200 protein-coding genes and 7 pseudogenes (2 of these 207 cut by a window edge) are annotated in these 230,686 nt (G+C 63.4%); 108 read left to right on the top strand and 99 right to left on the bottom strand.

Annotation, left to right across the window (positions count from 1 at the left end):
- The 5 genes in view from X751_RS07600 to X751_RS142440 are tightly spaced (at most 19 nt apart) and all read left to right on the top strand, a layout consistent with a single transcriptional unit that may run on beyond the window.
- A protein-coding gene (locus X751_RS07600; RefSeq protein ID WP_023745564.1) for a DUF5691 domain-containing protein crosses the window boundary here: on the top strand, positions 1–372 show its 3' end. It extends 966 nt beyond the left edge of the window; 372 of the gene's 1,338 nt are visible here — the last part of the coding sequence; the start codon falls outside the window, past its left edge; its stop codon occupies positions 370–372.
- 7 nt (positions 373–379) lie between these two features.
- Positions 380–544: a hypothetical protein gene (locus tag X751_RS1000000168035; protein ID WP_023756333.1), complete on the top strand. Its 165-nt coding sequence runs from the start codon at positions 380–382 to the stop codon at positions 542–544.
- A 19-nt stretch (positions 545–563) separates the two neighbouring features.
- Positions 564–1,643: an AAA family ATPase gene (locus X751_RS142450; RefSeq protein WP_023673899.1), complete on the top strand. Its 1,080-nt coding sequence runs from the start codon at positions 564–566 to the stop codon at positions 1,641–1,643.
- 4 nt (positions 1,644–1,647) lie between these two features.
- Entirely contained in the window at positions 1,648–3,900 is a 2,253-nt protein-coding gene (locus tag X751_RS142445) for a DUF5682 family protein (RefSeq protein ID WP_023745566.1), read from the top strand.
- A 2-nt stretch (positions 3,901–3,902) separates the two neighbouring features.
- The gene (locus tag X751_RS142440; protein WP_023745567.1) at positions 3,903–5,138 is read left to right on the top strand and encodes a VWA domain-containing protein; all 1,236 of its coding nucleotides are present in this window, start codon (positions 3,903–3,905) and stop codon (positions 5,136–5,138) included.
- Here X751_RS142440 and tssH read toward each other — a convergent pair whose 3' ends face one another.
- Positions 5,139–7,913: a type VI secretion system ATPase TssH gene (gene tssH / locus X751_RS142435; RefSeq protein WP_031247180.1), complete on the bottom strand. Its 2,775-nt coding sequence runs from the start codon at positions 7,911–7,913 to the stop codon at positions 5,139–5,141.
- A 323-nt stretch (positions 7,914–8,236) separates the two neighbouring features.
- Here tssH and tssA point away from each other — a divergent pair, with 323 nt between their 5' ends.
- From tssA to X751_RS142365, 17 genes and pseudogenes are all read left to right on the top strand, one after another.
- A complete protein-coding gene (gene tssA / locus X751_RS142430) occupies positions 8,237–9,415 on the top strand; it encodes a type VI secretion system protein TssA (RefSeq protein ID WP_023745569.1) in 1,179 nt (392 codons plus the stop codon).
- A 6-nt stretch (positions 9,416–9,421) separates the two neighbouring features.
- Positions 9,422–9,958 (top strand): type VI secretion system contractile sheath small subunit, encoded by a 537-nt coding sequence (gene tssB, locus X751_RS142425; RefSeq protein ID WP_023673718.1) that lies wholly within the window; start codon positions 9,422–9,424, stop codon positions 9,956–9,958.
- A gap of 3 nt (positions 9,959–9,961) precedes the next feature.
- Positions 9,962–11,467: a type VI secretion system contractile sheath large subunit gene (gene tssC, locus X751_RS142420; protein WP_023682611.1), complete on the top strand. Its 1,506-nt coding sequence runs from the start codon at positions 9,962–9,964 to the stop codon at positions 11,465–11,467.
- A 52-nt stretch (positions 11,468–11,519) separates the two neighbouring features.
- A complete protein-coding gene (locus X751_RS142415) occupies positions 11,520–11,969 on the top strand; it encodes an Hcp family type VI secretion system effector (RefSeq protein ID WP_023673716.1) in 450 nt (149 codons plus the stop codon).
- Complete coding sequence (tssE, locus tag X751_RS142410) at positions 11,956–12,711, top strand: type VI secretion system baseplate subunit TssE (protein WP_023745570.1); 756 nt, start codon at positions 11,956–11,958, stop codon at positions 12,709–12,711. The genes X751_RS142415 and tssE overlap by 14 nt, the downstream gene beginning before the upstream one ends.
- Before the next feature lie 3 nt (positions 12,712–12,714).
- On the top strand, positions 12,715–14,589 hold the full coding sequence (gene tssF, locus X751_RS142405; RefSeq protein ID WP_023745571.1) for a type VI secretion system baseplate subunit TssF: 1,875 nt from the start codon (positions 12,715–12,717) through the stop codon (positions 14,587–14,589).
- Positions 14,553–15,596 (top strand): type VI secretion system baseplate subunit TssG, encoded by a 1,044-nt coding sequence (gene tssG / locus X751_RS142400; protein WP_023745572.1) that lies wholly within the window; start codon positions 14,553–14,555, stop codon positions 15,594–15,596. Before tssF ends, tssG begins: the two co-directional genes overlap by 37 nt.
- On the top strand, positions 15,593–17,074 hold the full coding sequence (gene tagH, locus X751_RS142395) for a type VI secretion system-associated FHA domain protein TagH (protein ID WP_023729248.1): 1,482 nt from the start codon (positions 15,593–15,595) through the stop codon (positions 17,072–17,074). The genes tssG and tagH (X751_RS142395) overlap by 4 nt, the downstream gene beginning before the upstream one ends.
- Positions 17,075–17,077: 3 nt before the next feature.
- The gene (tssJ, locus tag X751_RS142390) at positions 17,078–17,530 is read left to right on the top strand and encodes a type VI secretion system lipoprotein TssJ (RefSeq protein ID WP_023687030.1); all 453 of its coding nucleotides are present in this window, start codon (positions 17,078–17,080) and stop codon (positions 17,528–17,530) included.
- A 160-nt stretch (positions 17,531–17,690) separates the two neighbouring features.
- A pseudogene (gene tssK, locus X751_RS07530) lies at positions 17,691–19,033 on the top strand (type VI secretion system baseplate subunit TssK).
- Positions 19,034–19,037: 4 nt separating this feature from the next.
- Positions 19,038–20,363 carry a type IVB secretion system protein IcmH/DotU gene (gene icmH, locus X751_RS142385; protein ID WP_023815185.1) on the top strand — a complete coding sequence of 442 codons (1,326 nt, stop codon included), beginning with the start codon at positions 19,038–19,040 and terminating at the stop codon, positions 20,361–20,363.
- Between the two features lies 1 nt (position 20,364).
- Positions 20,365–23,904, top strand: a complete 3,540-nt coding sequence (gene tssM, locus X751_RS142380) for a type VI secretion system membrane subunit TssM (protein ID WP_023745576.1) — start codon at positions 20,365–20,367, stop codon at positions 23,902–23,904.
- Positions 23,886–24,428: a type VI secretion system-associated protein TagF gene (gene tagF, locus X751_RS142375; RefSeq protein WP_023745577.1), complete on the top strand. Its 543-nt coding sequence runs from the start codon at positions 23,886–23,888 to the stop codon at positions 24,426–24,428. The genes tssM (X751_RS142380) and tagF overlap by 19 nt, the downstream gene beginning before the upstream one ends.
- A 16-nt stretch (positions 24,429–24,444) precedes the next feature.
- A complete protein-coding gene (locus X751_RS142370) occupies positions 24,445–25,530 on the top strand; it encodes a DUF2169 domain-containing protein (protein WP_023745578.1) in 1,086 nt (361 codons plus the stop codon).
- A complete protein-coding gene (locus tag X751_RS1000000164825) occupies positions 25,527–26,549 on the top strand; it encodes a hypothetical protein (protein ID WP_023745579.1) in 1,023 nt (340 codons plus the stop codon). The genes X751_RS142370 and X751_RS1000000164825 overlap by 4 nt, the downstream gene beginning before the upstream one ends.
- The gene (locus tag X751_RS1000000164835) at positions 26,546–27,700 is read left to right on the top strand and encodes a PAAR-like domain-containing protein (RefSeq protein ID WP_084558304.1); all 1,155 of its coding nucleotides are present in this window, start codon (positions 26,546–26,548) and stop codon (positions 27,698–27,700) included. The genes X751_RS1000000164825 and X751_RS1000000164835 overlap by 4 nt, the downstream gene beginning before the upstream one ends.
- Complete coding sequence (locus X751_RS142365; protein WP_023745582.1) at positions 27,697–28,605, top strand: hypothetical protein; 909 nt, start codon at positions 27,697–27,699, stop codon at positions 28,603–28,605. The genes X751_RS1000000164835 and X751_RS142365 overlap by 4 nt, the downstream gene beginning before the upstream one ends.
- A gap of 27 nt (positions 28,606–28,632) precedes the next feature.
- Here X751_RS142365 and X751_RS142360 read toward each other — a convergent pair whose 3' ends face one another.
- From X751_RS142360 to tssI, 3 genes are read right to left on the bottom strand one after another with little or no spacing between them, the layout of a single operon-like run.
- Positions 28,633–29,706, bottom strand: a complete 1,074-nt coding sequence (locus X751_RS142360; RefSeq protein ID WP_084558310.1) for a HEAT repeat domain-containing protein — start codon at positions 29,704–29,706, stop codon at positions 28,633–28,635.
- Between the two features lie 10 nt (positions 29,707–29,716).
- A complete protein-coding gene (locus X751_RS142355; protein ID WP_023745584.1) occupies positions 29,717–30,145 on the bottom strand; it encodes a DUF6484 domain-containing protein in 429 nt (142 codons plus the stop codon).
- Positions 30,146–30,153: 8 nt separating this feature from the next.
- Positions 30,154–32,487: a type VI secretion system tip protein TssI/VgrG gene (gene tssI / locus X751_RS142350; RefSeq protein WP_023745585.1), complete on the bottom strand. Its 2,334-nt coding sequence runs from the start codon at positions 32,485–32,487 to the stop codon at positions 30,154–30,156.
- Positions 32,488–32,757: 270 nt separating this feature from the next.
- On the opposite strand from tssI, the gene tagH (X751_RS142345) reads away from it, so the two are divergent.
- The 8 genes from tagH (X751_RS142345) (at position 32,758) to X751_RS142310 (ending at position 47,102) form a co-directional block, all read left to right on the top strand.
- Entirely contained in the window at positions 32,758–33,780 is a 1,023-nt protein-coding gene (tagH, locus tag X751_RS142345) for a type VI secretion system-associated FHA domain protein TagH (RefSeq protein ID WP_023745586.1), read from the top strand.
- 250 nt (positions 33,781–34,030) lie between these two features.
- Positions 34,031–35,557 (top strand): type VI secretion system protein TssL, long form, encoded by a 1,527-nt coding sequence (tssL, locus tag X751_RS142340; RefSeq protein WP_023745587.1) that lies wholly within the window; start codon positions 34,031–34,033, stop codon positions 35,555–35,557.
- Complete coding sequence (gene tssM, locus X751_RS142335) at positions 35,554–39,075, top strand: type VI secretion system membrane subunit TssM (RefSeq protein ID WP_023745588.1); 3,522 nt, start codon at positions 35,554–35,556, stop codon at positions 39,073–39,075. Before tssL ends, tssM (X751_RS142335) begins: the two co-directional genes overlap by 4 nt.
- 157 nt (positions 39,076–39,232) lie before the next feature.
- Positions 39,233–39,991 (top strand): protein phosphatase 2C domain-containing protein, encoded by a 759-nt coding sequence (locus X751_RS142330; RefSeq protein ID WP_023699767.1) that lies wholly within the window; start codon positions 39,233–39,235, stop codon positions 39,989–39,991.
- Positions 39,988–42,357, top strand: a complete 2,370-nt coding sequence (locus tag X751_RS142325; protein WP_023745589.1) for a serine/threonine-protein kinase — start codon at positions 39,988–39,990, stop codon at positions 42,355–42,357. Before X751_RS142330 ends, X751_RS142325 begins: the two co-directional genes overlap by 4 nt.
- An 11-nt stretch (positions 42,358–42,368) precedes the next feature.
- A complete protein-coding gene (locus X751_RS142320; protein WP_050592389.1) occupies positions 42,369–42,830 on the top strand; it encodes a DUF1036 domain-containing protein in 462 nt (153 codons plus the stop codon).
- Positions 42,827–45,223 (top strand): M23 family metallopeptidase, encoded by a 2,397-nt coding sequence (locus X751_RS142315; RefSeq protein WP_023745591.1) that lies wholly within the window; start codon positions 42,827–42,829, stop codon positions 45,221–45,223. The genes X751_RS142320 and X751_RS142315 overlap by 4 nt, the downstream gene beginning before the upstream one ends.
- Positions 45,224–45,488: 265 nt before the next feature.
- Positions 45,489–47,102, top strand: a complete 1,614-nt coding sequence (locus tag X751_RS142310) for a caspase family protein (protein ID WP_245265812.1) — start codon at positions 45,489–45,491, stop codon at positions 47,100–47,102.
- An 88-nt stretch (positions 47,103–47,190) separates the two neighbouring features.
- On the opposite strand, the gene X751_RS142305 is transcribed toward X751_RS142310, so the two are convergent.
- Entirely contained in the window at positions 47,191–47,727 is a 537-nt protein-coding gene (locus tag X751_RS142305) for an OmpA family protein (protein WP_023745593.1), read from the bottom strand.
- Positions 47,728–47,956: 229 nt separating this feature from the next.
- Between X751_RS142305 and X751_RS142300 the strand changes: the two genes are divergently transcribed.
- On the top strand, positions 47,957–48,517 hold the full coding sequence (locus tag X751_RS142300) for a hypothetical protein (protein ID WP_023745594.1): 561 nt from the start codon (positions 47,957–47,959) through the stop codon (positions 48,515–48,517).
- Positions 48,518–48,575: 58 nt separating this feature from the next.
- Here X751_RS142300 and X751_RS142295 read toward each other — a convergent pair whose 3' ends face one another.
- Complete coding sequence (locus tag X751_RS142295) at positions 48,576–49,820, bottom strand: caspase domain-containing protein (protein ID WP_023745595.1); 1,245 nt, start codon at positions 49,818–49,820, stop codon at positions 48,576–48,578.
- A 56-nt stretch (positions 49,821–49,876) separates the two neighbouring features.
- Positions 49,877–50,962 carry an OmpA family protein gene (locus tag X751_RS142290; RefSeq protein WP_245265813.1) on the bottom strand — a complete coding sequence of 362 codons (1,086 nt, stop codon included), beginning with the start codon at positions 50,960–50,962 and terminating at the stop codon, positions 49,877–49,879.
- 504 nt (positions 50,963–51,466) lie between these two features.
- On the opposite strand from X751_RS142290, the gene X751_RS142285 reads away from it, so the two are divergent.
- The 5 genes from X751_RS142285 to X751_RS142255 all read left to right on the top strand — a co-directional run bounded on the left by X751_RS142285 (position 51,467) and on the right by X751_RS142255 (position 59,585).
- Positions 51,467–51,991, top strand: a complete 525-nt coding sequence (locus X751_RS142285; RefSeq protein ID WP_245265818.1) for a response regulator transcription factor — start codon at positions 51,467–51,469, stop codon at positions 51,989–51,991.
- Positions 51,992–54,423: 2,432 nt separating this feature from the next.
- Positions 54,424–54,870, top strand: coding sequence for a DUF5801 repeats-in-toxin domain-containing protein (locus X751_RS1000000168040; protein ID WP_156936403.1), 447 nt, complete (start codon positions 54,424–54,426; stop codon positions 54,868–54,870).
- A gap of 17 nt (positions 54,871–54,887) precedes the next feature.
- Positions 54,888–56,345, top strand: a complete 1,458-nt coding sequence (locus X751_RS142265) for a hypothetical protein (protein ID WP_245265814.1) — start codon at positions 54,888–54,890, stop codon at positions 56,343–56,345.
- A gap of 76 nt (positions 56,346–56,421) precedes the next feature.
- On the top strand, positions 56,422–58,239 hold the full coding sequence (locus tag X751_RS142260; protein WP_023745602.1) for a type I secretion system permease/ATPase: 1,818 nt from the start codon (positions 56,422–56,424) through the stop codon (positions 58,237–58,239).
- Between the two features lie 14 nt (positions 58,240–58,253).
- Entirely contained in the window at positions 58,254–59,585 is a 1,332-nt protein-coding gene (locus tag X751_RS142255) for an HlyD family type I secretion periplasmic adaptor subunit (RefSeq protein ID WP_245265815.1), read from the top strand.
- On the opposite strand, the gene X751_RS142250 is transcribed toward X751_RS142255, so the two are convergent.
- Positions 59,586–60,233: a ThuA domain-containing protein gene (locus tag X751_RS142250; RefSeq protein WP_023745604.1), complete on the bottom strand. Its 648-nt coding sequence runs from the start codon at positions 60,231–60,233 to the stop codon at positions 59,586–59,588.
- Between the two features lie 257 nt (positions 60,234–60,490).
- Here X751_RS142250 and X751_RS142245 point away from each other — a divergent pair, with 257 nt between their 5' ends.
- The gene (locus X751_RS142245) at positions 60,491–61,135 is read left to right on the top strand and encodes a YjbE family putative metal transport protein (RefSeq protein ID WP_023695266.1); all 645 of its coding nucleotides are present in this window, start codon (positions 60,491–60,493) and stop codon (positions 61,133–61,135) included.
- 13 nt (positions 61,136–61,148) lie between these two features.
- On the opposite strand, the gene X751_RS142240 is transcribed toward X751_RS142245, so the two are convergent.
- A complete protein-coding gene (locus tag X751_RS142240) occupies positions 61,149–62,534 on the bottom strand; it encodes an FAD-binding oxidoreductase (RefSeq protein ID WP_023745605.1) in 1,386 nt (461 codons plus the stop codon).
- Positions 62,535–62,760: 226 nt separating this feature from the next.
- Between X751_RS142240 and X751_RS142235 the strand changes: the two genes are divergently transcribed.
- Positions 62,761–63,804, top strand: coding sequence for a LacI family DNA-binding transcriptional regulator (locus tag X751_RS142235; protein ID WP_023745606.1), 1,044 nt, complete (start codon positions 62,761–62,763; stop codon positions 63,802–63,804).
- On the opposite strand, the gene X751_RS142230 is transcribed toward X751_RS142235, so the two are convergent.
- The 3 genes from X751_RS142230 to X751_RS142220 form a co-directional block, all read right to left on the bottom strand.
- Positions 63,792–64,724, bottom strand: a complete 933-nt coding sequence (locus X751_RS142230) for an alpha/beta hydrolase (RefSeq protein ID WP_023745607.1) — start codon at positions 64,722–64,724, stop codon at positions 63,792–63,794. The two genes, X751_RS142235 and X751_RS142230, sit on opposite strands and share 13 nt — an antisense overlap.
- 64 nt (positions 64,725–64,788) lie before the next feature.
- Positions 64,789–65,937, bottom strand: coding sequence for a Gfo/Idh/MocA family oxidoreductase (locus X751_RS142225; protein WP_031247188.1), 1,149 nt, complete (start codon positions 65,935–65,937; stop codon positions 64,789–64,791).
- A gap of 254 nt (positions 65,938–66,191) precedes the next feature.
- Positions 66,192–66,953, bottom strand: a complete 762-nt coding sequence (locus X751_RS142220) for a DeoR/GlpR family DNA-binding transcription regulator (protein ID WP_023682641.1) — start codon at positions 66,951–66,953, stop codon at positions 66,192–66,194.
- Between the two features lie 163 nt (positions 66,954–67,116).
- On the opposite strand from X751_RS142220, the gene X751_RS142215 reads away from it, so the two are divergent.
- From X751_RS142215 to X751_RS142175, 9 genes are all read left to right on the top strand, one after another.
- Positions 67,117–67,917 carry a class I fructose-bisphosphate aldolase gene (locus X751_RS142215; protein ID WP_023745610.1) on the top strand — a complete coding sequence of 267 codons (801 nt, stop codon included), beginning with the start codon at positions 67,117–67,119 and terminating at the stop codon, positions 67,915–67,917.
- 3 nt (positions 67,918–67,920) lie between these two features.
- Positions 67,921–68,871 carry a PfkB family carbohydrate kinase gene (locus X751_RS142210; protein ID WP_023745611.1) on the top strand — a complete coding sequence of 317 codons (951 nt, stop codon included), beginning with the start codon at positions 67,921–67,923 and terminating at the stop codon, positions 68,869–68,871.
- Between the two features lie 88 nt (positions 68,872–68,959).
- On the top strand, positions 68,960–70,105 hold the full coding sequence (locus tag X751_RS142205; RefSeq protein WP_023745612.1) for an ABC transporter ATP-binding protein: 1,146 nt from the start codon (positions 68,960–68,962) through the stop codon (positions 70,103–70,105).
- A 115-nt stretch (positions 70,106–70,220) separates the two neighbouring features.
- The gene (locus X751_RS142200) at positions 70,221–71,468 is read left to right on the top strand and encodes a sugar ABC transporter substrate-binding protein (protein WP_031247191.1); all 1,248 of its coding nucleotides are present in this window, start codon (positions 70,221–70,223) and stop codon (positions 71,466–71,468) included.
- A 139-nt stretch (positions 71,469–71,607) separates the two neighbouring features.
- Entirely contained in the window at positions 71,608–72,504 is an 897-nt protein-coding gene (locus tag X751_RS142195; protein ID WP_023729220.1) for a sugar ABC transporter permease, read from the top strand.
- A 4-nt stretch (positions 72,505–72,508) separates the two neighbouring features.
- Positions 72,509–73,351, top strand: a complete 843-nt coding sequence (locus tag X751_RS142190) for a carbohydrate ABC transporter permease (RefSeq protein WP_023745614.1) — start codon at positions 72,509–72,511, stop codon at positions 73,349–73,351.
- 39 nt (positions 73,352–73,390) lie between these two features.
- Positions 73,391–74,212 carry a sugar phosphate isomerase/epimerase gene (locus tag X751_RS142185; protein WP_023745615.1) on the top strand — a complete coding sequence of 274 codons (822 nt, stop codon included), beginning with the start codon at positions 73,391–73,393 and terminating at the stop codon, positions 74,210–74,212.
- Between the two features lie 4 nt (positions 74,213–74,216).
- Entirely contained in the window at positions 74,217–74,942 is a 726-nt protein-coding gene (locus X751_RS142180; RefSeq protein ID WP_023745616.1) for a ribulose-phosphate 3-epimerase, read from the top strand.
- The gene (locus tag X751_RS142175; protein ID WP_023745617.1) at positions 74,942–75,970 is read left to right on the top strand and encodes an ROK family protein; all 1,029 of its coding nucleotides are present in this window, start codon (positions 74,942–74,944) and stop codon (positions 75,968–75,970) included. Before X751_RS142180 ends, X751_RS142175 begins: the two co-directional genes overlap by 1 nt.
- A 77-nt stretch (positions 75,971–76,047) precedes the next feature.
- Here X751_RS142175 and X751_RS142170 read toward each other — a convergent pair whose 3' ends face one another.
- The 3 genes from X751_RS142170 to X751_RS142160 all read right to left on the bottom strand — a co-directional run bounded on the left by X751_RS142170 (position 76,048) and on the right by X751_RS142160 (position 77,742).
- Positions 76,048–76,383 carry a hypothetical protein gene (locus X751_RS142170; protein WP_023692218.1) on the bottom strand — a complete coding sequence of 112 codons (336 nt, stop codon included), beginning with the start codon at positions 76,381–76,383 and terminating at the stop codon, positions 76,048–76,050.
- A 75-nt stretch (positions 76,384–76,458) separates the two neighbouring features.
- On the bottom strand, positions 76,459–76,734 hold the full coding sequence (locus X751_RS142165; RefSeq protein WP_023729215.1) for a hypothetical protein: 276 nt from the start codon (positions 76,732–76,734) through the stop codon (positions 76,459–76,461).
- A gap of 96 nt (positions 76,735–76,830) precedes the next feature.
- Positions 76,831–77,742, bottom strand: coding sequence for a LysR substrate-binding domain-containing protein (locus X751_RS142160; protein ID WP_023699792.1), 912 nt, complete (start codon positions 77,740–77,742; stop codon positions 76,831–76,833).
- A 102-nt stretch (positions 77,743–77,844) separates the two neighbouring features.
- Here X751_RS142160 and X751_RS142155 point away from each other — a divergent pair, with 102 nt between their 5' ends.
- From X751_RS142155 to X751_RS142145, 3 genes are all read left to right on the top strand, one after another.
- Positions 77,845–78,483, top strand: coding sequence for a DsbA family protein (locus X751_RS142155; protein WP_023823542.1), 639 nt, complete (start codon positions 77,845–77,847; stop codon positions 78,481–78,483).
- A 52-nt stretch (positions 78,484–78,535) separates the two neighbouring features.
- Entirely contained in the window at positions 78,536–79,144 is a 609-nt protein-coding gene (locus tag X751_RS142150) for an NAD(P)-dependent oxidoreductase (protein WP_023738386.1), read from the top strand.
- 166 nt (positions 79,145–79,310) lie between these two features.
- Positions 79,311–80,042 (top strand): SDR family oxidoreductase, encoded by a 732-nt coding sequence (locus X751_RS142145; protein ID WP_023709993.1) that lies wholly within the window; start codon positions 79,311–79,313, stop codon positions 80,040–80,042.
- Here X751_RS142145 and X751_RS142140 read toward each other — a convergent pair.
- Positions 79,993–81,024, bottom strand: coding sequence for a LysR family transcriptional regulator (locus X751_RS142140; RefSeq protein WP_031247192.1), 1,032 nt, complete (start codon positions 81,022–81,024; stop codon positions 79,993–79,995). The genes X751_RS142145 and X751_RS142140 overlap by 50 nt on opposite strands.
- Positions 81,025–81,305: 281 nt before the next feature.
- On the opposite strand from X751_RS142140, the gene X751_RS142135 reads away from it, so the two are divergent.
- From X751_RS142135 to X751_RS1000000168495, 5 genes are all read left to right on the top strand, one after another.
- Complete coding sequence (locus tag X751_RS142135; protein WP_023738384.1) at positions 81,306–82,220, top strand: dihydrodipicolinate synthase family protein; 915 nt, start codon at positions 81,306–81,308, stop codon at positions 82,218–82,220.
- Positions 82,221–82,464: 244 nt separating this feature from the next.
- Complete coding sequence (locus X751_RS142130) at positions 82,465–84,321, top strand: ABC transporter ATP-binding protein (protein WP_023745621.1); 1,857 nt, start codon at positions 82,465–82,467, stop codon at positions 84,319–84,321.
- Complete coding sequence (locus tag X751_RS142125; protein ID WP_023726296.1) at positions 84,321–86,207, top strand: ABC transporter ATP-binding protein; 1,887 nt, start codon at positions 84,321–84,323, stop codon at positions 86,205–86,207. Before X751_RS142130 ends, X751_RS142125 begins: the two co-directional genes overlap by 1 nt.
- Before the next feature lie 368 nt (positions 86,208–86,575).
- Positions 86,576–86,740 carry a DUF3309 family protein gene (locus X751_RS1000000165965; RefSeq protein WP_023667887.1) on the top strand — a complete coding sequence of 55 codons (165 nt, stop codon included), beginning with the start codon at positions 86,576–86,578 and terminating at the stop codon, positions 86,738–86,740.
- Between the two features lie 212 nt (positions 86,741–86,952).
- Entirely contained in the window at positions 86,953–87,087 is a 135-nt protein-coding gene (locus X751_RS1000000168495) for a hypothetical protein (RefSeq protein WP_023682661.1), read from the top strand.
- On the opposite strand, the gene X751_RS142120 is transcribed toward X751_RS1000000168495, so the two are convergent.
- Positions 87,078–88,259 carry an MFS transporter gene (locus X751_RS142120; protein ID WP_023704772.1) on the bottom strand — a complete coding sequence of 394 codons (1,182 nt, stop codon included), beginning with the start codon at positions 88,257–88,259 and terminating at the stop codon, positions 87,078–87,080. The genes X751_RS1000000168495 and X751_RS142120 overlap by 10 nt on opposite strands.
- Positions 88,260–88,361: 102 nt before the next feature.
- A complete protein-coding gene (locus X751_RS142115) occupies positions 88,362–88,589 on the bottom strand; it encodes a hypothetical protein (protein ID WP_023735668.1) in 228 nt (75 codons plus the stop codon).
- 255 nt (positions 88,590–88,844) lie between these two features.
- On the opposite strand from X751_RS142115, the gene X751_RS142110 reads away from it, so the two are divergent.
- Together X751_RS142110 and X751_RS142105 are read left to right on the top strand one after the other, a co-directional pair.
- Positions 88,845–90,362, top strand: a complete 1,518-nt coding sequence (locus tag X751_RS142110; RefSeq protein ID WP_023704770.1) for a winged helix-turn-helix domain-containing protein — start codon at positions 88,845–88,847, stop codon at positions 90,360–90,362.
- A gap of 532 nt (positions 90,363–90,894) precedes the next feature.
- A complete protein-coding gene (locus X751_RS142105) occupies positions 90,895–92,391 on the top strand; it encodes an aldehyde dehydrogenase family protein (protein WP_023745623.1) in 1,497 nt (498 codons plus the stop codon).
- Positions 92,392–92,416: 25 nt separating this feature from the next.
- Here the strand turns inward: X751_RS142105 and doeB are convergent, their stop codons facing one another.
- The 10 genes and pseudogenes from doeB to X751_RS142060 all read right to left on the bottom strand — a co-directional run bounded on the left by doeB (position 92,417) and on the right by X751_RS142060 (position 102,525).
- Positions 92,417–93,421: a N(2)-acetyl-L-2,4-diaminobutanoate deacetylase DoeB gene (doeB, locus tag X751_RS142100; RefSeq protein ID WP_023745624.1), complete on the bottom strand. Its 1,005-nt coding sequence runs from the start codon at positions 93,419–93,421 to the stop codon at positions 92,417–92,419.
- Between the two features lie 5 nt (positions 93,422–93,426).
- On the bottom strand, positions 93,427–94,605 hold the full coding sequence (doeA, locus tag X751_RS142095) for an ectoine hydrolase DoeA (protein ID WP_023704766.1): 1,179 nt from the start codon (positions 94,603–94,605) through the stop codon (positions 93,427–93,429).
- A gap of 38 nt (positions 94,606–94,643) precedes the next feature.
- Positions 94,644–95,708: an ornithine cyclodeaminase family protein gene (locus X751_RS142090; protein ID WP_023745625.1), complete on the bottom strand. Its 1,065-nt coding sequence runs from the start codon at positions 95,706–95,708 to the stop codon at positions 94,644–94,646.
- A gap of 232 nt (positions 95,709–95,940) precedes the next feature.
- Complete coding sequence (eutB, locus tag X751_RS142085) at positions 95,941–96,927, bottom strand: hydroxyectoine utilization dehydratase EutB (RefSeq protein ID WP_023820929.1); 987 nt, start codon at positions 96,925–96,927, stop codon at positions 95,941–95,943.
- Between the two features lie 5 nt (positions 96,928–96,932).
- The gene (eutA, locus tag X751_RS142080) at positions 96,933–97,712 is read right to left on the bottom strand and encodes an ectoine utilization protein EutA (RefSeq protein WP_023686971.1); all 780 of its coding nucleotides are present in this window, start codon (positions 97,710–97,712) and stop codon (positions 96,933–96,935) included.
- Positions 97,713–97,719: 7 nt separating this feature from the next.
- Positions 97,720–98,449: pseudogene (gene ehuD, locus X751_RS01000000164055) on the bottom strand (ectoine/hydroxyectoine ABC transporter permease subunit EhuD).
- The gene (ehuC, locus tag X751_RS142075) at positions 98,449–99,108 is read right to left on the bottom strand and encodes an ectoine/hydroxyectoine ABC transporter permease subunit EhuC (protein ID WP_023667875.1); all 660 of its coding nucleotides are present in this window, start codon (positions 99,106–99,108) and stop codon (positions 98,449–98,451) included. Before ehuC ends, ehuD begins: the two are co-directional and overlap by 1 nt.
- 205 nt (positions 99,109–99,313) lie before the next feature.
- Positions 99,314–100,165, bottom strand: coding sequence for an ectoine/hydroxyectoine ABC transporter substrate-binding protein EhuB (gene ehuB / locus X751_RS142070; protein WP_023682674.1), 852 nt, complete (start codon positions 100,163–100,165; stop codon positions 99,314–99,316).
- Positions 100,166–100,229: 64 nt separating this feature from the next.
- Positions 100,230–101,015, bottom strand: coding sequence for an ectoine/hydroxyectoine ABC transporter ATP-binding protein EhuA (ehuA, locus tag X751_RS142065; RefSeq protein WP_023745628.1), 786 nt, complete (start codon positions 101,013–101,015; stop codon positions 100,230–100,232).
- 124 nt (positions 101,016–101,139) lie between these two features.
- A complete protein-coding gene (locus X751_RS142060) occupies positions 101,140–102,525 on the bottom strand; it encodes a PLP-dependent aminotransferase family protein (RefSeq protein WP_023745629.1) in 1,386 nt (461 codons plus the stop codon).
- 82 nt (positions 102,526–102,607) lie between these two features.
- Here X751_RS142060 and X751_RS142055 point away from each other — a divergent pair, with 82 nt between their 5' ends.
- From X751_RS142055 to X751_RS142045, 4 genes and pseudogenes are all read left to right on the top strand, one after another.
- The gene (locus X751_RS142055) at positions 102,608–103,096 is read left to right on the top strand and encodes an Lrp/AsnC family transcriptional regulator (RefSeq protein WP_031247194.1); all 489 of its coding nucleotides are present in this window, start codon (positions 102,608–102,610) and stop codon (positions 103,094–103,096) included.
- 129 nt (positions 103,097–103,225) lie between these two features.
- Positions 103,226–104,793: pseudogene (locus X751_RS01000000164060) on the top strand (NAD-dependent succinate-semialdehyde dehydrogenase).
- 32 nt (positions 104,794–104,825) lie between these two features.
- Entirely contained in the window at positions 104,826–106,205 is a 1,380-nt protein-coding gene (locus tag X751_RS142050) for an aspartate aminotransferase family protein (protein ID WP_023735672.1), read from the top strand.
- A gap of 9 nt (positions 106,206–106,214) precedes the next feature.
- A complete protein-coding gene (locus tag X751_RS142045; RefSeq protein WP_023745633.1) occupies positions 106,215–107,324 on the top strand; it encodes an alcohol dehydrogenase family protein in 1,110 nt (369 codons plus the stop codon).
- Between the two features lie 10 nt (positions 107,325–107,334).
- On the opposite strand, the gene X751_RS1000000167085 is transcribed toward X751_RS142045, so the two are convergent.
- Entirely contained in the window at positions 107,335–107,493 is a 159-nt protein-coding gene (locus X751_RS1000000167085) for a hypothetical protein (RefSeq protein ID WP_196814892.1), read from the bottom strand.
- 178 nt (positions 107,494–107,671) lie between these two features.
- Here X751_RS1000000167085 and X751_RS142035 point away from each other — a divergent pair, with 178 nt between their 5' ends.
- The 6 genes from X751_RS142035 to X751_RS142010 are packed head-to-tail and all read left to right on the top strand — an operon-like array spanning position 107,672 to position 112,498.
- A complete protein-coding gene (locus X751_RS142035; RefSeq protein ID WP_023745634.1) occupies positions 107,672–108,343 on the top strand; it encodes an amino acid ABC transporter permease in 672 nt (223 codons plus the stop codon).
- Complete coding sequence (locus tag X751_RS142030; protein ID WP_023745635.1) at positions 108,343–109,014, top strand: amino acid ABC transporter permease; 672 nt, start codon at positions 108,343–108,345, stop codon at positions 109,012–109,014. Before X751_RS142035 ends, X751_RS142030 begins: the two co-directional genes overlap by 1 nt.
- Position 109,015: 1 nt before the next feature.
- Positions 109,016–109,750 carry an amino acid ABC transporter ATP-binding protein gene (locus X751_RS142025; RefSeq protein WP_023745636.1) on the top strand — a complete coding sequence of 245 codons (735 nt, stop codon included), beginning with the start codon at positions 109,016–109,018 and terminating at the stop codon, positions 109,748–109,750.
- Positions 109,751–109,752: 2 nt separating this feature from the next.
- Positions 109,753–110,673, top strand: a complete 921-nt coding sequence (locus X751_RS142020; RefSeq protein ID WP_023714893.1) for an isoaspartyl peptidase/L-asparaginase — start codon at positions 109,753–109,755, stop codon at positions 110,671–110,673.
- 17 nt (positions 110,674–110,690) lie between these two features.
- Positions 110,691–111,482: a transporter substrate-binding domain-containing protein gene (locus X751_RS142015; RefSeq protein WP_023667863.1), complete on the top strand. Its 792-nt coding sequence runs from the start codon at positions 110,691–110,693 to the stop codon at positions 111,480–111,482.
- Positions 111,476–112,498, top strand: coding sequence for a LacI family DNA-binding transcriptional regulator (locus tag X751_RS142010; RefSeq protein WP_023745637.1), 1,023 nt, complete (start codon positions 111,476–111,478; stop codon positions 112,496–112,498). Before X751_RS142015 ends, X751_RS142010 begins: the two co-directional genes overlap by 7 nt.
- Positions 112,499–112,579: 81 nt before the next feature.
- On the opposite strand, the gene X751_RS142005 is transcribed toward X751_RS142010, so the two are convergent.
- Genes X751_RS142005 through X751_RS141980 form a run of 6 tightly spaced genes read right to left on the bottom strand, consistent with a single transcriptional unit; the run spans position 112,580 to position 116,919 of the window.
- Entirely contained in the window at positions 112,580–113,839 is a 1,260-nt protein-coding gene (locus tag X751_RS142005) for an ABC transporter substrate-binding protein (protein ID WP_023745638.1), read from the bottom strand.
- Positions 113,840–113,875: 36 nt separating this feature from the next.
- Entirely contained in the window at positions 113,876–114,304 is a 429-nt protein-coding gene (locus X751_RS142000; protein WP_023667860.1) for a hypothetical protein, read from the bottom strand.
- Positions 114,301–115,356, bottom strand: coding sequence for an aldo/keto reductase (locus X751_RS141995; RefSeq protein WP_023745639.1), 1,056 nt, complete (start codon positions 115,354–115,356; stop codon positions 114,301–114,303). Before X751_RS141995 ends, X751_RS142000 begins: the two co-directional genes overlap by 4 nt.
- On the bottom strand, positions 115,353–115,706 hold the full coding sequence (locus X751_RS141990; protein WP_023667858.1) for a TIGR04076 family protein: 354 nt from the start codon (positions 115,704–115,706) through the stop codon (positions 115,353–115,355). Before X751_RS141990 ends, X751_RS141995 begins: the two co-directional genes overlap by 4 nt.
- On the bottom strand, positions 115,707–116,195 hold the full coding sequence (locus tag X751_RS141985; RefSeq protein ID WP_023667857.1) for a DUF3830 family protein: 489 nt from the start codon (positions 116,193–116,195) through the stop codon (positions 115,707–115,709).
- 1 nt (position 116,196) lies between these two features.
- Positions 116,197–116,919 carry a GntR family transcriptional regulator gene (locus X751_RS141980; RefSeq protein ID WP_023745640.1) on the bottom strand — a complete coding sequence of 241 codons (723 nt, stop codon included), beginning with the start codon at positions 116,917–116,919 and terminating at the stop codon, positions 116,197–116,199.
- 124 nt (positions 116,920–117,043) lie between these two features.
- Between X751_RS141980 and X751_RS141975 the strand changes: the two genes are divergently transcribed.
- The 5 genes from X751_RS141975 to X751_RS141955 are packed head-to-tail and all read left to right on the top strand — an operon-like array spanning position 117,044 to position 121,767.
- Positions 117,044–117,844 carry an ABC transporter ATP-binding protein gene (locus X751_RS141975; protein WP_023745641.1) on the top strand — a complete coding sequence of 267 codons (801 nt, stop codon included), beginning with the start codon at positions 117,044–117,046 and terminating at the stop codon, positions 117,842–117,844.
- Complete coding sequence (locus tag X751_RS141970) at positions 117,841–118,590, top strand: ABC transporter ATP-binding protein (protein ID WP_023745642.1); 750 nt, start codon at positions 117,841–117,843, stop codon at positions 118,588–118,590. Before X751_RS141975 ends, X751_RS141970 begins: the two co-directional genes overlap by 4 nt.
- Positions 118,587–119,495, top strand: coding sequence for a branched-chain amino acid ABC transporter permease (locus X751_RS141965; RefSeq protein ID WP_023745643.1), 909 nt, complete (start codon positions 118,587–118,589; stop codon positions 119,493–119,495). Before X751_RS141970 ends, X751_RS141965 begins: the two co-directional genes overlap by 4 nt.
- The gene (locus tag X751_RS141960) at positions 119,492–120,475 is read left to right on the top strand and encodes a branched-chain amino acid ABC transporter permease (protein ID WP_031247198.1); all 984 of its coding nucleotides are present in this window, start codon (positions 119,492–119,494) and stop codon (positions 120,473–120,475) included. The genes X751_RS141965 and X751_RS141960 overlap by 4 nt, the downstream gene beginning before the upstream one ends.
- Complete coding sequence (locus X751_RS141955) at positions 120,472–121,767, top strand: FAD-dependent oxidoreductase (protein WP_031247199.1); 1,296 nt, start codon at positions 120,472–120,474, stop codon at positions 121,765–121,767. Before X751_RS141960 ends, X751_RS141955 begins: the two co-directional genes overlap by 4 nt.
- A 67-nt stretch (positions 121,768–121,834) precedes the next feature.
- Here X751_RS141955 and X751_RS141950 read toward each other — a convergent pair whose 3' ends face one another.
- The 8 genes from X751_RS141950 to X751_RS141915 all read right to left on the bottom strand — a co-directional run bounded on the left by X751_RS141950 (position 121,835) and on the right by X751_RS141915 (position 132,771).
- On the bottom strand, positions 121,835–124,672 hold the full coding sequence (locus X751_RS141950; protein ID WP_031247200.1) for a nitrate reductase: 2,838 nt from the start codon (positions 124,670–124,672) through the stop codon (positions 121,835–121,837).
- Between the two features lie 3 nt (positions 124,673–124,675).
- On the bottom strand, positions 124,676–125,005 hold the full coding sequence (gene nirD, locus X751_RS141945) for a nitrite reductase small subunit NirD (protein ID WP_023745647.1): 330 nt from the start codon (positions 125,003–125,005) through the stop codon (positions 124,676–124,678).
- A 5-nt stretch (positions 125,006–125,010) separates the two neighbouring features.
- Positions 125,011–127,461 carry a nitrite reductase large subunit NirB gene (gene nirB, locus X751_RS141940; RefSeq protein WP_023686953.1) on the bottom strand — a complete coding sequence of 817 codons (2,451 nt, stop codon included), beginning with the start codon at positions 127,459–127,461 and terminating at the stop codon, positions 125,011–125,013.
- Positions 127,462–127,465: 4 nt separating this feature from the next.
- Positions 127,466–128,263 carry an ABC transporter ATP-binding protein gene (locus X751_RS141935; protein ID WP_023667847.1) on the bottom strand — a complete coding sequence of 266 codons (798 nt, stop codon included), beginning with the start codon at positions 128,261–128,263 and terminating at the stop codon, positions 127,466–127,468.
- A 10-nt stretch (positions 128,264–128,273) separates the two neighbouring features.
- Positions 128,274–129,164: a nitrate ABC transporter permease gene (gene ntrB, locus X751_RS141930; RefSeq protein WP_023682697.1), complete on the bottom strand. Its 891-nt coding sequence runs from the start codon at positions 129,162–129,164 to the stop codon at positions 128,274–128,276.
- Between the two features lie 92 nt (positions 129,165–129,256).
- Complete coding sequence (locus X751_RS141925; RefSeq protein WP_023745648.1) at positions 129,257–130,585, bottom strand: CmpA/NrtA family ABC transporter substrate-binding protein; 1,329 nt, start codon at positions 130,583–130,585, stop codon at positions 129,257–129,259.
- Positions 130,586–130,927: 342 nt separating this feature from the next.
- Entirely contained in the window at positions 130,928–132,166 is a 1,239-nt protein-coding gene (locus X751_RS141920) for a CmpA/NrtA family ABC transporter substrate-binding protein (RefSeq protein WP_023745649.1), read from the bottom strand.
- A 2-nt stretch (positions 132,167–132,168) separates the two neighbouring features.
- Positions 132,169–132,771, bottom strand: coding sequence for an ANTAR domain-containing response regulator (locus tag X751_RS141915; RefSeq protein ID WP_023667842.1), 603 nt, complete (start codon positions 132,769–132,771; stop codon positions 132,169–132,171).
- Positions 132,772–133,053: 282 nt separating this feature from the next.
- On the opposite strand from X751_RS141915, the gene X751_RS141910 reads away from it, so the two are divergent.
- The gene (locus tag X751_RS141910; protein WP_245265816.1) at positions 133,054–135,342 is read left to right on the top strand and encodes a mechanosensitive ion channel family protein; all 2,289 of its coding nucleotides are present in this window, start codon (positions 133,054–133,056) and stop codon (positions 135,340–135,342) included.
- A gap of 175 nt (positions 135,343–135,517) precedes the next feature.
- Here X751_RS141910 and X751_RS141905 read toward each other — a convergent pair whose 3' ends face one another.
- From X751_RS141905 to X751_RS141895, 3 genes are read right to left on the bottom strand one after another with little or no spacing between them, the layout of a single operon-like run.
- Positions 135,518–137,005, bottom strand: coding sequence for an aldehyde dehydrogenase (locus X751_RS141905; RefSeq protein WP_023692260.1), 1,488 nt, complete (start codon positions 137,003–137,005; stop codon positions 135,518–135,520).
- Complete coding sequence (locus tag X751_RS141900) at positions 137,002–138,216, bottom strand: cytochrome P450 (RefSeq protein WP_031204603.1); 1,215 nt, start codon at positions 138,214–138,216, stop codon at positions 137,002–137,004. Before X751_RS141900 ends, X751_RS141905 begins: the two co-directional genes overlap by 4 nt.
- A 43-nt stretch (positions 138,217–138,259) precedes the next feature.
- On the bottom strand, positions 138,260–139,708 hold the full coding sequence (locus X751_RS141895; protein ID WP_023745652.1) for an APC family permease: 1,449 nt from the start codon (positions 139,706–139,708) through the stop codon (positions 138,260–138,262).
- A gap of 165 nt (positions 139,709–139,873) precedes the next feature.
- On the opposite strand from X751_RS141895, the gene X751_RS141890 reads away from it, so the two are divergent.
- The 6 genes from X751_RS141890 to X751_RS141865 are packed head-to-tail and all read left to right on the top strand — an operon-like array spanning position 139,874 to position 146,305.
- Positions 139,874–140,626, top strand: a complete 753-nt coding sequence (locus X751_RS141890; protein ID WP_023745653.1) for an IclR family transcriptional regulator — start codon at positions 139,874–139,876, stop codon at positions 140,624–140,626.
- Positions 140,626–141,909 carry a Tm-1-like ATP-binding domain-containing protein gene (locus X751_RS141885; RefSeq protein ID WP_023738353.1) on the top strand — a complete coding sequence of 428 codons (1,284 nt, stop codon included), beginning with the start codon at positions 140,626–140,628 and terminating at the stop codon, positions 141,907–141,909. Before X751_RS141890 ends, X751_RS141885 begins: the two co-directional genes overlap by 1 nt.
- Positions 141,906–142,568 (top strand): HAD-IA family hydrolase, encoded by a 663-nt coding sequence (locus tag X751_RS141880; RefSeq protein WP_023745654.1) that lies wholly within the window; start codon positions 141,906–141,908, stop codon positions 142,566–142,568. The genes X751_RS141885 and X751_RS141880 overlap by 4 nt, the downstream gene beginning before the upstream one ends.
- A 20-nt stretch (positions 142,569–142,588) precedes the next feature.
- A complete protein-coding gene (locus X751_RS141875) occupies positions 142,589–143,938 on the top strand; it encodes an aspartate aminotransferase family protein (protein ID WP_023745655.1) in 1,350 nt (449 codons plus the stop codon).
- A 31-nt stretch (positions 143,939–143,969) separates the two neighbouring features.
- On the top strand, positions 143,970–145,277 hold the full coding sequence (locus X751_RS141870; RefSeq protein ID WP_023686940.1) for an aminotransferase class III-fold pyridoxal phosphate-dependent enzyme: 1,308 nt from the start codon (positions 143,970–143,972) through the stop codon (positions 145,275–145,277).
- Positions 145,274–146,305, top strand: coding sequence for a phosphotransferase (locus X751_RS141865; RefSeq protein WP_023745656.1), 1,032 nt, complete (start codon positions 145,274–145,276; stop codon positions 146,303–146,305). The genes X751_RS141870 and X751_RS141865 overlap by 4 nt, the downstream gene beginning before the upstream one ends.
- A gap of 17 nt (positions 146,306–146,322) precedes the next feature.
- Here X751_RS141865 and hpaH read toward each other — a convergent pair whose 3' ends face one another.
- From hpaH to X751_RS141840, 5 genes are read right to left on the bottom strand one after another with little or no spacing between them, the layout of a single operon-like run.
- A complete protein-coding gene (gene hpaH / locus X751_RS141860) occupies positions 146,323–147,132 on the bottom strand; it encodes a 2-oxo-hept-4-ene-1,7-dioate hydratase (protein ID WP_031204606.1) in 810 nt (269 codons plus the stop codon).
- Positions 147,126–148,001: a fumarylacetoacetate hydrolase family protein gene (locus X751_RS141855; protein WP_023834914.1), complete on the bottom strand. Its 876-nt coding sequence runs from the start codon at positions 147,999–148,001 to the stop codon at positions 147,126–147,128. Before X751_RS141855 ends, hpaH begins: the two co-directional genes overlap by 7 nt.
- 29 nt (positions 148,002–148,030) lie before the next feature.
- Positions 148,031–149,011, bottom strand: a complete 981-nt coding sequence (gene hpaD / locus X751_RS141850) for a 3,4-dihydroxyphenylacetate 2,3-dioxygenase (protein ID WP_023686936.1) — start codon at positions 149,009–149,011, stop codon at positions 148,031–148,033.
- A 14-nt stretch (positions 149,012–149,025) separates the two neighbouring features.
- Positions 149,026–150,543 carry a 5-carboxymethyl-2-hydroxymuconate semialdehyde dehydrogenase gene (gene hpaE / locus X751_RS141845; protein WP_023745659.1) on the bottom strand — a complete coding sequence of 506 codons (1,518 nt, stop codon included), beginning with the start codon at positions 150,541–150,543 and terminating at the stop codon, positions 149,026–149,028.
- Between the two features lie 11 nt (positions 150,544–150,554).
- The gene (locus tag X751_RS141840; protein WP_023686935.1) at positions 150,555–150,941 is read right to left on the bottom strand and encodes a 5-carboxymethyl-2-hydroxymuconate Delta-isomerase; all 387 of its coding nucleotides are present in this window, start codon (positions 150,939–150,941) and stop codon (positions 150,555–150,557) included.
- Positions 150,942–151,142: 201 nt separating this feature from the next.
- On the opposite strand from X751_RS141840, the gene hpaR reads away from it, so the two are divergent.
- Complete coding sequence (hpaR, locus tag X751_RS141835; protein WP_023704722.1) at positions 151,143–151,538, top strand: homoprotocatechuate degradation operon regulator HpaR; 396 nt, start codon at positions 151,143–151,145, stop codon at positions 151,536–151,538.
- Positions 151,539–151,548: 10 nt separating this feature from the next.
- On the opposite strand, the gene X751_RS141830 is transcribed toward hpaR, so the two are convergent.
- Positions 151,549–152,058: a flavin reductase gene (locus tag X751_RS141830; RefSeq protein ID WP_023692271.1), complete on the bottom strand. Its 510-nt coding sequence runs from the start codon at positions 152,056–152,058 to the stop codon at positions 151,549–151,551.
- Positions 152,059–152,064: 6 nt separating this feature from the next.
- Positions 152,065–153,609 (bottom strand): 4-hydroxyphenylacetate 3-hydroxylase N-terminal domain-containing protein, encoded by a 1,545-nt coding sequence (locus X751_RS141825; protein ID WP_023710044.1) that lies wholly within the window; start codon positions 153,607–153,609, stop codon positions 152,065–152,067.
- A 92-nt stretch (positions 153,610–153,701) separates the two neighbouring features.
- Here X751_RS141825 and X751_RS141820 point away from each other — a divergent pair, with 92 nt between their 5' ends.
- Both X751_RS141820 and X751_RS141815 read left to right on the top strand, forming a co-directional pair.
- Entirely contained in the window at positions 153,702–154,571 is an 870-nt protein-coding gene (locus X751_RS141820; protein WP_023745660.1) for a helix-turn-helix domain-containing protein, read from the top strand.
- Between the two features lie 268 nt (positions 154,572–154,839).
- Positions 154,840–155,586: an IclR family transcriptional regulator gene (locus X751_RS141815; protein ID WP_023745661.1), complete on the top strand. Its 747-nt coding sequence runs from the start codon at positions 154,840–154,842 to the stop codon at positions 155,584–155,586.
- Between the two features lie 335 nt (positions 155,587–155,921).
- On the opposite strand, the gene X751_RS141810 is transcribed toward X751_RS141815, so the two are convergent.
- Positions 155,922–156,647, bottom strand: coding sequence for an SDR family oxidoreductase (locus X751_RS141810; protein WP_023682721.1), 726 nt, complete (start codon positions 156,645–156,647; stop codon positions 155,922–155,924).
- Positions 156,648–156,795: 148 nt separating this feature from the next.
- Here X751_RS141810 and X751_RS141805 point away from each other — a divergent pair, with 148 nt between their 5' ends.
- The gene (locus X751_RS141805) at positions 156,796–157,692 is read left to right on the top strand and encodes an AraC family transcriptional regulator (RefSeq protein ID WP_023667819.1); all 897 of its coding nucleotides are present in this window, start codon (positions 156,796–156,798) and stop codon (positions 157,690–157,692) included.
- A 70-nt stretch (positions 157,693–157,762) separates the two neighbouring features.
- On the opposite strand, the gene X751_RS141800 is transcribed toward X751_RS141805, so the two are convergent.
- Positions 157,763–158,782: an NAD-dependent epimerase gene (locus X751_RS141800; RefSeq protein WP_023667818.1), complete on the bottom strand. Its 1,020-nt coding sequence runs from the start codon at positions 158,780–158,782 to the stop codon at positions 157,763–157,765.
- Positions 158,783–158,813: 31 nt separating this feature from the next.
- Positions 158,814–160,094: a nucleotide sugar dehydrogenase gene (locus tag X751_RS141795; protein ID WP_023686926.1), complete on the bottom strand. Its 1,281-nt coding sequence runs from the start codon at positions 160,092–160,094 to the stop codon at positions 158,814–158,816.
- A 102-nt stretch (positions 160,095–160,196) separates the two neighbouring features.
- Here X751_RS141795 and X751_RS1000000167555 point away from each other — a divergent pair, with 102 nt between their 5' ends.
- The 3 genes from X751_RS1000000167555 to X751_RS141780 all read left to right on the top strand — a co-directional run bounded on the left by X751_RS1000000167555 (position 160,197) and on the right by X751_RS141780 (position 163,722).
- On the top strand, positions 160,197–160,379 hold the full coding sequence (locus X751_RS1000000167555) for a hypothetical protein (protein WP_023667816.1): 183 nt from the start codon (positions 160,197–160,199) through the stop codon (positions 160,377–160,379).
- A gap of 179 nt (positions 160,380–160,558) precedes the next feature.
- Positions 160,559–161,536 carry a UDP-glucuronic acid decarboxylase family protein gene (locus X751_RS141785; protein ID WP_023667815.1) on the top strand — a complete coding sequence of 326 codons (978 nt, stop codon included), beginning with the start codon at positions 160,559–160,561 and terminating at the stop codon, positions 161,534–161,536.
- Between the two features lie 224 nt (positions 161,537–161,760).
- Positions 161,761–163,722 carry a 3-hydroxyacyl-CoA dehydrogenase NAD-binding domain-containing protein gene (locus X751_RS141780; protein ID WP_023745662.1) on the top strand — a complete coding sequence of 654 codons (1,962 nt, stop codon included), beginning with the start codon at positions 161,761–161,763 and terminating at the stop codon, positions 163,720–163,722.
- Positions 163,723–163,729: 7 nt separating this feature from the next.
- Here the strand turns inward: X751_RS141780 and X751_RS141775 are convergent, their stop codons facing one another.
- From X751_RS141775 to X751_RS141755, 5 genes are all read right to left on the bottom strand, one after another.
- Positions 163,730–165,001 (bottom strand): cysteine desulfurase-like protein, encoded by a 1,272-nt coding sequence (locus tag X751_RS141775; protein WP_023745663.1) that lies wholly within the window; start codon positions 164,999–165,001, stop codon positions 163,730–163,732.
- A 45-nt stretch (positions 165,002–165,046) separates the two neighbouring features.
- On the bottom strand, positions 165,047–165,721 hold the full coding sequence (locus X751_RS141770) for an amino acid ABC transporter permease (protein ID WP_023667812.1): 675 nt from the start codon (positions 165,719–165,721) through the stop codon (positions 165,047–165,049).
- Between the two features lie 149 nt (positions 165,722–165,870).
- Positions 165,871–166,668 (bottom strand): ABC transporter substrate-binding protein, encoded by a 798-nt coding sequence (locus X751_RS141765; protein WP_023682726.1) that lies wholly within the window; start codon positions 166,666–166,668, stop codon positions 165,871–165,873.
- A gap of 76 nt (positions 166,669–166,744) precedes the next feature.
- Positions 166,745–167,944 (bottom strand): pyridoxal phosphate-dependent aminotransferase, encoded by a 1,200-nt coding sequence (locus X751_RS141760; RefSeq protein ID WP_023745664.1) that lies wholly within the window; start codon positions 167,942–167,944, stop codon positions 166,745–166,747.
- A gap of 157 nt (positions 167,945–168,101) precedes the next feature.
- The gene (locus tag X751_RS141755) at positions 168,102–168,863 is read right to left on the bottom strand and encodes an HpcH/HpaI aldolase/citrate lyase family protein (RefSeq protein ID WP_023692286.1); all 762 of its coding nucleotides are present in this window, start codon (positions 168,861–168,863) and stop codon (positions 168,102–168,104) included.
- 120 nt (positions 168,864–168,983) lie between these two features.
- On the opposite strand from X751_RS141755, the pseudogene X751_RS01000000164065 reads away from it, so the two are divergent.
- Positions 168,984–170,073 (top strand): annotated as a pseudogene (locus tag X751_RS01000000164065) (LLM class flavin-dependent oxidoreductase).
- A 23-nt stretch (positions 170,074–170,096) separates the two neighbouring features.
- Here the strand turns inward: X751_RS01000000164065 and X751_RS141750 are convergent.
- The 13 genes from X751_RS141750 to X751_RS141690 form a co-directional block, all read right to left on the bottom strand.
- Entirely contained in the window at positions 170,097–170,492 is a 396-nt protein-coding gene (locus X751_RS141750; protein ID WP_023667806.1) for a RidA family protein, read from the bottom strand.
- 57 nt (positions 170,493–170,549) lie between these two features.
- A complete protein-coding gene (locus X751_RS141745; RefSeq protein ID WP_023714921.1) occupies positions 170,550–171,698 on the bottom strand; it encodes an acyl-CoA dehydrogenase family protein in 1,149 nt (382 codons plus the stop codon).
- Positions 171,698–172,510 (bottom strand): enoyl-CoA hydratase family protein, encoded by an 813-nt coding sequence (locus X751_RS141740; RefSeq protein WP_023714922.1) that lies wholly within the window; start codon positions 172,508–172,510, stop codon positions 171,698–171,700. The genes X751_RS141745 and X751_RS141740 overlap by 1 nt, the downstream gene beginning before the upstream one ends.
- Positions 172,507–172,977: a MarR family transcriptional regulator gene (locus X751_RS141735; protein ID WP_023710056.1), complete on the bottom strand. Its 471-nt coding sequence runs from the start codon at positions 172,975–172,977 to the stop codon at positions 172,507–172,509. Before X751_RS141735 ends, X751_RS141740 begins: the two co-directional genes overlap by 4 nt.
- The gene (locus X751_RS141730) at positions 172,971–173,744 is read right to left on the bottom strand and encodes an SDR family NAD(P)-dependent oxidoreductase (protein WP_023710057.1); all 774 of its coding nucleotides are present in this window, start codon (positions 173,742–173,744) and stop codon (positions 172,971–172,973) included. Before X751_RS141730 ends, X751_RS141735 begins: the two co-directional genes overlap by 7 nt.
- Positions 173,741–176,035, bottom strand: a complete 2,295-nt coding sequence (locus tag X751_RS141725) for a bifunctional salicylyl-CoA 5-hydroxylase/oxidoreductase (protein WP_023710058.1) — start codon at positions 176,033–176,035, stop codon at positions 173,741–173,743. Before X751_RS141725 ends, X751_RS141730 begins: the two co-directional genes overlap by 4 nt.
- 143 nt (positions 176,036–176,178) lie before the next feature.
- Complete coding sequence (locus X751_RS141720) at positions 176,179–176,778, bottom strand: VOC family protein (protein WP_023745667.1); 600 nt, start codon at positions 176,776–176,778, stop codon at positions 176,179–176,181.
- Positions 176,779–176,854: 76 nt separating this feature from the next.
- The gene (locus X751_RS141715) at positions 176,855–177,685 is read right to left on the bottom strand and encodes an ATP-binding cassette domain-containing protein (RefSeq protein WP_023710060.1); all 831 of its coding nucleotides are present in this window, start codon (positions 177,683–177,685) and stop codon (positions 176,855–176,857) included.
- Positions 177,678–178,556 carry an ABC transporter ATP-binding protein gene (locus tag X751_RS141710; protein WP_023710061.1) on the bottom strand — a complete coding sequence of 293 codons (879 nt, stop codon included), beginning with the start codon at positions 178,554–178,556 and terminating at the stop codon, positions 177,678–177,680. Before X751_RS141710 ends, X751_RS141715 begins: the two co-directional genes overlap by 8 nt.
- Complete coding sequence (locus tag X751_RS141705) at positions 178,553–179,401, bottom strand: ABC transporter permease (protein ID WP_023710062.1); 849 nt, start codon at positions 179,399–179,401, stop codon at positions 178,553–178,555. The genes X751_RS141710 and X751_RS141705 overlap by 4 nt, the downstream gene beginning before the upstream one ends.
- The gene (locus X751_RS141700; RefSeq protein WP_023745668.1) at positions 179,394–180,401 is read right to left on the bottom strand and encodes an ABC transporter permease; all 1,008 of its coding nucleotides are present in this window, start codon (positions 180,399–180,401) and stop codon (positions 179,394–179,396) included. The genes X751_RS141705 and X751_RS141700 overlap by 8 nt, the downstream gene beginning before the upstream one ends.
- A 188-nt stretch (positions 180,402–180,589) precedes the next feature.
- Positions 180,590–182,119, bottom strand: a complete 1,530-nt coding sequence (locus X751_RS141695; RefSeq protein WP_031247204.1) for an ABC transporter substrate-binding protein — start codon at positions 182,117–182,119, stop codon at positions 180,590–180,592.
- A gap of 112 nt (positions 182,120–182,231) precedes the next feature.
- The gene (locus X751_RS141690; protein WP_023745670.1) at positions 182,232–183,806 is read right to left on the bottom strand and encodes an NAD(P)/FAD-dependent oxidoreductase; all 1,575 of its coding nucleotides are present in this window, start codon (positions 183,804–183,806) and stop codon (positions 182,232–182,234) included.
- A 119-nt stretch (positions 183,807–183,925) separates the two neighbouring features.
- Between X751_RS141690 and X751_RS141685 the strand changes: the two genes are divergently transcribed.
- From X751_RS141685 to X751_RS141665, 5 genes are read left to right on the top strand one after another with little or no spacing between them, the layout of a single operon-like run.
- On the top strand, positions 183,926–184,717 hold the full coding sequence (locus X751_RS141685) for a cyclase family protein (RefSeq protein WP_023708108.1): 792 nt from the start codon (positions 183,926–183,928) through the stop codon (positions 184,715–184,717).
- A 16-nt stretch (positions 184,718–184,733) separates the two neighbouring features.
- Entirely contained in the window at positions 184,734–186,305 is a 1,572-nt protein-coding gene (locus tag X751_RS141680; protein WP_023699870.1) for an NAD(P)/FAD-dependent oxidoreductase, read from the top strand.
- Positions 186,305–186,787, top strand: coding sequence for a MarR family transcriptional regulator (locus X751_RS141675; RefSeq protein ID WP_023745671.1), 483 nt, complete (start codon positions 186,305–186,307; stop codon positions 186,785–186,787). The genes X751_RS141680 and X751_RS141675 overlap by 1 nt, the downstream gene beginning before the upstream one ends.
- A 44-nt stretch (positions 186,788–186,831) precedes the next feature.
- Positions 186,832–188,985: an indolepyruvate ferredoxin oxidoreductase subunit alpha gene (locus X751_RS141670; RefSeq protein WP_023745672.1), complete on the top strand. Its 2,154-nt coding sequence runs from the start codon at positions 186,832–186,834 to the stop codon at positions 188,983–188,985.
- Complete coding sequence (locus X751_RS141665; RefSeq protein ID WP_023745673.1) at positions 188,978–190,570, top strand: indolepyruvate oxidoreductase subunit beta family protein; 1,593 nt, start codon at positions 188,978–188,980, stop codon at positions 190,568–190,570. The genes X751_RS141670 and X751_RS141665 overlap by 8 nt, the downstream gene beginning before the upstream one ends.
- A 133-nt stretch (positions 190,571–190,703) precedes the next feature.
- Here the strand turns inward: X751_RS141665 and X751_RS141660 are convergent, their stop codons facing one another.
- A complete protein-coding gene (locus X751_RS141660) occupies positions 190,704–191,600 on the bottom strand; it encodes a LysR family transcriptional regulator (protein ID WP_023745674.1) in 897 nt (298 codons plus the stop codon).
- 228 nt (positions 191,601–191,828) lie between these two features.
- Between X751_RS141660 and X751_RS01000000164070 the strand changes: the two are divergent.
- The 4 genes and pseudogenes from X751_RS01000000164070 to X751_RS141650 all read left to right on the top strand — a co-directional run bounded on the left by X751_RS01000000164070 (position 191,829) and on the right by X751_RS141650 (position 194,834).
- Positions 191,829–192,639, top strand: a pseudogene (locus tag X751_RS01000000164070) (SDR family oxidoreductase).
- Between the two features lie 50 nt (positions 192,640–192,689).
- A pseudogene (locus X751_RS01000000164075) lies at positions 192,690–193,440 on the top strand (glucose 1-dehydrogenase).
- Between the two features lie 32 nt (positions 193,441–193,472).
- Complete coding sequence (locus X751_RS141655) at positions 193,473–194,072, top strand: NADPH-dependent F420 reductase (RefSeq protein WP_023732290.1); 600 nt, start codon at positions 193,473–193,475, stop codon at positions 194,070–194,072.
- Between the two features lie 129 nt (positions 194,073–194,201).
- On the top strand, positions 194,202–194,834 hold the full coding sequence (locus X751_RS141650; RefSeq protein WP_023745679.1) for a class I SAM-dependent methyltransferase: 633 nt from the start codon (positions 194,202–194,204) through the stop codon (positions 194,832–194,834).
- Positions 194,835–195,104: 270 nt separating this feature from the next.
- Here the strand turns inward: X751_RS141650 and X751_RS141645 are convergent, their stop codons facing one another.
- Both X751_RS141645 and X751_RS141640 read right to left on the bottom strand, forming a co-directional pair.
- Entirely contained in the window at positions 195,105–195,698 is a 594-nt protein-coding gene (locus X751_RS141645; RefSeq protein ID WP_023686902.1) for a DJ-1/PfpI family protein, read from the bottom strand.
- 161 nt (positions 195,699–195,859) lie between these two features.
- Positions 195,860–196,558, bottom strand: coding sequence for a GntR family transcriptional regulator (locus X751_RS141640; protein WP_023667782.1), 699 nt, complete (start codon positions 196,556–196,558; stop codon positions 195,860–195,862).
- Between the two features lie 174 nt (positions 196,559–196,732).
- Here X751_RS141640 and X751_RS141635 point away from each other — a divergent pair, with 174 nt between their 5' ends.
- The 3 genes and pseudogenes from X751_RS141635 to X751_RS0133925 all read left to right on the top strand — a co-directional run bounded on the left by X751_RS141635 (position 196,733) and on the right by X751_RS0133925 (position 200,333).
- Positions 196,733–197,959, top strand: coding sequence for an iron-containing alcohol dehydrogenase (locus X751_RS141635; RefSeq protein WP_023745680.1), 1,227 nt, complete (start codon positions 196,733–196,735; stop codon positions 197,957–197,959).
- A gap of 58 nt (positions 197,960–198,017) precedes the next feature.
- A pseudogene (locus X751_RS01000000164080) lies at positions 198,018–199,473 on the top strand (NAD-dependent succinate-semialdehyde dehydrogenase).
- A gap of 152 nt (positions 199,474–199,625) precedes the next feature.
- Positions 199,626–200,333 (top strand): alpha/beta hydrolase, encoded by a 708-nt coding sequence (locus tag X751_RS0133925; protein WP_280806718.1) that lies wholly within the window; start codon positions 199,626–199,628, stop codon positions 200,331–200,333.
- A gap of 277 nt (positions 200,334–200,610) precedes the next feature.
- Here the strand turns inward: X751_RS0133925 and X751_RS141630 are convergent, their stop codons facing one another.
- Positions 200,611–201,507 carry an NAD(P)/FAD-dependent oxidoreductase gene (locus X751_RS141630; RefSeq protein ID WP_023745682.1) on the bottom strand — a complete coding sequence of 299 codons (897 nt, stop codon included), beginning with the start codon at positions 201,505–201,507 and terminating at the stop codon, positions 200,611–200,613.
- 129 nt (positions 201,508–201,636) lie between these two features.
- Between X751_RS141630 and X751_RS141625 the strand changes: the two genes are divergently transcribed.
- The 3 genes from X751_RS141625 to X751_RS141615 all read left to right on the top strand — a co-directional run bounded on the left by X751_RS141625 (position 201,637) and on the right by X751_RS141615 (position 204,539).
- On the top strand, positions 201,637–202,266 hold the full coding sequence (locus X751_RS141625) for a TetR/AcrR family transcriptional regulator (protein ID WP_023745683.1): 630 nt from the start codon (positions 201,637–201,639) through the stop codon (positions 202,264–202,266).
- Positions 202,267–202,804: 538 nt separating this feature from the next.
- Complete coding sequence (locus X751_RS141620) at positions 202,805–203,980, top strand: zinc-dependent alcohol dehydrogenase (protein WP_023682758.1); 1,176 nt, start codon at positions 202,805–202,807, stop codon at positions 203,978–203,980.
- A gap of 10 nt (positions 203,981–203,990) precedes the next feature.
- Positions 203,991–204,539, top strand: a complete 549-nt coding sequence (locus X751_RS141615; RefSeq protein ID WP_023740532.1) for a hypothetical protein — start codon at positions 203,991–203,993, stop codon at positions 204,537–204,539.
- A 255-nt stretch (positions 204,540–204,794) separates the two neighbouring features.
- Here the strand turns inward: X751_RS141615 and X751_RS141610 are convergent, their stop codons facing one another.
- Complete coding sequence (locus tag X751_RS141610) at positions 204,795–205,019, bottom strand: hypothetical protein (protein WP_155922421.1); 225 nt, start codon at positions 205,017–205,019, stop codon at positions 204,795–204,797.
- 1,049 nt (positions 205,020–206,068) lie between these two features.
- On the opposite strand from X751_RS141610, the gene X751_RS141600 reads away from it, so the two are divergent.
- The gene (locus X751_RS141600; RefSeq protein ID WP_023825912.1) at positions 206,069–206,275 is read left to right on the top strand and encodes a hypothetical protein; all 207 of its coding nucleotides are present in this window, start codon (positions 206,069–206,071) and stop codon (positions 206,273–206,275) included.
- A gap of 281 nt (positions 206,276–206,556) precedes the next feature.
- Here the strand turns inward: X751_RS141600 and X751_RS141595 are convergent, their stop codons facing one another.
- Positions 206,557–207,024 carry a hypothetical protein gene (locus X751_RS141595; protein ID WP_023667769.1) on the bottom strand — a complete coding sequence of 156 codons (468 nt, stop codon included), beginning with the start codon at positions 207,022–207,024 and terminating at the stop codon, positions 206,557–206,559.
- A gap of 416 nt (positions 207,025–207,440) precedes the next feature.
- Here X751_RS141595 and X751_RS0133930 point away from each other — a divergent pair, with 416 nt between their 5' ends.
- Positions 207,441–208,040, top strand: a complete 600-nt coding sequence (locus tag X751_RS0133930) for an EF-hand domain-containing protein (RefSeq protein WP_031203868.1) — start codon at positions 207,441–207,443, stop codon at positions 208,038–208,040.
- 199 nt (positions 208,041–208,239) lie between these two features.
- Here X751_RS0133930 and X751_RS0133935 read toward each other — a convergent pair whose 3' ends face one another.
- Positions 208,240–208,404: a hypothetical protein gene (locus X751_RS0133935; protein WP_023667766.1), complete on the bottom strand. Its 165-nt coding sequence runs from the start codon at positions 208,402–208,404 to the stop codon at positions 208,240–208,242.
- 1,006 nt (positions 208,405–209,410) lie between these two features.
- Here X751_RS0133935 and X751_RS141590 point away from each other — a divergent pair.
- Positions 209,411–210,070, top strand: a complete 660-nt coding sequence (locus X751_RS141590; protein ID WP_031247206.1) for a L,D-transpeptidase — start codon at positions 209,411–209,413, stop codon at positions 210,068–210,070.
- A gap of 10 nt (positions 210,071–210,080) precedes the next feature.
- On the top strand, positions 210,081–210,593 hold the full coding sequence (locus X751_RS141585) for an OmpA family protein (RefSeq protein WP_023682765.1): 513 nt from the start codon (positions 210,081–210,083) through the stop codon (positions 210,591–210,593).
- 305 nt (positions 210,594–210,898) lie between these two features.
- On the opposite strand, the gene X751_RS141580 is transcribed toward X751_RS141585, so the two are convergent.
- From X751_RS141580 to X751_RS141540, 10 genes are all read right to left on the bottom strand, one after another.
- Positions 210,899–211,768 carry an SDR family oxidoreductase gene (locus X751_RS141580; protein WP_023682766.1) on the bottom strand — a complete coding sequence of 290 codons (870 nt, stop codon included), beginning with the start codon at positions 211,766–211,768 and terminating at the stop codon, positions 210,899–210,901.
- A 1-nt stretch (position 211,769) separates the two neighbouring features.
- Complete coding sequence (locus tag X751_RS141575) at positions 211,770–211,934, bottom strand: hypothetical protein (protein ID WP_245263072.1); 165 nt, start codon at positions 211,932–211,934, stop codon at positions 211,770–211,772.
- 56 nt (positions 211,935–211,990) lie between these two features.
- Positions 211,991–213,757, bottom strand: a complete 1,767-nt coding sequence (locus tag X751_RS141570) for a thiamine pyrophosphate-dependent enzyme (protein ID WP_023682768.1) — start codon at positions 213,755–213,757, stop codon at positions 211,991–211,993.
- Positions 213,758–213,767: 10 nt separating this feature from the next.
- Complete coding sequence (locus X751_RS1000000167560; protein WP_023682769.1) at positions 213,768–213,911, bottom strand: hypothetical protein; 144 nt, start codon at positions 213,909–213,911, stop codon at positions 213,768–213,770.
- A 100-nt stretch (positions 213,912–214,011) separates the two neighbouring features.
- Complete coding sequence (locus X751_RS1000000167565; protein WP_023667759.1) at positions 214,012–214,236, bottom strand: hypothetical protein; 225 nt, start codon at positions 214,234–214,236, stop codon at positions 214,012–214,014.
- A gap of 175 nt (positions 214,237–214,411) precedes the next feature.
- Complete coding sequence (locus X751_RS141560; RefSeq protein ID WP_023682770.1) at positions 214,412–214,657, bottom strand: hypothetical protein; 246 nt, start codon at positions 214,655–214,657, stop codon at positions 214,412–214,414.
- 13 nt (positions 214,658–214,670) lie between these two features.
- A complete protein-coding gene (locus tag X751_RS141555) occupies positions 214,671–214,886 on the bottom strand; it encodes a hypothetical protein (protein WP_023667757.1) in 216 nt (71 codons plus the stop codon).
- Positions 214,887–215,079: 193 nt separating this feature from the next.
- Entirely contained in the window at positions 215,080–216,207 is a 1,128-nt protein-coding gene (locus X751_RS141550) for an FAD-binding oxidoreductase (protein WP_023682771.1), read from the bottom strand.
- 60 nt (positions 216,208–216,267) lie between these two features.
- Positions 216,268–217,809, bottom strand: coding sequence for an amino acid ABC transporter permease/ATP-binding protein (locus X751_RS1000000168500; protein ID WP_023667755.1), 1,542 nt, complete (start codon positions 217,807–217,809; stop codon positions 216,268–216,270).
- Positions 217,810–217,903: 94 nt separating this feature from the next.
- Positions 217,904–218,746, bottom strand: a complete 843-nt coding sequence (locus X751_RS141540) for an ABC transporter substrate-binding protein (protein WP_023804463.1) — start codon at positions 218,744–218,746, stop codon at positions 217,904–217,906.
- 212 nt (positions 218,747–218,958) lie between these two features.
- Between X751_RS141540 and X751_RS141535 the strand changes: the two genes are divergently transcribed.
- Positions 218,959–220,053, top strand: a complete 1,095-nt coding sequence (locus tag X751_RS141535; RefSeq protein WP_023745688.1) for a LacI family DNA-binding transcriptional regulator — start codon at positions 218,959–218,961, stop codon at positions 220,051–220,053.
- A gap of 177 nt (positions 220,054–220,230) precedes the next feature.
- On the opposite strand, the gene X751_RS141530 is transcribed toward X751_RS141535, so the two are convergent.
- The 8 genes from X751_RS141530 to X751_RS141495 all read right to left on the bottom strand — a co-directional run bounded on the left by X751_RS141530 (position 220,231) and on the right by X751_RS141495 (position 228,770).
- Entirely contained in the window at positions 220,231–221,649 is a 1,419-nt protein-coding gene (locus X751_RS141530; protein WP_031247207.1) for an FAD-binding oxidoreductase, read from the bottom strand.
- Positions 221,646–222,509 (bottom strand): PfkB family carbohydrate kinase, encoded by an 864-nt coding sequence (locus tag X751_RS141525; RefSeq protein ID WP_023745690.1) that lies wholly within the window; start codon positions 222,507–222,509, stop codon positions 221,646–221,648. Before X751_RS141525 ends, X751_RS141530 begins: the two co-directional genes overlap by 4 nt.
- Positions 222,506–223,360, bottom strand: a complete 855-nt coding sequence (locus X751_RS141520) for a sugar phosphate isomerase/epimerase family protein (protein WP_023745691.1) — start codon at positions 223,358–223,360, stop codon at positions 222,506–222,508. The genes X751_RS141525 and X751_RS141520 overlap by 4 nt, the downstream gene beginning before the upstream one ends.
- A gap of 21 nt (positions 223,361–223,381) precedes the next feature.
- Positions 223,382–224,242, bottom strand: coding sequence for a carbohydrate ABC transporter permease (locus tag X751_RS141515; protein WP_023714949.1), 861 nt, complete (start codon positions 224,240–224,242; stop codon positions 223,382–223,384).
- Positions 224,239–225,198 carry a sugar ABC transporter permease gene (locus tag X751_RS141510; protein ID WP_023745692.1) on the bottom strand — a complete coding sequence of 320 codons (960 nt, stop codon included), beginning with the start codon at positions 225,196–225,198 and terminating at the stop codon, positions 224,239–224,241. Before X751_RS141510 ends, X751_RS141515 begins: the two co-directional genes overlap by 4 nt.
- Before the next feature lie 11 nt (positions 225,199–225,209).
- Positions 225,210–226,532, bottom strand: a complete 1,323-nt coding sequence (locus X751_RS141505; protein ID WP_023686870.1) for an extracellular solute-binding protein — start codon at positions 226,530–226,532, stop codon at positions 225,210–225,212.
- A 28-nt stretch (positions 226,533–226,560) separates the two neighbouring features.
- Positions 226,561–227,574, bottom strand: a complete 1,014-nt coding sequence (locus X751_RS141500) for an SIS domain-containing protein (RefSeq protein WP_023729125.1) — start codon at positions 227,572–227,574, stop codon at positions 226,561–226,563.
- Positions 227,575–227,747: 173 nt separating this feature from the next.
- Positions 227,748–228,770 carry a LacI family DNA-binding transcriptional regulator gene (locus tag X751_RS141495; protein ID WP_023753931.1) on the bottom strand — a complete coding sequence of 341 codons (1,023 nt, stop codon included), beginning with the start codon at positions 228,768–228,770 and terminating at the stop codon, positions 227,748–227,750.
- Between the two features lie 1,012 nt (positions 228,771–229,782).
- Between X751_RS141495 and X751_RS141490 the strand changes: the two genes are divergently transcribed.
- A protein-coding gene (locus X751_RS141490; RefSeq protein WP_023692318.1) for a substrate-binding domain-containing protein crosses the window boundary here: on the top strand, positions 229,783–230,686 show its 5' portion. It continues 176 nt past the right edge of the window; the window shows 904 of its 1,080 coding nt (coding positions 1–904); the start codon lies at positions 229,783–229,785; its stop codon lies off the right edge, out of view.

The raw sequence follows: 230,686 nt of genomic DNA on the forward strand, positions 1-230,686 counted from the left end.
GCCGACATCCAGATCTCACGAATGGTCGCCGCGTCGGGCAGCGACGCTGCAGTAACGCAGATGGCCGACACGCTGATCGCCGAGGGTGGCAAGCCGGCACTGTTCGTGCTGCACCTGACACCGCGCCTGGATAGCCGCAGGAAGCGTGTCCTGGTCAGATTGATCCTGAAAGATACGCCGCAGTATGTTAGCACGCTCACCCTTGCCGAGGGCTTCGAAGCCAACTGGCTGGATTGGCCCGACCTGACGAACGGCCAGAGCTTGGCGGTGTTGCGTTCGGCTGTCGCCGGCAATGATGACNTGGCTGGATTGGCCCGACCTGACGAACGGCCAGAGCTTGGCGGTGTTGCGTTCGGCTGTCGCCGGCAATGATGACGCGATGAAGCGAACCGTCGACGACCTGTTGGAAACTTTGGGCTTTCTGGCCACTGCGGCGACAGCGGAAAAATTGATCGAGCATGTCGTTGCGGCCGGCATGCCGCCGGCGGCAGCCTCGCTCGCTTTCCTGCGCCTCAACGCGGCCCTGACGGGAACCAACCCATGACAATCCGGAGAACAGCACCATGAACGCAGCCATCCGCCTCCCCGTCGAGCAGGCCTATGCCGCTGAACTGCAGGCGCTGGCGCGCAATGACGACAAGCAAAAACCTGCGGGATGGAGCCTCTCGCCAAAGGCCGTTCTGACCTACCTGCTCGGCGGCAAGGCAAGCGACGGCACCGTGATATCGCCAAAATATGTCGGCCGCCGCCGACTGATGGAAACGGCGGTGGCGACACTCGCCACGGACCGCGCGCTGCTGCTGCTCGGTGTTCCCGGCACCGCAAAATCCTGGGTGTCGGAACATCTCGCCGCCGCCATCATGGGCAATTCCACGCTGATCGTGCAGTGCACGGCCGGTACCGACGAGAACCAGGTCCGCTACGGCTGGAACTATGCGCAGCTTTTGGCCAAAGGGCCGAGCCAGGAGGCGCTGGTGCCGACGCCGCTCTACCGCGCCATGGAGAGCGGCAAGCTATGCCGCCTGGAAGAGTTGACGCGCATGGGCTCCGATGTACAGGACACGCTGATCACCGTGCTGTCGGAAAAGATGATGCCGATCCCGGAGCTCAACACCTCGCTCTATGCCCAGCGCGGCTTCAACATCATCGCCACCGCCAACAATCGCGACAAGGGCGTCAACGAGCTGTCCTCGGCGCTCAAGCGCCGCTTCAATGTGGTGGTTCTGCCGCTGCCCGAAGACATGGCCGAAGAGGTGGCGATCGTCTCCAAGCGGGTCGACGAGATGGCCGGCGGCCTCGACCTGCCGGTGCCGAAAAATGTCGGCGAGGAGATTGCGCGCGTGCTGACCATTTTCCGCGAGCTGCGCTCGGGCGCAACCGCTGACGGCAAGGTGACGCTGAAGACGCCTTCGGGTTCATTGTCGACCGCCGAGGCGATCGCCACCATGGTCGGCGGCCTCAGCCAGGCGGCGTGGTTCGACAGCGGCAAACTCGGCGCCGAAGGCCTCGCCGCCAGCCTTGTCGGAGCGATCGTCAAGGACCCGGTGCAGGACAAGGTGGTGCTGGAGGAATATCTCGAAACGGTGCTCAAGAAGCGGCCGGACTATGCCGGCTATTACGCGGCGCTGAACGCAGCGATCTGAGGTCATGAGCGACGTCGCCTATTTCGGCATCCGCCATCACGGGCCGGGCTCCGCCGACAGCCTGGTGCAGGCGCTGCGGGACTTGCAGCCGGTCGCGGTGCTGATCGAAGGGCCGAGCGACGCGTCCGCCCTGCTGCCATTGCTGGCGCGCCCGCAGATGCAGCCGCCGGTGGCGCTGCTCTGCTACCCCGAGGACGACCCGGCCGCGACAAGTTTCTGGCCGTTCGCCGAGTTCTCGCCGGAATACCAGGCGGCGGTGTGGGCGGTGGAGAACAAGGCGGCATTGCGGTTCATCGACCTGCCGTCATCGGCTCGGTTCGCGGCACCGGCAACTGACGGCACCGACAAAACGGCTGACGCCGACAAGCCCGAACCCAAGGACGAAACCGGTGAGGATGGCGAGCCCGCATCGCATCGCGACCCGATCGGCACGCTGGCTGCGGCCGCCGGCTATGAAGATGGCGAAAGCTGGTGGGCCGACATTATCGAGCAGAATCCGCAGCCGGGTCCAATCTTCGCTGCCATCACCGATGCGATGACGACGCTGCGCGACGGCGAAGGTGCGATCGCGCCGTTCGAGGCCAAGCGTGAAGCGCATATGCGATTGGAAATCGCTGCCGCGCGCAAGGAATTCGCCGGACCGATCGCCGTCGTCTGCGGCGCATGGCATGTGCCGGCCCTGCAGGCCGCGCACACGCAGAAGAACGACCAGGCGCTGATCAAGGCAATTGCCCGGCGCAAAGGCATCATGACATGGGCGCCATGGACCGGGCCGCGTCTTGCGCTGGGCTATGGTTATGGCGCTGGCGTCGTCGCGCCCGGCTGGTGCAAGCATCTGTGGCGCACACGAGGGCGGCGCGACGCCGCGACGCTGTGGCTGGCGACGATCGCGGCGGTGCTGCGGGCGAAGGGCCATCTGGTGTCGACCGCGTCGCTGATCGAGGCCGAGCGGCTTGCGCGCACACTGGCTGCCATTCGCGAGCGGCCGAAGCCCGGCTTCGAGGAATTGCGCGATGCCGCGATCGCGGCGCTGTTCAACGGCGAAGCGGTGCTGTGGGCGCTGGTCGAGGCCGAGCTGCTTTTGGGCGCGGATGTCGGCGAGATTCCGCCCGACACGCCGCTGGCGCCGCTGATCGAGGACCTGCAGCGCAACCAGAAGGCGGCGCGGCTGAAGCCGGAGGCGCTGGAACGCGAGCTGTCGGTCGATCTGCGCAGCGAAAGCGGACTGTTTCGTTCGACATTGCTGCACCGGCTGAACGTGCTTGGCGTGCAATGGGGCAGGCTGGCCGACGCCGGCCGCAGCCGCGGCACCTTTCGCGAAAAATGGACGCTGGCCTGGGAGCCGGAATATGCCGTGCGCCTGGTCGAGAACCTGATCTACGGCCCGACTATCGAAAAGGCCGCCAATGCCCGCCTGATCCAGATGCTCGGTGCGGCCGCGAGCCTCGACACGCTTGCCGCCCTTGTCCAGAGCGCCATTACGGCGGATCTGTCGGAGGCCGCGAGCGCCGGCCTTGTAGCGTTGGAGGCGCGCGCAGCGCACAGCAGCGAATGCCTGGAGATGCTGGCCTCGGTGCCGCCGCTTGCCGACATCATCCGTTACGGCGAGGCGCGCAAGACCGAAACCAACCGGCTGTCCGGTTTGTTGGAACGGTTGATCGTCGAAGGCGCGATCGCGCTGCCCTATGCGGTGCGCGACCTGGACGAGCAGGCCGCCACCACGCTGGTCGGTGCTGTGCGCAAGGCCGACACGGCGATCCGGCTGGTCGAGCCCGGCGAAGGCGTGCTCGATGCATGGCGCAACGGCCTGACCGGCGTGCTGGAAGGTCCGGGCTCGACGGCGCTGCTCGCCGGCTGCGCCGCGCATCTGCTCTATGAAGCCGGCCAACTGTCGGCAGAGGACGCCGCCGGGCTGCTCGGACGCAGGCTGTCGCCGGGGACGCCGGTCGCCCAGGCAGCGGGGTTCTTCGAAGGTTTCTTCAGCACTGCCGGCCAGCGGCTGATCTACGACGAGGGCCTGCGCGGCGCCGTCGATGGGTGGCTGAAATCGCTCGACGAGGAAGCTTTCATCGCGCATCTGCCATTGCTGCGCCGCGTCTTCTCCAATCTGGACTCGATGGAGCGGCAGCGGTTGATCGAGGCCGTGCTCGGCCGCACCGCAAGGTTGCCGGCCGGCCTGACGCCGGCGCCGGATGGCGGCGAGGGCTGGCGCCGTCACCTGGAGCGGCTTGGGCCATTGCTGGCGGGCGGAGTGTGACAATGGATGACGAAGCCGAAGTGCCCGAACCCGGCCCAGCATCCTCCGATAGCGGGCGCGAGCGCCGCTGGCGGCTGGCGATCGGCGCCGATGACGAGGCTTCCTCCGCCCTTTCCAGTGATGACAAAAAACTGTCTTCGGCGCTCGATGCGCTTTACGGCGACGGCGCCAATGCCGATGCCGACCCGCGCAAGCGGCGCGGCGGGCTCGGCCGCTCGGCGCCACGCGTGGCGCAATGGATGGGCGATATCCGCTCCTTCTTTCCCGCCCAGGTGGTCCAGATCGTCCAGAAGGATGCCTTTGAGCGGCTGAACCTGAAGCAGATGCTGATGGAGCCGGAATTCCTCAAGGCGATCGAGGCCGACGTCAACCTCGTCGCCGACCTGATCTCGCTGCGTTCGGTGATGCCGGCCAAGACCAAGGACATCGCCCGCACCATCATCGCCGACACCGTTGCCAAGCTGATGCAGCGGCTGGAGCAGAAGACCGCCGAGGCGATCCGTGGCGCGCTCGACAAGTCGCGACGCACCAACCGGCCGCGCCAACGCGACATCGACTGGCCGCGCACCATCTCGGCCAATCTTCGCCACTACCAGCCTGAGCACAAAACCGTCGTGCCGGAAAAACTGGTCGGCTTCATGCGCAAGCAACGCCGGCTGGTCGATCTCGACGAAGTGGTGCTGTGCGTCGACCAGTCCGGCTCGATGGCGAGCTCGGTGATCTACGCCTCGATTTTCGCCGCGGTGATGGCGTCGCTGCCGGTCGTGCGCACCAAGCTGGTCTGTTTCGACACGGCCATCGTCGACCTGACCGAAGAGCTCAGCGACCCGGTCGAGGTGCTGTTTGGCGTGCAGCTCGGCGGCGGCACCGACATCAACCAGGCGGTCGCCTATTGCGCCGACCGCATCGAGCGGCCGACCAAATCCCACTTCGTGCTGATCACCGACCTCTATGAGGGCGGCAACGGCCAGGACTTGCTGCGGCGGCTTGCGGCGCTGGTCCGGTCCGGCGTCAATGTCATCGTGCTGCTGGCGCTGACCGATCAGGGCCGGCCGGGCTATGATCCGGCGATGTCGGCTTCGGTCGCGGCACTTGGCATACCGGTCTTCGCCTGCACGCCGGACCTGTTTCCCGACATGATGGCGGCGGCGTTGCGGCGCGAGGATATCGGCGCCTGGGCAGCCGGCGCCGACATCAAGCTGATCCGCGCCGAGACGGAGCCGAGCAGTCAGGCCTGACTATTCGAACGAATAGGCAAACCCGTCAGTGGAAGCGCTGACGGTCACCTTGGTCATCTTCTCGCCGTCGAGCGACCGGTTCAGCACGCCGCGGCTGAGTTCCGGCAACAGCGTGTTGGTGAGGATGGCGTCGATCATGCGGCCACCGGACTCGATTTCGGTGCAGCGCGCCCTGACCAGCGCCATGACGCCGTCGCCGATCACCAGTTCGGCGTCGTGGCTGGCGCGCAGCCGCCGCGCGATCTTGCCGAACTGATGGCGGGTGATGGCCTCGATCATCGAATCCGAGAGCGGATAGTAAGGGATGGTCACGACGCGGCCGAGGAAGGCCGCTGGAAACACCTTCAGCAGTGGAGCGCGCAGTGCAGCATCGAGGCCGTCGAGCCCTGCCCTCACCGTGCCGTTGCCGGTCCGCTCCATGATGACTTCGGAGCCGACATTGGACGTCAGCAGGATCAGCGTGTTCTTGAAGTCGATGCGCCTTCCCTCGCTGTCATCCATCATGCCCTTGTCGAAGACCTGGAAAAAGATCTCGTGGACGTCGGGATGCGCCTTCTCGACCTCGTCGAGCAGGATCACCGAATGGGGTTTTCGGCGCACGGCCTCGGTGAGAATGCCACCCTTGCCGTAGCCGACATAGCCGGGCGGTGCGCCCTTGAGCGTCGAGACGGTGTGCGCCTCCTGGAATTCGGACATGTTGATCGAGATCAGGTTCTGTTCGCCGCCATAGAGCGTCTCGGCCAACGCCAGGGCCGTCTCGGTCTTGCCGACTCCCGAGGGGCCGCAGAGCAGGAACACGCCGACCGGCTTTTCCGGCGCTCCGAGCCCGGCGCGGCTGGTCTGCACGCGCTTGGCAATCATCTCCATGGCGTGATCCTGGCCGACGACACGTTCGGACAGCGTGGTGGCCAGCTTGAGCGCCTTTTCGGTCTGGCTGGACAGCATCCGTCCCGTCGGGATGCCGGTCCAGTCCTGGACCACGGCAGCTACCGCATTGCGGTCGACCGACGGCAGGATCAGCGGCGTCTCGCCTTGCGCGGTGGCAAGCTCGGCCATGAGTTCACGCAGCCGCGCCAGATCGGCGGCAGGATCTGACGGCGCAGCTTCGGCAGCCGGCGCTTCGGTCTCGGGCGTCTCGGCCTTGGGCGTCTCGGCCTTCGGTACCTTGGTCTTTTCTTCGTCCGGCGCTGCTGGTTCGGCATCGGTCTCGGCTGTCGCCACCGCATCGAGCGGCACGCCGTCGCCGCGCAGCCGCGCGCGCAGTTCGAGGATCTCGGCAACCAGCGCCTTTTCGCGCTCCCAGCGCTCCTCGGCGGCGGCGAGCATGGTCCCGGTCTCAGTGAGCCCGGCCTCGACCCGCGCCTGCCGGTCAGTTACTTCGATGCCGATCGCGGCCTCGCGGCCGATGATGCCGCTTTCGACCTCGAGCGCCTGGCGGCGCCGCAAAATGTCCTCGACCTCGGCCGGCGTCGCATGCTGCGAGATCGCCACCCTGGCGCAAGCGGTGTCGAGCAGGCTGACCGCCTTGTCGGGCAATTGCCGCGCCGGGATGTAGCGATGCGACAGGCCGACCGCCGCCTCGATCGCCTCGTCCAGGATCTGCACTTCGTGATGCTGTTCGAGCACGCCGGCGACACCGCGCAGCATGAGCACAGCGACCGCTTCCGACGGCTCATCGATCTTGACCACCTGGAAACGGCGGGTCAGCGCCGGGTCCTTTTCGATGTGCTGCTTGTACTCGGCCCAGGTGGTTGCGGCGATGGTGCGCAATTCGCCGCGCGCCAGCGCCGGCTTCAAGAGATTGGCGGCATCGCCGGTTCCGGCGGCACCACCGGCGCCGATCAGCGTGTGCGCCTCGTCGATGAACAGGATGACCGGCGTCTCGGATGACTGAACTTCGTCGATCACCGCCTTCAGGCGCTTCTCGAACTCGCCCTTGACGCTGGCGCCAGCCTGCATCAGGCCGACGTCGAGCATACGCACGCTGATGCCCTGCAGGGGCGGCGGCACGTCGCCCTGGGCGATGCGCAGGGCAAAGCCCTCGACCACCGCGGTCTTGCCGACACCGGCCTCGCCGGTCAGGATCGGGTTGTTCTGCCGGCGCCGCATCAGGATATCGATGATCTGCCGGATCTCCGGGTCTCGGCCGACGACCGGGTCGATCTTGCCGTCATGGGCGCGCTGGGTGAGGTCTGTGGCGTATTTGGCCAGCGCGGAGTCCCCGCCCGGAGCTCGCCGCGGCGCCTCCGCGGTGGGAGCCACTGCTGCCGTGGCGCCGGCTTCGAGCGAACCGTCCACCACCTCGGCAAAGCGGGCGATGACCCCGTCGGCGTCGATCTTGTCGAATTCGCCGCTGATCTTCGCCACCAGGCCTTCCAGCACCGGCGTCTTCAGGCAGGCGAGCACGATATGGGCGCTGCGGACCTCCTCCATGCCGAATTCCAGCGTCGCCAGGTTCCAGGCCTCCTGGATGGCGTGAAAGATGTGGTCGGAAAATTCCTCGATCGAGGTGGCGCCGTAGGGCAGCTTGTCGACGGCGCGGGTCATTTCGCTGGTAAGCCGGCTGGCATCGACGCCGGCATCGGCAATGATCATCTGCACATCCGAACGCTCGGACAGCACCAGTTGTTCTATGAAATGGACGAGTTCGACGTAAGGATTGCCGCGCAGCTTGGCGCTGTCGGCGGCGGCCTTGAAGGCGCGCAGGCAGACCGGATTGAGCTTGCCAACCAGTTCCTTGCGTTTGAACCCCTGCGACGACCGGCGCTGTTCCATCGAACGTGCTCCTGCAATCTGCCCGTCGACAGCCTGCCACATAAGCAGCCGCTTGACAAAGCGCTTGATGCAGCCGGCCTTTCTCTTTGTGGAGAGTTCCGCGCCGCCAAATGCAGACAACCACGATTTTTTCTAATCCTATGCGATGCGCTTCACATACGAGGTTGGCCAGGCACGCCATGAATTGCGCCATCCGAGACGCAGTTGCACCGACATTCATTAGCGCTCGTTAACTTTTGAGCGGATGGCGAATTGTGGGAATATGCAACCGTGTGCTAACGTTGGGTCACGTACGGTTTTAGAGCCGGTCGCCGGGGGTATCTGTGATCGATCTCGCACTCTGGCTTGCTCCGCTGGACGGTGAAAATCCGTCAGGCGAAGACTTGCGCAACGATCCGGCTTTTCATGAGCTGGAGCGGCTCACGGAGCCGCAGGTCAAGGTCGTCCATGACGGGCGCAACAAGCCAGCCGCGCAATCGACCATTCCGGTCGACTGGCCTGCCGTGCTCGGCAAGGCCGAGGAGTTGCGTTCGCATGGCCGCGACCTGCGCCTGCTTGTCATTGTCGCCCGGGCGCTGGCCAATGAAGAGGGATTGGCCGGACTGGCACAGGGCCTGACCCTGATTGCAAGGACCTTCGAGACGCATTGGGAGACGATGCACCCGGCGCTGCGCGCCAGCCCCCAACCACGCGAGGCCGCCCTGCGCCGCCTCAACGCGCTGGCCGACCTGCAGAACGGCCAGGAAGGCCTGCTGGCGAACCTCAGGGAGATGGTCTTCTTCGCGCCGCGTCCCATCGGGCCGATCAGCGGACGCGATCTCGAACAGGGTGCGCTCGACGATCGCGTCATGCTTCAGGAAGCGGCGTCGGGATTGAATGCCACGGAGAAGGCAGCGCTGGTCAGCGCGCACGGACAGCTCCTGAACCGGGTGGGCAGCGGTTGTGCCGCCCATCAGGACCAGGCCGGTGAACAGATGACGGCGCTCATCGCCGGGGCGCACGCTGCGATCGAGGCGCTCGACGCGGTCGATACGGCGCTGAATGCCCGCTTTGACAGCAACGGGGCCGCCGTCCCGGACCTGAAACGATTTTTGCAGCGCGTGCTGACGACGCTGGAACGCAATACGGCGGTCGAGACCACGGAAGAGGCAGCGACGAAGGGGGCGGCCAGCCCGGCTGCTGCGGCGGCAAGCCCGGCCGCGCCGGTCAGAAACGGTCATGGAGCCGAGACGATGGCAAGCTACGCGGAGACCGGTGCGGGGCTCCCGGACAGGATTTCCTCGCGCGACGATGTGGTGAAGTGCCTCGACCTTGTGGTCGCGTTCTACGACCGCACCGAGCCGTCGAGCCCGATCCCGCATCTCGCCCGCCGGGTGCGCAGGATGGTGCACATGGATTTCGTTGAACTGATGGAAGACCTCGCCCCGTCGGGGCTCAAGGAATTCCGGCTGCTCGCCGGCGTTCCAGACGCCAAGAAGACTGCCCAGAAGGATGAAAGGTAGCAACACATGCCAGCCGAAAGCAAAGCGAAGGTCATCGAGCGAAATCGCGCCCCGCGCGTGCAGATCGCCTACGATGTCGAAACCTACGGCAGCCCGACGACGATCGAACTGCCGTTCGTCATGGGCGTGATGGCCGACCTGTCGGGCGCATCGCAGACCAGGGAAGCGTCCAAGACGGTGCTCGACCGTTCCTTTGTCGAGACCGATGCCAACCGCTTCCCCAAATTCATGGAAGCGCTGGGACCCAGGGTCAAGGCGCGGGTGAAGAACACGCTGCCGCAGGCCGAGGGACAGGAGCGCGACGAAGAACTGGCGCTCGACCTGACCTTCACCAAGATGGGCGATTTCGCCCCCGACAAGATCGCCGAACAGGTCCCGCAACTGGCCGAAATCCTCAAGATGCGGCGCCAGCTCGAGGAGTTGCTCGGCTTCATGGACGGCCGCGTCGATGCCGAAAAGCGCATCGCCCAATTGCTGAACAACCAGCCGCTGCTTGGCCAGATCGCCGCCCAGGCGCTGTCCGACGACAAGGGTGAGGAATAGATCATGGCCGAACAGCAAAAGACCGCAGCATCCGTCGCCGAGGCCGAGGCCGTCGATCTCGGTGAATTCAGCCAGCTGCTGGAGAAGGACTTCAAGGTCAAGAAGGACGACAGCGAGAAGCTGCAGCAGCTGGTGCGCAACTTGGCTCTGGCGGCGCAGTCGCGCTCCGAGACGACGACGATCTCGTCCAACTCGATCAAGTCGATCAAGTCGTTGATCGCCGGTATCGACAAGATGCTGACGACCCAGGTCAACGAAATCCTGCACGCGCCGGAAGTGCGGCAGATGGAAGGCACCTGGCGCGGCCTCTGGTACCTCATCAACAACACCGAGACGGATCAGAAGCTGAAGATCCGGGTGATGAACATTTCCAAGGAGCAGCTGGCCGATACGCTCGAAGACTATGAAGGCCAGATGTGGGACCAGAGCCCGATCTTCAAGAAAGTCTACACCGACGAGTATTCGATGCTCGGCGGCGAACCGATCGGCTGCGTCATCGGCGCCTACGAGTTCTCCAACCACCCGCGCGACGTCGGCCTGTTGCGCAACATCTCCGGCATCTGCGCCTCGGCGCACACGCCGTTCATCGCCGCCGCCTCGCCACGGCTGTTCCGCATGGACAGCTGGCAGGAACTGCCCAACCCGCAGGACCTGCAGCAGATCGTCTCCAACCCGGCCTACGCCTCGTGGCAATCGCTGCGCGAGAGCGAGGATGCGCGCTATATCGGGCTGACCATGCCGCGCGTGCTGGCGCGGCTGCCCTACGGCTCGGAGACAGTCCCGGTCAAGGGCTTCTCCTTCGAGGAGGAAGTGCAGGGCGATCACAACAAATATGTCTGGATGAACGCTGCCTTCCCGATGGGCGTCAACATCAACCGCAGCCACAAGCTCTATGGCTGGGGCACCCAGATCCGCGGCGTCGAAAATGGCGGCACTGTGCTTAACCTGCCGGTGCACTCCTTCCCGACCGATGACGGCTCGATCGCGATGAAATGCCCGACGGAAGTCGCCATCGACGACCGGCGCGAGGCGGAACTGGCCAAGCTCGGGCTGATGCCGATCCTGCACCGCAAGAACACCGATCTCGCGGCCTTTATCGGCGCCCATTCGCTGCAGGATGACGAGACGCGGGCCGGCCGCCTGGTCGACCCCGACGCCCAGTCCAACGAGCGGCTCTCCGCCAACCTGCCCTATCTGTTCCCGGTCTCGCGCTTCGCCCACTACCTCAAGGCGATTGCGCGCGACAAGGTCGGCTCGTTCAAGGAACGCACCGACATGCAGATCTGGTTGACCGAATGGATCAACCGGTACGTGCTGGCCAACCCGGCCTTCGCCGACGACAAGGCGCGCGCCAAGCGTCCGCTTGCCGCCGCCGAGGTGCAGGTCGACAGCGTGGAGGGCCGGCCGGGCTACTACAACGCCCGCTTCTATCTGCGCCCGCACTACCAGCTGGAGGGCATCAACGCCTCGCTCAGGCTGGTGTCGGAATTGCCGTCCGTGAAGACCTGATTGCAGCAACCAAACCTTTGTTTGAAAGCGGTGGAGAACGAAAATGCCCACAATGAAGATCGACGGTTTTCTGAAAGTTCCGGATATCAAGGGGCCCAGCACACGCGACGGCCATGACGACGAGATCGAAATCCATGGCGTCGATTACAAGATGGTCGCGCCCTACGACCCCAATTCCCTCTCGCGCCGAGGCCGCGTGTCAATGGGCATGATCAAGTTCACCAAGCACTATGACAAGGCCTCACCCTATCTGGCCAAGGCCCTGTTCGAAAACAAGGCGCTGGACGAGGTCAAATTCTCCGCGCGGCGGACCATCGACGGCGAGAGCAAGGACTATCTGGTCGTTACCCTGACCGACGCCTCGATCATGGAATACGACATGTCGCAGGCCGATGATGAAGCCGACCTGATCCAGGAGGAAGTCTCCTTCGCCTACAAGAAGATCAAGTTCGTCTATGACGACAATGACGAAGCCGAAATGGATGTCTATGTCGGCAAGTGAGGGGCGAGCAAAGCGCCCTGCCGCCGACAAGGTACAGGCGGGCGGTTCACGGGCCAAGCGCGAGGCGGTACAGCCTTCGCTGTGGGACCGCCTCGTCAACGATCTGCCGGGCCTGAGCTCGGAGATAGACGGGCTCAGGCAGGCTCTGCAGGAGGAGCTTGGCGCAGAGCGCCTGGACGAGCTGCTGGCAGACGGACCGAGGCGCATCGACGCCGATGACGCATTGAACCCCGATCAGAAGCGCCGGCTGCATCGGCTGGCGTTTCAGAACCGGCACCGTGGCGAGCTTGAAAGCCGAGGCATCGTGGTGTCGCCCGATGTGCTGCGCGAGGCCGTGCGGCGCGACATCGAGGCGCTGTTCAACACCGAGCGTTACGAGTCCGCGCCGCTGCTATCCGATCTCGAGGCCGAGCAGATGACCGACAGTCCGACATCGCTGGCCGACTTTCCGGAGGTGCGCCGCAGCGTTGTCAATTATGGCGTGCCGTCCTTCTCCGGCCGGTCGTCGCGCGACTTCGATCGCGATGTTCTGGCACGCGAGATCCGCGCCGTGCTCGCCACTTTCGAGCCGCGGCTGAAGGAGAGCGCGACCAAAGTCACGGTCAACCTCGGCGACAAGACCGGCCTGAAGATCGAGATCGACGCCGTGCTGATCATGACGCCGACGCCCGAGCGCATGCGCCTGCGCACGACAATCAATCTCGACAACGGACTGGCGCGCACCGAGTTCAGGGAAGCCTGAGAGATGGACCGGGTCTTCGTAGAATATTACGAGGAGGAACTGTCCCACATACGCGGGCTGGCGGCGGAGTTCGCCGACATGCATCCGGCGGTCGCCCGCAATTTGTCGCTGGATACGGTGCCGTGTCCCGACCCTTATGTCGAGCGGCTGCTCGACGGTGTCGCCTTCCTCGCCGCGCGCACGCGCCTGAAGGTGGATGCCGAGCGCTCGCGGTTTTCGCGCAGCATCCTCGACGTGCTTTATCCCGATCTCGTCACGCCGGTGCCGGCAACCGCCATGGTGGTGCTGAAGCCCGGCCAGCAGGTGCAGACAATGCTTGCCGGCCACATCGTCAAGCGCGGCACGCGGCTGGTCTCCAGCCTGCAGGCTGGCCTGTCGACACGCTGCACCTTCACCACCGCGCAGGACATGACGCTGTTTCCGATCGCGATCAGTTCGGTCGGCTATTTCCAGGACCGCAGCGCGCTTGCCGCCGCCGGCATCGGCCCGATCGCCGGCAAGGCCGGCGAAGCGGCACTTCGCATCACGCTGGCGCGGACCGGCAAAGGCAAGCTCGACGAACTGGCGCTCGACCGGCTCGACTTCTATTTCGCCAACCGCACCAAGGCGCCGCTGATCTTCGACGCCATCTTCGGAGTCTGCTCTGGTGTCGGCGCTCGACCGGAAGGCAAGACCAATCCATTGTCGCCGCTACCGCCGCCGGAGATGGTCGGCATTGCCGATGCCGAGGCGCTGATGCCGCGCACGCGGCCGACCTTCGAAGGCTACCGCCTGCTGCGCGAATATTTCATGATGCCCGAGCGCTTCCATTATGGGCGCGTCACCGGCTTGCTGCCGGTCGTGCGCAAATGCCAGGCCGGGCTCGAAATCATCTTCCTGTTCCGGCGTCCGGTGCCCGAACTCGCCGATCTGACGCCGGCGGATTTCGATCTCTTCGCCACCCCGATCATCAATCTCTTCGAGCGCGAGTGCAACATCGTCGAGCTCGACCAGCGCAAGACGCGCCAGGTGCTGCATGCCGACCGCACGCGGGCGCGCGACTTTGAAATCTACCGGGTCATCCGCGTCGAGGACGCCGATGCCGAGGGGCCCGATGCCGAGATACCGGAGCTGTTCAGCCTCGGGCAAAACCGCGGCAGCGGCTGGGTCTATTCGACCGAGCGGCGGCCGCGCCGGCCAACCGAGGACGAGCGGCGCCAGGGGGTGACCCGCACCTCCTATGCCGGCGACGACGTCTTCCTGGCGATCTCGCGCCCGGTCCACAGCCAGGCCAACAGGCCGCTCAAGCGCGTCGATATCATGGCGCTTTGCACCAATCGCGACCTGGCCATCCTCGACGACACGCCGACCCTGACGCTGGAAGCCGGCGACCCTGTGGAGACGGTCCGGCTGCTCGGCGCATTGCGTTCGCCGCAGCCGGCGATCCCGGCAGCGCTGCCGACCGGCGCCGACGGCGAGTCGCGCGCCGACGACCTGGCCTGGCGACTGGTGTCACAGCTGGCGCTCAACTTCCTCAGCATGGCCAAGGAAGGCCGCGGCGTCGATCCGCTGCACGCGCTGCTCGATCTCTATGCCGAGCGCGGCGACCCCGGGCTCGCCCGCAATGTGCGCTCGATCGTGCGCATCGACTCGCGCGCGGTGATCGAAAGGCTGGCGATCGAAGGGCCGATGTGCTTCGGCCGCGGCACGGAAGTGACGCTGCATGTCGACCAGTCGGTGCTGGCGGGACAGAGCACTCTGCTGCTGTCGGGCCTGCTGTCGCGGCTGTTTGCCCGTCATGCCGGAATAAACGGGTTCGTGCGCACGCGCACGCGCTTGCTCCAGAAACAGGAGGATGTGCCATGGCCGATGACGCCCGGCAATCGCTACCTGATCTAGAGCGAGCCGCAACCCTGTCCGAGAGTTTCGACTTTTTCGAACTGCTGCGCCGGCTTGAGCGGCAAGGCGGCCTGTTCGGCCATTCCGGCCGGCCGGATCGCGAGCCGGCAAGGCTCGGCCAGAATGTGCGGCTGTCCTTCGCGGTGCAGGACGTGGTGGATTTCCGCGAGCCGACCGACAAGTCGCCGGCGCGGGTGACGGTCAACAATCTCGGCCTGCTCGGGCCTGAAGGGCCGATGCCGCTGCATCTGACGCGCTGGGTGCTCGATCGGCTTTCGCAGCGCTGGTATGCAGGCGCCGAGGCGCGGCAAACGAGCGACACGACCTTCGTCGATTTCGTCAACATCCTGCAGCACCGGATGATCGCGCTTTATTATCGCGCCTGGGCGGATGCGCATCCGGCCGTGCAGGTCGAACGCGGTGTCGGCGGCCGCGTCCGTTCCATGCTGGAAGCGATGGCCGGCATCGGGCTGCCGGGCACGCAGGATGCCGAACTCGATACAGTAAAACTTCGCCAGGCCGCCTCGCTCGCTGCCCAAGTCGACGGCCCCGAGCGACTGACGCTGTTCCTGGCCGAAGCCTTCAAAGTGCCGGTGGTGCTGAAGGAGTTCGTCGCGGCCTGGATGACCATCCCCAAGGCGCTGCAGACGCGGCTTGCCGGCAGCTATGCCACGCTCGGCCGCAGCGCCACCATCGGCCCGCGCAGCTTCAGCCGGCAGAGCCGCATCGAGCTGCGCATCGGCGCGCTCAGCTATATCGATTACAAGGCCTTCCTGCCGGGCGGTGAGCAGCTGAAGCTGTTGAAGCAGGCGGTGCGCGACCTGATCGGCGAGACCATCGATGTCGATCTCAGGATCGTGCTTGCGGCAAAGGCAGTGCCGCCGGCGAAGCTCGGCACCGTCCAGCTTGCCCGCACCACCTGGCTGGCGCGACCGGTCGAAAAGGGGGACGCCGACGACATGCGGTTGCGGACCATCGTCGGCTGGCGGGGAGAGGTGGCGGCATGAGCCTGCTTCTGACTCTCGAACAGGGACCACGCGCGCAAGTCACGCGGCAGGCGCGGCTGGACGAGGGCGAGCTGGTAATCGGCCGCAGCGCCGACGCCGACTGGCAGATCAACGATCCCGACATGTTCGTCTCGCGCGCCCACTGCAAGATCACCAGCAAGCAGGGCGGCTATTTCGTCACCGATACCTCCAGCAGTGGGTTGTTCATCGACGATGCCGCCAGCCCGCTCGGCGCGGGAAATACCGCGCGCCTGCAAAGCGGCATGCGACTGCGACTGGGCGACTATGTGGTGTGGGTCGATTTGCAGACGGCGAAGACCGAGGCGCCGGCCTCCAGGCCTTCAGCGCCTGCCAGTAAGCCGGCGGCGTCGCGGGCGCCGGTCAGCCTCGGCGGCGACGATTTCTTTTCGTCCACCACGGAAGAAGAGCCGGGACGGCCACGCCCTGCCAACCTGCCCGATCCATTCGAAAAGCCGGTGCCCGGCGCATTCGCGCGTGCGCGGTCCGATGAACGCAGCTCGCAGGCGTTCGACGATCCGTTCAGCCTCGACCCTGTGGCAACGCCGGTGGCCGAGACCGCCCCCGACAAGGGTGTTGGCAAGCCGCTGTTCGACGATCCCTTCGGCCTCGATTCCGCACCGCTGTCGAGAGAGCCGAGCAGATCCAGTTCCGAGCAGCCGCCGGCCTACGATGACGGGTTTGGTTTTGGCCCGGCCGAGTCCACCAGTCTCGACGCAGGCGCGACGGATGGCGGCGCAGTGGATGCGCCCTCGCCTGCCCCGGCGCCCTGGGATCTGCCGGTCCGCGCGGCCGAGGCATCGCCACAGCGGCCACCGCCAACCCCGCCTCCACCGCCACCACGTGCTCCTGTCCGGCAAGCTGCTGCGCGGCCGTCGACCGGACAGGCGGACGCGGAATTGCGCGCCGCTTTCCTGCGCGGCATGGGCATGGGCGAGTCCGATTTTCCCGGCAGCGATCCGGTGGCCGACATGGAGAAGTTCGGCCGCGAATACCGGCTGATGATGGAAGGGTTGATGCAACTTTTGCGCAAGCGCGCCGAAGAGAAGGGCAACGCCCGCGTCGCCCAGACCGTGGTTGGCGCGTCCGAGGTCAACCCGCTCAAATTCCTGCCTTCGGTCGACGATGCTCTGGTGACCATGCTGGCCGAGCGCAGCCCCGGTTTCCTCGGCGCCGAAGCGGCGATCAAGGACGCGGTGCGCGATCTGGCGCAGCACCACGTTCGTGCCTGGCGCGGCGTGCAAGGCGCGCTCAAGCGCATGATCGACCGCTTCGATCCGGCCGCGATCGAGCAGGAACTGAAGTCGAGTTCGGCGATCGGCAATCTGCTGACCGGCGGGCGCGGCGCCAAGCTCTGGGAATTGTACCAGAAACGCCACCGTGAAATCGCTCACAGCGCCGAGACGCGCTTTCTGGGCGAAATCGGCGCTGATTTTAGGGACGCATATGAGGAGGACTGAGACATGATCGACAGACGCGAATTCATTCTGGCCATCGGGGCTACGGGACTGCTGACGGCTTGCCAGAGCGGCCCGCCTAAACCCTCCGTCATAACGGTCAATTTGGCCGGTGGGGCCGGCATGAACCCGGGACCGGGCGGCGGCGACAGGCCGGTAACGGTAATGGTCTTACGGCTGAAGAGCACCGGCGCCTTCAATTCGGCCGACTATTTCGCCCTGCAGGGCGGTGCCGGCTCCGCACTTGGCGGCGATCTCATCGGCTCCGACACGATTTCCGTCGGACCCGGCAAGACCGCATCGAAGACCATCACGGTCGAGCCGGAAGTGGCAGCACTCGGCTTCGTCGCGCTGATCAGGGAACCCGGCGGGCGCAACTGGCGTACGACCAAATCGGTTTCGCCGGGATCGAAGTTCACCGTCAATGTGAAGCTCGGCAGCGGCGGCATTTCCGCCTAAAGCGCGTCGCGTTTGAACGCGATCCAGGCGACGCGCTTTAGGTCTTTGTTTTTATGCATGTCGTTCTCTCAAAACCGTGACCACTTTTGAGCGACATGCATTGGGCGGCGAAATCCGCAAAGCCGCGCGAGGCGATGAGCAGGAAGCAGAGAGTGTCGGCATGAGCGATGCAAACAGGGTGCTGTGGTCGGAGGGACTGTTCCTCCGCACCCAGCATTTCCAGCAACAGGACCGCTTCTTCGAAGCGACGGTGCGCGGCGCCTTGCAGGCCGGGCATCTGCATACGTTCGGCTTTCGAACGCTGATGCTCGATCAGGCACAGCTCGATGCCGGCCAGATCTCGGTGCTTTCGGCGCGCGGCATCTTTCCCGACGGGACGCCGTTCGCGATCCCTGAGACGATGGATGCGCCGCGGCCGCTGGCGGTGACGCCGGAGATGGGCGCGGGGCCAGTGCTGATCGCACTGCCGCTCGAACCGCCCGGCGGCGTCGGCTTCGACCCGGCTCACGCCGAGCCGTCCGGCGCACGCTATCGCGGCCGGATCGTCTCGGTGCGCGACGCCGTGCATGGCGGCTCCGATCCTGAGGAAATCGAGATCGCACGGCCGCAGGCGCTGTTGCTGGCGCCGGGCACGGCCGTCGGCGGCTACACCGCGCTGCCGGTGGCCGAACTCAAGGGCGTGCGCGCCGATGGCGGCGTTGCCCTGGACGACACCTTCCTGCCGCCGACCTTGGTCATCGGCGCGGCGTCCTGGTACAGCCGCCTGCTGCAGGAAGTGGTCACCGGCCTTGACCAGATCGCCGAGGCGCATGGCAAGATGGTGCTGGGCGGCCCCGGGCGCAGCGTCGAGGATCTTCTGATCCTCAATTTGGTCAACGCCGCGCGGCCGCGGCTGGCGCACATGCTGGCGCAGGATGTCTTCCATCCGGCTGAGGTCTACATGGAACTTGCCGGCCTTGCCGGCTCGATGGCGACCTACGGTTCGAGCGCAAGGCGGCTCGGCGAACTGCCTGTCTACGACCACATGGCGCCCGGACCCGCCTATTCGGCGCTGGCCGATGCGCTGCGCTCGCTGATCCTCAGCCTGCGCTACATCGAGCCGAAATCGCGCGCCCTGCCGGTCATGCGCCATGCAACCAATGTGTGGAAGATCCGCATCGACAACCCGAAACTTCTGGTGGCGAGCCGCATCGTGGTGCGGATCGGCTCCGAACTGTCGGAGGATGCCTTGCGCAAGATTTTCGTCAACCAGGCGACGGTCGGCTCGGCCAGCGAATTCGAAGGGCTGTGGAAATCACGCCTGCCCGGCATTCCGNCATTCCGCTGAAGCCCCTTCATTCGCAGCCGCGCGAAATTCCCTATGACGGCGACCGGCTGTGTCTCGAACTGGACCAGAAAAGCGAGCACTGGGCCTCGCTGCTCGAAGCGCCGGGTTTCGTGATCGGCGTTTCGGGCGTGCTGCCCAGCGAACCGCAGGTCGACTGCTACTCGGTCAACAGGTGAGATGATGAGCAGGGACGATCCATTCGGACTGTCCGAGGATCGGGAGCGGACGCGCATTCGGCTGAGCGGAGCGCCAACGCCGCGCGCCATGCCGCTGCCGGCGTCAGGGGTGACCGCGAAACGCTCCGCGCGCGCGCATCCGAACGTGCTCGTCAACGCGTTCTCGCCGCTGCTGGAATTTGCACCCGAACTCGAAAACGCGCAGCCGCCGGAGAACCCGGAAGCCCTGCGCACCAGGCTGCTCGACGAACTTGTGCGCTGCCGCGACACCACCATGGCGCAGGGCTCCTCGCTCGAGCGCGCCGACCAGGCCGCGTGGCTGGTGGCTGCGTTGCTCGATGATCTGGCGCTGAATACGCCGTGGGGCGGAGCCAGCGCGTGGCCACGCCAGCCGCTGGTGGTGATGCTGCGCGGCGACGTCGATGCCGGCGCGCAGTTCTTCGCCCGGCTCGAAGAGCTTGAACGCCATCCCAATCGCGACCGCGAAATGCTGGAGTTGCAATATCATTGCATGGCGCTCGGCTTCCGCGGCAAATATCGAGTGCCGGGCCGCTCCGGCGACCGTTCGCTCAATGCGGTGCGGGTGGCTGCAGCGCGTTTCCTGCGCGACAGCGACGCCGAAGGCGCACCGCTGTCGCCCAACTGGAAGGGCGTGATCGCCTCCGACGAACCGCAGCGCTTCATCGTGCCGATCTGGGTGATGGTTGCGGCGGCGGCGGTGATCGCCACCGCCATCCATATCGGCCTGTCGATGAGCCTGAGCAGCCAGGCGGTCGAGCTTTCGGCGCTGGTTCGCGCCTTGCCGCCGCCGACGCGTACGGATGTCACCCGCGCTTCGCCGAAGGTCGACGCGCCGCCGCCGGTGGCGGTGGATTTCGCGCTGCTGCCGGAATTCCAGGCCGCGGCGCCGGACGAGCTCAAGAGAGCGCTGAGCGGCACGGAGAGCGTGTCGCTGGCGCGGCTGGTCATCCAGGCCTCCAATCCCGAACTCTTCCAGTCGTCGCGCGCGCAGCTGACAGACGGCTTCGATCCGCTCATCGCCTCGGTCGCCAAGGTGATCCTCGAGAACCAGGAGCTGATCGGCGATATTACCGTGGTCGGCCACACCGACGGCGTTCCCTTGCAAAAGACCAACCCACTGTCCACCAACCAGCGGCTGTCGGAAGCCCGCGCCGCGGAAATTGCCGATATCCTGATTCAGAACGGCGTGCCGAAGGAGCGCGTGCGCTCCGAAGGCCGGGCCGCCACCGATCCGGTGGCCGACGACGGCACACGCGAAGGCCGGGCCTTGAACCGCCGCGTCGAAGTGCTGGTCGAAAAGAGGCTGTGACATGTTCATCCTGCGCTTCCTCTGGGCGGTCCTGACTTCGCGTTTCCTGTGGACGCTGATCGGCCTGGCCCTGCTGTCGCTGATCATCTGGGTATTCGGCCCGATCGTACGGGTCGGCGACTATGTGCCGATGGCGTCGGAGACGGTGCGCATCGTCATCATCGCGCTTCTGGTGATCTTCTGGCTGATCTGGCTGATCGTCGCCCAGCGCCGGGCGATCCGCGCCAACCGCATGTTCGTCGCCGAGATTTCCGCACCTGTCGAGGAAAAGCGGCTCAGCCCCGGCGAGGAAAATGTCGCTGCCGTCGGCGCCAAATTCCAGGACGTCATGGTCGAGCTGAAGCGCCGCAAGCTCGGGGGCCGCAAGTTCCTGCGCGAGATGCCGTGGTATGTGATCGTCGGCCCGCCGGCGACCGGCAAGACGACGGCTCTGCGCCAGTCCGGCCTCAACTTTCCGATCGACCTCACCGACGATCTGCAGGGCATCGGCGGCACGCGCAATTGCGACTGGTTCTTCTCCGAAAACGCGGTGATGATCGACACCGCCGGCCGCTATGTCCAGCAGGAGAGCCAGCCCGATGTCGACGCCGCCGAATGGCTGGGCTTCCTCGACCTGTTGAAGAAGCACCGCGGCCGCCGTGCGCTGAACGGCGTCATCGTCGCGCTTGGGATCGATGCGCTTTCGGAAGGCGACGAAGCCGTCAAGGCGCATGGCCGCAAGATCCGCAGGCGATTGGCCGAGCTTGAGGAGCGGCTGGAAATCCGCCTGCCGGTCTATCTGATGCTGACCAAGGCCGATCTCATCAGAGGCTTCGAGGCCTTCTTCGGCGGGCTATCTACACAGGCGCGCGAACAGGTTTGGGGGACGACCTTCCCGCTCGACGCGCGCGTCGACGCCAAGACCATCGCGGGCGAAATCTCGACGCTGTCGAGGGAGCTCGAAAAGCGGCTGGTGCCGCGGCTGGAAGACGAGGACAAGCTCACTGAGCGGGCCGAGATCTTCCGCTTCCCGGCGCAGCTGCAAAGCCTGTCCGAGCCGATCCAGGTGCTGGTCGAGGCGATGTTCGGCGAAAGCCGCTACGAGGAAGCGGCCTGGCTGCGCGGCCTCTATCTGACCTCGGCGACCCAGGAAGGCGCGCCGATCGACCGGCTGACCGCTGCGCTCGCCTCTTCCTTCGGCCTGCCGGCGCGACGCTCGATGCCGGCGCAGCGTTTTGAAAAGCGCAGCTTCTTCCTGAAGAACCTTTTGACCGAGGTGATCTTCAAGGAGGCCGGGCTCGGCACTTTCGATCCGCTGGCACAGCGCCGGCGCACATGGATCTGGCGCGGTGCCGCCGCCGCATGCGCGGCCGCCGCCATCCTGGCCGGCTCGCTGTTTACCTGGTCCTACTATGACAACCGCAATGCGATTGCCGCGCAGGCCGGCCAGTTCGAGGCGCTGCAGGCGCCGCTGACCTCGGCCGCCGCGACGCCCGCCTCGGTGCAGCAGCCGGCGATGGACGTCGCCCTCAATGCCATGGACGAGGTCGCCAATGCCAGGACCGCGCCTCCCGACAAGGCGCAAGATCTGCTCGGGCCATCGGCCTCCGCCGAGATGATGCGGGCGCAGACCGACACCTATGATCATGCCCTGCGCAACGTGCTGGAGCCGCGCATGGTGGCGCTGCTCGAAGCGACAATGTGGCGGCAGATCCGCGATCCGGATTTCATGCTGGGCGCGCTGAAGACCTACCGCATGATGACCGGCCTGTCGCAGATGGATTCGGATTTCGTTGAGAATTGGTGGGTGAACGACCTGCCCGAATTCGCGCCGGCCGCACCCTTCCCGACCGCCGATGCGGAAGAACACCAGCTGGCCGCGATCCGCCGCATGGCGGTCGACGACAGCTACATCGCGCCCGACCAGGCGCTGGTCGCGGAAGCGCTGAAGACGGTCTGCACGATCTCGCTGCCAGCGCGCGCCTACAAGCAATTGCTGGCAGATCCGGCGGTGGCCGGATTGAAGGAATGGATCCCCGCCAATTTCGCCGGCCCGAACGGCGCCAAGGTATTTTCGCGACGCTCCGACAAGACGCTGCGCGTCGGCATATCAGGCGCCTTCACCTATGACGGTTTCCACGACGCGATCCTCGACCGGGTCGAGGACGTCGCCGCCCAGGCCGCACTCGACCGCGCGGTGTTTGCCGGCGGCTGCTCGGAGAATTCCGAGACTTCGGTGTCGGCGCTGTCGGAGGACATCTTGAAGCTCTACTACGACGACTACATCGCGCAGTGGGACAGTTTCCTGCGCGACATGCGGCTGGCGCCGCTGAGCGACCTCAACATTGCCAGCGAGAATCTGAAGGATCTTTCCAGCGCCGATTCCGCGCTGAAGCGGCTATTGACGGCGGTGGTCCAGGAGGTCGACCTCACCCGCTCCGACGACGCGCCTGCGACAGACGACAAGGCGGCGGCGAAAGGCGGCTCGAAACTGCTGGGCAAACTCGGCAAGCTGGGCAAGATCGTCAAGACCGGCGCCAAGCTGCTGCCGCGCGCCGGCTCGGCCAGCGAGGTCGACCTGACCGGCACGCTGGTGGCCGAACACTTCAAGCCGCTCAAGAGCACGATTGCCGAGGTCGACGGCCAGCCGCCGGCGCTTGACGCCGCGGTGGTGGCGCTGACGGCGCTGTCCAATGTGCTGCAGACGGTCACCGCCAATCCCGATCCGCAGGATGCGATCAAGAAGCAGGGCGGCCTCGCAGAGCTGACCGGCGCCGTCGCCCGGCAGGCGCAGATCCTGCCCGACCCCGTCAACACCTGGCTGAGCGGCATTGCCGGCGACACCAGCGGGCTGACGCAGAAGGCCGTAGCCTCCGAGCTCAACGCCATCTGGCGCGCCGACATCCTGCCCTTCTGCCAGGCCGCGCTCAACGACCGCTATCCGTTCAGCCCCGACAGCGCGGTCGACGTCAACGTGCGCGACTTCGCCCGCCTGTTCGGACCGGCAGGCATGATCGACAGCTTCATCAACGACCATCTGATCAGCTATGTCGACACCTCGGCGCAGCCGTGGAAATGGCGCGCCGATTTCGGCCTTGACCCGTCCGCACTTGCCGCTTTCGAGCAGGCGCGGCGCATTCGCGACGATCTCTTTCCCGGCGGCCAGGGCCCGGTGATGGCGTTCACACTCGAGCCGACGGACCTGTCGCCCAACATCACCCGCGTCACCCTCAACCTCGATGGCCAGAATCTGGTCTACTTCAACAATGCGACGCGGCCGCAGCCGATGACATGGCCCGGCAAGGACGGCACCGGCGTCATCTCGCTCGCCTTCCAGCCGATCGACGGCTCTCCCGAAATCATGCTCAACGAGACCGGCAGCTGGGCGTGGCTTAGGATGCTGCGCGGCGGCCGCTTCACCGGCACCTCGTTGTCCGACGTCTACAGCCTGCGGCTGGGGACGAAAGGCATGTACGCCGATTTCAAGCTCAAGGCGGCGAGCGTCGAAAATCCCTACAACCTCCAGATGTTCAAGAAATTCTCATGTCCGCCGCAGATCTGATCCTGCCTGGGTTTTACGGCAAAATGCCTGCCACAGGCGACTTCGTCAGCCGGCGGCTGACGGGAGAGTTCGTGCGGCTTTGGGACCGCTGGCTGGCGCAGCATCTGGTGCCGCTGTTTGGCCAGAACATCTGGTCGCCGGCCACGGCGCTGCGGTTTCTGGCAGGCGCGAATTCCTTCGGCGCGTCGGCAGGCATCATCCTGCAAAGCGCCGACAAGGTCGGCCGGAAATTCCCCCTGAGCGTCGTTGCCCAGCTGCCTCAAGCGCCTGTCATGCTGACGCATGCCGAGGCATGGTTTGCCGGAATCGAGGAGGCCGCCACCGCCGCCCAGCGGGGCGAGCTGACGCCCGACGAACTGGATGCAGCGCTCGGCGGACTGCCTGTTCCGTCGGTCGAGTCGGGCGAGGAACTGATCGCCGACATGGTGATGTGGACGGCGCACTCCGACATTTTCGACATTAACCAGCAATCGCCGCAAGCGACGCTGGAGACAATCCTCGCCGGCAGTTGGGAGACGAGTTGATGGGAGCGCAACTCTGATGTTCGTCAGCCAGAACACCACGCCCTTTCTCGCGGAGACTTTCCCCTACGCGGACAAGCATGCCGTGAAGTGGTGCGTGGCGGTCGTTCGCGCGACATTTGACGTCGACGAAGATGGCAACTGCACGCCGGCAAAGGAACAACTGCCATTCGTCTTCGCCGACACGCATTACGGCGATCCCGAGACCACATCGATCCGCGCCGAGACTGACTTCGTGCCGGTGAAGCCACATTGCGAGGTGGTGCTCGATGCGATGGCGGTTGCGCCCGGCGGACGTCCGGCGGAAACCGTTGAAGTCGGCCTGTTCGGGCCAAACCTGCAGAAGCGGGCGATCATAACCGGGCAGCGCCGATGGTTTCGAGGTGGACTCGGCATCCAGTCGTCAAGTCCGATGCCGTTTATGTCGATGCCGCTGGCCTGGCATCTGACGTTCGGCGGCTGGGACCGAACCGATCCGGATCCGGCCAAGCACCGCAGCGACGCAATCAATCCGATCGGCAGCGGTTTCCTGGTCGGCCAGGGCAACATTGACGGAACGCTGCTGCCTTCGGTCGAGGACCCGCAATCGCGGCTACGGATATGGAACGATCGCGCCAAACCGATCGGCTTCGGCCCGGTGCCGCGTTTCGCCAAGGAGCGCGCGCGGTACGCCGGGACGTACGATAAGCACTGGATGGAGAACGTCCTGCCATTCCTGCCGCAGGATTTCGACGATCGGTATTTTCAGGCCGCGCCCCAGGATCAATGGGTCGACAGGTTGTCGGAAGGGATGATCTTCGGCTGCGTAGGCATGAACCAAAGCGGCAAGTTCAAGGTGAAATTGCCGGCGATGTCGATTCCGGTGCGGTTTAGGTTCAACGACAGGACCGAGCACAAGCTGGCGCTACCAGACACCCTGACCATCCTCCCGCACGAGGGGAGGATCGTCCTGGTCGGACGGGCAAGCGCCAAGCTGCCTCGGAAGTTTGTGAAACTGCAGCAGGTGCAGGTAGGCAGAGAGCCTGCGCCGATCAATCCCAAACCACATTACGCCGGGTTGAAGGAGGCTGTGGCGGCGCTGGCCGGAATGCGCAGGAGAAGATGATCGCAACCTCCTGCATCAGCCTCGTCTGCCCTGTCGGCTACACGCCGGCGAGTGCTGCTGCCGCTATGCGGGCGGGCATCGCTGTATTCGAGGAATTGCCGTACAGGGACAACAGCGGTCAGCCGCTTCGCGGGGCCAGGGTCGAGGCTGTTCCGCCTGAGACGCGTGGCCGGAGCCGTATTGCGGCGCTGGCCCGACTTGCCGTCGACCATATCGATGAGAAGGCTGCCGCCCTGCTCCCTTGGGGCGAGATGCCGTTTCTCCTGTGCACGCGCGACGCCGATATGCCCGGCGCGCGCATCAATGGCATTTTGGCCGGACTGACGGCGCCAAACGGGGCGCCGTTGGCCGGCAAGCGCTCCGTACACATCACCAACGGGCAAATCTCGGCTTTTGTCGCGGTGGAACAGGCGCGCAAGCTATTGAATGAGCGAAACGTGGAAGCCTGCCTCGTCATGGCGATAGACAGCCTGATCGACGCCCGCTCGCTCTGCTGGCTCGACAACCGTATGCGATTGAAGACGAGCGAAGTGACGGATGGCCTCATCCCTGGCGAGGCGGCCTGCATTCTGGTCGTCAGCAAACGTCCGATCGTCGATGGGTCTTTGTGGCTGCGAGGGCTGGGTCTCGCCATCGAAACGGCAACCGCCGGCAATGAGGATCCATTCCGAGCGGATGGCCTCAGCGCGGCACTGAAAGCCGCACTCGCCGAGGCGGGCGCGCAGATGCACGAAGTTGCGTTCCGACTGAGCGATGTGGCTGGCGAGTCCTACGCCTTCGAGGAGTTGGTTCTGGCGCAGGTACGCAACATGCGCCAGCCACGTCTTGAGGAGCAACCGGTCTGGCACCCCGCCAGTTGCATCGGCGATTGTGGAGCGGCGGCTGGCCTGATTCAGTTTGCCTGGGCGGAGCAAGCTTTCAAGCGCGGCTACGCGCCCGGCCAGCTTGCAGCGCTGCACGGTAGTTCAATGGCGTTTGGCGGCCGAGCTACCGCTGTGGTTACGGGAGGACGCTCATGACGAAGAACGTCTTTGCCGGAACGTGGGAGATCGCCGCCGAAAACGGCATGAACAAGTCGATCGCCCGGTTTCCTGATGTCTGCATGTCGCCACCGTCGCCGCCGGCGGGACCGATCCCGATCCCATATCCGGATACCTCGTTCTCCAACAATCTGAAGTCCGGTTCCTCGACGGTGAAGATCGGCGGCAACGGCGCCGCGCTGGCCCAGAAGTCGTACTACAAGGAGCCGGTTCTGGGCGACGAGGCTGCAACTCGCACATTCGGGGCGAACATCCTGACGCACCAGATAACAGGCAAGACGTACTTTCAGGCATGGTGCATGGACGTTCTCTTCGAAGGCAAGAATGTATGCCGACACCTGGACATCACCACAAGCAACCATGCCTGCCCGCCAAGTACCACGGTGCCGTTGCCGTCTGCAGAGATGATGGCAATGCCTGCACAGCAGGCGATCGACGAGGACAAATGCCCATGTTGCGGCGCACCGCTACATGCATATCAAAAGGGAGATGATGGGAAGCCGCTGAAGCCAATCTCGGAGAAGGACTATTACGAGAAGAAAATCAAAACGGTCGAAGACGCGACGAAGGCAAAGAAAAACAAGAGGAATGAAGCAAGAGTAAATTACAAACTCAACGAATTGAAGAACGCGCGTGCCGATACCGATAGGCTTGTCGCCCTGAAAGACGCCTCGCGTCAAAGGGTAGCCGCCGCAAAGGCGTCGGGCGCCAGCCCGTCCGAGGCCGCCAAGGCGGGATGCCCAAATGTTACAGAAAAGGACGGTCAGGGGTGCGGAACATACTTCGATACGCAGGATGTCAAGTACACAAGCCCTGTGATGGTTGGCGCGGCTGGCCAGATCCCACTCGACACGGTAAAAAAACTGTCCAACGCCGACTTCAGTTCAACCCAATACCACCGGGTGATGGGCAATACGGGTCCCACGCCGAAGGACACAGCGATCCAAAAATGGGAGGAAGCAAACCAGCCCCACAAGGTCGGAGCCGATGATAAGATGGACCACAAAACACCAAAGCAGGCTGGAGGGTGCAACAGTGCGTACAACACCGCCCCACGGTCTTGGTACGATTCCAATCCTGAGTGCGCCGAAATTGAAAAGCTTCAGAGCGACTTGGAGGCTATTCAATGAAGCGATTTGAAGCCCTCGCGCACTCACTCGTAATCGATCCGCCGCTGAGCGAAGCTGAGATAGCCGAGTTGCGGTTGTCGACCGATCCGTGGCGAGCCTTGGCCTACCTCGTGCATCGTGCATCTATTGGCGACTTCGCTGTTGTCAGCAGAATCGAAACCTTGATGCGCTCCTACGACAGCGCTCTTTTCTGGAGTGCAGCCACGACCTTTGCAGGTGTTGCAGGCCCGTGGAGGTCAGTGCGGGCAATCGCCGAAAACTTTCGCGCGGAGCGCCATCGCTACGGGGTGCAGTACTACATCTCCAACATGCTTATGTACTCCTGCAACCCAGAATACGCCGAGCTGTTGCTGGAACTCTACGAAGCGGGAGAGGATGATGACATTCGCGATCACATAGCCAGAAATCTGTCACTGCTGCTTGAAGCTGACATCGGTCCAGTTCTTTTCGGGGCGCCGGAGTCCGACAAATATCCGCTTGACGAAGATGCGGATAGTTCGGACGTAGCTGACTACGCTGGCTTGGGATACGTGGAGCTTTTCGCAAAGGTTCAGGACTTTGAAGGTTATCGAAGAACCGTCCTTCAGGCCCGTGAAATGATTCAAGCGGCAGGACTTCAGCCGGGCAGCGCTGTGTTCGAAGGTGAAAAACTTGATGCACTGCGCCTAGCCACAACATATGCGAAGCACACCGCGACTGATTCCATGATGGCTAGCAGGGTCTTCGAGGGTCTGCGGCTTCTGTCTGCTATGGTGGGCTTGGACTGCCGAGGTGTTGTCAGTGATTCCGGTAGTCTTAGACCGCTCGGCGCTTCTGCACTCGTCGAGGACCTTATCGATTCCCCCTTGATCAGTCGGATGGCGCCAGGCCAGAGATACTTCTTTGGCCACCCGATTCCAATCTGAATGGCGTAGCAGCGTCTCCCCGTCAACCTACGGCAACTGGCTGAGCCTCACGCACCATGCGCCCACATTATCTGGCAAGGCAAGCCTAACTACCTGATCCCCAAACCGCCTCGCTGACTCCGGCCCCAGTTCCGCTGGATCGACGGTGAAAAGTTTGGTTTCCTCGCGCGCTTCCGGATAAAGTTCCAGAAACGCCGCGCAAGCCGCCTCAGCAACATGCGGCTCTCGCATCCGCTCTATCAGCCAGGGCAGGACGGATCGATCGACGAGCATGCCGATGCCGCGCACGGCAACAGGCGCGGTGTCGGAAGACCTCATCAGCCCGCCCAGCCAGGCGCGTACTTCCTTTTCCGGTCCGGCCTTGACGGTGGCGCGCAAAGCGGGCAGCGCGTCGGGACTGCCGGCGGTTGCCGCCTTGCGCAACTCGGTGCGCGCAAGATCGCCGAAGCCGAGTTCCGACAACGCCCATCCTGCCCAAAGCCGCACGGTATCGTCTGTCGCCTCCATCGCAGCCTCCATCTCCTGCGCAAGGTCGGTCCGTTTCAGCCTTCCAGCCAGTCGCAGGCTGAGTGCACGTGTGTCCGCATCGGGATCGCGGACCAGCCGTCTAAGCAACTGTTTCGGATCGACATCATGTGCGGCGCAAGCCGCAACGCCGAGGTAGCGCAGAAGCGCATCATGTGCACCTAGCCAGTCCCGTACGAGTTTCCCGATCTTCTGTGGCTTGTGCCAGGAAAGTGCGCCGGCCAGCCCCCGGCGTTCCACAGCTTGCCGCGCCGCGTCGATCGTGCTCTCAACCCGCTTTGCATCCCCTTGCTCGATCGCCATCCAGCCGGCAACGAAGAACTCGCCCTTGTCCGGAAAGTCCTCAAGCTGTCGATCCACGAACGGCCATGCCGCGCTACCGGCGATACGGAGGCCGTCGAGGTTGATCTCAAGGCGCTGCCCTATCTCTGCGATCACCGCCTCGTCGGGTGGATCTTCCAGGGACCAGGTATCGCGCTGCGCCCACAGAAACGCCGCCTGCTCGACGTGCTGGCGCACAACCTCGGCCGCAATCCGGCGCGGCGGCGCGAAGAGCTGGGTAGCAACCGATGCCATGTACACGCCGTCAGTTCAGGTTGATCGAGCCACCGCGAATGCGCTGCGCACCGGTAGCATGGCTGGTGATGTGACCACCGCGGATGGTGATACGGCCGTCGCTGTCCATGATGATCGTCGCCTTGCCGCAGCGTAGCTCAAGCCGGCTGTCGGCGCTGATCCGCACATGCTGGCCTTCGCGCACAACATGCACAGGAGGCGCCGGGCGTATCGGCCCAACGATACGGCCGACGATCAACGGCTTGCGCGGATCGCCTTGTTGAAAAAGCAGTGCCACCTCGGACCCAATCATGTCGGAGGACAAATCGCACAAGCTGCGTGCCGGCAAGGCGGCTTCCTCCGGATTACCAGGAAACACCACAAGAGGTGCGCCCTCCTCGCCGAGGCCGAGGAAGACACCGATGACAACGCCCTCAATTCGTTCACTGACCTCAGCCATCGTCGCCTCTAATTCTCATGGATTTTCGAGCCCTTCATGGTGATGTCGCTCGATGCCTTGATGTTGATCTTGCCGGAAGCTTTGACGGAAATATCCTTGCCCTCGATCGCGATCGTGCCGTCCTTTTTCATCATGATCTTCGCCGACCCGGTCTGGATCAGAATCTCATCGCCTGCGTCTATCACAAGCTTCTTGCCTACCTTGATCGAGCTATTCTCGGTAATGCCGATGGCACTATCCTTCGCGACGCTCAGCGAATGAGCACCGCCAACGCTAGTGGAATCGTCTGCCGCAACGCTGGCACTACGCGAGGCGCCGACATCGGTCGACTGTGACGCCGCGATTGCGACGGTCTGTCCGGCTCCGATGCTGATACTCTGATCGGCGCCAACGGTCCAGGTGTCGCTCGCGCCAATGCTGTGAGACTGCGCCGTGCCCACCGTCACCGAGCGCGAGGCACCGATGGTATTGGTCTGCACTGCGCCAACAGTCCTGGTCTCAGAGGCGCCGACGCTGTCCACGCGCGCCGCGCCGACCGTGATCGTCTGGATCAGCGCCACGGTCTGCGTGTGACTGGCGCCGATGGTTTCGGTGGAGTTCGAGCCGATGTTGATCGTTTCGTCGACGCCCACCGTCAGCGAGCGGTTCTTGCCGACCGTCTCTGTATCATTCGAGCCAATATTCGTCGTCTGGTCGACGCCGACCTTGACCGTCTTGTTGTTGCCGACGTCCTCGTCGAGGTTGTGGCCGACGGAGTGCTTGGCGTCGTGGTCGATGCGATCGGACTGGTCGTGCTGCACCGTCTTGTTGCGGTCGTGCTTGATCAGAAGGTGGTGGTCCTTCTGCGCTTGGAAGTTGACCAGTTCGGAGCCGGCCTTGTCCTCGAACATCAGCTCGTTGTAGCCGCCACCGCCCTTCGACGAATTGGATTTCCAGCCGGATTGCGTGGCGCTGCCCGGCAGGCCGTAGGGCGGCATCTGGGAAGCGTTGTAGACCCTGCCGGTGATGATCGGCAGGTCCGGGTCGCCTTCGATGAAATCGACGATCACTTCCTGGCCGATGCGCGGGATCTGGATGAAGCCCCAGCCGCTGCCGGCCCAGGTCTGCGAAACGCGCACGAAGCAAGAGCTCTTCTGGTCCTTCTTGCCCAGGCGGTCCCAGTGGAACTGCACCTTCACCCTGGCGTACTTGTCGGTGAATATCTCCTCGCCGGACGGACCGACGACCGTCGCCGTCTGCGGCCCGCGCATGATCGGCCGCGCCGTGATCCTTGGCGGCCGATAAGGCACCGAGGTCGGCGCCACGCCGAGCACGATCTTGAAATTCTCGCCATCGGTGTCGACGCCGGCGCGATAGCCGGGATCGAAAAGCCGGTATTCGGCGCTGACCACCAGATATTCCTTGTTCTGGTCGTCGCGCGGAAAGCCGTCGAGCTTGAAGGTGCAGCCGGAGAACAGGCCGCGCACGGTGCCGACGGCGGCAATGCGCATATGCGGCGCCTGGATCTCCTCGCGCCTGATCGCTGCCAGGCTGTCGCCGCGGCCGACTTCGAGATGCGCGCCGGGATGGCGATAGTTCTCGCCGGCCGCCTGCTTGTGGCCGAAGGGCTGCGCCGACTTCGCCATCAGGTCGGCGGCGGGTTTTTCGAAGTCATAGTCGGTGTGGGCATAGGCGCCGGGGCGCACAGCGCTGCCTGGAATCCAGTCGGTGATGTACTCGACGTCGCGGCGCGAGCCCTGCCCTTCGAACTGATATAGCACCGTCTCATAGCCCGGCGCTGGCTTCAGCTTGCTCATGGCGTCGGCCAGGATCAGCGTGTGCTCGCCCTCGGCATGCTCGAAGAAGTACATTATGCCTTCGTGCTCGAGCAGCCGCTGCACGAAATCGAGGTCGCTCTCGTCATATTGCACGCAATATTCGCGCGGCGGATAGGAGCCTTGCAAGCGCTTTTCGAACTTGGCGATGCCGCCATATTTAGAGAAAATCTCCTCCACGATCTCGACGGCAGTCTTGTCCTGGAAAATGCGGCAGTCGGTGGTATTGCCGAGGAACCACAGCCACGGCCTGACGACCGCCTCGTAGTGAGCCAGCCGATCTTCGATGCGGGTAAGGCGAAACTCGGCGATAAGGCCGCTGAACCAGCGTTTGGGATCGGCCTCGCCTTCGATCGAAACGGCGCCGCCCAGCATCTTCAGCGGGTCGATATCGGCATTGGTCGAGACAAATCCAACGGTGTAGGCAAGGCAGCGGCTGATCTCGTCGCGGCCGACGAGATGCGTAAAGGTCAACAGCTCGGCGCCGACCGGCGTCTGCACAAGCGCGGCGCGTTGTTCACTCGGCATGGGTCGTGCCCCTCCTGAGCGCTAGTGTGGCAGGTTCGAAGCCCTTCTTGTGTTAACGACCTCACGTTCAGGGATATTTCGCAACTTGCCACCCAAGGCATGTTGAGCCTACCACATGTTCTATGGCAGACTAAAGAGGACAAGCGGCAGGCCGTTGCTGTTGCGCCGCTTTCGCCAGTGTGAAACGCCGCTCTCCCGCTGTGCCCGCAAGCTGCTAGACTGTGGCACATCGGATCAATGGAAACGGCAGCGGTGGACGGTCCATAGCGCATGTTCATCAGTCTGCAGATCAGCAATGTCGATGTCCTGCCTGCCGGGCTGCCGCCCGGCTACGCATCGCGCGATCGCGGCTTCGAGATCGGGCGGGAGAACTGCGCCTGGACCTTGCCAGATCCGGACAAATTCATCTCCGGCCGGCACTGCGAAATCCGCTACGAAGGCGGCGCCTTCTTTCTCTACGACGTCTCGCGCAACGGAACTTTCGTCAACGGCTCGAGCCAGCGCCTGACCGGCCCGCACCGGCTTGCGCAAGGCGACCGGCTCCGGATCGGCCGCTATATCGTCTCGGTGTCGATCGATGATGGGAACCCAGCCTTCGGTGGCGATGGCTCGACGCAACGGCAGATGCCCGTTGCCGGATCCTTTCCAGACCATGCCGCTTCGCCACGGCCACCGACCGCGCCGCCCGCTTCGGTCTCCAGCCGGCCGCAGCAAGCCGACGAGATCCTGCGCGCGATTGCCGCCGGCGCCGGCATTCCGCCAGAGGTGCTTCTGCTGCGCCAACCGCAGGAGGTAGCCGGCGAGATCGGCGCGGTGCTGCGCATCGTCGTCGACGAGCTGGTGTTGCTGTTGAAGGCGCGCGCCGCTGCAAAAGTCCTGGCCAAGACCAGCGACCGGACCATGATCAATTCCGCCGACAACAATCCGCTAAAGTTCGTGCCCGGGACAGACGAAATCCTCGACATCATGTTCGCGCGGCGCAGGGCCGGCTATCTCGATGCCAGGCACAGTATCGAAGACGCTTTCCACGACCTCAAAACACATGAATTCGCCACCTTCGGCGCCATGCAGGCAGCGCTGTCGCGGTTGCTTGACGATCTGTCGCCCGAGGCGATTGCGAAAAAACTGCCGCCATCCTCCTTTGCCTCGAAGAAAACGCGCGCCTGGGACGCGCTGGTCGCGACCTGGCGGGCCAAGGAGGAAGCGCACGAGAATGGCATGCTGGACATATTCCTCACCTATTTCAGTGAAGCCTATGCCAAGGCCGCCAAACAGAAGACCGGCAAGGGCTAAGCCCGCGCACCGCTGAAGACACCGTGAAGGCGACCCGAGCACGGGCCGGCCACCAAAATTGCGCCGGGTTTCCATCGCAACCTTCTGAGACTACGATCACATACGACGATTGAGCACGCGGGTACGGTTGGTCGACCTCGGGGGTCTGCGGCACATGTCATGTCACGGCGAGATAGCGTCCTGCGGTCCGCGTTTGCGCGGACATGGCGCTGTGCGTCGCGGCGCGCGGGCGTAGAGGCAGGGATCGGCGATGAGCTCGAAGGATGATCCTTTCGATCCGACCGGCAAAACCGTCATCCGCCCCAGCCGCCCCAATCCCGGCCGCAAGCAAAAGACGGTTCTCGCCCGCGATGCGCCGGCCCCCGGCAGTACGGTGATCGCCCCTGCCAGCGTCCCGGAACCCACGGTTTTCGATCCCAACGCCGGCCGCCAGCCGCCGTCCGACGTCACGGGGACGGTGATCTATCAGGGAACGCCCTTCGCCAACGCGCCGGCCGATCCGCCCGTTCACGGCTCAGCCGGGACGGCGGGGAAAACGCCATGGGATGCGCTGCTCGGCGCCAGCGATGCCGTCGATTATGGCGCGGCCAACCCGATCGTCGCTGCTGCGGCGCCCTTGCTGATACTGCTTGGGCATCTGCGGCTGATGGCTGTCGAAAGACCGGCCGAGCCGCTGGCGCAGCATGTCGCCGGCCTGATCGAGGATTTCGACCGCAAGATCGCCAGGACCGATACCTCGGAAGAGGATGCGCGCATCGCCAGCTATGTGCTTTGCGAAACCGCCGACGATATCGTCGCCAATCTGCCCGGTTCCAGCCGGGATGCGTGGGCGCAGCACGCCATGCTGCAGCGCTTCTTCCAGGTCAAACCCACCGGCGCCGGTTTTTTCCAGGCGCTGAACACGGTGCTGGCGACGCCGGAACCTCATCGCAATCTCATCGAGCTGATGCATGTCTGCCTGTCGCTTGGCTTCGAAGGCCAGTATCGCGGCCAGCCGCGCGAGAGCCTCGAACGGGTCCGCCGCGACGTCTACGAGACATCAGCCTATTTCCGCGTCCTCGGTGATGACGACATCTCGCCGCGCTGGCAAGGCTTGTCGGTCACATCGGCGCAAGGCTCCAGGCGGGTTCCGCTCTGGGCCATAGCCGCTGCAACCGCGGCAGTTTTGACCGCAGCCTTTTTCACGCTGCGCGTGCTCATCACCAATGATGGCGAGGCTGTTGCCGGCGAGTTGCTGGCGCTCAATCCGGCGACGCCGGTCACCATTGAGCGCACCGGTTTCGTGCCGCTGACCGAGGAGGTGAAAGTCGTCGCAGCGCCAACGACGATTGCGCAGGTCGATCGCATCCGCACTGCCTTGGCCAAGGAGATCGAAGGCGGCGGCGTCAGCGTCGGCACCAAGGGTGATTTCATCATCGTGGAAATCAGCAACGCCCTGCTGTTCCAGTCGGGACGAGCCGAGGTCAAACCGGAGTTCGAGCCGGTGGCCGCCAGCATCGCGGCGGCTCTCGATGCGGAGCGCGGGCCGATCCGGATCGTCGGCCACACCGACAATGTCAAACCGAAGAAGACCAGCGCCTTCAAATCGAATTTCGACCTCTCCGTCGCACGTGCCCAGTCGGTGGAAAAGATGATCGCAGCGCATTTCAGCGATCCGTCGCGGACAAAGGTCGAGGGCAAGGGCGAGGACGAGCCCATCGCCGACAATGCAACGCCGGAGGGCCGCGCCAAAAACCGCCGTGTCGATGTAATGATCCCGCGGGAGGAGATGCTGTGACCGGCTGGCTGCTGCGCATCTTCAGCGCGCTCGCGCTCGCCGGCTTTGCAGCCGCGGTCTGGTACGCCGGCCCGTTAATCCGCTTTGCCGGCGCCCGGCCGTTGGATCCCATCTGGCTGCGGGCAGCGATCATCGGCATCGTCGTCGGAACGGTGGCGATCATCTATGCAACCCGGTTCTGGCGCAGGCGCAAGGCGCAGAAGGCGCTGGAGGCCGCCATGGCCAGCGCCGAGGATGACGGCAGCGATGCAAAGGTGCTGGAAGCTCGCATGAACGAAGCGGTCGCGACGCTCAGGCAATCGAGCGGCAAGCGCAACTTCCTCTACGACGTGCCCTGGTACATCGTCATCGGCCCGCCGGGCGCCGGCAAGACCACCGCGCTGGTCAATTCCGGCCTGAACTTTCCGCTTGCCGGGTCGGGCCAGGCGCAGCCGGTGGCAGGCGTCGGCGGCACGCGCAATTGCGACTGGTGGTTCACCGACGAGGCGGTGCTGATCGACACGGCCGGGCGCTACACGACGCAGGATTCCCATGCACCGACCGACAGCAAAAGCTGGCTGGCGTTCCTGTCGCTGCTCAAGCGGCACCGGACGCGCCAGCCGATCAATGGCGTCATCCTGGCGATCAGCCTTTCCGATCTGATGGCGGACAGCGAGCAGGCGGCCCGCGTCGCCGAGATCCGCAGCCGCCTGCAGGAAATCCACGAGGTCCTGAAGGTCCGCTTTCCCGTCTATGTGCTGTTCACCAAGGCCGACCTGGTCTCCGGATTCATGGAATATTTCGGCGGTTTCGACGAAGCACGCCGGCGCAAGGTGTGGGGCGCGACCTTCCAGACCGCCGAGCGCGGCCTGAACATGGTCGCGGAAGCGCCAGCCGAATTCGACGCGCTGGTGAAGCGCCTGACCGAAGAGATGAGCGAGCGGCTGCAGGCGGAGACCGATCCGGTCGCGCGCATCGCCATTTTCGGCTTCGCCGCGCAGCTCGGTGCGCTGAAAGGCCGGATCGTGAATTTCCTCGAGGGCGTTTTCGAGCCGACGCGCAAGCAGCTGAACGCCCCCCTGCGCGGCCTGTATTTTTCTTCCGGCACGCAGGAAGGCACGCCGATCGACCAGTTGCTGGGCAGCATAGGCCGCAGTTTCGGCAGGAATGCCCAGGCGCATCTTTCCGGCACCGGCAAAAGCTTCTTCCTGCACGATCTGTTGAGCCGCGTCATTTTCGCCGAGTCCGGCTGGGTGTCCTATGACAGGGCGGCCGACAGGCGCGTTGCGATCGCCCGCTACGCCGGCCTGACAGCGATCGCGGCCATAGCGATCGCCGCGCTTGGCGTTCTCGGCCTGAGCTTTACGACCAACAAATCGCTGGTCGCCGCGACCGGCCAGGCGGCAGGCCAATACCGCGCGACAGCCGCGCCGCTGCTGGCCAGCACGACGGTGTTGGATGCCGACCTCGAAACCGTCATCGGCGCGCTCGATGCGCTGCGCGGCCTGCCGGCCGGCTACGATACGAGAGACCAGCCCACCCCGGCCACGGCGACGTTCGGCCTCAGCCAGCGTGAGCGTATCCTTTCGGCCTCCGAGACCGCCTACCGGCAGGGGCTGGAGCGGATGTTCCGCTCGCGCCTGCTGTTCCAGCTCGAACGCACGATCGAGGCCAGGATGGCCGATCCGATGGCGCTGTACGAGCCGTTGAAGATTTACCTGATGCTGGGCGGCAAGGCGCCGAAAGTGGATGACGAGCTGGTCGTCACCTGGCTGAAGCGGGACTGGGAACAGAACCGCTATCCCGGCGCCCACAATCGCGACGGCCGGGCGCAACTGGAGAAGCATTTGCGCGCCATGCTGGCGCTCGACGATGACCAGGATCCCTCGTTCGAACTCAACCGCGCGCTGGTCGAATCCGCCCAGCGCTCGCTCGGCCGCATGAGCCTTGCCGATCGCGCCACCGCGCTCATCCAGTCGGCCACCTATGCGGCGGCGCTGGACGATTTTTCGGTGTCATCGCAAGCCGGCGCGGAGGCGCCGATGCTGTTCGAGCGCAATGACGGAAACGATCTCGCCGGCCTTCGCGTCCCCGGTCTCTACACCCATGCCGGCTTCGACTTCTATCTGGCGCAACTTGCCAGGAGCGCGCAGGCGCTGGTCGACGATCAATGGGTGATCGGCTCGAGCGGCGAGCAAGGCGGTTTCGACCAGGAATTGCTCAAGCTCGGCCCGGAGCTGCTCGATCGCTATGGCAAGGGCTTTGCGGCGGCGTGGAACGAGGTGCTCGACAGGTTGAAGTTCAAGGCAATGGCCGCCGACAAACCGCAATATCTGGCGCTGTCCGCAGCGGGATCACCGAGTTCGCCGCTGATGCAGCTGTTCGAGGCGATCGCGCGCGAAACAGCTTTGACGCAAGAGCGCAATCCGGCTGCGCCGTCTCAAGACAGCGGCCAGGAAATCGCGGCACGCGCCAAGGGCCTCGCCCGCATCGGCATCGAGCTTGCAGCGCGCAAATCGCAGAGCAGGGCCGGGACCGCCTTTGTCAGTACGCAGAACCAGGATCCCGGCGCCAACATCGAAGCCCAGTTCCGGTCTTTCCAGGCTTTGGTGGCCGGGGCGCCGGGGCAGCGGCCGCTCGACGCCCTCACCCAGAATTTCCGCGAAATCTATCAGAGCGTGCGGCTGGCCGCCGATGTCCCCGCCCAGACGGACCAGGCCAACGCCAATCTGCAGCTGCAGATCTCGACGTTGCGCGCCAATGCTTCGCGGCTGCCGAAGGCGCTGGCCAGGATGGTGAGCGCGGCGGCGGACGATTTCGAGGGCACCGTCGCCGAAACATCGACCACGCGTCTCAACGAGATGCTGGAGGAGACCGTCGGCCGTCCGTGCGAAGAGGTGATTGCCGGGCGCTTTCCATTCGCCCCCGCCGGCACCGACGATGTCGCCATGGCGGATTTTGCCAGATTGTTTTCTCCGGGCGGGGTTCTCGACCGGTTTTTCGCGCAGAACCTGGCGTCGCTGGTCGACATGAGCGGCCAGGACTGGGACTGGAAACAGGACACCAGGTTCGGCCGCAATCTGGCGAAATCGACGCTGAAGAACTTTCAGCTCGCGGCACAAATCCGCGCGGCTTTCTTTCCGCTCGGCGGGCCGGTGCCGTCGATCAACATCACCTTCACGCCGCTGTCGCTGCATGGCGATGCCGACATGGCGCTGCTCAATATCGACGGCCAGGTGCTGCAGGCCACCCAAGCCGGCAACACGCCGGGCCTGATTCCGTGGCCGGGCAAGACCGGTTCGGCCAGTCTCAGCCTGACGCCGGAGCTGCCCGGCCGCGAGTCCGCAATCAAGTTCGACGGTCCCTGGGCGTTGAAACGATTGCTGGACAAGGGGCAGGTCACCGCCAATGGCGACAGTCTCGAAGCGCATTTCCTCATCGGCGGGCGCGATGTCGCCTACACGATCAAGACCGGGAAGGACGGTAATCCGTTCACGCTGCCGGCGCTCTCCGCGTTCAGCTGTCCGAAGGCTTTCTGATGGGGAATTGCATGGCAGGACCAAAGATTGCAGGACGCAGAGACAGCGGCGGCACCACACCGTCCGTCATCAGCGGCTTAGATTTCGATACTCTAATGAATGGGGCTGTGGCAGACTGGCCAGGCACGTCAGCCAAGGCGTCGCGGAGCGTAGGCAAGTGAACGATGCCGCCTTTGAGAGCTACGGCGTGAGCCACAAGGGCTGCGTGCGCGACCACAATGAGGACAGCTTTCTGGTCGAGCCGCGGATCGGCCTCTGGGTGGTGGCCGACGGCATGGGCGGGCACGAGGCCGGAGAAGTCGCTTCGGCAAGCATTGTCGAGCATCTGGCGACGATCGGCATCGCCAGTTCGGCGCCGGATCTGCGCGCCCGCTTTGAGGATCGGCTGAACCGGGCGCATGCCGAGATTCGCCGGATTTCGCGCTCACGCGGCGTGACCATCGGCTCCACCGTTGCCGCACTGCTGGCCATGGACGGCAGGTTCGCCTGCCTGTGGTCGGGCGACAGCCGCGTCTATCTCGTGCGCAACGCCGCGATCTCGCAGATTTCGCGCGACCACACCGAGGTGCAGGAACTGCTCGACAGCGGCGCGATCAGCGCAGCCGAAGCGGAGAACTGGCCGCGCCGCAACGTCATCACCCGCGCCATCGGCGTCAACGACGAAATCGCCATAGACTTCCAGCAGGGAGAGACCCTTGCCGGCGACATCTTCATCCTCAGCACGGACGGGCTGACGGCGCATGTCAGCGACGCGGAAATTGCGGCAGCAGTGCTCTCGGCAGCGCCGCAGGCTGCCTGCGAAAAGCTGCTTTCCATGGTGCTTGAGCGCGGCGGCACCGACAACGTCACCATCGTTCTGGTCAAGATCAGAGACAAAGGCAATGGCCTGTCCCGAGCAGGAGGCCACGACCGATGAGCTCCGACGACAAGACCCGGCTATTGCCCAACATGGCGGATACCAGCGTCGGCACGCAGCTCAGCGGCATCTACGAGCTCGACGAACGCATCGCGTCGGGCGGCATGGGCGAAGTCTATCGCGGCCACAACATCCAGACCGGCGATCATGTCGCGATCAAGATCGTGCTGCCGGAATTCGCCCGCGATCAGACGATCCTGTCGCTGTTTCGCAAGGAAGCCTCGATCCTCAACCATCTGTCGCATGACGCGGTCGTGCGCTACCACGTCTTCACCATAGATCCCGGCATCGGGCGGCCCTATCTGGCGATGGAATTCGTCGACGGCCAGTCGCTCTACGACATCATGCGCGGCGGGGCGATGGCGACTCCGGATGTGCGCAAACTGTGCCACCGGCTGGCCTCGGGCCTGAGCGCCGTGCACCAGGCCGGCGCCATCCACCGCGATCTTTCGCCCGACAACATCATCCTGCCGGGAGGCCGGGTCGAGCGGGCAAAAATCATCGATTTCGGCATTGCGCGATCGGCCGCGGTCGGTGGCGAGACGCTGATCGGCGGCAAGTTCGCCGGAAAATACAACTATGTTTCTCCCGAGCAGCTCGGGCTCTATGGCGGCGAGGTCAGCGAACAGTCCGACATCTACAGCCTGGGGCTGGTGCTGGCGGCGGCGCTGCGCGGCAAGCCGATCGACATGGGCGGCTCGCAATACGAGATCGTCGAAAAACGGCGGACCGTCCCTGATCTCTCCGGCATCGATGCCGATTTCAGGGACATCGTCGAAGCGATGCTGCAGCCTGACCCGGATGATCGACCGGCCAGCATGGCCGAAATCGCCCGGTTGACGCGCGACGACAGCGAGGCGACCTTGCCGCCGGCATCGCTCGCGCCCCGGCCCGGTCTGCCGCGAACCGGGCAGACCGCAGGGCCTGTCTCGAAGATCGGGGACTCGCCGGCCCAAGGCTTCGGTTCGGCCCCGCCAAGCGGCACGGCGGAGCCGTCTTTCGTGCCGCACGTGCGCCCGGCGCACCTGTCGCAGCCGAAACCGGCTGCTGAAACTCCCAAGCGAGCAAGCACACCGCCGAAGCGTGCTACTACAGGCAGAAATCTGACGATCGCGGTGCTGGCGGCGGTGGTCATGGTATCGCTTGGAGGGCTCTATGCATCGGGTATCGTGGGATTCGGAGACCGGCCTCGCGTCACCGACACCGGCAAGCCGCTCCAACCCGAACTGACAAAGCCGATCGTCGCTGACAAGCCCGCTCCGGCCACTCCGCCGGTCGAGAAGACGGTGCCAAAGCCGCAACCAGCGGAGACTGCGGCTGAAGATCAGGCCAAAGCGCCGGTCGAGCCGCAGCCGACGCCGCCAGTCGCGTCGAGCGCTACGGCCCCGCAGCCGGCCGAACCAACCGACAAGACCGTTGCGCTGCAACCGCCATCCGGCCCGTCGAAGCCCGATGCCGCGAAGAACCCCGAGCCTGTCAGTCCGCCGGTAGAGCCCAAGGCGACAGCGCCAGCCACGCAAACACCTGAACCGACGGCCGAGGCCCCCAAACCCACAGCACCGACGCTGGAACCCACCGCTCAAGCGCCCGAGCCCAAGGCGCGGGCGCCTGAACCGACCGCGGAGCCTAAGCCGAGCCAGCCCGATATCGCCAGCGGTGAGCAGGCCGACAAGCCGGCAGAGCCCGACATTGCCATGAACGTGCCCAAGCCGGAGGTGCCGCCACCGGCCGATGCGGCCGCGGAGCGGGTCACCTGGGTACGCGCCTTCAATGGTGGTGATTGTTTTTTTGCGACGGTGACGTCGGCCGCCGACAAGGGTGTCGCGATCGAGGGCTTCGGCACGTCGGTGCCACCCTTCGAACAGTTGCTTGGGGAATTCCAGGCGAAGTTCCATGTCGAGCCGGATATCAGCGTCCGCCTTATCCAGCCCTCGCAATGCGGGATCACCGGCTTCCTGCGTTTCATGGGCGCGAGCACGGCCGACAGGCCGCAGCTTGTCCTCGACCAGACATCGGTGCCGGACGGCTCGCCGATCGACGGCACGCTGATGACGCATGGCGGGCTGGTGTCGAGCGTGTTCCTGATCGACCACAGGGGCATCGCGTTCAACCTCGACGATCATGTTGTCGTACAAGCCGACAAGGCGACCTTCTCGATCCCGATCGGGCTCGGCGCCGCCGACAAGGCGGCAGGCAAGGCGTTGCCGCAGATCATCATGGTGATCACCGGGCCGCAGGACATAAAGGCGGCGGACTTCACAACGCCGACGCCGGCCTCGGTGCTGTTGCCCAGGATCCTCGACGAGATCGGCGCCAGGAGTTCGGCATTTTCGGCGACCGCCAAATATTTCCGCCTCGGCGGCTAGCACCGACGCCGATGCAACGTCGTCGCCGAGATCCCGTCCTGCTTGCCCGGAACGTGCGGGTGAAGCTCGCCGCGAGCGCGGTCGCGGCGCTGTTGCTGGCAATTCTTTCCACCGGGCAAGCGCGCGCCGAATTCACCGTCTGCAACCAGACGCTCGACGTCGTCAATCTTGCCGTCGGCCAGAAGGTCGACGATGCCGACCAGACCGATGGCTGGTGGACCATCGGCGCCAATCAATGCGTCAACGTCATCCGCGAGGAGCTGACCAACCGCTACATCTACATCTACGCGACGGATGTGTTCGGCCACGCCATTCTGGCAGGCTCCACCGACATGTGCATCGAGCGGCGGCGGTTCTCGATCCGCGGCATCGATGAATGCTGGCAGCGCGGCCATATCGCGGCGAAGTTTCTCGAAGTCGACACCCAGGAACAGGTGCGCTGGACCTTCTTCCTGACCGGAAGCGCGCCGTGACGCACAGCATCGACACCAGCTTCAAGGCAAAGAAGCAGGCGCGCGCCGCGCTGCGCAGGCGCAGGATCTGGCTCGGGCTGGCGGCTGGCCTGGCGACAATCGTCCTCGCCGCGATTGCCACCGGCTTTTATCTTACCGCCGACTACTGGTCGTTCGGCGACGAAGACGAGGAACTGCACGCCGTCGAAGGCTCGGACGACGTGCCGGCCGACGCATCGGTCTACGTGCCGGCCATCATCGACCTTGCCGGCGACCCGATGTGGATCACACTGGCGCCGGAGGCGGGCGCTGCCAAGAGCCGCGGGATGCCGCGCCCGGCGGAGCTCGACCAGGCCGGCATCTCCCCTCAGATCATGGTTCTCTCCGACGTGATGCTGAGCGCCAGCGAAAAATTCATGACGACGATCCCCTCGACGCAAGAGGATTTCGCTTTCTTTCAGGCGCAGCGGAAGACCGCGGTCGCGCCACCCGCCGAACCCAGCGATCCGCAGAATGACCTGCAGAACGATCTTCAACCATCGCCCGGCGCGGACGGGGCTCCGGCGGCCTCCGGCCCAGCTCCTGACCCGCAGGTCGCTCCGGGTGCATCGGCGGCGGCCGATGACCCCGAGGCCGGCTGGGGCGAGACCATCGATGAGGGCGAAGCAGCACTCCCCGCCTTTCAGAAGACACCGGTCGAAAACAACACCAGCGTTGCCACCGTCAGCTCGGAATACCAGCGCTTCGAGGCGACCCAGGACATTTTCGTGAAAATCCTCAACGACCGCAGCCTGGACAGCGTGGCGCTCGATGCGCATTTTTCCGCCGACGACGCAAAGCTTGCCGGCGAGGGGCTGAAGGCGCTGTTCGACAAGGACGGCCTGCAGCCTGGCTATGTCGTGGCGATGCGCGGCTTCAGGCCGACGCGCGAGACCACGACGATGTCGCTGATGCAGGTCTCGATCTACGCCAGGAACGTCTTTGTCGGCACGCTGACACGCAACGCGGCCGGCGCCTTCGTGTCGGGCGTCGACCCGTGGGTGCGCGAGGACCTGTTCAATTATTCGGGCGCCGAGACCGAAGGCACGCAGAAACGGCAATACCGCCTGCTCGACGCGATCTATTCGACGGCGGCCCGCAACAATGTGCCGAGCGGCATCATCGGCGAAGCCATCATGTATCTGTCGCGGGGACAGGATCTGGATGCTTTCGCCAGCGAGGACCAGCGTCTTGTGCTGATCTATTCGCAGACGCCGCGCGGCAAGAACGAGACCGACGGACGGGTACTCTATGTCGGTATCCAAGGCACGCAAAAGAGCTTGGATTGTTTCGTTTTCCAGCAGAGCGACGGCCAGTTTTCCTGCGTCTCGGGCGACGACCAGGTGCGCTCGCTGACGGTGGCCAACGGCATGGTGACGCCGGTCAACGGTGTCATGACGTCGACCTTCGGGCCACGCAAGCATCCGATCCTGGGCGTTGTTCGCATCCACAAAGGCGTCGACTGGGCAGCACCCGTGGGGACCCCGATCGCCGCAGCCTTCGACGGCGAGATCATCTTCCAGGGCGACGGCGGCGGCTACGGCAATGTGGTCAAGATCGCCCATGGCGGCGGCCGCGAGACGCGCTACGCGCATATGTCGAAATTCGCCATTGCCAGCGGTGTCGGCACCAAGGTGAAGGCCGGCGACATCATCGGCTATATCGGCACCACCGGCCTGTCGACCGGGCCACATTTGCATTTCGAACTCTATCAAAGCGGTCAGGCGATCGATCCGCTCGGAACAGTGACCGCTGCAATCGCCGTCACTTCCAGCGATCCCGCCGTCGAAACCCTGACCGACCGTATCGTCCACGTCGAATCGGGCGGTAGCGCGCGGGCCAAGAACCCGCTGTCTTCGGCGACAGGCGCCGGCCAGTTCATATCCAAGACCTGGATCCGGATGATGAACACCTATCGTCCCGAACTGGCGCGCTCGCTGTCGACCGCAGACCTGCTCGCTTTGCGCTACGACGCCACCATCTCGCGTGAGATGGTGCGCAATCTGGCGCGCGAGGGCGAAGCCTATCTCAAGGCGCGTGGCCACCAGATCACCGCCGGCCGGCTCTATCTCTGCCATTTCCTCGGTATGGAAGGCGCCCATCAGGTGCTGGCGTCGCCGGGATCGGCGCAGTTGAGCGCCGTGCTCGGCTCGTCCGTTATCCAGGCCAACCCGTTTCTTGCCGGCAAGACCGCCAGCTACGTCGTCGACTGGGCGGAACGGAAGATGGGCCGCAAATTGCCGACGCCCACCACCACCGATGCGGGCCAGCAGACGACGACGGAAGTCCGCCAGACATCGCCGGAGTTCGAAAAATACAAGCAGGCGATAACGGCACTGGTCGGCTCGATCCAAAATACTCTTGAGCCGGGCTAGAGCTGGCAGTTCGCCCCGGCTTTCGCCAAGCCGATTGGTTCTGAGGCCGGCGAATGGTATGTTTGCGGATATTTGGGAAGGTTTTTGGGTCCTTGTGAACCAAAACTGTGGCTGGGATCACATACGCCCAACAGCCATTTTGGCAGAAGCGATACAGTCGCTGGTGAAATTTAGCATGCGCAGCCATCAATAACGCGCCCCATTGGGGCGGAGGGCCGATCCCATGAAAGCGTTTGCCGTTCTTTTGAGCGGATTTTTTCTGTTAATGCTGACCGCGCTTGGCACCGTCCAGGCGGCGGCGCCGGATGCCGGTGGCGTCAAACGCGTCGCGCTGGTCATCGGCAACAGCAAATACGTCCATGCCGTCGAATTGCCCAATCCGGCCAATGACGCGCATCTCATCGCATCGACGCTGCGCAATGCCGGCTTCGAGGTGATCGAGGGCGTCGACCAGGACAATGCCGGCATGCACAGCCTGATCAGCAAATTCACCGAGCAGTCCTACGATGCCGACCTCGCCGTCATTTTCTATGCCGGCCACGGCATGCAGGTGGACGGCAAGAACTTTTTGATCCCGGTCGACGCCCAACTGACGTCACCTGCCTATCTCAAGACCCGCACCGTCCAGATCGACGACTTCATGGCCGCATTGCCACCCGACCCGGCGGTCGGCGTCATCATCCTCGATGCCTGCCGCGACAATCCGCTGGCACGCACACTGGCGGCCGCGATGCCGAAGACCCGCTCCACCGCGCTGGGCACCGGCCTGGCGCCGATCGACCCTAAATCAGAGGGCGTCGGCACCGGCGGCATCCTGATTGCCTATGCCACCGACCCGGGCGCCATCGCCTTTGACGGCAACGGCGTCGACAGCCCCTACTCGACCGCGCTCGCCAGGCACCTGACCGAACCCGGCGTCGAGATCCAGAGCGCGCTGACGCGGGTGCGCGGCGAAGTGGCCGAGACCACGCAAGGCCGCCAGCGGCCATGGCACAACGCATCGCTGGGCCGCGAGGTCTTCCTTGGCAAACCGGCCGCCCAAGCCGCGCCGATGGTAAGACCGGCCGCCGATGACGCGAACGCCGCGACAGCGCCCGCCCCTGCCCCCGTCACCAGCGAACCGCCTTCGTGGGAAGTCGAGCAGCGGCTTTGGGACGAGGCCTCGAAGCGCAACACCGCGCCATTCTACGAAGCCTATCTCGAACAGTTCCCGAATGGCCGCTTCGCCACGGTGGCGCGGCTCAACATCGATGCGCTGAACGATCCGAAAGCCCAGGAACGGGAAGTCGCCGCGCTTGCTGCCGAAGAAGCGAACTCGGGTTCTGCCGTGCGCACCTCGGTAGGCATTTCGGACGACATGAAGAAGGTGCTGGGCACCGAGGCGACGGAGAACGCGATCGGTCTCGATCGCCAGGGCCGCATCGACCTGCAATTGCGCGTCGAGGCGCTGGGCAACGAGCTTGGCCGCGTCGACGGCAATATCGGCGCCAAGACCCGGCAAGCGATCGGCGACTGGCAAGAGGGGAACGGGCTGCCTCCGACCACTTTCCTGACGCGCGAGCAACTGGCGTTCCTGGTTATCCAGACGGATCCGATGATGGAGGCCGTGCGTGCCAAGCATGAGGCCGACCAGGCCGGCGTGGACAAGCCGAAAAAACAGGTGGTGCAGAAGGCCCGCACGCTGAAGCCGGTGGCGGAAAAGCCACGCAAGAAGCAGTACGCCCAGAAGCCGCGCCGACAACAGCAGTTCGTGCAGAAAAGGCGCAACCGCGAGGTCGTGCGCGAGGATGAGCCGCCGCCGCGGGACAATAATGATTTCCTGACCAAGGCGCTGATCTTCGGCACCGGCGTAGCGGTCGGCGGCGTGCTCAAGAACTGATCGATCATGTCAAACAATAAAAACGCCGCGTGTCCGTTGGACGCGCGGCGTTGTGTTTGACGACGGCCGGAAGACGCAGCCGGCGAAGCTACTGCGCCTTGATCCGCATCTCGACCCGCCGGTTGACGGGATCGTAGGGATCGGGATTGCGTGGATTGGCCTCGCCGAGACCGACCGCCTTGATGCGGGTGGATTCGATGCCGTTGGATTCGAGGAAGGCGGTGACCGATTGCGCCCTGCGCTGCGACAGCCCCTCATTGTAGGTCGCCGAGCCGGATGCGTCGGTATAGCCTTCGACGACGAAGGACAGCTTGCTCAGCCGATCGTCCTTCAGCGCCTTGGCGAACTCGTCGAGTTCGCTGCGCGCCTTGGCGTCGAGCTCGGACGAATCCAGGCCGAAATTGATCAGCATGTCGAGGCCGGTCTTCTCCGGCGGCTTGTCTTTCTGGCCGGTCTTGCTCTTGCACTCGTCCTCGGTGCCGACGCAGATCCCGCGTGCCGCGCCGTGATCGATCGCGCCGGCAAAGAACTTCACAATGTCTTCCGATTTCTGAAGTGGGTCGGCATAGACGTGAGTCGAGAAAAGCACGGTCGCCAATGCCAAGACTGAAATGTGCCGCTGCATAACGGTTACTCCCGTTTCGAGCATCCGATTTTCACTCAGGCCCGATCCATGGATCCGGGCCAACTCTTCCTGTTCGACAATGATCTGTCGAGATCACGGTCGGCTGTGGAATATACCAAACCGTGAGGCGTTTGTCTGTGAACAACGTCATGGACATGTGGTGGTCGACAGACTTGACCCGCGCCTCGCAGGCGGGTTGAGTGAGGCCTGGGGGAGGACAACAGCAGCGATGGCCAACGGGCTTCGATTCCAGACCGCACGCGATCTCTTCGCCGCGAACACGGCTGTCGCCCGGGACATGACGGCCGTTCCGACCGACCAACCCTCGCTCGAGTTCTGCCGCCGGCTGATGGCCGGGCGCATCCCCGAGGAAGCGATTACCTTTTGCGCCTATCTCCTGCCTGACCGGGCCGCAATCTGGTGGGGCCACGAGTGCCTTGGGCATCTGACCGAACTGCTCGAAGAGCAGGATCTCGCAACGCTGGCACTGATCCAGGACTGGGTCGGCGACCCCAACAATGCAACCCGCCGGGAGGCTGTCGCCGGGGCGGCGATGACGCAGCAGCACACGCCTGCCGGCTGGATCGCGCTCGCGGCGCAACGGCATATCAGCGGCCTGGCTGCGCAGAACGGGTCGGGGCTGCGGCCGCTGCCGGCTGCGCATGCCGTCAATACCGGCATACTGGCCGGACTGGCGCGGGTTGCGGTGGCGGACCGCTTCTCCGTGCTCACCGCCTTTGTCGAAATGGGCATCCATCTGGCCGAAACCGAGGCGCTGCGCCGAGCCTGATTGCTCTGGATCGTGATGAGATTTCATTGAAATCTGATCCAACCCATTGTTGGCGGCCTCATTTGCAGCCGTTTTGCGCCCATTTGCCGAGCGCCACCTTGAAGCGCGTGCCCAGCGGGTGTTGCAGGCGCAACACCGAGACGTCATTGGTGACGTAGGTCTTGGCCTGGTCGCACAGCCGCTCCTCGGTCCATTGATGACAGTTGCTGCACTGGTTGTCCCAGACGGATTTTTCCAGGCCCTCGACGGGACTGAAGTGCGGCTTTCCCTGGATGAGCTGGGCGATGCTCTTGCCGTCGATCGCCGGGTCTCCAAAATTGACCGGAACGTCGAAAAGGACTGGCGCGTCCGAGCCCAGCTTCGGAATTTCCTCACGCAGCTGTTCCAGCGCCTGCTCGCCGGCGTCCGCACCCGGCGGATTGGCGGCCGCGCCGGTGCGCGCCTGCGTATCGCCTTCGGGCGCAGCCGCGCCGGAATCGCCGACGATCAGCGGCGCCTTGAGATCGACCTTGTGAAGCACGACATCGGTGGTCAGCGAAACGTTGATCCAGGGCCGCTGGCGTCCGGCTGTGGCCTTGAACACATCCGACGTAACCCGGTTCATCGCCTCGGTGATCGAGACGTTGACCTCGCCGATATGGGCAAGCAGCGCCGCCGAAAATGGCGAGTGCTCGCCCGGTCCGTCATAGGCGAGCTGGTTGGGACTGGCAGCGAAGGCGACCAGCGTGCCGGCGCCGCCATTCTCGATCGGTATTTCGGCAAGGCCGCTGCTTGCCGTGCTGTCGCCGCCAGTCTCCTTGGCAAGCACATCGGCGAGCGGGTTGTCGCGGCAGGCGTCGAGGAACACCAGCCTGATGCTGGTCTCGCGCGACATCTGCCGCAGGATGAAATCCACCTGCACGGCTTCGAAGTCGAGCGAGGCCTCGTCCTCCAGCGCCGCATCGACAGGCAGCAGGTAATTCCTGCCCGAGACCTGCAGGCCATGACCGGCATAGAAGAACAGCGCGATATCGGCGCCACGCACCTGCCTGGCGAATTGCGCGATCTTTTCCTGCGTCTGCGCCTTGGTGAGATCGAGGCCGGAGACGATTTCGAAGCCCAGCCCCTTCAGGCGATCGGACATTGCCTGCGCATCGTTCACCGGATTGGGCAGCACCGGCGCGTTCCGGTAATGGGAATTGCCGAGCACCAGGGCGATGCGGCGTTCGGCACTGGCCGCGGTCATGGTAATGGTCATGGTCAACGCAAGCGCCAGCACCGCGAGGCCGATGCCGCGCATGAAGTTGCCGCAACTTGCAATCATGTCCAAACGCACCGGATTCCTTTTCGGTTGACGGGCCTTTTCAGTTAAGGACCGGCTCAGTTGGCGAGCGGCGTGGCGGAGAACTCGATCCGCCGGTTCAGCGCCTTGTTCTTCGGCGTATCGTTCGGCGCCACCGGCTTTTCCTCGCCATAGCCGGAAGCCGTGATCTGCGCCGATGGAATGCCCGCAGCGATGATCGCGTCGGCGACCGCCTTGGCGCGCCGTTCCGACAGGTTCTTGTTGGCCGTCGGCGACCCGTCGGAATCGGTATGGCCCGAAACCTCGACCTTCAGTTTCGGACATTTGCCGACGACGCCGACCACCTCGGCCAGCAGTGGGCGGCTCTTTTCATCGAGCCGAGCGCTGGCTGGGCGAAAATAGACGGCGCCGGTGCGCGACAGCACCTCGAACCTGTTCAGGCATTCATCGTCGCTGAAGGACGTCTTGCCTGCATCTGTGGCGACCGGCCCGGCATCGGCTGGGGCTGCGGCCGCGACGGCAGGCGCCGCCGCCGGCTTGGCCCCATCAGCGGTGAAGACGAAGTCGAACGACACCGAAGCCGTCGGGACGATGCTGCTGACATTGGCCGCCTGCTGGAGTTTTTCGATGTTGGGCAACAGGCCGAAATCCTCGACATGCACGGCGACCGGCGCCTCCGAGGCGATCGACACCATGCTGTCGGTGATCATGGTGACCACGACATTGGCCTCAAGGTCCTTGTCGACGCCGTGCAGGCTCAGGCGAAACGGGATATGCGCGCTCATGCGCCGTTTGGTGGCGAGATCGGCAAAAGCGGCGGGATCGACTTTCGCCGTCACTTCCGCCGTCGGGAATTTGAAGGTTTCGAAGAACAGGAAGCGCATGCGGACATTGCGAAGGTCTATGCCGGTGTCGACCGAGTTGAGGTCGAACGTGACCTTGGCGGCGCCATCCGATGTCAGCGTGCCCGAGAGGTTCCTGATCTTGTTGGTTTCGACAATGGTGTTCTTCTTCACCGATTGATAGGTGAGTGTCGAATTCGCCGGATCGAGCGTCCAGTTCAGCTGCGCGTTCGCCACTTCCGGTGCGAGCAGCAACAGCCCGAATACAGCGGCGACGAGAGCAAGGGCGCCGACGATGCGCCGGCCCTTTGAGAACGGCATTCGTTGCCGAAAAAATCCGCCGACCTCGAACATTGATGCCCCGCCTCAGGACAACAGACCTCAGTTCCGATCACGGCTGTCGAACGCAGTGATGCCAGCGAGCATAGAACATATGATTTGACTTTGCGAGTAGCTCCGCCTGTCTGCCCAAGGGGAGAAGACAGCTCAAAAATCCGTCATCACTGGCAGCTTAACAGGCGTCAAATCCAGAGGCGCCTTGCGTGATCACGAGCGCTTCGGCGGGCCTGTCGAACGCAGAAAAAATGCCATTCATAGCCTTGAATATACTACAATATTAGCAACTCCTTGACAATCGACCGAAGCTCTGGTTTCTTGACATATTAAACAAAGTTCGTTGCGTTTTTTACGGACGGTGTTCACATGTCTGCCCTGGTTGTAGCGGACCCGCGGGGGGTCTATCTCGCCGGTCTTGAGTGGGTTTTGCGTAAGGCGGGACATAGCGTTGTCGCAGAATGCCACCACACGATTGAGGTTCTCCCCTTGGTGGAGCGCCACCGGCCTGATCTTGTCATCATTGGGTTGGATGCTGCGGACCGGCAGGCAGCCGGTCTTTCCGCAAGGCTGAGAGCCACCAGCAGCCCTCTGGGCATCATCTACATCCTGCAGCCAAACGGCGGATTCGACTTCAACGAAATCCCCGGGCTCGATGCCGACGGCCTGCTGATGGACGGCGTCAGCCACGGTTACCTTGTCGAATGCGTCAATGCGGTGGCAGCCGGCCGAAAGTGGGTCGACAACCACATCCTTCAGCATATGCTGACGCCAAGACCGCTGCCTAACCCCGCGCCGAAGCTTACCGGACGCGAGACGGAAGTCGCCGGCCTTGTTTCACGCGGCCTGCGCAACAAGATCATCGCGCAGCGGCTGCATGTATCCGAAGGCACGGTGAAGATGCACCTGCATCACGTCTACGAGAAGCTGCGCCTCGGCAGCAGGGCCGAACTCGCCTGGGCGACTTTTGGCGACGGCGCCGACCATCTGGGACCAGGCCACAAAAGCGGGCTTTGATCCCTCCCTTCGGTCAGCTGGCACTGCGTCGACAGGATACCGGCAACAGGCCGGAAACCCACGGCATATCGATCCATCCACCAAACCAACACGGTTGCCCGCGAGCGCCTGTCGCGGCCCGGTCTATCGAAGGATGTATATCGTTCGATCAGGTAGGGGCATTCACCATAACACTATCGAACCGCGAATGGACGCGTGCTCGGCGTCAGCGGCACAATGGAGGATAAAAGGCCGCAATTCTGCGCGTCAGCGGATGCCCTGGGGTAGGTGCATCCGGCATCGGGTGGGGGGTGAATACCCTTTTCTCGATGTATTGAAAAAGGGGAGAATCTCCATGTCACTCGACATCACAGCTCAAGACATCATCATCGACGAAAGCATCGGTCATACGGACGACGATATTGAGCCGGTTGGCAACACCAACACCACGCTGCAATATCTCCTGACTCTCGGCACCGCGCTGGAGGTCGCCTCCCAGGGCGACTTCGTGCATGCCACAGCGAGCGCAGGGGAAACCATCACCGGGCTCGTTCTCACACAGAGCGCCTCTGGGACTCCGTTTTCCACCACCGACGGCGTAAACAGCGGTATTCAGACGGTCGACGGCAATTATGTCTGGCTGTTCCAGGACTCAACCGATCCAAACGTCGTGATCGGCGTCATTGGTACCTCCGACCCGACAGACGAGCCCGATGAGGGCGGGGCGCTCGCCTTCTCGTTCGGGCTGGATCCCACGAGCGCCACCAATGCGGATTTGTACCTGGTCCAGTATGTGCCGTTGCTCCATCCGGACGCGACCGACCCGGACGACCGCATCGATCTGACCGACATGGTGTTCGCCTCGGTCACCGGGACCTCCGTGGCTAGTTTCCTGGGCTCGGCGGCCGCGCCCGGCAACAATGATTTCTACCTGATCAATTCGGCCAATGACGCTTCCAAGCAGCTTCTGGTGATCGGTTTGAACGGTGGCACCGCCAACGTCAGTACCCAGGGCTTCGGCGTCGGCAACCAGAGCATCAATCCGAACGAAACACTGCAGGTCGATTTTGTGACCGGCGGTACTCTGGCCGCGGGCAGTGCCGCGCAAATCCAGTACGGCAGCCATATCGAGACCATCACGCAGGCCGGGTTCACGATCAGCCAGGTAACGCCTTCCAATCCGAATGATCGTGTGGACGTCCAAATCAGCGCCTTCAACAATACGGGCAACGATCAAGGCACAAATTTCTATGACGGCACCACGACCAACCCCGTGGACATCACCGGCATCAAGTTGACGGGGACATCGGGGTATGCGTCCCTCATCACCGCCGATGGCACCTATGCCACAGGCAGCGGCAACGTCACCATCACTGGGCTCAGCGGGACCGGGAACGCCGTTACCATCACCGGGCTCGATAACACCACCACCGTCGATGTCACCACCGGCAGCCCGATGGACCGGTTGACGGTCAAGGGTGTCGATTCAAATGAAGGGTGCGACATCTCCGAATTCCATTTCTTGACGACGAGCACCAACGCCCATACCGAAGAGGTCGGCTCCTTCATCAACTTCGACGACGACGGGCCGACACTTGAGATCACGGCGCCGGTGACAGTTGGCGCGGCCGAGGTGGTCGAGGCGAGCGGGGCTGGCGGGCATAGCCAGGTGACGATCACGCCGCCGTCCTTCACGGCAAGCGCGGTCGATGGCTACACGACGGATGTGGGCTACGCACTCGCCCTGGCGGGCGCAGCGGCGACCGGACTGGGGACGACGGACGGCAACCATGCGATCACGCTGGTGGTCGACTCGNGCCGAGGCGAGCGGGGCTGGCGGGCAAGGCCAGGTGACGATCACGCCGCCGTCCTTCACGGCAAGCGCGGTCGATGGCTACACGACGGATGTGGGCTACGCACTCGCCCTGGCGGGCGCAGCGGCGACCGGACTGGTGACGACGGACGGCAACCATGCGATCACGCTGGTGGTCGACTCGGCCACCCAGATCTCGGGCAAGTACGACAGCGACGGCAATGCCTCGCTCGATGCGACGGCGTTCACGGTGACGCTGTCGGGCACGACGGTGACGCTGACGTCGCTGGTTGCGCTTGAGCACTCGAACGCGCCGCAAGGCGCAAACGAGGACAACACGCTCGACCTCAACGGCCTGATCANTCTCGGGCACGACGGTGACGCTGACGTCGCTGGTTGCGCTTGAGCACTCGAACGCGCCGCAAGGCGCAAACGAGGACAACACGCTCGACCTCGGCACTCTGATCAACGTGGTGGCGACGGTGACGGTGACGGACGGCGATGCCGACGTCGTCTCGCAGCAAAGCACGAGCTCGGCGCTGTCGCTGACCTTCGACGACACCGATCCGACGCTCGAGATCACGGCCGCGCCGGTGGTTGGCGCCGTCGAGGTGGCCGAGGCGAGCGGGGCTNCACGCTGGTGGTCGACTCGGCCACCCAGATCTCGGGCAAGTACGACAGCGACGGCAATGCCTCGCTCGATGCGACAGCGTTCACGGTGACGCTATCGGGCACGACGGTGACGCTGACGTCGCTGGTTGCGCTTGAGCACTCGAACGCGCCGCAAGGCGCAAACGAGGACAACACGCTCGACCTCAACGGCCTGATCAACGTGGTGGCGACGGTGACGGTGACGGACGGCGATGCCGACGTCGTCTCGCAGCAAAGCACGAGTTCGGGGCTGTCGCTGACCTTCGACGACACCGATCCGACACTTGAGATCACGGCGCCGGTGACGGTTGGCGCGGCCGAGGTGGTCGAGGCGAGCGGGGCTGGCGGGCAAGGCCAGGTGACGATCACGCCGCCGTCCTTCACGGCAAGCGCGGTCGATGGCTACACGACGGATGTGGGCTACGCANCGGCCTGATCAACGTGGTGGCGACGGTGACGGTGACGGACGGCGATGCCGACGTCGTCTCGCAGCAAAGCACGAGCTCGGGTGGGCTATCGCTGACCTTCAACGACACCGACCCAACGATCACGAAACCGTTCGACGCTGATCCCATTACTGCGGGCATCCAAACCCCCGAGCATCTGGGCAACGCGGCAGGCCAGACGGCCAGCGGGAACTTCGGGTACGATATGACGGACAAGCACACGGCCGCAGAGTATTTGGCGGGCATCAGCGACTTTGTCGATACCGATGGTGGTCTGTTGGGGACCCAGATCGGGCTCACCGGCACGATCACCGGCGGCGGCGGTGGTAGTATCCTGACGCCGAACGTTACGCTCGCGACGGAGACCGACACCTCCGCGACGTTCAACTTCAGCTTCACCTACGACAAGGACCCTGCGGATAACGTCCAGACAGGCACGGCGGGCGGCACCCTCGTCTTCGACAAGGTTTTGGACACTTATACGATCACCCTGACCGACCCGCTCGAAGGCTTCAGCTTCGACCTTGTCCACACCAGTGAGCTCTTGTCCAAGCAGCCCACGGGCAACACAGGCCACCCGCAGATCGTATTGGAAAAGTTGCAGGCGGATGACCCGAACACGGCGGCTGACGAAGACTTCTTCGTGCAGTTCACGGCGAACTCGGTCACCAACAAGACCGGGTTCGGTCTTAACACGACCGGCGACAGTGACGGCCCGAACGCGACACCCGCTGACAAAGCGTGGAACCCCGGCGATCTGGTCACCAACAACCACGAGGATTGGGTGTCTGCGACGCAGACCACCAACGGTGTGGCCGGTGACACGATCCAGAAGGGCGAACTGCTCACGTTGCGGTTCTTCGACAACAACGTCGGTATCGCAGCCGAGGTGCTGCAAACGCCGCAGACCTCGGCCTTCGCCGGCAGCATGGCCATCAAGTTCGACGGCATCGGCAACAGCGAGGACCTGATGCTGATCCTCAACCTGGCCGACAACGGTGCCGACAACATCTTCGGCACCGCGGACGACACCTCGATCACGCGGGCTATGTACGTGTCGAACGGCGATATCTACAAGATGGGTCAGGTCCCGTCCCCCTACAATTCAGAGTTCACGCTCGACAACAATGACGGCCTCGTGATCATCGAGCAGAACGACTACAACGCAGCCGGCGAAGAGTACTTGCTGCAAGGTGTCCAGATCATGCAGTCGGGTAACGGGATCACCGGCAACGGCACGGCGATAGACCTGAACAGGGCGACCGGCGCGACCGGCGGGAGTAATGCGACCAGCAGCCTGGTGAACTTCGACGGCACCGACAACGACGTGCTGAAGATCGTGGACATCGCCTTCAGCACGACCGTGACCGAGACGCCATCAGCCAGTCTCGACTTCGCCTTCCAGGTGGCGGACGCGGACGGGGATATGACAGACATGCAGCACATACTTGTCGACGTCGCCTGACAGCTGACCGACGGGGGCGGCCAGCGCCGCCCCCGTATCAGCATCCGCGATCAGTTGCATGGGGGACGTCGTTTCAATGAAGAAAACCAAACAACCGCGCCCTGCCCTGCAGGTGGTGATGAAAGAGGCCAGACGCGCCATCCGGCCGCTTATCTGGTTCAGCGGCGGCATCAACGTGCTGATGCTGACCGGGGCGTTTTATATGCTTCAGGTCTATCACCGCGTGTTGTCCAGCCACAGCCTGGAGACGTTGGTGATGCTGTCGCTGATGGCGGCGGCGGCACTCGCGACAATGGCGGGGCTGGAAGTGGTCCGCGGCCGTCTTCTGGCTACCGTCGGATCGTGGATGAACGCGCGGTTGGGACCAGTTCTCCTGACGGCATCGGTCGAATATGCCGCCTCGGCGCCCGGTCAGGCCAACGCCCGTCCGTTGCGCGACCTGGATCAGGTGCGCAATTTCTTCACCAGCCCGAGCATCTTCCCGATCCTCGACGCGCCTTGGGCACCGCTGTTTTTCGCCGCCATATTCTTCATGCACCCCTGGCTTGGCTGGTTGGCGCTGGGCGGCGGGATCGTCCTGTTCGCGTTGGCGTTGCTCAACGAATACATCACACGCAGGCCGTTGACCGAGGCCGCAAGCGCACAGTCGCAGGCATACGTGCAGGCTGAGGCGGCAATCCGCAACGCCGAGGTCGTCCAGGCGATGGGCATGTTGAAGCCACTGATGGAGGGCTGGAAGGCGCAGCAGGACGAGGCAAACAAGGGACAGGTTCTTGCCGCCAATCGTGGCGGCGTCATCGCGGCCATCGCGCGTTGTCACCGGCAGGCCCTGCAGATGGCGATACTGGGTCTTGGCGCCTATCTGGTCCTTCGCAACGAGGCTTCACCTGGCATCATGATCGCCGCCTCGATCCTGATGGGGCGCGCATTGTCCCCGGTCGAGCAAGCGATCGGCACATGGAAGGCGACGGTGGGAGCGCGTGCCGCTTACCGGCGTCTCACCGCAGTCGCTGGACAGCATCTGGAGGTCACAGCGGTTCTGCCGCTGCCACGGCCGAAAGGCAGGTTCGAGGCCGAGAACCTTGTGCTTGGCCGCCAGGGTGGCGAGCCTATCCTGAAAGGGATCAGCTTCCAGCTCAAGCCCGGTGAAGCAATGGCGTTGATCGGCCCGAGCGGGGCCGGCAAGACAAGTTTGGCGCGAATACTGGCCGGTGCCTGGCGTCCATCCGGGGGGCGTGCCTTGCTGGACGGCATGGATGTTGCACAATGGGCGGCGGAGGACCGTGGTCACCATGTCGGTTACCTGCCGCAGGACATCGAACTCTTCGCCGGCACCGTCTCCGAAAACATCTGCCGCTTCGCGACACTCAACCCGGCGGTCTTCAACAACGTGGTCAAGGCCGCGCAGTTGGCGGGCGTTCACGAACTGATCAAGGGGCTGCCGAAGGGTTATGCCACCGAGATTGGCGAATCCGGCGCGGTGCTGTCAGGCGGGCAGCGCCAACGCATCGGGCTGGCGCGGGCACTCTACGGCGACCCGCCGCTCATTATCCTGGACGAGCCCAATTCCAACCTCGACCGCGACGGTGAGGACGCATTGATCGCAGCCCTTGGCGCGGTCAAGGCGGCGGGCGCGACCGTTATCCTGATCGCGCACCGACCAAACATCATGGAGAAAGTTGACAAGATATTGGTTCTCAACCGGGGCCAGCAAGATCTCTACGGTTCGCGCGACCGTGTCTTCAACGAACTCGCCGCGCGCATCCGCCAGGTCAATCAAATACCGGCGGCCCCGGCGCCAGAGATCTCCACCACCGTGATCGGCGTCAGCAATGGTGCAAGTCCCTCTCCAAAGCGTACGTTGGGCACGACTGTCGTGGCGAACCAGGCATGAAAACGAGAACCGATATGAACGTCGTGCCGTTACCCCTCCCACCACCCTCCCTGCTGGAACCGGTACCCTTGCGTCTTGCGGGCGTGACGTCTACCGGTTTCGCGATCATGGTCCTGTTCTTCGGCGTCGCCGGGGGTTGGGCGGCGCTGGCGCCATTGGACAGCGCCGCCGTGGCGCCGGGCGTTGTCAAGGTCGCCGGCGATCGCAAGCTCATCCAGCACCTCGAGGGCGGCATCATCGCGGAACTGAACGCCGCCAACGGTGATATCGTCACGGCCGGCAAGGTTCTCGTCCGGCTCGACGATACACAGGCAAAGGCGCAGCTTGACCTGATCCAGAACCGGATAGCCACGCGAGAGGCGCTGGCCGCGCGTCTGAGGGCCGAGCGTGACGACAAGGCCGAGATTGCGTTTGATCCGGCGTTGCTTGCAAACCCCGCCGCCGCCGTAAGGGACGCGGTGGCCGCGCAGCGCGACGTGTTCGCGGCGAAGCACCACAATCTGAAGGACGAACGGGAAATTCTCAGCCAGCGCCGTCAGCAGACCGAGGAAGAGATAACGGGACTGGAGCAGCTTATCGTCACCAAGGACAAGCAGATCGAGGCGATCGAGGGGGAAACCAAAGACCTCGAGAGGCTACTCAAAAAGGGGCTGACCACCCGCGAGCGGAACCTGTTGCTCAGACGACAACAGCAGGAGCTCGAGGGCGAGCGCGCCACCAACATCGCCGCAATCGCTCGTGCCAGAAGCGCCATGGCCGAGATCGACATGCAAATCCTGAACCTCGGCACTGTACGGCTGAATGAGGCCGTCGATGAGTTGACCAAGGTCGAGGCGGAGTTGTTTGACCTCAGACAGGGGGAGCGCGCCGCCAGGGACGTGCTTACCCGCACCGATGTCGTCGCACCGGTTGACGGCATCGTCATGGATCTGAAGGTCCACACCGCGGGCGGTGTCGTGAAACCCGGCGAGACGTTGATGACAGTCGTACCGCTCGGGCAACAACTCGTGGTCGAGGCCATGGTCAAACCAGAGGATGTCGAGACGATCACCGCCGGTCAGCCCGCGCGCGTCAGCTTCCCGGCCTTCGCACGCTACAACCTGCCGCCGCTCGATGGCGTCGTGGAGATCGTGTCGGCCGACCGCATGGTGGACGAGCGCAGCGGGGCACCGTATTTCGCCGCGACCGTGTTGATCGACAAAAGCGAGCTCGCCAAGCTGGAAGGCCGCAAGCTGCTGCCCGGCATGTCGAGCGAGGCGATGATCCGGACGGGTGCTCGCACCGTGCTTGCGTACCTCGCCGAGCCGATCACGCAGAACTTCCGCCGGGCAATGCGGGAAAAATAGTCAGGCCGCTCTGCTGGCCCACAGCACGCCGCGCTCGAAGATGGTGCGCATTTGCGGGACGGAAAACTCATCCGCGGTGTGGCCGAGCGCGCTGAAGAAGACGCGGCCCTTGCCATAGCGGCGCTTCCAGACCACGGGCATGACGACGCCGTCGATGAAGTCGAGATGCTCACCGCTGAACGTCGTCGTCGCCAGCACCTCGTTGCTCGGGTCGACATGCATGTAATACTGCTCGGAATGGTAGGCGAAACCCTCGATACCCCTGACGATCGGATCGTCGCTGATGATGTCGACACGGTAGTCGATGATGTCGCCGGGGTGCGCGACCCATTGGCCGCCGGTCATGAACTGATAGTTCGGCTCGTTGCGAAAACTGTCGCCCATGGTGCCGTGGAAGCCGGCAAGGCCGGTCCCGCCGCTGACGGCGGCGGCGAGGTTTTGCAGCTCCGGTTTATCGATCGTCGACATGGTGATCACCGGCACGATCAGATCGATGGCCGGGAGCTGCGGATCGGCAAGCGCCGATGTGCCCTCTTCTGTCCGCACCTCGAAGCCATGCCCGGTCAATATCTCGCTGACGACAGCGGCGCTGCGAGCCGGCGTGTGGCCTTCCCATCCGCCCCAGAAAATCAGTGCCGTCTTGCTCATGCTCGTCTCTCCTTTGGTCGGCAATATTGATAGGCAAGCGGAACGCTTTTGTCTTCCCTTCCATGATGGGCATTCTGGGACGGGCATTTCTGGTCGGAAATCACGACCCGGCGATGAATTCCGTGGATGAGGACCGATTGGCCGCGCTGGCGTCTTGTTTCAATGCCGGGCTGCACTCAAATCAGCTGTCTTCGCGTTTGCGCAGACATCGGTCCGATCCGCCGCAACCAGCCGGAGCCTTCCGGGGAGACCGCTCTATGAGTTTCGACCAGACGACTGTCGCCGCTTATCTGGAAGTCATCACCATCAACCTTGTGCTGTCTGGCGACAATGTCGTGGTGATCGGCATGGCGGCCGCAGGCCTTGCCAAGGCGTTGCGGCAGAAGGCGATCATCGCCGGCATTGCCGCGGCGGCGGTGATCCGCATCGTCTTTGCGGTGATCGCGGTGCAGCTGCTTGAAATTCCGGGCATCATGCTGGTCGGCGGCATGCTTTTGTTCTGGGTGTGCTGGAACATGTTCCAGGAGTTGCGCTCGGCCGGCGACGGCGAGGACGTCGACAATGAAGCCGCAGCACTTGCGACGGCGCGGCCGGCCAAGGCGCTGCGCACCGCGATCCTGCAGATCGTCGTCGCCGATGTCTCGATGTCGCTGGACAATGTGCTGGCCGTGGCGGGCGCCGCCGCCCACGACATGAATGCGCTGGTGTTCGGTCTCATCCTGTCGGTGGTTCTGATGGCGGTCGCCTCGACGCTGGTGGCGGCGCTGCTTGCCAGGTATCGCTGGATCGGCTGGCTCGGTCTGGCAATCATCGTCTATGTCGCGGGAAATATGACTCTGGACGGCGTCGAGCAGATGAGAACGGTCGACTTCCACGCGCTGCTCTCGCCAGTTGCAAGCTAGATCCTCCTGGCGATCAAATGATATCGAAAATCCGCCCTGGGTTGAGAATGTTGTGCGGATCGAACGCCACCTTCAGCCGGCGCATGGCTGATAGTTCGGCGTCGCTGCGCACGAGGTTCAGCCATTTCTTCTTGTCGAGGCCGATGCCGTGCTCGGCCGAGACGGCGCCACCGCATGCCGCCACGCCGCGATAGATGATCTCATAGGCGGCCGCCGGTTCCGTGGTGTCGACCTGATAGTGCAGATTGCCGTCGCCGAGATGGCCGAAGACGTAGATCTCGGCGCTGCTGTCGACGGCGTGGATCGCGGCTTCGGCGTTGCGCAGGAAATCCGCCATGGCCGCCAACGGGATGCTAATGTCGACGCCGAGCATTCCCTCGATCGCAAACAGGAATCGGTTAGCCTCTTCGCGCACATCCCATAGCGCACGGAATTCGCGTGGCGACTGCGAGACGACCACGTCGTCGACGATGCCGTCCTCGACCGCCTGCATCAGCACCGAAGCGAAACGCTCGCCGTCCAGCTCGGCCTGGCTGCCCTGGATCTCGGCCAGCACATAGACGGGCGCGCCGACAGGCAGCGGCGCCGGCGCGGCCATGCCGGCAATCATGGCGCCGTAGAGCGGCGAGAAGTTTACCTCATAGGCCGAAAGCAAGGGCCCGAGCCGCTGCTTGAGCAGGTCGAGCAGCGCAATGGCCGCCTCCAGCGAGCCAAGGGCGCAAAAGGCGGCAACCTCGGTGGCGGGCTTGGGATGCAGCCGCAGGCAGGCGCGAGTAACCACGCCCAGCGTGCCTTCGCTGCCAATGAAAAGCTGGTTGAGATCGTATCCCGAATTGTCCTTGGCCAGGCCACACAACGAAGTCAGGATCGAGCCGTCGGCAAGCACGGCCTCCAGCCCCAGAACCTGGGCGCGGTACATGCCGTAGCGCAGCACGCGAATGCCGCCAGCATTGGTGGCGATGTTGCCGCCGACCGTCGCCGTGCCGCGCGCGCCGATATCGACGCCGAACATCAGGCCGGACGCATCGGCCGCTTCCTGCACCATTTGCAGCGGCGCGCCGGCTTCCGCGATGATGGTTGCCGCGGCGCGGTCGGGCGCTTCGACCGCGGTCATGCGCTCCAGCGACAGCACCGCTTCGCCCGGCTGCACGCGCGCGCCGCCGGCCAGCCCGGTGCGGCCGCCATGGACGACCAGCTTCTGGCCGATACCACTGCACAGGCGCAGGATTTCGGCGACGTCGGCGGCGTTGCGCGGACGCAAGACCAGTTCGGGCTGGCCGCCGCCCTTGCCGGAGAGGTCGTCGCCATAGCGCGGATCGATAGCATCGCCGATCACAACCGCGGCGGCATCGAGCCGACGATATAGCTGGGAAAGAAGCCGATCGATCTGTTGTGTCATGGTGCCTGGACTATTCAGCGCTCATCGTGACCGAGACCTTGATGCGGGACAATTTTCTCGTCAATTGAACAAATTTACGCACGGTATAATCTGTCATTTCGCGTTGAACCCACTGACGTTTCCTGTAAATTTCGTCTGCCGTTGCGTGGCGGACGCCCCGGCTGCAGGACCGTGGGCAGCGTCAAGGGATGACCGAGGTTCTGGCGCGTGCCAGACGAGGGATTGAATGCCGATGACGCACAAGACGATGGAGGATTTCGCCCGCTCCTGCGGCGTCTCCAGGCCGACGCTGTCGAAATATTTCGACGATCCGACCAGCGTCAAGCCGGCAACGCGCAAGCGCATCGAAGAGGCGTTGCGCTCGTCCGACTACCAGCCCAATCTGTTTGCCCGCAACCTCAACCGCAAGCGCACCCGCGCCATCGGCATTGTCGTACCGACGGTCACCGATCCCTTCTATTCCGAAATGGTCAGCCGCATCGAACTTCGGCTGCGCGACGAGGGCTACTGGCCGATCGTCATCTCCTCGCATGGCTCAACCGAGCTCGAAATGGAGGCGACACGTACCATCCTGTCGCTGAAAGTTTCGGGCGCGCTGATCGCGCCGCTCGGCTTGCGTTCGGACCGGCGCACGCTGGAGAAGCTGACCCAGACAATGCCGGTCGTCTATTTCGACACCTATCTTGAAGGCGGCACGCCCTTTGTCGGCAACAACAATGCCCAGAGCGTCTCGACCATCGTCGACTATCTCTGCCGCTCCGGCGACGCCCCGATCTATTTCGACATCCCGCATGTCAATCACAATTCGCCGGAGCGCCTGAACAGTTACGTCGCCGCGATGCGTCAGCTTGGCCAGGAGCCGGTGGTTATCGGCAACACCCGAGACTACACATGGGATTTCGAGCGCATCGGCTACGAGCAGATGGAACAGATGCTCGGGGCCAGCGGCCTGCCGGGCAAGACCAGAGGTCTGCCCGGCAAGACCATACTGTGTGCGAATGACCGCCTGGCCTTCGGCGTGATGGCGGCAGCCTTCGCGAAAGGGCTGAAGATCGGCCGCAAGGCCGATTGCGACCTGCGTATCGCCGCCCATGACGACCATCCGCTGAGCCGCTACACCTGCCCCGCACTGACCACCATCGCGCAGGATTTTGCCGCCATGGCGGGGCGCAGCGTCGAGACATTGCTCGCTCTGCTCAACGAGGATAGGGCAAACGTCGCGCCGAAGGTCAGCCTCGACGCGGCCCTGGTGATGCGTCAGTCCGCTTGAGCCTTTCCAAAGGCAGGATCGAAGCTTCGCCACGCGGCAATGGCGGCGGCAACCGCCTGTCTCGCTGCCGGGCCGTGACGGCCCATCGAGACGAAGCCGTGGATCTGACCGGGCCAGTGTTCCAGCACGACCGGCACGCCGGCCTGCTGCAGACGCCTGGCATAGGCCTCGCCTTCGTCGGCGAGGATGTCGTGACCGGCGATGGCGATGAAGGTGGGCGGCGCACCGGCGAGGCTTTCCGCCTTCAGCGGTGAGGTACGCCAGTCGCCGATGTCGGCGGCATTGCGGATATAATGGTCGCGGAACCAGGCCATGGTCGAGGCGGTCAGGCCAAAGCCTATGGCGAAGCGGCGATAGCTGTCCGTCGTCTGCCCGGCATCGGTGTTGGGATAAAACAGCAGCTGCGCTGCCGGCGGATTTTTGTCCCGCCGCGTGAGCAGGCCGAGCACCGTAGCGAGATTGCCGCCGGCGCTGTCGCCGGCAACCGCAATGCGGGCAGCCTCGATGCCGAGCTCGTCCGCGGCGCTTTGCATGTAAGCAAGTGCCGCTCGGCAATCCTCTATTGCCGCCGGGAATTTGTGTTCCGGCGCCAGCCGGTAGTCGACGGAAACGACGACAGCGCCTGCCTCGTTCGCGAACCAGCGGCAGATCTCGTCATGCGAGTCGAGATTGCCGATCACCCAGCCGCCGCCATGGAGATAGAGCAGCGCCGGAGCGCCTGCCGAAGGCGCGCCCTGCCCGCGATAGATCCTGAGCCTCAGCGGACCGCCGGGTCCTGCAATGATGCGCTCGCTGATCGACGCGACCAGCTCGCGCTCGCCTTGCAGGGTCGGGAAGCCTTCATTGTAGGCACGGCGCGCCTGCTCAGGCGTTCCCGTTTCGAACGGCGGCGCGCCGGCCTGGCTGCCGAGCTCGAGCACATGCCGGGCCTCCGGATCTAGGGGCGACGGGGACGGTGGCGATGGCGTCACGGGCGAACCTCCGTCAGGCAAGCAGGGTTGCGGCTTCGTCTTCGCCAAGCAGCGGCGGCTGGTCGACCGTGCCGTTGACGGCAACCGAGCCACGGCTTTCGCCCGAAGCCAGGATCGCCTCCATGATCTCAAGCACATGCAGCGCCAGCTCACCGGAGGCGCGCGGCTTTCTGCCCGCGGCCAGCGCGCGCGCCAGATCGGCGACGCCGAGCATGCGGTAATTGGCGCGGTCGGGCGCGGAATAGGGCCAGTTGCGGGCGCCATACAATTCGCTCTCGCTGGCGAAATCGGCCCAGTCGGCGCCACGTTCCGACAGCGAGACCGTGCCGCCGAACGTGTCGGGATCGGGTAGCCTGAGCGAGCCTTCGGTGCCGTGCAGTTCAATGGGATGGTTGGAGTGTCTGAAAACATCCCATGAGGCGCCGAAGGTGACGGTGGCGCCCGAGCGGAATTCGAGCAGCGATATTATGTTGGTCGGCGTGCCGACCTTGAATGTCGTGTTCTTGAACGGCCCGTCGGCCGTGATCAGCCTCTCCTCCTGGCCGCGCGTCGCCATCGCCATGACGCGCTCGACCGGCCCGAGCAGATTGACCAGCACGGTCAGGTAATAGGGACCCATGTCGAACACCGGACCGCCGCCGGGCTGATAATAGAATTGCGGATTGGGATGCCAGTGCTCCATGCCCCGTCCCATCATGAAAGCGGTGCCGGTCACCGGCTTGCCGATCGCGCCGTCATCCATCAGCCGGCGCGCGCGGCGGCCGGCTGCACCCAGGAATGTGTCCGGCGCCGAGCCGATCAGCAGGCCGCGCTTCGCGGCCTCGGCGACAAGGCGGCGGCCGTCGGCGGCAGAGGTTGCCAGCGGCTTTTCGGTGAAGACATGCTTGCCCGCCGAGAGCGCTGACAACGAAATGTCGAAATGCGCCGCCGGGATGGTCAGGTTCAGCACGAGGTCGATGTCGGGGTCGGCGAGCAGCGTGTCGACGCCAATCGCTCGGATGCCGTATTCGCTGGCGCGCAGCTCGGCCATGTCAGCGGAAATGTCGGCGCAGGCGCGTAGCTCGACACCACCGAAGAGCGCTGCATTGCGCAGATAGGTCATCGAGATGTTGCCGCAGCCGATGACACCGATGCCGAGCTTTGTCTCTGACTTTCCGTGCATTTCCAGCTTTCCTCCGAAGCCAAGGGCATGCTGCACGAACGTTGCAGTTCCCACGCCCCCCCGCAATCCGCTATACAGGATTTTAAATGTTGACGCGCGTAAAATTTTTATAGAGCTTATGAGAATTCTGGCGCGCATTGGGAGGCCGCCAGCGCGAGGAGGAGAACATGACCGGCATGAAAAACGGCCGACGGCCGCTGCGAAGCCCGTGGGTCATGCGCGTCTTCCGTCGCGCATCAGAGACCGGGACGGCTTCAGGCATAGATCACCTTGGCCCCGACCCTATCAAGCTCACCGCGTATTGGACCGGGCAGGCCATCGTCGGTGATCACCACATCGACGGCCGACAGCGAAAATGCCTTGGACGTCCCGCTGACGCCCCATTTGCTCGAATCGGCGAGCAAGACAACGCGCCGGGCCATGCGAACGAGGTTTCGCTTCGTCCGCGCCATGTCTTCGTTCACGTCGACCACATCCAGTGACGAGTCTATCGCATGCGCTCCAACAAATACCTGATGCGCTACCAGGCCGCCGAGAGCCGTATCGGCATCGGTGATCAGCGTGCTCACCGTGTCGGGATAGACCCGGCCGCCGATCATATGAACGTCGAGCCCGGGACGATGCATAAGATGCTGCACGATATTCATGGCCGTGGCCGCGACCACGACATTGCTGAGCGGCGGTAACTGCATGGCAAGCTGCATCAATGTCGAGCCGCCGTCGAAGATGACCGACTGGTTGTCCTCGAACAGGTCCAGCGCCGCCCGGGCGATGCGCTTCTTTGCGTCGAGGTTGGTCTGCATCCGCCGGGCGAACGCGGCCGTCGTAGAATCGGTGGTCCGGGTCACCGCTCCTCCACGGGTCTTGGTCAGCAGTCCCTTGCGGTCCAGTATTTCGAGGTCCGAGCGCACCGTGACCTCCGACACGCCAAACCCGTCCGACAGGTCCTTGATGCGAACCTGTCCGCTGCGTTGCACCTCGCCCAGGATCGATTGGCGTCTCTGCTCCGACAACATTGCCCTGCCCTTGCCTTCCCGCGCCAGGCAATCGCCCTGGCCTTGGCTCACCTTACCGAAAAATATGGAGATTCGAAAGCTTTCGAAAGATTGTTTTTCTTTTTTCTTTCGGAAACACTGGATCGAGCATTTTTAAATCAACCGATCAGGGAATTTTGGACTCATGAGCCTAGGAACCAAGGTGCGCCTCGCGCGCCTCTTCTCGCATCCATCGGGGAACCTTTTTGGCGGCGCGGTCGACCACTTCGTCGGCTATGGCGACGTGCGCAAAGGCGGCCTTGCCGACCTGCCGGGTGCGCTCGCACGCGTCATGGCGGGCAAACCCGACTACGTCAGCATCCAGCCTGGCACCGCGCGCCATCTGTGGCCGCAATATGCGGGCAAAGCTTCCTTGGTGATTCAGGCGGGCTGCTTCACTGCGGACGATCGCATCAGCGAGTTGATCGCAACGCCCGAGGACGCGGTGCGCGCGGGGGCCGATGCGTTGGCCGTGGCCATTCCGGTGCGCGGCGCGACGGAGGGAAAATACATACGCTGGCTGACCGATTCGGTGAATGCGGCGGCCCGCTACGGCATGCCTGTGGTGGCGCATATCTACCCTCGCGATTTCACCGAGGGGGCAAAGATCGTCTTCACCCCCGACGAGATCGCCTATGCGGCGCGCATCGGTTACGAGTCCGGCGTCGACGTGATCAAAATCGGCTACACCGGCGATTTCGAGTCGTTCCGGGAGACCGTCCGGACCTGCCCGGTGCCGGTTGTCATCGCGGGCGGTCCAAAGACCGATACGCTGCTCGGCGCGCTTCAGCAGACGGCGGACGCCATCCGTGCCGGCGCGCGCGGCGCCGTGGTCGGCCGCAATCTCTGGGGGCACGGCGATCCGGAGAAGGCAGCGCTTGCCTTTCGCGGCGTCATCCATGACGGCCTTTCGGCGCAAGACGCCCTGGCGAAGGCGGGTGCCTGAACGATGCCCACCATCCCCTCGATCCTCGGCTTCGGCGCTATTGCGATCGACGACATCGTCTACGTCGATCAGCCATTGTCGGCGGGCAAGGGTAAGGTTCTGCAAAGTACCCGCGCCTTCGGGGGAAATGTCGCGACGGCGCTTGCCGCCGTCGCGCGGCTCGGCGGAACCGCCGGGTTCATCGGATGGCTGGCCAGTGCCGCGGACGACGCGGTGCAGCTCGATCTCGTTGCAAGCGGTATCGAAACCGCATTCGCGCCACGCCATCCCGACGCGCGCCCGGTGCACTCGCGGATCACCGTCGGCTCGGATGGGGAACGGTTCATCGCGTATGACGACGATGCGATGCTGGGCACCGCTCCGGACTTTCCGGACGATATCCTCAGCCGCGCGACCGTCCTGATCGTCGATAGCTATGCGACCGGGTCGCTGGATGTCGTGGCTCGGGCTTGCGACCTCGGCCTTGCGATCCTCGGCGACATCGAATGGAGCAGCGGTCCCGCCACGGAGCGGCTGATCGCGCTCTGCGACCATCTCATCCTTCCACTTAGCTTTGCACGGACTGCCACGGGGCGCCGATCGCCTGCCGAGATGCTCGATGCCTTGTGGTTGCCATCGCGGTCCGCGGTGGTTCTGACCGATGGCGGCAGAGGTGTGTACTATCGCGGCCGTGAAGAGACAGGTCTCTGGCACCTGCCCCCGCACCGGGTTGCGGTCGTCGACTCCACAGGCGCGGGTGACTGCTTTCATGGCGCCTATGCCCATGTGTTGACGCGCGGAGCCGACACTGCGGGCCGGGTGGCATTCGCGGCCGCGGCGGCGGCCGTTTCGTTAACGGGGCGTGGCGGGCGCGAGGCGCTTCCGACCGAGGACCAGGTCACGCAACTCCTGGCATCGGCGAACGCGCCGTCAGCAGTCGACCTGAAAAATGCGCATGTGGATGCTGGAGCATGACCTGAAACGATCCGACGAAACGTTTCGCAGGCGAACACAAGCCCAGGAGAATCATAAAAATCAGGGCTTATATTTGGGAGGGAGGAATATGGCAGAAGTCATTCTTGAGAATATCTGCAAAACCTACGGGAACAGTTTTCGCGCAATCGACCAGTTGAACCTGTCGGTTAAGGACGGCGAGTTCTTGATCCTCGTCGGGCCTTCCGGCTGCGGCAAATCCACGGCGTTGCGAATGATCGCGGGGTTGGAAGACATCACCAGCGGCAGCCTTCGGATCGGCGGGGTCGACGTCGTCGACATGCCGCCCAAGGACCGCGACATCGCGATGGTGTTCCAGAGCTACGCGCTCTACCCGCATATGACGGTATCCGAAAACATCGCCTTTTCGATGCGGCTGGCAGGCAAGCCGAAGGCCGAGCGCAAGAAGCGCGTGGACGAGATCGCCAAAACTCTTCAGCTGACGTCTTTGCTGGACAGCAAACCCGCGAACCTGTCAGGCGGGCAGCGTCAACGGGTTGCCATGGGCCGCGCCATGGTGCGCGAGCCGGCCGCCTTTCTCATGGACGAGCCGCTTTCCAATCTGGATGCGAAACTGCGTGTGCAAATGCGCGCCGAAATCACCAGCCTGCAAAAGCAGCTCGGCGTCACGACCATTTACGTGACCCACGATCAGATCGAAGCGATGACGATGGGCGACAGAGTCGCGGTGTTGAAAGGCGGTGTGCTGCAGCAGGTCGACACACCCAAGAGGCTCTATGAATCGCCGGTTAACGCCTTCGTTGCCGGCTTCATCGGCTCTCCTTCGATGAACCTTTTCGAGGCGACCCTGAAGGGCGGCGAGCTCGCTTTTCGCGACTTCGCCGTCCGGCTGCAGGATGCAGCCTTCGTGCGCAGGCCGGCCTTGAGGTCGTATGCGGGACGCAAGGTCGTGTTCGGGATCAGACCGGAGGATCTTTATGACAGCAGCCTTGAATCCGGTCGCAAGTTTCAGACGATACCGGCCAGGGTGACCTCGATCGAGGAACTCGGCTCCGAACAGATCGTCCACATGAACATCGACGCGGTCCGGGTGGACTCCGGCGATCCGGATGCGGTGGACGATTTCGGCCTGGCGTCGAACGCGGTGGCGAGGTTCGAGCCGATCAGCGCCGTCCGCTCCGGCTCGGAAATCCGGTTGGCCGTGGATGATGCCAAGTTCCATTTCTTCGATCCCGAAACGCATCTGGCGATCTGAAGATCTGCGGAAGACCGCAGGCGGGAGCGAGGTGCCTGCGGAAGATACAAGAAGGCTTCTGAATGAACAGACGATCGTCCGCATTGTGCGGCCGATCTTGAAGAAGGAGGAGAAAATGATGTTTCGGATACGACCCGCGATGCTGAAAATAGCCGCGGCCGCATGGTTGCTTGGTGCAACCGGCGCCATGGCGGACACGACGCTGGAATTCACCCAATGGTGGGAGCCCGAATTGCCGGCCGGCTCGCTCAGGGCAATCATGAACGACTTCGAGGCTGCAAACCCCGGCATCAAGGTGACGCTGGTCAGCGGTCCCTATGCGACCACGCGAGACCAGATCTCGGTCGGCGCCGCAACCGGAACGCTTAGCGACGTCGTCGGTCTCGACGGCGCCTGGGTGAACAATCTGAACGCGCAGGGTGCGCTGGCCGACATGAACCCGATGATGGATGCGAGCGGGTTCGACAAGACCCAGGTCGCGGATATCATCAAGGTGGACGGCAAGGCGGTGATGTTTCCCGTGGCTTCGTTCGTCTATCCGGTCTTCGTCAATCTGGACCTCGCCGCCCAGGCAGGCGTGACCAAGCTGCCGTCGACCCGCGGGGAGTTTCTCGAAGCCGCCAAGAAGATGACCCACGCCGACAAGAACCAGTATGGCTGGGTGCTGCCCTTGTCGCTGCAAACGCCGTCCGGTGTCCAGAACGACCTGATGTCGTGGGTCTGGGCCTCGGGCCAATCGATGATGGTTGAAGGCAAGCCGGCTCTCGAGGGCAAGCCGGTCGTCGATATGCTCACCTTCGTCAAATCGCTGAACGACGCCGGCGTCATCTCGCCCGGCATTGCCACCAAGACCGAGCAGGAAAAGGTCGAGGAATTCGTCAACGATCGGGTCGGGATGATGATCGACTCGCTCGCGCATGTGAACCTTATTCGCGAACGCAATCCCAAGCTGAACTTCGACCTCATCCCGGTCCCGGTCGTGGCGGACTACAGCGGCAAGCGCGGCCTTCCCTACGCCTCCTGGGGCATCGGCATCTCCGCCGCCTCGAAACATCAGGATGAAGCCTGGAAGCTCGTCCAATATCTGATGAGCGAAAAGGTGAATGCCAAGCTCGTGTCGCTTGCAAACGCCTTCCCGGGCAACGTCAACGCCAAGCCCGATTTCGTGACCTCGGACAAGGCTTTCGCCAAGGCTTTCGAAATCTTCAAGACCGGCTATCTCGCCAACGAGTTCACGGGCCTGCCGGTGGCTGAAGACCTGATGACCCAGTTCGACGTGGAGGCTCAGAAGATGCTTGCCGGCGAGCAGTCTCCGGAACAAGCCGCAACCAACGCTCAAAAGGGCTGGATGGCGAAATTCTGAGCGGCCCATTGCCCGTTTGCTATCTTCCACCGGGTGGCCCGGCCTCGCCAGGCCACCCGTCAACAACGGATCGGCAATTTGAGATGGACCTTTTTTTGAAGCGCACCTTCCTCTTGAAGGCACATCCCAGGGATCGCACATGACCGGGCAGAAGCGCTCCCACCATCGACTGAAACGAGCGGTCGCACCCTATCTCTATCTGTCACCCTCGCTCCTCATAATCGGCCTGTTGATGCTGCTGCCGATGGTGACGGTGATTGGCTATTCGTTCCAGAACAGCGCGGTGCTGCGTCGCGACCCGTCCTTTGCCGGATTGAAACACTACCAGGCGATCTTTGCCGATCCGGTGTTCTGGGCCTCGCTGTGGCACACGCTCTACTTCACCTGCATGAGTGTCGTCTTCCATATGACCATCGGCATGCTCTTCGCACTCATGCTGAACAGCGACCGCATCAATCCGACGCTGCGCAATGTCCTGCGCGTGCTCTACATACTGCCCTGGCTGTTCACCGCGGTGATTATCGCGGTGATCTGGCGCCTGCTGCTTGAGCCGAACGGTGTCGTCAACAGCGTTCTCATGCAGATGGGCATCATCGGTTCCAAGGTCGAGTGGTTTTCCTCGCCCGCGACCGCGCTGCACGCCGTCACCTTCGCCAATATCTGGGCGGGCTACCCGCTTTTCATGGTCAGCCTGCTCGCAGGCTTGCAGGGCATTCCCAAGGATTTCTACGAGGCCGCCGATATCGACGGCGCGAAGGCCTACCAGAAGCTGATCTTCATCACCATTCCGCAGCTGATGCCGATCATCATCAGCATCTCGCTGCTCGACTTCATCTGGACCATGCAGGTCTTTCCATTGATCTGGATAACGACGGGTGGCGGTCCGATCTACTCGACCGAGGTCCTCAGCACCTACACGTACAAGCTGGCGTTTTCGAGCTACAACCTGTCGCAGGCCTCGGCGAGCGCCGTGGTCATCCTGCTGATCTCTCTCGGCCTGACGCTGTTCTACATCCGCTATCAAAAGGCTCGGTAGTCACATGAGGAAAAGACACACACCGAAAGACAGGCTGATCACCGCCGCGCTCCATGTCGCGCTTGCCGCAGGCCTCTTGTTCGCGGCCTTCCCGATCTACTGGATGCTGAGCAGCTCGTTCAAGTCGAATACCGAAATCTTCGCCCTGCCGCCAACCGTCCTGCCGAAGGCCTTCACGCTGGAAGCGTATGCGGCCATCCTTGGTGATCCGGTAAAGCTGCGCTTCTTCTTCAACAGCTACTTCGTCGCCGGAGCGGTGACCGTGCTGACGGTGCTGATCGCCTTGCTGGCAGCCTATGGGTTCAGCCGTTTCAATTTCCGCGGCAAGGGCAGCCTCAACACTCTCATCATCAGCACGCAGACGATCCCGCCGATCACGCTTTTGATCCCCTTCTTCGGGCTTGTCGTCTCGTATGGCATCTTCGACACCTATGTCGCGCTGATCCTGACCTATCTGGTGTTTACGCTGCCCTATGCGATCCTGCTGATGACGGGATATCTGAACACCTTGCCCCGCGACCTCGATGAAGCGGTGGCTGTCGACGGCGGCACCAGTTGGACCGCACTGTGGCGGGTGATCGTCCCGATTTCACTGCCTGGTATCGTGGCGACGTCGGTCTACACCTTCCTGTTGTGCTGGAACGAATTTCTCTTTGCGCTGACACTGACGAAGTCGACGTCCATGCGCACCGTCCCGATCGGCATCCAGTTGTTGATGGGGCAACACGCCTTCGAATGGAACCAGATGATGGCGATGAGCGTGCTCGGCTCGCTGCCGCTCCTGGTCATCTACCTGGTTGCCCAGAGGTTCTTCCTCGCCGGCATGACCGCGGGCTCGGTCAAGTAGGGTATCCCTCGAACGGAGGTGGAATCAAGGAATGAAAGGATGACCGTGAAAGACCTGAAAGTCGGCTGCCAGACCTTTACCTGGGAAATGCTGGGCGACCGTTTTGCCGGCGGCCCGGACGATCTGCTCAAGGCGATCGCCAATGGCGGCTATGCCGGCATCGAGATTACCGACACGATGATCGGCCGCTATGCCGGCAAGCCAAAGGAGTTCGCGGCCGCGCTGAAATCATCCGGGCTGACGCTCGTCTCCTTCGCCTTCGGCTCCAAGAGCGGTTTCACGCTCAGGGATGAGATCGGCGCCGACCTCGAGACCGCCAAACGCTGGATCGACTTCGCCGCCGCCTTTCCCGGCGCGCTGGTGTCGATGGGCTCGGCCACGATCGTTTCCGACGGGCCGCGCGACGACAAGTTTGCCATCGCCGCCGAGGTCTACAACAAAGCCGGCGAGCTCGGGCGCGAGGCCGGCGTCCAGGTCGCGGTGCATCCAAGCTCGCATCACAACACGCTGCTGTTCGACCGCGCCGACTACGACCGCATCTTCGGGCTGCTCGACGCCTCGCTGGTGGGCTGGGTGCCCGACACCGGCCACATCTTGCGCGGTGGCCAGGACATGGCGGATACGCTCACCACTTATCGCGACCGCATCCGCTATGTGCATCTGAAGGATGTCGACGCGAATGGAACCTGGGCGATGCTCGGCAAGGGCGTCTGTGACACGGCGAAGGTGATCGAGATCGCTGGTGCTGCACCCAATTTCAACGGCTGGCTGGTGCTGGAGGAAGAGTCCGAAACGGCCGCCGCCGACCCTGCCGGCGCGGTCAAGACCAACCGCCAGACAATGCGCGGCTACGGAGCCTGAGACGATGACGACGAACAAGCCCCTGTCCGGCCCCGCCGCAATTGCCGCCCTGCCGCGCAACCGGCTTATCGGCGAGTTTTCGCTGTGGTCGGCCGACCTCGCCAATATGGAGCGCGATTTGAAGCGCATCGAGACCCATGCCGATGTCCATCATATCGACGTCGCCGATGCCCGCTTCACCCCTGGCTTCCTGTTCTTCCCGGATCTGGTGGCGCACATCGCCAAGCTCACCGCAAAGCCTGTCCATGTCCATTTGATGGTCGAAGCCGAGATCGTCGAGGAACAGACGCGCCAGTTCATCGAGGCCGGCGCCGACCTGATCAGTGTGCACGCCGAAAACGGCGAGACCGGTCTGCGTGCCGTGAAACTGGCGCGTGAACTCGGGGCCGAGGCCGGCGTGGTGCTGCGGCTGGAAACACCGGTCGCGGCCGTCACGCCGTTCCTGCCGGAAGTGGCGTTCGTGACGCTGCTCGGCACTTCCATCGGCGTCAAGGGCCAGAGCCTGTCCGATCAAGCGTGTCCGCGCCTGATCGAGGCGCGCGCGCTGATGCGCAAAGCCGGCCGCGAGGCCGACATCGTGCTCGCCGCCGATGGCGGCATCCGCCACGAGACCGTGCCGCTGCTGCGCGCCGCAGGTGCGGAAACCGTGGTGCTGGGCTCGCTGGCCTTCGGCGATCCCGACCTTGCCCGGCGCATGGCCTGGCTGCACGGGCTGGAGGTCGCCGCCTGATGACCAAGCTTGCGCTCGCCTTCGATCTCGGTGGCACGGCGCTGCGCGGTGCGCTGGTCGAAAGCGATGGCCGTATCGTCGCTCATGCTTCAGCGTCGACGCTTGCCGGTGCGGGATCGGAGGCGGTGATCAGCCAGATCGTCGCTTTGGCAGGCACGCTGCTTAGGGAACACCCGCAGGCAAAGGTCGCCGGCATCGGCGTCGGTGCGCCGGGGCCACTCGACCCCAAGGCGGGGATCGTCATTGCGCCGCCAACGCTGGCCGGCTGGCATGATGTGCCGCTGATCGACATTCTGGGGCGGCATTTCGGCCTGCCGGTGCGGCTGGAAAACGACGCCAATGCGGCGGCGCTCGGCGAATGGCGTTTTGGCGCCGGACGCGGCAGCGGATCGCTGGTGTTCGTGACCGTATCGACCGGCATTGGCGGCGGCGTCGTCGCCGATGGCCACATCTATCACGGCAGGCGCGGACTGGCGGCCGAGATCGGCCACATGACCATCACCGGTGAAGGCGACCGCTGCTTTTGCGGCGCCATCGGCTGCTTCGAGGCCGTTGCCTCCGGAACCGCGCTCGGCCGCCGCGCCACGCGACTGACCGCGCCGGGCGACGGCTCGCTCTTACGACGGCTGTCAAATGATGGCGACGTCTCGGCCAGGCATGTCGTAGAGGCTGCCAAGGCCGGCGACGCCAACGCTCTCGACCTGATCGAGGCGGAAGCACAATGGCTGGGCATCGGCTTCACCAACCTGCTTCATCTCTATTCGCCCGATCTGATTGTCATGGGAGGCGGCCTTTCCAACGGGTTCGACCTTCTGGCACCGTCGATCAGAGCGGTCATCCAGCAGCGGGCGATGCCGGCCTATCGCGACGTGCCGATCGTGCAGGCTGAACTCGGCGACCGGGCCGGGCTGATCGGCGCCGCCAGCCTGATCCTGTGGGAAGGCGAACCGGGTGCGCCGCTGGCGATGGCGCAGGACGACAAGGACAGAGGCGCGACAGCCGATGCCACGGAGGCACGCCATGGCTGAACTCGAGCTGCGCGGCGCGCGCGAAGATGGTGAATGGTCCAGTTTGAATGCAGCGCCAAGGTCCCCGAAGAGGACCCCTACCCTTCGCGATTCCAGCTGGCGTATTTTCGGATCGTTTGCCGCTTGTCTTCCGACAAGCCAACAAGGAGATTCTCCTCGAGATAGCCTTGCCGGATGAGATTGGCGAAGACCTGTATTAGCTGTGAATAGCGATAGTCGAACATCTGGTTGATCTTCCGTCGCTGCTGCCGCAGAAAGTCTTCGACATCCCATATTTCGGAAGGCGTTGCCGCAACGTGGGCCCTGCTCTTGAGTTCAGCCAACGTCTTGTCGAGCGCCACCTTCAGCGCTGCGTCATAGGCAGTGCGGGCGACTTTCTTTTCGGACGGAGACCATTTCTCACCAGCGGTCATCGACTGTCTCTATCGTGTTCGCGGCGGCCGTCATCCGGTAACCCTGGGACGCAGGACCCCGCCTTTGGGACCAATCTACTTTCCGCAATGGTGATCGTTGACCTTGTTCAGCGCATTCGCGTCCGGCCCGACCCGGTCGTAAGAGCACGGGCCGGCCGCCGTGGTGATCAGCATTTTGTCATAGTAGCGCGGGCCGCCGAACAGGGCGTAGATGAGGTCGCGATGGGCGGGGACGTAGCGTTCGGGTTCTGGCTGACGATGGCGATGCTTGTCTTTGGCGACAGCCGCTGTGGACAGGCTGCAGCCGACAGCGAGAGCGAGCATGCAGGTCGCAAAGATCTTGGTGGTCATCGGCAGTACCCCTTCTGACGGTTCGGAATCGCAGCATATCCAAAAGCGCCTGCCGAACAAAGGTTCCCTCGCCGGCATTGCCGGCCGGTGCCGAAATCAGCCCGCACTGCGCGCGCGCCGCCGTTCGGCTGCAACCAGGAGGTCGACGAAAGCGCGCACCTTGGCCGGCCTGAAGCGCGCCGGCGGGAAGACGGCATGGATGCCACCGGACGGCAAGGTCCAGTCCGCGAACACCCGCACCAGCCGGCCGCGCGCAATGTCGTCGGCGACACTGTAATCCGGAAAGATGCCGAGGCCGATGCCGGCCAGCACGCAGGACAGCACGCCTGGTGTCTTGTCGCAGCTGACGACGGGGTTGAGTTCGGCCAGCACCGTTTCCGTGCCCCTCGAGAACAGCCATTGGCCGACCCCGCGCAACTGGGCGTTGCCGACCCAGGGCAGCGACTTCGCCTGCCTGGGGCTGGCTTCCCCAGGCAGCCTGGCGGCCAGTTCCGGGCTGGCGACGACGAATTGCTGCAGGCTGCCCAGCCGCCGCGCCAGATTGCTGGAATCGGCAAGCCAGCCGACGCGGATGCCAAGATCGATCTGCTCGTCGACCAGGTTGCTGACCGCATCGTCGAAGATCGTCTCGACCCGCATTTTCGGGTATTTTCTGATGTAGGCGGCGATGGTCGGCGCCACGACCTTCTCGCCATAATCGAGCGGCGCCGTCAGCCGCAGCGTCCCCGTCGGCTGCGCCGCTCGCTGCGAAATGTCGCCATAGGCTGCCTCCGCCTCGCGCAGGATGATCGCGGTCCGGTCATAGAACAGACGACCCTCTTCGGTCGCCGTCACGCGCCGGGTCGTGCGCCGCAACAGCGTAGCGCCAAGCTCTTCTTCGAGCTTGCCGACCTGATGGCTGACCACAGCCTTGGCAACATCGAGACGGTCGGCAGCGGCCGTGAACGAGCCGGTCTCCACCACGGTGGCGAAGTAGACGAGCCGGTTGAGATTGAGGAGTTCGGTCACAGGCCGCTCATTGTCTGATTTTATCAGACAGTTTGTATGATTGATCGCTATTTTTCGCAAGCGGTCCAGCTGTCATCTATCGGGCAACAGAATGAGGCCGCCATGACCAATGCAACCCTAACCTATCTTTTCGACCCGCTCTGCGGTTGGTGCTATGGCGCCACGCCGATGCTGGATCGACTGGCCGCCGGCGGGGCCGCACTCGATCTGTTGCCGGTGGGGCTTTTCTCCGGTGCGGGCGCGCGGCCGCTGGATGCAGGTTTTGCCGCCCATGCCTGGGACAATGACCAGCGCATCGCGCGGCTGAGCGGACAGCGCTTCAGTCAGGCCTATCTCGACAATGTGCTCAATGTCAGCGGCACCTTGCTCGATTCTTCCGCTGCCACCATGGGCATCAACGCCGCCGGACTGGACGACTGGCGCCAGCGATTTGCGGCACTGAAGGCGATCCAGCATGCCCGCTACGTCGACGGCCGCGATATTGTGACGGTTGACGGCGTCGCCGCGGTACTGGCCGACGCCGGCATGAGCGACGCGGCAAAGCTTTTGAAAGCGCCGACGCAGGCGTTTCTGGCGAAGCATGACGACCTGGTCAGCCGCGGGCGGGCATTGTTCCAGCGGCTGCATGCCAATGGCGTTCCCGCGCTCGCGGTGATCGGCCAAACGGCGCCGCGCCTGATCGGCGCCAACGCGCTGTTCGGCAGCTACGACAATCTCGTCGCTCACATCGAGGCGGCGTAGTCCCAGAAATTCTCCCCAGACGAAATTCTCCCCAGACGAAAGGAAAATCCCCATGAAAATCGCACTTATCGGCGCGTCCGGCCAGGTCGGCTCGCGCCTGCTCAAGGAACTCTCCGATCGCGGTCACAGCATCACCGCCATTGCCCGGCATCCAGACAAGATCGCGGCACTTCCGGGCGTGATTGCCAAGAAGGGCGACGTCTTCGACAAGGATGGCCTTGCCGCCCTGATCAAGGGTCATGACGCGGTGATCTCCTCGGTGCATTTCCTCGACAGCGATCCCGATACGCTCATCGCAGCCGTGCGTGCTTCCGGCGTCAAACGCTACCTCGTCGTCGGCGGCGCCGGCAGCCTTGAGGTTGCGCCCGGCAAGCGCCTGGTCGACACGCCGACCTTCCCTGATATCTACAAGGCCGAGGCGCAGAAGGGCGCCGACTTCCTCGACACGCTGCGGACGGTCGACGATCTCGACTGGACCTTGCTGTCGCCTTCGGCGCTGTTCGTCGCCGGCGAGCGGACCGGCAAATACCGCATCGGCAAGGACACGCTGCTGACGTCAGACAAAGGCAGCAGCATTTCCTTCGAGGACTATGCCATCGTCATGGCCGACGAGATCGAAAAGCCGGCGCATATCAAGCAGCGCTTTACCGTCGGCTACTGAGCGCACTTCATTGACAGGCGGGCCACTCGACGGAGTGGCCGGCGCCGGTTCCTATCGACGATAGTGCCATCGGAGCCTCCGATGGCACTATCGCTTTCTTCCGTTTCCACTCCTGCCGCCGGTCTGCGAACTCTCGCCCGGAGCGGTTCAGGACAGGAACGGAAACATGGCAGACATCGCAAAATCGAAAATCATTATCGTTGGCGGCAGCTCCGGAATGGGGCTGGCGTTGGCAAGGCGGTGCCTGGTCTCAGGCGCCGAAGTCATCATCGTCGGCCGCAGTGAAGCCAGGCTCAAGCGTGCCGGCGAGGCGCTGCAGAACCCTTCCGCTTTGAGCGCCGTCGCGGCCGATATCGCCAGGGAGGATCAGGTCGCTGACCTGTTCAAGCGAATTGGCCGGCTCGACCATATCGTCAGCACCGCCGCCGACATCGAAGGCGCCTATGAGCTATTGCCTTCAGTCGACCTGAAGGCGGCGCAGCGGGTCGTCGAAAGCAAATTCTACGGGCCGCTGCTGCTCGCCAAGCATGGCGCGCCGCAGCTTTCGGCCAACGGCTCCATCACCTTCACCTCAGGCATTGCCGCCTACCGGCCGGCGGCGCGCGGCTCGGTCGTTGCCGCCGTCAACGCTGCGCTGGAAGGGTTGGTGCGGGCGCTGGCGGTCGAGCTGGCGCCGGTCCGTGTCAACGCCGTCTCGCCGGGCTGGGTCGACACGCCGATCTGGAGTTTTGTGGCCGGCGACAAGAAGCACGAGACGCTCGATGCAATGGCCAGGCGCCTGCCGGTCGGCCGCGTCGGACAGCCGGACGACATTGCCGATGCCATCGCCTTTCTGATGGGCAACGGTTTTACGACAGGGACGGTTCTGCATGTCGAGGGCGGTCACCGGCTGATCTGAGCGCAGCGAAATTCCTGGCCGCGGCCGCCAGCAGCAGTTTCAGCGCCGGCGGCTGGACGCGCCGGCGGCGCCAGATCATGACCAGCGACGCCGTGCGGGCCGGACCCGGCCATGGCAATTCGACGATCTCGCCGCGATCGAGCGCGTCGGCAACGGCCAGCCGCGGCACCAGGCTCACGCCGACACCAGTCGCCACCAGGCTCCCAATGGCGCCGATGCTGCCGACTTCGGCGGCAAGTTCTGGCGCTGCAATCTCGGCAAAGGCAGTGTCGAACAGATGCCGGTAGACGCATCCGGTTTCCGTCACCACGAAACTCATCGCGGCGAGCGCGGTTAGGTCGTTCTGTCGCGATGCGGCCGCATGCTCAGCTGATGCGACAAGGACCAGCGGCTCGGCCGATATCGTGCGCCGGGCCAGACGTTCGTCCAGACCGCCCTTGTCGAAACAGAAGGCGACGTCGATCTCGCTCTCTTCGAGCTGCCGCAGCAAGATCGGAAGAGCACACGTCTGANCCAGACGTTCGTCCAGACCGCCCTTGTCGAAACAGAAGGCGACGTCGATCTCGCTCTCTTCGAGCTGCCGCAGCAGGGCATCGCTGCCGGCGATTTTCAGCCGCAGACCGATCTCCGGGTGGTCGCCTCGAAAGGCCGCCAGCCATTGCGGAAGTCTGACGGTCGCAATCGTCTCCAGCGCGCCGACCGTAACCGTTCCGGCGGTCATTCCCGTCGTTGACTCGACGGCAATACGCGCCTCCTCCGCCAGTTGCAGAATCTCTTCCGCATAGGGTTTCAGCGCGTCGCCGGCCGTTGTCAGGTCGAGGCCGTGGCGCGAGCGGATGAAGAGGACGACACCAAGTTCGCTTTCCAGCGACTGGATCTGGTCGCTGACGCTCGACTGCGCCAGATGAACCTCCCGCGCTGCGCGGGTGATGTTGCGGTGCCGCGCCACGGCGAGGAAGGTCTTGAGCAATCGTGGGTGCATGCCGTTTCCGGATCTGTCTCTGTTCGACATTTCGGGCTTGGCTGGTCCATTTGCAACCCTGTTCCATTTGCAACCCCGGTCCATTTGCAACCCCGGTCCATTTGCAACCCATTGACGCCGGCGTCATCTGGTTGCGGCAGACCGAAGGGCCAGAATTTCGCGGCAATGACCCGCAAGTTTTCCCACGGCCGGCGCGGTGGCCCAAGAGATCGCCTCTGGCAGATCGCATCGTACGTATGCTCTATGCCAAGCTGATTTCCAGCACCGATGGAAGGACCGACATGCCCCGCCCGCAAGGAACCATCGCCCCGATCCTGACGCCGTTCGAGAACGATGGCCGCATTGCCCGTGACCTTTGGATCTCACACGCCAAATGGGCGCTGGGCCAGGGCGCGCATTTCCTGTCGCCGTTCGGCACCACGGGCGAGGCGCTGTCGCTCTCGCTCGACGAGCGCATGCAGGCGCTGGAATGGCTGGTTGCATCAGGCATTTCGCCGGGGCGCATGATGCCCGGCACCGGCGTCACCGCACTGCCCGAAACCGTCGAACTGTCGAAGCACGCGGTCGGCCTCGGCTGCGCCGCCGTGATGGTGCTGCCATCGTTCTTCTACACGGCCGCCGGGGACGATGGCCAGGCGCGCTACTACAGCGAGCTGATCGAAAGGGTGGCCAACCCGGCGCTGAAGATGATCCTCTACCACATCCCGCAGAACTCCGGCGTGCCGGTAAGCCCTGCCCTGACCGCCCGGTTGAGCGCGGCGTTTCCAGAGACGGTCGTCGCCTACAAGGATAGCGCCGGCGACTGGAACAACACGGCGGCGGTGATTGCCGCCGCACCCGACGTCGCGGTGTTCCCCAGCTCGGAGGCGCAACTGACCAAGGGGCTCGCCAGTGGTGCTGCGGGCTGTATCTCCGCGACCGTCAATCTCAACGCTGCGGCCATCCGCGCCCTCTACGACGCGACGATCGCTGGCCAAGACGTCACGGAAGCGGACGCCGCGATCAGGGCGTTCCGCAAGGTGATCCAGGATGCAGGCCTGATCCCGGCAATGAAGGCCGTGCTGGCGGTGCGCTCCGGCGACAAACGCTGGCTCAACCTGCGCGCGCCGCATGAGAATGCGACGCTGGAAAGCGGCAAGGCGCTGCTCACTGCGCTCGGTCCCGCAGCCGATCACATTGGCCGAGGTCACGCATGATGGCGGTTGGCGCAACCCACATGCTCGCATCTTTTCAATCGGCCTAAAGTGACGAGCCTGCCGCCTCTAACGCCGACACGGGCTTAAGCGGTCGCGGACGATCAGCCCCTTTCAGGCACAGTGCGATACCGCCATTGGCCCTTGAACGGTCAAAATCGAGGCGTACCATCGCGGTATCTGAAACTGAGTCTGTTTTCATTCGTCTGGGCTAATGTCCGGATCGGATTGGGTATTTTCCTTGGCAATGGATGCAACCCGCGGCGCAGCGATGCGCGGCAAATCGTTTGCCCATGTGGCGGAGGCGTCCTGGGGCAAGGGCCTCAGCACGCTGCTGCGCATCGTGCGCATGACGCTGCGCCATCCTTGGCAAGTTGCGATCACCATCGCCTCGACCTTCATTGCCGCGACGCTGCAGCTGTTCATCCCGCGCCTGCTCGGCCACGCCATCGACCAGGCGCAAGGCGTGATGGCTGGAGGCGGCGGCGCGGCGGCTGAGCAGGCGCTGTGGACGACGGCGATCACCTTGCTCGTCGTCAGCATTCTGCGCGGCCTCTTCACCATGGCGCAGAATTATTATGGCGAGGCCGTTGGCCACCGCACCGGCTATGAGCTGCGCCTGGCCTTCTACGAGAAGATCCAGCGGCTGAGCTTCTCCTTCCATGACCGGGTGCATACCGGCGACCTGATTACGCTTGGCCTGCTCGACCTCGACGGCGTGCGCATGTTCTTTTCCACCGGCATATTGCGCGTGGTGCTGCTCGGCGTGCTGATCGGCGTCGGCTCCTATCTCCTGATCAGCACCGATCTCGAGCTCGGGCTGCTCAGTCTGAGTTTCGTGCCGTTCGTCGCCTGGCGCTCCTCGGTCACACAGCTCAGGCTGCGCAGCACCTGGCTGACGCTGCAGGAGCGGCTGTCAGTGCTGAGCCGGGTGATGGACGAGAACCTCGGCGGAATCCGCGTCGTGCGCGCCTTTGCGGCGCAGCGGCATGAGCTGGAAAAATTCGACCGCGCCAAGAAGTCGGCGCTGGAGCTTGCCGACCAGCGCGTCGACATCCGCGTCTCTAACACCAGCGCCATGAATTTTTCCTTCCTGGCGGCCATGGGCCTGGTGCTGTGGTTCGGTGGCCAGAAGGTGATCGCGGGCCAGATCAGCGTAGGCACGCTGGCGCAGTTCCTCACCTTCATGACCATCCTGCAGATGCCGGTGCGCCAGCTCGGGCTGATGGTCAACTCGTTCGCCCGCGCCTCGACCTGCGGCACAAGGCTGTTCGAACTGCTTGACGCCGAACTTGACATCGAGGATGCGCCTGATGCCAAGGATCTCGTGGTCACCGAAGGCTTGCTGCGCTTCGACAATGTCGGCTTCCGCTACGCGGGCGCCGGCGGCCGGCCGGCGCTGTCGGGCATTTCCTTCGAGGCCAGGTCCGGCGAGACCGTCGGCATTGTCGGCCCGCCTGGCAGCGGCAAGTCGACCATCGCGCATCTGATCCCGCGCTTCTACGATGTGACGTCAGGCGCGATCACCATCGACGGGCAGGATATACGCGAGGTCACGCTGCAATCGTTGCGCAAGGCGGTCGGCGTCGTGCAGCAGGACGCCTTCCTGTTCACCACCTCGATCGAAAACAACATCGCCTATGGAAATCCCTGGGCGCGCGAGACCCGCATCGGGCAGGCGGCTGAATACGCCCAGTTGCACAATTACATCATCGGGCTTCCGGCCGGCTACACCACGGTCGTGGGCGAGCGCGGCTCATCGCTTTCCGGCGGCCAGCGGCAGCGCCTGACCATCGCCCGCACCCTGATGCTGCGGCCTTCGGTGCTGGTCTTCGACGATTCCACCGCGGCTGTCGACGCCGGCACCGAGCAGCGAATCCGCACCGCGATGAAGCGCTTCGCCAAGGACCGCGTGACGCTGATCATCTCGCACCGGCTGAGCTCGCTGATGCATGCCGACCAGATCCTGTTCGTCGAGAATGGCCGCATCTCCGAGCGCGGCACGCACCAGGAATTGTTGGCGCTGGGTGGACGCTACCGCGCGCTTTACGACCTGCAGCTGCGGCCGGACGACGATTTGCCGGTGGCGGTGGGAGCCGCATGATGTCGACACAGAACGACGACCAGAAGGAAGACACCAGCCGGCGGCCCACAAGGGCCGTCGTCGGTTCGCACCGCGACGAGGAAGAGGTCTTCGGCAAGGTCTACGATCCGCGCATCGTGCGCCGCATCTGGAGCTTCGTGAGACCGTATCAGGGCCGGATCTTCATCTCGGTCGCCGCCGTTTTGGTGTTCACTCTGACGCAATTGGCGATCCCGCTGGTCATCCGTTACGCCATCGACCACGGCATGGCGGCGGGCAAGGCCGACAGCTCCGTCATGAACTGGGCGATCGGTGCCTTCGCCCTGATCATCCTGATCAACTATGCCGCCAGCTATATCCAGGAAAGCGTCGTCGGCAAGGTGGCCGAGAATGTGCTGTCGGATTTGCGCCGCGCCATGTTCAGCCATCTGCAGCGCGTCTCGCTGAGCTTCATGGACAAGACCGAGGTGGGCCGGCTGATGTCGCGCCTGCAGGGCGACGTCAATTCGATGCAGGAATTCCTCGAGACATCGGTCATGTCGGTGGGCGACATCGTGCTTCTTTTCGGCATTGTCAGCGTGCTTTTGTGGCTCGATTTTCGTCTCGGCCTGTTGACGCTGTCGACCATGCCGGCGCTGTTCATCGTGCGCCTGTTCTGGCTGCCGCGCGCCAAGGTCGCCTTCATGGCCGCGCACGAAACCAATTCGATTGCCAATGGGGCGCTGGCGGAAGGCATCCATGGCGTGCGCACTGTGCAGAGTCTCGAACGCCAGCACGTCAATTTCGACCTCTATGACGAGAAGGTGCTGGCCAATCTCAGGGCTCACCTGACCTCGGCCAAATATGCGCAGGTGATGGTGCCGATCGTCGACACGCTGACCGGCATTGCGATGGCGACGGTCATCGTCGTCGGCGGTTCGATGGTGCTGTCGCACAGCCTCGACATCGGCGTCATGGTGGCGTTCCTGTTCTACATCCAGCGCTTCTTCGACCCGATCCGCTCGCTCACCATGCAGTACAGTGTCATGCAGCGCGCCATGGCGTCGGGCCAACGCATCTCCGAAGTGCTGGACGTGCCGGTCGACGTTAGCGACAAACAAGGCGCGGTGGCGCTGACGCGCGACATGGACGGTTCGGTCGAGTTCAGGAACGTCACCTTCGGCTACCGGCAGAACCAGCCGGTGCTGAAAAACATCTCCTTCCGCGTCAATCCGGGCGAGACGGTTGCGCTTGTCGGCCCGACCGGTTCGGGCAAGTCGAGCTGCATGGCGCTGGTGCACCGCTTCTATGATGTCTGGTCGGGCGAGGTGCGGGTCGGCGGCCACGACGTGCGCGACGTGACGCAGGATTCGCTCGGCGACCAGGTGGCGATGGTGTTGCAGGAGCCATTCCTGTTTTCCGGCACGGTGCTGGAGAACATCCGCTACCACAAGACATCGGCTACCCGCGAGGAGGTGGTGCGCGCGGCGCAGGCCGTCGGCGCGCACGACTTCATCGAGCATCTGCCCGATGGCTACGACACCGAGCTCGAACAGCGCGGCGGCAATCTCTCGCTCGGCCAGCGTCAGCTGATCAGTTTTGCACGCGCACTGGTCGCCGATGCGAAAATCCTGGTGCTCGACGAGGCCACGGCGAGCATCGATTCCTACACCGAGATGCTGATCCAGAAAGCGCTGGTCACGCTGCTGGAAGGCCGCACCGGGCTGGTCATCGCGCACCGGCTGGCGACCATACGCGGCGCCGATCGCATCATCGTTCTACAGAACGGCGAGATCGTCGAAAGCGGCAACCACGAGCAGCTGATGGCGGCCAAGGGCCTCTATGCCAGGCTCTACAACATGAACTACGCATCGTTCGACGATATTGCCGAGGAAGACATAGGCGCGCCGGCCGGCAAGGCGACGTGAGCTGCTGCCGGTTCGGCTCGACTGGAAATGGTGCGGGGCCAAAACTCGTCGTCGACCAATTCGGCTTTCAGATGCCGACACGTTTCATCTCGCCTTCCAGCGTAAGCCCGGCGTCACGCCTGCCGGCGCGTTCGGGTGGACGAGCCGCCGGTCGCCTTGAGGGCGATCCCGCCTAAATTCTGAATTCTACGCGCCGCCCAGCGCGCGCGAGGGCACGCGCAGCTTGCGCCTGAACCTCAGCAAACGCCGTCATGATGGCTTTCGTTCCTTAGCCGTCGGATGAAAATCGCCGGGGAACAGGAAGGCTTGCTGGGAGTTTAGTTCTTCGAGCCGCGCCGTGAACGGCGCGGCAGCGAAGGAGACGGCATATGGGCCTGGGTACCATTCTTATTATCATCCTGATCATCGCGTTGCTCGGCGGCTTCAGCGGCCTCGGCGGCGGCCCGTTCTACGGCACTGGTTACTATGGCGGCGGTGGCCTCGGGCTGGTGCTGATCATCGTGATCATTCTGGTTGTTCTCGGGCGAATATAGCGTCGCCATTGGCGGCCGCCGAGTTTCTACGGCGGCCGCGTTTTCGCCTGACATCGAGGTTTGAAGACATGGCAGCTGAAGACATTGCTGGTCCGGACTGGGCCGGCGTCGGCGCGAGCGAGAGCGAACGCGACGAGCTGGGATATCCTAATGGTGGCACTATCCGAAGGCGGCGGGCGTAAGCTGCAGACCCCGACACCCGCCTGGCGGCCGTGGCGTTCATCGAGGCGGATCGGACGCTTCGAGAAACCCAGGACGGCGACGAGGCGGGTCCGGCCTTTCTCGCTATTGTCGACAAGGGCAGCATCGGCCTGAAGGCCGCAATGGCAGGCACGCCTTACGCCTGAACGCGGTCAACCCGCCGTAACTCCGCCAGCAGAAACACCACCAGCACGCAGCACAGCAGGCCAAGCGACAATGGCAGTCCCTGATGTCCGGTCAGTTGCATCGCCAGCCCGGCCACGGGTGAGCCGACGATGCCGCCTACCCCCCATACGAACGCGAAGGCGGCATTGCCGGCGATCAAGGCTTGACCGGTGAAACGCTCGCCGAGCTGGATCAGCGACAGCGTGTAGATCCCGAACGAGACCCCGCCCCAGACGAAGAAGAGCGGCCAGACAAGCCATGTAGCGAAGAGCAACGGCAACAGCAAACAACCGGCCAGGCAAGCCAGGACACAGAACAGCATCATCGGCTTCGAGCCAAACCGTTCGGCGGCGCGCCCAAGCACGACCTGCAGCACGGCATTGCCGGCGATGAAACAGGTGATGAGCGAAGCGATGCGCTGCTCAGTGCTGCCGAGCGCGGCACCATAGACCGCGAACAGCGAAAGCAGGACTTGCTCGAAGGCGGCAGCCGTGAAGACTGCGAACAAGAGCAGCGGCGCCAGCGCGAAGAAGCCGCCGACCGACACCGCTTCGCCCTCACGCGGCATGTCGGGCAGGCGTGGCGCGACGGCAAGCACGATCAGGCCGCAGACAAGGAAGGCCGCGCTGCCGATGATGAAGGGTGGCCATCCTTGCGTGCCGACCAAGCCTAGCGACAGCGGGCCGAGGCCAAAGCCGGCGGAAACGATGGAGGAGTATAGGCCCATGATGCGGCCTCGGCGTGCGGCGGGTGTGATCGAGACCAGCCAGGTTTCACTGATCACGTAAAGCGGATTGGCAAAGAAGCCGAGCAGGAAGCGCAACGGCATCCAGGCCCATACATCCTGCGTCCAGGCAATCGCGATCAGGACGGTTGCTGCCAGGATCGAACACACAACCGCAAAGCGCGCCGCGCCCACCCGCCGGACCAGCGCCGGCGTGAAGAGCGACGATATAATGAAACCCAGAGGCGTCATCGCGGCCGAGAGGCCGATGAGGCCCGGTGTCGTCCCTTGCCGTTCCAGGATGAAGCTGAGCAGCGGATACGTCAGCCCCTGTGCTATGGCGAACACCGTAACTGTCGCGATGATGCCGGCCATCGCGGCCCATGCGATGTGGTTCTCCGGCGGTGACGTCGCGTCTTCGGCGCTCATGCCGACTTCGAAGCAGGATCGGCACGTTCCGGCAAGTGCAAATGCCGGCAAAACGCCGCGGTACGCCCAAACAGGCGGGCGGGTCTTATCCGCGACATCAGCTCACACTTGCCAGAAGCGTTTGACGATTTCGGCCTCGAGCTGGCGTCTGGTCAGACCGATATCGTCGATCAGGTGCGGATTGGCCTCCGCCATCTGCTTGAGGTCCCAGCGAAAGCGTATCCGCTCGCGCCAGGCCGCGATCATGCCCCGCGGGCCCGTCGGACGCCGGCCCGATGACACCGCCTTTTCCGGCAAGGCTGCACGAGCAGAAGCAAGGGTATCGTTCATGGCAACCTCCATTCGGTTTGAGGAGCGACAGCCCTCGGCTTGCAAGAGGTTGAACTCTGCCGCATGCGGACGGCGCCGTAATTAAGCCCGGCCAAATAGTTCTCAAAAGTTCCAAACCGGCTAGAGCACCTCGCCGTTTCATGGAAACGGCGAGGTGCTCAACTCTTTGTTTTGACGCCATACGTCCGTGAAGCGCTCCGCCGCGCTTTCCCGTGGGAAAACCGCCTTCACACCTTTCCTGGAATTGCTCTATAGATGCGCGTTATGCAGGGATCGCGCTTTGCCTTTGGTCCGTTCGTGCTTGATCCGGGTGCGGGAACGCTCCTTCGGGACCAAGTTCCCGTAGCCGCCGGCCACCGCGGACTGCAGCTGCTGGCGGCGCTCGTCGCCCGGCCCGGCGAGATCGTGGCCAAGGCCGAGTTGATGGATGCGGCATGGCCAGGCACCGCCGTTGAGGAAGGCAACCTCACCGTCCAGATTGCGCAATTGCGCAAGCTGCTGGGTCCGGCCACGAACGGCGGAGAATGGATATCGACCGTTCCGCGCGTCGGCTATCGCTTCACCGGCGCCATCGAACAGCTCGGCGACGAGAAGCGACAGGCTTTGCCGCTGCCTGCCAAACCGTCGATAGCCGTGCTGCCCTTTGCCAATTTCAGCAACGACCCCGAGCAGGAAGCCTTCGCCGACGGGTTGACCGAAGACCTGATCACCGACCTGTCGAGGATCGGCGGCCTGTTCGTCATCGCGCGCAACTCGACCTTTGCCTACAAGGGCAAGGCGGTGGATGTGCGCGAGGTCGCCAGGGAACTTGGCGTGCGCTATCTCTTGGAGGGCAGCGCCAGACGCGCCGCCGGGCGCGTGCGCATCAACGCCCAGCTGGTCGACGCGCTGAGCGGCGAGCATTTATGGGCAGACCGCTTCGATCGCGGCCTGGAAGATATCTTTGCCGTTCAGGACGAGGTGACGGCCAAGATCGTCGAGGCGCTGCTTGGCCGGCTGCGCGCGCCGCTGCCGCGCAATCGGCCCCGAAATCTCGAGGCCTACGATCTGTGCGTGCGGGCCCGCAACCTGATCGACGTCTCGCCGGAGACGGCGCGCGAAGCGCATCTGTTGCTGACGCGCGCGCTTGCGCTCGATCCGGACTATGCCGAAGCCTATCGCTGGCTTGCCATGAACCACTGGATGGGATGGGTGCATTGGGGAGAGCCCATTGAGCCTGCCCGCGGCCTTGCCCTGGAACTGGCGCGCAAGGCTGTGGCGATCGATCCCAACGATGCCGGCTGCCACTGGGTGCTTGCCAACCTGCTTGCCTATGAGCGCAGATTCGACGAAGCGGATGTGGGATTTGCCAAGGCGTTCGAGCTCGACCCGAACGAGGCCGATGCCTGGGCGACATTGTCCGACATCGCGGTCCTGGCCGGGCGCGTCGAGGAGGGCCTCGACTATATCAGCAAGGCGTTCCGGCTGAACCCGTTTCCGGCAAGCTGGTACTATCTGACGCTCGGCCAGGCGCAATATGCGGCGCGCGACTATGAAGCCGCCGTCGAGACGACGCGCCGGGACGAGACGTATCGGACAAGCTCGCGCCGTTTCCTTGCGGCAAGCCTTGCGCAACTCGGCCGGATCGACGAGGCGCGCGCCGAGGTCGACCTGTTCCTCGTCGCGAACCCACATTTCACCACCCGTCACTGGGTCGAGACGGAGCCGTTCCGCGACACTGCCACGCTCGACCATTTCGTCGATGGCTTCCGAAAGGCCGGCCTTCCGGAGTGACGGACCGGCGTGCTCGATCGATGCCAGGCACCGTCGGTTGCGGATCAATCCTGCCAATGTTTGCACGTCGCGAGGCCGCTCGACCGATCTTGCTTCCGCGAGCAGTCATCCAACAGCGATTGCAGCGAAGCGGCGCGCGAAACCTCTGTCACGGTGAAGCCGGCTGGAACGGCCACGATCGATCCGGCCACGGGTGAGCGCTGGGTGGCGGCTGGCGACTGCCTGTTGCGCTCTCGTCTGCAATGCCGGCATCACGGTCGCCGTGGGCAATGATCGGCTTGCCTCATTGAGCTTTTAGCGACGCGCTCCGACAACTCGCGATGATTTTTCTAGATGCCATTTGTCGAAGCACAATCTTTTCCGAAAGCCGGTTTCCACTTTTCGGGACCATGCTCTAGCGGCTGTCTGTTTCTTGTTGCTGGCGCGATCGGAAGTCACCCGCACAACCTGGTTATCTGAGCGCCCTTTAGCTTTCCTTGTTTGAGGTCGGCGGCGGGAGTAATAGTCGCCAAGGAATTGCGAGGAGGAAGAGATGACGCTGAACTTCGACCCGAAGGCGAAGGCCACGGCGTTGTACCATGGCGAATTCCGACCGATGTTCATTGGCGGCAAGTGGGTCGCCGCGCAGTCCGGCCAGGGCATGCAGGCACTCAATCCGGCAACAGGCGAGGTGCTGGCGACAGTGCCGCGCGGCGGGGCTGCCGATATCGACTCGGCGGTGGCCGCCGCGCGCGCGGCCTTCGAAGGCCCATGGTCCAAATTCTCGCCCTACGAGCGGCAGTGCGTGCTGCTCAGGATCGCCGATCTGTTCGAGACGCATTGGGAAGAGCTCAGCGTTTCCGACACGCTCGATATGGGACTGCCGATCACGCGCACGCTCTCCAACCGGCGCCGCGTCATCGGCATGCTGCGCTTCTATGCCGGCATGGCGACGGCGCTGCATGGCGAGGCGATCGACAATTCGATTCCCGGCGAGATCGTCACCTTCACCCGGCGCGAGCCGGTGGGCGTCGTTGGTGCGATCATTCCCTGGAACGCGCCGACCGCCGCCTCGATCTGGAAGATCGCGCCGGCGCTGGCGACAGGCTGCACCATCGTGCTGAAACCGTCCGAGGATGCGTCGCTGACGCCGCTGCTGATCGCGCAACTGATGCAGGAAGCCGGCGTGCCCGACGGCGTCGTCAACGTCGTCACCGGCACCGGGGCCGAAGCCGGTGCGCGGCTCGCCGAACATCCAGACGTCAACAAGATCGTTTTCACCGGATCGACGCTGACCGGCCAGGCCATCGCGCGGGCAGCCGTGGCCAACCTCAAACGCGTTTCACTGGAGCTCGGCGGCAAGTCGCCGATCATCGTCTGCCGCGACGCCGACATCGACAAGGCTGTTCCGATCGCGGCGATGGCGGTGTTCGTGCATTCGGGCCAGATCTGCATTGCCGGCTCGCGGCTGTTCGTGGCGCGCGAAATCCATGACGAGTTCGTCCGCCGGCTCGCCGATTTCGCCGGCAGACTGCGGATCGGCCATGGCATCGAGGCAGAGACGGAAATCGGACCGCTCATCAATGCCAGGCAGGCAGGCAAGGTGGAGGGCTATATCAGGGCCGGCAGCGACGAAGGCGCCGAACTGGTCGCCGGTGGCTCGCGGCTGACCGGCGAGCTCTACGATGGCGGCAACTTCATTGCGCCGACGGTCTTCGGCGCCGTGTCGGACCAGATGACCATCGCGCGCGAGGAGATTTTCGGCCCGGTCATTTCGGCGATGCCCTTCGACACGCTCGACGAAGCGGTGGCGCGTGCCAATGCGACGCCCTATGGCCTGGCCGCCGGCATCTTCACCACGCATCTGGGCACCGCGCACAAGCTTGCGCGCCGGGTCAAGGCCGGCTCGGTCTGGGTCAACATGTACCATGCCATCGACCCGGCGGTGCCGTTCGGCGGCATGAAGATGTCGGGTTATGGCCGCGAGGGCGGCATCGAGCATCTGCACGAGTATCTGGAGACCAAGTCGGTCTGGATCCAGACCGACTGATATTCGCGCGGCGTACTCTGCGAAATCACGATGAAACCACAAGGGCCAGGACGGCGGCGCAGTCACCGGCTTTGACCAGGCCGGGGAAATGCCGCGCCGCCAGAATGCCGGACATTTTTGCCTTGATCTCCTGCGGAGCGATGCCGGTGCGGCCGGTGGAATGGATGCGCGCCAGCACCGAGCCTTCTTTCACAGGCTCGCCGAGATCGACCATGGTCTCGATCATGCCGTCGTCCTCGGCGAAGGAGAAACAATCGCCTGACGGCATGTCGAGCCACTGAGTTCTGCCCTTCTCGACCGCACCATCAACAATACCGGCATGGCGCAGCACATTGCTGATGCCGCGCCGCGCGATCCGCACGGTCTGGGCACGCGAGGTGCCGCCGCCGCCAAGCTCGGTGCTGACGAAGACCTTGCCCATTTCCTCGGCCGCCGTGTCATACATGCCGACGGAGTCAATCTCGATCATGCGCATCGAGAACGGGGCCGAGAACGCGGCGACCGCGTCGAAGGCTTTCTGCTCCAGCGCCTTGTCGGGCACCGTGTGGGCGGCACAGAAGGGCACGAAATCCAGCGTCCTGCCGCCGGAGTGGAAATCGAAGACGAGGTCGGCGCGCGGCAGCAGTTCGCGTTGAAAGTAGTCGGCGATCTTCTCGGTCACCGTGCCGTCGGGACGGCCGGGAAAGCTGCGGTTCATATTGCCCTTGTCGATCGGCGACGTCCGCGTGCCGGCGCGGAAGGCCGGATAGTTCATCGCCGGCACGATGATCACCGTGCCGCTGACCTGTTTGGGATCGAGCGTGCGGGCGAGATCGAAGAGCGCCAGCGGCCCCTCATACTCGTCGCCATGATTGCCGCCGGTGAGCAGCGCGGCCTGTCCCTTGCCGTTGCGGATGACGCAGATCGGGATCATCACCGAACCCCAGGCCGAGTCGTCGCGGCTGTAGGGCAGGCGCAGGAAACCATGTTGCACGCCGTCCTTGTCGAAATCGACGGTCGGCGCGATCGGAGATGGGCGGAGGCTAGGCATCGGGCTCAATTCTTCACCACCAGTTTGCGCGGTACATTGGCGAGGCACTCTACACCGGTTTCGGTGATCAGGATGGATTCGGTGATTTCCAGTCCCATCGTCTCCAGCCACAGGCCGGTCATGAAATGGAAGGTCATGCCGGGCTTGAGTTCGGTGCGGTCGCCGGGGCGCAGGCTCATGGTGCGCTCGCCCCAATCCGGCGGATAGGACAGGCCGATCGAGTAGCCTGTGCGGTTGTCCTTGACGATGCCGTATTTCTTCAACACGGCGAAAAAGGCGTTGGCGATGTCCTCACAGGCATTGCCGGGCTTTGCCGCCGCAAGCCCCGCCTCCATGCCTTCCAGCGTCGCCTTCTCGGCATCTAGGAATTCCTGCGTCGGCTTGCCGAGAAAGACGGTGCGCGACAGCGGGCAATGGTAGCGGCTGTAGCAGCCGGCGATCTCGAAGAAGGTGCCCTCGCCCGACTTCATCGGCTGGTCGTCCCAGGTGAGATGTGGCGCCGAGGCGTCGGCGCCCGACGGCAGCAGCGGCACGATCGCCGGATAGTCGCCGCCGATGCCGTCGACGCCGCGCGTGCCGGCATCGTAGATCTCGGCGACCAGATCGCATTTGCGCATGCCGACCTGGATCTTGTCGACGATGCGCTGGTGCATGGCTTCGACGATGCGGGCCGCCTTGCGCATATAGTCGATTTCAGTCGGGCTCTTCACCGCGCGCTGCCAGTTGACCAGCGCTGTCGCGTCGACGAAGCGGGCGTTGGGCAGGTGCTTCTGCAACGCGGCGAAGGCGGCAGCCGAGAACCAGTAATTGTCCATCTCGACGCCGATGGTCAGCTTGCCCCAGCCGCGATCACTAAGCACGCTGGCCAAAAAATCCATCGGGTGGCGCTCGGTCGACTGCACGTAGTGGTCGGCATAGCCGACGATGTTGTCATGCGCGAGATAGGCGGTGCGCTTGGCGCCATTGGCATCCTGGCCGCGGCCGTACCAGACCGGCTCGCCCGATGGGGGCACAATCACTGCTTGGTGCACATAGAACGACCAGCCATCGTAGCCGGTCAGCCAGGCCATGTTGGAGGGGTCGCTGACAACCAGGAGATCGACGCCCTTCACCTCCATGGCTTTCCGCGTCTTGGCGAGGCGATCCGCAAATTCGGCGCGCGAGAATTTCAGGTTCGGTTGCATTGTTCTTGGTCCTCGTTTGTTGGGCCTTGCGGCCAGCATCAGCTTTCAAAAATGGTTCCGGCATTGGCCGCCCGCGCCCGGTTGCGAGCGAGCGTGGCGATCGCCGTATCCTGCACGCCGGTGCCGGTGAGGTCGGCGATGGTGATGTCGCTGGGTGAGCGCCTTCCGTGCCGTTCGCCGGCGATGATCTGGCCGAGTTCGGTGACCGCGGCATCGGCTCCCATCACGCCCGATGCGATGGCGTGATGCAGTTCTCCCAGACGCCGTGTCTGCTTGGCGCTGTCGGCGACATAGAGATCGGCCATGCGCAGGATCGCCGGCGCGATCTCGTTCTTGTGTTCGGCATCCGAGCCCATGGCGGTGATGTNATCGGCCATGCGCAGGATCGCCGGCGCGATCTCGTTCTTGTGTTCGGCATCCGAGCCCATGGCGGTGATGTGCTGCCCGGCAACGACAAAGCCGGCCTTGATCAGCGGCTCGGTCGACGGCGTGGTGGTGACGATGATGTCGGCGCCGATGGTTGCTTTGGCTGCATCCGGCTCGGCGCGCACGAGAATGCCGAGCTTTTCGCGCAGCGCGCCTGCGGCCGTCTCCGCCTTGACCGCATCGCGCGCCCAGATACGTGCCTCGGCGATCGTCCGCACCAACATGAGCGCTTCGAGTTGCAGCCCGGCTTGCACGCCGGCGCCGAAGATTGCGGCGACGGACGAATCCGGCCGCGACAGATGCTTCGCCGCGACGGCGCCGGCAGCAGCGGTGCGGACATCTGTGAGATAGCCATTGTCCAGCAGCAGCGCGTCGACCACACCGGTTCTTGCCGAGAGCAACACCATCATGCCGCCCCCGCTGGGCAGACCGAGCTTCGGATTGTCGAAGAAGCCGGAGCTTATCTTAACGGCGAAACCGTCTATTCCAGGCACATAGGCCGACTTCACATCGACCTCGCCGCGCTGCTCGTGAATGTCCAACCGCAGGATCGGCGGCATCGCCACCGGCAATGTGGCGAGCGCGCGGAAAGCGTTTTCGACGCAGGCGACCGCGTCGAGATCGAGCGGCACGATTGTGCGCAGTTCCTTCTCGGTGAGGATGGTCATCGGACTCATGTGTCGCGCTCCGTACTAGCGCGCACCACGAAGGATAGTGTTCCGTCACACCCCCCTCTGGCCTGCCGGCCATCTCCCCCGCAAGGGGGGAGATTGGACTGCACTCCTGCCTTCGCCAATCTCCAGCGCAGCAAGAATAGCGACCGCATCGAAGCTGCCGATCTCCCCCCTTGCGGGGGAGATGTCCGGCAGGACAGAGGGGGGTGGGCGGGAATTCGGCGTGGGAGAGTTTTCATGCCGCGCGCTCCGCGATTGCGTCACCGCAGACGATCTTGCGATGCGTGTTCATGTCGATATTGCGGCCCGAGAGAAGAACGACCACCGGCCCGGTCGCCCTGACCTTGCCGACGAGTAGCGCAGCGATGCCGACCGCTCCGGCGCCTTCGACGATCTCGCGCTCCTGTTCATAGGCATGGCGGATGCCGGCGGCGATCTCGTCCTCGCTGAGCAGGATGACGTCGTCGAGCAGATCGCGGCACATGGCGAAGGTCAGCCGGTTGCCGAGACCGATGCCGCCGCCGAGCGAATCCGCCAGCGTCGGCAGTTCTTCCACCTCGACCGGGCGACCGGCATCCAGGCTCGCCTTCATCGCAGCACCACGCGCCATCGAAACGCCGATGATTTTTGTCCCGGGGCTGACGCCCTTGACGGCGGCGGCGATGCCCGAGGCGAGTCCACCACCGGAGAGTTGCACCAGGACGAGAGCGGCATCCGGGACCTGCTCGATCATCTCCAGTCCGAGCGTGCCTTGCCCGGCGATGATGGCCGGGTGGTCGAAGGGCGGCAGCATCACCAGTCCCTCCTGCGCCACCAGCCGTTCGACCTCCTGCTGCGCCTCGTCCTGACTGTTGCCGATGATGCGGACATCCGCGCCAAGCCGACGGATTTCGTCGAGCTTGTTGCCCGGCACCAGTCGCGACATGCAGATCACCGCACGCATGCCTTCGAGCTTCGCAGCATGGGCCAGCGCACGGCCATGATTGCCGGTCGACGCCGCGACCACGCCGCGCGCCTTCTCCTCGGCGCTCAGCGAAGCAACGGCATTCGAGGCGCCGCGCAGCTTGAAGCTGCCGGTGGTCTGGCGGTGTTCAAGCTTGAGGTGGACGGGGATGCCCAGTCGTTCGGAAAGGCTGTGAGATAACCCTGTCGGCGTGCGTTCGATTTTGCCGGCAATTCGCTCCCGGGCGGCACGAATATCGTTAAGGGTGACTGTCGTCATGATCGTCAATCGCGCGGCAAAGGCAGCGTCATCAGACGGCCAAATTCGGGATGCGACGTCCCGTCGCCACACAACCGCAAACAATTCCAGGCGCTGGCCTGATTGCTGGTGACGACCGGGCGGTCGATCGCCTGTTCCATGCCGGGAACCGCGAGCGCTCCGCGCAATGCGGTGCAGGACACGAACAGTGCATCGGCCTGCGCATGCGTCGCCTCACGAGCTAGGTCGACGATCGCTGCCGGCGCAATGCGCGCCATCTCGCGATCGTCCTCGAAGCCGAGGCAGGTGAAGCTGACGATCTCAAAGCCGCGCTCGCCGAAATACGTCGCCATCGGCCTGGAGGTTTCGACGGTGTAAGGGGTGAGGATGCTGATCTTTTTCGCGCCCAGCGCCTGCAGCCCGCGCACGCCGGCCATCGGCGGCGTGACGACGGGAACACCCGGCTTGGCAGACTGGATCGCGGCCTCGATTTCAGCGTCGCCAATCACCACCGAGGCCGAGGTGCAGGAGTAGCAGATCGCGTCGAGCGGCTCATCGGGCAGGATGAGGGCAGCACCCGCCGCCAGCTCGGGCTGCATCTTGCGGAGATTCTCGGGTGTGGTCGGATTCTTGTAGGGAATGCGCGCGACATAGACGCCGACCCGCTCGCTCGCCACCATGCGGCGGAAATCCGGTTCGCTGGTGTGGTCGGTGGCAAGGATGATCAGGCCGACGCGCTTTTCCAGCGGGCGCGCATCGAGCGCCGGCCTTGTCGGCATCAGCCTGATCTCGGGCAGCGGTTTCATCTCAGAATTACCTTTCGATCTTGCCGTAGCGATGTTCCAGCCAGCGCAGCAGCACGACCGAGAAGAGGCTGATGACGAGGAAGAAAGCGCCGACCAGCGTGATCGGCTCAATGTAGCGATAGTAGGTGTTGGCGACGCTCTTTGCCTGGTTCATCAGCTCCAGCACGGTGATTGCCGATAGCAGCGGTGTCTCCTTGAACATGGCGATGAAATAATTGGCCAGCGCCGGGATCATCGGTGGGATCGCTTGCGGAATGATGATGTTGGTCCAGGTCTGCGTGGCGCTCAGATTGCAGGCCTTGGCCGCCTCCCACTGGCCGCGCGGCACGTTGTCGATGCCGGCGCGATAGACTTCCGCCGTGTAGGTGCCGTAGTGCAGGCCGAGCCCGATGACGCCGGCGACCAGNGCCGGCGCGATAGACTTCCGCCGTGTAGGTGCCGTAGTGCAGGCCGAGCCCGATGACGCCGGCGACCAGCGGCGGCAACAGGATGCCGAAATCCGGCAGGACATAGAAGATGAAATAAAGTTGCACCAGAAGTGGCGTGCCGCGGATGAATTCGGCCGCCCAGCCGACGGTGCGCGACAGGACCTTGTTGGGCGAGCGTCGCGCCAGCGCGATGCCCAGACCCACGATAGCGGCCAGCACGGAGCCGAGCAGCGTTGCCAGGATGGTGATCTTCACGCCCTGGATCAGCGTCGGCAGGATCTCCCAGACGAAGTTCCAGTCCCAATCCATCAGACGCGCACCCCGTCGAGGCCGCGCGCCATGCGGCGTTCCAATGAACGCACGCCCCAGGAGATGATCAGCGCCAGGGCGAAATAGATGATCAGGATGGTGGTGAACGGCGCCAGCGTGTTGCCGGTCTGCGAGCGTACGACCTGCGCCTGAAAGGTGAGATCGGCGAGCGAGATCAGCGACACCACGGAGGTCGCCTTGAGCAGCTCGATGGCGTTGTTGCCGAAGGTCGGCAGCATGACCAGCAGCGCCTGCGGCAGGATGACATGGCGCATACCTTGCCAGCGGCCGAGGTTGAGCGCGATGCAGGCTTCATATTGTTCGCGGCCGACCGACTGGATGGCGCCGCGTACCACCTCGGCCGCATAGGCGCCGACATTGAGGCCCAGCGCCAGCACACCCGCCTGCAGCGGGGTCAGTTCGAGGCCGATCAACGGCAACACGAAATAGGCAAAGAACAGCTGCACGAAGATCGAGGTGCCGCGGAAGAATTCTATATAGGCGGTTGCAAGCCAACGCAGCGCGAAGAAGCGCGACACGCGGCCCATGCCGGCGAGGAAGGCCATGATCAGGGCGAGCACCGACCCCATCAGCGTCAGCTCGATGGTGACAAGCGCTCCCTGCAATATCAGGCCGAGGTAGCCGGACCACTGGGTCATTCGGGTTCCAACGTTGGCGGTTAGCTTCCTTCTCCCCGTTCACGGAGAGAAGATGCCAGTCCACCCTCCGAAGCTGCAGCGCAGCTGCTGCGGAGGACGGGCAGGCAGATGAGGGGCAGCGCTAAATTCTCAGAACCTGGCGCCGCCCCTCATCCGGCCCTTCGGGCCACCTTCTCCCCGTGAACAGGGAGAAGGCAAAACGGCGCTATTTCGCCGCGCAGAGCTTGTCCCGCGTGGTCGACATCGCGGCTGCGGCCGAGAAGCCGTAGGGCTCGATGATCTTGGCGAACTCGCCGGATTTCTTCAGCTTGGCGAGCTCGACATCGAAGGCGTCGCGCAGGGCCTCATCGCCTTTCTTGAAGGCGGCGCCGTCGCAATAGACCGGCGCGCCGACCACCGGGGCGATGACTTCGAGGTTCGGATCGTTGGCTTTCTTGACGAGGTCGTTTATCGACAGGACGGGCAGCGAATAGGCGTCGATGCGGCCGTCCTGCAGCATCTTCAGGCCGCTCTGGCCGTCCGGCACGACGATGACGCGCTCGCGCGGCACGCCGGCGTTGAGCGCCAGCTTCTCCTCGGTGCCGCCACCGGGCGCGCCGATGGTGGCTGACGTGTCCTTGGCGACGTCCTCGTAGCTCTTGAAGCCCTTCGGATTGCCCTTCTTCACCAGCATCGCCTCGGCGTCGCACAGCACCGGCTCGGAATAGACGACCGCCGCGCAACGCTCCGGCTTCATGAACAGGCCGGCGGTGACGACGTCGAAGCGGCCGGCCTGCAGGCCGGGGATCATCGCGCCATATTCGGAGATCGAAGCGACGATGTCGGCAACACCGAGACGCTTGAAGACCTCGCGCGCCACGTCGGGCGCCGCACCCGAAACTTTGCCGTCGGCGGCGACCGCCGTATAGGGCGGCTCGTTGGCGATCGCGACGCGGGCAAAGCCCTGCGCCTTCAATTGCTCGAGCTTGCTGTCATCGGCCGAACCGGTGCTCGACGCGGCGAGCACCGCCGTCAGTGCGAGACCGGCGACGCCGGCCAGAATGCCAAGTTTCTTCATTGTTCCCAACTCCTTTGTTGTCTTCTTGGTTTTGTCTGGGGCGGTCTTCCGCCCCGCAAAGCGGTCAGACACGATGTCCGGCCGCGATGATCTTCTTCAGGAAGCCTTGCGTGCGCTCCTGCTTTGGATGGCGGAAAATCTCGTCTGGTTTGCCCTCTTCGACGATCTTGCCGCGGTCGAAGAACAGCACGCGGTCGGCGAAGTCGTGGGCAAAGCCCATCTCGTGGGTGACCAGCAGCATGGTCATGTCGGTCTCTGCGGCGAGCTTGCGCATGACATTCATCACCTCCTCGACCAGCTCCGGATCGAGGGCCGACGTCACCTCGTCGAACAGCATGATCTTCGGCGACAATGCCAGCGCACGGGCAATCGCCACGCGCTGCTTCTGGCCGCCGGACAGCTGCGCCGGCATCGACTTCGCCTTGTCAGCCATGCCGACCATGTCGAGCAGTTCCATGGCCCGCTTTTCAGCGGCGGCGCGAGGCGTGCCCTTGGTCAGCATCGGCGCCAGCGTGACGTTATCCATGACGCATTTGTGCGGAAACAGATTGAACAGCTGGAAGACCATGCCGATCTTCTGCCGCATCTTGGTCAGGTGCCGCTCGTCGGCGGGCAGCAGCTGGCCGTTGCGCTCCATGTGGTAGAGCTGCTCGCCATCGATCTGGATATAGCCGCCGTCGATCTTCTCCAGCGTCATCAGGATGCGCAGGATCGTCGTCTTGCCCGAGCCGGACGGGCCGATCAGCGCCAGCTTCTCGCCGGGCATGACCTGCATCGACAGGCCGTCCAGTACCTTGAACGAGCCGAAGCTCTTCGAAATGGCGTCGACCTTGATGATGGGTGAGGACAAATGAATTTCCCCTGCTGGAGAAGCCTGTGCCCTTAACGATGCGGAACGCGCCAAATCATGTCAATTGGGAAAATAAAATCATGACAATATTTCCGGCACTGCATGATTCCAGAGCAATTCCCGCTTAGATTGCGAGCAGCAGATGCTCCGGATCGCCAAGCAGCAACTTGGTGACAACGCCGAGGCCGGCGCGCAGTTCCCCCTCGGTGGTCGAGCCGAGCGAGATGCGCACCGCCGGATGCCAGGGCGCATCCGAGATGCGGAAGGAGGTGCCGGGCGCGATCGCCACGCCTTGCAGGCGGGCCTGGGCGACGAAGCTTTCCTCGGCACGGTCCGCAGGCAGTTGCAACCAGACATGCAGCCCGTCGCGCCTGGCGCGATAACCAACCCCGCCCAGCACCTCGGCTGCGATGTCCTGGCGGCGGCGCAATGCCGCGCGCTGCCAGCGAACGAGTTCCATCGCCGTGCCGTCGGTCACCCATTTGGTGGCGATCTCGGCCACCAGCGGCGTCGCCATCCAGTTCGACACCAGATGCCGGTTGGCAACGGCGGCGACATAGCGGTCGGGCGCCGCGAGATAGCCGATGCGCAGGCCAGGTACGGTGATCTTGGTGAAGGAAGTGACGTAGAGCGTGCGCTCCGGCGCAAAGGCGGCGACCGGCGGCGGCCGGTCCTCGACCAGCGGACCCAGCACATCGTTCTCGATGATGGCGATGTCGTGCTTGCGCGCGACCGCGGCGATCTCTTCGCGCCGCCGAGCGTCCATCAGCGTCGCCGTCGGGTTGATCACCGACGGTTGCACGAATACCGCGCGAATGTCGGTGAGCCGGCAGACCTCGTCCAACGCCTCCGGGATCAGGCCATTGCCGTCGATCGGCAGGCCTTCCAGGTTGAAGCCGAGATAGCGCGCCAGCGGCACCAGCGTGTGGTGGCCGATAGCCTCGGTGGCGACAGTCGATCCCGGCGGCGCAACGCTCATCAGCGCCACGGTCATCCCGGCGGTCGCGCCATTGGTCAGGCTGATATTCTGTGCGGAGGTGTCGAGCCCACACAGTTTCAGCCATTCGACAGCCACCGCGCGGTGACGCGGGAACACCATGTTGGGCCGGAACGACAACGCCGAACTGGATGGCAGGTTTTCGGCCAGCCAGCCCAGCGCCTGCTTCAGCCGCTCCAGATGCATCGGCTCGCAGACCGGCTTCAGGATTGACAGATCGATGACCTCGCCGAGGCGCTCCGGCAGATAGGGCGGCTCCGGCTCGCGGCGCTGCGTCTGGACAAAGCTGCCACGGCCGATCTCGCCCGAAATCAGGCCGCGCCGGATCAGTTCTTCGTAGGCGCGGCTGACCGTCTGCACCGACAGTTTTAAATCGTCTGCCAGCCTTCGATGCGTTGGAAGCCGCGCGCCGTTGGCCAGCCGCCCGTCATGAATGGCGCGGGCGAACTGGTCGGCCAGCGTTTGATAGGCTGGCCGGCGGATGAGCGCAGGGTCGGGTTGCCATGATGTCATGACTTAATAGAGATCGAAATCAGTGCAATTGACAATCGAAATAATGCGCCGTCATGGTGATGCCGACAAAAAGCGGACGCTGATGACATCGAAACTCGACGCGGTCGACCTCAGGATACTCGACGCCATCCAGCGCGACGGGCGCATCACCAAGCTGGCGCTGGCCGAACAGGTCGGGCTGTCGCCGACGCCGTGCTGGATGCGGCTGCGCAAGCTGGAGAAGGCAGGCATCGTCTCGGGCTACCACGCCAAGATCGCCATGCGCGTGGTGGCGCCGGTCGCCACCGTGTTGATGGAGGTGACGCTGGCCAGCCATCGCCAGGCCGATTTCGACCGCTTCGAACGCGTCATCCGCGACATCCCCGAAATCGTCGCCTGCTGGTCGGTGGGCGGCGGCGTCGACTATGTCTTGAAGGTGATGGCGCGCGACATCGACGCCTATCAGCGGCTGGTCGACGACCTGCTGGAGCGCGAGATCGGCATCGACCGCTACTTCACCTACATCGTCACCAAGACGGTGAAGGACGAAATCGTGCTGCCGATAGCCGATCTGCTGCCGGCGTCGGCATAAGCCCGGAGAGAATGTCTGTCGGGACGGCACAATAGAGAGAGTCTCTCTCCTTCAGGGCGTCGAAACAGTCTCTCTGTCTGCATGTGACGGATAGTCTTCCCGCATCGTCCGAACCGGGAGGCCTCGACCATGTCCGCGCATTTTGCCCGCTCGCATCGCCATGAGGCGCTCGACCGCCTCTCCGACCGCCGGCTGCTGCGCGAGCTTGCCTATGTCGATGGGCATTGGACCGCGAGCGAAGCGGCCGAAAGCTTTGAAGTCACCGATCCGGCCACAGGCGCGACGGTCGCGTTTGTCGCCGCGCTCGATGCGCAGCAAACGACAAGGGCAATCGGTGCCGCCGCGCGTGCCTTCCCGGCTTGGCGGTCACTGCTGCCGCAGGAGCGGTCGAGAATTCTGCGAAAATGGTTCGAGCTGATCATCGCGGCGAAAGACGACCTTGCCCTGCTGATGACTTTGGAACAAGGCAAGCCGCTGCAGGAATCGCTCGGCGAAATCGACTATGCCGCCTCTTTCGTCGAATGGTATGCCGAAGAGGCAAAGCGCCTCAACGCCGAGAGCGTCACCAGCCATCTGCCGAATGCCGAGATGATGGTGAGGCGNCCGAAGAGGCAAAGCGCCTCAACGCCGAGAGCGTCACCAGCCATCTGCCGAATGCCGAGATGATGGTGAGGCGCGAGCCGCTCGGCGTTGTCGGCGTCGTCACGCCCTGGAATTTTCCGGCGGCGATGCTGACCCGCAAGGCGGCCGCCGCACTCGCCGCCGGCTGCACCATCGTCGCACACCCATCCTCGGAGACGCCGCTGTCGGCGCTGGCGCTGGCTGAACTCGGCGAGCGCGCCGGCCTGCCCGCCGGTGTCTTCAACGTCATCACCGGCAAGGCAGCGACGATCGTCGGGCGCATGTGCGAAGACCCGCGCGTCCGCGCCATGAGTTTTACCGGCTCGACGGAGATCGGCCGGTTGATCGCCGCACAGTGTGCTCCGACGATGAAGCGGCTGGTGATGGAGCTTGGCGGCCATGCGCCGCTGATCGTCTTTGCCGACGCCGATGTCGACAACGCAGTGAGCATTGCCATCGATGCCAAGTTTGCAACGTCAGGCCAGGACTGCCTTGCCGCCAACCGCATCTATGTCCAGCGCCCGATCTACGATCGCTTCTGCGCCGCCTTTGCCGAGCGCATCGAGGCGCTGCGGACCGGCAATGGGCTTGTCGAAAAGATCGATATCGGACCGCTGATGCATGAGCGCGCCGTGACCAAGGTCGAGGAACAGGTCGCCGATGCCGTCGCCCATGGCGCGCGCTGCCTCACCGGCGGCAAGCGGCATCAGGCCGGGCCGCTGTTCTACCAGCCGACGTTGCTGGCCGATGTCAGCGACGAAGCGCTGATCATGCGCGAGGAGACCTTTGGGCCGGTCGCCGCAGTCACGCCGTTCGACAGTGAGGACGAGGTGATCGCCCGTGCCAACGCCACGGAATATGGCCTCGTCGCCTATGTCGTTACCGAGAATGGCGCCCGCCAGCAACGTATGGGCCGCGCGCTCGACTACGGCATGGTCGCCATCAACCGCGTCAAGATCACCGGCGCGCCGATCCCATTCGGCGGCGTCAAGCAATCCGGCATCGGTCGCGAAGGCTCGCGCCATGGGCTCGAAGCTTTCGCCGATCTGAAGTACCTCTGCCTGGACGTCGCATAAGTCCGTCCGGCCATCCCTCAAGGAATCAAAAAATGCTCGACCAATCCAACGAACTCAATGCCTGGGATCGCGACCACTTCTTCCATCCTTCGACCCATATGGGCACGCATGCGCGGGGTGAATCGCCGACCCGCATCATGGCCGGCGGCGAAGGCGTCACCGTCTGGGACAACAATGGCAGGAAGAGCATCGATGCCTTTGCCGGTCTCTATTGCGTCAATGTCGGCTATGGCCGCCAGAAGATCGCCGACGCGATCGCCACCCAGGCGAAGAACCTCGCCTACTACCACGCCTATGTCGGCCACGGGACCGAGGCCTCGATCACGCTGGCCAAGATGATCATCGACCGCGCGCCGAAGGGCATGTCGAGGGTCTATTTCGGCCTCTCGGGTTCGGATGCCAACGAGACCAACATCAAGCTGATCTGGTACTACAACAATGTGCTGGGACGGCCGGAGAAGAAGAAGATCATCTCGCGCTGGCGCGGCTATCACGGCTCGGGCGTGATGACGGGATCACTGACCGGGCTCGACCTGTTCCACAACGCTTTCGACCTGCCGCGCGCGCCGGTCCTGCACACGGAGGCGCCCTATTATTTCCGTCGCGCCGACCGCTCGATGAGCGAGGAGCAGTTCTCGCAGCATTGCGCCGACAAGCTTGAAGAGATGATCCTGGCCGAAGGTCCCGAAACCGTCGCCGCCTTCATCGGCGAGCCGATCCTCGGTACTGGCGGCATCGTGCCGCCGCCGGCCGGCTACTGGGAGAAGATCCAGGCGGTGCTGAAGAAGTATGACGTGCTGCTGGTCGCCGACGAGGTGGTGACGGGCTTCGGCCGTCTGGGCACCATGTTCGGCTCCGACCATTACGGCATCAAGCCAGACCTCATCACCATCGCCAAGGGGCTGACCTCGGCCTATGCACCGCTGTCGGGCGTCATCGTTGCCGACAAGATGTGGCAGGTGCTGGTGCAGGGCTCCGACAAGCTCGGTTCGCTCGGCCATGGCTGGACCTATGCCGCGCATCCGATCTGCGTCGCCGCAGGTGTCGCCAATCTCGAACTGATCGACGAACTGGACCTGGTGACGAACGCCGGTGAGACCGGCGCTTATTTCCGCGCCGAACTGACAAAGGCTGTCGGCGGGCACAGACACGTCGGCGACGTGCGCGGCGATGGCATGCTGGCGGCGGTCGAATTTGTCGCCGACAAGGACGACCGGGTGTTCTTCGACGCCTCGCTCAAGATCGGGCCGCAAGTGGCGACAGCACTTGCCGCCAGCGGCGTCATCGGCCGCGCCATGCCGCAGGGCGACATACTAGGCTTCGCGCCGCCGCTCTGCCTGACGCATGAGGAAGCCGACATCGTCGTTTCGAAAACCGCCGATGCCGTCAACAGCGTGTTTTCCAATCTCTGAGATCGACCCATGAATGCCATGACCAAGACCCTCCCCGCCACCATGGCCGCCGTGCTGCTCACCGGGCATGGCGGACCGGAAAAGCTCGTCTATCGCAGCGATGTGAAAGTGCCTGTGCCTGCCGCCGGCGAGGTGCTGGTTAAGGTCAGCGCTTGCGGTATGAACAACACCGATGTCTGGGTACGCCAGGGCGCCTATGGCACGGAGGAGGACGCTGCCGCCGTGTCGACGTGGCGGCGGCAAGGCAACACGCTTACCTTCCCGCGCATCCAGGGCACCGACACGGTCGGCACCATCGCTGCCGTCGGCGAAGGCGTTTCCCCGGGCCGTATCGGCGAACGGGTAATGGTCGATTTTTCGATCTACAACCGCGACGACGATTCCCTCGCCGACATTGACTATATGGGCCACGGTCGCGACGGCGGGTACGCCGAGTACCAGACGGTGCCGGGCGAGAATGCGCATTTCGTCGATACTGACATGAGCGACGTCGAACTCGCCACCTTCTGCTGCGCCTACCTCACCGGCGAACAGATGCTGGAGCGCGCCGGGCTGAAAGCCGGCGAACGCGTGCTGGTCACCGGCGCCTCAGGCGGCGTCGGTTCCGGCATCGTGCAGCTGGCGCGGGCGCGCGGCGCCATTCCCTATGCGGTCGTCGGCAAGGGCAAGGAGCAGGCGGTGCGCGACATCGGCGCCGAAGCGGTCATTACCCGTGGGGTTGCCGATCTTCCCGCCGCCGTGAATGAAGCCACTGGCGACCAGCCGATCGATGTGGTCGCTGATCTCGTCGGCGGCGCGATCTTCAACGACCTGCTGCGCATCCTGCGACCTGAAGGCCGCTACACCACCGCCGGCGCCATCGCCGGCCCGGTCGTGCAGCTCGATCTCAGGACCATGTATCTCAAGCAGCTGCAACTGCACGGATCGAGCCAGGGCACGCGCGCCGACTTCCGCCGCATCATTGGATACATCGAAGCGAAGAAAATCCGGCCGCTGGTCGGCGGCGTCTACAGGCTCTCCGATTTTCACAAGGCGCAGGCAGACTTTGTTGCCAAGGACTTCGTTGGCAAGCTGGTGATCGTGCCGGACGCCATGTGGAACCCGAATATCCGCACATAACGCCCCTACGTCAGAGCTCGTCGTAAACGGCATCATCAACACCTTGCGGCGTGGAGTCGTCGAAACCCAGCATGCGGTTGGTGACGTAGCCGAATCCGACACCGGCGCCGGGATCGGCAAAACCGAGGGCGCCGCCCCAGCCGCCATCGCAGCGACGCGCGGCTGGCATAGGCGGCGTCGTCGAGTTGAAAGCCGGCGGCGAATTGTCGGCGCTTGAGACATAGCGCGCATGAGGCGAACCGGAATCATCGCAACGAATGCAATCCACAGGCCGGCAACCAGACCCTGCATCTTGACAGACGAGGCGAAAGCCAAAAGAGTGAAACCGGTTTCACTGGGGACCGCCGGTGCATTTCGATCTGTCCACTCTGCTCCCGCATCTGGGTTTTCTGGCGCGCGGCGCCGAACTCACGGCCGCGGCTTGCGCGCTGTCGCTGGTAGGAAGCGTCTTCATGGGCGCGTTGGTGGCGATCGCACGCACCTCCGCCTCGGCACTGCTTCGACGGATCGCCTTCGTCTATGTCGATCTCTTCCGCAATGTGCCGTTCATCGTCCAGCTGTTCTTCTTCTATTACGGCCTGCCCGAGCTCGGCATTTACATCGATGCCTTCACCACCGGCGTCGTGGCGCTTTCGATTGCCGGCGGCGCCTATGCCTCCGACATCATTCGCGCCGGCATCCTCGCCATCGACCAGGGCATCATCGACGCCGCTGAAGTGAGCGGCCTGTCCAGGCGCAAGATCTTCACCCGCATCGTGCTGCCGATTGCGCTGCGCACCTCCGTGCGACCGCTCGGATCCGTGCTCATCAACATGATCCTTACGTCCTCGATCCTCTCGACCATCACGCTCAACGAGCTCACCGGCTCAGCCCAGATCGTCGTCTCGCAGACCTATCGGCCCTTCGAGGTCTATGTGGTGCTGCTCTGTGCCTATGCGGCCCTGACCTATCTGGTCTCGCTGGGCGTCACCCTGCTCCACCGCCATCTCAATCGGGACATGATGGAGGCGGTCGACTGATGCGGTTCAGCGACTTCACCTCCTACGACCTGATCCTGCTGGCGCAAGGTCTCGGCACCAACATCGCGCTGTTTCTCGTCACCTCTCTGATCGGACTGCTGATTGGCCTGAGCTGGGCGTTGGTGCGGTTCTACCGTGTGCCGGTTCTGGCCCAGGTCGTCACCTTCCTGTCGGAGCTGTTGAAGAACTCGCCGGTGTTGGTGCAGCTGTTCCTGGTGTTCTTCGGCCTGCCGGCGCTGTTGCATATAAGGGTGACGCCGGTCACCGCAGCGACCATCACTCTGTCGGCGAACACCGCGGCATTCGTCTATGTCATCGCGGTCTCGGCGATCGAGTCGATCGAACGCGAGCAGGTCGAGGCCGCGCGTGTCTTCGGCCTGACCCGGTGGCAGGTCCTGCGCCATATCGTTTCGCCCCAGGCTGCCGCCTTCGCGGTCGGCCCGCTCGTCGCGCTGCTGGTCAACCAGCTTCAGGTGACGTCGCTGATTTCTGTCATCGGCGTCGTCGACCTGACCAAGATTGGCCACATCCTCAACATGCGAACCTTGAAGCCGTTCGTGGTCTGGACCGCCGTCGGGCTGCTCTACTATGGCGCGGCAAAGCTGGTCGCCCTGCTTGGCGAGCGTCTTGAAAACCGCCTGCGGGCGCACAGCGCCTGGCGGGGGCTTTAACATGCTCAAGATCGAAAACGTGCACAAAGCGTTCGGCGAGGTCACTGTGCTGGACGGCGTCGACCTGACGATCGCGCCCGGCGAAGTGGTCTCGATCCTCGGGTCGTCGGGGTCCGGCAAGTCGACACTGATCCGTTGCATCAACGGCCTCGAAATGCTGAAGTCGGGCCGCATCACGGTCGACGATTTCGATGTCAGCAAGCCGAAGGAGCTGGCCGAGGCGCGCAAGCGCTCAGGCACCGTCTTCCAGCTGTTCAACCTCTATCCGCATATGAGCGCGCTTCAGAACATTACGCTCGCCCCGATCGAGGTGCTGAAGATGCCGCGCCCTGAGGCCGAGGCGCTGGCGCGCCAGCTGCTCGAGTCCGTCGGCCTCGCCGATCGGGCCAACGCCTACCCGGCGCAGTTGTCGGGCGGGCAGCGCCAGCGTGTCGGCATCTGCCGGGCGCTCGCCATGCAGCCGCGCTATCTGCTGCTCGATGAAGTGACCAGCGCGCTCGACCCGGAAATGACTTCCGAGGTGCTGGCCATCCTGGCAAAGCTCGCCGCGCAAGGCACGACGATGCTGTTCGTCACCCACGAAATCGAATTCGCGCGCGAGATTTCCAACCGCATCGTCTTCCTCGACAAGGGCAGGCTGGTGGTCGATCTGCCGACGGATCGTTTCTTCGCCGCGGACGGCGGCCGGGCGCAGCCGCGGGTTGCGCAGTTTCTCTCCAAGATGCGCAAGGACTAGGAATGCTGCTGTTAGCCAACAACGAAGCATGGCCGGGATTCGAAACCTCGGTGCAAATGCTGCGCGATGGCGCCGTCAGCCTGGACGCGATGGTTGCCGGCATCGGCATGGTGGAGAAAGAGGTCAAGGTTCGCAGCGTCGGTTATGGCGGCTGGCCGAACATGCTGGGCGAGATGGAGTTCGACGCCGGCGTCATGGACGGCAATACAAGAGAGGTCGGTTCAGTCGGCGCCGTGCCAAGGACCTTGGCGGTCGCTGCCCTGGCGCAGCAGGTAATGAAGCGCCTGCCGCATGTGATGCTGACCGGCGAAGGGGCGCGGCGCTTTGCCAGCGAAATCGGTTTTGCCGAAGACGAAGTCTTGTTCGAGGACAGCAAGCGCGTCTGGTGGGTGCGGCTGCAACAGGAACTCACACCGCAACAGCTGGCGAAATTCCCCGATATCGATCTGGCGCCGCTCAGCCGTACTATCACCGATCCCGAGCGGGTCCGCGACACCACCGTCTTCCTGTCGGCGGATGCGCGGCGCGGCATCCATGCCGCGACTTCGACCTCGGGCTGGGCCTGGAAATATCCGGGCCGGCTCGGCGATTCTCCCATTCCCGGCGCAGGCTTTTACGCCGACAGCCGCTATGGTGCGGCGGCGTGCACCCACACCGGCGAGATGACGATGCGTTGCGCGACCGCACGGACCGTCGTGCTGGCCATGAAGCTTGGCCGATCCCTGTCGGATGCGGTCGCGCTGGCGGTCGAGGAACTGGCTGAACTCGACACCGGCTTCCTGGCCGGAGTGGTCATCCACGCCGTGGACGCCGAGCAGAACCACGAGGTGGTGAATTTCAGATGCGAGGGCGAGGTCCGCTACTGGCTCTGGAAGGATTCTATGTCCGCACCCGAATTGCGGGCGGCAAGACGCGTCACTTGAAAATAAGGAGAGGAACCATGAAAACCGTACTGCGTGCCTTCGCCGCGCTGGCCATCGTGGCCGGTTCGGCATTTCCAGCCCTTGCCGGCATGATTGACGACATCCGCTCACGCGGCACCATTCGCATCGGCGTATCGCTCGGCGGCGAGCCGATCGGCTTTCGGGATGCACAAAACAACCCTGTCGGCTACGATGTCGATGTCGCGACGCTGCTGGCGCAAAAGCTCGGCGTGCCGGTCGAGTTCGTCGACGTCTCGGGCGATGCGCGTATTTCCATGCTGGTGTCGGGACAGATCGATGTCGCGGTCGCAAACACCTCGGCAACGCTCGAGCGGGCCAAGACCGTCAACTTCACCATCCCCTACAACCGGGCCGGGCTGCGCGTCATCGTCCAGAAGGATGCCGGGATAACCGACCTCAAGGGGCTCGCCGGCAAGAAGGTTGTCGTCGGCCGCGGCACCACGGGCGAAACCTTCCTCAAGGCAGCCGTGCCGGACGCAGAGCTCGTTTATGTCGACCAGTTCGCGCCCGACGGGGTTCTGCAGCTGCAACAGAAGCGCGTCGATGCGGCGATCGAGGATTCCTCACTGCTCGATTACCTCGCAACCAAGACACCGAGCCTGGTGACGCTGCCTGGCCTCTATTCCAACGATCCGATCGGCATCGCGGTCGCCAAGGGCGATCCCGAATTCGTCCGCTGGCTCGACATGTTCGTGTCCGACTTCATCCAGTCGGGCACCTACGAGGCGACCTACAAGAAGTGGTGGGGGCCGGGCTCCAACCCGCCGGCGCTCAACCCGCTGTGGTGACACCCACTACCGGCAACCGATCGGCGCACACTCGAGGCGCCGTCGCAACGATCGCCGATGTCGCGCGGCTGGCAGGCGTGTCGCGTGCCGCGGCGAGCCGTGCGCTGTCGAGCGGACCGCGACCGGTCTCGGCGGACAAACGCGAACGTGTCGTGCAGGCCGCCGCGCAGCTCGGCTACAAACCCAATCTCCTGGCGCAAAGCCTGACCACCAAGACCGTCAATCTGGTTGCCGTCGTGGTCAACCACATTCACGACCTTTCAGATCTCGACCTGTTCGACCGGCTGCTCGACGCAATCCAGTCGATCGGCAAGCAGGTCATCCTCATCCGCATCGGCTCGGCGGAAGGGGTCGAGGATTTTCTGCGCAACGGCGTTGCCTATCATGTCGATGCCGCCGTGGTGTTCTCCGACTTTGCCGATGCAGCGACGGTGCGGCGCATGTTTCGCTCGGACCTGGTCATCATGCTGAACGGACTGCATGACGATCTGTCACCCACAATCATTCCCGATGAAGGCGTCGGCATCGCCGAGGCCGTGGCGGATGCGGCGGCCAAGCGCGCGCGCACGGCCAGCCTGCTGACCGGCCGGTCGTCCTCGCGGGTCGAACAGCTGCGCATCGGCCACTACCTCGAAGCGTTCCGGCATCATGGAATTGAACTGCTGCAGACGGTCCAGGGAGACTATTCCTACGAGTCGGGCTATGCGGCAGCCGCCGGCCTGACGGGACGCGGCTGTCCCGATGCGGTCTTTTGTACGTCCGACGCGATGGCCATGGGTGTTCTGGATGTCTGCCGGGCGGATTTCCCCGACGACCGGCCCAGCCGCTTCCGCCTCTATGGCTTCGACAATGTGTCCCTGACCAATTTCGACGCCTACCCGATATCGTCAATCGGCTACGACAAATCAGACTATGTGGGTCATATCGTCGGCGCCCTCTCCAATCCGCAGGTCTTCATGCCCGGCCAGCCGCCTGTCGTTATATTGACCCGGCTGATTTCGCGCTTGACCGCGTAACTAGCGCCGATGTTGGACTGCTTGTCCGGCGTCGATCTCCCAGAGATCGAACGGAGATCGCGCCGGACAATGTACCGGCGCCTACTGCAATTTCGCCTGGAGCGCGTTGACGTCGTCGGTTGTCATTTCACCGTCGGTCGTCACCTTGCCGTCGACGATCTTCCACAGCCGGAACGGACCGGTGATGTCGCCATATTTGTCGAAGCTGACCGGACCGATGACGCCTTCATAGCGGATCGGCTTGCCGTCCTTGATCAGGCCGAGCGCCTTGGCGAACTCGTCCTTGCCGGCATAGATCGGTGTGCCGGCAGGATCGACCGCCTTGTACATGGCATCCTTGATCTTGGCTGGATCCTCGGAGCCGGCAATGGCAATGGCGAGACCGACAATGGCGCCGGCATCATAGGAACGGTCGGCTGCCGGGTTCGACGGTTCGATGCCCGAAAACTCCTTGTAGTTTTTCAGGAAATAGTCGGTGGATGCCGTCGGGCTGGTGCCGGAAGAGGTACCATAGGCATCCTTCAGATAATCGGCGCCGACGGATTCGATGAAGTCCGGGCTGTTCATGCCGTCATTGAGCAGGAATTTCTGCACGCCGCCCTGCGATATCCAGGTGCGGGCGACCGTTGCGCCGTCGACCGGCGTGCTGACGAGGTAGAGTCCGTCCGGCTCGCCTCCCATCGCCGCCGTCACTTCCGAAGCATAGCTCGACTGCTTTTCATTATAGGGCGTGTCGGAGACGATGGTGCCGCCGAGCGCTTTGTAGGCACGCGAGAATTCGGCCACCATGTTGACGCCGAAGTCGTTGTTGACATGGATGATCGACAGTTTCTTGAAGCCCTTGTCGATGGCGTATTTGGCGGCGGCCACGCCTTGCAGCGCATCCGACGTGATGGTGCGGAAGAAGATGCCGTTGGTCTTGCCGTCGCGGCCAAGGGCGGTCAGCGTCGGCGAGGACGAAGCCGGCGACACCTGCACGATCTTGGCCGGCCCGGTGACCGAGGTCAAAATCGGGATCGACACCGAGGAGATGATGCCGCCGATGATCACCGGCACCTTCTTGACCTGTACCAGCTGGGTCGCGGCATCGACCGCGATATTGCCCTGGCTCTGGCTGTCGCGCGTGTCGGCTGCGAGATCGCAGCCGCGTACGCCACCGGCTTCATTGATGTCGCGGAAGGCCATTTCGACGGACTTCGCGCCGGCCTGTCCGTATTCGCCGGCCGGACCGGTGAGCTCCATGACCAGGCCGACGGTGATCTTGCAGTCCGCTGCGTGTGCGGCGCCGGCCATCGTCACGAGAGCCAGTGCTGTGGTGATTTGAAGTATCGTCTTCTTCATTGCCGTTCCCCTTTTCTTGTTTGAACTTTTGCCTGTTCAGCCTTCCGGCGCCTGCAGCCAGGTCTCATGCAGATGCCGCCATTCGACGCCGTTTGGTGCCGATGAACTGGTGGTGAAGACCGCACTGGACTGCCGGCGACTGTGTTTGCCGGCGCGCAGTTGCGCCTCGATGTAGAAGATGACGATCGTGTCCGCGTCCTGCCAACCCGGCCTGATGTCCTCGATCGATATGGCAAAACCGTCGTCGCAAGTGGCGCGGCTTGTCCGGACATGATCTACGACCGCGTCGCGATCGAGGATCTGGCCATTCGGCGCCACCATGGTGAGGCCTTCGCCCATGACAGCCTCGAAGCGGCCGAACTCCACAGCGTCGGCTCGCGCGGCGACAAACCAGTCGACGAAGAAGCGATGCAGGTCGATGATTTCAGCGCTGGCACGCGAAAAAAGGGAAGGCTCTCCGCTCATTTCTTCCCCGCATTGAGGTTGTAATGCATGATCGAGCCGTGGCGGCCATGACGGTCGCGCTCCAGCGCGTAGACATCGCCCGCGAGGCCGGTGCCTTGTGCGATGGCGGCAGCAATCCGCGCGCGATCGTCGGCGTCGAGCGCGACGTCCATGATTTTCGTATTGGCCAGCGCATGTGCCTGGTTGCGCGCACCCACAATGACGGCCGCGACCTGCGGCTGCTCGAGCACCCATGCCGAGGCGATGGTGGCGATGTCGACGCCGTGGCGATCGCCGACCGCTTTCAGCGCCTTGAGCAGGGACTGGAACAGCTCCCAGCCGCCGAAGTCGTCGATGATCAGCTTGTATTTGACCAGCGAGCGGTTTTCGAGCGGCGTGGAGGGCTCGGCCACGCCAAGCCATTTGTCGCTGAGGAAGCCGCCCGCCACCGAGCCGTAGCAGAGGAAGCGGACACCGTTCTTAGCGGCAAGGCCCGCAAGGCTGTTTGCCGGCCGCTGGTCGAGCACTGAATATTGCAGTTGCTGGCTGACCAGCGGGATGCCCGCGGACAGGATTTCGGCTAGCCTCGGCGTATCGAAATTGGTGGTGCCGAGATTGCGCACCTTGCCTTCCAGCCGAAGCTCGTCGAGCCAACCCATCGCCTCGACGTAACGAGGCTGGTCATAATCCCACCAGTGAAACTGCACGAGGTCGATCCGCTCGGTCTTGAGCCTGCGAAGCGACTGATCGACGATGCCCCTGATGTAGTCGCGGCTGATGCCTGGCAGTCGTTCGAGGTCCGGCACCAGCTTGGTGTGCACCTTCATCCTGGCCGCAACATCGAGACCGCGCTCGCCGGCCAGCCGCAGGCGCGCGGCGCCGATCAGTTCCTCGACGCCGGTGTAGATGTCGGCGCAGTCATAGGTCCAGATGCCGGCATCGAAAGTGGCGATGAGGTCGGTCACCGCCTGGCTGCGGTCGACGGCGCCATGCCCGCCGGCAAGCTGCCAGCCACCGCGGATGACTCGCGAGATCGCATAGCCGGGGCTGAGTTCGATGGTCCTGGCGGTCATCCCTTGTCGGTCTCCTTCGGCAGCGGCACGGCCGTGGTTTCGGCATGGCTGAACCGCCGCTTGGCAAGCCTGACGATGCGGAGCCGGCTGGCGCAATTGGGATCGGGACAGGCGATCTCGGCATCCGAGGTCATCCAGTCATTTGCATGCGTCGGGCGCTGCTTTGCCGCCAGGAGCGGCAACACGGCCGAGATCGAATAGATCGAAAAACCCTGCCCTGCCGGCAGCGAGAGCATTTCGCCCTTCAGTTCGAAATAGTCGCCGGCCCTGGCGCCGCAATAGACCGGCTTGCCTTCGGGAATGACCGCTTCGACGCGCAGATCGAAGAGCTCGAAACTGTCGTCGGCCATTCAGGCCTCCACCAGGCTGAAGGTGATGTCACAGGCGCCGTTGCGGCGGATAACGCCGCAGGCGGCGGCAAACTGATCGCGCTCTCCGGCAAGCACTTGCGCGACCACGCTGCCGGCCAGCCAGCCGATCGGGAACAGCAGCCGCGCCCCCTGCCCGTAGTACAGGCCGATATCGAAGATGGCATTGGGATTGCCGCCCCACACGCGTGGCGGCACATAGGACAGCACGATATCGCCGGGCTGCGGCGTCAGCGTTGCATTCTCCGGTGGCAAAGACTGGGCATAGGCCTGGCCGTGGAGATCGGCTGACGGAACCGGGCACGAGATTTCCGGTCCTGTCCACATCGCATGGATGCCTGGGATGATGCGTGGCTGCGCCAGATACGCCAGCAGGAAGGCGGCATTCTCCGGCGCCTTTTCGGGCAATAGCAGCGCCGTCACGGAAAGCTTCGAGCGTGGTTCTGTGATGCCGATGGCGGGCTTGGGCATGTCAGTCCTTCGCCGATTGAAGTTTGTCGCGCAGGAAGGCGAAGGGGCGGCTGATGTCGGCTACCAGCGCCTCGCGCGCCGCTTGCGCATCCTGTTTGGCAAGTGCCGCGACAATGCCGCGGTGATAGTGCGCGGTATCGACCTCGCCGGCCTCGGAGAAGGCATAGATGGCGACGCGGATGCAGGGTCCCGATTGAAGCCAGAGGCTTTCGATCATCGGGATCAGCACAGCCGAGCCGCAGCAGCGGTAGATCTCAAAATGGAAGCTCTGGTTGAGCGTCGCTTCGCGATCGATATCCTTCTTGTGCTTCAGGGCCCGCATCTCGTCCCATTCGCCCAGCATGGCTTCGATCGACGCGATCTGGCGCGGGCTCATGCGCCTGGCGGCAAGCGCGATCGCTTCGCCTTCGATGAGTGAGCGGGCACGCAGGAGGTCGTCGATGCGCTCCAGCGTGATCGGCGGCACGCGCACGGAACGGTTGGGCAGCGCCTCCAGTGCCTTTTCCGTGATCAGCCGGCCGAGCGCTTCGCGTACCGGCATGGTCGAGGTGACCAGCGCATCGGCAAGACCGCGGATGGTCAGCACCTGGTTCGGCTCGAAAAGGCCACCGATCAGAGCACGGCGCAACTCGGAATAGACGCGATCCTGCACCGTCTCGCGGCCGACCGGCGTAAGCTGGGCTGCGATCATCCCATTGTTCTTGTCGATGGCAGCCTTCTGCATTACCGGCATTTGCCCCGTTTTCGGCTTGCGAATGAAATTAAAGCCGAATAGCGTGATCAACGCAAGTGTGATCACAAATCAAAAATCAGGAGGCGACAACGATCGTCTTCGGCCAGAGGGTTTGATGAGCGATGCAGCGCAGCGCCAAAGGCAGGAGACCCGTGCGCCGGTACTGACGGCGCGAAACGTCGTCAGGCGTTTTGGCGGTCTTGTCGCCGTCAGCGATGTCTCGTTTGATGTCAAAGCGGGCGAAATCCTCGGCCTGATCGGACCCAATGGAGCCGGCAAGACGACCATGTTCGACCTGCTCGCCGGCAGCATATTGCCAACCAGCGGCGATATCCTGCTCAATGGCACGCGCGTCTCCGGCGAAGCCGCTCATCTGCGTATCGGCCGTGGTCTTGGACGCACCTTCCAGATCCCACGCCCGCTGCCCAATCTGACGTTGATCGAAAACATCATGCTGGCGGCACAGGGCCAAGCCGGCGAAAAATTGCTCGCCAACTTCGTCACGCCTTGGCGGGTCGCAGCACAAGAAAGGGCTGCCAGGACAAAGGCGCTCGAGCTGCTGGAGTTGGTCACTCTCACCCATCTCGCGCACGAGCCGGCACGCGTGCTTTCCGGCGGCCAGCGCAAGCTGCTCGAACTCGCCCGCGTCATGATGGCCGACCCGGCGATCATCCTGCTCGACGAACCGGCCGCCGGCGTCAACGCGACGCTGCTCGAGATCATCATCGACCGCATCCGCGACATCAACGCGCACGGCATCACCTTTCTGCTGATCGAGCACAATATCGACATGGTGACGCGGCTCTGCCACCGCGTGCTGGTCATGGCGAGCGGCCAGTTGCTCAGCGAAGGCACTGCGGAAGAGGTCGCCCGCGACCCGCGCGTCATCGAGGCCTATCTCGGAGGCCCAGCATGAGTGAGACGGTCCTCGACGTGCGCAACCTCGAAGCCGGCTACGAGCCCGACGTGCCGATCGTGCGCGGCGCCTCGATCACCGTCGGCAAGGGCGAGATCGTCGTCGTGCTCGGTCCCAACGGCGCCGGCAAGTCGAGCTTCATCAAGGCGATCGCCGGCCTTGTCCCGATCACCGGCGGCACCGTATTTCTGGACGGCAAGGACATCACCGCCGCTCCCGCGCACACCATGGTTCGGCTCGGCCTGGCCTTCGTACCGCAGACGGAGAACATCTTCCCGCTGATGTCGGTCGAGGACAATCTGAAGGTCGCCTGCGGCATCCTCGAGCGACGCGAAATCCCTGCCCGCATCGAGGAAATGTATGCGGCCTTCCCCGACCTCGTCCGCCAGCGCCGCACCGCCGCCGGCAATCTGTCGGGCGGACAGCGGCAGATGCTCGCCGTCGCACGTGCGCTGATCGTCCATCCCAAGGTGCTGCTGCTCGACGAGCCGTCGGCCGGCCTGTCGCCGAAATTCGTATCGATGGTGTTCGAGATGCTGGCCGGCATCCGCAGGTCCGGCGTCACCATCCTGCTGGTCGAACAGAACGCCAAGGCAGCGCTGGCCATCGGCGACCGCGCCTATGTGCTGGTCGAAGGCAAGGACCGGCACGAGGGTGTGGCGTCCGAATTGTGGAACGATCCTGTCATCGCCGAACTCTATCTCGGCCAACGCCCGTCTCACGCCGGCAAGGAAGGCGCGGCATGAGCCTGCAATTTGTCGTCGATGGGTTGCTGACCGGCTCGATGATCGGACTTGGCGCCATCGGCGTGACGCTGACCTATTCGATCCTGCGCTTCTCGAATTTTGCCCATGGCGACTTCATGGCCTGGGGAACCTATGCGACGCTCGCCGTCGTCAGCGCCATCGGCGCGATGTTCGGCAAGGTGGCGCCCATTGGACCGCTGTCTTTCGGCTGGCCGCTGCTGGTTGCGCTGGTTGTCGGCATGACTTTCACCGCCCTGCTGGCGCTGTTGCTCGACAAGGTGCTGTTTTCGCGGCTGCGCTCGCAGGGGCAAGCCATCATCGTGGTGATGGCGAGCTTCGGCGCCTCGATGGCGCTGCGCAGCCTGCTCGAATTCACCTTCAGCTCACGCCCGACCTATTTCAGCCGGGCGATCCAGATCGCCATGCCGGTCGGCTTCGGCATCCGCATAACGCCCGACCAGATTGCGCTGCTGCTGCTGACCGCCGTGCTGGTGCTCGGCGTGCATCTGTTGATGACGCGCACGCAGACCGGCCGCTCGATGCAGGCCTTGAGCCAGAACGCCGCACTGGCCCGCATCGTCGGCATCGACGTAGCCTCCGTGGTGCGCGTCACCTGGATCATCGGCGGGGCGCTGGCCTGCGTCGCCGGCGTGATGATCGGCATTCTGGTGCAGATCCGCCCGTTCATGGGCTTCGACATGTTGCTGCCGATGTTTGCCGCCGCCATCCTCGGCGGCATCGGCAGCATACCGGGCGCCGTGCTCGGCGGCCTGATCATCGGCCTTGCCGAAGCCGGTGCGGTGCAGCTGATCGGCGCCGAATGGCGCGCCGCAATCTCCTTCATCATCCTGATGGCGGTGCTGTTCGTGCGGCCGATCGGCCTGTTTGGTGTGAGGGAACGCTGATGGATCTGCTCGGCTACGGCGCTTTCTTCCTGACCACCGCGCTGATCTTTTCGCTGGTCACGCTGGGGCTCAATCTGCAGTGGGGGCTGACTGGCCTGTTCAATGTCGGCCTTGCCGGATTCGTCGCCATCGGCGCCTATACATCAGCGCTGCTGACGACCCCGGACGATGCCGCGCGGCTTGGTGGCTTCGGCCTGCCGATCCTGGTCGGCTGGGCGGGCGCCATGGTCGTCGGCGGTATCGCCGCAGCACTTACCGGCATGGCCACGCTGCGTCTGCGATCCGACTACCTGGCGATCACCACCTTCGGCGTCGCCGTCGTCGTGCAGCTGGTCGCGCTCAACGCCCAGAAACTGACCGGCGGACCGTTCGGCATCGGTTTCATCCCGCGTCCTTTCGGCAGCCTCGCCGAGACGCCGCTGCTGTTCAACCTGTCGAACCTTGCGGTCGTCTGCGCGGTCACACTGATCGCCTATCTCGCTCTGGAGCATTTGTCGCGCAGCCCCTGGGGCCGCGTGCTGAAGGCGCTGCGCGAGGACGAGCGGGCAGCGATTTCGCTGGGCAAGAGCGCGCGCTTCTACCGCGTCCAGGCCTTTGCCGTTGGCGGCGCCATCATGGCGCTGGCCGGCGCTTTGCAGGCGCATTTCACCGGCTTCATAGCACCCGACAATTACCTGCCGATCCTGACCTTCCAGGTCTGGGTGATGCTGATCGTCGGCGGCTCGGGCAGCAATGCCGGCGCCATCGCCGGCAGCATCCTGATCTGGGCGATATGGGCGGGGTCGGGCACCATGACCAGCGTGCTGTTTGCGCCCGAGCAACAGGCCCGCGCGGCCTCGCTGCAGATCGTCGCCATCGGCGTCATGCTCTGCCTCATCCTGCTGATCAGGCCGACCGGGCTGTTCGGCGACCGGCCGCGGCGGCCGAAGCCCGGCAAACAGACAAAGGCGGCGGCCAGCGAGAGCGAGGCCGGATCATGAATGCCATGATCCGGCAAGACATGCATGGCGTTTCACTCTGGCATGCCGTCAGCCGCAACCGCCGCGACCGGGGCGCGCTGCAGGGCGGGCTCGACGTCGATCTCGCGATTATTGGCGGCGGCTTTTCCGGCCTGTCGACGGCATTGCATGCCGCCGAGAAAGGGCTTTCGGTCGCGGTCCTCGAAGCCGAATTCATTGCCTGGGGTGCAACCGGCCGGAATGCCGGCCTGGTCGTGCCGAATTTCGCCAAGCGCGACCCAAACGACATCATCGCCGAACTCGGACCAGAGCGCGGCGGGCGCCTGGTTGACTTCGCCGCCGGCAGCGCTGATCTCGTCTTCGGCCTGATCAAGCGGCACGGCATCGAATGCGACGCTGTGCAGAATGGTTGGATCCAGCCGGCGCATTCGTCCGCCGCGCTGGAAAAGACGCGATCGCGCGCCGAGCAATGGGCGGCGCGGGGCAGGCCGACCGTTGCGCTCGATGCCATGGCGGTCACGGAGCTCACCGGCATCGACGGCTATGCCGGCGGCTGGATGGACAGATCTGGCGGCGTCCTCAATCCGGTCGAGTATGCGCGCGGCCTGGCCGACGCCGCAGAAAAGGCTGGCGCACGCATCTTCGAGCAGACGCGTGTCACTTCCATCGACCGCACTCCGGATGGCTGGGCCTTGAAGACCGCGTCCGGCACTACGCGAGCGGGCAAGGTCTTGGTCGCCACCAACGCCTATGGTGGAGCGCTGAACCCGACACTGGCGCGGACCTACATCCCGCTGAAAGTCTTCCAGATCGCCACCGCGCCGCTGCCGCGCGCCATACGCGCGCGCCTGCTGCCGGGCGGCCAGGGCGTCGGCGACACCAGGCGCAATCTCTTTACCTGCCGCTTCGACGGGCAGAACCGGCTGATCAGCGGCGGCATGCATGTCGTCGGAGCCGGCGCCGAGACGCGGGTGCCGCAAACAATCTGGCGACGGCTCGCCAGGCATCTCGATTTGCCTGACCTGCCGCCGCTTGCCTACAGCTGGACAGGCGTGGCGGCGGTGGGGCCGGATTTCCTGCCGCGTCTCATCGACCTCGGCCCAGGCCTGATCGCAGGCTTCGCCTGCAACGGCCGCGGCATCGCCATGACCACGGCAATGGGCAAGGTGCTGGCCAACTGGGCGAGCGGAACGGACGCCCGCGATCTGCCGCTCCCCTTCGCGCCGCCAGCGCCGATCCCGCTGCACAAGCTCGTGCGCTATGCACCGAATATGCTGCTCCCCTGGAGCATCCTGCGCGACCGGCTGGATTAGACAGCCACCACCTTCCGCAATCGATGACCATGGTGGCCCAAGAGGATATCGTCAGATCCAGCCGCACCTACTCCGCAGCCTGAACCCGATTGGCCTGAATGACCGCCCGGATCTCGGACCGGCAGGAGCCGCAATTGGTGCCGGCCTTCAGGGCGCCGCCTATGGCTTCGACTGTCGTGCACCCGGCTGCCACTGCCGCCGCGATCTGGTTGACCCCGACGTTGAAACAGGAGCAGACGGTCGCGCCCGCATCGGGCCGATCGGCGCCGGCGCGACCGGCGACGATCCTGAAGCGTTCGCGCTGGCTGGTGTAGACCTCCTCGAGCTGTTGTGCCGCCCAACCGCGCGAAACCGCCACCGGGCCGGACGCGATAAACAAAGCCCCGGCGAGGTGCTGGTCGTCGAAGGCAGCAATGCGATGCTGGCCGGAATCGCGGTCGTGATAGGCGAGCATATCGGCTACGGGAACATCGAAGAGCGAACCAGCGAAACCAGCCCAGTCGATGTCGTCGTCAGCAAAAGCAAGCTCTACCCGCCAGCCGCCCTTGCATTTGGCCACGGCCCAGTAATCTGCTGCGACCGGCACCGGCTTTCGGCGCACCACAGCAAAGCCGAAGGCTCTCGCGGCGAACTTCTCGATGCGGGCGCCGACATGTTTCAGCGCAGGTTGGCCGGAAACCGGATCGGTCAGAGGCGCGGTCAGCGTGTCGAGGCGGCCCTTTGCCGAAAACTGATCGGTCCAGTGCATCGGCGCAAACACGCTCCCCCGGCGCTGGCGTGCCGTCACCAGCGCGCGCACCAGCACATCCCCGCGCAGGCTGGAGACGCGCACGATGTCGGCGTCGCCAATGCCGTGATGCGTGGCATCCGCCGGGTGGATCTCGACGAAGGGCTCGGCCATGTGCTGGGAGAGACGTGGGCTTTTCCCAGTGCGGGTCATCGTGTGCCAATGGTCGCGAACACGGCCGGTGTTGAGGATCAGCGGATAGTCCGGGCTGGTGCGTGTCTCGACGATGGGACGAATGGCGATGAAGCGCGCCTTGCGGTCGGGATTGTAGAAATTGCCGTTGGCGAAGAAGCGGGTGCTGGAAGGGTCAAGTCCCGCTTGAACACCCCCCTCTGTCCTGCCGGACATCTCCCCCGCAAGGGGGGAGATTGGCAGCTTTGACGCCGGCATATCTTCTGCATCGTTGGTAATTGGCGAAGGCCGAGGCGACGGCTGATCTCCCCCCTTGCGGGGGAGATGGCCGGCAGGCCAGAGGGGGGTGGCTGGGCTCGGCGCCGGCCATTGGAAAGGCTCAAGCGCTGCATAGGCCTCCTTATCAACACCAGCATAACCACCAATATCGAAATCCCGTGCGCCGTCATTCTCGAACCCGGACAGCGCGGCATGTTCGGCGAAGATTTCCGCTGGCGACGAATAGGAAAACGCCTCGTCAAACCCCATCCGCTTGCCCACCTCGGCGACGATCAACCAATCCGGCCGCGCCTCACCGGGCACTGCAAGAAAACTGCGCTGGCGCGAGATGCGGCGCTCTGAATTGGTCACGGTGCCGTCCTTCTCGCCCCATGCGGCGGCAGGCAGCCGCACATGGGCGTGGCGCACGGTGTCCGTGCTCGCCAGCACGTCCGACACCACGACGAACGGGCAAGCCTTGATCGCTGCCTCGACGGCATCGGCGTCCGGCATCGAATCGACCGGGTTGGTGGCCATGATCCACAATGCCTTGATGCGCCCGGCAGCGATCGCCTGAAACATCTCGACCGCCTTCAGACCGGGCTTTGGGGCGACGGCCGGCGCATTCCAGAAACGCTGCACGCGGTCGCGGTGCTCGGGGTTTTCGATCTCCATATGGGCGGCCAGCATATTGGCCATGCCGCCGACCTCGCGGCCGCCCATGGCGTTGGGCTGGCCGGTCACTGAAAACGGTCCGGCCCCAGGTTTGCCGATGCGGCCGGTGGCAAGATGGCAGTTGATGATGGCGTTGACCTTGTCGGTGCCCGAAGACGACTGGTTGACGCCTTGGCTGTAGACGGTGACGGTCTTCGCTGTGGCGGCAAACAGGCTGTAGAAGCGGGCAAGCTCCTCTTCGCTCAAGCCGGTGGCGGCGGCAGCGCCGGCAAGATCGAGTTTCGAGGCGGCGAAGAGCGCTTGCCCGAAGCCAGTCGTGTGGGCGGTGATGTAGGCGCGGTCGAGCGCGTTGTGCTGGCCAAGCCAGGCGAGCAGACCAGTGAACAAAGCAACGTCGCCATCCGGCGCGATCGCCAGGTGCATGTCGGCGATATCAGCGGTCATTGTGCGGCGCGGGTCGACCAGCACGACCTTCATCTCCGGTCGTTTTTCCCGGGCCGTCGCGATGCGCTGGAAGAGCACGGGATGGCACCAGGCGAGATTGGAGCCGACCAGCACGATCAGGTCGGCGAGCTCGAGATCCTCGTAAGTGCCGGGCACGGTGTCGGAGCCGAAGGCGCGGCGGTGGCCGGCAACCGACGAGGCCATGCACAGGCGGGAATTGGTGTCGATGTTGGCCGAGCCGATGAAGCCCTTCATCAGCTTGTTGGCGACATAATAGTCTTCGGTCAGCAACTGGCCCGAGACATAGAAGGCGACGGAGTCCGGACCATGCTCGGCGATGGTTTGCGAGAGGGTCGAAGCGACGAGATCGAGCGCCTCGTCCCAGCCGGCATGGCGGCCGTGGATTTCGGGGTAGAGCAGCCTGCCGTCGAGGTCGATGGTCTCGGCAAGCGCGGAACCCTTCGAGCAGAGCCTACCGAAATTGGCTGGATGGTCGGGGTCGCCGCGGACAGTGACTTCACCGTCCGCGGCGACCTTCGCCAGCACGCCGCAACCTACCCCGCAATAGGGGCAGGTGGTCCTCACCTCGCGCGCTTCGCCAGGTTCCATGCTTCAGGCCGCGCGGCTGGCCAGCGCTTTCAGCGCAATGAACAGGTGCTCGCCCTCGATCCGCACAGGAATGGTGCGCACCACGCCCTCGTCGGCGCCGAGCGCCTTGCCCGTCTCCAGCGAAATGACCCAATTGTGCAAGGGGCAGGTGACGGCGGTGCCGTGGACGATGCCTTGGCTCAGCGGCCCACCCTTGTGCGGGCAATGGTCGTCGATGGCATAGACCTGATCGTCCTGCGTGCGGAAGACGGCGATCTTACCCTCGGGTGTGTCGACGCAGCGCGCGCCGCGGCGGGGGATGTCGGAGAGCGAGCCGATTGCGATCCAGTCCATTTTAATCACTCCGCAGCCTGCGCAAACCCGACAGAAGCCATTGGCCGGAACTCGTGCTTGTCCTTGCCGGAGACGCGTTCCGACCACGGGTCGACTTGGGCGAATTTCTGGCTGAAGACGAAGCGTTCGTAATAGGCCTTGCGCTTGGCACCGTCGTCCATGATCTGGCGCTTGATCTCGGGGATACCGATGCGCTTGGCCCATTTGTAGATGCGCTCGAGATAGCGGCCCTGCTCGCGGTACATCTGCGTCAGCGCCACGATATGCTCCAGCGCCTCGTCCTCGGTCTTGACCAGGCCAAGCACTTCGGTGCCCTTGATGTCGAGGCCGGCGGCGCCGGCGAAATGGATCTCGTAGCCACTGTCGACACAGATCACGCCGACATCCTTGCAGGTCGCCTCGGCGCAGTTGCGCGGACAGCCCGACACCGCCATTTTGACCTTGGCCGGGGTCCACGAGCCCCACATGAATTTCTCGATGCGAATGCCGAGGCCGGTCGAATCCTGCGTGCCGAAGCGGCACCAGTCGGAGCCGACACAGGTCTTCACCGTGCGCAGGCCCTTGGCGTAAGCATGGCCTGAGACGAAGCCGGCCTGGCCGAGATCGGCCCACACCGCCGGCAGATCCTCCTTGCGGATGCCCAGCATGTCGATGCGCTGGCCGCCGGTGACCTTGACCATCGGTATCTCGAACTTGTCGACGACGTCGGCGATGGCGCGCAGTTCGGCGGCGTTGGTGACGCCGCCCCACATGCGCGGCACCACCGAATAGGTGCCGTCCTTCTGGATGTTGGCGTGGACGCGTTCGTTGATGAAGCGCGACTGATAGTCGTCGGCGTAATCGTTCGGCCAGTCGCAGACGAGGTAGTAGTTGAGCGCCGGCCGACATTTTGCGCAGCCGCAGGAGGTCGTCCATTCCAGCTCCTGCATGACGGCGGGAATGGTCTTCAGGCTCTTGGCGATGATCAGCCGGCGCACCTCGTCATGGCCGAGCGTGGTGCAGCCGCACATCGGTTGCACGGCGGCCGGGTTGTATTTGTCGCCGATGGTCAGCACCATCAGCTTCTCGACCAGCCCGGTGCACGAACCGCAGGAAGCCGATGCCTTGGTGTGGGCGCGCACGTCGTCGAGCGAAGCCAGGCCCTTGGCCGTGATCGCGCCGGTGATCTTGCCCTTGCAAACGCCGTTGCAGCCGCAGATTTCCGCATCATCCGGCAAGGCTGCAACGGCCGCCATAGGGTCCAGCGGGGCACCCCCCTGGTAGGACTGGCCGAAGATGAGCGTGTCGCGCATCTCCGATATGTCGGTCTGCTTCTTCTTGAGATCGTTGAACCAGGCCCCATCCGCCGTCTCGCCATAAAGCACGGTGCCGATGATGCGGTCGTCCTTGAGCACAAGGCGCTTGTAGACGCCGGCGGCGGCATCGCGCAGCACGATCTCCTGGCGGTCCTCGCCTTCGGCGAAGTCGCCAAGCGAGAACAGGTCGATGCCGGTGACCTTGAGCTTGGTCGGCGTGTCCATGTGGACGAAGGCCGCTGCCTCGTTGCCGGCCAACTGGTTCGCGGCAACGCGCGCCATCTCGTAGAGCGGCGCGACCAGCCCGTAGACCTGGCCGTAGACCTCGGCGCATTCGCCGAGCGCGTAGATGTCGGGGTCGTTGCTGCGCATGCCGGCATCGACGACAATACCACGATTGACGGCTATGCCGGCCTCCCTGGCCAGCGCCGCATTCGGCCGGATGCCGACCGCCATCACCACCAGCGTTGCCGGGATAATAGTGCCGTCGGCAAGCTCCACCTGCCCGACCTTGCCGTTGCCGGTGATCGCCTGGGTGTTGGCCTTGGTGATGACCTTGATGCCGCGCTGTTCCACCGCGCGCTGCAGGAGATAGCCGGCGGCTGGATCGAGCTGACGCTCCATCAATGTCGGCATGACATGCAGCACGGTGACGTCCATGCCTTGGGCGTTCAAACCTGCTGCCGCCTCCAGCCCGAGCAGGCCGCCGCCGATGACCACGGCCTTGGCGCGCGACTGGGCGGCAAGCATCATGGCCTGAACATCGTCGAGGTCGCGATAGGTCAGCACCCCCGGCAGATCATGGCCGGGCACCGGAATGATAAAGGGCACCGATCCGGTGGCGATGACGAGCTTGTCGTAAGGCTCGGTGACGCCGTGATCGGAGGTGACTGTCTTGGCCGCCCGGTCGATGGCGACGATCTTGTGACCTTTGTAGAGGGTGATGTTGTTGGCGATGTACCAGCCGTCGCCGTGGATGATGATTTCCTCATAGGCCTTTTCGCCGGAGAGAACCGGCGACAGCATGATGCGGTCGTAGTTCACCCGCGGCTCGGCGTTGAAAATGGTCACGGTGTAGCGGCCCGGCGCCTGTTCGAGCAGATGCTCCAGCATGCGCCCGGGGGCCATGCCGTTGCCGATGATGACGAGTTTTTCGGTCATGGCGTTACTCCGCGGCTTCGACGAAGCGGTGGCGTTCATAGAGGAACTTCAGCACCGCTTCGCGGCAGCGCAGGAAGGTGCGGTCGGAAGAGAGTTCGACGCGTCGACGCGGCCGCAGCAGCGGCACCGCAAGCACCTCGCCGATTGTCGCCGCCGGACCGTTGGTCATCATGACGATGCGGTCGGACAACAGCACCGCCTCGTCGACATCGTGGGTGATCATGATCGTCGTCGAGCCGAGCCTGGAATGGATGTCCATAACCGCATCCTGCAGATGGGCGCGCGTCAGCGCGTCGAGTGCCCCGAACGGCTCGTCGAGCAACAGGATCTTCGGCTCCATGGCAAGCGCCCGGGCAATGCCGACGCGCTGCTTCATGCCGCCCGATATTTCGGCCGGCCGCTTGTCCTTGGCATGGGCCATCTGCACGAGATCGAGATTGCGCATGATCCAGTCATGTCGCTCGGTCCTGCTCTTGGAACGGCCAAAGACTTTCGACACCGCCAGGCTGATGTTTTCGTAGACGGTGAGCCATGGCAGCAGGCTGTGGTTCTGGAACACCACGGCGCGCTCGGGTCCGGGGCTGTCGACCTCCTTGTTTTCAAGCAGCACGGCGCCGGCGGAAACCTTGGTCAGCCCGGCGATCAGATTGAGCAAGGTCGACTTGCCACAGCCGGAATGGCCGATGATGGAGACGAATTCGCCCTTGTCGATGGTCAGCCTGATGTCCTTGAGCACCTCGCTGACCTGACCGCCGCGGGCAAAGGATTTGTCGATATGGTCGAGCTTCAGATAGGCCGTCATCGCCCTCTCCTCACTTTGCCGTTGTGCCGCGGGTGACGAAAGCGCCGACCGCAGCGACCAGGCGGTCGAGGCAGAAGCCGGTGACGCCGATATAGGCGAGCGCGACGATGATGTCGGGCAGCCGCGACGAGTTCCAGGCGTCCCAGATGAAGAAGCCGATGCCGACGCCGCCGGTCAGCATTTCGGCGGCGACGATGGCGAGCCAGGACAGGCCGATGCCGATTCTGAGGCCGGTGAAGATGTAGGGTGCGGCGGCCGGAACCATGATCTTGACGAAGAATTCGAACTGGTTGAGCCGCAAGATGCGCGAGACGTTGCGGTAGTCTTCCGGAATGTTTCGCACGCCGACGGCGGTGTTGATGATGATCGGCCAGATCGAGGTGATGAAGATAACGAACAGCGCCGACGGGCTGGAATCGCGGAAAGCAGCCAGCGACAGCGGCAACCAGGCCAGCGGCGGCACGGTGCGCAGTATCTGGAACACCGGATCGAGGCCACGCATGGCCCAGATCGACTGGCCGACCAGGGCGCCGAGCGCGACGCCGACGATCGCCGCCAGGCCGAAGCCGATGGCGACGCGCTGCAGAGAGATCAGCACCCGCCACGCAAGGCCGATATCCTGCGGGCCGTTGTTGAAGAACGGATGCGCGATCAGGTCATAGGCCTCGTTCCACACCTGGCTGGGCGGCGGTAGGCTGGCGGTCGGCGACGAGCAGGCGATCTGCCACACGACCAGCATGAAGGCGATAACGATGACCGGCGGCACCAGGGCGGTGGCCAGCCTGCCGGCGATCGCGATCGGGTCGAAGCGGCGCCGCGCTTTGGCGGTGAAAGCGATGACTGCGGCAGGCTTGGCGGGGAACGCCTTCACCGTGGTTTCCTCAATGGCTTGGATGGACATGTCTGGGTATAACTCCGGGGTCGGTGCGGGCGACAACGGCGAAGCGCCGTTGCGCTGGGGCGACAAACGGCGGAACGCGCCGTTTGCGCTGGTCAAGCCGATGCCTTGATCTTCAGGCTGTCGAGATAGGCCGACGGGTTGGCCGGGTCGAAAATCTTGCCGTCGAAGAAGGTCTCGACGCCGCGCGACGACGAGGCCGGAATATCGGCTGCGGCAACGCCGAGATCCTTCGCCGCCTCGCGCCAGATATCCTCGCGATTGACCTGATCGACCAGCGTCTTGATGTCGGTGGTCGGCGCGAATTTTCCCCAACGGATGTTTTCGGCGAGGAACCAGCTGTCGTGGCTCTTGTAGGGATAGGAGACGCCACCCTTCCAGAATTTCATGTAGAGGTCAGTGCCGGTGGCCACGCGGCCGTTGCCGTAGTTGATGTCGCCCTTGAGGCGGCCGATAATGTCGGCGACAGGCACGTTCATCCATTGCCGCTTGCCGATGATGGCGGCCATCTCGTCCTTGTTCTCCGTGGCCTCGCACCATTGCTGGGCCTCCATGACGGCCATCACGATCGCCTTGGTGGCGTTCGGGTATTTGTCGATGAATTCGGCGCGGAGGCCGAGCGCCTTTTCGGGATGACCCTTCCACAGTTCGCCGGTGGTGGCGGCGGTGAAACCAACGCCTTGGTGGACGAGCTGTTCGTTCCACGGTTCGCCAACGCAGAACACGTCCATGTTGCCGACTTTCATGTTGGCGACCATCTGCGGCGGCGGCACGACAATGGTCGAGACGTCCTTGTCGGGATCGATGCCGCCGGCGGCCAGCCAGTAACGGAGCCACAAATCATGGGTGCCGCCCGGGAACGTCATGGCGGCCTTGATTTCCTTGCCGGCCGCCTTCTTGGCGGCGAAGGCGTCCTTCAGCTTGGAGGCGTCGAGGCCGACACCGGTGCCGGCGTATTCCTGCGCAACCGAAATGCCCTGGCAGTCGTAGTTGAGCCGCGCCACGATAGCCATCGGCATCGGCTGGTTGTTCTGCGTCACCTTGCCGGTGTGCATGAGATAGGGCAGCGGCGTCAGGATGTGAGCGCCGTCGATGCCGTTGGCTGCGCCGCCGAGCATCAGATTGTCGCGCGTCGCGCCCCAGGAGGCCTGCTTGAGCACCTCGACGTCGGGCATGCCGAACTTGGCGAACAGCCCCTTCTCCTTGGCGATCATCAGCGGCGCCGCGTCGGTCAGCGCGATGAAGCCGAGCTTGGCGCCGGTGACCTCCGGAGCGGTCGTGGCGGCATAGGCGCCCGAGGGGAAGAGCTTGCGGGCCGCCACGAACAGGCCGGCCGTCATGGCGCTGCTGACAAGAAAATCGCGGCGCGTCACATCCTTGAGCGATGTTCCCGTCCCGATCCATTTCCCTATTTTTTCTTTCATCGTGATCTCCGGTTGAACGCGAGGGCTTCGTCGAGTTGCCAAAACAAAAAAGCCGCCGTCCAGGCCTCGCGCGTCCGTACATCCGGGATCGCGTCGTTGACCTGAGCGGCAGCTTTGCCTGTGGCGCCCGCCATTGGACGCCTGTTCCGTGACCCGCGAAGGGCCTGACTAATTCAAAGCAGGAACCGTGCCAGTTTTGGGTGAAACGAAAAACCTAAATGAAATCAACATTACGCACCAGATGCCGGCACGCGAGCCGACATCGCAAGCAGATCAAAGATTGTTCACTCAGCAATCGCACGCACATTTTTTGTGCAATGCACAAGAATGGCGCGAGAATGATCAGGCTTCCGCGCGAGCGGCTTTCTGGCGCGCTATATAGCCGTCGATCTCGTCGGGGTCGAAGGTCTGACCGTCGAAGAAGCCGTCCGGCCCAAGCACCAAGCCTGCCCCGGTCGCACCGACAGCCGTGGCGACCTTAAGCGCGCCCTCGACCTTCGCATTGGCGCCGGGAAGTGCAACGCCAAGCGGCTTTAGCGCCGAGCGGTAGAGGTCCGGACGGTAGCAGTCACGGGCGATAGCAAGGTTTTCCGGCGTGTGCTCGACATGCCCCCAGCGCACCATCTGCGTATAGAACCACAGCGCATGGCTCTTCCACGGAAAGTTCGCCGCCTTGTCGAAGGGCAGGAAGAAGTCGTCGACATCCAGTTCGGCGCCGCCGCCCAGTTCAAGATGGCCGGTCAGGATCGGCATCTGGACAGCTGGTGGCAGGCCCAGGAAGCCAGCTTGAGCCATCACACCAGCCAGTTCGGCGTGGTTGCGCCGATCCTGGCACCAGCGCGCCGAATGATGCAGCGCGCGCAGCAATGCTGCCAGCGCGACCGGGTTCTCCTGCGACCACGCCTTGCGCACGCCGATCACCTTCTCCGGACTGTTGCGCCACAGCAGCGCCTTGACGGTGACGATATGGCCGGTGCCGGCGGCGACCGAGGCGCTGTTCCAGGGCTCGCCGACGCAGTAGCCGTCGATCCGCCCGGCGACCAGCGCATCGGCCATGAAGGGCGGTGGCACGATGACGATCTCGATCTCGCGCTCCGGATCGATGCCGCACCCGGCAAGCCAGTAGCGCAGTTCGTAATTATGCCCCGAATGCGGGTGCACCACGGCAAAGCGCAGCGGATCGCCGCCAGCCCCGGCGCGGTCGCGAATGAAGGCACCGAGGGCTGCGCCCGCGCGCGCGGGCTCGAGATCGGGTATGGCGCCGTGTGCCGCCATGCCTTCCCAGACGGCGTTGGAGATGGTGACGCAATTGCCGCCAAGCCCGAGCGAAAACGGCACGATGGTCTCGGAAGCAAGCGGCGTCAGCCCGAGATTGCAGGCGAGCGGCATCGGCCCCAGCATGTGCGCCAGGTGGAAATGGCCGATGGCGATGCGGTCGCGGATGTTGGCCCAGGAGGTCTCGCGGTGAAGTGTGAGATCGATGCCCTCGCGCGCGGCAAATCCAAGCTCACCCGCCGCAACCAGCACGGCACTGTCGAAGAGCGGCATGAAGCCGGCGGTGATCTGGTGCTCGGCGCTCATGCTCATTCGTCCTCCGACGGCCCGAGCAGCCCGGCGGCAGTCACCAGGCTCTGAGCAATGTCGCCGATCTTGCGGTTCTGGTTCATCGCCGTCTTGCGCAGCAGCGTGTAGGCGGCCTCTTCGGTCAGGCCGCGCGACTTCATCAGGATGCCCTTGGCACGGTCGATCACCTTGCGGCTCTCAAGCTCCCCTCGAACCTCTTCCAGCTCGCGCGCCATGCGCGAGAAAGCGTTGAAGCGGCTGACCGCCATGTCCAGGATCGGCTTGACGCGCTCTTGCCTGAGGCCGTCGACGACATAGGCCGAAACGCCGGCATCGACCGCCGCTTCGATCGATGCCTGGTCCGATCGGTCGACGAACATGGCGATCGGCCGCTTCACCGCACGCGACAGCTGGAACATGTTTTCCAGCATGTCGCGGTTCGGGTTTTCCAGGTCGATGACGATGACGTCCGGCTCGATCTCGGCGATGCGCCGCGCAATGCCGGTCACGTCGTGGATGACGGTGACCCGCTCATGGCCGGCCTCGCGCAAACCTGCCTCGATGATCGCGGCGCGGATACGGTTTTCGTCGATGACCAGGACGGCGAGTGAGCTGCGGACCATGCGTGCATTGTGGGCAAGGTCGCAAAATTGTGCAATGCGGCATGGTCACAGGCTCCCGCCGCGGAGCAACCGACGACCGACAACGACCCGGTCTAGGTGGTCGGGACAAGGAACGCAGCGCAACGCTGGCGCTGGTGATGACAGCCTTGCCGGTCGCCTGGTGCCCTACCCAACGGTCTAGGTGCGATGAGACTTGCACCGCAACATCGGCTTGTTAAAGGTGGGGGCAACGACGGACATAGCTGTCCTTGCTCGCCGATCTGACCGGAAGGTTACCGCACGATGCTGCTCATGAAACGACGATTGGGGGCCAGGGAGCCGGCGCGCCCGGCACGGCGTCCCGGGAACCTGACGGCGATGTTCGTCCTGATAGCCGGGCCACTCGTCCTTGGCATCGCCCTCCTGTTGGCTGGTCCGGCACAGGCCCAGGCACCGGCCGCCGTCACGCCCGACAAGGTCAAACAGCTGTTCGAGCTTCTCGACGATCCGTCGGTGAAGGCCTGGGTGGCCGAGCAACGAAATCCGGCCGCAGGATCGACGGAAGCGCCTGCCGAGACTAGCGCTCCGCCGGCCGACGCCGTGGCCGCACCGGGCCAGATGAATACTATGGCATCCTCGACGCTCGATCGGATCAAGCATCACATCGAAAAGATCGTGCGAACCTTGCCTTCGCTGCCGGACCAGTTCGCGCGCGTCCGGGCCAATACCATGGACGATATGTCCAGCAAGGGCCCCGTCAGCATATTGGTGCTGATTGCGATCTTTATCGCTGCCGGCCTGGCGCTCACCTGGGCAATATACAAGCTCACCCGTCCATTTCGTCTTTGGATCATCGCGCAACCCAGAGATACGCCCATCGGGCGGGCCAAGAAGATCGGCGGCCGCACGCTTTATTCCAGCATGATGATCGGCTCGTTCGCGCTGGGCAGCGCCGGTGCGTTCATGCTGTTCGACTGGCCAGCGCTCATCCGCGAGATTGTGCTGACATTTCTGATGGCTGCGGTCTTTACGTGGGCTGTGCGCCTATACGTGATGGCCACACTCGTCCCTTCTTTCATGGAGGTCGAGCACGCCATCGAGGTTCGTGCCCTGCCGATCACCAACGGAGCTGCTGACCATTGGGCTTATTGGCTGCCCCGGATCGTCGGCGTTTTCGCCTTCTTCGCCGCCGCGTTTGTCCTCTTGCCGGGTCTCGGCATAGACCAGGACGGAATGATGGTCCTGTCGGTGGGCGCCGATTTCATCCTGCTGTTGCTCTTCCTGCTGGCCATTTGGCGTCGGCCAAGAACGCAGCGAGACGGCGCGCGCCACAGCGGTGACACGGCAGTGACATGGTTGTTGACGGCTTACTTCGTCGTTCTGTTCCTCGAACGCATTGCCGGCCTCTACACATTCTTCTGGTTTACCTTCACCGCATTCTTCCTGCCTTTGGCAATTGTGCTGACAGAGCGCGGGGTTAATTTCGTCCTGCGGCCCGGTTCGGAAGATGCCGGCCGGCCGACGATCCCGGCGGTGACGATCGCTGTCATCGATCGCGGTATCCGGATGATTTTCATCCTCGCGGCGGCTTACCTTCTCGCACGCGTACTGGGCCTGGACATGCAATCCATGCGCGGCAGCGATACGACCACCATGCTCATATTGCGCGGCTTGATCAACGTCGTGGTCATTGCCCTTGCTGCCGATTTCGGCTGGTCGATCATCAAAGCCTTGATCGAACGAAAGCTGGGCGTCGCGATACCGCAAGCGGTGGTGAGCGAAGAAGACATCCTCACCCTCGATCCGCATCAGGCGCGGCTGCACACGCTGTTGCCGATCATCCAGAACATTCTGCTAGCAGTGATCATCGTGATGGCGGTGCTGATGATGCTCGCTTCGATCGGCATCCAGATCGGCCCGCTGATCGCCGGCGCCGGCGTCGTCGGCGTCGCCGTGGGTTTTGGCGCGCAAACCATCGTCAAGGACGTGATCTCTGGCGTGTTTTATCTGCTCGACGATGCTTTCCGTGTCGGCGAATACATTTCATCGGGCAGCTACAGGGGTACGGTGGAGAGCTTTTCGCTGCGCTCGGTGAAGCTGCGCCACCATCGTGGTCCGCTGTTCACGATACCTTTCGGCGAACTCGGCGCCGTGCAGAACCAGAGCCGTGACTGGGTCACCGACAAATTCAACATCACCGTTGGCTATGACACCGATATCGACTTTGCTCGCAAACTGATCAAGCGAATTGGCCTGGAACTGGCGGAAGATCCGGAGTTCAAACACTGGGTGATCGAACCGATCAAGATGCAGGGGGTGCAGGAGTTCGGCGAGTACGGCATCGTCTTGAGGGTCAAGGTCACGACCAGACCTGGAGGCGCCTTCAGCATGAAAGGCAGGTTCTTTTTGCGCCTCCGCCAGGCCTTCAAGGAGCAGGGCATCGAGCTCCCATTCCCGACCGTCCACGTCCAGGGGCTGCAAGACCCGCATGGGACAGAGAATGCGCGTTTGGAGGTCACACCTGAATTACGAATGGCCGTCGCCCAGTCGCACACCAATCGGCGCAGAAAAAAAGCCGGCACAACGGAGTAGGACGCTGTGATACCCGCCGGTCGCAACACGGCTTTCCGCGCAAAGCCTGGACCCGCGACACCACGCTAGTCGAGCTGCCGATAGCGACGACCTGATCGCCGCCAACCAGCACCAGCGTGGCGTTCTGAGGCCAAGCTTGACGAAAAGAGCAGATATGCTGGCCTTTCCGCGAGGCTCAGAGCGCAATCCAGGCGGTCTTGAGGTCGACAAATTTCTCCAGCGCATGCAGCGACTTGTCACGGCCGAAACCGGACTGTTTGACGCCGCCAAGCGGCACGGTGATATCGGCTCCGCCATAGGTGTTGACGTGGACGACACCGGCGTTGATGGCGCGCACCATGCGATGGGCCGTGGAAAGATTGGCGGTCCACACCGCCGAGGCAAGTCCGTAGACAGTGGAGTTGGCCAGATGCACCGCCTCCTCCTCGGTCTCGAAGCGCATCACGCCGAGCACCGGTCCGAACACCTCCTCGCGCGCCAACTGCATCTCTTGCGTCACGTTCTCGAAGATCGTCGGCGCCATGTAGCTGCCGCCGGTCTCGGTCAGTATCCGTTCGCCACCGGCGACGAGACGGGCGCCTTCGGCTTGCGCCATGGCGACGAAGCCGAGATTCTTGTCCAGCTGTTCGGCGCTCGATACCGCACCGATATCGCTGGCGAGATCGAGCGGGTCGCCGACCTTGAGCCGCGTGGTTGCCGAGACAAGTTCGTCCATGAAAAGATCATAGACCGACGACTGGACGAGCAGACGCGAGCCCGCCACGCAGACCTGGCCTGAATTGCGAAAGATGCCGTTAGCCGAGACGACCGCCGCCTGCTTCAGGTCCGGAGCGTCGGCAAAGACGATGTTGGGCGACTTGCCGCCAAGCTCGAGGAAGACCCGCTTCAAATTGGAACGGGCGGAGTATTCGAGCAGCCGCCGGCCGACCGGCCCCGATCCGGTAAAGGCGATGGCGTCGACATCCATATGGAGGCCAAGCGCTTCGCCGGCGACAGCACCATGACCGGTAACGACGTTGAACACGCCTTCGGGAAGTCCAGCCTCGCTTGCGAGTTCGGCCAGCCGCAGCAAGGTCAGCGAGGCGATCTCCGGCGGCTTGACGACGACGCTGTTGCCGGTGGCCAATGCGGGCGCAATCTTCCAGGCACCGATCATCAGCGGGAAGTTCCACGGCACGATGACGCCGACGACACCGAGTGGCTCCCTGTGGATCAGCCCGAGCACATTGTCGGCCGTCGGCGCGATCTCGCCATAGACCTTGTCGATCGCCTCGGCGTAGTAGCGGATGGTGCCGGCCGCCGACAGCGGCTCGGCCTTGTAGGCCATGCCGATCTCGGTGCCGTTGTCGCGCACGCCAAGCACGGCCAGCTCATCGACATGTTTTTCGATCAGCTCGGCAAATTTCGTCAGCACCTTCTTGCGAAAGGCAGGGGCGGCGCGCGACCATGAACCCTTCTCGAATGCTTTTCGCGCCGATCGGACCGCGCGATCGATGTCAGCGGCATTGCCGTCAGCGATGCTGGCAAAAGGGCGGCCGTCGATCGGCGAAATCACCGCCAGCGTCGCGCCGCTCGTCGCTGCGGCCTGTACGCCGTCGATAAACAAGCCCCGCTCGCCGATCTCCGTCTTGCGCAGCGCGTCGATGGCATTCTGGCTGATCATTGGTGGCGGACTCCCAGGGAAACATACAACGTGGTTGGCGCGCGGAATTCCCAGCCGCGAAACACCGGCACCTTGCCTGGCACCAAGCTGAGATCGGGGAAGCGCAGGAGCAGCAGCCTTAACGCAAGGCACATCTGCTCGCGCGCGAAAAACCGGCCCGAACAGAAATGATGACCAAAGCCGAAGGCGGCATGATTGCCTTCCCTGCGGTTGATGTCGAAGCGGTCTGGATCGGCAAAGCGGCTCTCGTCGCGGCTTGCCGAGGAGACAAGTGCAGCGACCGCGGCGCCGGCAGGGATCGTTACGCCGCCAAGCTCGACCGCCCGCGTCGTCTGCCGCGTCTGGGTTCCGATCGGCGCCACCCAGCGCAAGCCTTCATCGACAGCCCTGGGCACAAAGGTCTCGGGATCGGCGAGCACCTGCCGCACTTGTTCGGGATGCGCAAGCAGGCCGGCGAGGATCGAACCGGCACCATGTCCGGGCTCCTGCATGCCGCCAAGCAGGATGACCTTGATGCTTGGCATCAAGAAATCGATCGGCCGCGTCGTGCCTTCCGGCATGCCGTCATGCAGCATATGCGACAGCGCCGAGTCGTCGGGTGCGCGCGCAAGTCTATCCAGAGTCGGCCGGATGGCAACGCCGACCTCGGCGCTGATCGCATCGGCGATCTCTTGCCGTTTTTGGTCGTTCTCGAAATTGATGGCACCCTGCGCAAGGCCATAGAACCAGCGGCGCAGCGTCGCCATGTCGATGTCGGCAAGGCCCAGCGAGCGCGCCAGGCTGAGCGTCGACACCGGCTCGAAATAGTCCGCCATCAGCTCGGCGGAGCCTTGTTCGGCGATCCGGTCCAGAAAAGGTTCGGCAATCGACCGTACGAGATCGCCGGCATAGGCGGCGACGGTGCGCGGCCGGTATTTCGGATCGACGCCTTGGCGTAGCTGTCTATGCGTTTCGCCGTCGGTGGTCAGGATGGTCGGCTTGCCGAACGAGCGTTCGACCGGAGACGTACCGACGACGGCGGAGAAGATGTCGGGTGACTTTGCGACGGTCTCGACGTCCTTCCAGCGGGTGACGAACCAGAGATTGACCGCCGGCACGAAAGCGACAGGGGCGCTGCGCCGCAGTTCCGCATAGATCGGATACGGATCGGCTTCCAACGCCTCAACGGTGATGCTCTCGGCAAAGCTCAACGCCGGTACTCCCTTTGCCATGGAAAGGGGCGGCGCCGAACGCGCTACCCCCTTGTCCTTTGTCCTAGTCCTTCAGCGGCACGCCGAGATTTTCGAAGGCAACCGGATCCCGGCTCTTCAACGCACCGGCAAGCAGCAGGCCGACCACCGCGGCAATCAGCACCAGCCCCGGCAGCAACACGCCGAGGAAGCCGCTGGCGCCCGACAGGCCACCGAAATTAATGACGATCAGGTAGATGATGATGACGAAGGCGACGAAGGTCAGCCCCGGCAGGATGGTGGTCTTCAGCGCGTTTTCCTGGGCAGACGGATTGGCGCGAAAGTACATCACCACGGCGAGCGAGGCCACGGCCATCATCACGATGACTCCGAGCGTCGCGACATTGGTTAGCCAGGAAAACAGCGCCAGAACTGGATCGAGGCCGAGTATCGCGAACAGTCCGATGACGAGCGCGGCCAACACGCTCTGGATGACGGAAGCGGCATGCGGGCTCTGGTGCACTGAATGCGTCACGCCGATCGATTCAGGCAACAGCTTCTCGCGGCCCGAGACGTAGATGTAGCGGGCAACTGCGTTGTGGAACGCCAGCACGCCGGCAAACAGGCTCGATACGAACAGGATGCTCATGGCGTGCGACAGCATGGTTCCGGCGTAGCGGTCGGACAGGCCGAACAGGAAGGTCGTCGGATCCTGAAGCGTCTGCAGTGCAGGCAACAATTTGTCGACGCCGGCCCCGACCGCCATCAGCCAGGCCGTGACCATGTAGAAGACGCCGATCAGCAACACTGAGAAATAGGTGGCGCGCGGAATGGTCACCTTGGGATTGCGGGCTTCCTCGGCGTAGATCGTCGTCGCCTCGAAACCAATGAAGGCGGCGAAACAGAACAGGATGGCGATGGCGGGCGAGCCGCTGACGATCTGGCTCCAGCTGAACGGCGCCGCCGAGAGACCACTGTCGCCACCGGTCTTGAGGATGGCGAGGTCTAGCACCAGCACAACGATGTATTCGCACAGCACCAGCACCGTCAGGATCTTGGCCGACAGGTCGACCTGGCGGTAGCCCAACACCGCGACGATGGCGACGGCGATGAAGCTCCACACCCACCAGGGCAGGTCGATGCCCCAGCCGGCGAACAGGCCGGCGGTCGCGGCCCCCAGCAGGCCCATGACCCCGATCTGCATGGCGTTGTAGGACAGGATCGCGATGATTGCGGTTGCGCCGCCGGCAAAACCGCCCAGCCCGCGCGCGGCATAGGCATAGAAGGCGCCGGCATTGCCGACATGGCGCGACATGGCGACGTAGCCGACCGCAAACAGCAGCAGCAACACGGTCACGATAAGATAGGTGCCGGCAAAGCCCGCCCCATTGCCCATAAGCATGCCGAGCGGCGTGCCGCCGGCGACCGCGGTGAGCGGCGCCGCCGCCGAAATCACCATGAAGGTGATAGCGCCGACGCCAAGACTGTTCTTGCGCAGCCTGTTGGCGGGCGCCTGTTCCGAAACTGCTGACATTTGTCCCTCCAGTTTACGAACCCCTGGGTTCGCGGCCGCTCGGCCTGTTCCCTGAATGCCATCGGTTCATTATTTGAACCCTTATTTTGAATATAGACTTGCAAAGAATGCCGATGCCTGTCAAGTTAATTCACACATTAAGTTTCTATCCGAGCGGGAGGCTGGATGGGTACGGTCGGCAAGGCGATTTCACTTCTGGAGCTGTTCACGGCGGACGAGCCCGAGCTCGGACTTTCCGATCTCGCGCGGCGGTGCGCCTTGGACAAGGNGATGGCGCTGGGCGGCCATGGCTTCGTCGAGCAGGATGCCGGCACGCGGCACTATCGCCTCGGCGCCGGCCTGTCGCGGCTAGCGCGTATCCGCGAAGCCTGCTTCCCGTTCCTGCCAACGGCAATTCCCGTGGCGCAGGATTTGGCGGGTTCGACAACCGAGACGGTGCATCTGTCGGAATTCGGCGTCGACAGGCTGATCACCGTCCATGTCGAGCATTCAAGCTGGGCAAACCGGGTGAACATCGATGTCGGCCAGCTTCTGCCGCTGCATTCCACCGCCTCCGGCATCGCCTATCTCGCCTTCGCCGACAACGCGACCGTGAAAGCATGCCTGACAGGTTCGCTTGAGGCCTTCACCGATCATACCCTCGTCGAGCCGGCCGCCATTTCAAAGTCGATCGGCGAGGCGCGCGACCGCGGCTATTCAATCTGCGACCAGGGCCATGAGGACGGCGTGATCGGCGTCGCGGCTGCAATCCGCGCCGCCGATGGTCTTGCGCTGGGGACAATTGCGGTGGCAGCCCCGAAGGCCAGGACGACACCGGCTACGATCGTGGAACGAGGGCTTGCGGTTGTGACCGCAGCACGGGAGATTTCGATGCGCCTCAATGGCGAAAACCTGCAAACCCTGAGGAGGCAGGCCTGATGTCTGCAGATATGGCGACGCCCCGCATCCTGGTCATCGGCACGGGCGATACCAAGACCGACGAACTGCTGTTCATGAAAGCGTGTATCGAGGCATCCAGTGGCCGCGCCGTGATGATGGATGTCAGCGTGCTGGGCGACCCCGCCTATAGTCCCGATCACGACAAGCATGCCGTTGCGCGGGCCGCTGGCGTGACGATGGCCGAAATCGTCTCGAGCGGCGATGAAAACACCGCCATGACATTGATGGCCGTCGGCGCCGTTCAGCTGGTGCGCCAGCTTCACCAGCGCGGCGAGATCGACGCCTTCATCGCCATCGGTGGTTCGATGGGAACCGATTTGGCGCTCGATGTCGCGCTGTGCCTGCCGCTCGGCGTGCCGAAATTCGTCGTCTCGACCATCGCCTACTCGCACCTCATTCCGCCCGAGCGTGTCGCGCCCGACCTGATGATGATCCTGTGGGCAGGCGGGCTCTACGGCCTCAACACCATCTGCAAGCTGGTCCTTTCCCAGGCCTGCGGCGCGGTCGTCGGTGCGGCGAGGATCGTGCTTGCATCCCGTGCTTCGGCCCCGGCGGTCGGACCGACCATCGGCATGACTTCGCTGGGCAGCAGTTGCCTGCGCTATATGAAGACGCTGAAGCCGGCGTTGGAGCAGCGCGGCTATGATGTCGCGGTCTTTCACACCACCGGGATGGGCGGCCGGGCCTTCGAATCGATCGCCAGCCAGGACCATTTCTGCGCGGTGTTCGACTTCAGCCTGCAGGAGATCACCAATCATCTTGCCGGCTCGGTCGTCAGCTCCGGCGCCGACCGGCTCGAGAATGCCGGCGCCCGCGGCATTCCGCAGATCGCAGCCCCTGGCGCCGTAGACATGGTCGATTTGCCGACCTGGCAGGCGCTGCCGACAAAGTTCGCGCAGCGGCCATTCCATGCTCATAACAGGTTGATCGGCTCGATTACCGTCGATGCCGCCGACCGCCGTGAAGTCGCCAGGACCATCGCCGCCAAGCTCGGTGCGTCGAAGGGGCGCTCCGCTTTCATCCTGCCCTCCGGCGGCATCCAGGAATGGGATGCGCAGGGCGAGCCGCTGTACGAACCCGAAGCCCTCGCGGCGTTCACCGATGAGATGCGCAAGGCCATTCCCGCCGGCGTCGAGTTCCACGAGATCGACGCCCACATTAACAGCGACGAGTTCGTCGGCAAGGCGCTCGAAATCTTCGACCGCTGGGTCGAGGAAGGCATCATCCCGCGCGGCATGCCGGCCAAGGGAGTGGCTGCGTGAGCGCTGTTCCTGCCCAGGCGCTCGTCCTCGATTTCGGCGGCGTCGTCACCCGGACCCTTTTCGAGACCCATGCCTTGACCGAACAGGCGCTCGGCCTCGCGCCGGGAACGCTGCAATGGTACGGGCCGTTCGACCCGGATTCAGATCCGCTGTGGCGCTCAATGCAGGCCGACGAGATCAGCGAGCGCGATTATTGGCGCACCCGCACCAGCGAAGTCGGCCGGCTCGTCGGCGAGGACTGGCAGGCGATGGAGACATTCGTCCAGCGCGCACGCGGAGCCGAGCCGGAAAAGATCGTGCGGCCCGAAGCCGTCCGCGCAATCCGGACCGTGCATGCGGCGGGATTTCGCCTGGCGATCGTGTCCAACGAGCTAGATCTGTTCTATGGCGCCGGCTTCCGTCAGCGGCTGCCGCTGCTCGAGCTGTTCGACACCATCGTCGACGCCACTTATACCGGCATCCTCAAGCCCGATCCGCGCGCCTATGCCTTGGTGACCGAGGCGCTTGGCCTGCCTGCCGGCGCCTGTGTGTTCGTTGACGACCAGCAGCGCAATGTCGATGGCGGCCGTGCCGCCGGCATGCGCACGGTTCATTTCGACGTCGCGCGACCGGCACTTTCCTATGCCGAGGCCCTCGGCCATTTCGACCTCATCTCCTGAGACATTTGCGGAGCCTTGCGATGCGCGACATCAATTTCCTCACCGAGAAAAACGCCAAGCCGATCTGGCATCCGATGGCACACCCGGCCGAGATGCGGGCCAACCCGCCAAAGGTGATCATGAAAGGCGAAGGCGTGATGGTCACAGACATCGACGGCAACACCGTGCTCGATGCGGTTGGCGGACTGTGGAACGTCAATCTCGGCTACTCCTGCGACCCGATCAAGAAGGCCATCGCCGACCAGCTCAGCGCCCTGCCCTACTATTCCGGGTTTCGCGGCACGTCGACCGGCCCGTCGATCGAGCTCGCTTACGAACTCAGCGAATGGTTCGAACCGGAAGGCATGGTGCGGACCTTCTTCACCTCGGGCGGCTCGGATTCGGTCGAAACCGCACTGCGGCTCGCCCGCCAATACTGGAAGATCCGCGGCCAGGGCGACCGGACAAAATTCCTCGCGCTGAAGAAGGGCTATCACGGCACCCATTTCGGTGGCGCGTCAGTCAACGGCAACGCCAATTTCCGCCGCAACTATGAGCCGCTTATGCCCGGCGTCTTCCACATTCCCGCACCCTGGACCTTCCGCAATCCGTTCGATGAGACCGATCCGGCGCGGCTGGCCAAACTGTGCGCCAAAGCGCTGGAGGATGAGATCGCCTTCCAGGGCGGCGACACCATTGCCGCCTTCATCATGGAGCCGGTTCTCGGCGCCGGCGGCGTCATCGTTCCGCATGACAGCTTCATGCCGCTGGTGCGCGAGATATGCGACCGCCACGAAATCCTGCTGATCGCCGACGAGGTGGTCACGGGCTTCGGTCGCACCGGCGCCTGGTCGGGTTCGCGGCTATCCGGCGTGAAGCCGGATTTCATGACCATCGCCAAGGCGATCACCTCGGGCTATTTCCCGCTCGGCGCCACCTTGATCGGCGCCAAGGTCGCCGACGTCTTCGAGGCCGACAAGACCAGCTTCGGGGCGATCGGTCATGGCTATACCTATTCCGGCCATCCTGTCGGCTGCGCGGCAGGGCTGGCTGCACTGGTCGAGACCAAACGGCTTCGCCTGGACGAGAACGCAGCCGCGCGCGGCATCGAGCTGGCGGCGATGCTGGAGGGGCTAAAAGCCAAGCACGCGATCGTCGGCGACATCAGGTACAAGGGCCTGATGGCTGCGCTAGAGCTGGTCTCCGATCGCACGACGAAAAAGCCGGTGGACAAGAAGACCATGGCCGTGGTTTCGGAAGCCACTTATGACGCCGGCGTCATGCTGCGCGTGTCCGGCAACAACATCATCCTGTCGCCGCCGCTGATCATCGGCGCCGCCGACGTGGCAAAGATCGGCGAGGCCATCGATGCAGGTCTGTCGAGGGCCTGATGCCCGCTGACGCAATGGAGTTTGGTACGCAATGACCCAATCTGAGAAGAACCCGAGCGAGGAAGCGCTCGTCAAGCGGCGTGCCCGCCTGCTCGGCGCGAAATCGCAATTGTTCTACGACGAGCCCGTGCACCTGGTGCGCGGCGAAGGCGTCTGGCTCTACGATGCCGACGGCCGCAAGTATCTCGATGCTTACAACAACGTCGCCCATGTCGGCCATTGCCACCCGCATGTGGTCGAGGCCTTGTGCCGTCAGGCAAGCCTGCTCAACACCCACACACGCTATCTGCACACCGCAATTCTCGACTATGTCGAGCGGCTGACGGCGACCTTCGATGCAAGCCTCGCCACCGCAATCCTGACCTGTACCGGCAGCGAGGCCAACGACATAGCGCTGCGCATGGCGCAGGCCGCCTCCGGCAATATGGGCATCATCGCCACCGACGCCACCTATCATGGCAACACGGCGGCGGTTTCGCAGCTCAGCACGCGCATGCCTCCGATCCGCGGCCGCGCCCCCCATGTCAGGCTGGTGCCGGCCCCCGACAGCTATCGCCATCCCGATGCGATGGCCAATGGCAAGGCCTTCGGCGACGCCGTGCGTCAAGCGATCGCTTCGCTGGCACAGGACGGCATTGGCCTGTCTGGCATCATCTTGTGTCCGCTGCTCGCCAATGAAGGTTTCCCGGCTCTGCCCACCGGATTTTTCGACGACGCCTTGGGGGCCGTGCGCGAAGCCGGTGGTCTGGTCATCGCCGACGAAGTGCAGCCCGGCTTCGGCCGCACCGGCAGCCATTTCTGGGGCCATCAGCGCGCCGGCTTCGTCCCCGACATCGTCACCATGGGCAAGCCGATGGGCAATGGCCATCCGATCGCGGCCGTGGTCACCACCAAGGAGATACTGGCGACCTTCCGCGACGCTTTCCGCTACTTCAACACCTTCGGCGGCAACCCGGTCTCCTGCGCGGTCGCCAATGCCGTCCTCGACGTCATCGAACAGGAAAACCTTGTCGCCAACGCGCAAGACGTCGGCGCTTATGCGCTTGGCCTGCTGCGCCCGCTGGCCGATCGGCATGAGTGCATCGGCGAGGTCAGGGGCGCCGGACTGTTCTTCGGCGCCGAGCTGGTCCACGACCGCGACACGCGCGAACCGGCGCCCGACATTGCCGAGCAGGTCGCCAATCGCATGCGCCATCGCGGCGTGCTGATGGGCAAGACCGGCATCCACGGCAATGTGCTCAAGATCCGCCCGCCCATGCCGTTCTCGCGTGACAATGCCGACTTCCTGATCGGCCTGCTGGACGAGGTGCTGGGCGAAGTCGGCGGAGTGCCGGCGTGAATTCTGTTTCCACCCAATCCGAGCCCGAAACGGCAGCCGATGTCACGGAGCTCGCCAGGCGTGCGCTCGAACATTGGGGCGTCCGCAACTCTGAGCCGGAACTTCTGAAGCACCGCGAGAACGCCGTCTTCCGCGTGCGGCTGCCGGATGGCCAGCCGGCAGCCATGCGCATCCACCGGCTCGGCTACCACACGGACGCCGCGCTGCGTTCGGAACTGCAATGGATGGGCTTCCTGCAATCCGCCGGCGTCGCCACGCCGTCTTGCGTCGCAACACAGGCCGGCGATCCGTTCGTACTTGTCAGCACGGCCACCTCGGCGCAGCCCCGGCAGGCCGATTGCCTGAGCTGGCTGGAGGGCCGCGCCGTGGGCGCACGCGGCGTGCCACTGGCCTACACGGCCGACCAGTCGATCCAGATCTTCACGGCGATCGGGCGGACCATCGCCCATATGCACAATGTCACTGCCTCGTGGGCGCCGCCCGCGGGCTTCGCCCGCCATGCCTGGGACTTCGACGGCTTCTTCGGTGCGAACCCGGTCTGGGGCCGGTTCGAGACCTCGCCCTTTCTCGATGGTCCTCGCCGCGCGCTGGTCTTGCAGGCGCGCGACAAGGCAGTGAAGGCGCTGTCGCAACATGAGCGCAGCGCGCGCAATTTCGGCATCATCCACGCCGATCTGGTGCGCGAGAACGTGCTCATCCATGACCGTGCCGTACGCATCATCGACTTCGACGATTGCGGCCATGGCTGGCACATGTACGACCTTGCCGTCGCCCTCTACCAGAACCGCGAGGAGGCGATCTACCCGCTGATCGAAACCGCTTTGCTTGACGGCTACCAGCAAGAGCGTGCGCTGACCCCGCAGGACATCGCCGCATTGCCTCTATTCGCCGCCTTGCGTGCCTTCGCGTTTCTTGGCTGGGTGCAAAGCCGCGTCGAAGGCGACATCACCAGGGATGTCGGCTTGCGCATGTCGACCATCGCAGCCGATGTGGTGATTGACTACTTGCGCGGCGAACAGCCCAACTGACGAGCCGATGAGAGCCGTCAGCTCTTGGCGAAATGGATACTGACCGTTCCCGAGCTGCCGAAGTCGGCGACGATCGTATCGCCGGGCCGCGCCTCGACCGGGCGCACGAACGATCCGGACAGCACCACCTCGCCGGCCGCGATGGACATGCCGTAGCGGGCGAGCCTGTCCGCCAGCCAGGCAATGCCCATCGCGGGATGGTTGAGCACGCCGGCGCCAAGCCCGGTCTCCTCGACCTCCGCATTGCGCGAGACGATGGCGCCGATCCAGCGCATATCGGCTTCATCGGGTCGTTGCGGCCGGCCGCCGATGACAATGCCGGCATTGGCGGCGTTGTCGGAAATCGTATCGAAGAAAGTGCGCGCCTTCTTTGTCTCGGCATTGACGCGTTCGATGCGCGTGTCGAGGATTTCGAGCCCCGGCGTGATATAATCGGTGGCGTTGAGCACGTCGAAGATGGTCACGCCTGGGCCCCTCAGCGGCGCCTTCATGACGAAGGCTATCTCGGCCTCGACGCGCGGCTGGATGAAGCGGCCGACGGGTATCGTCGCGCCGTCGTTGAAGAACATGTCGTCGAACAGCACGCCCGAATCCGGCGTGTCGATGGCGAGCGCATATTGCATCGCCTTCGATGTCAGGCCGATCTTCCAGCCCTTCGGGGTCAGCCCGGCATCGGTCTTGCGTTTCACCAGCGCTGCCTGGACGCGATAGGCATCCTCCATCGTCGCATCGGGAAAATCGAGGCTGAGCAGACGGATCTGGCGGCGCGAACGCTCAGCTTCGAACAGCCTTGCCGCGGCATCTTCAACTTGCTCGGGGGTCACGATGCTGCCTCGTCGACGACGCCGTTGCGGAGCACGCCGATGCCGTCGGCTTCGACTTCGATCACGTCGCCCGGCTTCAGCCAGATCGGCGGGTCGAAGCGGGCGCCGGCGCCGGTCGGCGTACCGGTGACGATGATATCGCCTGGCACCAGCGTGGTGAAGGTGGAGACATAGGCGATGATCTTGCGGAACGAGAAGATCATCCGGCTGGTGCGGTCCTGCTGGCGCAATTCGCCATTGACGCGGGTGGTCAGCGCGATGTCGGCAATCTGCGCCTCGTCGGTGAACGGCACCAGCCACGGACCGAGCGAGCCGGTGCGGTCGAAATTCTTGCCCTGCGTGACGTTGAACTTGGCGTGCCGTACCCAATCGCGAATGGTGCCTTCGTTGCACAGGGATAGTGCCGCGATATGGTCAAGCGCATCCCTCTCGGCGATGCGTCGTCCACCCTTGCCGATGACGATGACGATCTCGCCCTCATAGTCCAGCTGCGGCGATTCCGGCGGCCGCACCAGCGGCGCGTTGTGGCCGACGAAGGAGCGGGGGAAGCGGATGAACAGCGACGGGTTCGAAGGCGCGGCCTGGCCGTCCTTGTACTCTTCGTTGCGGTCCGGGTAGTTGACGCCGACGCAGATGATCTTTTCCGGCGACGGCACAGGGATTTCATAAGCGATGGCGCCGACTGGAAAATCGACGGCGTAGGCTTCGGCCTCTTCCGCCAGCCGCCGTAGCACGCCGGCCTCGATCACTTCGCGCAGCGTCGGCCACTGGCTGTGCCGCGCCGACAGGTCGACGACGCCCTTATCTGTGACCACGCCATAGCGCGTCTTGCCGCCGACGGTGAAGGTGGCGAGCCGCCCATGTGCAGTCATCCCGGTCTCCGTCAGGTTCGCGTCTGTGGTCACGGTGCGATGATCGGCGACGCCGTCAAATCCGGTTGGCGTGCGGCCGCGCCGGCAAAGGTGCTGCCCTCCTCGAACCAGCTTTTCGGCGCCGGCGCGCCCCACAGCGTCTGGCGCTGCGGGTCCTTGAGGTCCCACTTGATCGGCTCGAGATCCGGATCGACCGTCTGGTAGTCCGAGCAGTAGATCTCGATGCGGTGATTGTCCGGGTCTCTGACATAGAGGAAGAAGGCGTTGGAAATGCCATGCCGGCCGGGGCCGCGCTCGATATTTGCGAGGTAACCCGTCGTCGCCATCAGATCGAGCAGGTCGATGATGTTGAGCGGTGTCGGCACCCAGAAGGCGACGTGATGCAGGCGCGGACCCACACCGTTGGTGAAGGCGATGTCGTGGACGCCGCCCTTGCGGTGCGTCCAGGCCGCCCACAGCTTTCCGCTACTGGCATCCTCGGTGTATTCGGTGACGCGGAAGCCAAGCTCGTTGTAGAAGGCGACGGACTCGTCGACATTGGGCGAGAAGCAGTTGAAGTGGTCGATGCGCAGCGGCTTCACGCCCTTGTAGAGCGCATATTTCTGATGAATCGGCGGCAGCCTTTCCATTTGGGCAAAGAACTCGAGCGGAATGCCGTGCGGGTCGCGGGTGCGGAAGGTGCGCGACTGGTACTGTCGCTCGACCCACTCGACCGGCAGGCCTTTTGCCTTGAAGAAATGCTCGGCCTTGTCGAGATCCTCATCCGAAAAAACCTTGAAGCCGAGATCGCGGGCTTCGGCGCTGCCGGCCTTCTTCAGCACGATGCAGTGGTGTCCGCGCTCTTCCAACGCCCTTAGATAGATGGCTTCCGATGTCTCGTCGGTAACCTGCAGGCCAAGCGTGTCGACATAGAAGGCGCGGGATTTCGCAAGGTCGGTGACCGCCAGTTCGACATGGCTGAGGCGCACGATGTTGAAGGCGGGATAGAGGTTTGGTTTGGGCAGTGGCATGCGATGTCCTCCGGTCAGCCGCCGAGTTTCTGGATCGTGTGCGCTGAAGTGGCGAAGGCGATGTTCTTCGTCTCCATGTAGAAATCGAAGGAATGGTCGCCGCCGTCGCGGCCGATGCCGGAATTCTTGACGCCGCCGAACGGCGTCGGCAAATGCCGCACATTCTCCGAATTGACCCAGATCATGCCGGCGTCCAGCGCATCGGTGAAGCGGAAGGCGCGGGTGACATCCGACGTCCAGAGATAGCCGGTCAGGCCGTATTGGGTGTCGTTGGCCAGCGCCAGCGCTTCGGCCTCGTCCTTGAAGGAAATGGCGGTCAGCACCGGCCCGAAAATCTCTTCCTGGGCAATGCGCATCCTGTTGGTGGCGCCGGTAAACAGCGTCGGGCTGACATAGCAGCCACCGCCCGGACCGGCGAACTTGTCGCCGCCGGCGGCTACCACCGCGCCTTCCGATTTGCCGATCTCGATATAGGAAAGCACCTTTTCCTCGTGCACCGGATGGATCAGCGGACCAACAACCGTTTTGGGATCGAGCGGATGGCCAACCTTGATGCGCTTTGCCTTCTCCGCAACCAGATCCGTGAATGTGTCGTAGACCGAGGCTTCGACCAGAAGCCGCGACGATGAGGTGCAGCGTTCGCCGTTGAGCGAGTAGATCATGAACACGGCCGCATCCGCCGCACGTTCGAGATCGGCGTCGGCGAAGACGATCACCGGGTTCTTCCCGCCCAGTTCGAAATGCACGCGCTTCAGCGTATCGGCGCCTTGTTTCATGATCATCGAGCCGGTGCGGCTCTCACCGACAAAACCGATCGCCTTGATGTCAGGGTGCTCGGTCAGCGCCTTGCCGGCGTGCTCGCCGAGGCCGTTGACCAGGTTCCACACGCCTTTCGGCAGGCCGGCCTCCTCCGCGATCTCGACCAGCAGGCGAGCGGTCAGCGGCGAAAATTCGGCCGGCTTGTGGACGACGGTGCAGCCTGCCGCCAGCGCCGGCGCGATCTTCCATGTCGACAGCATGAACGGCGTGTTCCACGGCGTGATGATGCCGACCGGGCCGATCGGCACGCGCGTGGTGATGTTGACCTGGCCTGTCGTGCGCAGCGTCTCGCCGTCGCGCGCTTCCGGCGCGCGGTCGGCGAAGAAGCGGAAATTCTCGGCGCCGCGCAGCGCGGCCTTGGCCATGAATTTCAGCGCCTGGCCGGTGTCCATGCACTCGACGAAGGCGATCTCCTCGGCGCGCGCTTCGATCGCATCGGCTATCTTGTGCAGCAGCTTCTTGCGCCCGTCGCCCGGCATGGCGGCCCAGGCCGGGAACGCCGCCTTTGCCGCCTTGGCGGCGCGGTCGATATCGGCGGCACTGCCACGCGCGACCTTGGCCAGCGGCTTGAGATCGACCGGCGACATGCTCTCGAAGGTCGAGCCATCCACCGCCGGCACCGCTTCGCCGCCGATCTGGTTCAGCACGCCGTCGCGCTTGAAACGGGCCAGATAGGCCTCGGCCTTTTTCAGATTGCCTTCGAGGTCGGACATATCAGCTTCCGTCACTTGCCGCGCAGTCGCGGATGGATTGCGTTTTTCTTCCAGCTCAGTACCGGGTCGATCTCCCTGATCTCCAGGGAAAGAGCGAAATGCGGGGTCTCGAACAGGGGCCCAAGGTATTCGCTCACCGCGGCGAAGACCGCCTCCCCGGTTCGTTTCTTGTCCTGGGCGCTGCGCCCGGTTCCAATGCGAAACGACATGTCGAGGAAAGCGTTTTCCGGCAGGCTGTCGGCGATGGCATAGGCTTCCGCACGGAAGGCCCGCACCCGCACCGCGCCGGTTTCAAACAGCCCGGTGCCGAGCACGGTGCGCAACACCAGCGCGCACAATTCGCTCATGTCGACCTTGGCATCGAGGTTGGCCGAATACTCGATGGAAAAGTGAGGCACCGCGTCTCGTTCCCCGGATTGTTCCACTGTTGTAGTTAACGCGTTAATTACATGCAGCATCACTGAAGTCAAGCCTTGCATCCAAGTTGAGGCGACGATACGGGATGGAAAGGTCAGGTTTTGGCGTGCGGTCCCGCCGACCGCCCGCATCATTGGGGACGCTGCTTCTTGCTGCCTGAAAACACCCGTCGTTCTCTGCCGATGGCGCTGCTCCATGCCCGCGAAGTGGTGATGGCGCGGTTTCGCCCTATGCTGGCGGCGCATGACGTGACCGAACAGCAATGGCGTGTGCTGCGCGTTCTGAGCGAGGCCGGCCCTGTCGAGGCGACGGAACTTGCCGATCGCGCTTCGGTGCTGCCGCCCAGCCTGACACGCATCATCAAGACGCTCGAGGGCCGAAAATTCATCACCCGCAACAAGGCGGAAGGCGATGGCCGCCGTGTCGTTCTGACGATCGCCCCGGCGGGCTCCGCCCTTATCGATGCCTTGTCGCCGGAACGCCTCGTCATCTACCGCGACATCGAACAGCGCTTCGGACATGAGAGGCTCGAGCAATTGCTCGATCTGCTGGAGAGCCTGATCGCCGGCGAGAGCTGATCGCTGCGGCTCAGCCGCCAAAGCTGCCAAGCCGCGTCGGCTGCGTGTAATTGCGGTCGACATAGAGCAAGGCCGAGCCGCCGCTGCCGTGCCTGACATCGATAACGCGGCCGATCATGACATTATGCGTGCCGACGATGTGCACATCCTCGATCTCGCAATCGAAATTGACGATCGCATCGGACAGCGCCGGCGTGCCTGAGGCCAGCGTTTGCCAGCGCGCCGCCGAATAGCGTGCCTCCATGTCCCTGGTCGCGCCGGCGAACTTGCCGGCTAGGTGCATATGGTCATGCGTCAGCACGTTGACGCAGAAGCGCCGGTTGGCGAGGAACATGGCGGCCTGCGTCGAGCGGCCGTTCATGCACACCAGCAGTGTCGGCGGTTCGTCCGACACACTGCACATGGCGGTGGCGGTGAAGCCGCCGCGCCCGGCCGGACCATCTGTCGTGACGATGTTGACCGGCGCGCAGACCCTTGCCATGGCGTCGCGGAAATCGGCCTTCGAAATCTGCGTGGCCATCTGACATCACCCGGCCGTAGAAGCGAGCGGATTGAGCCAGGTATCTCCCGTCCAGCCGTTCTCGTCATAGTCGGCCATGCAGGTGTCGACCAGTTCTTCCATGGCCTTCAGGCGGCCGCCGCGTTCGGCGCCCTTCAGCACCTGCAGCCGCACCTCTTCCGGCGCACCGGCATAGTTGAGTTCGTAGAGTGCGTGGCGGCCGCCGAACTCGGTGCCGGTCGCGTCCCACAACAGTTTCATGATCTTGATGCGCTCGACATGGCCCATGTCGTTGGAACCGCGCACATATTGCGCGAGGTATTTGTCGATCTCGGGATTGTTGAAGTCGCGCACCGATGACGGCAGGTAGATCAAGCCGGAGGCGATCACCCGGCGCACCGTGTCGATGACGCGCGGATAGGCTTCCGACATGAAAGTCCGGTAGGCAAGGGCTGCTTCCAGGTTGGGCAGGACAGCGCCATTCGCCCACGGGATCGGATTGTAGGCCATGGCGTTGGAAAAGCTCCAGAACATGTGCCTGAGCGCGATGACCTCGCCCAGCGCCGCCTGGTTGCCTCGGAAGGCATCGCCGCCGGTGGCGCGCAGCGCCTTGGCTAGCAGGCCGGCGAGGAAGTCGAGCTTGACGGCAAAGCGTGTGCAGCCCTGGAAGCAATAGCCATGCATGAAGCCCGAAGCTGGATGGAAGGACAGGATTTTCTGCGCGTCGCGCAGCACCAGTACGTCCTCCCAGGGGATGAAGACATTGTCGAGCACCAGGATGGCATCGTTCTCGTCGAAGCGCGACGACAACGGATAGTCGAACGGAGCCGCCGCCGTGTTGGCCGTCTGCTCATAGGAGACGCGGCAGAACATCTTTACCCCCGGCGCATTCATCGGCACGATGAACATGACCGACAGCGACGGATCTTCGGTGACCGTCGCCGAACTCTGCGCCAGGAAATTGTAGTGGGTCAGCGCCGAGGACGTCGCCACCACCTTGGCGCCGGAGACATAGATGCCGGCGTCGGTCTCCTTGGTGATGTGGACGAAGACATCCTTCACCTGTTCGGCCGGCTTGTGCCGGTCGATCGGCGGGTTGACGATGGCGTGGTTCATGAACAGCACGGCTTCCTGCGCACGCTTGTGCCAGGCGAGCGCATTGTCCTTGAACGGGCCGTACCAGTCGGCATTGGCGCCGAGCGTGTTCATCAGTGCCGCCTTGTAATCGGGCGTGCGGCCCATCCAGCCATAGGACATGCGTGACCACTCGGCGATCGCGGTCTGCTGGGCCGCGAGTTCGCCGGAGGATTTGGCGACGCGGAAATATTTGTGGGTGTAGCCGCCCGAACCGGTATCGGTAGGCGAGGTCAGCGTGCCCTGCCGCTTGGGATCGTGCAGCGCATCATAGAGGCGCGCCAGCGACCGCGCCGAATTGCGCATGGCCGGATGGGTGGTGACATCGGCAATGCGCTCGCCGTTGATGTAGACCTCGCGGCCGTCGCGCAGGCTCTCCAGATACTCGGCCCCGGTGAACGGGCGCCCATTGTCGGCACGAAAGTCTTCCGATCGCATGATGTTCCTCCACTTATGGCATCAACTCTAGCGCTCCTGGCAAGGATCGGTTAGGACGTAACGGCAAAACCGATTGGACTTTTTCCGGCGCCATGAGCCTCAATTCCATTCCTGATTTCTTTGTCTATGGCGAGCCGGTGCGGCCGCTCGATGTCGGCTTCCTGCATGTCGAGACGGTGCTTGCGCGCAGCAACATTCATCTCGGCCAGGTTGCCGCGCACAAGCATCCGCAAATGGGCCAGATCACCTACTGGACAAGCGGCTCCGGCACTTATCGCATCGAAGACCAATCCTGGGACTTTTCGGCACCGTCCGTCAGCTTCGTGCCGAGCACTATCGTGCATGGCTTCTCGATCGGGCCCGGCACCGACGCCATCGTCGTTTCGGTCGCCGATGATGCGCTTGCGGCAATAGCAGCTCACAGCCTGCTGCCATTGGACCGGCCCGTCTTTGCCGATAGCCTTCCTCAGCACGTCGCGTGGAAAAGGCTTGCGGCGGTGCTGGAGATGATCGCCACCGAATATGCCGAGGCGCAGGCCGGGAGTGACAAGACCCTGCCGGCGCTGATTGCCGTCGCGCTCTCGCACATCGCGCGTCTTGGTCCCGAGGTAATGGATCCCACTGGCTCTTCCGATGCTGCATTGGCGCGCGGCTTGCGCCGCCTGGTCGATGCGCATTTCCGCGACAACTGGCCCGTCGACCGCTACGTCGGGGCGCTGGCCACGACACCGCATCTTCTCGACAAGGCCGCCCATACGGTGCTTGGCAGCGGCGTCAAGCGACTCATGGGGGAGCGACGGTTGCTGGAGGCCAAGCGCTTGCTGCTATTCACCGTGCGCACCGTCGAGGACATCGCCTACGAAATCGGCTTCGAAGATCCGGCCTATTTCTCACGCTTCTTCCGGGAGCGGGTTGGCCAGGCGCCCGCCGCCTGGCGCCGCGCGCAGCTGGGGCAGAGTTGAAGCTTCCGCGCCGGCCAGGATCAGGCGTTTGGGCCGACACGCCGGCCAGGCACGGCGCCGCCGAGTTGATCCACCTGTTGATAGGTGTTGCCGCGCAGCATTACCCCGCGCACGGCGCGGCGCATCGAGATTGATGTCGCCGCGAAACTTGCTGGTGTTTTTTGTCGCTTCCAAACGGTTCGTTATTTGAACCACCGTTTGATGTGCTATGAGCGGACTGCAAGGTGGATTGGCTTTCGTCCCATGCGAAGTATCTTGAGGATGCACGATGAGCACAGTCGGCAAAGCGATATCGCTGCTGGAGCAGTTCACGCTCGGCGAACCGGAGATCGGCCTGTCCGAGCTCGCCCGCAAAACCGGCCTCGACAAGGCGACGGCGCGGCGCCTGCTGATGGCGCTGGCCGACCACCGCCTGATCGAACAAGAGCCGGCAAGCCGCCGCTACCGGCTCGGCGCCGGCCTGTCGCGGCTGGCCCGGTTTCGCGACGCGCATTTTCCCTTCGTGCGCGTGGCAGCACCTGTGGTTCGCGAGCTGGCGCTGGAAACCGGCGAGACGGTGCATCTGTCGGAATTCAGCGCCGGCGCACTGCTGACGGTCCATGTCGAGCTGTCGGCAAAGGCCAACCGGGTCAATGTCGATGTCGGCCAGGTGCTGCCCTTGCACGGCACCGCCTCCGGCATCGCCTTTCTCGCCGCTTCGCCTCGGGAAGCGGCCGAGGCCTATGTCGACAAGCCGTTGCCGACCTTCACGCCACACACGGTGACGCAGCCCGACAGGCTGATGAAGGCGATCCGGCTTGCCGCCAAGCGCGGCTATTCCTCGAGCTCCCAAGGCTATGAAGAAGGCGTGCACAGCATAGCCGCGGCAATCCTCGGCTCCGATGGGCGTCCTCTCGGTGCGCTCGCGGTGGCCTCGCCTGCGTCACGCGCCGATGACAGCATGGCGGCCAGCCAGGGCGAAGCGGTGATCCAGGCGGCGCGGCTGATTTCAGCGCGCCTGGCCGGCGAAGCCTGACATCTCTACCGTCGGAGGGGAGATGATTAGCGGGTTAAGTTCCCAGCGGCGCACCGGCCTTGCCGCGAGACCGGAACGCTTCGTCTGGGACAGGCGGCTGGAGCGCAGCAAGGAAGAATTGTTGTCGCCCGCCCGAGCGTCGCCCACGATCTCGGAAATCGCCTTTGCTTGCGGGTTCAATTCGAGTGCGCATTTTCGCGCGCGTTCGAGAGCCGGTACGATGTGGCCCGCGGGAGTTGCGCCAGAGGCTGAGGGCGGGTGCATTAAGGGGTGGGCCGTTTGCCGATCTCGGATAGCGCCCTAGCTCGCCGAAAGCCGGCATCCGGCAGCAAGTTCTACATATTGGCAGCGGTTGGCCGCACGATCACTTCGTTGACGTCGACGCCATCGGGTTGATCAAGCGCAAAACGGATCGCCCGTGCAATGGCGTCCGGTGTGAGCGACTTCTGCCGCCATTCTTTCAGAGCCGTGGCGACCTGAGGATCGCTGATATCGTCGCCCAGTTCGGTTGCGGTCACTCCGGGGGAGATGATCGTGGCGCGGATGTCGTCATGCTCCTGCCGCAGCCCCTCGGTGATTGCCCAGACGGCATATTTCGTGCCGCAATAGACCGCCGCGGTGGGCAGCACGATATGCGCGCCGACCGAGGCGACATTGACGATATGCCCATTCTTCTGGGCGACGAAGCGCGGCAGCACCGCGGCGATCCCGTTCAGCACGCCGCCGATGTTGACATTGATCATGCGAGACCACTCATCGCGCTTCAGCGCGGCAAGCGGCGACAGCGGCATGACGCCGGCATTGTTGACCAGCACATCGATCTGCCCGAATTCGGCATGAGCGGCATCGGCAAAGGCGTCGAAATTCGCCGCGTCAGTCACGTCGAGTTCGCGCCACGCGACGCCTTTGCCTATTTCTGCGGCCAGCGCCTTGAGCCGCTCGGTGCGGCGGGCCCCGATGAACAGTCTGGCGCCGGCACCGGCAAGTTCCCGAACCGTCGCTTCGCCGATGCCGCTGGAGGCGCCGGTGATGAGTACAACCTTGTCTTTAAGTCCCGTCATGATCGTTCCTTTTTCGCTGCGGTGACGGGGAGATAGATGGCGGCGAACCGGCAAAGGGCGGTAGCGTGATCGTCCAAAGAGTTTGCACGATCCTCGAAATGAACTCGAAATGCCTTGCAACATTTCGCGCCATGAAGATTTATGCGGCATGGAGAAAATCAATGAACTCGCCGAGCTGATCACCCGCTTTGCGCCGAAATCTGGCATGGCCGGCACTGCGGTGCCGCGGCTGTCGCTCATTCGCGCCAACCAGCCCAGTGCACCCGTGCCTGCGGTCTACGAGGCGTCGCTTTGCATAATCGCCCAAGGATCGAAGCGCGTCTCGCTGGCCGACCAGAGCGTGGTCTATGACGCATCGAGCTACCTGCTCGTCTCGGTCGACCTGCCGCTGGTCGGGCATGTGTTGGAGGCGAGCCCGGCGGCGCCCTACCTCTGTTGCAAGATAGATTTTGATTCCACCGCGCTGGCCGAACTGCTTGTGAAAGAAGGACGTGCATCCCCCAGCAGGGATCTGCCGGTGTTAGCTGCCTATCCAAGTGACCCCGACCTGATTGATGCCGCCTGTCGGCTTGTCAGGCTGCTCGATCGCCCCGAGAGCGTCACCGTGCTGGCGCCGCTGATCGAACGCGAAATCCTTTACCGGCTCCTCACCGGACCGCACGGTGACACGCTTCGCCAGATGGCGTCGGTGGACAGCCACCTGAACCAGGTCAGCCGCGCCATCGCCACGATCCGCAATCATTTCCAGGCACAACTGCGCATCGAAGAGATTGCGGCGGCATCAGGCATGAGCGCGTCGTCCCTTCATGCCCATTTCAAGGCGATTACGCGCATGACCCCGCTCGAATACCAGAAGCAGCTGCGCCTGCAGGAGGCGCGAAGGATTATGCTTGCCGGCGGCGCAAACGCAGGCACGGCCGGGTTCGCGGTGGGCTATGACAGCCCTTCGCAGTTCAGCCGAGAATATCGTCGCCTGTTCGGTGCGCCGCCCCGGAAAGATATTGACCGCCTTCAGGCAACACCCAGTTCGGCTGCGGCTTATTGAGTTTTCCGAGCGGCATGCGCCAGCCATGGCTGGTCAGGAGCCAGCCGCCTCCAGGTGGCGAAGCGTCCGATCATGCTCGGTAGAACTCCCGGTACCATTCGACAAAGCGCGGAACCCCTATTTCGATCGGGATTTTGGGCTTGAAGCCGGTCGCCTCCTCGAGCGAGCTGACATTGGCGAAAGTTGCCGGAACGTCGCCTGGCTGAAGTGGCCTGAGGTTGCGGTTTGCCTTGCGTCCCAGCGCGTCTTCGAGCACCTCGATCAATCGGTTCAGTTGAACGGGCGAATTGCCGCCGATGTTGTGAATCCTGAACGGGGCGTTGCTGGTCGCTGGGTCTGGCGCGACACTTTTCCACTCAGGATTGGGTGTCGCGGGTTGCTGCATGACGCGGATAATACCTTCGACAATGTCGTCGATATAGGTGAAATCCCGCTGCATGTTGCCATAGTTGAAGACCTCGATCGGCTCGCCGGCGAGGATAGCCTTGGCGAAGATGAACAGCGCCATGTCCGGCCGCCCCCACGGACCATAGACGGTGAAAAAACGCAGCCCGGTGGTCGGCAGTCCAAACAGATGGCTGTATGTGTGCGCCATCAGCTCGTTCGCCTTCTTGCTTGCGGCGTAAAGGCTGAGCGGATGGTCCGCCGGATCGTGCACGGAAAACGGCATGCGGGTGCTGCCGCCATAAATCGAACTCGACGATGCATAGACCAGATGGCCGACGGACGCCTGCCGGCATCCTTCCAGGATGTTGACAAAGCCGCTGAGGTTGCTTTCCACATAGGCGTGCGGATTGCTGATCGAATAGCGTACGCCGGCTTGCGCCGCGAGATTGACGACAACCTCCGGCGCGGCCGAAAGGAAGAGCTCCGAAATACGGTCCCGCTCCGTGAGATCGGCATGCTCGAAACAAAAATTCGAAAACGCTTTCAGCCGCTCGAGACGAGCCTGCTTCAGGCTGACGTCATAATACTCGTTCATGGAGTCGAGGCCGATAACCTGGCCTCCTTCGGCAAGCAGCCTCAGGCAAAGATGAAACCCTATGAACCCGGCTGCGCCGGTGATCAGTATCGGCCTGCTTGATGTCACTGCATATCCTAGCGTTAATTTCAGGCGAGCTTTACAAGCTCCAGTATTTTATGTTGTCGGGAACTTCATTGGGCTTGATGGCCGACTTGACATCGAACAGTGTCCCCCCCGGCCTGATCATTTGAAAAAGACGCGCTCTTTCGTTGGTGAGATATTGCCTGTGAGGCACCGCCAGAACAAGCGCCTGCAAATCGTTTATCTCATCGAGCGGCAGGATTGTTTCGCCGTGATCACGCCGAGCGGTTTCGACATCGGCAAGGGGATCATGGACTTTGGGGACAATTCCGAACTGCCTTAGTTCCTTGACCATGTCGAAAACGCGGCTGTTGCGCAAATCCGGCACGTCCTCCTTGAATGTCAGCCCGAGAATGCCGACAGAAGCCCCTTTGACGGGCGTGTCAGAACCAATCAGCCGTTTGACAACCTGCTGGGCGACGAAGGCCCCCATGCCGTCATTGATGCGACGTCCGGCGAGGATGATCTGCGGATGGTAACCTTCGGCCTCGGCCTTGGCGGTCAAATAATATGGATCGACGCTGATGCAGTGGCCGCCGACGAACCCCGGTTTGAAGGGAAGGAAGTTCCATTTCGTCGACGCAGCATCAAGAACATCCTGCGTCCGGATATCGAGCCGCTCGAAGATCATTGCCAGTTCGTTCATCAGCGCGATGTTCAGATCGCGCTGGGTGTTCTCGATAACCTTCGCTGCCTCGGCCACCTTGATCGACGGGGCGCGGTAGACGCCGGCATCGATGATACGGCCATAAACGTTCGCGACGCGCTCCAGCGTCTCGTTATTCTCGCCGGAGACGACTTTGACGATCTTTTGCAGCGAGTGTTCCCGATCGCCGGGGTTGGCGCGTTCGGGCGAATAGCCGAGGGCAAAGTCGCGGGGATGTCGCAGGCCGGAAACCTGCTCGATGATCGGCCCACAGAAATCTTCGGTCACACCTGGATAGACTGTCGACTCAAAAACGACGACGGCGCCTTTGCTCACCGCCTCGCCGACGAGTTCGGACGCCAGTTTCAAAGAAGCTAGATCGGGAGCGCGATTTGCGTCGATAGGGGTTGGCACGGCGACGATGAAGAAAGTAGCGCCTTTCAACATCTCCCGGTCGGTGGTCAGCCCTATCGAGGTCTCCTTGAGCGCCGTTGCGTCAACTTCCCCCGTACGATCGACGCCGCCACGCAATTCCCCGATCCGACGCTCGCTGATGTCAAAAGCTATGGTGCCGGGGAAAACCTTCCCAAAGGCAATGGCTACCGGCAGGCCGACATAACCCAGGCCGATAACTGCAATGCGTTCGGACATCCGTGGGGTTCCTCGAGCCACCTGTTGAGCCGACGTGCTTGTATGGCAGGCTGTTGGCCAATTCAACGATGCTCTATCGCGAAGAGGAATGTCTCACGAAAAATGGTCGTTGCCATTTTCATGTTGCCATCCGCCGATGCCATCGATGTTGTGGATAAAATCCAGCAGGACCGGGTTTCGAGCCACTCTCTGCTGCGGATTGGGGTGAACCGTCAGGTTCTGCCGGCCATCTACGCAGCGGCGGCCCTGACGACAGGGCTGATATTCTCTGCTGCCAATCCATAGGCCACTATCGGCCTCAATCGTGCCTTCTGATCAAACCAAATGCCGGGATCGGAATTCGCATCGGCACCGAGCGGATCTGCGAAATTTCAGTTTGGTCCTTGTGCATTGGCTGCGGACACGTCGTATCCTGCGTGTGGCGACCGATATCTGGTCGATCAGCATTTGCCTGGGAGCAGAAATTGGCCAGACTCTATGACAGCCGCAGACGCATTCTCGTTACCGGGGGCGCAGGGTTTATCGGCTCGCATCTTATTGACCGCCTGTTGGAACGAGGCGACGAAATCTTGTGTGTCGACAACCTTTTCACCGGATCAAAGCGCAATATCGACCATTTGGCCAAGCATCCCCGCTTCGAATTCATGCGCCATGACGTGACCTTTCCGCTCTACGTCGAAGTCGATGAGATTTACAACCTGGCGTGTCCGGCCTCGCCTGTTCACTACCAGTACGACCCGGTTCAGACGATCAAGACCGCCGTGCACGGCGCCATCAATGTTCTTGGATTGGCAAAGCGGCTGAAATGCAAAGTCTTTCAGGCCTCCACCAGTGAGGTCTATGGTGACGCGTCTGTGCATCCGCAGCCCGAGAGTTACTGGGGCAATGTAAACCCGATCGGGCCGCGCTCATGCTACGATGAAGGCAAACGCTGCGCCGAAACGCTGTTCTTCGACTATCACCGACAACATGGCTTGTGGGTCAAGGTCGCGCGGATTTTCAATACGTTCGGGCCGCGCATGCACCCGGCAGACGGCAGGGTTGTCTCAAATTTCATCGTGCAGGCGCTTCGTGGTGAACCGATAACCATTTTCGGCGACGGCTCACAGACAAGGTCGTTTTGCTACGTCGACGACCTGGTGAGCGGCATGCTGCGCCTCATGGATACGGGGCCGGAGGTGACCGGTCCAGTAAACATCGGCAATCCAAGGGAAGTAACGATCAGGCGCTTGGCCGAACTGACGACGCAGATGACCGGATCAGGTTCGGATATAATTTACCGCGATCTTCCGCAAGACGATCCGCGGCACCGCCAGCCCGATATCACCCTTGCCAAAAGGCTTGTCGGCTGGGAGCCGACGGTGACTTTAGAAGCCGGGCTGCAACAGACGATCGACTATTTCAAAGCCCTGCTGCCGAAGGTTTCCACAAACTCGCCTTGACCCGGCACCGCAGTGCAACCGTCAAGTCTGACCGATCACCGTCGTGGTAGCGACGCCTTTTGCAGTCGACTCCGGTAGGCTTGAAGTTTTTCGAATTCTAATTATTTTAAGCTTGAAATTATTTTGAAGATCCATGGCGCTTCATCCGTCCGAGCCGGGACACCGGCATTTGGCGGAGAGCAGAAGGAGGAGGAAGATTTGCCGTTGTTCCGGAATAAAACTCCATGAACACAGCACGATTTTCCGAGAGTGTCACAGGCAAGATCGTCGATGGCGTTCTCATCGTCACGATCGAAAATCCGCCGGTCAACGCGCTGTCCCTCCATGTCAGGGCCGGACTGATGGCTGCGCTTGGGCGTGCGGCGTCGGATGAAGTGTCTGCCGTGGTGCTGACCGCCATTGGGCGCACCTTCATCGGTGGCGCCGATATCAAAGAATTCGGCAAGCCCGCTATCGGGCCCACACTGCCTGACGTGATCGAAGCGATGGAGAGCTTCGCCAAACCGATCGTCGCGGCAGTAGGCGGCGCGGCGCTCGGCGGCGGCTGCGAGATTGCGCTGGCCTGCCACTACCGGGTGGCCAGCAAGGCGGCCAGCTTCGGCCTGCCCGAGGTCAAGCTCGGGTTAGTGCCCGGGGCCGGCGGAACCCAACGCCTGCCCCGCCTCATCGGCACGGTCGCCGCAATTGACCTGATCGGCACGGGTCGGCCCGCAAATGCCGACGAAGCTCTCGCTCTCGGTCTGATCGATACCATTGCGGACGATCTTCCCGAAGGCGCGCTCGATGTCGCCCGCCGTCTCGTTGGCCAACCGCTGCGGCGCACGGGTGCGCTTTCCGTCCCGCGCTCGCAACCTGAGGCCGACGCGGCAGCCGCAAGAAAGGTGCTTTCCCGCAGCCGTGGACAGATCGCGCCTGCAGAGGCCGTGAGACTGGTCCGGGCCGCGTCCACGGCCAGACTTGAGGACGGTCTTGTGCACGAACGCGCGACCTTCCTGCGCCTCCGGGATTCTCGCGAGGCGGCAGCGTTGCGCCACGTCTTCTTTGCCGAGAGGCAAGCCAGCAAAGTCGACAGGCTGGAGGGTATCACGCCTCGCAAGGTCGAGACCGTCGGTATCGTCGGAACCGGCCTGATGGGTGCAGGCATCGCGGTCTCGGCCTTGAATGCCGGCTATCGCGTAATCGGCATCGAGCAGAACGACGACGCCGCGGCAAAAGGATACGAGCGGATCGCCGGCCTTCTCGACAAGTCGGTCCAATCCGGCCGACTCACCGATCATGCCCGCAGGGAGGCGCTGAGCCGGTTTGAAGCGGCCAGTGACGCCGGCAGGCTGGTGCAGGCCGATCTGGTCATCGAGGCAGTGTTCGACGATCTCGCGGTAAAAACCGAACTCTTCCGGAAGCTTGATCGTATCGTCCGCCCCGACGCCATACTGGCGACCAACACCAGCTACCTCAACCCCGACGAGATCGCCTCGGCAACCGCCCGGCCCGGACGGATCGCCGGCCTGCATTTTTTCTCCCCGGCCAACGTCATGCGGCTCACCGAAGTGGTGGATTGCGCGGCGACGGCGCCCGATGTGCTCGCCTCGGCTATCGCGTTCGTCAGGAAGCTCGGCAAGCTGCCTGTCGTGTGCGGCGTTACCGAGGGTTTCATCGGCAACCGCCTCTATTCGGCCTACCGCCGCGAGGCGGAGTTCATGGTGGAGGATGGCGCAGCACCGGAAGAGGTGGATGCCGCGCTGGAGGCCTGGGGCTTCCCGATGGGGATCTTCGCGGTCAACGACATGGCTGGGCTGGAGATAGCCTGGGCGCGGCGCAAGCGACAGGCGGCGATGCGCGATCCGCAAGCACGTTATGTCGAGATCGCCGACCGGCTGTGCGAGGCCGGCCGCTTCGGCCGCAAGACCGGGCGCGGCTGGTACGATTATTCCGACGGCGAGCGCAGGAGCGACCCGCAAGTGGCCGCGCTGATCGAGGCCGTTCGGGCGGCCAAGGACATCGTGCCGCGCCGCTTTTCGCCCGATGAGATCGTCACGCGCTTGCTGGCGGCAATGGCCGACGAGGGCAAGGCATTACTCGCCGAAGGCATCGCGGCGCGTGCCTCCGACATCGATCTGGTGATGATCAACGGCTATGGCTTCCCGGCCCACAAGGGCGGGCCGATGTTCCGCGCCGGAGAGGTTTAAGGACCAGCTACGACAGCCTTGCGATGACGGCGCGCAGTGCCTCGCCGAAACGCCTGGCCTCGTCGACCGTGTTGTAATGGACCAGCGAGGCGCGGATGGCGCCGCTGTCCATCGACAGGTTGAGACGCTTCATCAGCCGGGGCGCATACATATGGCCGTCGCGGATGCCGATCTGCATGTCAGCCATTTCCTCGACGATCCGCTGCGGCGACAGCTTGCCGATGTTGAAGCAGAATGTCGGCACGCGTTCGTTGATGCGGGCTTCCTCGGCGACGCCGTAGATCGTGGCATTGCATCCCTTGAGCACGGCGAGCATCTCACGCGCCAGGAGCACTTCGTAATCGCGGATGGCGCCCATGCCGGCAACGATGTTGTCGCGCCGCGAGCGGTTGTTGGAGGGCGCCAGATTGCGGCCGATCAGTTCCAGGTACTGCACTGCGGCATCCATGCCCGAGACGTTCTCGTAGATGAAGGTGCCTGCCTCGACCTTGTAAGGCGGCTCGTCGGGGATGAAATCCTCGCGGAAGGTCGGCAGCCGCTTCAGCGTTTCGAAGCGGCCCCACAGAAAGCCCATATGCGGCGAGAAATTCTTGTAGCCGGAGCAGACGAGATAATCACAGTCCCAGGCCTGCACGTCGATCAGCCCGTGCGGTCCGTAATGCACGCAGTCAAGGAACACTTCGGCGCCGGCCGCATGCGCGATCGCGGCCACCGAAGCGACTTCGACGATCGAGCCGATCGAATGCGCGGTCACCGTGCAGGCGACGAGACGGGTGCGATCGGAAACCAGCGGCTTGAGGTCGTCGACATGCAGGTTGCCGTCCTCGCGCATGCGCCACCATTTGAACTTGGCTCCGGCGGGCTCCAGCGCCAGCCACGTGGCGATGTTGGCGTCGTGGTCCATATCGGTGATGACGATCTCGTCGCGCTCTGTGTCCTTGGCCAGCATCTGGCCGATGCCGAGGCTGACCAGGCGAATGAACGAGGTGGCGTTCATGCCGAAGCAGATTTCCGACGGACTGTAGGCGTTGATCAGCAAGGCCACGCTCGTCCGAGCATCCGCAACCGATTGGTCGACCGTGACCGAGCGCCCATAGCGACCACCACGCTGCACATTGTGCGAGACCAGGTGATTGGTCACCGCGTCGAGCACGCTCTGCGGGATCTGCGCGCCGGCGGCGTTGTCCATGAAGATGAAATCACCGGCGCGCTGCAAGGCCGGAAACATGGCGCGGATGGTGTCGACCGGAAAGCCGCCGGCGGCTTGGGAATTGCTCAACTGTATCTCCTGCGAATGGCTTGGGAAGCGGGACGGTTGATGAGGTCAGCGCGTCTTCTCGGTCTTGAAGCGGTCTTCGAGCAGGCTGACGAGGCGGACCATCGGCCAGAGGAAGATGAGATAGACCAAAGCGGCGCCGATCAGCGGCGAGGGATTGGCATAGAGCGACTGCGCGTTGGTCGCTTCCTTCAACAGTTCAGGCAGCGCAACGGTGGAAGCGAGCGACGTGTCCTTGAACATCGAGACGCAATTGCTGGTCATCGGCGGGATGACGACGCGGATCGCCTGCGGCAGCACCACCTTGCGCAAGGTCAAAAGGAAAGGCAGGCCGAGCGCCTGTGCTGCCTCGAATTGGCCTTTCGGAATGCTCTCAATGCCGGAGCGGAACACTTCTGCTGAATAGGCCGACATGATGATGGCGAACGCCGTCACGGCGGAGGCCCAGGACGACAGACGGATGCCGAGGAAGGGCAGCGCATAATAGATCAGGATCAGCACCACCAGCACCGGCAGGGCGCGGAAGATGTCGGTGTAGCCGACCGCCAGCCAGCGCAGCGGCTTCGGCGCATAGAGCCGCAACAGGCTGATCCCCAGGCCGATGGGAATGCCGATGCCGATACTCAAAATGCCGAGCAGCAGCGTGTTCAGGAAGCCACGCAACAGCGCCGGCAGGCTGGACATTATCACGTCAGGATTGAAGAAGGTGTCGATCAGCGACATGGAGCGTTCCCGAACCCCAGAGCAAAGGATGCTCAAGTTAAAACCAATCGACCTTGCCTCCGATGAGGCTATCCGTGTGGCAGCAGGCGCCGGAGCGTGAAATGAATCGTGCCGGCCTGGGAGCCGGCACGATTTAAGTGCATTGCCGGTCAGGCCTTGGGCAGCGGCATTTCCTTGACCGTCGAGGAATCGGCTGGCGCGTCGCTGCCGAACCACTTCTTGTGGATCGCGGCCAGCGTTCCGTCCTTCTTCATCGCGGTCAGCGCGTCGTTCAGCTTGCCGAGCAGCGGATGGTCCTTGCTCATCATCAGGCCGTACTGTTCGCCGGTCTTGATGCGCTGCTTGACCTTCAGGTCCTTCATCTTGGTGAAGGAGTATTCCATGCCCGGAATATCGCTGACGGCGGCGTCCACGCGGCCCGCGCTGAGGTCGAGCAGAAGATTCTGCTGCGTGTCATAGCCCTTCACGTCGCTGTAGCCGTCAGCCTCCTGATGCGCCTTGACCCAGGTCTCGCCGGTCGAGCCTGAAAGCACGCCGACGATCTTGCCCTTGAGGTCGGCCTCGGTGTTAACAGCGCTATCGGTCTTCGTCGCAATGCCCATGTCGGAGTCATAATAGGGCTGGGTGAAGGACAGCGTTTTCAGTCGCTCCGGCGTGATGGTGATGGAGGAGATCGCGACATCGATGCGGTTGGAACTGACAGCCGCGAACAGCGCCTGGAAGCCGAGGTCGGCAATGTCGGTGGTCATGCCGGCACGCTTGGCCGCTTCGTTGACGATGTCGACTTCAAAGCCCTCGAACGTGCCGCTCTCGTTCTTGTATTCGAAGGGCGGATTGGTCGGGTAGGCGCCGACATTGAGCACATCGGCGGCAAAGGCGGTGGCCGGGCCGGCAGCGATGCCGATCGTGGCGGCGAGAAGAAGCAGGTTGCGACGAGTGAAGCTCATTTTGTGTTCCCTCTGGTTGTGATCGGGCGGGTTTGCTCCCGCACGGTTTGTTGCCGTCCCACCTCCCCGCGGGGCGTCAATTTATGGCGGCGACCATGCGCTCGAGCGCGGTCGCTATCTGGTCGCGTTCACGGCACACGCACATCCGCAGGAAGGCCGCTGCCGAATTTCCAAAGAGGTGGCCGGGAGCCAGCCCGACGCGCGCCGTCTCCAGTATCCTGGCGCAGGCCTGCCGGGCGTCGCTTTCGCCGTCCATGGCAAAGAAGGCATACATGCCTCCGCGCGGTTTCGTCGGCAGGATGATGCCGGGAATCTGGGCCAGCCTGTCATAGGCAAGGTCGAGGCCGGTTTTGATCCGCTGCCTGATCTCCTCGACCAGCGGCTCGCCTTGGCGGATGGCGGCGACAGCGCCTGCCTGGATAGGCGCGGCGGTGCCGCTGTTGATGTACTGCGTCATGGCGCCAAGCTGGTCGGCCACCCCCGACGGATGCGTCAGCCAGCCGATGCGCCAGCCGGTCATCGCCCACGCCTTCGAAAAACTGTTGACCGACAGCACCCGGTCGCCATCCTCGGCGATCTGCAGGATGGAAGGAGCAACATTGCCGTCGAAATAGAGCCGGCCATAGACCTCGTCGGAGATGATCCAGATGCCGGTGCGCCGGCTGAAGTCGAGCAGCGCCTGCATCTCCTCGCGCGACGCGGTCCAGCCGGTCGGGTTGGACGGCGTCGACAGGAAGATCGCGCGTGTGCGCGCATCGCAAGTGGCGAACAGCCGGTCGAGATCGAGATGCCAGTCGCCCTTGAAGTCGAGCGAAAACGGCCTTGGCTCGCCGCCGATCAGATGGATGGCGTTGTGGATGTTGGGCCATTGCGGCGCGACATAGACGACGTTGCTGCCGGTATCGACCAGCAGTTCCAGCGCCAGGTACAGCGCCTGCATGCCGCCGGGCGTGACCGTGGTGCGCGCAATCGGGATCGTCCGGCCGTGAATGCGCGTTTGGTATTCCGACAGCGCCTCGTTCAGTAGGGGGTGCCCACGCATGTTAGGGACGTAGAACGTCTGGCCTTCATCGAAGGCGGCCTTCGCCGCGTCGCGGATGAAAGCGGGCGTCACCATGTCGCCTTCGCCGTACCAGAGCGCGATCACGTCGCCCAGTTCTCGGGCGCGCACGGCAAGGTTGGCAATGTTTTCGGTGTGCAGGTCACGGATCTGGGCACGTACGCCGTCGAAAGCATAACGCGCGCTGGACGATGACTGGGGCAGTATGAACGACAAGGACTGAAACCCCTCCCACCCGGAGCACCGCGACGGACTGCCCGGCAAGCCCCACCGGCACGACAGTCGCCATCGAGTTTGGATGCTATCCAATGTGCGGCGCTTTTCAAGGAAAAAGTTTTAAGCTTAAAAAGTTTTTGCCTGATCCCGCCCCGTCTCACCCCAGTTCGGCGCGCGCAGCGGTGCAGTTGGCCGCAGCGCCGGCGCCAAGAAACATGGTGTCGCTGGCCAGCACGAAGAAGCTCGCGCCGATAGCGGCCCACTGGCTGATCGTCTGTGGGCTGGCGCAATATAAGCCCGATGTCCTGCCGTGCGCGACGGTCGCGCGGATGATCCTTGTGATTGCCTCATTGAGCTTGTCCACGCCTTTCGGCCCGATCGCATCGATCGACACGGAGAGATCGCCGGGGCCGACGAAGACCACATCGATGCCGTCTATGGCCGCGATCGCCTCGATGTTGGCCAGCCCCTCCGATGTCTCGACCTGGACCGCGACGACGATCCTGTCGTTGGCCGCGGCTAGATATTCGGGGATGCGATAGCCATAGCCGGCCGCCCGGCCAGGCCCGACGCCCCGCTCGCCCAGCGGCGGATAGCGCGAGGCTTTCACCGCCGCCTCGGCCTGAGCAGCGGTCGAGACGCGCGGCACGAGCACGCCTTGTGCGCCGCTGTCGAGCGCCGCCTGGATAGCTTCCGGCGCATGACCGGGAACACGCACCATGGCCGGCACGCGATGCACGTCGGCCGCCCGCACCATGGTTTCGATCGTGTCCCGCGCGATCTGAGCATGTTCCCAGTCGATGCAGAGGAAGTCGAGGCCGGCGAGCGCCATCACTTCGACGGCGACGGGATGGGGAATAGCGGCGAAGGAGCCGACGAGATTGGTCTTGCCGATGCACTTCTGACGGAACGCGCTCATATCCATCCCCTTTTCCCCTCCAAATTCATATCCGCAATCGGCGGCGAGGCGAAGCTATTTCAGGCTTGAAATATTTTTGCGCGGGCCTAGCGTGTCGGTCTCCCGCCACGAGTTCCCATGATGATCAAAACGCATCCCCTGCACGGCTCGAACAAACTGAAGCTCGGCGTCTTTTCGACCAATGCCGATGGCGGTCTGGCCATCACCGATGTGCCGGAACGCTGGACGGCAAGCTGGCAGGACAATCTGACGGCGGCGCAGATCGCCGACCGCGCCGGGCTGGAATTTATGCTTCCGATCGCGCGCTGGCGTGGCTTTGGCGGCCGCAACAAGGTGCGCGAATGGTCGTTCGAGACCTTCACCTGGGCAGCAGCTCTGGCGGTGGCCACCGAGCAGATCGGCCTGTTCATGACCGTGCATGTGCCGCTGGTGCATCCGCTCTATGCCGCCAAGGCGCTGGCAACTGTCGACCATATCAGCCAGGGCCGCGCCGGCTTGAACATCGTCTGCGGCTGGAACCCGAAGGAATTCGGCATGTTCGGCACGCCTTTGGTCGAGAAGGGCTACGACCAGGCCGCCGAATGGATCGAAATCCTGGAAAAGCTCTACGCCTCGGACCAGCCTCTGGACTATGAAGGCACCTACTATCGCCTCAAGGAGGCGGTGAGCCGGCCGGCGAGCCTGCAGGTTCCACGCCCGGTGACCATGAACGCTGCTTTCGGTGGCCCGGGCCGGGATTTCGCCGCCGCCCGATGCGATTATCTGTTCACGACCTTTTCGGAAATGAGCGATGCCGGCAAGCATGTCGCCGACATCAGCGAGCGGGCCGACAAGGTTGGCCGCAACGTCGGCGTCTACACGGTGGCGCATGTCGTCTGCCGTCCAACCATGGAAGAGGCGCAGGCCTACTACACNCTATGCCGTCGATCTGGTCGACCACGATGCGGTCGATGCTCATATGGCAGGCAAGAAGGAGTTCTCGCAGTCGCATGACCCGCATGCCTATGACCGCTACCGGCAGCGTTTCGCCGGCGGCGCCGGCACCTACCCGCTGGTTGGAACGCCGGAAACGATTGCCGCCGAGATGGCGGCAATAGCCGGGCATGGCTACCAGGGCATCGCGCTATCCTTCGTCAACTACACCAGGGAACTGCCCTATTTCTGCGACCATGTGCTGCCGCTGCTCAGGCAGGCGGGGCTGCGCGGCTGATCAATCCGGGAATAACGAATTCGTTAATCCGGAATGACGGCGGTTGCCTGAATTTCGATCTTGGCGCGATCTTCCACCAGCGCCACCACCTGCATGGCGGCCATGGCCGGAAAATGCCGGCCGATCACCTCGCGATAGGCCTCGCCTATACCCTTGAGATTGCCGAGATATTCGGCCTTGTCGGTGAAATACCAGGTCATCGCGGTGATGTGCCGTGGCTCCGCGCCGGCCTCCGCCAGCACGGCGACGATGTTCTGCAGCGTCTGCCGCACCTGGCCGGCGAAATCGTCGGTCTCGAACTGGCACTGCCCGTTCCAGCCGACCTGTCCGCCGACGAAGACGAGCCTGCCGCGCGCGGCAATGCCGTTGGCGTAGCCGACCGGTTTCGCCCAGCCCTCCGGCTGCAGGATCTCGTGCATTTTTCAAGCCTCCCCGGTATTCTTAAAAACCAAATCTCAAAATCAAATACGTCGCTGTCAGGCCGCGCCCATCACCTGCCGTGCGATCACCACCTTCTGCACATCGGATGCGCCCTCGTAGATGCGCAGCGCGCGGATCTCGCGATAGAGGCTCTCGACGATGTGGCCCTTGCGGACGCCGTCGCCGCCATGCAGTTGCACAGCCTTGTCGATCACCTCTTGCGCCTTGTCGGTGGCGAACAGCTTAGCCATCGCCGCCTCGCGGGTGACACGCGCCGCGCCCATGTCCTTGGTCCAGGCAGCGCGGTAGACCAGCAGCGCCGCGGCATCGACGTCCAGCGCCATGTCGGCGATATGGCCTTGCACCATCTGCAGCTCTGCCATCGGAGCGCCGAAGAGTTTGCGCTCGGCCACCCTGCTGATGCTTTCGTCCAGCGCCCGGCGGGCAAAGCCGAGTGCCGCCGCGCCGACCGTCGAGCGGAACACGTCAAGCACCGACATGGCGATGCGGAAGCCGTCTCCCGGTTTGCCGATCAGCGCCGAGGCCGACACCCGGACCTGATCGAAGGAAAGCCGCGCCAGCGGATGCGGCGCGATCACTTCAAGGCGCTCGGCGATGCCAAGCCCCTTGGTATCAGCGGGTACGAGAAAGGCGGAAAGTCCCTTGGCACCCGGTGCCTCGGCGGTGCGGGCAAAGACGACGTAGAGATCGGCAATGCCGCCATTGGAAATCCAGGTCTTCTCGCCGCTGAGGATATAGAAGTCGCCATCGCGGCTCGCCATCATTTCGGTGTTGGCGACATCCGACCCGGAGCGTGGCTCCGAAAGCGCGAAGGCGGAAATCGTCTTGCCGGCCCTGGTCTTTGCCAGCCATTGCTGCTGGTCGGGCGTGCCGAACAGGCTGAGCGCGCCGGTGCCGAGCCCCTGCATGGCGAAGGCAAAGTCGGCCAACCCGTCATGGCGCGCCAGCGTCTCGCGGGTGATGCACAAGGTGCGGACATCGAGCGGTCCCGGATTGTCCGTATCGAGCGCCGTCGGCTTCAGCCAGCCGTCGCGGCCAAGTTTCGCCACCAGCTCGCGGCAGGCGGCATCGACGTCATGGTGATCGACGGGCAGGTTCCTGACGCACCATGCTTCCAGCCTTTCGGCCAGTTCGCGGTGGCGATCTTCAAAGAACGGCCAGCTGAGGAAGCTCCTGTCTGCCATCAATTCCCCTCGAACACCGGTTTTTCCTTGGCCACGAAGGCCTTGTAGGCGCGCTCGAAGTCACGCGTCTGCATGCAGATCGCCTGCGCCTGCGCTTCCGCTTCGATTGCCTGGTCGAGGCCCATCGACCATTCCTGGTTGAGCTGCGTCTTGGTGATGCCGTGCGCGAAGGTCGGGCCGGAGACGATGCGCGCCGCCATCTCGAGCGCGTCGGCCTCGAGCACTGCGGCATCGGCCAGCCTGTTGTAGAAGCCCCAGCGCTCGCCTTCCGCCGCCGTCATCGTGCGGCCGGTGTAGAGCAATTCGGCGGCACGGCCCTGGCCGATGATGCGCGGCAGGATCGCGCACGCGCCCATATCGCAGCCGGCAAGCCCGACGCGGGTGAACAGGAAAGCGGTCTTGGCCTCCGGCGTGGCGATGCGGATGTCGGCGCTCATGGCGATGATGGCGCCGGCGCCGACCGCGACACCGTCGATAGCCGCGATAATCGGCTTGCCGCAATTGAGCATCGCCTTGACGAAATCGCCGGTCATGCGGGTGAAGGCGAGCAACTCCTTCATGTCCATCTTGACCAAGGGGCCGATAATGTCGTGGACATCGCCGCCCGAGCAGAAATTGCCGCCATTGGACAGGAACACCACGGCGTCGACGTCGTCGGCATAGACGAGGTTGCGGAACGTGTCGCGCAGTTCCGCATAGCTGTCGAAGGTCAGCGGATTCTTGCGCTCCGGCCGGTCGAGCCGCACCCTGGCGATCCTGCCTTCGACCTCCCAGAGGAAGTGCTTCGGCTTGAGGCCGGCCATCGCAGTCATTCGCGTCCCTCCCAGTTGCTGCGGAACGAGGTCAGCATGCCGGTCAGCCGACGCGCATCCTCCTCGCTGACCTTGGCCAGCAATTCTCCGATCCAACCCTCATGCGCCGCGGCCATTGCGGCAAAAGATTTGGAACCCTCGTCGGTCAGTCGCACCATGGATGTGCGGCGATCGCCATTGCGGCGCGCGCGCGCGACCAAGCCTTCCGAAACCAGTCGGTCGACAATGCCGGTGACATTGCCGTTGGATACCAGCAGGAAGCGCGACAGATCGCTCATCAGCATGCCTTCCGGCGCGCGGTAGAGGGCGGCCATGACGTCGAAACGCGGCAGCGTCGTATCGAATTCTTTCTTCAGGCGCTCGCGCAGTTCGGCCTCAATCGTGCGCGAGGCACGCAGCAGCCTGATCCAAAGACGCAGCCGGTCCTTGCCAGGCCCCGACGGTACGGGCAATGGGCCGGCTACCATGTTTCGCCTCCTGAGATCGAAATTGCTTGTCCGGTGATCGACGCCGCCGCATCGCCGCACAGCCAAAGCACCGCCGCGGCAACTTCTTGCGGCTGGATGAAGCGGCCTTGCGGGTTGGTCGAGGCAAGGCTCGCCCTCGCCTCGCCAGCCGAGCGGCCGGTCTTTTCGACAATGCGCTGGACGGATGCCTCCAGCATGTCGGTCTCGACAAACCCGGGGCACACGGCGTTGACGGTGACGCCGGATTTCGCCGTCTCGGCCGCCAGCGCCCGCATCAGCCCGACCACGCCGTGCTTGGCCGCCACATAGGGCGCGACATAGGCGTAGCCTTTCAGTCCCGCGGTGGACGCAACGAAGACGATCCGGCCTGCCTTGCGCGCGGCCATGCCGGCCAGCGCCGGCTTCACCGTCAGGAAGGCGCCGGTCAAATTAACGTCGAGCGTCCGCTGCCAGTCGGCAAGCGAGGTCCTGTGCGCCGGCGTGCTGCCGGCCATGCCGGCATTGGCGACGACGATGTCGAACGGGCCGCGCAAGGCTTCCGCCTGCGCGTAGAGCGATGTCATCGCCGCCTCGTTGGTAACATCGGCCGGCATGGCGTGAACGCGGCCGTTCTCGCCTGCCACCTTGGCAAGCTCGGCGTCGCGCCGTCCGCATATGGTCACCTCGATGCCGGCCTCGGCCAGCGCGAGTGCGATGGCCCGACCGACGCCGGAACCGCCGCCGGTGACCAGCGCATGTTTGCCTGAAATCGCCGAGGCCGTCGTCATACTTTCAGCCCCGCCGCCGCATCGCGCTCGGCCAGCCGGTAGATCTGGTCGCGTCCGGGCAGATAGGGATCCGGCCATTTGACGCCACGGTCGCCGAGCGTCACTGCCGCATGCAGCGTCCAGTAGGGATCGGCGAGATGCGGCCGTGCCAGTGCCACCAGGTCGGCGCGGCCAGCCATCAGGATCGAATTGACATGGTCAGGCTCGTAGATGTTGCCAACCGCCATCGTCGCCATGCCGACCTCGTTGCGGATGCGGTCCGAGAACGGCGTCTGGAACATGCGGCCATAGACAGGCTTGGCGGCAATCGAGGTTTGGCCCGCCGAGACGTCGCATATGTCGACGCCTTCCAAATGCAGCATCCGCGCGATCTCCACCGCATCGGCCGGCGTCACACCCTCGATGCCGACCCAGTCATTGGCCGAAATGCGCACCGAGATCGGCTTTCGCGCCGGCCAGGCGGCACGCACCGCATGGAAGATTTCCAGGGGATAGCGCATGCGATTTTCCAGCGAACCGCCATACTCATCCGTGCGCCGGTTGGTGACCGGCGTGATGAAGGACGACAGCAGATAGCCGTGCGCGGCATGGATCTCCAGCATGTCGAAGCCGCAGCGATCGGCCATCTGGGTGGCGGTCACGAACTCGTCGCGCACCTTGTCCATGTCAGCACGGTCCATGGCTTTCGGCACCTGATTCTCAGGTGACCATGCAATCGCCGAGGCCGCCATGACCGGCCAATTGCCCGAGGCGAGCGGCACGTCGGTGCCTTCCCAACCGATACGGGTCGAGCCCTTGGCCCCGGAATGCCCGACTTGGGCGCAGATTTTCGCCTCGGTCTCGGTGTGGACAAAATCGACGAGCCGCTTCCACGCAACCTCATGTTCGGGCGCATAGAAGCCGGGACAGCCGGGCGTGATGCGTCCTTCCGGGCTGACACAGGTCATCTCGATATAGACAAGCCCGGCGCCGCCCTTGGCCCGCTCGGCATAGTGGGCGAAATGCCAGTCGGTCGGGCAGCCATCGACAGCCTTGTACTGCGCCATCGGCGAAACGACGATGCGGTTGTTGAGCTGCATGTCGCGCAGCCTGAACGGCGCGAACATCGGCGCCCGGCGCTGCCTGTTGCCGCCTGCCCCCGCCTGGCGCTGGAACCATTCCTCGGCGCTTTCAAGCCATTTGGCATCCCGCAGCCGCAAATTCTCGTGGCTGATGCGCTGCGAGCGGGTCAGCAGCGAATAGTTGAACTGCACCGGATCGAGGCCGAGATAGCGCTCGACCTCCTCGAACCACTCCAGCGAATTGCGCGCTGCCGACTGCAGCTTCAGCACCTCGGTGCGGCGCGCATCCTCATACTTGCGGAAGGCGGCGGCGAGGTCCGGTTCGGTTTTGACATACTCGGCCAGCGCGACCGCACTTTCCAATGCGAGTTTGGTGCCCGAGCCGATCGAGAAATGCGCCGAGGCCGCGGCATCGCCCATCAGCGCCAGGTTCTTGTACGACCAGCGTTCGCACAGCACGCGCGGGAAATTGATCCAGGCCGAACCTCTGATGTGATTGGCATTGGACATCAGCGCGTGGCCGCCGAGATGCTTCTCAAAGATGCGCTCGCAGACGGCGATCGATTCCTGCTGCGACATCGCGCCGAAGCCGAAGGCAGCCCAGGTCTGTTCGCTGCATTCGACGATGAAAGTCGCTGTCTCGCTGTCGAACTGATAGGCGTGCGCCCACACCCAGCCATGTTCGGTCTTCTCGAAGATGAAGGTGAAGGCGTCGTCGAATTTCTGGTTGGTGCCGAGCCAGACGAATTTGCATTTGCGGGTGTCGATGTCGGGCTTGAAGACTTCGACGAAGGTGTTGCGCGCCCTTGAGTTCAGCCCGTCGGCGGCGACGACCAGATCATGCGTCTCCATGTAGGGCTGAGGGTCGGCGATATCGCTTTCGAACATCAGCTTGACGCCGAGTTCGCGGGCACGCCGCTGCAGCAGGATCAGAAGCCGCTTGCGGCCGATGCCGCAGAAACCGTGTCCCGACGAGACCGTGCGCACGCCGTCATGGATGACGGCGATGTCGTCCCAATAGGCGAAATGCTTCTTGATCCAGACGGCGCTGACCGGGTCGTTCTTGGCAAGGTTGTCGAGTGTTTCGGCCGACAGCACGACGCCCCAGCCGAACGTATCGTCGGCGCGGTTGCGCTCGAACACCGTGACCTCGTGCGCGGCGTCTCTGAGCTTCATCGAAATCGCAAAGTAGAGGCCGGCTGGTCCGCCGCCGAGAACCGCAACCTTCATCCGTGCGATCTCCTCTTCGCTTGCTGCATCTCAAGTATCGCGCCAGAGGTGAGGTATTTCAAGCTTAAAGTTTCATAGTGAAGTGATTGTCTGGGCACGGGGTGGCGCGCTTGTGGATCGGTCCCGCAAGCACGCTCCGGAAATCACTTCTCCGGGTTCTTCGGGCTCCACAGAACGGTCTCGGCGCCCTTCTCATAGGCCATCCCATCGGCATAGCTGATCGCCTCCAGTTGCAATCCCCATGGCGCCTGGAAATAGAGGATGGTCTGGCCGGCGGCCGGACCTTCCTTGACCGGCAGCGGCCCCATCCGCGTCTTCACACCCTTGCCATCGAGATAGGCTTTCGCCGCGGCGACATCATCGACATACAAGGCAATGTGGAAGCCGCCGATATCGCTGTTCTTCGGCGTCAAATCCTTCTGGTCAGGCGCGGTGTATTTGAACAGCTCGATGTTCGATCCATAGCCGCAACGCACCATGGTGACCTGCTCGATGACAGCCTTCGGATCGACGCCCAGAAGATCCTGCATGAAGGTGCCCTTGTCGTCGGCAAAGGGCCCGAACGACATCGCCTTCTTGCAACCGACGACCTCAGTGAAGAAGTCGACCGCCTGCTTCATGTCGGGAACCGTTATGCCGGTGTGGTCGTCGCCGCGCATGCCGGGGATCGAATCGGCCGAGGCCGCTCCCATCGAGCCGAACAGGATCGCGGCAAGCATCGTGCCGCGGGCTGCATAGTTCATGTTACCCTCCGTTCGCGGGCTGATTTTGCTCTTCTGCACGTCCGAGGCCCGCTGTTGGGCGTGCAGATGAACAATCCTATTCCGGCGCTTTCGCCGCTGGCCGCAGCCAGTCCGCATCGATCTCGGGCAGCGGAATGGCGGCAAGCAGGTCGCGCGTGTAGGTCTCCTTGGGATTGTCGAACAGCGCATCGGTGGCGCTCGCCTCGACGATCCTGCCTTCGCGCATGACGATGACTTGTTGGCAGAGCCGCCTGATCACCGACAGATCGTGGCTGATGAAGGCGACGGTCAGCCCCATCTCCGCTGCAAGCTTCTCCAGCAAGGTGAGGATCTGCGCTTGCGTCGACACGTCGAGGCCGGAGACGATCTCGTCGGCCAGCACGAATTTCGGCGACAGCGCCAGTGCGCGCGCAATGCCGACGCGCTGGCGCTGGCCGCCCGACAGTTCATGCCGATAGCGGCTGGCGAAGCTTTGCGGCAGGCCGACGCGATGCAATGCCTCGGCGACGCGTTCCCTAAGCCTGTCGCCAAGCCCATTCTGCTTGAGCGGTGCGGCAATGATGCTGGCGATGGTGCGACGCGGGTTGAGCGACGACATCGGATCCTGGAAGATCATCTGCAGGTCGCGGCGCAGAGGTCGCAGCTCTGCATCCGGCAGATGGGCGATATCGCGGCCCTCGAAATGGATGCTGCCGACGCTCGGCTCCAGAAGTCTGACAAGCGTGCGGCCGAGCGTCGATTTTCCGGACCCGGATTCACCGACGATGCCGGTCACCGAACCTCTCGGCAAATCGAAATCCAGGCCTTTCAAAATCTCGGCCAGCGGCGCGCGGCCGATCAGCGGCTTGCGGGTCATGTCGGGCAGCGCCACCTTCAGCCCGCGCACGGAAAACAGCGGCTCAACCATGCGGCCGCCTCCACGCCTGGTCTGCCGCATCGATCTCAGCGGCAAGCCCGGCCAGCACGGTCTCGTCCACCGGCATCAGCGAGGCAAAGGGATCCGTATAGCGCGGCGTAGCGGCCATCAATGCCCGCGTATAGGGATGCTCAGGCGCGGCGAAGAGAGCGGCTGTGTCAGCCTCTTCCACCACCTTGCCGGCGTAGAGCACAGACACTTGCTGGCTGATCTTTGCAACGACGCCGAGATCGTGGGTGACGAACAGGATCGCGGTGCCATGCTCGCGCTGCAGCTCGGCGATCAGTCGCAGGATCTGCTTTTGCACGGTAACGTCGAGCGCGGTTGTCGGCTCGTCGGCCACGATCAGCCGTGGCTCGGCGGCGAAGGCGGCGGCGATCAGCACGCGCTGGCGCATGCCGCCGGACAGCTCGTGCGGATAGCATTTCAGCACCCGGTCGGGATCGCGGATCTGCACCTCATCCAACAATTGCCGGATACGCTTGTCCGCCTTGTCACCGTTCCAGCCGAGAATGCGCACCAGCCGGTCAGTCATCTGCGGACCGATGCGGCGCGACGGGTTGAGCGCAGTCAACGGATCTTGCGGGATCAGCGCCGTGCGGGCGCCGATCAGCGTGCGCCTTGCCTTGGGCTGCAGCCTGCCGAGGTCTTCGCCTTCGAGCTGCATGGCGCCTTCGACGATGCGCACGCTTGACGGCAGCACACCGAGCACCGCCTTGCCGATCATCGTCTTGCCGGCGCCGCTCTCGCCGACAAGAGCACGCACCTCACCCCGCTGCACGGAGAGCGACACCGAGCGCAGCACGCGCTGGCCGTTCGGCAGCACGGCGCTCAGATTGGCAATATCCAGGCAAGCGCTCATCGCAGCACCGGATCGAAGCGCGTCTTCAGCGCCTCGCCGAACTGGCTGAACGACAGCACGGTAAGGATCAGCGTGATCAGCGGAAACACCAGCACCCACCAGGCCTGGTGGATCGACAGCCGACCCTCGGCGATGATGCCGCCCCAGGTCGGATCGTCGGTCGAGATCGACAGATTGACGAAGGACAGGATCGCCTCGACGATGACGGCGATGCCCATTTCCAGCGACAGCAGCGCCACGACTGACGGCACCACATTAGGCAGCACCTCGCGCAGCATGATGCCGATGCGGCCATAGCCGGCGATGCGGGCGTTCTCGACATAGTCCATGCGCGACTGGCCCATCGCTTCGGCGCGGATCACGCGGCAGAAGCGCGTCCAGTCGATGATGGCGATGGCGAGGATGACGGAGCTGAGGCCAGTGCCGAGCACCGCGACCAGCAGGATGGCGAACAGCACCGGCGGAAACGCCATCCAGACATCGACGATGCGCGAAATGATCCGGTCGGCCCAGCCACCGAAATAGCCGGCGACCAGTCCGAGTGTCGAGCCAACGAGGCAGGCGGCAATCGCCGCCGCAAAAGCGACGATGAAGGCGATGCGGCCGCCGAAGATCAGGCGGGAGAGAAGGTCGCGGCCGAGGCTGTCGGTGCCCAGCCAATAGCCGGATTCCGCACCACTCATCCAGAATGGCGGCAGCCGTTCCAGCATCAGGTCTTGCGCCAGCGGGTCCTGCGGTGCGACCAGCGGCGCGAAGATCGCGGCCAGCAGCGCCAGCAGCAGCCAGCCGCCGGCCAGCCACAGCCTCGGGCCGAGTCCGCGCCGGGCGATGCGTGCCTCATCCATGGCGCAGCCTCGGATTGAGCAGCGCGTACATCATGTCTACGCCAAGATTGATCAGCACGAACAGCAGCGCGAACACCAGCACGATGCCTTGGATCAGCGGCAGGTCGCGGTTGATGACGGCATCGATCGCCATGTTGCCGAGCCCTTCGTAGGAAAACAGCCGCTCGACGATGACCGTGCCGCCGACAAGGAAGGTGAACTGGACGCCGACGAGAGTCAGTGTCGGCAAGGCAGCGTTCTTCAGCGCCTCGCGCAGGATAACCTGCGTTTCCGAAAACCCCTTCACCCGGGCCAGCACGACATAGTCGAGGTCAAGCACTTCCTTCAGCGACTGTTTCAGCAACTGCGCGATGATTGCCGCCAGCGGCAATGCCAAGGCTACTGCCGGCATCAGCATGTGTTTCAGCAGATCCCAGGTCAGGTCGAAGCGCAGCCGAAGCAAGCTCTCGAAGAAATAGAACTGGGTGACGAAGGGCAGGTCGAGCTGCGGCGACACGCGGCCGGAGATATCGAAGATCGGCACCAGCACGCCAAACAAAAGGATCAGCACCAGGCCCCACAGGAAATCGGGAATGGAAAGGGCTGCGCCGCTGGCGATATCGATGCCGGCTTCGACCGCCGTCCCGCGCTCACGGGCTCCGAGGATCGCCGTCGTGCCGCCGAGCCCAACCGCCATGACGAGCGCGATGATGGCGAGTTCCAGCGTTGCCGGCAAACGATTGAAGACAAGGCTGAGCACATCTTGCCGGAGCGAAATCGAGGTACCGAAATCGCCCCTGACAACACCGGACAGCCAGATGAAGAATTGCTGCACGATGGTCTTGTCGAGCCCGTAAAGTGCACGCAGCCGGTCGATGTCGGCATTCGTCGCACCGGGCGGCAGCAGCATGGCGATCGGGTCACCGGGCGCAACGCGGATCACGACGAAGACGACGACAGCCACGCCGAACAGCGTAATCAGCATCGTCAGCAGACGGATCAGGAATCGTTGCAGGAGCATTCTGGTGTAGGCCCAGTGCGTTTCTAACGAAGAGCCCCCTCATCCGTCCGCTTCGCGGCCACCTTCTCCCCGAGGGGAGAAGAGGTCACGGACGGCTGAGCTGGTCTCTTCTCCCCAGGGGGAGAAGGTGGCCCGAAGGGGCCGGATGAGGGGGCCGCTCAGCGAAGGGTGGCGCCCACAAGCCGATATCAGGCCGGGGTCATCAGCGCCGGCAGCAGCGCGCCGGACACATGCTGCACCACGTTGACGCCCTTGGCATGCACGATCGGTTGCGCATACTGAATCAGCGGCAGCACATAGGCCTGCGCGGCGATATACTTGTCGACAGCCTTCCAGCCGGCGATGCGCTTGGCCTCGTCCTTCTCGCCCCAGAGCGGATTGATCATGTCGATCAGATCCTGGCTGTCCCACACCGAGTGCGGGCTCGGCCCATACATGGCAAAACCCGTCGACGTCGTCGGGTCGCCGATGGCGTTGCCCCAATTGTAGAAGGCGGCCGGCGCCAGCTTGTCGGCGGCGCGCAGTTCATAGTGCTTGGCGATCTCGTAGACCTCGATCGTCGCCTCGATGCCGACCTTACGCCACATGCCGACGATCGCCTGGATCATCTCATAATCCTTGGGCTTGAAGCCCTTGGTCGTCTGGATGGTGAACTTGACCGGTTTTTCCGGCGAATAGCCGGAAGCCGCGAGCAGCTCCTTGGCCTTTTCCGGATTGTGCTCGACCTTGATCGAGGCGTCGAAGGCCGTGTACTCCGGGGTCTCCAGCGTAGCGATCGGTTGGCCATAGCCGCGCAGCAGCCGCTTGACCAGAAGCTCCTTGTCCACAGCCATGACGGCGGCCTGGCGGACGTTCTTGTCCAGCATCGCTTCGATGTCGTTGAAGAAGATCATGCCGATGTCGGAAACGGGCTTGCACGAGCCGGCAAGCCCGTCCTTGGCGATCAGCCGGTCATACTCTTCATAGGGGACCTCCAGCGTCACCTGCGAGGAACCGGATTCGATTTCGGCAACGCGGCTCGCCGCATCAGTGACGAACTTGATCGTCACATTCTCGAAGGCCGGCTTGTCGCCCCAATAGTGCGGGTTGGCCTTCAGTCGGAGGAAAGCATTTCGCTCGAATTTTTCCACCATGTAAGGGCCGGTGCCGATCGGCGCCTTCTCGAAACCTTCGGCGCCGACCTTCTCATAATAGGCCTTCGGCAGGATGTAGCCGGTCAGGAACGACATCCATTTAAAGTAGACCGGATCGAACTGCACGACGTCGCCGGTGATCTTGTTGCCGTCGATCTTGAAATTGTTGACGTTCTTCCAGACGAACTGGATCGGATTGCCGGTCTTTTCGTCGCCCGCCCGCTGCAGCGACCAGACCACGTCCTCGGGCGTGAAGGGCGAGCCGTCATGCCAGGTCACGCCTTCGCGCACCGTCATCGTCACCTTGGTGCGATCCTCGTTCCAGCCCCATTCGGTGAGCAGGCCAGGCGCAAAGGACAGGTCCGGCTTTTGCGGAATGAACTGGTCGAACACCGACTGGTAGAGGCCCTGGATCGTCGGGTTGACGGCCGAGGGTCCGGTGGTCGGATCCCAGGACGGCAGGTTGACGTTATAGGCGATGGTCAGCTCGCCCGCTGCCGCCTTGGCGATCTCAGGCAGGCCGATCGCCGCCACCCCAAGTGCCGCGGCACTGTATCCCAGCAATTCTCGTCTGTTGATTGTCATGGTCGTTCCCCTTGTTGGTTTTGTTGTCTTTGCGCGGCACTATCAGTTTATCGATCCGGGCTTCGTGGGCAGCAGCGCCTTGCCTCTCGTCGCCTTCATGAAATCTTGCGAGCTACCTCCCGCCAAGCTGTTGCGCGAGCATGAAGCCGGAGGCCGCGCCGGTGCCGGCGCCGGGCCATGTCGCGGCGCCTATGAGATGCAGATTGCCGACCGGCGTGTTCCAGCCGGCATAACCGCGCGCCGGGCGGAACAGGAAATTCTGTGCCAGATGGTGGCTGCCGCAGACCTGGTCGCCACCGACGAGATTGGGGTTCTCACGCTCGAGGTCGATTGGCGAGAACACTGCACGGCCGAGGATTTTCGGGCGCAGTCCGGGTGCGTATATCTCGATGATGTCGAGCACGCGCTCGGCGTAGGCATCCTTGACCTGATCCCAATGCGCGGGCGCGATCCTGCCTGCCGCATCGCCCAGGATTTCGGCAGGCAGCATGCGCACCTGCACCCACAGCACATGCTTGCCCTGAGGCGCGCGCGACGGATCGATCGCGGTCGGCTGGCCGACGACCAGCACCGGTTCGTCCGGCAGCATGCCCGCCATCGCCTGCTGATAGGTGCGCGACATCGCGTCGAGCGACGGCGACAGATGCACATAAGCGAACTGCCGAAGCTCCGCGCCGGCGCGCCAATCGGGCAGGTCGTCGAGCGCCAGATGGATCATCATCGTGCCCGGCGCGTGCCGAAATTTCTGCATCGCCGTGTCGAAGCCGGCGTCGCCGGAACCGTTGGGTAGCAACCTGCCGCTCAACGCCTTGGGCGCGACGCCGGCAATCACTGCCTTGGTGGCCGTATGTGTCTCACCTGAAGCGAGTCGCACGCCCGATGCCTTGCCGCCGGCAACGGTGATCTCGGCAACTTCCGCCCCGGTGACGATCGTGCCGCCCGCCGAGGTGACCATACCTGCCAGCGCCCGGATGATGGTGTCGGCGCCGCCCTTGCCTAGCACCATGCCAAAGCTCTGGTTGGCGATCGATTCCAGATAGGGGAACACGGCGCCGCCGGCGATGTCGGGTGCGAAATCGAGATGCATGCCCCAGGTGGCAAGCGTTGCCCGCACATAAGGCGACTCGAAGGTCTCCTCCAGCCAGGCGCGAGGTGACGACAGCAAAAGCCGGCCGGTATCGAGCGCGCCTGACATGCCCTTCTTGCGCCACAGGTTCCAGGCGGTGCCGGCAAGCGCGCGGGCACTCATCGGCGATCCCAGCAGCCGGAACAGATGCTCGGCCTCAGCAGGAAAGGCGGCAACGAGCTTGCGCCACGTCGCGGCATCGGCGGCGGAGAACGCGGCCAGCCGCGTGGCAGTCCTTTCCAAGTTATTGCTGACGCCGAACCAGCGTCCGTCCGGAAAGGCGCTGGCGAAACAGTCGGCGACCGGCGCGAACTCAAGACCCTGCGCTTTCAATTCATTTGCATATTTCCGGTGGAAGGCGGAGCCGGCAAACAGGCTCAGATTCATTGCACCGAAATCGTGCCGGAACCCTGGGAGGGTGTATTCGTGGGTCTGGACGGCACCGCCGATTGCTGCGCTGCGCTCGAAAATCCCGGTTTTCCAGCCTTTCAGCGCCAGATGCGCGGCGCATGCCAGACTGTTGTGGCCCGCCCCGACAAAGATGGCGTCGAACTCGCTCACGCCCCGTTCCCATTTCCTTTATGCTTAAAGATAATTGCAGATGCATATGTTTTCGTCTAGTAGGATATTAAGGGCCGAGACGAGCCTTGATCTTCACCAGAAAGAGGGAACTTCAGACCATGGACACGCAAAAACTCCTCGGCGAAGTCGCCGGCCAGCTGCTTTCAGGCGCCATCAGGGTGGTCGACCTCTCTGCGCAACTCGGACCCGACACGCCTCTTATCAAGCTGCCGCCGGAGCTTGCCGTCGACACGCCAAAGGTCGAGATCCATAACATCTCCCGTTATGACAAGAACGGCCCGTGGTGGGCATGGAACTGGCTGAAGCTTGGGGAGCATTCGGGCACGCATTTCGATGCGCCGCAGCATTGGATCAGCGGCAAGGACTATCCGGACGGCGCCACCGACACCATTCCGGCGCAGAATTTCATTGGTCCGGTCAACGTCATCGACTGCTCGAAGGAAGCCGCCGCTGACCACGACTTCCTGCTCACCGTCGACCACATCAAGGCGTGGGAAGCCAAGCATGGCGCCATCAACGCCGGGGAGTGGGTGGTGATGCGCACCGACTGGTATAAGCGCAATGGCTCGGAAGCCGAATTCCTCAACGCCAACGAAACCGGCCCACATACGCCAGGTCCGACAGCCGAAGCCATCCAGTTCCTGATCAGCAAGGATATCAAGGGCTGGGGCTCAGAGACGATCGGCACCGATGCCGGCAAGGCAGGCGGGATGGAGCCGCCATTTCCAGCCCACACGCTGATGCACAAGGCGAACCGCTATGGCCTCGCCAGCCTCTGCAACCTCGACCAGTTGCCTCCAAAGGGCGCCATCCTGATCGCCGCACCGCTCAAGATCGAGCATGGCACCGGCAGCCCTATCCGCGCGCTGGCGCTTGTATCCAACGGCTAGGTGAAAGCACGCCAAGGTGAGCCAGCCGGATCACATCATCGTTGGCAGCGGCATCAACGCGCTGGTCTGCGCGGCGATGCTCGGCGGCAAAGGGGCGCGTGTGCTCGTCCTCGAGCGCAATGACCGCATCGGCGGCTGCGTGCGTACCGAGGAGATCACCGCTCCCGGCTTTATCCATGACGTGATGGCAACCACCTTCGTGCTGTTCATCACCTCGCCGGCTTTTGCGGCGTTGGGCGGCGATCTCGCCAGGCACGGGCTGGAATTCTGCCACACCGGCACGCCAACTGGCGTGCTGCGGCCGGACGGCAGTCATGCAGTGCTCACCACCAACCGCGCCGCCAATGTCGCGGCAATCAATGCGATTGCCGCCGACGATGGCGACCGGCATGCGGACGATGTCAGCGGCATCGAGCGCAATGCCGGCCTGTTGTTCGGCCTGCTCGGCGGCAGCCTGTGGTCCTATCCGACGGCGAAACTGCTGGCCGGCGATGCCTGGCGGCGCAGCCCACGCGGCCTTGCCGCCTTTCTCGGCGAAGCACTGGTGCCGGCGCGCAGCTGGCTGGAAAGCACCTATCGGTCCGAGACAATCCGCGCGCTGTGGGCGCCCTGGGTGCTGCACGCCGGGCTCGGACCGGAAGACGCCTTCTCAGGGCAGATCGCCAAGGTCATTGCCTTCGCGCTGGAAGCGGCCGGGGCGCCGATCGTCAAGGGTGGAGCGAAGACCCTGCTCACCGCCTTCGAAGCTCTGATAAGGGAACGTGGTGGCGACATCCGTACCGTCGCCGATGTCGCCTCGATCGTCCAGAGCGGTGGCCGCGCGACCGGCGTACGGCTCGCCTCGGGCGAAACGATTACAGCAAACAAGAGCGTCATCTGTTCGGTCACGCCGACGCAGCTTTACCACCGGTTGCTCGGCAGCGAGGCTCCCAAGGCCGATGTCGAAGCGACACAGAAATATCGCTACGGCAAAGGCAATTTCCAGATTCACTATGCGCTGAACAAGCCGCCGGCATGGCGCGGTGCTGGCCTGGACCAGGTGGCATTGTTGCACCTGACGCCGGGGCTCGATGGCGTCTCGAAAGCCTGCAACGAGGCGGCGCGCGGCATGCTGCCCGAAGTGCCGACCATCTGCGTCGGCCAGCCGCATGCGCTCGATCCGTCGCGCTGCCCGGAGGGCAAGGCGATCCTGTGGCTGCAACTGCCCGAGGCGCCCAGGCACATCAAGGGCGACGCCGCAGGCACGCTGCATGCACCGGCTGACGGACAATGGACCGAGGCGCTGCGTGAAGCCTACGCCGACCGCGTCGAAACCATTCTCGCCAGCCACATCGATGGCTTCAAGGGCAGCGTGATTGCGCGCCGCGCCTATTCACCGGCCGATCTCGAAGCGATGAACATCAATCTGGTCGGCGGCGACCCGTATGGCGGGTCGTCCACCATCGACCAGTCGTTCCTGTGGCGGCCGTTCAAGACCAGCCGCAACCATCAGACCGGCATCAAAAACCTCTATCACATCGGCGCCTCCACCCATCCGGGTGCAGGGCTCGGCGGCGGCTCCGGCTTTCTTCTGGCGGGCAGGCTGTGATGGAGCAGAAGGTCGCAGAAAAACGCCAGCGCATTTCGACGCTTGGCCAGATCGGCCTGCAGCAATTCGCGCCCTATCTGATGAACCGCATCATGGGCCGCTACAACGCCACCTTGCGTGACGATTTCCGCAAGCAGGGCCTGACTATTCCGCAGGTCCGCACGCTGGCCGTGCTGTCGGTCACCGACGGCGTCACCGTCAACGACCTCTCGGTCTACACCGTCATAGAGCAGTCGACCTTGAGCCGCACGCTCGACACGCTGGAGGGACAAGGCTTTGTGCGACGCGAGCAAGGCGTCACCGACAGCCGCATCCGCCATGTCTTCCTCACCGATGAGGGCCGCGCAGAGTTCACCCGCGCCTGGCCGGCTATGCATGACGCCTTCGAGGCAATGTTCGACGATATTGACGATGCCGAATATGCAGCACTGATCGCGACGCTCTTGAAGATGCTCAAGAACATTCGCAAGCACGAAATCTAGACGTACGCGCTGCCAAGTTTCGGCGGCAACGGAAGGTTGGAAAAATGGCCGAACGGTCTTTTGCCAAGGAAGTCGAAAAACTCAGGCTCGGCGCTGGCGAGGAATTTGCCGGCGAAGGCATTCTCGCCATCACCAAGGCGCTGCTGCAATGCGGCGTCGGCTATGTCGGCGGATACCAGGGCGCGCCGATCAGCCATCTGATGGACGTGCTGGCCGACGCACAGGACATTCTGGGCGAACTCGGGGTGCATTTCGAGGCGAGCGCCTCGGAAGCCACCGCCACCGCCATGCTCGCTGCCTCGGTGCATTATCCGATCCGTGGCGCGGCGACCTTCAAGTCGACTGTCGGCACCAATGTCGCGTCCGACGCGCTCGCCAACCTTGCCTCCGGTGGCGTTACCGGCGGCGCGCTGATCATCGTCGGCGAGGATTATGGCGAGGGTTCCTCGATCATGCAGGAGCGCAGCCATGCCTTCGCCATGAAAAGCCAGGTCTGGCTGCTCGACCCGCGCCCGAACCTGCCTTCGATCGTCAAGGCGGTCGAGGATGGTTTCGAGCTGTCCGAAGCGTCCAATACGCCGGTGATGCTGCAGGTGCGCATCCGCTGCTGCCACGTCCACGGGCACTTCATAGCCAAGGACAACAAGCGCCCGCCGATGACGGTGGCCGATGCGCTCGACGCGCCGCGCCGCGACACCGGCCGCATCGTGCTGCCGCCCGCCTCCTTCCTGCACGAGAAGGAGAAGGTGCAAAAACGCTGGCCGGCGGCGGTCGATTTCATCGCGAGGAACAAGATCAACGAGTTCTTCGGTTCGGACCATGGCTCGGTCGGCATCGTCATGCAGGGCGGCATGTACAATTCGGTCATCCGCGCCTTGCAGCGGCTCGGCCTTGCCGACACCTATGGCGAGACGGATGTGCCGCTCTACGTTCTCAACGCCGTCTATCCGCTGATTGACGACGAGTTCCTCACCTTCTGCGAAGGCAAGCAGGCGGTGCTCGTGGTCGAGGAGGGCCAGCCCAACTACATCGAGCAAGCCTTTGCCGCCATGCTGCACAAGGCCGGGCGCGGTACCAGGCTGGTCGGCAAGGAGTATCTGCCGATGGCCGGCGAATATACCGGCCAGGTCATGCTCGACGGCATTGGCGCCTTCCTGCGCGCCGAATCCCCGCATCTCTTGCCGGGCGAGGTGCGCGCGCCCAACAAGGTCGGCGACGGCGTCGACACCGCCGACCTGATAAACGTCGTGCCGGGCCGTCCGCCGGGCTTCTGCATCGGTTGCCCGGAGCGGCCGATCTTTGCTGCGACAAAGCTGGTCGAGCAGGAACTCGGGAACCATCACATCGCATCCGACATCGGCTGCCATTTGTTCTCGATCATGCCGCCTTTCGAGCTCGGCGCCACCACCATGGGCTACGGGCTGGGGCCGGCATCGGCATCGGCGTTCAATTCGCCCGACGCCAAACGGCGGTCGATCTCTTTCGTCGGCGATGGCGGCTTCTGGCACAATGGCCTGACCTCCTCGATCGGCAACGCGGTCTTCAACAAGAACGACGGCGTCATCGTCATCGTCGACAATTTTTACTCCGCCGCCACCGGTGGGCAGGACATCCTGTCGTCGCGCGCGGGCAACAAGACCAAGTCGACCAAGCATCCGATCACCGAAGCGGTGAAGGGCATGGGCGTCAAATGGCTGCGCCACATCGACCGCACCTACGATGTCGGCAAGATGCAGGACACGCTGCGCGAGGCGCTGACGACGGAGGAAAAGGGACCAAAGGTCATCGTCGCCTCTTCCGAATGCATGCTCAACCGCCAGCGTCGCGAAAAGCCGCTGGTCGACAAGGCGATCAAGGGAGGGACCCGTGTCGTCAAGCCGAAATTCGGGGTCGACGAGGACATCTGCACCGGCGACCACGCCTGCATGCGGCTGTCCGGCTGCCCGTCGCTGTCGGTGAAATCGCTCGACGATCCGTTGCGTGACGATCCGGTGGCATCGATCGACCAGAGCTGCGTCGGCTGCGGCAATTGCGGCGAGGTGGCGGACGCCGCCGTGCTGTGCCCATCCTTCTACCGCGCCGATGTCGTGCACAATCCGGGCCGCTGGGACCGTTTCCTGGAAAGCGCTCGCCGCGCCGCGATCGGCCTGATGCAGCGCCGCCGCGAGAGCCGCAGGTTGACGTTCGCCGATGCTTGACCAGGCTTCGCCCTTGCGTCCGAAATCCGGTGCCGCCGATACCGAGCCGGTGATCAAACTCGCTTTGCTCGCGGTCGGTGGCCAGGGCGGCGGTGTGCTCGCCGACTGGATCACCGATGTCGCCGAGCGCAATGGTTACGTCGCGCAATCGACCTCCGTCGCCGGCGTCGCCCAGCGCACCGGCGCTACGATCTATTACGTCGAGATGGCCCGCGACACCGGCCGGCTGCCGGTCTTTGCCCTGTCGCCTTCGCAGGGCGACGTCGACATACTGATCGCCGCCGAGCTGATGGAAGCCGGCCGCGCCATCATCAGGGGCTTCGTGACGCCCGATCGCACCACGCTCATTGCTTCTTCGCATCGCATTGCCGCGGTGTCGGAAAAGATCGAGCCGGGTGACGGCCGGGCCTCGTCTTCGAAGGTACACGCGACGGCGGAAGCTGCATCGAAACGCTTCATCGCCTTCGACATGGAAAAGATCGCCGCCGACAATGGCTCGATGATTTCCGCCAGTCTGCTTGGCGCGCTGGCCGGCTCCGACGCATTGCCGTTCAGGCGTGAAAGCTATGAGCAAGCGATCGGCGCCGGCGGCCGGGGCGCGAAAGCCAGCCTCGCTGCCTTCGCCGTTGCCTACGACCACGCGCGCGGTACGACGGTCCCCGCGTCAGAGCCGGCAGAACCGGCCACGGTCGACCCCGCTCCGGGTGCAGGGCGCGTGAGCGGTCCGCAGAACCTGCTGCAGGGTTGGCAGGCACTGGCCGCCCGCATCGACCTGATGCCCGCGGCGGTCCGCGACATGGCGCTCCGGGGCCTGAGAAAGATCGTCGACTACCAGGACATCTCCTATGGCGGCGAGTATCTCGACCGGCTCGACCAGGCGGTCGCGCTGGATAGCGCTGAACATGCCCATGCATTGTCCATCGCTGCCGCCAAGCATCTGGCCAACGCGCTGTGCTACGACGACATGATCCGCGTCGCCGATCTCAAGACACGTTCGACGCGTGACCGGCGGGTGCGCAAGGAGGTGGGCGTCAAGGACGGCTCCATCCTGCAGGTGACCGAATTTTTCCATCCGCGCATCGAGGAGTTCTGCGGCACCTTGCCGGCGGGGTTGGGCAGCTACATCGAGAACCGGCCGAAACTTGCCGGCTTTCTCGACCGGCGCATCAATCGCGGCCGGCGCATCCGCACCGACAGCTTTGCCGGCTTTGCGGTCCTCTGGTTGATTGGCGGCCTGCGCCGCTGGCGGCGGCGCCTGTTGCGCCACAAGGTCGAGACGGCGCATCTGGAGCGCTGGTATGCGCTGGCGCTCAGCCACGCGCCTCAGGACTACGCGCTCGCCGTCGAAATCTTGAACTGCCGCCGGCTGATCAAGGGCTACAGCGACACCCACCTCCGCGCCCAGTCCAAATTCGATCGCGTGCTGTCGGCGCTCGATCTGGTCAGGAGCCGCGATGACGCTGCCGACTGGATCAGGCGGTTGCGCGAAGCTGCGCTGAAAGACGAGAAAGGCGACATGCTCGATGGCGCGCTGAAGACGGTGGCATCGTTGTCTGATCATGGTGTGGGAAGAGGTCGAGCTTAGGCTGGTACCTCTACGCTACTGCCGCCGTTTCCCTACTCCCACTGGATTCGCGGATTGAACACGCCGCTTCAAGCGATCGCAGCTCGGCTTCCACCCGGATTGCGGGAAGCGTTGCCGGCGGATCTGCCGGGCGTCAGTCGCGCGATATGGACAGCCCCGAGAGAAGCGGAGCGTACGCGGCGAGCCTGCGGGATACGAACTCGGTGAAGAGCCGCACCCGCTTCGTCTTGCGTGTCTCGCCTTGCGTGAGAAGCCACAGTGTCCCATGCATGGGCACGTCGATCCCCGGCACCCTCACCAGCAGGGGGTCGGTATCTCCGACGAAGCACGGCAGTTTCGTTATCCCAATCCCTTGGTGCGCCGCGATGATCTGCGTCTCGGCGTCAGGTGTCCTGAACGGTACTCCCGTGACGTGAACTTCTCCCTCGCGCGCCCAGTCCGGAATTCCATGATTGTCTATGCCTATCCATCGGATAGGATCAGGCGTGCCCGCACGCCACGCGGCTAGTCGATCGCGAGACATGTAGACGCCGCTGAACAGCTCCGGTCCCTTCAGGCCGTGAAGATTGAGCGGCAGGGTCTTGCGGTCGGCGACAATGCGGATCGCGACGTCGGCCTCTCGGTTGGTCAGATTTGCCAGCTCACCGGACGACAAGATTTCCATCTCGATGTCGCGATGCAAACGCGCGAAGTCGGCGAGATCCGGCATGAGCAGGTGTGTGGCGAGGAACGGTGGAAGCGTCACCCGCAAAAGTCCGCGCGCGCTCTGGTCACGACCGAAGACGCGCGTCTCCAGCTGGTGCGACGACGCTTCCATCTGGGTCGCGAGATCGAGGACCTCTTCGCCCGCAGCCGTCAGGCGGTAGCCGGAAGGCAGCTTTTCGAACATCTGCGCCCCGAGGCGTTCCTCGAGCTGAGCGATGCGTCGCAGCACGGTCGAGTGGTTCACACCGAGGCGCGCGGCGGCGGCACGCACCGAGCCTCCGCGCGCGGCGGCAAGAAAGTAGCGAACGTCATCCCAGTCGATCATGGTGCATTCCTGCGCAGCGCAGTGCGGCTTGCAAAGCCCATACTAACACGATCAGCCGTAGTTCGTGCGGTCATCGTGGCCTTCAATCATCTAGCTGGATCGTTTTCGCACCAGCGATGTGCGCGATTGCGCACTCACCGCCCGACTTCGGCGAACCCATCTTGAGGCTCTCGCGGGGCTTTCCCGTGCAGCCAAAGACACGAGGCGGCGAAACGAAGGATGCATGACATGAACAGACTGAATGGAAAGACCGCTGTGATAACCGGCGGCGCTACGGGCATCGGCCGCGCCGCAGCCAAGCGCTTTATCGAGGAGGGCGCCTTCGTCTTCATCTTCGGCCGCCGGCAGGAAGCGCTCGACGCCGCCGTGGCTGACCTTGGGCCTAGTGCCCGCGCGGTTAAGGGCTCGGTCTCGGATGAGGCCGACCTCGACCGACTCTACGCTGCGGTGAAGGCCGAGCGCGGAAGCCTCGATATCGTCTTCGCCAATGCCGGGGCGGGAAGTCCGCTTCCGCTCGGGCAGATCACCGCCAGGCACATTGACGAAACCTTCGACACCAATGTGAAGGGTACGATCTTCACGGTCCAGAAGGCGCTGCCGCTGATGAGCCAGGGCGGTTCGATCATCCTGACCGGGTCGAGCGCCGGCACCACGGGCGCTCCGGGGTTCACTGCCTATAGCGCGAGCAAGGCGGCAGTGCGCAACCTGGCGCGGACCTGGGCGGAAGACCTGAAGGGCACCGGCATCCGCGTAAACGTGCTGTCGCCCGGAGCGACGGCGACCGAACTCGCGAAGGAGGCGTTAGGCGAGGAAGGCCAGAAGGCCTACGGCGCGATGACCCCGCTCCAGCGCATNGACCGAACTCGCGAAGGAGGCGTTAGGCGAGGAAGGCCAGAAGGCCTACGGCGCGATGACCCCGCTCCAGCGCATGGCCGATCCGGCGGAGATCGGCGCCGCGGCCGCCTTCCTCGCGTCGCCGGACAGCAGCTTCATGACGGCCAGCGAGGTCGCCGTCGACGGCGGCCTGGCTCAACTCTGACCCCCAGCGCGGTCCGTACCTGGCCCGTGCGCAACGAAAGACAAAGAATTATGAAAAAACTCGAAGGCAAGATCGCAGTCATCACGGGCGGAAGCAGCGGGATCGGATTGGCCACAGCCAAGCGCTTCGTAGAAGAAGGAGCGCACGTCGTGATTACCGGGCGAAGAGAGAAAGAGCTGAACGAGGCCGCAGCCTTCATCATGAAAAGCGTTACGACGGTCTGGGTGACGTGTCGCTCCTGGAAGATCTGGATCGCCTCTATGCCGTCGTGAAGGAGAAACATGGTCATATCGACATTCTCTTCGCCAACGCCGGCGCGGGGACGGTCGCACCGCTCGCCGTCGCTACCGAGGCACATTTTGATTAGACCTTCGATGTGAACGTGAAGGGTCTGTTCTTTACCGTGCAGAAGGCCCTTCCCCTGTTCAAAGACGGCGGTTCGATCATCCTGAATTCTTCAGTGTCGAACGTGTTGGGGCTTCCAGGGTTTAGTACCTACGCCGCGAGCAAGGCGGCTGTACGCAACTTCGCCCGCGCTTGGACACTGGAATTCAAAGACCGCAAATCCGCGTCAATGCAATGAGTCCGGGACCAATCGCGACGCCGGCCTTGGAGACAACGACTGGCCTTACTCCTGAGCAAGCCGAGCAAGCGGCCGCCCAGTTTGCGTCACAGATCCCAATGGGTCGCAGGGGCAAACCAGAGGAAATCGCTGCTGCCGTCACGTTCCTCGCCTCCGATGAAAGTTCTTTCGTCACCGGCGTGGATCTCGCCGTCGATGGGGGCATGGCGCAAGTCTGACCCCGGCATTAGCACCAGATCGGAGAAATACTATGAACTATGCAATCGTAGGATTCGGCAATATCGGACGGGCCCTTGCCAAGGCGTTTGCCCGAAACGGCATCGAAGTTTCCGTTGCAACCACACGCGACCCGGAAAGCTTTGCCGCCGATGCGGCCGCGATCGGACCCACCATCATCCCCAAAAAACTGGCGGAAGCCATCAAGGCGGACATCATCTTTTTGGCTGTCCGCTTCGAGGCGCACCCGAATGTTGCGAAGGCGCTCCCCACCTGGCAGGGGAAGACGATCATCGATGTGACCAATGCCTATGGCGTGCCCCCTGAGGAACTGGGAGGACAACCTTCTTCCAAGTTAATCGCGCAGGCCTTCTCTGGCGCAAAACTGGTCAAGGGCTTCAACCATCTGGTCGCCCCGGTGCTTGATCAGGATCCGGCCGTACATGGTGGCCGGAGGGTCGTGTTCTTGGCAAGCGACGATGATGCTGCCGCAACACAGACTGGGGAGCTTGCGGAAAATCTCGGTTTCGCGCCGATTAAGCTTGGCGGGGTGTCGGAAGGTGGCCTGCTGGTCCAGGCGCGCGGAAACAGCTGGGGTCATCTGATCTTCAAGGACTTGGTCAAATTCGACTGACGAGCGCGACGTCCCCGGCAAAGAGACGACGCACGCGATCGGAACTCGGATCGGATCAAGCCCGATCCGATCCGAGCAAATGGAGAAATCAGTATGAGCACCCAGAAGAATATCCACTAGGAAATTTCGATGTACGACCAATCCAAGGTGTCCGATTTAATCCGGTTCGCACGAATCGAGGCGGGCTCCACCGTGATCGACGTTTACCCTGGCGACGGAGACTGGACGCGCCTCTTCTCCGACATCGTCGGATCAGAGGGGCGGGTCTACAGCTTCGTGCCGGCCGAAGTCGCCCACTTCAAGAACGATCCGGTCGGCCTCATGCGGACGCTCGCGAAGGAGCCGAGCCGAGAGAACGTCGAAGCCGCCTCGGCGGATCTCGTCGCGATGCCGAAGGTCACGCCGCCAGCCGATGTCCTATGGCTGCACGTGTTTTACCACGATCTTCACACCGCCCTGGTCCAGAAGAAGGGTGCGACGGCGGCCGACTTCAATCGAGCTGTCTACAAGCGGCTAAAACCCGGTGGGTCCTACGTCATCGTTGACCACGCCGCTGCCGCTGGGTCGGGCACGAGCGACACCCAGTCGCTGCATCGGATCGACCCTGCATTCGTCCGCGAGGAGGTGGAGGCGGCCGGCTTCGTACTGGACGCGGAAAGCACCGTGCTGGTGAATAAGGATGACCCGCACTCGATCAAGGTGTTCGATCCCGCGATCAAGGGCGAGACCGATCGCTTCGCCTTTCGGTTCGTGAAGCCCTGACAGCTCCCGGGCGCCGACTTCATGTCGACCTCCCATTGAGTCCATCAACTCGGGTTCGCATCCGTCAAGCTGGGAAAGCTCAACGAGGATGGCGCGCTGGTGCACGCACGCGATGCGGCAGCGCCTTGAAGGCGTCCGAGGTGATGATGGCACAAGGTTCTGGAGCACACCTGCCGCAGGTTCCTGATCTGAACTTGATGAAATGACGGAAGTCGCCGCGCCGTTGAGGGAGCCGGCGCATCCCCTCAGGGATGCGCCGGGACAAACGGTTCAAGAATGGTGGATTTCCGTTCCCAGCACCTTCAGGCATTCACGGATGAACGCCGCAAGCGCGGTCCAGCCTTTGGCTGAAACCATGGTCCCATCGACATAGGCGTCGGTGGGAGACAAATCGATATAAGTGCCGCCGGCAAGCGTCACCTCCGGCTCGCAAGCGGCGAGCGCCGCCACCTTCTTGCCGCGCACGACGCCGTCCACCGCGATCAGAATCTGGACGCCATGGCAGATCGTGAAGATCGGCTTTTTTGCCTCATGGAAATGGCGCACCATCGCTTGTATCCGCTTGTCGGTGCGGATGTATTCGGGGCCACGACCGCCGGCGCAATAGACAGCGTCGTACTGGCTCAGCTGCCTCTCGGCGTCGGCGAAGGTCTTGTTGATCAGCGCGTTATGGCCGGGCTTTTCGGTGTAGGTCTGATCGCCCTCGAAATCGTGCAGCGATGTCTTGATCATGTCTCCGGCGCTTTTGTCGGGGCACACGACATGAACAGTGTGTCCCACCGCTTCCATCGCCTGCTGATAAACGAAGATTTCGTACTCCTCGGTGAAATCACCGGTCAGCATCAGGATTTTTTTGGCTGGCATGTCTTTTCCTCTCGGCTTGTTTCAGGGGCGAGGTGCACTGCGCGCCTCGCTTCCCGGGATCGAAATCGGCTCAGAACGGGGAATAGAATTCGTAGGCGGCAGGCTGGGCGGACAGCGGCGCGCCGCGCTTGAGGGTGCCTCTGACAAGCAACATCGCCAGGCTACTCGAACGCAGGCAGGAGCCTGTCCCGCGAATTTTCGATGTGCGCGCGCATGGCTTTTTCGGCGGCGTCCGGATCGCCCGCGGCAAAGGCAGCGAGAATAGCCTCGTGCTCGTCGAGCGCCTCTTCGGTCACCCTGGAGTGATACATCAGGCGGAAGATATGGAAGTGGGTATGCTGGTGATTCAGTGTCTCGCGAATGAGTTCGTTTTGGGCAAACTCGACGATCTTGTCGTGGAAGATCGCATCCTGACGGGCGAAGTTCGAATAGCGCAGGCGTTCGTCTTTCCCCACCCGCCGAGCCATGACGCCGGCCGCCTCCTGCAGCGCGGCAAGGCGCTCGCCGTCCATTGTTGCGGTGGCTTTGGCCGCGGCGGCAGGTTCAAGCAATAGACGCAGCTCGTAAAGCTCGTCGAAGCGCCGGCGGGTGATTTGTGGGGCGGCGCGATAGCCGATCAGGTGGGTTTTCAGAACCAGCCCTTCCCCCTCCAGCCTGCCAAGCGCCTCACGAATGGGGGTATGCGAGACGTTGAATTCCTTGACGAGATTGTCGACGGTGATGCGCGATCCCGGAGCAATCCTCAAAGACATCAGCTGCGCGAAGATTGCTTCGTAAACGTCGCCAGCCAGACTGTTGGCGCGCTGAATACGACCGGTCGCACGGGCTTCATTGTCAACCGTCAGGTCCGTGTTCTGCATCGTTTGCCTCTTGACAGAACCACCCACTAACACGATGCTCCGCGAAACTCAATCCTATATCCTATACGATTTTATTAGAGGGCATCGCATGATCATGACCTGCAGCGCCGAGGTCGGCCTCTGGCACGAAGCCAAGCCTGTCGGCTTCCAACCCGTCTTCGCAGGATCTTGTGCATGAGCTTGTTTGCAGCGGCGCGCCTGCCGAGCGAGATTCTGTTCGGCAAAGGCCAGCGCCATGTCCTGCCTGCCATCGCCGCCAAATATGGGCGCCGCGCGTTCGTCTGTACCGATGAGCGCTTCGCGGCGACGTCGCAGTTCGCCGAGATTCTCGCTGGCTTGCACAACGCGGCGATCGAGACGTTGGTCTTCGACCGAACGCTGCCGGATGTGCCGCGCGACAGCGTCGCCGCCTGCATTGCGCAAGCGAAAGATTTCAAGCCGGACATGGTGATCGGCATCGGGGGCGGCAGCTGCCTCGATATGGCCAAATGCGCTGCACTTCTGCTCAGCCATGGCGGCAAGCTCGAGGACTACTATGGCGAGTTCAAGGTACCCGGCCCTACCCTTCCGGTGATCGCAGTGCCGACGACGGCTGGAACAGGCTCCGAGGTGACCCCCGTCGCCGTGATCTCCGACCCGGATCGGACGCTGAAAGTGGGTATCGCCAGTCCGCATCTCATCGCAGCAGTGGCGCTTTGCGATCCGGATCTGACGGTGACCTGTCCACCGTCCTTGACGGCGATCGCCGGCGCCGACGCGCTGACGCACGCAATCGAGGCCTTCACAGCGGCCAAACGCGGCGCGGACCCTCATTTGCCGCAACAGCACGTGTTCATCGGCAAGAGCGCTCTGACCGACCATTTCGCGCTTCTGGCCATCAGGCTGCTCGGCCGCAGTCTCGAAAAGGCATATCGCGACGGATCGGACGAGGATGCGCGAGCCGACGTCATGATGGGAGCGCTGGCCGCCGGTTGCGCCTTCGGTACGGCGGGAACGGCCGCCGCCCATGCGGTGCAGTATCCCGTCGGCGCGCTTACCCACACCCCGCATGGCCTGGGAGTGGCCACCATGCTGCCCTATGTGATGACCTACAATCTGGCCGCAGCAGCCGCGGAGATTGCGGAAGTCGGCACTGCTCTTGGCCTTTCCCTTCAGGGCGGCGGCGCCGATGCCTTGGCGCACGCCACCATCCGTGAGGTGAGCCGGCTGTTTGGCGCCATCGGCATCACACCGACATTGGCCGAACTGGGTCTTCCCGAAGACAAGATCGACTGGACGGCTGAGCAGGCGCTGGGCATCGACCGGTTGATCAAGAACAATCCCCGCCCGTTCGACCTTGCCGCGATGCGACAGCTGGTCAGGGCTGCCTATGACGGCGACATGTCCGCCACCATGATGTGACTGACCAGGAGTTCATCCAATGAACATTGCCGCAGGCATATCCGACGAGGATCAAGATATGTTCGACTACGCCACGGTCTCGCACGGTCTCTACATTGGCGGACGCTGGCGGCCTTCATCGGAGGGTCGCGTGATCGAAGTGGTCGATCCCTCGACCGAAGCCGTGATCGCTGCGGTTCCCGACGCCACGCTCGCCGACGCCACCTCCGCCGTCGACGCGGCCGCGAAGGCGGCGGCCGGCTGGCGCGAGACCCCGCCACGCAGGCGATCGGAAATCCTGCGGCGCTGCTTCGAACTGATGACGGAACGGGCGGAGACGTTGGCCGCGCTGATCTCGCTGGAGAACGGCAAGGCGCTGCGCGATGCGCGCGGCGAAGTCGCTTATGCGGCGGAATTCTTTCGCTGGAACGCCGAGGAAGCGGTCCGCATCAACGGCGAGTTCGGCCTTGCGCCCTCGGGCGCGAACCGGATCATTGTCGACTACCAGCCCATCGGCATTTGCGTGCTCATCACCCCATGGAATTTCCCGGCTGCCATGGCGACACGCAAAATCGCTCCGGCGCTCGCGGCCGGCTGCACGGTGATCCTGAAGCCCGCCAGCGAGACGCCGCTGACGGCCTATGCGCTTGCGGCGCTCTACGAGGAGGCCGGCGTGCCGCCCGGCGTCGTCAACGTGCTGACGACCTCGACCCCCGGGCCGGTGACGGCGGCCATGCTGGCCGATCCGCGCGTGCGAAAGCTGTCCTTCACCGGCTCGACCGGCGTCGGCCGCGTGCTGCTGGCCGAAGCCGCAAAGCACGTCATTTCCTGTTCCATGGAGCTTGGCGGCAACGCACCCTTCATCGTCTTCGACGACGCCGACCTGGAAGCAGCCCTCGACGGTGCGATGGTTGCCAAGATGCGCAACGCCGGCGAAGCCTGCACGGCCGCCAACCGGCTTTACGTCCAGGCCGGCATCCATGATGCTTTCGCGGAAGGCTTGAGCAAACGCATGGCGGCACTCAACGTGGGCCCGGGCACAGACTCAGACACAGAATGCGGGCCGATGATCACCAGGAAGGCTGTGGATAACATCGATCGCCTCGTTCAAGATGCGGTTGCCCGTGGCGCCAGGGTTTTGTGCGGAGGGACGATCGCCGAAGGCAAAGGATATTTTTACCCACCGACGGTGCTTCGCGATGTGTCCTCTGACGCCGCCATGCTCCACGAGGAGATATTCGGTCCGGTGGCGCCGATCATGCGCTTCGACAGCGAGGCGGAGGTCATCGCCAAGGCCAACGACACAGAATACGGTCTCGCGGCCTACATCTACACGCGCGACCTGGCCAGAGGAATGNGGAATGCGCGTGGCATCGAAGATCGAGTCCGGCATGATCGCGCTCAACCGCGGCCTGATGTCGGATCCGGCGGCGCCTTTCGGAGGTGTCAAGCAGAGCGGGCTAGGCCGCGAAGGCGGTCAGAAGCACGGCGTTGCCGAGTTCATGGAGGCCAAGTACATCGCCGTGACCCTGTGAGCGGACATCACGCCAAAGATCCGTTTCGCATTCGCGATCATGTGGTCGAGTTCGATGACATCGTCGCCGAGATCGTTCGCAGAAGCGAGGAGACCAGGGCGAACGTTCCCATGGTCGCCGATGTCGCCTACGGGGCTGACGCCACCGAAACCATGGATCTGTTCTTTCCCGAGGGCAAACGGGACCGCCTGCCGGTGCACATGTTCATCCACGGGGGCTATTGGCGCATGTTCTCCAAGCGCGACTATTCCTACGTCGCCGAGACCGTTACGAACGCAGGTGCGATCGCGGTCATTGTCGACTACGCGCTGATGCCGACCGTCAGGATGGCCAGGATCGTCGACCAGGTGCGCCGCGCCAAGCGATGGGTGTTTGACAATATCGTACACCATGGCGGCGATCCCGACCTGCTGACCGTTAGCGGTCATTCCGCCGGCGCGCATCTGGCAACAATGCTTTTCGACGGGGACAAGCGGCCTTCCGGCATCAAAGCTGCGCTGCTGCTTGGCGGCCTTTACGACCTGAAGCCATTGCAGATGTCGTTCCTTGCCGCCGAGATCGCGATCACCGACGAGGAGGCCCGCCGATTCTCGCCCATCGATCACAGTTTCGATCCATCCGTGGACGTAGATATCTTGGTCGGCGCCGATGAAACGCCGCCGTTCCACAGCCAGGCCGCACTCTTCACGGACCACCTTGACAAGCAGGGACTGACTGTTTCGCACACAACCCTTGGCGGGGCCAATCACATGAGCAGCGTCCGTGACCTTGGCTTGGCTGGTACCGACTGCTGGCCCGCGTCGTGGCCGCCTGAGACTTCCGCCAGAAGCGCTGCTGGACGCGACCGTTCAGCAAAGTAGCGTCGCAGCATCGGGTACCGACAGCGGTGGCCAATCTCCCGCCACCGGTCCCCATACCGTAAGCCCGCCGTCGATGTCGACGTCGACGTGGTTCATGCTTTCCAGCGTGATTGAGCTTGATAACCGATGTCGGCGATCGCCGTCATGCCGGCAGCGCAGTTGAGTTCTCAAAGCCAACCGGCCAAAGATGCCCCTCAGGGGAGAGCGGGCCGGCGTTCCGTAACCTCGCCTTCAGAATATGATAGCCCGCGGCACCCGGAGAAGGGAATCTGCGCTCTCAAACCAGCATCGACTGCTGGGCGGAGATCCCAGCCGTCGCGCCGTGCGATATTGCCAGGGTGACCGATGGCGGCGTGAGGGGGTTGGCGAGGTCGCCCGCGGCGTAGATGCCGGGCATGCTGGTTTCGCGGCGCTCGTCGACCTTGAGGATTACGCCGAGGGGCGTATCGACCGTGGCGAGGCCCAGTGATTCGTGCAGGCTTGCGGACGGCTTGTTGCGCGGATGCGCGAACAGGATGTCGACCGCGACATTGGGGCCGGTATCGAGCTTGACGGTGGCGTTATGCCCCCCGTGATGGGCGATCTCGCTGATCCGGCCGTCGACGACAGGTATGTTGCGGCGCGCCAGACCGGCCCGGATATCGGGCGGAATGTCGTGACCATCAGCGAAGACCGTCAACCTGTCGGTCCAATCGTGGAACAGCCTGACCTGACTCATCGACTGTGGGCCGGACCAGACGAGGCCCCAATGCTGGCCGGCGACTTCAAAGCCGTCGCAATAGGGGCAGGGCACGATGGACGTGCCCCAACCTTCGGCAAAGCCCGGAACATCAGGCATCTGGTCGGCGACGCCATAGCTCAGGATCAGGCGGCGCGCGCCGAGGCTTCCGCCATCGCCAGTGAGGACGGAGAAATCGTCGATGGCCCCGGAGAGGCTGTCGGCCCGGGCATTGACCAGCTTGATCGTGGGATAGCGCGCCAGCTGCCGCCGCGCCTCGGCCAGGATGTCCAGCGGTGGCTTGTGATCGTGGCCGAGCAGGCCATGCGAGTGGCCGGCGAAGCGGTTGCGCGGCAGGCCGGTATCGAGAACGGTGACCTTACGGCGGGCACGGCCGAGTTGCAGGGCGCCGGCGAGACCGGCAAAGCTGCCGCCGATGATGATGACGTTATCCATGATGGGCTCCGTGTTGTGGATGAGGGGCTGGTTGGACCTGGTTGAAACCTACCCATCGGCTTGCGCATTTCAGAAACTACATGGTATCGTAATCCGATAATTAGGATACTGTCAAGGACTGGAATTGTCGTGACCGAAAATAGCCAGGGCCGGCGCGGCCGGCCCGCCAACGAGGCGCTTGGCCAAACGATACTCGACGCTGCGTCCGAACTCTTTGTGGAATTGGGTTTTCAAGCGACCACATTGGACAAGGTCGCCCAGCGGGCGAAGATATCCAAACTCAGCATCTATCGGCACTTCGAGAACAAGGAGGCGCTGTTCAGCGCGGCCATCGCGTCCGGCTGCCATCAGTTGTTTGCACCACAGGCCCTTCTTGAAGGCGTCGGCGGTTCGGTCGAAGATCAGCTCATGGCGGTGGGATCATCCCTGCTTCGGACGCTGTTGAGATCAGACGTCCGCAGTGTCGAAGCCATGGTCATGGCCGACCAGACGAATCCAAGGTCGTTAAGCAAGCTCTATTTCGAAGCCGGCCCCGCCCATGTCATCGCCCAAATCGAGGTCCTGTTGCGTCAGTTGCACGCGAAGGCGGTTCTGAACGTGCCCGATCCTCTCCGGTCCGCCCGCTTGTTTGCCGCGCTTTTCAAAGGATCCGATCTTTTGATTATCGCACGCTTCGATGAGGCGAGAGCGGCGGACGACAACGAAATCGAATCCTATTGCCGGTCGGCCGTCGCCATGTTCATGGCTGCGCACGGCTAGCAGTCTGCCCTGCCCGCTAATCGTTGTATTTCTGCGAAATACTCCGCTAGAGCCGCCGTCGCGATGGCGCCCATCCACCTCGTGTCGATCGCGTCGGGGTCGGACTGCGCGCCCGCCGGTGATCGGCATCTCCTACCTGCTCCGGTCACACAGCGCTGACCCTTGAGCGCCTCGGCCGACCTGTGAGGGAGAGGAAGAGAATGCCGGTTATGGCCGCGAGAATCGAGCAGATGAGGTGTCGATCGCCGCGAAGGGACACCTGCGGACGGACCTTCTTTGGTACACTTGAGTACGTCCATTCGTGGGTGGGGCTCCAGCGGTTCGTGCCCCGACGCGCCCGCGAAGGCCGCTGGTGCCCGCGACAGATCCTTCCAAGGTGCGGGTCTGGAATGGCCCAAAAATTCTCTCGAGCTCCCGGAACATCGGTCCGCCCCTGTGGTTCGACAAGCAGCGGCACAGTCGATCCAACCAGGCATCGGCCCGCTTAGGACAGGCGCGAGGTCCCTACCCACAGATCTTGCGAAAATAGGAGCAAGCTATGCGAGCGTTGGTCTGGCACGGCAAGGAAGACATACGCTGCGATCAGGTTTCGGACCCGGAAATTGAGGATGAACGTGACGCGATCATCAAGGTGACGAGTTGTGCCATATGCGGCTCCGACCTTCACCTCTACCACAACTATGTGCCAGCCATGCTGCCTGGCGACATCATGGGCCACGAGATGATGGGAGAGGTCGTTGAGGTCGGCAAGGGCGTCAACGGCGCTCTGAAGGAGGGAGACCGCATCGTCGTGCCGTTCACCATAATCTGCGGTGAGTGCGACCAGTGCAAGCGACAGAACTTTTCGGTTTGCGAACGCACAAACCGCAAGAAGAATCTCGGTGACAAGGTGTTCGGGCACACCACCGCGGGTCTGTTCGGCTACACTCATTTGACCGGCGGCTATCCCGGGGGACAGGCGGAATACATGCGTGTGCCGTTCGCCGATGCCACGCACGTAAAGGTGCCCGACAGCCTTACCGACGAGCAGGTCCTCTTCCTCGGCGATATTTTTCCTACCGGATGGCAGGCGGCGGCACAGTGCGACATTGAGCCCACCGATACGGTTGCGGTGTGGGGCTGTGGCCCAGTCGGGCAGATGGCCATACGCAGCGCCCTGCTGCTCGGCGCGAAACAGGTGGTGGCGATCGATTGCCTGCCGGAGCGGCTTTCCATGGCCGCGGCCGGCGGCGCCATCGCCATCAATTTCGCCGAGGAAAGTGTCGTCGAACGACTGCGGGAACTCACCGGCGGAAAGGGCCCGGAGAAGTGCATCGATTGCGTCGGCATGGAAAGCCACGTCTCGCTGGCCCAGCCCGATACCGTCTACGATCGCGCAAAGCAGTTGATGCTGATGGAAAATGATCGACCGCACGTTTTGCGTGAGATGATCTATGTCTGCCGGCCGGCCGGCGTGATCTCGATCCCCGGCGTCTACAGCGGGCTGGTCGACAAGATTCCGATGGGACAGGCAATGAACAAGGGGCTCACCTTCCGAATGGGGCAGACCCATGTCAACCGTTGGACCGAGGATCTGTTGCGCCGCATCGAAGATGGCCAGATCGACCCATCCTTCGTCATCACCCATACCGTGGGGCTCGAGCAGGGACCCGAGATGTACAAGGTGTTTCGCGACAAGCAGGACAGCTGCATCAAGGTTGTACTGAAACCGTAGGGAAATCGTCATGAACGTGATTGCCAAACTTACCAACATCACCCGATCGCCTGGCGATCCCAAAGTGCTGAAGACTGGGCAGAGTGCGGTCGCGGCCTCCGATGGCCTTGCCCGCAAGCTCGGCTGGTTCAGCATCGCGCTTGGCGTCGCCGAGCTGGTTAGCGCCGAGCGGATTGCCGGCGCGCTCGGCATGCGCGGCAAGGAAGACCTGATCCGCGCTTATGGGGCGCGGGAAATCAGCAGCGGCATACTCTCGCTTTCAGTGGACAAGCAGGCCGGGCTTTGGAGCCGGGTGGCCGGCGACGGCCTGGATATCGCGACATTGCTGACAGCGTATCGGCATGGCAACCCAAAGCGCGATAATGTGGGCCTTGCGCTTGCGATGGTCGCCGGCATCACATTGCTCGACATCATCGGTGCGAAAAGCGTGACCGCGCGCCACTCTCGGAGCGGGACCAAGCCACGCGATTACAGCGATCGAAGCGGCTTTCCCGGAGGCACTGCCGCAGCCCGCGACCGTGCCCGCTCGCAGCGCAGCCAGGAGGCCGGCACAGCCTGATAGAGATTTCCGAACCCTGGCGCCATGCGACCTGGACAGGTGGCATCTCGTCAGGCCCTAACGCCAGAGGTGGTAGCTCTCGGCGAGCCGAGTTTGCTGGAACAGAGTGGACCGTCGCGCGGCCGTTCTCGCCGTCTCCTGGGTCACCGCCGCGCATGGGTTTTGTGGCCGGTGCGTTAAAGGCACGAAGCAAGCAGCGATCCGACCGGCGTCGAGCCTTCCATGTCTCTTGCCTTGGCAAGGTTCCGGCGATCCTCAGGCCGAGCCGCGTTCGGGAAGCTCGGTCTCTTCCGCCACCCCTTTCCGCAGGTCTCGGCGCAAGCGTTCCGCTTCGTCGGAATTATTATCGTCGTCTGTCCGCTCGAGTTCGCGATCGATTGTCTCGCGCGACCCCTCTGCCGGATCCTGTTGCGGAGATGTGTTCGGGCCGGTTTCGATCTTGCCGTCGCCGGGAACGGTGCGGTCGCGAGACTTCGTCATCTTCAGCTTCCCTTTCATCTGTCATCTGCCTCGGCATGTCCGATGGCATGAATTTTGGCCGCTTCCCTGCCGAACCGGATCGTCGACGCTTTGTTCCGGGAAAGCCCCCGCAGGTTCGTGCTGGTCGGCCCCGGGGCATTGGTCGATGCCCTTGCCGGGAAGCATCCTATGCCAACGAGGTCGGCGGCAGCCTCATCGATGTCGTTATCAACATGTGGGCTGTGAAGGCGTTTTCGGCCCGGACACGCGAGCACGCCAGGCTCGCGGCGAGTTTTCGAACCGAAGCAGATGCGCAGCGTAACAACTGGATGTATACGGAAAAGGCTGCCTCATCCACGACATCGCGCTTTCGGTAATGGCCGGCGGCATGCTCGCCTGGGCGGTCCGGCAGCTGGTAGCGAACTGGTCGTAGGCCTTTGCAAAGCCGCGTCGATGAAGCGGGTGCGGTAGCGCTGGTCGGTGTAGCGTCGAGGCATCTGTCAATCGGAGACAAGCGCGACCGCTTTTGGGACCTCACTGTTTTTTCCACCGGGACTCGACATCTCACTATCATAGTTGATTGTGGCTGCCGGTGACCCTGCGTAATGGATAGCCATTCCAACTCTCCAACAGGAAAACGGTATGTTGTATCCGGGTCGGTTTTTGGGGCCAAGCGACATTGAGATGCTCGCCCAGGTTTGTCACACGGTCTGCAAAGAGCGCGCCCTACCTCTTGCTTCGCAGAACGGAGAGCGCATAGCTGCGCACATACTCAGGCTGTTTATGAACGGCTTGATTGGGCAGAATGAACTGCTTGATGCTGAGAGGAACTGGGCTCGTCGGCCTGACCGTTCGGTCCAGCAGACGATGTCAACTACGCGCACATAAGAGGCCGCGTGACCCAGTCTTGGTAGTCGGAAAGCCGCCAAGGCCAGTTGGGAACAAACCTGACATTTAAGCGTTTGTAGAGCCCTTCCACCGGGCAACTCACCGAAATGCTTCTTGCCGTGCATGATGGAATATCGACGGCCGTTTTGGCGGGCAGGAGCGCCAATGCGGAGATAGTAGGCGTGGTCGACCTCACCAACAAAGCTGAGGTCGACATCGGCATCACCAGCTTGGGAAGAGCCATCCAGTTCGTGGCCAACGCCTCGGTGCTTGGATACGACATTCGCGGCGCCATGGTCTTCTATGGCGCGCCCGGTACCCCGAGCCTAAGGGCGAGAGAGTGCGAGCGCTTGTGGGCGCAGTTTGGCGGCGCGCTTCTACAGCCGTAGCTCTATCAGGACGTTCGCCCCGCCCGTTCTTGGTATGAACGCGTACGGAACTGAGGCGCTACCCAGCCGCAGCGGGAATGGCTCAGTGGTAGCTCTAGCTGGCGACCGCACTAAGCAGCTTTTCGGTGATGGGCTTTGAGCGGCTGAGCCAGCGTGAGAACGTTCGGCCGCATATCTGCCGGTGCCTGCTTTCATGTGACTGGGCGGGGCTATTGGGGAGCCGTGTTGACCACTGGGCCCTTAGCCGAGGGAAGCACTACGGCAACCTCGCCTTTTGCTGGCTAACATCCTTCCGCTCTCAGGGACCGGACCATGCGCACAACAACAGGGTCATACGGTTTCTTTTCGGATTTCCGATAATTCATTGTGAAAAGCGCGGCACGCTGGTTGCAGACCATAATTGCACGGACGTAGCGAATCTCGCCATTCTTGACCCCGGAGTAGCTGGCCCATTTCGGGGCTAGGCGCCGATAGGTCAGTCGCCAACCGGCCTTTTCGTCCTCGATCATGCGATGTTCAATCTCGGCGCGAAAACTTGCTTTGCCCAGTCGCGCGCCCCAAACGACCAGAAACGCGTCTCTTGGGCCCTGAAAAGCCGCGCCCTGCTCCGAATTCTGGGTCAGGACGAAATTCGGAGGAATATCGAAACTAAAGCCAAGCTGTCGGACGCCGAAGGGCTGCCACGCCTCGGCCTGAAGCAACGTGGTCCAAAAGAGAAAAACTGTAAGTCCCAGCAGGAGGCGTCGCATTGCTCTGATTTAGCGCTGGCTAACATGGTGTCCAGACGGACAGAGGTCCGTGACATAAAAAATATGCATCATGGCCGCGCAGCATATGGACGCGGGATTCGCGATTGACGGCGTGCGGTCGAAACGGCTTCCGTCCCACGAAAGGAGAGGACGCAGAGGGAATTGGTGCGTCGGTATGATCGACTGGCAGAAAATTGGCGAGGCCGAATGTCCAACGTTCATTGCCCGCCAAAATGGGCGCCGGCTTCCTCTTGTGCCTAGGGAAGAAGAGCCGAAATTATTCCCTGACGAAGACCCTGATCTACCTCAGACGGGGGGCATGCCCTGTAACTTCGCCGTGACCTGATCCCCTTCGGGGAACAATCAGATCGAGCTCCAGTTTGGCCTTCCAAGCGAAGGCACTGATGGAGCATGCCATGAGATTTCCACACAGCACGACGGCCGCGGCCGCCGTTTTCATTGCCCTGACCTCCCCCGCGCTGGCCCAGTCAAGCGGAACACCATCACCCTCGACACCTGCACCCGCTCCGGCAACCGAACCGCCGGCCGCCGGACAGTTGCCGGATGCGACCGGACAAGCGGATGGACCAACACGCGAAATGATCCGCCAGATGGTTGAGCAAGCTGTCCGTGAGCGACTGCAGCAGGATCGCGGTTCCGAAGAGGGTTTCCGCGAGGAAGATAGTCGCAGCTATCAAGGCGATCGCAACGAGGATGCTGACCGCCACGATGAAGATGGCGACCGTTGGCAGAACCACGGTGACCGCGATCGTGGACACAGAATGGCTGGACGCTGGCATCATCAGATGATGCGCGGTGCCGGCATGCGACTGATGTTCGGGCTGTTGGACACCGATGGCGACGGATCGGTGTCCGAGGACGAGGTTCAACGCGCGGTGGGCAGGATGTTCAGTAGCATTGACGAGAATGGTGATGGCAAGATCGATGTGAACGAGATCCAGTCCTTCATGCATGGCTCCAGCATGCATGGCACTGATAGCGAGGACACGCCGTAGCTGTCTTCAAAGGGAATGCCCTCCCTCGGACAAAGCGGGCGCGTGGCGGCCGATCCCGAAGCGGTGTCTCTTGGCTGTTAGCCGCCCGGCCAGCACCCTTTAGGCTTGAGCTATTCCCGCAGTCCCGCGAGACGCCAGCCGTGACAAAAAAGGCTTCGCATTGCTGATCGAGGAACGATCGAAGCCGACCAACGCAAGGTCACTCGGGCGCCCGGTCTTCCAGCAGAACGAAGGATGCGGCGATCAAGTCGTCGCCATTGATACGTCCTTGGCTGTCCTCCAACATAGTTGCAACCTTGTGGAAGGCCATCATTTCACCCGCGTCAATCTGCGCTTCACGCATCTTGGCTGTGAGATCAGCCACGCGATTTCCTAACGAATGTGATTTTGCAGTCTCGCAATTCGACATGATTAGTCATCCTTTGCCTTGGGGTTTCACGCTGCCGAACGCAATGCTTCAGCGGATGTTCCGAATTTGGCCATCAGTCTTATGGGATAGGACTTGCGTCTGATTGCGGTTGGAAGAAGCCCGAACGGCGGAACACGCAGCCGGACGCCGAATTGGAAACCGACCGTCGATCGAAGTCCCTTGTCGCCGGTTGAGGTCCCGCCATCTTCACTGTCGAGAGGGTGGCGGGATCGCCTTCCGAGGAGCGAGCACATATGAGGTAATAGATATTTCGCAGATGTACTCACGGCCATCCTGCTCGCTTCTTTTGTCTGCGCATGTTCATTCTTCGGGAAACGCCATCTCTCAACGACACGCAAACATCGCGTTGCTACCCACGATTGATGCGATGACAACTGCATCAACAAGCAAAGCCTCTTCGCCTAAGGTGCGGTTGCCGCGGACTTTTCGACTTGAAGGTCGTCCAACGGGTCCCGGTGGTCAGGCGGTGGCGTTCAGCGGGAGCCAGGTAGACTCATCGCGAAAATCCCGCAGCGAGGCTGTCGCAAGTCCTCCTCACCGCGTGCGGATACTGGAATCCGCCTGGCTCGTTGTAACAGGCATGCGAAGATGAGTGTCGGCGCATGGACGCGGAAAAACCCTCCATCGTGAGCCAGCGGGCCTTGTGATGGGATGGCCCGCGCGTGCGGTCAAGGCTGCGCGGGCCGACCATGATGAATGAGGGGACATCTTGGTCACCGGCACGACCGATGAAGAACGAGCCGGGTGTGACAAAACACCCTTGGAGCGAGGATGTTCCCGTCCGCACAAAAAAGCCCGCCGGCGTGAGCCGGCGGGGAATCGCTATTTTGCCGTCAAGCGGACAGACCGCTTGCGGCCCACCCACTGCAGCATTTTTCCACTTTGAGCCGAAATCATTCTCAACTATGGTTCGCCAGGCTTAAGGCATGGGGGATTGCCGATGGTTTTATCACGCAGGGGTGTCGTGCTCGGCGGTCTGGCGCTGGTCGCGGTCGGTGGAACCGGCAATATTGCTCAAGCCGCGGCGGCAAAATCCTTTTTCGCCGGTACCGCAAGCGATAACGATTTCGTCTATCGCAAGACCAACTTCGCCAAGATCGACAAGAGATGGCATCGCCAGATCGTCAAGTATTTCAGCAGCGAGCCGGTCGGCACCGTCGTGGTCGATACCCGCCACCACTTCCTCTACCTCATCATGGAAAACAAGACTGCCATCCGCTACGGCGTCGGCGTCGGCAAGGAAGGCTTCAAATGGTACGGCCGCGCGACGATCGATCGCCGCGCGCTGTGGCCGCAATGGGTCCCGCCCCCCGAAATGCGTGAGCGCAAACCGGACTTACCGCCCATGATCGCAGGCGGCGCGTCCAACAATCCGCTCGGGCCGCGCGCGCTCTATCTGTACCGCGACGGCGCCGACATCGGCTACCGCTTGCATGGCACGCTGGAGCCATGGAGCATCGGCACCGACGCGTCCAGCGGCTGCATCCGCATGTTTCCGGAAGACATCATCGACCTCTACCAGCGGTGCCCGATCGGCACCGCGGTGGAGGTCCTGCCGCACATCGCCGACCAGGCGCCCGCTTCCACCACTTTCGAATGATTGGCGCATCATGAACCGCATGATTGAAAACACGCGCCGGCTGCTCGCAGCCGGCCTGCTGGTTGTGGCCGCATCCTGCTCGACCAGCAACACGCTGGCCCCTTCCACGCCTGACGTCACCAACGCCGAGATTGCCGGCTTCCAGAACGTGCAGCCGGGAAGCGAGGAGGATTTTATCCTCAATGTCGGCCGCCGCACCTATTTCACGAAAGGTTCGGCCGCGCTCGATTCTGTCGCCAAGGCCACCCTCGACACCCAGATCGCCTGGTTGACAAAGCATCCGCACTGGCTGCTCAAGCTGCAGGGTTTCGCCGACGATCCCGGCGCAAGTGAAACGGCGCTGTCACAGCAGCGCGCCGATGCGGTGATGGACTACCTCGCCGCCGGCGGCATAGACCGGAACCGCATGTGGGCCAAGGGCTACGGCAAGGACAGGCTCGTCCGCGACTGCCCCGACTCCGCCTGCAGGTCGCAGAACCGCCGCGTTGTGTCTAATTTGCGCGATGAGAGGGACGAGTCGTAGAGGCTGCTGTTTTGCTGGTCGCCAAATCAGTCTCACAACGCGACGGCGGCATGGCTGCAATGCGCCTATCGGGGACATTCACCCAGCGTTTGCCCCTCCCCGAAAGCTGACGCTCCGGTGAACCCGGAATGAAGTCAGCCTCGCGTCTACCAACCTCCGGTTCAGGGTCTGGTGGGTGGCTTCGGCATGCGCCTCGACCAGTTTGCGGACGTGGCGGTTGTCCGCGATCCTGATCGCGCATGAGCCTCGCCAGATGTCAGTGTGCTACCGAGAGTGGGCGCCGTGGAGCTGGCAGGTACGCTCGCTCAAAGCATCGGCCGTCCACCGGTGACCTCGTAGAGTGCGCCGGTGGTGTAGCTCGATCCTTCCGAGGCAAGCAGCACATAGGTCGCTGCAAGCTCTGCCGGTTGCCCGGGACGCTTGAGCGGTGTGTTCTTCCCGAACTCCTTGACCTTCTCAGAGGGCATTGTCGACGGGATCAGCGGCGTCCAAATCGGCCCGGGAGCGACCGCGTTTACCCGAATGCCGCGTTCAGCTACCAGTCCTGCAAGTCCGGCGGTGAAGTTGGCGATCGCTCCTTTGGTAGTGGCGTAGGCAAGCAGTGCCGGCGAGGGACTGGTCGCGTTGATTGAGGATGTGTTGATGATGGTCGAGCCGGGTTCCATGTGCTTCACTGCTTCCTGGGACAGATAGAACATCGCATAGACATTGGTGCGAAAGGTGAGATCCCATTCCTCCGCGCTGATGTCCTCCAGCTTCTCGAACGACGCCTGGTGGGCTGCATTGTTGACGAGGATGTCCAGGCGCCCGCATTCATCGATAGCTCGCTGCACAAGCGACCGCGCGAAGATTTCGTCCGAGATGTCGCCGGGTGCGAGCACCGCCTTGCGCCCCGCTTCATCGACCAAGCGCGCCGTCTCCTGCGCATCTTCGTCCTCTTCAAGGTACGAGATGATGACGTCGGCGCCTTCGCGTGCAAACGCGATAGCGACCGCCCGGCCGATGCCCGAGTCCGCGCCGGTGATCAGCGCGACGCGGTCCGTCAGCTTACCGCTGCCGCGATAGCTCTCCTCTCCGTGGTCGGGCCGTGGATCCATCTCGTCGGTATAGCCGGGCATGTCCTGCTGCTGTTCGGGAAGCGGCGGCTGAGGATATTTCTGCTGGGCATCCTGCATGTCAGCTCCTTTTTTGGCTGGAGTTGCGGTTGTGTCGATCCGGTTCCGTGATCGGTCCCTTGGCGGCTTTCGAGCCACCTCCCCATTCCTCGGCCTTGCACGCTTGGCCGGCGCCCATGAGGTCCGGCGAACTGCGATTTGCGGTGCCGCTGTCGGTCTTGTTCAACTCGTGCTCCTTCTTCGTCGTCATGGATGCTGGTCCGCTGCTTCTTGTGTGGCTGGTCAGTCTTTCTCGCCGGCGGTAATCATCGACCTCAGCGGCTCTTGCGCCATATTCGCCTCGATTTCCGCGCGTCCGGGGGTATCCGGTAGCGCCTTGCGGAAATTTTTCGCATAATCCGGCGGCATCTTCGGTGGCATCATCGGTTCGTACGGGTCGACCACGGCCTCGATGACCACCGGACCCTCAGCAGCCAGGGCAGAGTCGAGAACGCCTTCCACCTCCTCGGCGCGAGAGACGCTGTAGCCAATGCCGCCCATGGCTTCGGCGGCCATGGCGAAGTCGATGGGCTGGAGTTCGCAGGCGAATTGCGGGTTACCGAGGAACATCATCTGCTCCCAGGCGATCTGATTGAGCATGCCGTTCTTGAGCACGAGCACCTTGAGTGGGACCCGGTACCGAACTGCCGTCGAGAACTCTCCGAGCTGCATCGCGAGACCGCCGTCGCCGACGACCGCGAAGACCGGCCGGCCGGGAAAGGCCAGGCCCGCGGCGATCGCGTAGGGCAGTCCGCATGCCATCGAGGCCAGCGCGCCCGAGACGCCGAAAGCCTGCCCGTCACGCAGTTCGATATGGCGGGCCGCCATCTCGGTGTTCTGGCCGGAATCGGCAACCAGGATCGCCTCATCGGGCAATCGTTTCCCAAATGCGCGTGTGACCACCTGGGGCTTGAGCGAAGTGGCGGCCTTTCGCTCCGACTGCGCCATCATCTCGCGCCAGCGTCGCATGCCCGCCTGCGCATTCTCGAGGAAGCTGCGATCATCCTTGCGCTTCAGGCGCTTGTTCAGCAATCGCAGCGTCACGGCGGCATCGCCGGCAAGGCCGGCCTCAACGGGATAGCGCAGGCCGATGCGCTGCGGGTCGCGCTCGATCTGAACCCCGCGCGCCTGTCCCGGCTTCGGGTAGTATTCGATGTAGGGAAAGGTCGAGCCGACGACGAGCAGCGCGTCACATTCCTCCATGATTTCCTGCGACGGCAGCGTGCCGAGAATTCCGATGCCGCCAGTCGTCAGCGGGTGATCGTCGGGCAAGGCAGCCTTACCGAGCAAGGCCTTTGCGACGGGGGCACCAAGCAGCTCCGCCGTCTCTTCCAACTCGTGCCTGGCACCAAGCGCGCCCCGACCGGCGAGGATCGCGACCTTCGTCGCCCCGTTCAGGATCTCGGCGGCTTTCGCAAGTTGTTCTTCGTCGGGAAGCCTGCTTCCTTCGAACCAACGATCCGGCGTATGCGACGGTTTGTTGCGCTTCGAGCGCTTGGCCTGGTCGAGCGTGTGCTCCTGCACATCGCTGGCGATCGACAGATGCGCAACGCCGCGACGTGCCAGCGCCGACCTGCAGGCGAGACCGGCCAGGCTTTCCATATGCGCCGCGTCGGAGACCTGCGCGTTGAAGACGGCGACATCGCTGAAGACGCGCGTCAAGTCGACATCCTGCTGGGTGAAGGTCTCGATAAGGTCGTGGAACTGCATGCCGGTAATGGCGAGCACCGGCGCTTGGTCGAGCTTGGCATCGTAGAGTCCAGTCAGGAGGTGTGTGCCGCCAGGGCCGGAAGTTGCGAGGCAGACACCGAGCTTGCCTGTCCATTTTGAGTAGGCGCACGCCATGAAGGCCGCGGATTCCTCGTGCCGCACCTGAATGAAGCGGATGCGGTCCTGCCGCTTGCGCAGCGCCTCCATGATGCCATTGATGCCGTCGCCCGGCAGGCCAAAGATGATATCGACGTTCCAGTCGATCAGCGTCTCGATGAGGATGTCCGCGGCGGTCGGCATGTCTCAGTCCTTACCGCGATGCGGATCCCGCCGCCTGGCTGCTCTTGTTCGCGGTCTTGTCAGTCTTACGCTGGTCTTTGTTGCCGCCGCGATTGCTGCCATGCAACTCGTCGGAAGATTGAGCGGTCTTGCCGTCTTCCAAATTAGTGGCCATGCGCAAAGCTCCCTTCATCCGGCCTGCCTAACCAGAAAGTCGGTGAGATGTTCCGTGCCCGAAGGCAAGGCCGCCTACTCAGGTGCCCAAGGGAAACGTGTCAGGTATTACCACTCGATGAGGCGTGTTCGGCAGTCAGCGGCTGAACAGGCGAGGTGCGATCGAACCAGACGAAGGCATCGAACTGTTGCGAGGCCGAGGATTGCACGTAGTGGCCGAGGCTGCCTGATCGCCAAAAGCGCTCGCGGCAGAGCTGGCCGATGTTCAGGTCGCGTCTTCGCAGGTCCCTATAGCCAGAGCGCAACGCCGCCCGGACCGTCCCCATAGGCGAACTCCTCGCACCCCTCGTCGACGAATTTCCCGCGCGGGATTCCGCCTCAGTGACGAAAGGACTCGTTCGTCGCGCACACCGCGGCGGGCGATGTGCGCCTCGACCATGCGGTGCCTGGCGTGCCGGTAGTCTGGCATGGCTCCTCGATAGCTTTAAAAAGACGGCAGGCTTAGTCGTCCTGCCTGCGCTTGTGGTGCTCGCTCTCCTGGTTTTCGCCGCGGATCATCTGGCGATCGTCCTTGTCGGTCAATTCCACGCCCTCGTCGCGTAGATTGGCGCCGTCTTGCCGCGCCTCACGCTCCTGCTTGGATCTCTTCAGCTCATCCTCGGCATTGAAATCGTCGCCGGCATTGCTGGTGTTCTCGCGCTTTTCGATGATGCGCAGCTGCTGCTCGTGGGTCTTCCGGCCGGCCATGGCAAGGTGCCTCCTACTTGTTCGTGCGTCCGGTCTGGTCAGGGTTGATGCCGCCCTGAGGCGTGACGTCGTTCTCGACATCGCCTTCGAACGTATTGTCCCCATCGAGAGCATCGTTCTCGTCGAGCATATCGCCGCCCTTGACCGCGCCCTTCGAGGTGCCGATTCCCGGGTTGTCTCGCAGATCCTTGTCCGTGGGCTGTTTAGTCTTGGGGTGTTGGTTGGTCATGGAATTTCTCAGCGCTGGTTGAGCTTGGACGAAAGACGGTCCTGGCGCTGTCCAACTTCAACGTGGAGAAAATGTTCCGGAACATATTCGCTGTGTCAGGTTCGGTGCGCGTAAGCGGCCAGGCGGCCGCCGTCTCGGCTAGCGAAACTCCAAGCATGCCACATTACATCCCATTCCGAGGCGAATTGGCGGGCTAAAGTGAAAATCGAGACGGTCGAAAGCTTGCAAGGAGTGGGTGCTCTGTTCCGGTGGCGATCTCGGTTGCAAGCAGTTCGCCGGCAATCAAGCCAAGTGTTGCGCCGCTGTGGCTGAAGGCGACGTAATACCCCTCGATCTCCCGCAACTGGCCGAAGACCGGCTCGCCGTCTCCGGGGATTGGCTTGGGCCCGACACCGTAGCTCTCCAATTCCAATTTCGGATGACCGTCGAGAACATTCGACGCTTCGTCGAGAAGCCCCTGGATGGTCGATGCTTTTACGCGATAAGTCCCGTCCGGATTGACTACCACCTGTTCTTCCGACCAGGCAGAATCGAGCGCGAGGGCGCCATCAGGCGTCGGCCGGATGGCGACACGCGGCGTGTTGAGCACGGCGCGTAGCGGCAAGTCGACTGGCTTGGTCCTGACCAGCAGCGCGATTGGTGTCCCATCGGCAATACGCTGACCGGCCACGGCAACCATTCGCGGCACATCCGCACCGGTCGCCAGAAGCACCGCGTTGGCGGCGAAGCTGACCCCGCTGGTGGTGGTGACGCCGGTGGCGCGGCCGTTGGCGACGGTGACGGTAGCGCTTCCGGCCTCGGTGACCACCTGGCCGCCCCGCTCCACGAATTCCGCGATCAATATTTCGATCAGCGACGGCAGGTCGACCCAGCCCTCACCCGCGTTGAAGATCGCGCCTTGAGGCGTGACAGCGCTTGCGCAGACACCCGGCGTGACCAACCTTATGGCGTCCGCGGACAGATGCTGCGCATCATAGCCGAGACGTTTTTCGTGAGCGAAGACATCGGCGATCTCGTTTGAGGCATCGTCCGCATCCCACGTCAGGCCACCGTCGAAACGCAGCCAGGCGGCATCCGGGCATCGCGCCGACAAACTGCGGTAGCGGTCGATACCGATCATGCGCAGGCGATGATATTCAGCCGAGCGCCTGCGCGCCGAATTGATCCAGGCGAGCGAGCGGCCGGAAGCTCCCTTGGCGAGCGGTCCATCATTGACCAGCACGGTCTCGATGCCGAGCCTTGCAAGATGAACGGCCGAGGAGACGCCAAAAATGCCGCCGCCGACGACAACGACCTTGGAAACCTGATGTGATGCAGCCATGAGATATCTTTCACTGGTGGAGGTTGGTTTGGGCGGCCGTCTTGAAGGGCTCATGCGTGATCAAAGCACTTCGGCAAGGAAGTGCTTCAGACGTGGGCTTTTCGGCGTGTCGAAAATCGCTGCAGGCGTGCCGGCCTCGATGATGCGGCCTTCATCCATGAAGACGACCTGATCGGCGACCTTGCGGGCGAAGCCCATTTCATGTGTCACCACGACCATTGTCATGCCGCGCCGGCCGAGATCCGCCATGAGGTTGAGCACGCCCTTCACCAGTTCGGGATCGAGTGCGCTTGTTACCTCATCGAACAAGATGACCTCCGGGTCCATCGCCAATGCACGAGCGATTGCCACACGCTGCTGCTGGCCACCGGAAAGGCTCCCTGGACGATGGTGTTTGCGGGTCGCAAGCCCGACGTCGGCAAGGCGCGCCTCGGCGATGCGCTCAGCTTCCTGTACAGGGAGCCCCTTTACCTTGGTCAGCGACAGCATGACGTTTTCGAGCGCGGTGTGGTCGGGAAACAGATTGAACTGCTGGAAAACCATCCCGACACGCCGGCGCAGTTTTTCAGGCTTCATCGCCAGGATGCTCGCACCATCGAGCAACACCTCACCGCCCTTGGGCTCGACCAGGCGGTTGAGGCAGCGCAGCAGGGTCGACTTGCCCGAACCTGATGGGCCGATCACGCATGTGACCGTGCCAGGCTTGACTGCCAGGCTGACGCCTTTGAGAACATCGAGGTCGCCATAGGCCATGTCGAGATCGGTGATGGCGAGACTGCCGCCCTTGAAGCGGGGCAGCGCTGAGCGGGCATCAGAGCCGGCCTCCGAAGGTGCACTGCCGGTGGCGCCCTCCAGTTCGCTCACTTCGGCCAGGCCGCTGATGACGAGGCCGGCCTTTTGCTTTCCGACCCGCAGCGAGTTGTCGATGTAGTTGACCACATGGGTCAACGGCACGGTGATGACGAGATAGAACACGCCGGCCAGAAGCAATGGCGAGAGGTTTCCGGTGACCACTGCCTGGTCCTGACCGACACGGAAGATCTCGCGCTCCGAGGCGAGCAGACCGAGGAAGTAGACAAGGCTTGAATCCTTGACGTTGCCGATGAACTGGTTGACGAGGGCCGGCAAGACGCGGCGGATGCCTTGCGGGATCACGATCAGGCGCATGCCTTGGCCGTAGCTCATGCTGAGCGCCCTGCAGGCCTCCATCTGCCCGCGCTCGACGCTCTGGATGCCCGAGCGGAATATTTCGCCGATATAGGCGCCGGCGATCAGGCTCAGCGCAAGAATGCCGAGCGGAAAGGGCGAAGGGCCGAAGATTTCACGGCCGATGCGGGCAAAGCCCTGGCCTATCAGCAGGATGGTGACGATCGCCGGCAGCCCACGGAATATATCCGTGTAGACCCGCGCCGGAATGCGCAGCCAGCGCGATTGCGAGATGCCCATGACCGCCAGGATCATGCCGAGAATGACACCCAGCACCGTCGACGCGGCGGCGAGGATCAAGGTGTTCTTCAATCCGATGGTGATCATGCTGGGCAGCACGTCCGCCATGGCCTGCCAGTCGAGGAAACTGCGCCGCAGGTTTTCGAGCCAGTTCATTCGCCCCCCTTTCGGTTGCGCTATTCACATCGTCCGCATCAAGGACGGCGGCGTAATCCGGCCGCCGGCATGAGAGCCAGCGGCCGGGTACGGTCTACTTCTTGGGAAGATACTGGTCGGGCATCGGCGAGCCGGGGAACCACTTTTCATAAAGCGTTTTCCAGGTGCCGTCCTGCATGGCCGCGTGAAGGGCGGTGTTCAGCGCATTGCGGAGCTTGTCGTTGCCCTTGCGCAGGACAAAGCCGGCCGGCGCGTCAAAGGAAGGAATATTGACCGCGATCTTCAGGTTCGGATAGCGAACGCCATAGTCCTTGGCGGCCTCGTAATCGAGGAAGTGGGCATCCACGGTTCCGTTGTTAAGCGCCGAAACGGCGGAGTTGTTGTCGGGGAATTTGACGAGATCGGTTCCGACAAAATTCTTCGCCGCGTAGATTTCCTGGAGCGTGCCTTGTACGACGCCGAGACGTTTGCCCTTGAGCTCGTCCGCCGACGTGATCGCCTTGTCGGCAGTAAGCACGGACAGATAGCCTGCGATATACCCGTCGGAAAAGTCGACGGTCTTCTTGCGTGCTTCCGTCGTGCCGATTGCCGCGACCGCGACATCGAAACGCTCGTTTGCAACCGAAGGCATCAGCGCCGAGAATTCCTGGCCGGTGAAGATCACCTGGTCGGGCTTGAAGCCAAGGCGGCTCGCGACGTTGCGGAACAATTCGATGTCGAAGCCGGTGAACGACCCATCGGCCTGGGTGAAAGCGTAGGGTTTGGCATCGCCCATGGTTCCGACGCTGATGACCTTCGCATCAATGAGGCCATAGGGATTGTCATCCGCGGCGGCCGCTCCTGAAACCAGCCCGGCGCCGACGCACATCGCCATAAGAGCCATTGCGCCGGTTCTGACCGGGCACATCAACGACTTGAGAATTTCTTTCCTGCTCATGTCTTTCTCCACTCTGAAGGTCTGTTCTTCTTGGTATTTCCGTCGAGCCGCCATCTGGCGCGCCGACATGCCCTTGCCGAAATCACGGTCCGTCACGCCTCTCGGCTCCACTCCCTTAAAGAGACCGGTCTCATATTCCGTGAGACCGGTCTCTTTGTTAATCGTTATCGCCACGTTGACCTCCCGTCAACAACTCTTGTAGTCGTCATCCGATGAAAAGAACCGCCCCCAAGACCCCGTCGATAACGGTCAGCGACGTCGCCCGCGCGGCCAATGTTTCGAAAGCGACAGCCGCGCGCGTGCTCGGCGGATACGGCGTCGTCAGCGACATGATCCGCGCGGAAGTCATGGCCGCGGCCAAGGCCTTGGACTATCGTGCGAACGAGCTCGCCCGCAGCATGACGACCGGCCGCTCCGGCATCATCGGCGTGGTTGTCGGCGACATCGAGAACCCGTTCTTCAGCCTCGCGGTACGCGGCATCAGCGACGCGGCAAAGGCAGCCGGGTTCAACGTCATCCTGGCCAATTCCGGCGAGAAGATCGAGGCGGAAAAGGCGGCCGTGAAACTGCTCATCGGCAAGCGCGTCGACGGGCTGATCGTCACGCCGTCGGAATCGCGCGACATCGCGCACCTGCGCGATATCCACCGCTCGGGCCGACCGCTTGCCCTGCTGGATAGGGCGCTGGCAGATCTGGATGTCGATACGGTCACGACCGACGATCGCGGCATCGCCATGCTGGCGACCCGCTTTCTAGCCGATGCCGGCCACCGCAACATCGCCTATGTGACCGCGGTCGACGCCGAAGGGCACGAGTACCGCGATCTCGGGCAGATCTACACCTCGTCGGTCCGTGAGCGCATCGACGGTTTCCTCACCGTGTGCCGAGAGGCCGGACTTGATCGGCCAGAACGCTTTGTTCGCCTTGGCGCGACAAGCCCCACCGAAACGCGCAGGGTTGCCGGCGAGATGCTGTTGGCGCCGGATCGGCCGACGGCGATCCTCGCCTCCGACAGCGTCATTGCGCTGGAGATCTTCAAGGTGACCCGCGAGCGCGGCCTGCGGGTTCCCGACGACATTTCGCTCATCACTTTCCATGATGCGGACTGGACGAGCGTCACCACGCCGCCCATCACCGTTATCGACCAGCCCGTCTACGCGCTTGGCAAGAGCGTCGCGGAATTGCTCATCCGGCGATTGAAGGGAGATTCCCGCCCGGCGGAAAAGCTCGTTTTGCCGACCGCCATCATTGCACGCGGATCCGTTGGCCCGCCCTCGAATGGAAAGCCGCAAGTGCGCCAAGCATAGGTGTGATGGCGATACGGCCCACATGAATACGTTAGAACAAGGTCGACGCACTCCGCTTTAAGAATGTACGTCGATCAACCCAGCAAGCACCCTGATCGCAATGCCGCGTCCACCGTCATCGGGACGGCACGTGCCGGCTCATGGTTTGAAGAGCGTGACGATGAGCCAGATGCCCGGCTACTTCTTGCGCCTGCCTGGCTTCAGTGCCGCCAAAAGATTGGTGATCCTGCCCGCCTTGCGGTTGCGGATCTCGGCCTCGTTCTTGCGGCGCACCGCGGCGCGGACAAGTCTGGCGCCGAGATATCGCAACGGCTCGGGCGGCAGCGACATGCGCCGCTCGATGCCGACCAGACCGCTTTCGCTCCAGCGATCCTTTCGCTCGAGCACCAGGCTCGCCAGAATGCGTCCGGCTATCGGCGTCTGCGCGATGCCGGTGCCGTTAAATCCCATGCCGTAGAAGATATTGGGGTGATCGCGCAGGTGGTCGAAGACAGGAACGTGTTCAGGCACGCAGTCGATCGGCCCCGACCAGTCATATTCGATCGCCACACCGCGCAGCGAGGGGTAGACCCGATGCAGCTCTCGCATATTGTCGCGGCCGTGCTCCGGGCTGCGGTTGAAGCTGGCGCCGAAATTTCCACTGAAGGCGACGTTGCCGCTGCCACGACCGAAGACCACCCTGCCCCCGATGGTGCGCTGGTAGTAGAGCACCTGGGCCTGGGAATCGCAGATCGAGGCACCGTCGCGCCAACCGATGCTGTCGAGCAGTTCGGGAACGGCGGCAGTGGCAATCACCTCGCTGCCGACGACATAAAGATGTCGCCGCAGTTCCGGCAGCGCGGAAAGCCAGGCGTTGGCGGCAAGCACGATTTTGTCAGCCCGTACCGCGCCATGCGCCGTGCGCACCGTGCATGTCATGCCGGGTTCGATGGCGAGGACCGGGCTGCGCTCATGGATGATGACGCCGCGTGCCAGTGCCAGCTTGCGCAATCCGATGGCAAGTTTGGCGGGATGGACCGTGCCGGCAGTGGTCTCGACGACGCCGACATAGGAGGCCGATGAACCGGTGCGGCGTTGAATGTCCTCGGCCGTCAGCGGCCTGAAACGGTTTTCTCCAACAGCTGCCGTCAAGGCCACGGCGGTCTCCCAGGCGCCTTCCTGCGCAATGGAGCTTGCGGTCCACAGCCATCCATCCAGCCTCAGGTCCATGTCTATGGTGCCGTTTTGCTGCAGCGTCTTCAGCTCCGCGATCGATGCCACCGTGTCGGCGCACAGCAGGCGCGCTTCCTCGAGACCGACGACCGCACTGATCTGGTCGATTTCGGCGAACCATGAATGGACCTGACCGCCGTTGCGCCCCGAGGCCCCCGATCCGCACAGATCGGCTTCAAGGATCACCACCCGCGTTTGCGGCGCCAGTTCAAGGATCCGCAGCGCCGTCCACAGACCGGTATAGCCGCCACCGACGATCACCACGTCGGCGCGCTCGTCGCCTCGCAATGGCTCGGTCGCAGGGGCGGCGGCAATGTCCTGCAGCCAAAACGACCGGTCAGATGCAAGCGCGACCGCAGGCTGCCGCAAACGAATTGTAGTCACGCTTGGGCTCCCTGCGCATCGACAATGAAGCTGGCATATTTGGCTGGCAGCCAATCGGGTATCGGACGCGGTCTCTGGGGAAACCCGCCAAGATGGGTGCAGGTCTGCGCCGCCGCGATCGACGCCCTGTGCAATGCCTCCAGGGCGCCGAGGCCGCCGAAATGGAAGCCGGCGAGGAAAGTGGCAATGAAACTGTCGCCGGCGCCACACGTATCCACGACATCGACAAGCGTCGCCGGCGCATGCACGACATTCGTGCCATCGTCGAAGTAGGAGCCGCGTCGACCACAGGTCAAAACCACCTGCCTTGCGCCGGCCGCCCTGAGCGCGCCCAGCGATGGCTCGATGGGAACATCGACATCGTCCGGTCCGGACGCAAACAAAAGCGGGACACCGTCGAGCGGCAGCGCCATATGGGCGGTCGATAGATCGATGCTGAACGGCACATGGTCCGCCACCAATCGTTGAACAAGGTGCTTGTTGGCGTTGGTGCCGAGATGCACCCAGTCGGCCGCGGCGATGACCGCAAAATGCGCGGGCGCCGGCATGTAGTTTTCGCCCACACCGAAGGATTCGTGCAGGAACTTCCGGTCGCCGGATTCATCGCGCAGCAAGGTGACGGCCGTATCGCCGGGACGCCGTTCGACGTCGTCCGGAGATAGGCCGGCACCTTGCAGTTCGGCAAGCACCACGTCGCCTTCGGGATCGTTCCCGACGGCGCCGAAATAGCGCGCGGACCAGCCGTTGCGCCGCCATTGCGCCGCGACATTCAAGGCATTGCCGCCCACCGTCATCAAGTTGTTGGTCAAATAGGCATCAAGGCAATTGTCCCCGACCGCGATAAGCTTCTTCGACCTCATGCCGGCACCGTTGCGCGATCGATATACGGCGCGATGGCGCCAAGGCAGCGTGTCCAGGCTTTTACCGGATCGAGCGCGTAGGAGCCGTTGCCGAACGGCTCGAAGGTGAACTTACCGGCATAGCCGAGGCGCGCGAGTTCGCTGACATAGTGGTCGAGCGGCAGCGTGCCCTCCCCCCACACCAGATGCCCGCCTGGCGTGCCGTCGACCAGATGAACATGCGCCAGCCGCGAGCCGAACAGGTCGACATAGCCGGCCACGGTGTCGCCGGCCGTGGCCATGGCGACAGTGTCGAGCACGACATCGACGTTGCCGGCGCCCACCTCATCCAGCATTTGGCGCAGGCCTGCCGCATTATTGACGAGGTTGCTCTCGAACCGCTGCAACGGCTCGAGCAGGCAGCGCACCCCGTTTGCAGCGGCGCGCCGGGCGATCTCGCCGATCGAACCGACCGCGCGGTCCCATGCCGGTTGCCGGGGTTCGCTCTCGTAGCCCCGGCCGGGCGTCAGGAAGAGATAGCGGGCGCCAAGCGCCGCGCAGATGTCGGCTGCACGCCAAAACCGCTCGATGCTGTCCTGGCGCAGTGCGGCGTCGCCGGAGGCAATGTTGATTGGATACAACACCTGCTCAGGCGTAAAGCACCAGGCCGACAGCTCGTTGTCGGCGAGTACCCGGCGAACGGATTCGACACGTGCGTCCGTGGCGTGGAACAGGTCCAGATGCTGGGCAATCCCCCACAGCTCGATCTCGCGCAGGCCAAAGCCTCGGATCGTCCTGGCGACCTCATCGAAGGGGAAGTGCTGGAAGCTGAAATTGGCTCCGATCAGCTGATGAGCAGCGAGCTGCGGCATGAAGGCTCCTTTCGGGAATTGTTATTTGCCGATGCCTTCGGCCAAGCCACGGATGAAATAGCGTTGCGCGCCAAAGAACACGATCACGATAGGCAGCGCCGAGATCGTCATGGCCGCGAACACCACGGCATAGTTGGTCCCGTGGGTTGCCATGATCGACGTCAGTCCGACCGGCAGCGTCTGCACATCCGAGCCGCTCGTGAAGATCATGGCGAAGAGATATTCGTTCCAGGCGAACAGGACGTGCAGGATGACGCAGGAAATGATGATCGGCCGGCACAGCGGCAAGGTGATGCGCCAGAAGATCTGACCCTCGCTGGCGCCATCCATCGTCGCCGCCTCGTCGATGTCTTCAGGCAGATCCAGCATGTAGGCGCGGATGAGGAAGGTGGTGAACGGCACACGGAACGCCGTGTAGAGAATGATCAGCGCCCAGTAGGTGTTGTAGAGACCGAGCGCCTGCAACATCTTCACCAGTGGAATGATCGCCACGGTGGGGCTCAGCATCAAGCCGCCCAGAACGATGGCAATAACCAGCGGCTTTGCCGACATCTTGGTGCGGGTCAGGCCGAAGGCCGTCCAGGCGCTGATCAGGACGGTGCATATGGCCGAAGCGACGGTCACCAGCACCGAGACTGTCACGTAGCCACGCACGCCCTGGTTCCATGCCTGCATGTAATTGTTCCACGACCAATGGGTGGGCAGGGCGAAGGGATCGCCGAAGATCTGCGCATTGTCCTTGAAGCCGCTCAGCGCCATCCAGATCAGCGGATAGATGACGACGACACCAAGGCAGACCAGGAACGAATAGAGCAATGTCCTGGCGATGACCGACCACACATTCACGTTCCGGCTGCGACCGGCTGCGACCATCGCACTCATAGCCGCACCCGGCGGCGCTTGGTGTACCAGAGCTGTGCCGCACCTGTGAGCATGGTCAACATGAAGATGACGGCGGCGATCGCCGCGCCATAGCCGAAATTGTCCTCGATGAAGGCCTTCTGGTAGAGCCACGTGCCCAGCACCTGGCTGCTGTTGTTGGGCCCGCCTGCGGTCATCACCATAACCTCGTTGAACACCTGGAACGCGCCCGTGATGGTGACGATGATCATCAACCCCGTCATTTCCCGGGTGAGCGGAAAGGTGATGCTCCACAGGCGGCGAAGCGGACCCGCGCCGTCGATCGTTGCGGCATCGTAGAGGTCGCGCGGGATCTTCTGGATGGCGATGGCGAACAGCAGCGTCGAATAGCCAAAACCCTGCCATTGGCTCATGGCGATGATGGCATAGATGGCGGTGTGCTCATTGCCGAGCCAAGGCATGACGAGCTGGCTCAGTCCAACACGGCTGAGCGCGGCATCCAGCAAGCCGATCTGCGGCTGGTAGATGAAATAAAACAGCAGGCCGGTCACCGTGATCGAGATTGCCGACGGCACGAAATAGACGGCGCGCCACAGCCGGCGCCAGCTTTCGCTTTTCAGGTCCTCGATAATGGCCGCCAGCAGGAACGCGCCGAAGACCTGGAAGATGACGGAGATGAGAGCGTAGAGGCAGTTGTTCCACAGCGCCAGCAGCACGACCGGGTCATGCAGCAGCCGGTCGTAGTTGGCGAGGCCGACATTGGTGACCTCGCCGGTGTAGATGTCCTGGTCGGTGGTGCTGACGATGAAATTGTCGACGATCGGATAATAGACGAACCAGCAGATGAGGATGAGCGCGATCGCCGCCCATCGCAACGACAACAGGTTGGCGAAGCAGGCCCGCCGGCTCTTTGGCCGTTGCGGCCTGGCGACGCCGATGTCGGCGCCGCTGTCCACTGTGTCCGAGGCCCTTGCCATGCTCGCCTGCTTTATTTGGCCGCGGATGCGGCTTTGCGCACCTCGTCCATCACTTGCTCGGGCGTCATCGAGCCGCCCGCCAGCGCCTGCAGGCTGGACAGCCAGACGGCGGCGACGCGCGGTGGGTTGGCCGTATCCAGCCAGGGCATGAGGTATGAGGCGGCGTTGATATCCTTGAGGCCATCGACCACAGCCGCGCTCATGTTCGATTCCGAGGCGCCGCCGATGGTGGCGCTCGGCTGGCCATAGGGTGGCGCAGACAAGACCTGCGCATTTTCCTTCGAGGTCACGAACTTCATGAAATCGATCGCCAGCGGGATGTTCTTCGATGCCGCATTGATCATGTAGCCCTCCGGCGCGCCCTCGATCGACTTGGCGTCACCCTTGGCGCCGGCGGGCACCGGCAGCCGGAAGAATCCGAAATCGGCGGGCTTTAACGCCGACTCCGGCGTGGCGGCCTGATCGAACTCGATGATTTCCTGGTAGTACATGGCCGACTGGGCGTTGGTGAAGGCCTGGAGAGCCGAGGCATAGGATGTGCCGTTGACGCCGGCGCCATCGGTGCAGCGCTCGACAAGCTGGCTGAACTGCTTGAGTGCTGCGACATAGCCTGGATCGCTGTATTGGGCGGTGGCCGGATCGAAGTCGCGTTCCAGCGTTGCCTGCGGCACGTTGTAGGCGAGCAGCTGGCCTGCAAAGTGGATCGCCGGCCAAGCCTCCTTGTTGCCGAAGGAGATCGGTGTCACGCCGGATTTGCGGATGGCGTCGCAGCTGGTCAGCAAGTCCTCGAAAGTGGCGGGTGCCTTGAGGCTGAGCTTGGCGAAGATCTGCTTGTTGTAGCCCATGAACTTGGCATCCTGGTAAAGCGGAATGCCATAGAACTTGCCGTTGTACTGGAACGCCTTGACGGCGGCTGGAGACAGCGACTTGCCCCACTCGGTATCGGCAGCAATGACGGGCGTGAGATCAACGGCGCGATTGCCGCGCACGAAATTGCCACCCCAACTGCCTGTCCAGGAGAAATAGATATCGGGCAGCGAGTTGGAAGCGACCAGCGTCTTGGTCTTGCCCTTCACGCTGTCGTCGCTCTCCTGGATAAGTTCGACCTTCACATCCGGATGGAGCTTCTCATAGGCCTGTGCCAGGTTGACGAAATAGGGCGACAGCTGTTGCAGCCCGAACTTGGTCAGGACCGAAAGCGTGCCGGTGTATTCCACCTTGGCGTTTGGGTCGGCCGTGACAGCCGGCGAAGCGGCGGAACTGCCGCTTATCGACAACCCCAATGATGATACCGCGGCCACCGTGACCGCCACGACTTGCAGCGAACGTTTCATGGATAGCTCCTTCAGAGGTAAGAGGGGATCAATATTCCACGCGTTTGTAGTAGCGACGGGTGGTCAGCGGGTGGTTGCGCAGCACCTCGAGATGGGCGCTCAGCCGCTCGAGCAAGGTGGCGAGCAGAACCGGCGAGATCATGCCGCGGACCTTTGCGGAGATGCCCGGCAACTTGACCGAGGCCGCGTCCAGCGTGCGAACGCGGTCCGTGTAGCGCTTGGCGAAGTTCTCGACCCGGTCGGCCAGTGGCCGAAGGGCATCTTCGCCCTTGAACACGAAAACGCTGACGCCCGGCTCGACCAACTCGAGCGTACCGTGGAAGAAGTCGGCGGCGTGCACCGGGCGGGTGCGAATCCACTGCATCTCTTCGAGGATGCACATGCCGTAATAGTGTGCCTCCGGCCACACCGAGCCGGCGCCGGTGAAGATGTGATAGGTATCGTCCTTGATTGTCTGGGCCAGTTCGGCCGCCCTGTCCTCAAAGGCAGCCTTGGCGTCGGCAAGCAGATCCGGCAGCAGTTTGAGTTCGGCGACAGTGCCATCAAAATCATCATATTCGCCGCGCTCTTCCAGCAGGGCCAGGACGATCAGCAGCGTCTGCAGGTAGAAGGATTCCGACGAGGTGTCGTCTTCGGCGAAGTTCGTGAAATTGTGGTCAGCCTCCCGTGCGATTGGCGTATCCGAATGGCCGGTGAGCGAAATCGTGCGCACACCACGTTTTTTCAGAAAGGCCATGAGCTCGACGCCTTCCTTGGTCGTGCCCGACAAGGACGGGATGACCACCACGGCCTTGCTGTCGAGACCGGCGGGCGGATCGATCACGACCTGCGCCGGATAGGCACCGCTCACCGGGAAGGTGGAACAGCGCTGCGCCAACTCGATCGCGGGCAAGGTTAGAAGCTGCACGCCGCCGGTGCCCATGAAAAACAGCCGCTCGACGCCATCTGCCAGCAGTGTGCGCATCAGTGAGCGAACCTCACCTGCGACGGCGACGGCCCCGCTTTGGATCTTCACGAAGCGGTCCCTATCGAAGTTCAGCATGACGTTTTCCTTGTATTTCGCATGTTACAGGCCTCTAGCCCGCCTTAGGCGTCGGTGGGCCGTCTAGCTCGTTTTCCCGATGTGAGATCGATCTCACAAGCAATAATGGGCACGCAATTTCGCCAATGGCAAGTCCTTTAGACGAAATTCTCCGAAATCGAGGGGTTTGCTCTTTAGCGCACAGCGCGCCGGGCAACCGATCCGCGTACGATCAAGCGGGTCTGAAATCGGGTACGGCGCGGTGCAACCTTTTTGCCGGCAAGCCGCTCCAGCAGGTATCTGGCGGCGAGCGGTCCGATCTCGGAGATGGGTTGCGCCACGACCGTTATCTGCGGATCGGTGAACGTGGCGAGGTTGAAGTCATCGAAGCCAACCACCGACACATCATGCGGAATCGAGAGCCCCATTGAACGCAGGCCAAGAAGCGCGCCTTGCGTCATGAGGCTGTCCACCGTGAACAGTGCGGTCGGGCGATTGCGCCGGCTGAACAGGCGGATCGTGGCTTCGATGGCGTGCTCGACGGTCGAGCGCGATACGCCGATGAGCGCTTCATCGATTGCGATCCCATGCGAGTGGAGCGAGTTTTGGTAGCCAGCCAAGCGTTCCTGTGCCGTAAAGATGCGTGACTCGTCGCGCAAAAGACCGATCCGGTGGTGACCGTTGCCAACCAGATAGTCCACTGCCTCGCGTGCCCCGCCCTCGTTGTCGACGACGACGCTGTCGCATTGCAGGTCCTTTACCACGCGGTCGATGAGCACGATCGGTGCGCCTTCGCGGGCCAGTTGCACGATATGGTGGCTGTCGGTTGCAGACGTTGGGGCAAGGATGAAGCCGCGAATGCTGAGCGAGCGAAGGCTCTCAAGCAGTTCTTTCTCCTGTTCTACATTCTCCTCGCTGCTGGCAATCAGAAGATTGTGGCGGTGCTTGCGCAGTTCCACCTCTATGTCGTGCGCGATTCGGGCGAAGAACGGATTCTGGATATCGCCGGGCACGAAGCCTATGATCGGCAATTGTCCGCTGCGCAGCGCCTGCGCGACGAGGTTGGCCCGATAGCCCAGCCTTTCGGCTGCCTCAACCACGCGGAGCGCCGTCTCGTCGCCAACGTAACCATAGCTGTTGAGCGCCCGGGCGGCCGTGGCGCGCGACACCTTAGCCGCTGCGGCAACGTCCTTTAGTGTGATTCCTTTCTGGGCCACAGGTAACCGTCCTTCTTGGATCTGAACATTGCGTCAGATCATCCTCGGCTCGTCTTGCCGGCATCGTTGTGCGGCATATCGGACGATTCTCAAACTGCGAACATAGCTTTCGCAACTCCTTGCCACCTAATCGAGATACGCGCGCTGTTTGGCTATCTGGAAATTTGATCCACGAATGCACCTACATGTTGTGCAGTCAGTTCATTGCCTTGCACTGCCAGCATACGGCAATGAGTTCACGCCATGGTCCAGGCGGCCTCCCTGGCATCGATCATAACACCGATGGAGACGACTAGCCTTGCCGCCAAACTCGTCCAGCGATTGGAGGCGAGCTTTCAAAAAGGTCGAGCCAGACGCTCAAGGCCCGCTGCACGGAGAGCCATAGGCTGGGAGACTCTGAGCAAATCGGGAATCTGAGTCGCTTGCTCTGAACCGTCGGCATCATGCTGCTAACCGGTTTTGATCCTCCGGGGCTCCGCATTGGCAATAGCGACGAAAATGCTGTCGAGCAGACCCTTGTCGCGGAAGGAACTTGCCAAGCAAGGGCACCTCGGCCAAGTACGCAAACAACGCCCGGAGACGAGGCGCATCCGGCAGCACCCTTTTGGGGCCAGATAGAGACTCAGAAACCCAAAGCTTTCATCTTCCCGCTATTGAAACGGAGGACTCGATCGTGACGCGTGCGCCCGACCATCGCCAACGGTGGGCTCCAAACTGATCGAAACTTCTCGTCGACCTTTGCAAGGTGATTGATCATCGGGGAGACCAAAGCCGAAACACTGGGGTTGGTGTCTCCAGTGACGCTGAACGAAGCTTCAGGGAAAATCCCAAATCTGCCGATTTCCCTGGCGCTGTCATTGCAACGATCGAGACAATCAGGGAGACCGGACCGGAGGCACGAGACGCCGCGTCCTTCCGTGGGGTCGCTCCTCCAAACCGTTTGACGCAATTTAGAGATGTTGCCTTGACCCCGCACTAGCGTCTACTGCATCTCCCAGCGGGAGCGTCACCAATGGCGAGAAAGTCTGTCCGACGCAAGTCAACGATTTATGATATCGCGGTGGCGGCAAAGTCGTCCCCGACCGCAGTCAGTCTCGTCCTCAATGGCTCGTGGCAACAGCACCGGATCAAGGCGGAAACCGCAGCGACCATCCTCGATTGGGCTGAGCGGCTTGGCTATGCTGTCAACCTCAAGGCACGAGGATTGCGGCTTTCCCGATCCGGACTCGCTGGAATGATCTTGCCACATTACCGCAATCGCTTCTTCGCCGGATTGGCCGAAGCCTTTGAAGCGGAATCCCGCGTCCACCGCTTGTGCCCGATCGTCGTCAGCACCCATCGCAATCCTGATAACGAGTTGAGTGTGACGGAAACCCTGCTGGCTCAGCAGGTGGAATTTCTCTTCCTTGCGGGCGTTCGTGACCCCGATCCGCTGAATGATCTGTGCCGGGCAGCGGGCGTCCGGTGCATCAACATCGATCTGCCAGGCCGCCGGGCTCCCTCAGTTGTTTCTGACAACTACGGGGGCGCCAAGGCGCTCACAGAGATCATTGTTCAGAAATTGAAAGAACGAGGGGGCTCCACCGAAGATCTCTTCTTCTTTGGCGGGGTCAGCGATGATGACGCAACACGTAGCCGTTTGCTGGGTTTTCACGATGCGCTGGCAGCGCATGGGATTGTTACGGGCCCGGGCACGATTGACTGCTGCGGATACGCACCGACCAACGCTGCTCGGTCTCTCGCTGCACGATACGCTCAGCTTGGGCATCTGCCCTCAGGTATGTTCGTCAACGGCGTGACCGCTCTTGAAGGAACATTGCGGTTCACTTCGACGCTAGCCTCAAGTGAGCTTGGACGGGTTGTTGTCGGAAGCTTCGACTGGGATCCATTCGCGGCGCATTTGCCCTTCGATGTGA

The sequence above is a fragment of the Mesorhizobium sp. LNJC394B00 genome, assembly GCF_000502555.1.
In the GTDB taxonomy this organism is placed as follows: domain Bacteria; phylum Pseudomonadota; class Alphaproteobacteria; order Rhizobiales; family Rhizobiaceae; genus Mesorhizobium.

What these genes read in the sequence shown, in the direction of transcription:
- X751_RS1000000168035 (WP_023756333.1), top strand. Translation starts at nt 380, where the DNA reads ATGAAGCGAACCGTCGACGACCTGTTGGAAACTTTGGGCTTTCTGGCC.
- X751_RS142450 (WP_023673899.1), top strand. Translation starts at nt 564, where the DNA reads ATGAACGCAGCCATCCGCCTCCCCGTCGAGCAGGCCTATGCCGCTGAA.
- X751_RS142445 (WP_023745566.1), top strand. Translation starts at nt 1,648, where the DNA reads ATGAGCGACGTCGCCTATTTCGGCATCCGCCATCACGGGCCGGGCTCC.
- X751_RS142440 (WP_023745567.1), top strand. Translation starts at nt 3,903, where the DNA reads ATGGATGACGAAGCCGAAGTGCCCGAACCCGGCCCAGCATCCTCCGAT.
- tssH (WP_031247180.1), bottom strand. Translation starts at nt 7,913, where the DNA reads ATGGAACAGCGCCGGTCGTCGCAGGGGTTCAAACGCAAGGAACTGGTT.
- tssB (WP_023673718.1), top strand. Translation starts at nt 9,422, where the DNA reads ATGCCAGCCGAAAGCAAAGCGAAGGTCATCGAGCGAAATCGCGCCCCG.
- tssC (WP_023682611.1), top strand. Translation starts at nt 9,962, where the DNA reads ATGGCCGAACAGCAAAAGACCGCAGCATCCGTCGCCGAGGCCGAGGCC.
- X751_RS142415 (WP_023673716.1), top strand. Translation starts at nt 11,520, where the DNA reads ATGAAGATCGACGGTTTTCTGAAAGTTCCGGATATCAAGGGGCCCAGC.
- tssE (WP_023745570.1), top strand. Translation starts at nt 11,956, where the DNA reads ATGTCGGCAAGTGAGGGGCGAGCAAAGCGCCCTGCCGCCGACAAGGTA.
- tssF (WP_023745571.1), top strand. Translation starts at nt 12,715, where the DNA reads ATGGACCGGGTCTTCGTAGAATATTACGAGGAGGAACTGTCCCACATA.
- tssG (WP_023745572.1), top strand. Translation starts at nt 14,553, where the DNA reads ATGGCCGATGACGCCCGGCAATCGCTACCTGATCTAGAGCGAGCCGCA.
- tagH (WP_023729248.1), top strand. Translation starts at nt 15,593, where the DNA reads ATGAGCCTGCTTCTGACTCTCGAACAGGGACCACGCGCGCAAGTCACG.
- tssJ (WP_023687030.1), top strand. Translation starts at nt 17,078, where the DNA reads ATGATCGACAGACGCGAATTCATTCTGGCCATCGGGGCTACGGGACTG.
- icmH (WP_023815185.1), top strand. Translation starts at nt 19,038, where the DNA reads ATGAGCAGGGACGATCCATTCGGACTGTCCGAGGATCGGGAGCGGACG.
- tssM (WP_023745576.1), top strand. Translation starts at nt 20,365, where the DNA reads ATGTTCATCCTGCGCTTCCTCTGGGCGGTCCTGACTTCGCGTTTCCTG.
- tagF (WP_023745577.1), top strand. Translation starts at nt 23,886, where the DNA reads ATGTCCGCCGCAGATCTGATCCTGCCTGGGTTTTACGGCAAAATGCCT.
- X751_RS142370 (WP_023745578.1), top strand. Translation starts at nt 24,445, where the DNA reads ATGTTCGTCAGCCAGAACACCACGCCCTTTCTCGCGGAGACTTTCCCC.
- X751_RS1000000164825 (WP_023745579.1), top strand. Translation starts at nt 25,527, where the DNA reads ATGATCGCAACCTCCTGCATCAGCCTCGTCTGCCCTGTCGGCTACACG.
- X751_RS1000000164835 (WP_084558304.1), top strand. Translation starts at nt 26,546, where the DNA reads ATGACGAAGAACGTCTTTGCCGGAACGTGGGAGATCGCCGCCGAAAAC.
- X751_RS142365 (WP_023745582.1), top strand. Translation starts at nt 27,697, where the DNA reads ATGAAGCGATTTGAAGCCCTCGCGCACTCACTCGTAATCGATCCGCCG.
- X751_RS142360 (WP_084558310.1), bottom strand. Translation starts at nt 29,706, where the DNA reads ATGGCATCGGTTGCTACCCAGCTCTTCGCGCCGCCGCGCCGGATTGCG.
- X751_RS142355 (WP_023745584.1), bottom strand. Translation starts at nt 30,145, where the DNA reads ATGGCTGAGGTCAGTGAACGAATTGAGGGCGTTGTCATCGGTGTCTTC.
- tssI (WP_023745585.1), bottom strand. Translation starts at nt 32,487, where the DNA reads ATGCCGAGTGAACAACGCGCCGCGCTTGTGCAGACGCCGGTCGGCGCC.
- tagH (WP_023745586.1), top strand. Translation starts at nt 32,758, where the DNA reads ATGTTCATCAGTCTGCAGATCAGCAATGTCGATGTCCTGCCTGCCGGG.
- tssL (WP_023745587.1), top strand. Translation starts at nt 34,031, where the DNA reads ATGAGCTCGAAGGATGATCCTTTCGATCCGACCGGCAAAACCGTCATC.
- X751_RS142325 (WP_023745589.1), top strand. Translation starts at nt 39,988, where the DNA reads ATGAGCTCCGACGACAAGACCCGGCTATTGCCCAACATGGCGGATACC.
- X751_RS142320 (WP_050592389.1), top strand. Translation starts at nt 42,369, where the DNA reads ATGCAACGTCGTCGCCGAGATCCCGTCCTGCTTGCCCGGAACGTGCGG.
- X751_RS142310 (WP_245265812.1), top strand. Translation starts at nt 45,489, where the DNA reads ATGCTGACCGCGCTTGGCACCGTCCAGGCGGCGGCGCCGGATGCCGGT.
- X751_RS142305 (WP_023745593.1), bottom strand. Translation starts at nt 47,727, where the DNA reads ATGCAGCGGCACATTTCAGTCTTGGCATTGGCGACCGTGCTTTTCTCG.
- X751_RS142300 (WP_023745594.1), top strand. Translation starts at nt 47,957, where the DNA reads ATGGCCAACGGGCTTCGATTCCAGACCGCACGCGATCTCTTCGCCGCG.
- X751_RS142295 (WP_023745595.1), bottom strand. Translation starts at nt 49,820, where the DNA reads ATGATTGCAAGTTGCGGCAACTTCATGCGCGGCATCGGCCTCGCGGTG.
- X751_RS142290 (WP_245265813.1), bottom strand. Translation starts at nt 50,962, where the DNA reads ATGCCGTTCTCAAAGGGCCGGCGCATCGTCGGCGCCCTTGCTCTCGTC.
- X751_RS142260 (WP_023745602.1), top strand. Translation starts at nt 56,422, where the DNA reads ATGAAGAAAACCAAACAACCGCGCCCTGCCCTGCAGGTGGTGATGAAA.
- X751_RS142255 (WP_245265815.1), top strand. Translation starts at nt 58,254, where the DNA reads ATGAACGTCGTGCCGTTACCCCTCCCACCACCCTCCCTGCTGGAACCG.
- X751_RS142250 (WP_023745604.1), bottom strand. Translation starts at nt 60,233, where the DNA reads ATGAGCAAGACGGCACTGATTTTCTGGGGCGGATGGGAAGGCCACACG.
- X751_RS142245 (WP_023695266.1), top strand. Translation starts at nt 60,491, where the DNA reads ATGAGTTTCGACCAGACGACTGTCGCCGCTTATCTGGAAGTCATCACC.
- X751_RS142240 (WP_023745605.1), bottom strand. Translation starts at nt 62,534, where the DNA reads ATGACACAACAGATCGATCGGCTTCTTTCCCAGCTATATCGTCGGCTC.
- X751_RS142235 (WP_023745606.1), top strand. Translation starts at nt 62,761, where the DNA reads ATGCCGATGACGCACAAGACGATGGAGGATTTCGCCCGCTCCTGCGGC.
- X751_RS142225 (WP_031247188.1), bottom strand. Translation starts at nt 65,937, where the DNA reads ATGCACGGAAAGTCAGAGACAAAGCTCGGCATCGGTGTCATCGGCTGC.
- X751_RS142220 (WP_023682641.1), bottom strand. Translation starts at nt 66,953, where the DNA reads ATGTTGTCGGAGCAGAGACGCCAATCGATCCTGGGCGAGGTGCAACGC.
- X751_RS142215 (WP_023745610.1), top strand. Translation starts at nt 67,117, where the DNA reads ATGAGCCTAGGAACCAAGGTGCGCCTCGCGCGCCTCTTCTCGCATCCA.
- X751_RS142210 (WP_023745611.1), top strand. Translation starts at nt 67,921, where the DNA reads ATGCCCACCATCCCCTCGATCCTCGGCTTCGGCGCTATTGCGATCGAC.
- X751_RS142205 (WP_023745612.1), top strand. Translation starts at nt 68,960, where the DNA reads ATGGCAGAAGTCATTCTTGAGAATATCTGCAAAACCTACGGGAACAGT.
- X751_RS142200 (WP_031247191.1), top strand. Translation starts at nt 70,221, where the DNA reads ATGATGTTTCGGATACGACCCGCGATGCTGAAAATAGCCGCGGCCGCA.
- X751_RS142195 (WP_023729220.1), top strand. Translation starts at nt 71,608, where the DNA reads ATGACCGGGCAGAAGCGCTCCCACCATCGACTGAAACGAGCGGTCGCA.
- X751_RS142190 (WP_023745614.1), top strand. Translation starts at nt 72,509, where the DNA reads ATGAGGAAAAGACACACACCGAAAGACAGGCTGATCACCGCCGCGCTC.
- X751_RS142185 (WP_023745615.1), top strand. Translation starts at nt 73,391, where the DNA reads ATGACCGTGAAAGACCTGAAAGTCGGCTGCCAGACCTTTACCTGGGAA.
- X751_RS142180 (WP_023745616.1), top strand. Translation starts at nt 74,217, where the DNA reads ATGACGACGAACAAGCCCCTGTCCGGCCCCGCCGCAATTGCCGCCCTG.
- X751_RS142175 (WP_023745617.1), top strand. Translation starts at nt 74,942, where the DNA reads ATGACCAAGCTTGCGCTCGCCTTCGATCTCGGTGGCACGGCGCTGCGC.
- X751_RS142170 (WP_023692218.1), bottom strand. Translation starts at nt 76,383, where the DNA reads ATGACCGCTGGTGAGAAATGGTCTCCGTCCGAAAAGAAAGTCGCCCGC.
- X751_RS142165 (WP_023729215.1), bottom strand. Translation starts at nt 76,734, where the DNA reads ATGACCACCAAGATCTTTGCGACCTGCATGCTCGCTCTCGCTGTCGGC.
- X751_RS142155 (WP_023823542.1), top strand. Translation starts at nt 77,845, where the DNA reads ATGACCAATGCAACCCTAACCTATCTTTTCGACCCGCTCTGCGGTTGG.
- X751_RS142150 (WP_023738386.1), top strand. Translation starts at nt 78,536, where the DNA reads ATGAAAATCGCACTTATCGGCGCGTCCGGCCAGGTCGGCTCGCGCCTG.
- X751_RS142145 (WP_023709993.1), top strand. Translation starts at nt 79,311, where the DNA reads ATGGCAGACATCGCAAAATCGAAAATCATTATCGTTGGCGGCAGCTCC.
- X751_RS142135 (WP_023738384.1), top strand. Translation starts at nt 81,306, where the DNA reads ATGCCCCGCCCGCAAGGAACCATCGCCCCGATCCTGACGCCGTTCGAG.
- X751_RS142130 (WP_023745621.1), top strand. Translation starts at nt 82,465, where the DNA reads ATGGATGCAACCCGCGGCGCAGCGATGCGCGGCAAATCGTTTGCCCAT.
- X751_RS142125 (WP_023726296.1), top strand. Translation starts at nt 84,321, where the DNA reads ATGTCGACACAGAACGACGACCAGAAGGAAGACACCAGCCGGCGGCCC.
- X751_RS1000000165965 (WP_023667887.1), top strand. Translation starts at nt 86,576, where the DNA reads ATGGGCCTGGGTACCATTCTTATTATCATCCTGATCATCGCGTTGCTC.
- X751_RS142120 (WP_023704772.1), bottom strand. Translation starts at nt 88,259, where the DNA reads ATGAGCGCCGAAGACGCGACGTCACCGCCGGAGAACCACATCGCATGG.
- X751_RS142115 (WP_023735668.1), bottom strand. Translation starts at nt 88,589, where the DNA reads ATGAACGATACCCTTGCTTCTGCTCGTGCAGCCTTGCCGGAAAAGGCG.
- X751_RS142110 (WP_023704770.1), top strand. Translation starts at nt 88,845, where the DNA reads ATGCGCGTTATGCAGGGATCGCGCTTTGCCTTTGGTCCGTTCGTGCTT.
- X751_RS142105 (WP_023745623.1), top strand. Translation starts at nt 90,895, where the DNA reads ATGACGCTGAACTTCGACCCGAAGGCGAAGGCCACGGCGTTGTACCAT.
- doeB (WP_023745624.1), bottom strand. Translation starts at nt 93,421, where the DNA reads ATGCCTAGCCTCCGCCCATCTCCGATCGCGCCGACCGTCGATTTCGAC.
- doeA (WP_023704766.1), bottom strand. Translation starts at nt 94,605, where the DNA reads ATGCAACCGAACCTGAAATTCTCGCGCGCCGAATTTGCGGATCGCCTC.
- eutB (WP_023820929.1), bottom strand. Translation starts at nt 96,927, where the DNA reads ATGACGACAGTCACCCTTAACGATATTCGTGCCGCCCGGGAGCGAATT.
- eutA (WP_023686971.1), bottom strand. Translation starts at nt 97,712, where the DNA reads ATGAAACCGCTGCCCGAGATCAGGCTGATGCCGACAAGGCCGGCGCTC.
- ehuC (WP_023667875.1), bottom strand. Translation starts at nt 99,108, where the DNA reads ATGACCCAGTGGTCCGGCTACCTCGGCCTGATATTGCAGGGAGCGCTT.
- ehuB (WP_023682674.1), bottom strand. Translation starts at nt 100,165, where the DNA reads ATGAAGAAACTTGGCATTCTGGCCGGCGTCGCCGGTCTCGCACTGACG.
- X751_RS142060 (WP_023745629.1), bottom strand. Translation starts at nt 102,525, where the DNA reads ATGACATCATGGCAACCCGACCCTGCGCTCATCCGCCGGCCAGCCTAT.
- X751_RS142055 (WP_031247194.1), top strand. Translation starts at nt 102,608, where the DNA reads ATGACATCGAAACTCGACGCGGTCGACCTCAGGATACTCGACGCCATC.
- X751_RS142050 (WP_023735672.1), top strand. Translation starts at nt 104,826, where the DNA reads ATGCTCGACCAATCCAACGAACTCAATGCCTGGGATCGCGACCACTTC.
- X751_RS142045 (WP_023745633.1), top strand. Translation starts at nt 106,215, where the DNA reads ATGAATGCCATGACCAAGACCCTCCCCGCCACCATGGCCGCCGTGCTG.
- X751_RS1000000167085 (WP_196814892.1), bottom strand. Translation starts at nt 107,493, where the DNA reads ATGCCAGCCGCGCGTCGCTGCGATGGCGGCTGGGGCGGCGCCCTCGGT.
- X751_RS142030 (WP_023745635.1), top strand. Translation starts at nt 108,343, where the DNA reads ATGCGGTTCAGCGACTTCACCTCCTACGACCTGATCCTGCTGGCGCAA.
- X751_RS142025 (WP_023745636.1), top strand. Translation starts at nt 109,016, where the DNA reads ATGCTCAAGATCGAAAACGTGCACAAAGCGTTCGGCGAGGTCACTGTG.
- X751_RS142020 (WP_023714893.1), top strand. Translation starts at nt 109,753, where the DNA reads ATGCTGCTGTTAGCCAACAACGAAGCATGGCCGGGATTCGAAACCTCG.
- X751_RS142015 (WP_023667863.1), top strand. Translation starts at nt 110,691, where the DNA reads ATGAAAACCGTACTGCGTGCCTTCGCCGCGCTGGCCATCGTGGCCGGT.
- X751_RS142005 (WP_023745638.1), bottom strand. Translation starts at nt 113,839, where the DNA reads ATGAAGAAGACGATACTTCAAATCACCACAGCACTGGCTCTCGTGACG.
- X751_RS142000 (WP_023667860.1), bottom strand. Translation starts at nt 114,304, where the DNA reads ATGAGCGGAGAGCCTTCCCTTTTTTCGCGTGCCAGCGCTGAAATCATC.
- X751_RS141995 (WP_023745639.1), bottom strand. Translation starts at nt 115,356, where the DNA reads ATGACCGCCAGGACCATCGAACTCAGCCCCGGCTATGCGATCTCGCGA.
- X751_RS141990 (WP_023667858.1), bottom strand. Translation starts at nt 115,706, where the DNA reads ATGGCCGACGACAGTTTCGAGCTCTTCGATCTGCGCGTCGAAGCGGTC.
- X751_RS141985 (WP_023667857.1), bottom strand. Translation starts at nt 116,195, where the DNA reads ATGCCCAAGCCCGCCATCGGCATCACAGAACCACGCTCGAAGCTTTCC.
- X751_RS141980 (WP_023745640.1), bottom strand. Translation starts at nt 116,919, where the DNA reads ATGCAGAAGGCTGCCATCGACAAGAACAATGGGATGATCGCAGCCCAG.
- X751_RS141975 (WP_023745641.1), top strand. Translation starts at nt 117,044, where the DNA reads ATGAGCGATGCAGCGCAGCGCCAAAGGCAGGAGACCCGTGCGCCGGTA.
- X751_RS141970 (WP_023745642.1), top strand. Translation starts at nt 117,841, where the DNA reads ATGAGTGAGACGGTCCTCGACGTGCGCAACCTCGAAGCCGGCTACGAG.
- X751_RS141965 (WP_023745643.1), top strand. Translation starts at nt 118,587, where the DNA reads ATGAGCCTGCAATTTGTCGTCGATGGGTTGCTGACCGGCTCGATGATC.
- X751_RS141955 (WP_031247199.1), top strand. Translation starts at nt 120,472, where the DNA reads ATGAATGCCATGATCCGGCAAGACATGCATGGCGTTTCACTCTGGCAT.
- X751_RS141950 (WP_031247200.1), bottom strand. Translation starts at nt 124,672, where the DNA reads ATGGAACCTGGCGAAGCGCGCGAGGTGAGGACCACCTGCCCCTATTGC.
- nirD (WP_023745647.1), bottom strand. Translation starts at nt 125,005, where the DNA reads ATGGACTGGATCGCAATCGGCTCGCTCTCCGACATCCCCCGCCGCGGC.
- nirB (WP_023686953.1), bottom strand. Translation starts at nt 127,461, where the DNA reads ATGACCGAAAAACTCGTCATCATCGGCAACGGCATGGCCCCCGGGCGC.
- X751_RS141935 (WP_023667847.1), bottom strand. Translation starts at nt 128,263, where the DNA reads ATGACGGCCTATCTGAAGCTCGACCATATCGACAAATCCTTTGCCCGC.
- ntrB (WP_023682697.1), bottom strand. Translation starts at nt 129,164, where the DNA reads ATGTCCATCCAAGCCATTGAGGAAACCACGGTGAAGGCGTTCCCCGCC.
- X751_RS141925 (WP_023745648.1), bottom strand. Translation starts at nt 130,585, where the DNA reads ATGAAAGAAAAAATAGGGAAATGGATCGGGACGGGAACATCGCTCAAG.
- X751_RS141920 (WP_023745649.1), bottom strand. Translation starts at nt 132,166, where the DNA reads ATGAGCGCCGAGCACCAGATCACCGCCGGCTTCATGCCGCTCTTCGAC.
- X751_RS141915 (WP_023667842.1), bottom strand. Translation starts at nt 132,771, where the DNA reads ATGGTCCGCAGCTCACTCGCCGTCCTGGTCATCGACGAAAACCGTATC.
- X751_RS141910 (WP_245265816.1), top strand. Translation starts at nt 133,054, where the DNA reads ATGCTGCTCATGAAACGACGATTGGGGGCCAGGGAGCCGGCGCGCCCG.
- X751_RS141905 (WP_023692260.1), bottom strand. Translation starts at nt 137,005, where the DNA reads ATGATCAGCCAGAATGCCATCGACGCGCTGCGCAAGACGGAGATCGGC.
- X751_RS141900 (WP_031204603.1), bottom strand. Translation starts at nt 138,216, where the DNA reads ATGGCAAAGGGAGTACCGGCGTTGAGCTTTGCCGAGAGCATCACCGTT.
- X751_RS141895 (WP_023745652.1), bottom strand. Translation starts at nt 139,708, where the DNA reads ATGTCAGCAGTTTCGGAACAGGCGCCCGCCAACAGGCTGCGCAAGAAC.
- X751_RS141885 (WP_023738353.1), top strand. Translation starts at nt 140,626, where the DNA reads ATGTCTGCAGATATGGCGACGCCCCGCATCCTGGTCATCGGCACGGGC.
- X751_RS141875 (WP_023745655.1), top strand. Translation starts at nt 142,589, where the DNA reads ATGCGCGACATCAATTTCCTCACCGAGAAAAACGCCAAGCCGATCTGG.
- X751_RS141870 (WP_023686940.1), top strand. Translation starts at nt 143,970, where the DNA reads ATGACCCAATCTGAGAAGAACCCGAGCGAGGAAGCGCTCGTCAAGCGG.
- X751_RS141855 (WP_023834914.1), bottom strand. Translation starts at nt 148,001, where the DNA reads ATGACTGCACATGGGCGGCTCGCCACCTTCACCGTCGGCGGCAAGACG.
- hpaD (WP_023686936.1), bottom strand. Translation starts at nt 149,011, where the DNA reads ATGCCACTGCCCAAACCAAACCTCTATCCCGCCTTCAACATCGTGCGC.
- hpaE (WP_023745659.1), bottom strand. Translation starts at nt 150,543, where the DNA reads ATGTCCGACCTCGAAGGCAATCTGAAAAAGGCCGAGGCCTATCTGGCC.
- hpaR (WP_023704722.1), top strand. Translation starts at nt 151,143, where the DNA reads ATGGCGCTGCTCCATGCCCGCGAAGTGGTGATGGCGCGGTTTCGCCCT.
- X751_RS141830 (WP_023692271.1), bottom strand. Translation starts at nt 152,058, where the DNA reads ATGGCCACGCAGATTTCGAAGGCCGATTTCCGCGACGCCATGGCAAGG.
- X751_RS141825 (WP_023710044.1), bottom strand. Translation starts at nt 153,609, where the DNA reads ATGCGATCGGAAGACTTTCGTGCCGACAATGGGCGCCCGTTCACCGGG.
- X751_RS141820 (WP_023745660.1), top strand. Translation starts at nt 153,702, where the DNA reads ATGAGCCTCAATTCCATTCCTGATTTCTTTGTCTATGGCGAGCCGGTG.
- X751_RS141815 (WP_023745661.1), top strand. Translation starts at nt 154,840, where the DNA reads ATGAGCACAGTCGGCAAAGCGATATCGCTGCTGGAGCAGTTCACGCTC.
- X751_RS141810 (WP_023682721.1), bottom strand. Translation starts at nt 156,647, where the DNA reads ATGACGGGACTTAAAGACAAGGTTGTACTCATCACCGGCGCCTCCAGC.
- X751_RS141805 (WP_023667819.1), top strand. Translation starts at nt 156,796, where the DNA reads ATGGAGAAAATCAATGAACTCGCCGAGCTGATCACCCGCTTTGCGCCG.
- X751_RS141795 (WP_023686926.1), bottom strand. Translation starts at nt 160,094, where the DNA reads ATGTCCGAACGCATTGCAGTTATCGGCCTGGGTTATGTCGGCCTGCCG.
- X751_RS1000000167555 (WP_023667816.1), top strand. Translation starts at nt 160,197, where the DNA reads ATGGTCGTTGCCATTTTCATGTTGCCATCCGCCGATGCCATCGATGTT.
- X751_RS141780 (WP_023745662.1), top strand. Translation starts at nt 161,761, where the DNA reads ATGAACACAGCACGATTTTCCGAGAGTGTCACAGGCAAGATCGTCGAT.
- X751_RS141770 (WP_023667812.1), bottom strand. Translation starts at nt 165,721, where the DNA reads ATGTCGCTGATCGACACCTTCTTCAATCCTGACGTGATAATGTCCAGC.
- X751_RS141765 (WP_023682726.1), bottom strand. Translation starts at nt 166,668, where the DNA reads ATGAGCTTCACTCGTCGCAACCTGCTTCTTCTCGCCGCCACGATCGGC.
- X751_RS141755 (WP_023692286.1), bottom strand. Translation starts at nt 168,863, where the DNA reads ATGAGCGCGTTCCGTCAGAAGTGCATCGGCAAGACCAATCTCGTCGGC.
- X751_RS141750 (WP_023667806.1), bottom strand. Translation starts at nt 170,492, where the DNA reads ATGCACGAGATCCTGCAGCCGGAGGGCTGGGCGAAACCGGTCGGCTAC.
- X751_RS141745 (WP_023714921.1), bottom strand. Translation starts at nt 171,698, where the DNA reads ATGGCAGACAGGAGCTTCCTCAGCTGGCCGTTCTTTGAAGATCGCCAC.
- X751_RS141740 (WP_023714922.1), bottom strand. Translation starts at nt 172,510, where the DNA reads ATGACTGCGATGGCCGGCCTCAAGCCGAAGCACTTCCTCTGGGAGGTC.
- X751_RS141735 (WP_023710056.1), bottom strand. Translation starts at nt 172,977, where the DNA reads ATGGTAGCCGGCCCATTGCCCGTACCGTCGGGGCCTGGCAAGGACCGG.
- X751_RS141730 (WP_023710057.1), bottom strand. Translation starts at nt 173,744, where the DNA reads ATGACGACGGCCTCGGCGATTTCAGGCAAACATGCGCTGGTCACCGGC.
- X751_RS141725 (WP_023710058.1), bottom strand. Translation starts at nt 176,035, where the DNA reads ATGAAGGTTGCGGTTCTCGGCGGCGGACCAGCCGGCCTCTACTTTGCG.
- X751_RS141720 (WP_023745667.1), bottom strand. Translation starts at nt 176,778, where the DNA reads ATGAACTATGCAGCCCGCGGCACGATGCTTGCCGCGATCCTGTTCGGC.
- X751_RS141715 (WP_023710060.1), bottom strand. Translation starts at nt 177,685, where the DNA reads ATGGTTGAGCCGCTGTTTTCCGTGCGCGGGCTGAAGGTGGCGCTGCCC.
- X751_RS141710 (WP_023710061.1), bottom strand. Translation starts at nt 178,556, where the DNA reads ATGAGCGCTTGCCTGGATATTGCCAATCTGAGCGCCGTGCTGCCGAAC.
- X751_RS141705 (WP_023710062.1), bottom strand. Translation starts at nt 179,401, where the DNA reads ATGGATGAGGCACGCATCGCCCGGCGCGGACTCGGCCCGAGGCTGTGG.
- X751_RS141700 (WP_023745668.1), bottom strand. Translation starts at nt 180,401, where the DNA reads ATGCTCCTGCAACGATTCCTGATCCGTCTGCTGACGATGCTGATTACG.
- X751_RS141695 (WP_031247204.1), bottom strand. Translation starts at nt 182,119, where the DNA reads ATGACAATCAACAGACGAGAATTGCTGGGATACAGTGCCGCGGCACTT.
- X751_RS141685 (WP_023708108.1), top strand. Translation starts at nt 183,926, where the DNA reads ATGGACACGCAAAAACTCCTCGGCGAAGTCGCCGGCCAGCTGCTTTCA.
- X751_RS141675 (WP_023745671.1), top strand. Translation starts at nt 186,305, where the DNA reads ATGGAGCAGAAGGTCGCAGAAAAACGCCAGCGCATTTCGACGCTTGGC.
- X751_RS141670 (WP_023745672.1), top strand. Translation starts at nt 186,832, where the DNA reads ATGGCCGAACGGTCTTTTGCCAAGGAAGTCGAAAAACTCAGGCTCGGC.
- X751_RS141665 (WP_023745673.1), top strand. Translation starts at nt 188,978, where the DNA reads ATGCTTGACCAGGCTTCGCCCTTGCGTCCGAAATCCGGTGCCGCCGAT.
- X751_RS141660 (WP_023745674.1), bottom strand. Translation starts at nt 191,600, where the DNA reads ATGATCGACTGGGATGACGTTCGCTACTTTCTTGCCGCCGCGCGCGGA.
- X751_RS141655 (WP_023732290.1), top strand. Translation starts at nt 193,473, where the DNA reads ATGAACTATGCAATCGTAGGATTCGGCAATATCGGACGGGCCCTTGCC.
- X751_RS141650 (WP_023745679.1), top strand. Translation starts at nt 194,202, where the DNA reads ATGTACGACCAATCCAAGGTGTCCGATTTAATCCGGTTCGCACGAATC.
- X751_RS141645 (WP_023686902.1), bottom strand. Translation starts at nt 195,698, where the DNA reads ATGCCAGCCAAAAAAATCCTGATGCTGACCGGTGATTTCACCGAGGAG.
- X751_RS141640 (WP_023667782.1), bottom strand. Translation starts at nt 196,558, where the DNA reads ATGCAGAACACGGACCTGACGGTTGACAATGAAGCCCGTGCGACCGGT.
- X751_RS141635 (WP_023745680.1), top strand. Translation starts at nt 196,733, where the DNA reads ATGAGCTTGTTTGCAGCGGCGCGCCTGCCGAGCGAGATTCTGTTCGGC.
- X751_RS0133925 (WP_280806718.1), top strand. Translation starts at nt 199,626, where the DNA reads ATGGATCTGTTCTTTCCCGAGGGCAAACGGGACCGCCTGCCGGTGCAC.
- X751_RS141630 (WP_023745682.1), bottom strand. Translation starts at nt 201,507, where the DNA reads ATGGATAACGTCATCATCATCGGCGGCAGCTTTGCCGGTCTCGCCGGC.
- X751_RS141620 (WP_023682758.1), top strand. Translation starts at nt 202,805, where the DNA reads ATGCGAGCGTTGGTCTGGCACGGCAAGGAAGACATACGCTGCGATCAG.
- X751_RS141615 (WP_023740532.1), top strand. Translation starts at nt 203,991, where the DNA reads ATGAACGTGATTGCCAAACTTACCAACATCACCCGATCGCCTGGCGAT.
- X751_RS141610 (WP_155922421.1), bottom strand. Translation starts at nt 205,019, where the DNA reads ATGACGAAGTCTCGCGACCGCACCGTTCCCGGCGACGGCAAGATCGAA.
- X751_RS141595 (WP_023667769.1), bottom strand. Translation starts at nt 207,024, where the DNA reads ATGCGACGCCTCCTGCTGGGACTTACAGTTTTTCTCTTTTGGACCACG.
- X751_RS0133930 (WP_031203868.1), top strand. Translation starts at nt 207,441, where the DNA reads ATGAGATTTCCACACAGCACGACGGCCGCGGCCGCCGTTTTCATTGCC.
- X751_RS141590 (WP_031247206.1), top strand. Translation starts at nt 209,411, where the DNA reads ATGGTTTTATCACGCAGGGGTGTCGTGCTCGGCGGTCTGGCGCTGGTC.
- X751_RS141585 (WP_023682765.1), top strand. Translation starts at nt 210,081, where the DNA reads ATGAACCGCATGATTGAAAACACGCGCCGGCTGCTCGCAGCCGGCCTG.
- X751_RS141580 (WP_023682766.1), bottom strand. Translation starts at nt 211,768, where the DNA reads ATGCAGGATGCCCAGCAGAAATATCCTCAGCCGCCGCTTCCCGAACAG.
- X751_RS141570 (WP_023682768.1), bottom strand. Translation starts at nt 213,757, where the DNA reads ATGCCGACCGCCGCGGACATCCTCATCGAGACGCTGATCGACTGGAAC.
- X751_RS1000000167560 (WP_023682769.1), bottom strand. Translation starts at nt 213,911, where the DNA reads ATGGCCACTAATTTGGAAGACGGCAAGACCGCTCAATCTTCCGACGAG.
- X751_RS1000000167565 (WP_023667759.1), bottom strand. Translation starts at nt 214,236, where the DNA reads ATGGGGACGGTCCGGGCGGCGTTGCGCTCTGGCTATAGGGACCTGCGA.
- X751_RS141560 (WP_023682770.1), bottom strand. Translation starts at nt 214,657, where the DNA reads ATGGCCGGCCGGAAGACCCACGAGCAGCAGCTGCGCATCATCGAAAAG.
- X751_RS141555 (WP_023667757.1), bottom strand. Translation starts at nt 214,886, where the DNA reads ATGACCAACCAACACCCCAAGACTAAACAGCCCACGGACAAGGATCTG.
- X751_RS141550 (WP_023682771.1), bottom strand. Translation starts at nt 216,207, where the DNA reads ATGGCTGCATCACATCAGGTTTCCAAGGTCGTTGTCGTCGGCGGCGGC.
- X751_RS1000000168500 (WP_023667755.1), bottom strand. Translation starts at nt 217,809, where the DNA reads ATGAACTGGCTCGAAAACCTGCGGCGCAGTTTCCTCGACTGGCAGGCC.
- X751_RS141540 (WP_023804463.1), bottom strand. Translation starts at nt 218,746, where the DNA reads ATGAGCAGGAAAGAAATTCTCAAGTCGTTGATGTGCCCGGTCAGAACC.
- X751_RS141535 (WP_023745688.1), top strand. Translation starts at nt 218,959, where the DNA reads ATGAAAAGAACCGCCCCCAAGACCCCGTCGATAACGGTCAGCGACGTC.
- X751_RS141525 (WP_023745690.1), bottom strand. Translation starts at nt 222,509, where the DNA reads ATGAGGTCGAAGAAGCTTATCGCGGTCGGGGACAATTGCCTTGATGCC.
- X751_RS141520 (WP_023745691.1), bottom strand. Translation starts at nt 223,360, where the DNA reads ATGCCGCAGCTCGCTGCTCATCAGCTGATCGGAGCCAATTTCAGCTTC.
- X751_RS141515 (WP_023714949.1), bottom strand. Translation starts at nt 224,242, where the DNA reads ATGAGTGCGATGGTCGCAGCCGGTCGCAGCCGGAACGTGAATGTGTGG.
- X751_RS141510 (WP_023745692.1), bottom strand. Translation starts at nt 225,198, where the DNA reads ATGGCAAGGGCCTCGGACACAGTGGACAGCGGCGCCGACATCGGCGTC.
- X751_RS141505 (WP_023686870.1), bottom strand. Translation starts at nt 226,532, where the DNA reads ATGAAACGTTCGCTGCAAGTCGTGGCGGTCACGGTGGCCGCGGTATCA.
- X751_RS141500 (WP_023729125.1), bottom strand. Translation starts at nt 227,574, where the DNA reads ATGCTGAACTTCGATAGGGACCGCTTCGTGAAGATCCAAAGCGGGGCC.